Origin of the sequence: Coleofasciculus sp. H7-2 (assembly GCF_042747725.1) — a bacterium.
GTDB lineage: Bacteria > Cyanobacteriota > Cyanobacteriia > Cyanobacteriales > FACHB-T130 > FACHB-T130.
On sequence record NZ_JBHZGO010000105.1, the window covers coordinates 1 to 230686 of the forward strand.

The 230686-nt window shown below is 46.6% G+C and carries 189 protein-coding genes and 7 pseudogenes (1 of these 196 cut by a window edge); 80 read left to right on the forward strand and 116 right to left on the reverse strand.

The annotated features are described in order from the left end of the window. Positions 1 to 114 precede the first annotated feature (114 nt). The 4 genes from ACFW2W_RS22080 to ACFW2W_RS22095 all read right to left on the reverse strand — a co-directional run bounded on the left by ACFW2W_RS22080 (position 115) and on the right by ACFW2W_RS22095 (position 3920). Positions 115 to 1935 (reverse strand): BTAD domain-containing putative transcriptional regulator, encoded by a 1821-nt coding sequence (locus ACFW2W_RS22080; protein ID WP_378183335.1) that lies wholly within the window; start codon positions 1933 to 1935, stop codon positions 115 to 117. Continuing rightward, on the reverse strand, positions 1859 to 2227 hold the full coding sequence (locus ACFW2W_RS22085; RefSeq protein WP_378183338.1) for a hypothetical protein: 369 nt from the start codon (positions 2225 to 2227) through the stop codon (positions 1859 to 1861). Before ACFW2W_RS22085 ends, ACFW2W_RS22080 begins: the two co-directional genes overlap by 77 nt. A gap of 495 nt (positions 2228 to 2722) precedes the next feature. After that, the gene (locus tag ACFW2W_RS22090; protein ID WP_378183341.1) at positions 2723 to 3565 is read right to left on the reverse strand and encodes a 2-isopropylmalate synthase; all 843 of its coding nucleotides are present in this window, start codon (positions 3563 to 3565) and stop codon (positions 2723 to 2725) included. 34 nt (positions 3566 to 3599) lie between these two features. Next, positions 3600 to 3920, reverse strand: a complete 321-nt coding sequence (locus ACFW2W_RS22095; protein ID WP_378183344.1) for a hypothetical protein — start codon at positions 3918 to 3920, stop codon at positions 3600 to 3602. Between the two features lie 150 nt (positions 3921 to 4070). Between ACFW2W_RS22095 and ACFW2W_RS22100 the strand changes: the two genes are divergently transcribed. Both ACFW2W_RS22100 and ACFW2W_RS22105 read left to right on the forward strand, forming a co-directional pair. Continuing rightward, entirely contained in the window at positions 4071 to 5660 is a 1590-nt protein-coding gene (locus ACFW2W_RS22100; protein ID WP_378183347.1) for a BamA/TamA family outer membrane protein, read from the forward strand. Positions 5661 to 5674: 14 nt separating this feature from the next. Next, complete coding sequence (locus ACFW2W_RS22105; protein WP_378183350.1) at positions 5675 to 5848, forward strand: hypothetical protein; 174 nt, start codon at positions 5675 to 5677, stop codon at positions 5846 to 5848. Between the two features lie 79 nt (positions 5849 to 5927). Here the strand turns inward: ACFW2W_RS22105 and ACFW2W_RS22110 are convergent, their stop codons facing one another. The 3 genes from ACFW2W_RS22110 to psaA all read right to left on the reverse strand — a co-directional run bounded on the left by ACFW2W_RS22110 (position 5928) and on the right by psaA (position 11446). Continuing rightward, positions 5928 to 6692: a class I SAM-dependent methyltransferase gene (locus tag ACFW2W_RS22110; protein ID WP_378183353.1), complete on the reverse strand. Its 765-nt coding sequence runs from the start codon at positions 6690 to 6692 to the stop codon at positions 5928 to 5930. Positions 6693 to 6892: 200 nt separating this feature from the next. Continuing rightward, entirely contained in the window at positions 6893 to 9106 is a 2214-nt protein-coding gene (gene psaB, locus ACFW2W_RS22115; protein WP_378183356.1) for a photosystem I core protein PsaB, read from the reverse strand. A gap of 81 nt (positions 9107 to 9187) precedes the next feature. Then, positions 9188 to 11446, reverse strand: coding sequence for a photosystem I core protein PsaA (psaA, locus tag ACFW2W_RS22120; RefSeq protein ID WP_378183359.1), 2259 nt, complete (start codon positions 11444 to 11446; stop codon positions 9188 to 9190). 469 nt (positions 11447 to 11915) lie between these two features. On the opposite strand from psaA, the gene ACFW2W_RS22125 reads away from it, so the two are divergent. Together ACFW2W_RS22125 and ACFW2W_RS22130 are read left to right on the forward strand one after the other, a co-directional pair. Further along, complete coding sequence (locus ACFW2W_RS22125; protein ID WP_378184017.1) at positions 11916 to 13700, forward strand: hypothetical protein; 1785 nt, start codon at positions 11916 to 11918, stop codon at positions 13698 to 13700. 136 nt (positions 13701 to 13836) lie between these two features. Then, on the forward strand, positions 13837 to 15360 hold the full coding sequence (locus tag ACFW2W_RS22130) for a thioredoxin-like domain-containing protein (protein WP_378184019.1): 1524 nt from the start codon (positions 13837 to 13839) through the stop codon (positions 15358 to 15360). A 165-nt stretch (positions 15361 to 15525) separates the two neighbouring features. Here ACFW2W_RS22130 and ACFW2W_RS22135 read toward each other — a convergent pair whose 3' ends face one another. Continuing rightward, on the reverse strand, positions 15526 to 16308 hold the full coding sequence (locus tag ACFW2W_RS22135) for a circadian clock KaiB family protein (protein ID WP_378183362.1): 783 nt from the start codon (positions 16306 to 16308) through the stop codon (positions 15526 to 15528). Positions 16309 to 16338: 30 nt separating this feature from the next. Next, on the reverse strand, positions 16339 to 17712 hold the full coding sequence (locus ACFW2W_RS22140; protein WP_378183365.1) for a type IV pilus twitching motility protein PilT: 1374 nt from the start codon (positions 17710 to 17712) through the stop codon (positions 16339 to 16341). 683 nt (positions 17713 to 18395) lie between these two features. On the opposite strand from ACFW2W_RS22140, the gene ACFW2W_RS22145 reads away from it, so the two are divergent. Then, a complete protein-coding gene (locus tag ACFW2W_RS22145; protein ID WP_199292176.1) occupies positions 18396 to 18722 on the forward strand; it encodes a hypothetical protein in 327 nt (108 codons plus the stop codon). 20 nt (positions 18723 to 18742) lie between these two features. Here ACFW2W_RS22145 and ACFW2W_RS22150 read toward each other — a convergent pair whose 3' ends face one another. Next, positions 18743 to 18940, reverse strand: a complete 198-nt coding sequence (locus ACFW2W_RS22150; protein ID WP_378183368.1) for a hypothetical protein — start codon at positions 18938 to 18940, stop codon at positions 18743 to 18745. Between ACFW2W_RS22150 and wecB the strand changes: the two genes are divergently transcribed. After that, positions 18931 to 20049 carry a non-hydrolyzing UDP-N-acetylglucosamine 2-epimerase gene (wecB, locus tag ACFW2W_RS22155; protein WP_378183371.1) on the forward strand — a complete coding sequence of 373 codons (1119 nt, stop codon included), beginning with the start codon at positions 18931 to 18933 and terminating at the stop codon, positions 20047 to 20049. The genes ACFW2W_RS22150 and wecB overlap by 10 nt on opposite strands. A 14-nt stretch (positions 20050 to 20063) precedes the next feature. Here the strand turns inward: wecB and ACFW2W_RS22160 are convergent, their stop codons facing one another. From ACFW2W_RS22160 to ilvN, 3 genes are all read right to left on the reverse strand, one after another. After that, entirely contained in the window at positions 20064 to 21212 is a 1149-nt protein-coding gene (locus tag ACFW2W_RS22160) for an ABC transporter ATP-binding protein (protein ID WP_378183374.1), read from the reverse strand. A gap of 151 nt (positions 21213 to 21363) precedes the next feature. After that, a complete protein-coding gene (locus ACFW2W_RS22165) occupies positions 21364 to 26490 on the reverse strand; it encodes a hypothetical protein (protein ID WP_378183377.1) in 5127 nt (1708 codons plus the stop codon). 767 nt (positions 26491 to 27257) lie between these two features. Continuing rightward, entirely contained in the window at positions 27258 to 27776 is a 519-nt protein-coding gene (ilvN, locus tag ACFW2W_RS22170) for an acetolactate synthase small subunit (RefSeq protein ID WP_378184022.1), read from the reverse strand. Positions 27777 to 28104: 328 nt separating this feature from the next. Here ilvN and ACFW2W_RS22175 point away from each other — a divergent pair, with 328 nt between their 5' ends. Continuing rightward, positions 28105 to 28473, forward strand: a complete 369-nt coding sequence (locus ACFW2W_RS22175; protein WP_378183380.1) for a BON domain-containing protein — start codon at positions 28105 to 28107, stop codon at positions 28471 to 28473. 62 nt (positions 28474 to 28535) lie between these two features. Here the strand turns inward: ACFW2W_RS22175 and ACFW2W_RS22180 are convergent, their stop codons facing one another. Then, entirely contained in the window at positions 28536 to 29486 is a 951-nt protein-coding gene (locus ACFW2W_RS22180) for an alpha/beta fold hydrolase (protein WP_378183383.1), read from the reverse strand. A 454-nt stretch (positions 29487 to 29940) separates the two neighbouring features. Between ACFW2W_RS22180 and infC the strand changes: the two genes are divergently transcribed. From infC to ACFW2W_RS22210, 6 genes and pseudogenes are all read left to right on the forward strand, one after another. After that, on the forward strand, positions 29941 to 30474 hold the full coding sequence (gene infC / locus ACFW2W_RS22185) for a translation initiation factor IF-3 (protein WP_378183386.1): 534 nt from the start codon (positions 29941 to 29943) through the stop codon (positions 30472 to 30474). 133 nt (positions 30475 to 30607) lie between these two features. Continuing rightward, a complete protein-coding gene (locus tag ACFW2W_RS22190) occupies positions 30608 to 33580 on the forward strand; it encodes a HEAT repeat domain-containing protein (protein WP_378183390.1) in 2973 nt (990 codons plus the stop codon). Between the two features lie 134 nt (positions 33581 to 33714). Continuing rightward, positions 33715 to 34194 carry a Crp/Fnr family transcriptional regulator gene (locus ACFW2W_RS22195; protein ID WP_378183393.1) on the forward strand — a complete coding sequence of 160 codons (480 nt, stop codon included), beginning with the start codon at positions 33715 to 33717 and terminating at the stop codon, positions 34192 to 34194. Positions 34195 to 34547: 353 nt separating this feature from the next. Then, positions 34548 to 35737 (forward strand): annotated as a pseudogene (locus ACFW2W_RS22200) (RNA-guided endonuclease InsQ/TnpB family protein). A gap of 31 nt (positions 35738 to 35768) precedes the next feature. Then, positions 35769 to 36149: an element excision factor XisH family protein gene (locus ACFW2W_RS22205; protein ID WP_378183396.1), complete on the forward strand. Its 381-nt coding sequence runs from the start codon at positions 35769 to 35771 to the stop codon at positions 36147 to 36149. 26 nt (positions 36150 to 36175) lie between these two features. Next, positions 36176 to 36472: a XisI protein gene (locus ACFW2W_RS22210; protein ID WP_378184024.1), complete on the forward strand. Its 297-nt coding sequence runs from the start codon at positions 36176 to 36178 to the stop codon at positions 36470 to 36472. Here ACFW2W_RS22210 and ACFW2W_RS22215 read toward each other — a convergent pair. The 10 genes from ACFW2W_RS22215 to fbp form a co-directional block, all read right to left on the reverse strand. Beyond that, positions 36450 to 36584: a hypothetical protein gene (locus ACFW2W_RS22215; protein ID WP_378183399.1), complete on the reverse strand. Its 135-nt coding sequence runs from the start codon at positions 36582 to 36584 to the stop codon at positions 36450 to 36452. The two genes, ACFW2W_RS22210 and ACFW2W_RS22215, sit on opposite strands and share 23 nt — an antisense overlap. Next, positions 36584 to 36943, reverse strand: coding sequence for a type II toxin-antitoxin system PemK/MazF family toxin (locus tag ACFW2W_RS22220; RefSeq protein ID WP_378183403.1), 360 nt, complete (start codon positions 36941 to 36943; stop codon positions 36584 to 36586). Before ACFW2W_RS22220 ends, ACFW2W_RS22215 begins: the two co-directional genes overlap by 1 nt. Next, complete coding sequence (locus ACFW2W_RS22225) at positions 36924 to 37109, reverse strand: hypothetical protein (protein WP_378183406.1); 186 nt, start codon at positions 37107 to 37109, stop codon at positions 36924 to 36926. The genes ACFW2W_RS22220 and ACFW2W_RS22225 overlap by 20 nt, the downstream gene beginning before the upstream one ends. Further along, on the reverse strand, positions 37097 to 37291 hold the full coding sequence (locus ACFW2W_RS22230; RefSeq protein WP_378183409.1) for a hypothetical protein: 195 nt from the start codon (positions 37289 to 37291) through the stop codon (positions 37097 to 37099). Before ACFW2W_RS22230 ends, ACFW2W_RS22225 begins: the two co-directional genes overlap by 13 nt. Positions 37292 to 37311: 20 nt before the next feature. Beyond that, complete coding sequence (locus ACFW2W_RS22235) at positions 37312 to 38721, reverse strand: dynamin family protein (protein WP_378183412.1); 1410 nt, start codon at positions 38719 to 38721, stop codon at positions 37312 to 37314. A gap of 155 nt (positions 38722 to 38876) precedes the next feature. Next, positions 38877 to 40322 (reverse strand): cobyrinate a,c-diamide synthase, encoded by a 1446-nt coding sequence (locus tag ACFW2W_RS22240; protein ID WP_378184026.1) that lies wholly within the window; start codon positions 40320 to 40322, stop codon positions 38877 to 38879. Positions 40323 to 40385: 63 nt separating this feature from the next. Next, complete coding sequence (opcA, locus tag ACFW2W_RS22245) at positions 40386 to 41762, reverse strand: glucose-6-phosphate dehydrogenase assembly protein OpcA (protein WP_378183415.1); 1377 nt, start codon at positions 41760 to 41762, stop codon at positions 40386 to 40388. Between the two features lie 88 nt (positions 41763 to 41850). Further along, positions 41851 to 43380 carry a glucose-6-phosphate dehydrogenase gene (gene zwf, locus ACFW2W_RS22250; protein WP_378183418.1) on the reverse strand — a complete coding sequence of 510 codons (1530 nt, stop codon included), beginning with the start codon at positions 43378 to 43380 and terminating at the stop codon, positions 41851 to 41853. A 138-nt stretch (positions 43381 to 43518) separates the two neighbouring features. Continuing rightward, positions 43519 to 44664 carry a transaldolase gene (tal, locus tag ACFW2W_RS22255; protein WP_378184028.1) on the reverse strand — a complete coding sequence of 382 codons (1146 nt, stop codon included), beginning with the start codon at positions 44662 to 44664 and terminating at the stop codon, positions 43519 to 43521. 110 nt (positions 44665 to 44774) lie between these two features. Next, positions 44775 to 45854, reverse strand: a complete 1080-nt coding sequence (gene fbp / locus ACFW2W_RS22260; protein ID WP_378183421.1) for a class 1 fructose-bisphosphatase — start codon at positions 45852 to 45854, stop codon at positions 44775 to 44777. Between the two features lie 237 nt (positions 45855 to 46091). On the opposite strand from fbp, the gene ACFW2W_RS22265 reads away from it, so the two are divergent. Further along, positions 46092 to 47174, forward strand: coding sequence for an ATP-dependent 6-phosphofructokinase (locus tag ACFW2W_RS22265; protein ID WP_378183424.1), 1083 nt, complete (start codon positions 46092 to 46094; stop codon positions 47172 to 47174). A gap of 182 nt (positions 47175 to 47356) precedes the next feature. On the opposite strand, the gene ACFW2W_RS22270 is transcribed toward ACFW2W_RS22265, so the two are convergent. The 4 genes and pseudogenes from ACFW2W_RS22270 to ACFW2W_RS22285 all read right to left on the reverse strand — a co-directional run bounded on the left by ACFW2W_RS22270 (position 47357) and on the right by ACFW2W_RS22285 (position 51573). After that, positions 47357 to 47635 (reverse strand): RNA recognition motif domain-containing protein, encoded by a 279-nt coding sequence (locus ACFW2W_RS22270; protein WP_378183427.1) that lies wholly within the window; start codon positions 47633 to 47635, stop codon positions 47357 to 47359. 403 nt (positions 47636 to 48038) lie between these two features. Further along, positions 48039 to 48260, reverse strand: a complete 222-nt coding sequence (locus ACFW2W_RS22275; protein WP_378183430.1) for a hypothetical protein — start codon at positions 48258 to 48260, stop codon at positions 48039 to 48041. A 120-nt stretch (positions 48261 to 48380) separates the two neighbouring features. Beyond that, positions 48381 to 50926: pseudogene (gene nrdJ, locus ACFW2W_RS22280) on the reverse strand (ribonucleoside-triphosphate reductase, adenosylcobalamin-dependent). A 470-nt stretch (positions 50927 to 51396) separates the two neighbouring features. Further along, positions 51397 to 51573, reverse strand: coding sequence for a cellulose binding domain-containing protein (locus ACFW2W_RS22285; RefSeq protein WP_378183433.1), 177 nt, complete (start codon positions 51571 to 51573; stop codon positions 51397 to 51399). 152 nt (positions 51574 to 51725) lie between these two features. On the opposite strand from ACFW2W_RS22285, the gene ACFW2W_RS22290 reads away from it, so the two are divergent. Then, on the forward strand, positions 51726 to 52307 hold the full coding sequence (locus ACFW2W_RS22290; RefSeq protein ID WP_378183436.1) for an Npun_F5749 family FMN-dependent PPOX-type flavoprotein: 582 nt from the start codon (positions 51726 to 51728) through the stop codon (positions 52305 to 52307). A gap of 62 nt (positions 52308 to 52369) precedes the next feature. Here the strand turns inward: ACFW2W_RS22290 and cysE are convergent, their stop codons facing one another. From cysE to ACFW2W_RS22325, 7 genes are all read right to left on the reverse strand, one after another. Next, positions 52370 to 53134, reverse strand: a complete 765-nt coding sequence (gene cysE / locus ACFW2W_RS22295; protein WP_378183439.1) for a serine O-acetyltransferase — start codon at positions 53132 to 53134, stop codon at positions 52370 to 52372. Between the two features lie 349 nt (positions 53135 to 53483). Continuing rightward, on the reverse strand, positions 53484 to 53945 hold the full coding sequence (locus ACFW2W_RS22300; protein WP_378183442.1) for a hypothetical protein: 462 nt from the start codon (positions 53943 to 53945) through the stop codon (positions 53484 to 53486). Between the two features lie 813 nt (positions 53946 to 54758). Then, a complete protein-coding gene (locus ACFW2W_RS22305) occupies positions 54759 to 55484 on the reverse strand; it encodes an alternative oxidase (RefSeq protein WP_378183445.1) in 726 nt (241 codons plus the stop codon). 30 nt (positions 55485 to 55514) lie between these two features. Next, complete coding sequence (locus ACFW2W_RS22310) at positions 55515 to 55694, reverse strand: hypothetical protein (protein WP_378183448.1); 180 nt, start codon at positions 55692 to 55694, stop codon at positions 55515 to 55517. Positions 55695 to 55737: 43 nt separating this feature from the next. Continuing rightward, positions 55738 to 58764 carry an exonuclease subunit SbcC gene (gene sbcC, locus ACFW2W_RS22315; protein ID WP_378183451.1) on the reverse strand — a complete coding sequence of 1009 codons (3027 nt, stop codon included), beginning with the start codon at positions 58762 to 58764 and terminating at the stop codon, positions 55738 to 55740. A gap of 5 nt (positions 58765 to 58769) precedes the next feature. After that, positions 58770 to 59141: a hypothetical protein gene (locus tag ACFW2W_RS22320; RefSeq protein ID WP_378183455.1), complete on the reverse strand. Its 372-nt coding sequence runs from the start codon at positions 59139 to 59141 to the stop codon at positions 58770 to 58772. A 219-nt stretch (positions 59142 to 59360) separates the two neighbouring features. Continuing rightward, positions 59361 to 59564 (reverse strand): hypothetical protein, encoded by a 204-nt coding sequence (locus ACFW2W_RS22325; protein WP_378183458.1) that lies wholly within the window; start codon positions 59562 to 59564, stop codon positions 59361 to 59363. Between the two features lie 152 nt (positions 59565 to 59716). On the opposite strand from ACFW2W_RS22325, the gene ACFW2W_RS22330 reads away from it, so the two are divergent. The 5 genes from ACFW2W_RS22330 (at position 59717) to ACFW2W_RS22350 (ending at position 64644) form a co-directional block, all read left to right on the forward strand. After that, positions 59717 to 62038 (forward strand): NACHT domain-containing protein, encoded by a 2322-nt coding sequence (locus tag ACFW2W_RS22330; protein ID WP_378183461.1) that lies wholly within the window; start codon positions 59717 to 59719, stop codon positions 62036 to 62038. 52 nt (positions 62039 to 62090) lie between these two features. Then, a complete protein-coding gene (locus tag ACFW2W_RS22335) occupies positions 62091 to 62399 on the forward strand; it encodes a type II toxin-antitoxin system HicB family antitoxin (RefSeq protein WP_378183463.1) in 309 nt (102 codons plus the stop codon). Beyond that, entirely contained in the window at positions 62396 to 62818 is a 423-nt protein-coding gene (locus ACFW2W_RS22340) for a type II toxin-antitoxin system VapC family toxin (RefSeq protein ID WP_378183466.1), read from the forward strand. The genes ACFW2W_RS22335 and ACFW2W_RS22340 overlap by 4 nt, the downstream gene beginning before the upstream one ends. Before the next feature lie 248 nt (positions 62819 to 63066). Continuing rightward, positions 63067 to 63738 (forward strand): hypothetical protein, encoded by a 672-nt coding sequence (locus ACFW2W_RS22345; RefSeq protein WP_378183469.1) that lies wholly within the window; start codon positions 63067 to 63069, stop codon positions 63736 to 63738. Between the two features lie 246 nt (positions 63739 to 63984). Continuing rightward, the gene (locus ACFW2W_RS22350; protein ID WP_378183472.1) at positions 63985 to 64644 is read left to right on the forward strand and encodes a hypothetical protein; all 660 of its coding nucleotides are present in this window, start codon (positions 63985 to 63987) and stop codon (positions 64642 to 64644) included. A 145-nt stretch (positions 64645 to 64789) separates the two neighbouring features. Here ACFW2W_RS22350 and psb35 read toward each other — a convergent pair whose 3' ends face one another. Next, complete coding sequence (gene psb35, locus ACFW2W_RS22355; protein WP_378183475.1) at positions 64790 to 65005, reverse strand: photosystem II assembly protein Psb35; 216 nt, start codon at positions 65003 to 65005, stop codon at positions 64790 to 64792. 129 nt (positions 65006 to 65134) lie between these two features. Further along, on the reverse strand, positions 65135 to 67756 hold the full coding sequence (locus ACFW2W_RS22360) for a transglycosylase domain-containing protein (protein ID WP_378183478.1): 2622 nt from the start codon (positions 67754 to 67756) through the stop codon (positions 65135 to 65137). A 620-nt stretch (positions 67757 to 68376) separates the two neighbouring features. Here ACFW2W_RS22360 and ACFW2W_RS22365 point away from each other — a divergent pair. The 7 genes from ACFW2W_RS22365 to ACFW2W_RS22395 all read left to right on the forward strand — a co-directional run bounded on the left by ACFW2W_RS22365 (position 68377) and on the right by ACFW2W_RS22395 (position 72925). Beyond that, positions 68377 to 68631, forward strand: a complete 255-nt coding sequence (locus ACFW2W_RS22365; RefSeq protein WP_378183481.1) for a SemiSWEET transporter — start codon at positions 68377 to 68379, stop codon at positions 68629 to 68631. Between the two features lie 27 nt (positions 68632 to 68658). After that, entirely contained in the window at positions 68659 to 70293 is a 1635-nt protein-coding gene (locus ACFW2W_RS22370) for a B12-binding domain-containing radical SAM protein (protein WP_378183484.1), read from the forward strand. 140 nt (positions 70294 to 70433) lie between these two features. Then, positions 70434 to 70901 (forward strand): hypothetical protein, encoded by a 468-nt coding sequence (locus ACFW2W_RS22375; RefSeq protein ID WP_378183487.1) that lies wholly within the window; start codon positions 70434 to 70436, stop codon positions 70899 to 70901. Positions 70902 to 70997: 96 nt separating this feature from the next. Beyond that, positions 70998 to 71465, forward strand: coding sequence for a hypothetical protein (locus ACFW2W_RS22380; protein WP_378183489.1), 468 nt, complete (start codon positions 70998 to 71000; stop codon positions 71463 to 71465). A gap of 23 nt (positions 71466 to 71488) precedes the next feature. Further along, positions 71489 to 71677: a CPXCG motif-containing cysteine-rich protein gene (locus ACFW2W_RS22385; protein ID WP_378183492.1), complete on the forward strand. Its 189-nt coding sequence runs from the start codon at positions 71489 to 71491 to the stop codon at positions 71675 to 71677. Between the two features lie 163 nt (positions 71678 to 71840). Next, the gene (locus ACFW2W_RS22390; protein ID WP_378183495.1) at positions 71841 to 72278 is read left to right on the forward strand and encodes a hypothetical protein; all 438 of its coding nucleotides are present in this window, start codon (positions 71841 to 71843) and stop codon (positions 72276 to 72278) included. A gap of 215 nt (positions 72279 to 72493) precedes the next feature. After that, positions 72494 to 72925 (forward strand): carboxypeptidase-like regulatory domain-containing protein, encoded by a 432-nt coding sequence (locus ACFW2W_RS22395; protein ID WP_378183498.1) that lies wholly within the window; start codon positions 72494 to 72496, stop codon positions 72923 to 72925. A 196-nt stretch (positions 72926 to 73121) separates the two neighbouring features. On the opposite strand, the gene ACFW2W_RS22400 is transcribed toward ACFW2W_RS22395, so the two are convergent. From ACFW2W_RS22400 to ACFW2W_RS22420, 5 genes and pseudogenes are all read right to left on the reverse strand, one after another. After that, on the reverse strand, positions 73122 to 73784 hold the full coding sequence (locus ACFW2W_RS22400) for a GIY-YIG nuclease family protein (RefSeq protein ID WP_378183501.1): 663 nt from the start codon (positions 73782 to 73784) through the stop codon (positions 73122 to 73124). A gap of 198 nt (positions 73785 to 73982) precedes the next feature. After that, positions 73983 to 74348, reverse strand: a complete 366-nt coding sequence (locus ACFW2W_RS22405) for a DUF1823 family protein (protein WP_378183503.1) — start codon at positions 74346 to 74348, stop codon at positions 73983 to 73985. 215 nt (positions 74349 to 74563) lie between these two features. Beyond that, a complete protein-coding gene (locus tag ACFW2W_RS22410; protein WP_378183506.1) occupies positions 74564 to 76135 on the reverse strand; it encodes an ATP-binding protein in 1572 nt (523 codons plus the stop codon). A 429-nt stretch (positions 76136 to 76564) separates the two neighbouring features. Beyond that, positions 76565 to 77059, reverse strand: a pseudogene (locus ACFW2W_RS22415) (sensor histidine kinase); the annotation flags it as partial. A 283-nt stretch (positions 77060 to 77342) separates the two neighbouring features. Further along, positions 77343 to 79130 carry a DUF3352 domain-containing protein gene (locus ACFW2W_RS22420; RefSeq protein WP_378183509.1) on the reverse strand — a complete coding sequence of 596 codons (1788 nt, stop codon included), beginning with the start codon at positions 79128 to 79130 and terminating at the stop codon, positions 77343 to 77345. Between the two features lie 130 nt (positions 79131 to 79260). Here ACFW2W_RS22420 and ACFW2W_RS22425 point away from each other — a divergent pair, with 130 nt between their 5' ends. The 5 genes from ACFW2W_RS22425 (at position 79261) to bioF (ending at position 84002) form a co-directional block, all read left to right on the forward strand. After that, positions 79261 to 79620 carry a rhodanese-like domain-containing protein gene (locus ACFW2W_RS22425; protein WP_378183512.1) on the forward strand — a complete coding sequence of 120 codons (360 nt, stop codon included), beginning with the start codon at positions 79261 to 79263 and terminating at the stop codon, positions 79618 to 79620. A 495-nt stretch (positions 79621 to 80115) separates the two neighbouring features. Next, a complete protein-coding gene (gene hrcA / locus ACFW2W_RS22430; protein ID WP_378183515.1) occupies positions 80116 to 81228 on the forward strand; it encodes a heat-inducible transcriptional repressor HrcA in 1113 nt (370 codons plus the stop codon). Positions 81229 to 81329: 101 nt separating this feature from the next. Further along, a complete protein-coding gene (locus tag ACFW2W_RS22435) occupies positions 81330 to 82016 on the forward strand; it encodes a DUF2834 domain-containing protein (RefSeq protein WP_378183517.1) in 687 nt (228 codons plus the stop codon). A 14-nt stretch (positions 82017 to 82030) separates the two neighbouring features. Further along, positions 82031 to 82708 carry a hypothetical protein gene (locus tag ACFW2W_RS22440; RefSeq protein WP_378183520.1) on the forward strand — a complete coding sequence of 226 codons (678 nt, stop codon included), beginning with the start codon at positions 82031 to 82033 and terminating at the stop codon, positions 82706 to 82708. Between the two features lie 127 nt (positions 82709 to 82835). Next, on the forward strand, positions 82836 to 84002 hold the full coding sequence (bioF, locus tag ACFW2W_RS22445) for an 8-amino-7-oxononanoate synthase (protein ID WP_378184030.1): 1167 nt from the start codon (positions 82836 to 82838) through the stop codon (positions 84000 to 84002). A gap of 422 nt (positions 84003 to 84424) precedes the next feature. Here the strand turns inward: bioF and ACFW2W_RS22450 are convergent, their stop codons facing one another. Next, positions 84425 to 85843 (reverse strand): general stress protein, encoded by a 1419-nt coding sequence (locus tag ACFW2W_RS22450; protein WP_378183523.1) that lies wholly within the window; start codon positions 85841 to 85843, stop codon positions 84425 to 84427. Between the two features lie 595 nt (positions 85844 to 86438). Here ACFW2W_RS22450 and ACFW2W_RS22455 point away from each other — a divergent pair. Next, a complete protein-coding gene (locus ACFW2W_RS22455; protein ID WP_378183526.1) occupies positions 86439 to 88025 on the forward strand; it encodes a sensor histidine kinase in 1587 nt (528 codons plus the stop codon). Positions 88026 to 88052: 27 nt separating this feature from the next. Here ACFW2W_RS22455 and ACFW2W_RS22460 read toward each other — a convergent pair whose 3' ends face one another. After that, positions 88053 to 88250: a hypothetical protein gene (locus ACFW2W_RS22460; protein ID WP_378183529.1), complete on the reverse strand. Its 198-nt coding sequence runs from the start codon at positions 88248 to 88250 to the stop codon at positions 88053 to 88055. 244 nt (positions 88251 to 88494) lie between these two features. Between ACFW2W_RS22460 and ACFW2W_RS22465 the strand changes: the two genes are divergently transcribed. Continuing rightward, on the forward strand, positions 88495 to 89136 hold the full coding sequence (locus tag ACFW2W_RS22465; RefSeq protein WP_378183532.1) for a Uma2 family endonuclease: 642 nt from the start codon (positions 88495 to 88497) through the stop codon (positions 89134 to 89136). Between the two features lie 192 nt (positions 89137 to 89328). On the opposite strand, the gene ACFW2W_RS22470 is transcribed toward ACFW2W_RS22465, so the two are convergent. The 16 genes from ACFW2W_RS22470 to ACFW2W_RS22545 all read right to left on the reverse strand — a co-directional run bounded on the left by ACFW2W_RS22470 (position 89329) and on the right by ACFW2W_RS22545 (position 109944). Beyond that, entirely contained in the window at positions 89329 to 91641 is a 2313-nt protein-coding gene (locus ACFW2W_RS22470; RefSeq protein WP_378183535.1) for a CBS domain-containing protein, read from the reverse strand. Positions 91642 to 92076: 435 nt separating this feature from the next. Next, positions 92077 to 92553, reverse strand: a complete 477-nt coding sequence (locus ACFW2W_RS22475; protein WP_378183538.1) for a hypothetical protein — start codon at positions 92551 to 92553, stop codon at positions 92077 to 92079. A gap of 192 nt (positions 92554 to 92745) precedes the next feature. Next, positions 92746 to 93903 carry a DNA replication/repair protein RecF gene (gene recF / locus ACFW2W_RS22480; protein WP_378183541.1) on the reverse strand — a complete coding sequence of 386 codons (1158 nt, stop codon included), beginning with the start codon at positions 93901 to 93903 and terminating at the stop codon, positions 92746 to 92748. A 106-nt stretch (positions 93904 to 94009) separates the two neighbouring features. Then, positions 94010 to 96853 (reverse strand): cation-translocating P-type ATPase, encoded by a 2844-nt coding sequence (locus tag ACFW2W_RS22485; protein ID WP_378183545.1) that lies wholly within the window; start codon positions 96851 to 96853, stop codon positions 94010 to 94012. A 65-nt stretch (positions 96854 to 96918) separates the two neighbouring features. After that, positions 96919 to 97809 (reverse strand): lipid kinase, encoded by an 891-nt coding sequence (locus ACFW2W_RS22490; RefSeq protein ID WP_378183548.1) that lies wholly within the window; start codon positions 97807 to 97809, stop codon positions 96919 to 96921. 165 nt (positions 97810 to 97974) lie between these two features. After that, complete coding sequence (locus ACFW2W_RS22495) at positions 97975 to 99069, reverse strand: glycosyltransferase family 4 protein (RefSeq protein WP_378183552.1); 1095 nt, start codon at positions 99067 to 99069, stop codon at positions 97975 to 97977. After that, complete coding sequence (locus ACFW2W_RS22500; RefSeq protein ID WP_378183555.1) at positions 99066 to 100232, reverse strand: glycosyltransferase family 4 protein; 1167 nt, start codon at positions 100230 to 100232, stop codon at positions 99066 to 99068. The genes ACFW2W_RS22495 and ACFW2W_RS22500 overlap by 4 nt, the downstream gene beginning before the upstream one ends. 37 nt (positions 100233 to 100269) lie before the next feature. Further along, complete coding sequence (rffA, locus tag ACFW2W_RS22505) at positions 100270 to 101403, reverse strand: dTDP-4-amino-4,6-dideoxygalactose transaminase (RefSeq protein ID WP_378184032.1); 1134 nt, start codon at positions 101401 to 101403, stop codon at positions 100270 to 100272. A 46-nt stretch (positions 101404 to 101449) separates the two neighbouring features. Beyond that, positions 101450 to 102643 carry a hypothetical protein gene (locus tag ACFW2W_RS22510; protein WP_378183558.1) on the reverse strand — a complete coding sequence of 398 codons (1194 nt, stop codon included), beginning with the start codon at positions 102641 to 102643 and terminating at the stop codon, positions 101450 to 101452. 6 nt (positions 102644 to 102649) lie between these two features. Continuing rightward, the gene (locus tag ACFW2W_RS22515; RefSeq protein ID WP_378183561.1) at positions 102650 to 103516 is read right to left on the reverse strand and encodes a class I SAM-dependent methyltransferase; all 867 of its coding nucleotides are present in this window, start codon (positions 103514 to 103516) and stop codon (positions 102650 to 102652) included. A gap of 20 nt (positions 103517 to 103536) precedes the next feature. Continuing rightward, positions 103537 to 104217 carry a GNAT family N-acetyltransferase gene (locus ACFW2W_RS22520; RefSeq protein WP_378183564.1) on the reverse strand — a complete coding sequence of 227 codons (681 nt, stop codon included), beginning with the start codon at positions 104215 to 104217 and terminating at the stop codon, positions 103537 to 103539. After that, positions 104204 to 105190: a glycosyltransferase family 2 protein gene (locus ACFW2W_RS22525; protein ID WP_378183567.1), complete on the reverse strand. Its 987-nt coding sequence runs from the start codon at positions 105188 to 105190 to the stop codon at positions 104204 to 104206. The genes ACFW2W_RS22520 and ACFW2W_RS22525 overlap by 14 nt, the downstream gene beginning before the upstream one ends. Positions 105191 to 105206: 16 nt before the next feature. After that, a complete protein-coding gene (locus tag ACFW2W_RS22530; RefSeq protein WP_378184034.1) occupies positions 105207 to 105941 on the reverse strand; it encodes a sugar phosphate nucleotidyltransferase in 735 nt (244 codons plus the stop codon). A 118-nt stretch (positions 105942 to 106059) separates the two neighbouring features. Next, positions 106060 to 107724 carry a hypothetical protein gene (locus ACFW2W_RS22535; RefSeq protein ID WP_378183570.1) on the reverse strand — a complete coding sequence of 555 codons (1665 nt, stop codon included), beginning with the start codon at positions 107722 to 107724 and terminating at the stop codon, positions 106060 to 106062. Between the two features lie 98 nt (positions 107725 to 107822). Continuing rightward, positions 107823 to 108707, reverse strand: coding sequence for a glycosyltransferase family 2 protein (locus ACFW2W_RS22540; RefSeq protein ID WP_378183573.1), 885 nt, complete (start codon positions 108705 to 108707; stop codon positions 107823 to 107825). Further along, positions 108685 to 109944, reverse strand: coding sequence for a glycosyltransferase family 2 protein (locus tag ACFW2W_RS22545; RefSeq protein ID WP_378183576.1), 1260 nt, complete (start codon positions 109942 to 109944; stop codon positions 108685 to 108687). Before ACFW2W_RS22545 ends, ACFW2W_RS22540 begins: the two co-directional genes overlap by 23 nt. A gap of 237 nt (positions 109945 to 110181) precedes the next feature. Here ACFW2W_RS22545 and ACFW2W_RS22550 point away from each other — a divergent pair, with 237 nt between their 5' ends. Next, positions 110182 to 110958: a class I SAM-dependent methyltransferase gene (locus ACFW2W_RS22550; protein ID WP_378183580.1), complete on the forward strand. Its 777-nt coding sequence runs from the start codon at positions 110182 to 110184 to the stop codon at positions 110956 to 110958. Positions 110959 to 111087: 129 nt separating this feature from the next. On the opposite strand, the gene ACFW2W_RS22555 is transcribed toward ACFW2W_RS22550, so the two are convergent. The 4 genes from ACFW2W_RS22555 to ACFW2W_RS22570 form a co-directional block, all read right to left on the reverse strand. After that, positions 111088 to 112326, reverse strand: coding sequence for a glycosyltransferase family 4 protein (locus ACFW2W_RS22555; RefSeq protein WP_378183583.1), 1239 nt, complete (start codon positions 112324 to 112326; stop codon positions 111088 to 111090). Positions 112327 to 112389: 63 nt separating this feature from the next. Beyond that, on the reverse strand, positions 112390 to 113736 hold the full coding sequence (locus ACFW2W_RS22560) for a hypothetical protein (protein WP_378183586.1): 1347 nt from the start codon (positions 113734 to 113736) through the stop codon (positions 112390 to 112392). Positions 113737 to 113789: 53 nt separating this feature from the next. Continuing rightward, positions 113790 to 115163 (reverse strand): ABC transporter ATP-binding protein, encoded by a 1374-nt coding sequence (locus ACFW2W_RS22565; protein ID WP_378183589.1) that lies wholly within the window; start codon positions 115161 to 115163, stop codon positions 113790 to 113792. Positions 115164 to 115208: 45 nt separating this feature from the next. Next, complete coding sequence (locus ACFW2W_RS22570; RefSeq protein WP_378183592.1) at positions 115209 to 116054, reverse strand: ABC transporter permease; 846 nt, start codon at positions 116052 to 116054, stop codon at positions 115209 to 115211. A gap of 434 nt (positions 116055 to 116488) precedes the next feature. Here ACFW2W_RS22570 and ACFW2W_RS22575 point away from each other — a divergent pair, with 434 nt between their 5' ends. The 3 genes from ACFW2W_RS22575 (at position 116489) to chlG (ending at position 118870) form a co-directional block, all read left to right on the forward strand. After that, on the forward strand, positions 116489 to 116683 hold the full coding sequence (locus ACFW2W_RS22575; RefSeq protein ID WP_190410406.1) for a DUF2862 domain-containing protein: 195 nt from the start codon (positions 116489 to 116491) through the stop codon (positions 116681 to 116683). A 6-nt stretch (positions 116684 to 116689) separates the two neighbouring features. Next, positions 116690 to 117787 carry an ArsA family ATPase gene (locus ACFW2W_RS22580; RefSeq protein WP_378183595.1) on the forward strand — a complete coding sequence of 366 codons (1098 nt, stop codon included), beginning with the start codon at positions 116690 to 116692 and terminating at the stop codon, positions 117785 to 117787. A gap of 90 nt (positions 117788 to 117877) precedes the next feature. Next, complete coding sequence (chlG, locus tag ACFW2W_RS22585) at positions 117878 to 118870, forward strand: chlorophyll synthase ChlG (protein WP_378183598.1); 993 nt, start codon at positions 117878 to 117880, stop codon at positions 118868 to 118870. A gap of 203 nt (positions 118871 to 119073) precedes the next feature. On the opposite strand, the gene ACFW2W_RS22590 is transcribed toward chlG, so the two are convergent. The 11 genes from ACFW2W_RS22590 to ACFW2W_RS22640 form a co-directional block, all read right to left on the reverse strand. Then, positions 119074 to 119616: a transposase gene (locus tag ACFW2W_RS22590; RefSeq protein WP_378183601.1), complete on the reverse strand. Its 543-nt coding sequence runs from the start codon at positions 119614 to 119616 to the stop codon at positions 119074 to 119076. 503 nt (positions 119617 to 120119) lie between these two features. After that, the gene (locus tag ACFW2W_RS22595) at positions 120120 to 121049 is read right to left on the reverse strand and encodes a Uma2 family endonuclease (protein ID WP_378183604.1); all 930 of its coding nucleotides are present in this window, start codon (positions 121047 to 121049) and stop codon (positions 120120 to 120122) included. Between the two features lie 19 nt (positions 121050 to 121068). Then, a complete protein-coding gene (gene hpsP / locus ACFW2W_RS22600) occupies positions 121069 to 122244 on the reverse strand; it encodes a hormogonium polysaccharide biosynthesis glycosyltransferase HpsP (protein ID WP_378183607.1) in 1176 nt (391 codons plus the stop codon). A gap of 36 nt (positions 122245 to 122280) precedes the next feature. Further along, complete coding sequence (hpsO, locus tag ACFW2W_RS22605; RefSeq protein ID WP_378183610.1) at positions 122281 to 123456, reverse strand: hormogonium polysaccharide biosynthesis glycosyltransferase HpsO; 1176 nt, start codon at positions 123454 to 123456, stop codon at positions 122281 to 122283. A 111-nt stretch (positions 123457 to 123567) separates the two neighbouring features. Next, positions 123568 to 124539 (reverse strand): hormogonium polysaccharide biosynthesis glycosyltransferase HpsN, encoded by a 972-nt coding sequence (hpsN, locus tag ACFW2W_RS22610; RefSeq protein WP_378183613.1) that lies wholly within the window; start codon positions 124537 to 124539, stop codon positions 123568 to 123570. A gap of 49 nt (positions 124540 to 124588) precedes the next feature. Next, positions 124589 to 126268 carry a hormogonium polysaccharide biosynthesis protein HpsL gene (hpsL, locus tag ACFW2W_RS22615; protein ID WP_378183617.1) on the reverse strand — a complete coding sequence of 560 codons (1680 nt, stop codon included), beginning with the start codon at positions 126266 to 126268 and terminating at the stop codon, positions 124589 to 124591. A gap of 100 nt (positions 126269 to 126368) precedes the next feature. After that, positions 126369 to 127832 (reverse strand): phosphoglucosamine mutase, encoded by a 1464-nt coding sequence (gene glmM / locus ACFW2W_RS22620; protein WP_378183621.1) that lies wholly within the window; start codon positions 127830 to 127832, stop codon positions 126369 to 126371. Positions 127833 to 127905: 73 nt separating this feature from the next. Then, a complete protein-coding gene (locus ACFW2W_RS22625) occupies positions 127906 to 129879 on the reverse strand; it encodes an ATP-binding protein (RefSeq protein ID WP_378183624.1) in 1974 nt (657 codons plus the stop codon). A 152-nt stretch (positions 129880 to 130031) separates the two neighbouring features. Further along, the gene (locus tag ACFW2W_RS22630; protein ID WP_378183627.1) at positions 130032 to 130331 is read right to left on the reverse strand and encodes a hypothetical protein; all 300 of its coding nucleotides are present in this window, start codon (positions 130329 to 130331) and stop codon (positions 130032 to 130034) included. Between the two features lie 98 nt (positions 130332 to 130429). Beyond that, on the reverse strand, positions 130430 to 131029 hold the full coding sequence (locus ACFW2W_RS22635) for a DUF3177 family protein (RefSeq protein WP_378183630.1): 600 nt from the start codon (positions 131027 to 131029) through the stop codon (positions 130430 to 130432). Positions 131030 to 131459: 430 nt separating this feature from the next. Further along, on the reverse strand, positions 131460 to 131681 hold the full coding sequence (locus ACFW2W_RS22640; RefSeq protein WP_378183633.1) for a Calvin cycle protein CP12: 222 nt from the start codon (positions 131679 to 131681) through the stop codon (positions 131460 to 131462). Between the two features lie 411 nt (positions 131682 to 132092). Between ACFW2W_RS22640 and ACFW2W_RS22645 the strand changes: the two genes are divergently transcribed. Beyond that, complete coding sequence (locus tag ACFW2W_RS22645; protein WP_378183636.1) at positions 132093 to 133343, forward strand: FIST N-terminal domain-containing protein; 1251 nt, start codon at positions 132093 to 132095, stop codon at positions 133341 to 133343. Positions 133344 to 133525: 182 nt separating this feature from the next. On the opposite strand, the gene ACFW2W_RS22650 is transcribed toward ACFW2W_RS22645, so the two are convergent. The 4 genes from ACFW2W_RS22650 to ACFW2W_RS22665 all read right to left on the reverse strand — a co-directional run bounded on the left by ACFW2W_RS22650 (position 133526) and on the right by ACFW2W_RS22665 (position 137094). Then, positions 133526 to 134320 (reverse strand): acyltransferase, encoded by a 795-nt coding sequence (locus ACFW2W_RS22650; RefSeq protein ID WP_378183639.1) that lies wholly within the window; start codon positions 134318 to 134320, stop codon positions 133526 to 133528. A 122-nt stretch (positions 134321 to 134442) separates the two neighbouring features. Beyond that, positions 134443 to 135201, reverse strand: a complete 759-nt coding sequence (locus ACFW2W_RS22655; protein ID WP_378183642.1) for an acyltransferase — start codon at positions 135199 to 135201, stop codon at positions 134443 to 134445. 521 nt (positions 135202 to 135722) lie between these two features. Continuing rightward, positions 135723 to 135851 (reverse strand): hypothetical protein, encoded by a 129-nt coding sequence (locus tag ACFW2W_RS22660; RefSeq protein WP_378183644.1) that lies wholly within the window; start codon positions 135849 to 135851, stop codon positions 135723 to 135725. Positions 135852 to 135993: 142 nt separating this feature from the next. Further along, the gene (locus tag ACFW2W_RS22665) at positions 135994 to 137094 is read right to left on the reverse strand and encodes a metallophosphoesterase family protein (RefSeq protein WP_378183647.1); all 1101 of its coding nucleotides are present in this window, start codon (positions 137092 to 137094) and stop codon (positions 135994 to 135996) included. 462 nt (positions 137095 to 137556) lie between these two features. Between ACFW2W_RS22665 and trmB the strand changes: the two genes are divergently transcribed. Next, a complete protein-coding gene (gene trmB, locus ACFW2W_RS22670; RefSeq protein WP_378183650.1) occupies positions 137557 to 138192 on the forward strand; it encodes a tRNA (guanosine(46)-N7)-methyltransferase TrmB in 636 nt (211 codons plus the stop codon). An 89-nt stretch (positions 138193 to 138281) separates the two neighbouring features. Here the strand turns inward: trmB and ACFW2W_RS22675 are convergent, their stop codons facing one another. Further along, positions 138282 to 139898 (reverse strand): dolichyl-phosphate-mannose--protein mannosyltransferase, encoded by a 1617-nt coding sequence (locus ACFW2W_RS22675; RefSeq protein WP_378183653.1) that lies wholly within the window; start codon positions 139896 to 139898, stop codon positions 138282 to 138284. Between the two features lie 105 nt (positions 139899 to 140003). Here ACFW2W_RS22675 and ACFW2W_RS22680 point away from each other — a divergent pair. Next, a pseudogene (locus ACFW2W_RS22680) lies at positions 140004 to 140953 on the forward strand (solute carrier family 23 protein). Between the two features lie 334 nt (positions 140954 to 141287). Then, entirely contained in the window at positions 141288 to 145793 is a 4506-nt protein-coding gene (locus tag ACFW2W_RS22685) for an ATP-binding protein (protein ID WP_378183656.1), read from the forward strand. On the opposite strand, the gene ACFW2W_RS22690 is transcribed toward ACFW2W_RS22685, so the two are convergent. After that, positions 145790 to 146859 (reverse strand): ISKra4 family transposase gene (locus ACFW2W_RS22690; protein ID WP_378183658.1). Its coding sequence is split into 2 segments (ribosomal slippage): positions 145790 to 146703 and positions 146703 to 146859, totalling 1071 coding nucleotides; the frame shifts between segments, so codons are not numbered across the junction. The genes ACFW2W_RS22685 and ACFW2W_RS22690 overlap by 4 nt on opposite strands. A 24-nt stretch (positions 146860 to 146883) precedes the next feature. Here ACFW2W_RS22690 and ACFW2W_RS22695 point away from each other — a divergent pair. From ACFW2W_RS22695 to ACFW2W_RS22710, 4 genes are all read left to right on the forward strand, one after another. After that, positions 146884 to 147030 (forward strand): hypothetical protein, encoded by a 147-nt coding sequence (locus ACFW2W_RS22695; RefSeq protein ID WP_378183661.1) that lies wholly within the window; start codon positions 146884 to 146886, stop codon positions 147028 to 147030. A gap of 504 nt (positions 147031 to 147534) precedes the next feature. Next, positions 147535 to 149121, forward strand: coding sequence for a glycosyltransferase family 39 protein (locus ACFW2W_RS22700; protein ID WP_378183664.1), 1587 nt, complete (start codon positions 147535 to 147537; stop codon positions 149119 to 149121). A 388-nt stretch (positions 149122 to 149509) separates the two neighbouring features. Continuing rightward, a complete protein-coding gene (locus tag ACFW2W_RS22705; RefSeq protein ID WP_378184037.1) occupies positions 149510 to 150565 on the forward strand; it encodes a DNA cytosine methyltransferase in 1056 nt (351 codons plus the stop codon). Continuing rightward, positions 150562 to 151419, forward strand: a complete 858-nt coding sequence (locus ACFW2W_RS22710) for an NgoMIV family type II restriction endonuclease (protein WP_378183667.1) — start codon at positions 150562 to 150564, stop codon at positions 151417 to 151419. The genes ACFW2W_RS22705 and ACFW2W_RS22710 overlap by 4 nt, the downstream gene beginning before the upstream one ends. 568 nt (positions 151420 to 151987) lie before the next feature. On the opposite strand, the gene rppA is transcribed toward ACFW2W_RS22710, so the two are convergent. Continuing rightward, positions 151988 to 152695: a two-component system response regulator RppA gene (gene rppA / locus ACFW2W_RS22715; protein ID WP_378183670.1), complete on the reverse strand. Its 708-nt coding sequence runs from the start codon at positions 152693 to 152695 to the stop codon at positions 151988 to 151990. 86 nt (positions 152696 to 152781) lie between these two features. On the opposite strand from rppA, the gene hisG reads away from it, so the two are divergent. The 3 genes from hisG to ACFW2W_RS22730 are packed head-to-tail and all read left to right on the forward strand — an operon-like array spanning position 152782 to position 155585. Then, the gene (hisG, locus tag ACFW2W_RS22720) at positions 152782 to 153426 is read left to right on the forward strand and encodes an ATP phosphoribosyltransferase (RefSeq protein WP_378183673.1); all 645 of its coding nucleotides are present in this window, start codon (positions 152782 to 152784) and stop codon (positions 153424 to 153426) included. 14 nt (positions 153427 to 153440) lie between these two features. Next, positions 153441 to 153674 (forward strand): hypothetical protein, encoded by a 234-nt coding sequence (locus ACFW2W_RS22725; RefSeq protein WP_378183676.1) that lies wholly within the window; start codon positions 153441 to 153443, stop codon positions 153672 to 153674. A 30-nt stretch (positions 153675 to 153704) separates the two neighbouring features. Continuing rightward, entirely contained in the window at positions 153705 to 155585 is a 1881-nt protein-coding gene (locus tag ACFW2W_RS22730) for an ABC transporter ATP-binding protein (protein WP_378183679.1), read from the forward strand. A gap of 160 nt (positions 155586 to 155745) precedes the next feature. Here ACFW2W_RS22730 and ACFW2W_RS22735 read toward each other — a convergent pair whose 3' ends face one another. Continuing rightward, complete coding sequence (locus ACFW2W_RS22735; RefSeq protein ID WP_378183682.1) at positions 155746 to 158142, reverse strand: PhoX family protein; 2397 nt, start codon at positions 158140 to 158142, stop codon at positions 155746 to 155748. Between the two features lie 560 nt (positions 158143 to 158702). Between ACFW2W_RS22735 and ACFW2W_RS22740 the strand changes: the two genes are divergently transcribed. Then, positions 158703 to 159533, forward strand: coding sequence for a hypothetical protein (locus ACFW2W_RS22740; RefSeq protein ID WP_378183685.1), 831 nt, complete (start codon positions 158703 to 158705; stop codon positions 159531 to 159533). A 60-nt stretch (positions 159534 to 159593) separates the two neighbouring features. On the opposite strand, the gene ACFW2W_RS22745 is transcribed toward ACFW2W_RS22740, so the two are convergent. From ACFW2W_RS22745 to ACFW2W_RS22755, 3 genes and pseudogenes are all read right to left on the reverse strand, one after another. Next, positions 159594 to 160067 (reverse strand): hypothetical protein, encoded by a 474-nt coding sequence (locus tag ACFW2W_RS22745; RefSeq protein ID WP_378183689.1) that lies wholly within the window; start codon positions 160065 to 160067, stop codon positions 159594 to 159596. Between the two features lie 212 nt (positions 160068 to 160279). Beyond that, a pseudogene (locus ACFW2W_RS22750) lies at positions 160280 to 160525 on the reverse strand (sensor histidine kinase); the annotation flags it as partial. Continuing rightward, positions 160485 to 161789, reverse strand: coding sequence for a PAS domain S-box protein (locus ACFW2W_RS22755; RefSeq protein WP_378183691.1), 1305 nt, complete (start codon positions 161787 to 161789; stop codon positions 160485 to 160487). The gene ACFW2W_RS22755 and the pseudogene ACFW2W_RS22750, both read right to left, overlap by 41 nt. 106 nt (positions 161790 to 161895) lie before the next feature. On the opposite strand from ACFW2W_RS22755, the gene ACFW2W_RS22760 reads away from it, so the two are divergent. The 8 genes from ACFW2W_RS22760 (at position 161896) to ACFW2W_RS22795 (ending at position 168229) form a co-directional block, all read left to right on the forward strand. After that, positions 161896 to 162093 carry a hypothetical protein gene (locus ACFW2W_RS22760; protein ID WP_378183694.1) on the forward strand — a complete coding sequence of 66 codons (198 nt, stop codon included), beginning with the start codon at positions 161896 to 161898 and terminating at the stop codon, positions 162091 to 162093. Between the two features lie 591 nt (positions 162094 to 162684). Then, positions 162685 to 163785, forward strand: a complete 1101-nt coding sequence (trpD, locus tag ACFW2W_RS22765) for an anthranilate phosphoribosyltransferase (RefSeq protein ID WP_378183697.1) — start codon at positions 162685 to 162687, stop codon at positions 163783 to 163785. A gap of 22 nt (positions 163786 to 163807) precedes the next feature. Then, positions 163808 to 163939 carry a hypothetical protein gene (locus ACFW2W_RS22770; RefSeq protein ID WP_378183700.1) on the forward strand — a complete coding sequence of 44 codons (132 nt, stop codon included), beginning with the start codon at positions 163808 to 163810 and terminating at the stop codon, positions 163937 to 163939. A 46-nt stretch (positions 163940 to 163985) separates the two neighbouring features. Beyond that, positions 163986 to 165137 (forward strand): glutamine-hydrolyzing carbamoyl-phosphate synthase small subunit, encoded by a 1152-nt coding sequence (gene carA, locus ACFW2W_RS22775; protein ID WP_378183703.1) that lies wholly within the window; start codon positions 163986 to 163988, stop codon positions 165135 to 165137. A 206-nt stretch (positions 165138 to 165343) separates the two neighbouring features. Further along, positions 165344 to 165712, forward strand: a complete 369-nt coding sequence (locus tag ACFW2W_RS22780; protein WP_378184039.1) for an STAS domain-containing protein — start codon at positions 165344 to 165346, stop codon at positions 165710 to 165712. A 348-nt stretch (positions 165713 to 166060) separates the two neighbouring features. Beyond that, on the forward strand, positions 166061 to 166483 hold the full coding sequence (locus ACFW2W_RS22785) for a Mini-ribonuclease 3 (protein ID WP_378184041.1): 423 nt from the start codon (positions 166061 to 166063) through the stop codon (positions 166481 to 166483). A gap of 376 nt (positions 166484 to 166859) precedes the next feature. Further along, complete coding sequence (gene rlmB, locus ACFW2W_RS22790; RefSeq protein ID WP_378184043.1) at positions 166860 to 167879, forward strand: 23S rRNA (guanosine(2251)-2'-O)-methyltransferase RlmB; 1020 nt, start codon at positions 166860 to 166862, stop codon at positions 167877 to 167879. 62 nt (positions 167880 to 167941) lie between these two features. Beyond that, positions 167942 to 168229: a DUF1816 domain-containing protein gene (locus ACFW2W_RS22795; RefSeq protein WP_378183706.1), complete on the forward strand. Its 288-nt coding sequence runs from the start codon at positions 167942 to 167944 to the stop codon at positions 168227 to 168229. Here ACFW2W_RS22795 and ACFW2W_RS22800 read toward each other — a convergent pair. From ACFW2W_RS22800 to ACFW2W_RS22820, 5 genes are all read right to left on the reverse strand, one after another. Further along, on the reverse strand, positions 168226 to 168393 hold the full coding sequence (locus tag ACFW2W_RS22800) for a hypothetical protein (protein WP_378183709.1): 168 nt from the start codon (positions 168391 to 168393) through the stop codon (positions 168226 to 168228). The genes ACFW2W_RS22795 and ACFW2W_RS22800 overlap by 4 nt on opposite strands. Positions 168394 to 168446: 53 nt before the next feature. Continuing rightward, positions 168447 to 169298 carry an alpha/beta fold hydrolase gene (locus ACFW2W_RS22805; protein ID WP_378183712.1) on the reverse strand — a complete coding sequence of 284 codons (852 nt, stop codon included), beginning with the start codon at positions 169296 to 169298 and terminating at the stop codon, positions 168447 to 168449. 5 nt (positions 169299 to 169303) lie between these two features. Continuing rightward, positions 169304 to 170023 (reverse strand): CAP domain-containing protein, encoded by a 720-nt coding sequence (locus tag ACFW2W_RS22810; protein ID WP_378183715.1) that lies wholly within the window; start codon positions 170021 to 170023, stop codon positions 169304 to 169306. A 188-nt stretch (positions 170024 to 170211) separates the two neighbouring features. Continuing rightward, positions 170212 to 171096, reverse strand: coding sequence for a transposase (locus tag ACFW2W_RS22815; protein ID WP_378183718.1), 885 nt, complete (start codon positions 171094 to 171096; stop codon positions 170212 to 170214). A gap of 27 nt (positions 171097 to 171123) precedes the next feature. Continuing rightward, the gene (locus tag ACFW2W_RS22820) at positions 171124 to 171912 is read right to left on the reverse strand and encodes a DsbA family protein (RefSeq protein WP_378183721.1); all 789 of its coding nucleotides are present in this window, start codon (positions 171910 to 171912) and stop codon (positions 171124 to 171126) included. A 236-nt stretch (positions 171913 to 172148) separates the two neighbouring features. Here ACFW2W_RS22820 and gatA point away from each other — a divergent pair, with 236 nt between their 5' ends. Both gatA and ACFW2W_RS22830 read left to right on the forward strand, forming a co-directional pair. Further along, positions 172149 to 173606, forward strand: a complete 1458-nt coding sequence (gene gatA / locus ACFW2W_RS22825) for an Asp-tRNA(Asn)/Glu-tRNA(Gln) amidotransferase subunit GatA (protein ID WP_378183724.1) — start codon at positions 172149 to 172151, stop codon at positions 173604 to 173606. A gap of 79 nt (positions 173607 to 173685) precedes the next feature. Further along, a complete protein-coding gene (locus tag ACFW2W_RS22830) occupies positions 173686 to 177231 on the forward strand; it encodes a DNA polymerase III subunit alpha (RefSeq protein ID WP_378183727.1) in 3546 nt (1181 codons plus the stop codon). A gap of 47 nt (positions 177232 to 177278) precedes the next feature. On the opposite strand, the gene ACFW2W_RS22835 is transcribed toward ACFW2W_RS22830, so the two are convergent. The 4 genes from ACFW2W_RS22835 to ACFW2W_RS22850 all read right to left on the reverse strand — a co-directional run bounded on the left by ACFW2W_RS22835 (position 177279) and on the right by ACFW2W_RS22850 (position 179892). After that, a complete protein-coding gene (locus ACFW2W_RS22835; RefSeq protein ID WP_378183730.1) occupies positions 177279 to 178475 on the reverse strand; it encodes a protein kinase in 1197 nt (398 codons plus the stop codon). Between the two features lie 146 nt (positions 178476 to 178621). Next, positions 178622 to 178924 (reverse strand): TMEM165/GDT1 family protein, encoded by a 303-nt coding sequence (locus tag ACFW2W_RS22840; protein ID WP_378183733.1) that lies wholly within the window; start codon positions 178922 to 178924, stop codon positions 178622 to 178624. A gap of 79 nt (positions 178925 to 179003) precedes the next feature. Further along, positions 179004 to 179330 carry a TMEM165/GDT1 family protein gene (locus ACFW2W_RS22845; RefSeq protein ID WP_378184045.1) on the reverse strand — a complete coding sequence of 109 codons (327 nt, stop codon included), beginning with the start codon at positions 179328 to 179330 and terminating at the stop codon, positions 179004 to 179006. A 211-nt stretch (positions 179331 to 179541) separates the two neighbouring features. Then, positions 179542 to 179892: a YkgJ family cysteine cluster protein gene (locus ACFW2W_RS22850; RefSeq protein ID WP_378183736.1), complete on the reverse strand. Its 351-nt coding sequence runs from the start codon at positions 179890 to 179892 to the stop codon at positions 179542 to 179544. Positions 179893 to 180136: 244 nt separating this feature from the next. Between ACFW2W_RS22850 and psb30 the strand changes: the two genes are divergently transcribed. Beyond that, positions 180137 to 180277 carry a photosystem II reaction center protein Ycf12/Psb30 gene (gene psb30 / locus ACFW2W_RS22855; RefSeq protein WP_378183739.1) on the forward strand — a complete coding sequence of 47 codons (141 nt, stop codon included), beginning with the start codon at positions 180137 to 180139 and terminating at the stop codon, positions 180275 to 180277. Between the two features lie 156 nt (positions 180278 to 180433). On the opposite strand, the gene recJ is transcribed toward psb30, so the two are convergent. The 9 genes from recJ to cysH all read right to left on the reverse strand — a co-directional run bounded on the left by recJ (position 180434) and on the right by cysH (position 190229). Further along, a complete protein-coding gene (gene recJ, locus ACFW2W_RS22860; RefSeq protein WP_378183742.1) occupies positions 180434 to 182587 on the reverse strand; it encodes a single-stranded-DNA-specific exonuclease RecJ in 2154 nt (717 codons plus the stop codon). A gap of 230 nt (positions 182588 to 182817) precedes the next feature. Beyond that, positions 182818 to 183231: a type II toxin-antitoxin system VapC family toxin gene (locus ACFW2W_RS22865; protein WP_378183745.1), complete on the reverse strand. Its 414-nt coding sequence runs from the start codon at positions 183229 to 183231 to the stop codon at positions 182818 to 182820. Then, entirely contained in the window at positions 183228 to 183488 is a 261-nt protein-coding gene (locus tag ACFW2W_RS22870; RefSeq protein WP_378183748.1) for a DUF2281 domain-containing protein, read from the reverse strand. The genes ACFW2W_RS22865 and ACFW2W_RS22870 overlap by 4 nt, the downstream gene beginning before the upstream one ends. A gap of 140 nt (positions 183489 to 183628) precedes the next feature. Next, entirely contained in the window at positions 183629 to 183955 is a 327-nt protein-coding gene (locus tag ACFW2W_RS22875) for a hypothetical protein (protein WP_378183751.1), read from the reverse strand. 47 nt (positions 183956 to 184002) lie between these two features. After that, positions 184003 to 184866 carry a hypothetical protein gene (locus ACFW2W_RS22880; RefSeq protein WP_378183754.1) on the reverse strand — a complete coding sequence of 288 codons (864 nt, stop codon included), beginning with the start codon at positions 184864 to 184866 and terminating at the stop codon, positions 184003 to 184005. 443 nt (positions 184867 to 185309) lie between these two features. Next, positions 185310 to 185783: a hypothetical protein gene (locus ACFW2W_RS22885; RefSeq protein ID WP_378183757.1), complete on the reverse strand. Its 474-nt coding sequence runs from the start codon at positions 185781 to 185783 to the stop codon at positions 185310 to 185312. Positions 185784 to 186106: 323 nt separating this feature from the next. After that, complete coding sequence (locus ACFW2W_RS22890; RefSeq protein ID WP_378183760.1) at positions 186107 to 187942, reverse strand: APC family permease; 1836 nt, start codon at positions 187940 to 187942, stop codon at positions 186107 to 186109. Positions 187943 to 188054: 112 nt separating this feature from the next. Next, positions 188055 to 189407, reverse strand: a complete 1353-nt coding sequence (sbcD, locus tag ACFW2W_RS22895) for an exonuclease subunit SbcD (RefSeq protein WP_378184047.1) — start codon at positions 189405 to 189407, stop codon at positions 188055 to 188057. 90 nt (positions 189408 to 189497) lie between these two features. Then, entirely contained in the window at positions 189498 to 190229 is a 732-nt protein-coding gene (gene cysH / locus ACFW2W_RS22900; protein ID WP_378183764.1) for a phosphoadenosine phosphosulfate reductase, read from the reverse strand. A 372-nt stretch (positions 190230 to 190601) separates the two neighbouring features. On the opposite strand from cysH, the gene ACFW2W_RS22905 reads away from it, so the two are divergent. From ACFW2W_RS22905 to ACFW2W_RS22915, 3 genes are all read left to right on the forward strand, one after another. Further along, the gene (locus tag ACFW2W_RS22905; protein ID WP_378183767.1) at positions 190602 to 190886 is read left to right on the forward strand and encodes a glutaredoxin family protein; all 285 of its coding nucleotides are present in this window, start codon (positions 190602 to 190604) and stop codon (positions 190884 to 190886) included. 103 nt (positions 190887 to 190989) lie between these two features. Then, positions 190990 to 192504, forward strand: a complete 1515-nt coding sequence (locus tag ACFW2W_RS22910; RefSeq protein ID WP_378183770.1) for a UDP-N-acetylmuramoyl-L-alanyl-D-glutamate--2,6-diaminopimelate ligase — start codon at positions 190990 to 190992, stop codon at positions 192502 to 192504. Positions 192505 to 192917: 413 nt separating this feature from the next. Continuing rightward, entirely contained in the window at positions 192918 to 194573 is a 1656-nt protein-coding gene (locus ACFW2W_RS22915) for a DICT sensory domain-containing protein (RefSeq protein ID WP_378183773.1), read from the forward strand. Positions 194574 to 194762: 189 nt separating this feature from the next. Here ACFW2W_RS22915 and ACFW2W_RS22920 read toward each other — a convergent pair. Further along, a pseudogene (locus tag ACFW2W_RS22920) lies at positions 194763 to 194954 on the reverse strand (hypothetical protein); the annotation flags it as partial. Positions 194955 to 195088: 134 nt separating this feature from the next. Here ACFW2W_RS22920 and ACFW2W_RS22925 point away from each other — a divergent pair. Both ACFW2W_RS22925 and ACFW2W_RS22930 read left to right on the forward strand, forming a co-directional pair. Beyond that, the gene (locus ACFW2W_RS22925; RefSeq protein WP_378183776.1) at positions 195089 to 195328 is read left to right on the forward strand and encodes a hypothetical protein; all 240 of its coding nucleotides are present in this window, start codon (positions 195089 to 195091) and stop codon (positions 195326 to 195328) included. An 842-nt stretch (positions 195329 to 196170) separates the two neighbouring features. Then, positions 196171 to 197364, forward strand: coding sequence for an HhoA/HhoB/HtrA family serine endopeptidase (locus ACFW2W_RS22930; RefSeq protein WP_378183779.1), 1194 nt, complete (start codon positions 196171 to 196173; stop codon positions 197362 to 197364). Positions 197365 to 197586: 222 nt separating this feature from the next. Here ACFW2W_RS22930 and dnaK read toward each other — a convergent pair whose 3' ends face one another. Then, positions 197587 to 199509 (reverse strand): molecular chaperone DnaK, encoded by a 1923-nt coding sequence (dnaK, locus tag ACFW2W_RS22935; protein ID WP_378183782.1) that lies wholly within the window; start codon positions 199507 to 199509, stop codon positions 197587 to 197589. 644 nt (positions 199510 to 200153) lie between these two features. On the opposite strand from dnaK, the gene dusB reads away from it, so the two are divergent. From dusB to ACFW2W_RS22965, 6 genes are all read left to right on the forward strand, one after another. After that, positions 200154 to 201212: a tRNA dihydrouridine synthase DusB gene (gene dusB, locus ACFW2W_RS22940; protein ID WP_378183785.1), complete on the forward strand. Its 1059-nt coding sequence runs from the start codon at positions 200154 to 200156 to the stop codon at positions 201210 to 201212. Between the two features lie 117 nt (positions 201213 to 201329). Beyond that, a complete protein-coding gene (locus ACFW2W_RS22945) occupies positions 201330 to 203090 on the forward strand; it encodes a protein kinase (RefSeq protein WP_378183788.1) in 1761 nt (586 codons plus the stop codon). A 93-nt stretch (positions 203091 to 203183) separates the two neighbouring features. Further along, on the forward strand, positions 203184 to 204071 hold the full coding sequence (locus tag ACFW2W_RS22950; protein WP_378183791.1) for a protein kinase: 888 nt from the start codon (positions 203184 to 203186) through the stop codon (positions 204069 to 204071). 212 nt (positions 204072 to 204283) lie between these two features. Then, a complete protein-coding gene (locus tag ACFW2W_RS22955; RefSeq protein WP_378183793.1) occupies positions 204284 to 205261 on the forward strand; it encodes a hypothetical protein in 978 nt (325 codons plus the stop codon). 35 nt (positions 205262 to 205296) lie between these two features. Further along, positions 205297 to 205524: a type II toxin-antitoxin system HicA family toxin gene (locus ACFW2W_RS22960; RefSeq protein ID WP_378183796.1), complete on the forward strand. Its 228-nt coding sequence runs from the start codon at positions 205297 to 205299 to the stop codon at positions 205522 to 205524. Continuing rightward, positions 205521 to 205745: a type II toxin-antitoxin system HicB family antitoxin gene (locus ACFW2W_RS22965; RefSeq protein WP_378183799.1), complete on the forward strand. Its 225-nt coding sequence runs from the start codon at positions 205521 to 205523 to the stop codon at positions 205743 to 205745. The genes ACFW2W_RS22960 and ACFW2W_RS22965 overlap by 4 nt, the downstream gene beginning before the upstream one ends. A gap of 10 nt (positions 205746 to 205755) precedes the next feature. Here ACFW2W_RS22965 and ACFW2W_RS22970 read toward each other — a convergent pair whose 3' ends face one another. The 3 genes from ACFW2W_RS22970 to ACFW2W_RS22980 all read right to left on the reverse strand — a co-directional run bounded on the left by ACFW2W_RS22970 (position 205756) and on the right by ACFW2W_RS22980 (position 209356). Continuing rightward, on the reverse strand, positions 205756 to 206679 hold the full coding sequence (locus tag ACFW2W_RS22970) for a DMT family transporter (RefSeq protein ID WP_378183806.1): 924 nt from the start codon (positions 206677 to 206679) through the stop codon (positions 205756 to 205758). Positions 206680 to 206769: 90 nt separating this feature from the next. Beyond that, a complete protein-coding gene (gene ligA / locus ACFW2W_RS22975) occupies positions 206770 to 208818 on the reverse strand; it encodes an NAD-dependent DNA ligase LigA (protein WP_378183811.1) in 2049 nt (682 codons plus the stop codon). Between the two features lie 373 nt (positions 208819 to 209191). Then, a complete protein-coding gene (locus ACFW2W_RS22980) occupies positions 209192 to 209356 on the reverse strand; it encodes a hypothetical protein (protein WP_378183814.1) in 165 nt (54 codons plus the stop codon). Between the two features lie 137 nt (positions 209357 to 209493). On the opposite strand from ACFW2W_RS22980, the gene ACFW2W_RS22985 reads away from it, so the two are divergent. Further along, complete coding sequence (locus ACFW2W_RS22985) at positions 209494 to 210729, forward strand: glycerophosphodiester phosphodiesterase (protein ID WP_378183817.1); 1236 nt, start codon at positions 209494 to 209496, stop codon at positions 210727 to 210729. A gap of 385 nt (positions 210730 to 211114) precedes the next feature. Next, positions 211115 to 214075 (forward strand): tetratricopeptide repeat protein, encoded by a 2961-nt coding sequence (locus tag ACFW2W_RS22990; protein ID WP_378183820.1) that lies wholly within the window; start codon positions 211115 to 211117, stop codon positions 214073 to 214075. Between the two features lie 163 nt (positions 214076 to 214238). On the opposite strand, the gene ACFW2W_RS22995 is transcribed toward ACFW2W_RS22990, so the two are convergent. From ACFW2W_RS22995 to ACFW2W_RS23005, 3 genes are read right to left on the reverse strand one after another with little or no spacing between them, the layout of a single operon-like run. Beyond that, a complete protein-coding gene (locus ACFW2W_RS22995) occupies positions 214239 to 215162 on the reverse strand; it encodes a methyltransferase domain-containing protein (protein WP_378183823.1) in 924 nt (307 codons plus the stop codon). Next, positions 215159 to 215311 (reverse strand): hypothetical protein, encoded by a 153-nt coding sequence (locus ACFW2W_RS23000; RefSeq protein ID WP_378183826.1) that lies wholly within the window; start codon positions 215309 to 215311, stop codon positions 215159 to 215161. Before ACFW2W_RS23000 ends, ACFW2W_RS22995 begins: the two co-directional genes overlap by 4 nt. Before the next feature lie 51 nt (positions 215312 to 215362). Further along, positions 215363 to 217030 (reverse strand): DUF3352 domain-containing protein, encoded by a 1668-nt coding sequence (locus ACFW2W_RS23005; RefSeq protein ID WP_378183829.1) that lies wholly within the window; start codon positions 217028 to 217030, stop codon positions 215363 to 215365. A 561-nt stretch (positions 217031 to 217591) separates the two neighbouring features. Here ACFW2W_RS23005 and ACFW2W_RS23010 point away from each other — a divergent pair. Beyond that, positions 217592 to 220255, forward strand: a complete 2664-nt coding sequence (locus ACFW2W_RS23010; protein WP_378183831.1) for a M1 family aminopeptidase — start codon at positions 217592 to 217594, stop codon at positions 220253 to 220255. Between the two features lie 114 nt (positions 220256 to 220369). Here ACFW2W_RS23010 and ACFW2W_RS23015 read toward each other — a convergent pair whose 3' ends face one another. After that, positions 220370 to 221647 (reverse strand): Na/Pi cotransporter family protein, encoded by a 1278-nt coding sequence (locus tag ACFW2W_RS23015; RefSeq protein WP_378183834.1) that lies wholly within the window; start codon positions 221645 to 221647, stop codon positions 220370 to 220372. Positions 221648 to 222308: 661 nt separating this feature from the next. Between ACFW2W_RS23015 and ACFW2W_RS23020 the strand changes: the two genes are divergently transcribed. Both ACFW2W_RS23020 and ACFW2W_RS23025 read left to right on the forward strand, forming a co-directional pair. Next, positions 222309 to 224021, forward strand: a complete 1713-nt coding sequence (locus ACFW2W_RS23020) for an ABC1 kinase family protein (RefSeq protein ID WP_378183837.1) — start codon at positions 222309 to 222311, stop codon at positions 224019 to 224021. A gap of 414 nt (positions 224022 to 224435) precedes the next feature. Further along, positions 224436 to 224807: a hypothetical protein gene (locus tag ACFW2W_RS23025; RefSeq protein WP_190688212.1), complete on the forward strand. Its 372-nt coding sequence runs from the start codon at positions 224436 to 224438 to the stop codon at positions 224805 to 224807. 96 nt (positions 224808 to 224903) lie between these two features. Here ACFW2W_RS23025 and ACFW2W_RS23030 read toward each other — a convergent pair whose 3' ends face one another. The 3 genes from ACFW2W_RS23030 to remA form a co-directional block, all read right to left on the reverse strand. Then, complete coding sequence (locus tag ACFW2W_RS23030) at positions 224904 to 225599, reverse strand: hypothetical protein (RefSeq protein WP_378183841.1); 696 nt, start codon at positions 225597 to 225599, stop codon at positions 224904 to 224906. Positions 225600 to 225844: 245 nt separating this feature from the next. Beyond that, a complete protein-coding gene (gene gmk / locus ACFW2W_RS23035; protein WP_378184049.1) occupies positions 225845 to 226408 on the reverse strand; it encodes a guanylate kinase in 564 nt (187 codons plus the stop codon). A 31-nt stretch (positions 226409 to 226439) separates the two neighbouring features. Beyond that, on the reverse strand, positions 226440 to 226706 hold the full coding sequence (remA, locus tag ACFW2W_RS23040; RefSeq protein WP_190413898.1) for an extracellular matrix/biofilm regulator RemA: 267 nt from the start codon (positions 226704 to 226706) through the stop codon (positions 226440 to 226442). 733 nt (positions 226707 to 227439) lie between these two features. Here remA and ACFW2W_RS23045 point away from each other — a divergent pair. From ACFW2W_RS23045 to ACFW2W_RS23055, 3 genes and pseudogenes are all read left to right on the forward strand, one after another. Then, on the forward strand, positions 227440 to 228252 hold the full coding sequence (locus tag ACFW2W_RS23045) for a PEP-CTERM sorting domain-containing protein (protein WP_378183845.1): 813 nt from the start codon (positions 227440 to 227442) through the stop codon (positions 228250 to 228252). A gap of 138 nt (positions 228253 to 228390) precedes the next feature. After that, the gene (locus ACFW2W_RS23050) at positions 228391 to 230196 is read left to right on the forward strand and encodes an NFACT family protein (RefSeq protein ID WP_378183847.1); all 1806 of its coding nucleotides are present in this window, start codon (positions 228391 to 228393) and stop codon (positions 230194 to 230196) included. Positions 230197 to 230475: 279 nt separating this feature from the next. Beyond that, positions 230476 to 230686 (forward strand): annotated as a pseudogene (locus ACFW2W_RS23055) (IS5 family transposase) (it continues 608 nt past the right edge of the window).

The following is a 230686-nucleotide window of genomic DNA, read 5'->3' on the forward strand; positions in this document are numbered from 1 at the left end:
TGTCAGCTTTTAGAACAGCTATATCCTATCGGTTTGTCCGTTGGCTTCAGGAGAATACTGACGTATTTGCCTTACACCTAGCCCATTTAGGGCTTGTTTGGGCTTGAACAAAGTTCAAGTCCCGTTACCACCTGCATATCCGGGTTGTCGCGACAATTCATTTCGCAGTTTTGAAAGCAGTTGAGTCAGCTGCCGCTCAACGTTGTACTGCCCATACAGTCGGGTGATTAAAGTGTTTAAAACGGGTTTAACAATTTGTTGAATCTGGATTTCTCTGATGTAATCTTTGCCCTGAGGCTTGAGCAATGCGTGGCTGTGCAGGATGGAAATAATGGGTGTCCGGTTTTCTGCTAACAATTCCCCATTTCCGACTTCCAACTGTTGAATTTCTTCACAGACTTGTGCAATCAATCGCTCAGTGATGTACTCCATCACCACAGGTTGCTGAGTATAACTGCCCGACTGCTTTTCGATCAGCGATCGCCAACTCAGCGACCCCAACGCTTCCAGTAGGTCTGCACGAGCAACGGTGGGAACGATATCATCTGCCAATTCCGAGAAGGTTGTCCATTCCCGATTAATGGCAAGCCAAAACAAGATTGTTTTTTCTAGGGGAGAGCAACGCTGACACTGCTGATCTAGCAGTCTGTGAATCCCATTAAAAATCGTGGTATTTTGAGCGAGAAAATCTTGAATCTTGCCATCAAAAACATCTTGAATTGAAGTGGCAACAATCTTCAATGCCAAAGGATTACAGCCGTAGAACTGACACAAATGCTGTTGCTGTGCCTCAGAACCAATCAATCCTTTTGCTTGAATTAATGCTTGAGCTGCCTCTGGTGAGCCGCTCAGTTGCAAGGTTCGCACAGGTAGTGAATTACCATCAACTACGCCTTCTAATATGCCCACCTCAGCAGGTTTCTCCCGACTGGTCAGCACCAGGCAGCTTTGATGGGCTGTTTCTGCGATCGCACGCAGCAGTTCCCCGTAGCCTTCATAGCCAGCACAATACTGCCCCGGACAATTCACCTGAAAAAGGGTTTCTGCATTGTCTAGAATTATCAGGCAACGAGAATTCCGCAGCCAATATATCAGTCGTTCAATTCCACCTTCCGTCTCCTGCCGATCCGATAGAAAAGAGATCGAATCGTGCAAAAGAGTTTCTAGCGTAGGAGCATTCCGTAGCGATCGCCAAATTACAAAGTCAAACTCTCCCTGGATTTCCGGCGCTAGTTTGGCGGACAAGGCAGTTTTCCCAATTCCCCCCATGCCTAATAAGACAACTAGCCGACAGCGATACTGTAAAATCCACTGCTTGAGCGTGTTTAGCTCTTCTGTCCGTCCGTAAAACAAGCTAACATCGATGATTTCACCCCAGTCGCAACGAGGTGCGGGGGAGTTTTGAGTGGGTGTATTTAATTCAGAATTTACATCCAGTAACTTAGAATTATTTTGCCGACTTCTTATCCCTTCAGAATCTTCATTGAGCAGGCGATCGTAGAGGTCGCGGGTAATCGAGCTGGGATCGATTCCTAACTCTTCCCGTAAAAGAGTCATGCAGCGGTGGTAGATTCGCAAAGCACTAGCGCGATCGCCATTGAGCGCGTGCAGCTGCATCAAGTCACCATAGGTTGCTTCGTTGAGCGAGTCAACTTCTAACAACTGCTGGGCATAGCGCATCGCCGCACGGATATCTCGCTGCTCCTTTAACAGGCGAACCAACCATTTCAAGACCTGGATAAAAATTTGTCGCAGTCGTTCCTGTTCCGGAAAAATCCATTCGTCGTAACAGTTGGGCAGCAAATCCCCCTGATAGAGGGCTACCGCCTGCTCTAACAAGGTTCGGACGGTTTTCCGGTCAGCCGCTCGTTCTGCCTCCTCCGAAGCGTGCAACCACCCGCTCAAACTGTGCAACATCCAACGTAAAAGGTGCATCTGAGCGCCACTGTAGCGTTTTTGGATCAACTTCAATGAATCGATCCGCGTCAGGCAAAACCCGCCGTAAGTGGTGCAGTTCCCTTCTCAGGTTCGTTCGAGCTTGCTCGTCTGTTGAGTCAGCCCAAAAGAGGGAAGCCAGCCGCTGACGAGGCTGAGGCGTGCCGCTGTGCAGCACCAGATATGCCAGCAACGATTGCGATCGCTCCGCGCTCACGTCTGTCAGCGGCTTTTCGCCATAAGTCAGGCGAAAGCCACCCAGCAATATGACCTGTAAAGTAGACAGCATCATATTTTTACTCTGCCCGTACATGGTAGCCAGTCTATAACTTTTAGCCGTTTACCGATAGCCGCTGGCGAACCGACAGGTCGGCGCAACGCGCGATCGCGGTTAATACTTATCAACTTATAACTGCTATTCGTAAGTATTATAAGAAATAAATTATTAAATTCTAATAACAAGCCGTTTGGCTCAGTGTGGTGTTAGACTCCAACTTTTCTGGAACGGAAGTCGGATCGTGGATTTATTAACCTCCGATTTCTTGCGTAGGGGCATCGCACAGAAAAAGCCCCTACAGAACGTGAATGAGTGTAAGTTGTTTAATCCATGTTCCTATAGCAATCCTATTGGGAGCATCTTGTTTTTGCAAATATACACCCACAGGCTAGAAGCCTGGGGCTAGAAGAACGAAGCCTGCCTTCACCGGCTAATATAAAGCCTGCTCTCGTCAGGCTTTGTTTGTTTAGCCGCGAATGCGAGTCGTCGGACATTTTTACTTTATTTCATTTATTTATTACCAATTCCAGTAATTTCAGTAACTAACTCTGAGGCTCTATATAATAAAGATTTTTCAACATCAACGCTATAGTTTGGATGATTGATAATTGCATTCACGACTTCTCCCAAATCAGCATTACCTTTCCTCGCTCCCAGTCCATTAATCGAGCATTCAATTTGCCTGACACCCCAACTGAGAGCTGCGATTGAATTCTCCACCGCTAATCCCAAATCATCATGACAGTGGACAGAAATCGTAGCGCGATCGATATTCGACACCCGATTAAAGAGCATATTAAGCAACCCTGAAAATTCTATTGGCGACGATAAACCAAGACTGTCAGGGATACTGATTGTTCTTGCACCGCTTTTGATGGCTGTTTCAATTGCTTTGCAAAGAAAATCTGGCTGGCTTCGAGGAGCATCAAAGGCACTCCACTCCACATCTGCACAGTAGTTTCTAGCAAGTCCAATACAATCGTGTATCGTTTCTAGGATTTGTTCTTCAGCCCACTTTGATTGATGCTTCAAATTAACCAACGTGTAGATGTGAATTCTGCCTCGTACCGCTGGTTTAATTGCTAAAGCAACGTCCATCACTTCATCCGGTTTAGAATTTGCCAATCCGCAAATAGTTAACTGTTTGATTTGCTTGGAGATCGTGAAAATTTCATCAAAATCTTTCTTAATAGCCCCTGGATATCCCACTTCAATTACATCAACCCGCATCTCCTCTAGAAGCTTTGCAAGACGGACTTTTTGATGAATATCCATTTTGACACCGGGCGCAAGTTCTCCATCTCGCATTGTGGTGTCGAAGATGACGATTTTTGGTAAAGATGGTTGTGCCATAGCAGGTTTCTTCTATACATTTTTAGGTAAGCAGTTAGTAATTTTGAACAATCATTTGCTGCCAATCACTTTTCAAGATGCCGTATTGTTCGATGTCTTCAAATGTTTCCCACTTCCGTAAATGTTGACGGCGATATCCCTCATGCAGCATCCCAATTTTTTGCATGACTCGTCCCGAACCTGGATTGTAAAGTCCCGTACCTGCACCTAAATCGAGAACGTTCAGGGATGCTGTGCGGTCGAATGGGATCGCCTGAATGGCTGTTTGGTAAAAGTCATCAAAACATGGAATCAGGGTACCCCGGAGCTTGTCGTACTCAGTTGCTGCTGTGTTAAATGCCTGTTGAAGACTCATATCCTTGACGTTTACTTGATTGTTCCTGATACCATTTCACTTGATGTCTGCAACGGATTCGTCTGTTGCGCCCCTCAAAAGCCAGTCATCGATCGGGATACAAGCCAATGAGCAGGCGCAAAATGGTAGCCAGCCGATTAAGCTAATTTTATGGGTGTTAAAACATTTGCAATTTTGATTGTGGCAACGCTGGGAATCTGGGAAACAAGAGGAGCGATCGCATCCTCCCAACCCCCTGCCCAGACGATTTCGGGCGATATGGCGGCATCGGCACCCATTGATGCCGCGACTCTACCCGTAACGCAGGTGACGCCAGGATTGGCTCAGAGAGCCTATCCAATTCCTGTTGTTGAATATGATGCCAAATACGGTGATTATCTGCCACCGACGATACCGCCAGCGTCCAGTCCGGAGGGCGTCCAGACTGCTGAGGTTGCCTCCAAAATTGTCAAAGATGTGCAGATCCGCTTTGTCAATCGCAAAGGTGAGTCAGTCGATGACCAAAATCGACCGATACCCAGTCGCACCCAAAGAGATTTTATTATTGGTGAACTGAAACTCAAGCCTGGTGAGGTATTTCGTGAGGATTTGCTTCAGGAAGACTTGCAGCGATTGCGGCGATTAGAGTCTTTTGATGATGTCAATGTTTCTGTGCAGGAAGCCACCGACGGGGTTAACATCATCTACGACATCAAGGAGAGTCGCTTCCCTTCTATTACATTAGGGGGTGGCAATAGCGGCGATATCGGGCTTTACGGTTCGGTAAGCTATCGAGACGCCAATATCAATGGTGTCAACGATCGCTTAGCTGCCAAACTTCAAGTGAGCGGCAAGGATGTCCAATTTAATACCCAGTTTACCAGCCCTTATCGTGCTGGCGAACCAGACCGCTTGGGGTATAGCGTTAGAGCGTTTCGCAGTCGGGATTATTCCCGCACCTTCACCGACGAAGTCGAGTTGCCCAACGGGGACAGTACGCGGGAGGGACGATTTGGCGGTGGTGTGGCGGTGTTGCGGTCTTTTAATGATTGGGATGGATCGTTGGGTTTGAACTACACCCGAATTAGTACCCGCGATGCTGATTTCAATATTGCACGGGTGGATGAATTGGGGAATCCGCTATCTGTCAGCAAAACTGGCATTGATGATTTGGTGACGGTGTCGTTAGGCGTGGCGAGAGATCGGCGCGATCGCCGTTCCAATCCGACTCAGGGTTCGCTGCTAACCCTGACCACGGAACAGTCGATTCCGATTGGATTGGGCAGTATTTTGAGTAACCGAGTGCGAGCAAATTACATCCAATATGTCCCAGTCGGCTGGATAGGCAAGGGTAGGGACACCAAAAATCCAGAAATGTTGGCAATAAATTTGCAAGCTGGTACGATACTTGGCGAATTTCCTCCGACTGAGGCGTTTAATCTTGGCGGATTCAATTCTGTGCGCGGCTATGGATCTGGTAAAGTCGCTAGCGGTCGCAGTTATGCTTTGGCTTCCATAGAATATCGCTTCCCGATTTTGCAGTGGCTGGGAGGGGTTGTCTTTGCTGACTACGGCTCAGATTTGGGGTCTGGTAATACGGTGCTTGGACAACCGGGTTTGCTGCGCGGTAAACCGGGGACTGGTTTTGGTTACGGGTTAGGATTGCGGGTCAAGTCCCCGTTTGGTTTAATTCGCGGCGATTTAGGCATTAGCGACCAGGGAGAAGTCCGATTTGAACTAACCACGGGTCAGCGCTTTTGATGGAAAGGGGATGTTTGGGCGATAGCGAAGCGCTTCAAAAAGTCAGTTCGCTCTGGGTTGGTTATAGCACCGTCAGAAACTATGCTCTCTCTTCAGGAATGGCAATGGTTGACTTCACTGCGATTCACAAGCTAGTTCGCACGTTCGATATTTTGATTGAGGACTTGGTTGAGATTTTGGAGGAGTAAGCGATCGCTTTTTTAGATGAAAAGACGAAGAGGCGATCGCTTTGTACACTTCTACCAAACGCTATTATCATAATTTAGATTATTTTGCAAAGGGTTTCCTAGCTACAAACAAGTAGTTTTGACAGATCAGAGAGAAGGGATATGCCAAAATGTCATCTAGGAAATCCCAAATCCATGCCAGCAGTTGAGAATTCCTGACTGCTTTTGGAAATATGCCCCACATATTTCTGGGTAGAAAACCATAACGCTGGACTTCTAGAACCTCAAATCCACTTTCTTGGCAAAGAGTTTTGATTGACTGGCGAGTATAACGATATTGATGATGGTATTTGTTAGGCAAGCGGGAAGCGATCGCTTCAATCAAACTAAACTTATTGGGAAAATGGTAACAAATAAAAAAGCCACCAGGTTGGAGCAAGCGGAATATTTCCCTTAAGCTGGTAATTTCATTTCCTCCAGTCTCTCTGACATGTTCTAAAACCCCTACAGAGACGATTGCATTGAATTTATTATCTGAATAGGAAATGACTGTTGGCTCTTCAGCACTCCCTTTCCTAAATTCATAAGTTGAGCTGTTTAGAGTTTTACGAAGGCAAAAGTCCTCAAAGGCAAATCCAGAGGTTTTATAGCCAGCCTTTACCAGGAAATAAGAAAAATGACCGTTTCCGCACCCCCAATCTAATACTTCACTTCCTTTGATAACATATTTTAAAAAAATTTTATATAGCTGAAGATATTGATTAGCGCTGATTAAGCTTCTAAATTGCCATAAACTGCAATTCCTATTTTGCTCTTGAATTTTTATTAATTGATGGGTGATACTATTGATGTTTAAATTACTCACACTTGCTACAGTTTTATTAAAAATTTTAGATAAAATATTTTACGATTTCCAAGAAAACTAAGCGTTAAACCAACGCCAGCTCATAAGCTACATTTAACAGCAGTATTTCATTTAGAATTTTAGATAGTTTTCTAAAAAAATCCCCTACCCGAAGGCAGGGGATTTTCTTTTAATTACCTACAATGCTAGTTTCAGCCAGATTAACCGAATTTACCAGCAGTGGAAGCAATCAGGAAGGCGGCGTAGGTCAAGACATAGCCAACTGTGAAGTGAGCTAGACCAACCAAGCGACCTTGGACGATGGACATAGCAACCGGCTTGTCCTTCCAGCGAACTAAGTTCGCCAGCGGAGTGCGCTCGTGTGCCCAGACAAGGGTTTCGATCAACTCTTGCCAGTAACCACGCCAGCTGATGAGGAACATGAAGCCAGTGGCCCAAACTAGGTGTCCGAACAGGAACATCCAGTCCCAAACCGCCAGGTTATTCATGCCGTAGGGGTTATACCCGTTGATCAACTGAGCGGAGTACAGCCAGAGGTAGTCGCGCAGCCAGCCCATGAGGTAAGTAGAAGACTCATTGAACTGTGCCACGTTGCCTTGCCAAATCCCCAGATGCTTCCAGTGCCAGTAGAAGGTTACCCAACCAATGGTGTTCAGCATCCAGAACGCGGCGAGGTAGAAGGAATCCCACGCGGAGATGTCGCAGGTACCGCCACGACCGGGACCGTCGCAAGGGAAGGCGTAGCCGAAGTCCTTTTTATCGGGCATCAGCTTGGAGCCACGAGCATCCAACGCACCCTTGACCAAAACCAGGGTGGTGGTGTGGATGGCGAGGGCGAATGCGTGGTGAACCAAGAAATCGCCAGGGCCAATTGTCAAAAACAGAGAGTTGGTGCCGTTGTTGATGGCATCGAGCCAGCCAGGTAGCCAAGCAGCACCAGCGGTGGAAGCCACACTGTCAGGGTTAGACAGTAGAGTGTCCAAGCCGTACAGCACCTTACCGTGAGAAGCCTGAATGAACTGGGCAAATACCGGCTCAATCAGAATTTGCTTTTCGGGAGTCCCGAAGGCAACCACAACATCATTGTGGACGTACAGACCCAGGGTGTGGAAGCCCAGGAATAGGGAGACCCAGCTCAGGTGCGAGATGATCGCTTCTTTGTGCTGGAGTACCCGATCGAGGACGTTACCTCTGTTCTGTTCTGGGTCGTAGTCCCGCACCCAGAAGATTCCTGCGTGGGCGAACGCTCCCAGCATCAGGAAACCAGCAATGTACTGGTGGTGTGTGTAGAGCGATGCTTGAGTTGTGAAGTCCTTCCCGATGAAAGCATAGGGAGGCATCGCATACATATGCTGCGCTACCAGGGAAGTAGCAGTTCCCAGAGCTGCCAGGTGTATAGACAACTGGAAGTGCAGAGAGTTGTTATAGGTGTCGTACAACCCTTGGTGAGGCAGGTTGAATTGACCTTCAGTCTTGGTGCCAAAGAAGTTTTTGGCGTTCAGCATATCTCTGATGCTGTGACCAATGCCGAAGTTAGTCCGGTACATGTGACCGGCGATGATGAAGATGACTGCGATCGCCAAGTGGTGATGAGCCATATCCGTCAGCCACAGCGATTGTGTCTGGGGATGGAAGCCACCCAAGAACGTTAGAATCGCTGTTCCGGCACCTTGAGCGGTACCGAACACATGACCAGGAGCCTCTGGGTTCTCAGCGTAGACACCCCAGTTGCCGGTGAAGAACGGCCCCAAGCCTGCTGGGTGAGGCAGCGTTGTCAGGAAGTTATCCCAACCTACGTGCTGACCGCGAGATTCGGGGATAGCAACGTGAATCAGGTGACCTGTCCAAGCCAAAGAGCTAACGCCAAACAGACCTGCCAGATGGTGGTTCAGCCGAGGCTCGGCACTCTTGAACCAAGACAGGCTGGGACTGAACTTGGGCTGTAGGTGCAGCCAGCCTGCAAACAAGAAGATTGCAGACAGCACGATCAGGAACACTGCACCTTGGTACAGGTCATTATTCGACCGCATACCGATGGTGTACCACCAGTGGTAGACACCTGAGTAGGCAATATTCACTGGAAAGGTCGCACCACCTTGGGTAAAGGCATCTACTGCCGGTTGACCAAAGTGGGGGTCCCAAATCGCGTGAGCGATGGGACGCACATTCAACGGATCTTTAATCCACTGTTCAAAATTACCTTGCCAGGCGACGTGGAACAGGAGGCTAGAGGCCCACAGGAAGATAATTGCCACATGACCGAAGTGAGTAGCGAAAATCTTTTGATAAAGATTTTCTTCCGTCATGCCATCATGGCTTTCAAAGTCGTGAGCCGTTGCAATCCCGTACCAGATCCGACGTGTAGTCGGGTCCTGAGCGAGGTCTTGGCTAAATTTGGGAAATTTTGTCGCCATAGTCTCCTCAATTATCAGTGCTGAGTGCTGAGGACCCAGAGCATCTTACTCCTTACTCAGCACTCGTTACTCAGGCTTAAATCATCCTATTGAAAGGATTCGCGCCTCGAAGAACGCCCAGATCGTGACGATCGCTCCCAGGAGGAAGTGAGCCACCCCAACGGCCCGACCCTGAATGATGCTCAGAGCGCGAGGCTGAATAGAAGGGGCAACCTTCAACTTATTGTGAGCCCAAACAATCGACTCAATCAACTCCTGCCAGTAGCCACGACCGCTGAATAGGAACATCAGGCTGAAGGCCCACACAAAGTGAGCGCCCAGGAACAGCAGACCGTAGGCTGAGAGGGCTGTACCGTAAGACTGAATCACTTGAGCAGCTTGTGCCCATTGAAAATCACGCAACCAGCCATTGATGGTGATGGCACTCATCGCAAAGTTGCCTGCGGTGATATGGTCCACCGTGCCATCAGTATTGACTGTGCCCCACACATCGGATTGCATTTTCCAGCTGAAGTGGTAAACCGCGATCGCAATAGTGTTGAACATCCAGAACAGACCCAAGAACACATGGTCCCAACCAGAAACTTGGCAGGTACCGCCACGACCGGGGCCGTCACAAGGGAAGCGGAAGCCCAGATTCATCTTGTCTGGAATCAGACGAGAGCTACGGGCAAACAAGAAGCCTTTCAGCAGAATCAGAACGGTGACGTGAATTTGGAAAGCGTGAATATGGTGGATCATGAAGTCCGCCGTACCCAGCGCGATTGGCATCATCGCCACTTTGCCGCCTACAGCAACGATACCGCCACCGAAGGCATAGCTTACTGGTTCTAGCGCGTTAGGTGCTGTGCCACCAGGAGCCAGAGTGTGCAGGTTTTGCACCCACTGAGCAAACACCGGCTGCAACTGAATCGCCGTATCCGAGAACATATCTTGGGGGCGACCCAAAGCACTCATCGTGTCGTTGTGGATGTACAAGCCAAAGCTGTGGAAGCCCAGGAAGATACAAACCCAGTTGAGGTGGGAAATAATTGCATCCCGGTGACGAATCACCCGATCCAGCACGTTGTTCTGGTTCACCACCGGATCGTAATCCCGCACCATGAAGATGGTAGCGTGAGCCGCTCCGCCAACGATACAGAATGCCCCAATCCACATGTGGTGGGTGAATATGGACAACTGAGTCGCGTAGTCAGTGGCAAGGTACGGATACGGAGGCATCGCGTACATATGGTGAGCCACGATGATGGTCACAGAACCCAGCATGGCAAGGTTGGTTCCCAACTGCGCGTGCCAGGATGTGGTCATGTTTTCATAGAGACCCTTATGACCGTCACCCGTGAAGGGACCTTTGTGGTTCTCTAGAATTTCCTTAATGCTGTGACCAATCCCCCAGTTCGTCCGATACATATGACCGGCGATCAGGAAGAGTACTGCCAAGGCTAGGTGATGGTGTGCCGTATCTGACAGCCACAATCCGCCCGTCTGGGGATTTAAACCGCCTTTGAACGTCAGGAAGTCAGCATACTGGCCCCAATTCAAAGTCCAGAATGGCGTCAACCCTTGGTTAAAGCTGGGATACAGTTGGGCCATCAAGTCACGGTTCAAGATGAACTCGTGAGGCAGCGGAATATCTTTGATGGCGACTCCCGCATCCAGCAGCTTGTTGGTGGGCAGTGCCACATGAATTTGGTGAGCGGCCCAAGACAAGCACCCCAGACCCAGCAACCCAGCTAGGTGGTGGTTTAGCATCGACTCCACATTCTGGAACCATTCCAGTTTGGGAGCCCGCTTGTGATAGTGGAACCAGCCAGCAAACAGCATCAGAGCTGCTGCTACCAAGCCACCGATGGCAGTGCAGTACAGCTGGAATGTGTTTGTGAAGCCAGCTGCCCGCCAAACCTGGAACAAGCCGGAGGTGATTTGAATCCCGTGGAAGCCACCGCCCACATCGGCATTCAAAATATCTTGACCGACGATAGGCCAAACGACTTGAGCGCTAGGCTTGACGCCTAAAGGATTAGCTAGCCAAGCTTCGTAGTTTGAAAACTTAGCGCCATGAAAATACATACCGCTTAGCCAGATGAAGACCACGGCTAAGTGACCAAAGTGCGCGGCAAAAATTTTCCGAGATACGTCTTCTAAGTCACTGGTATGACTATCGAAATCATGCGAGAGGGCGTGAAGGTTCCAAATCCACGAGGTGGTTTTTGGACCTCTAGCAAGGGTGCGGTCAAAATGACCCGGCTGCGACCACTTCTCAAATGAAGTGGGCACTGGATCGTTATCGACGACAACCCTTACTTTTTTCTCCTCTCGCTCCGGAGGACTGATTGTCATGAGGACTCTCCTCTCTCTAGACAAGGAACGAGTTCTGTCCCATTGAAAATTGATTTTAATGGGTAGGAAAGCTGGCTCTTGAAGAACTACTTTCCCCAATTTATGGAATACCCGTTTTAAAGGGTTCGCTGAGAGGGAAGGGTTGCAAAACCACACCCTCTATCTTTGTAGATAATAGGACTAGGTTTACTGGGTATTTCGAGCCACTTAACAATAATTCAAATTTGGTCAAGTATTGATGCAACTTAGCTTGCACCCCCATATTTGGTGTTAAAAAGTCAAGAGGGATTAAATTTAGTTAATAAAACGCAACTATTAGCTCATTTAAAACCCGTGTCTTCTGGGTTGTCAGAGCCTGAAATTCATGGCATTTCGAGCGGGGTAGTTGATGCTTTTGGGCTATAGTTCCCTATGGACAGGTCTTGATCTTTAATGTTGGTCGCGGAAGGAGTAGGAGTGCGTGTTGGGCATGAATCGCCGGTGGAACCCTGTGAGAACGCTAGTTTCGTTGCTGATGGCAACTGTTTTGGTGGGGAGTTTAGTCGGTTGTGGCGATCGCGCCCTGACGACGCCATCAGGTACCTCCAAACCCTCATCTTCCCTAGGTGGGCAAATCTCAGAGGTATCTCCCCCTGAGGTCATTCAACAGCTGCGCCCAGCTTTGGAGAGTTATCAGCCTCAAGTCGCCATCCTCAGTCCCCAAACTGATGAAGTTCTTCAAGCCACAACAGTGGCAGTGCGACTCCAAGTTCGGGATCTGCCAATCTTCAAAGACCCCCAACTCGGTCTTGGTCCGCATTTACACGTCATCCTCGACAACCAGCCTTACAAAGCCATTTATGACTTAGAACAGCCCCTAGTCTTTGAAGATTTAGCTCCCGGAACTCATACCCTGCGAGTCTTTGCCTCCCGTCCCTGGCATGAGAGCTTCAAAAACGAAGGCGCTTACGCCCAAACAACCTTTCACCTTTTCACCAAAACAACGGACAACAACCCCGATCCAGGGCAGCCCCTGTTGACCTATAGCCGCCCCACGGGCAGCTATGGAGCCGAGCCAATCATGCTTGACTTCTACCTGACTAACGCCCCCCTGCACTTGGTCGCCCAGTCCAATCCCGACGACGAAATTGCCGATTGGCGAGTTCGCGTCACCGTAAACGGTCAAAGCTTTGTCATGGACAGGTGGCAACCCCTTTATCTCAAAGGCTTTAACTCAGGGAAGAACTGGGTACAACTGGAATTTCTAGATGAACAGGGAAATCCAGTCACAAACGTCTTCAACAACACTGTGCGGCTGATTACCTACGAACCGAAAGGCAAAGATACCCTTGCCAAACTGGTACGAGGGGAACTCTCAGCGATCGCTGCTGGCCCGATTGTAAACCCCAACTACAGTGGGAAGACGCCAGTGCCGACTGCAACCCCTGAGCCATCTGTCACGCCGACACCCGAACCGTTAGAGCCTCCTGTCGTTGAAGAAACACCAGCACCGCAGCTGGGTAAAGAAGAACCGACGCCCTCTGAAGTTGAGCCAGCAAAGCCATCTGAGGCACCCCCAGCGGCAAAGCAGTTAGAAAAACCCCAAGGCGGATTCTTCAATCGTTTCCGGCGTCCAGAGACTCCTGTTAGCCCACCGCCTGCACTGCCAGTGCCTGAGGCAGTTGAGGAGCCTTCTCCCTTACCCACACCCCCAGAAAACATTCCTAAACCAGGGACTTTACCAGAGATAACACCAAGTCCAGAAGCAAGTCCAGAAGTAGAAACGGCTCCATCTACACCCCCAGCGCCTCCAGCGGCAAAACAGTTAGAAAAACCCAAAGGCGGATTCTTCAATCGCTTCCGGCGTCCAGATGCAGGTGTTGCTACTCCTACGCCCAATTTACCGCCCACCTTACCGGAGATAGTCCCATCTCCAACGCCAGAAGAGCCGCAGTCAGCACCTTCTCAACCAGAGAGTTCACTACAACCACTGCCTTCGCCTCAGCCGACAGCTTCTGTAAAGCAGAAGACTGAACAGACAACCCAATCGGCTCAATCATCCCCAACCTCCGCTCAAGCAAAACCAAAAGTCGATTTCAATGACCTATTGATTCCTAAACCTGCTGCGGCTCCACCGCTGCGGATTATCCAAGCTCCATCTGAGCCAGATATCCCTAGCAGTTTCTTCCAAAAATCAAAACCAGCAGCACCCGAGCCAGAAGCTCCAGCCGAGGAAAATACAGAGGATGAGCTAGGGGAAGCCGCTACGCCTTAACGCTCTCAGGACTTACGCAACATCACTACATCTGAGGGCAACCACAGGGGGATTGAACCCGAAAAAACGCTATATGTATAAGCTTTGCGTAAGTCCTGGCTCTGTTCCCATCGTGGTCAGTGAAAAAGGAGACATCATGACGCCCCGTGTTAGAGCGCCAGAATTTCCTCAGAACCAAACCTGGTTGAATACAGATCGTCCCCTTTCCCTAAGGGAATTAAAAGGGCGAGTGGTAATTCTTGACTTTTGGACGTATTGCTGTATCAACTGCCTGCACGTCTTGCCAAAGTTGAAGTACCTGGAGCAGAAATACAAAAACAGCCTCACCGTGATTGGCGTCCACTCCGCCAAATTTGACAACGAAAAAGACGTGGAAAACATCCGTCAGGCAGTTTTGCGCTACGACATTGAGCATCCAGTCGTCGTTGATAGCAATTTTGCGATTTGGAGCCAGTATGCCGTCCGTGCATGGCCCACCTTGATGATGATTGACCCAGAAGGTTACGTCATCGGCTATGTATCTGGCGAAGGAAATCGGGATGTCGTAGACGAGCTGATTTTGCAGCTGATTCAACAACACAAAGAGCGAGGAACGATTAATTTTCAAGAACTCAGCCTTACTTTAGAAAAACAGCGGCAACCACTGGCAACGCCGCTGGCTTTTCCCGGTAAAGTGTTAGCGGATGCAACAAGCGATCGCCTCTTCATCGCCGACTCCGGACATCACCGGATTATTGTCACTACCCTTGCCGGTAAAGTGCTACAGATCATTGGTACTGGCAAACAAGGCTTAACCGATGGTTTCTTCACAAACGCTCAGTTTTTTGCACCCCAAGGCATGACACTCGACGCAGAAAATGAAATTCTTTACGTTGCCGATACCGAAAATCATGCCCTGCGACAGATTGACCTAAAGAGTCAAAAGGTAGAAACAATTGCCGGTACTGGCGAACAAAGCGATCGCATTCGTCCCTACAGAGGTACAGCACGAGAAACTCCGCTCAATTCCCCTTGGGATTTAGAAAAAGTAGGAAATCGCCTGTTTATCGCGATGGCGGGACCCCACCAAATCTGGGAAATGCAGATGGAAACTGGCATCGTTGGCACCTACGCAGGGATTGGTGCAGAATCATGCGTCGATGGAAATCTTGACGAATCTGCTTTTTCCCAACCCAGCGGCATTACCACCGACGGACAAGAGTTATACGTTGCTGACAGCGAAATTAGCTCAATTCGTGGCGTCGGACTGGGTGAAAAGGCTCAGGTGCGGACGGTATGCGGCAGTGGTGAGCTATTTGGGTTTGGAGATATTGATGGTGAAGGCTTTGAGGTGCGACTCCAGCATTGTTTAGGCGTTGAATACGCCCAAAATTACCTCTGGGTTGCTGATAGCTACAACCACAAAATTAAGCGAGTTGACCCTAAGACTGGCATTTGTCAGACGGTTTTGGGGGATGGGACAGCAGGAAACCAAGATGGTCAAGGCACCAGCACCCGATTTTTTGAGCCATCAGGACTGAGTGCGATTGGTTCTCATTTGTACATTGCCGATACCAATAACCACGCTATCCGTCGTGTCGATGTCGCCACGCTGGAAGTAACAACCTTGAAGTTTGCGGGGTTGTGTGCGCCAGACGTATGTATTCCTACCGCTGATTAAAATAAGCGGCAAGAAACTGGGTGCATCTTATTTAGATTTTGGATTTCTGATTTTGGATTGTAGAAGACTTGCGGCTCGCGCGTCTTGTCAGTAGCCACTTCCAGCAATTTATTTATGGCGACCTTACAGGTGAAATAGTATTACACGACACTAGCGTGCCTCTACTCAGTAATCTACAGCCCCAAGTACCTGTAAGACTCTCTCAATATTATCCAAATCCCCCACAATTCGTCGGACAGGTTCGGGCCAAACTCTAACAAGGGTGGGTGTAGCAGAGATATGATTTGACTCCGCCTGCTCTGGATGTTTGAAGATGTCAATCACTTTCAAAGTGTAAGGATGACCGAGAGACTGCTCTAACAACTGATGCAAGCTTTGGAGAGTGTGTTCCGTGGCTCTATTATGACCGGAAACGAACAGGCGTAGGACGTACCCAGGAGTTGCAACTGGGCGGAATGAAGGCTGGAAACCCGTGCGTTCCAAGCGCACAATTAAATCGTGATTTTCCCAAAGTTGGGAAAATTGGTGACGATAAGTTTCTAATACAATGGGATCGCCTAATTCTGGGGGCCAAGGAGCAACTTGCCAGTTTTGCAAGTTGGGATTCTGGAAAATCCTATTCAGCAATGCCTGATGCCGTCGCACCGGCAGATAAACCTCAGCCGCAATCCGTAACTGCTGGGTGTAAGGATCGAGCCACCGATCGATCGTAGCGGTATACGCTGGCACTAAAAAATGGGGAGGTTCTGGTAATCCCAGCATTTCTTGAAGTCCAGCACACAGATGTAGGTGCCAGTGGCTCTGCTTATTGGGGTCAATGCAATAAATTAAGTCTCCCCCTGGCGTAAACAGGGCAATACCTTTAAAGAGCTGGGGGATGGAGAGAGGATCTTGAGTCAAGAAAAAGCGCCAAAATAATAAAAATGAAAGAAGAAACCCTTCTTCCATTTTTAATTTTTAATTTTACATTTTTAATTGTTACACCCGACCTCGGAGAAACTGAGCCATCTCGTTCGGAGTGGGTGACATTTCCAGAGCAGTCTCTTCGGTGATTCGACCCTCATGGTAGAGTTCGAGGAGGGCTTTGTTCATCGTCATCATGCCGTCAAAACTGGAGCCTAGCATGATTCCCGTAATGTCTTCGTACTTACCCTCCTTGATGTAGTCCTTGATTGCTTCCGTATTGATCAGGATGTCGTGGAAAGCCGCACGCTTGCCATCGGTAGTTTTGCACAATCCTTGGGAAATGATTGCGACCAGAGATTCAGCGATCGCTATTTTCATCGAATGCTGCTCCTCTGCTGAGTAGAGGTTGAGAATCCGCTCAATCGTTTTCACAGCGCTATTGGTGTGCAGCGTCCCCATCACCAAGTGACCCGTTTGAGCCGCTTTGAGCGCAGTGTTGACAGTTTCTTTATCCCGCATTTCCCCGACCAGAATCAAATCGGGATCTTCCCGCAACGCGGCTTTTAGGGCGTTGTCAAACTTCAAAGTGTTCAACCCCACTTCTCGGTGCTTAATCAGCGACTTGCGACTGGTATGAACAAACTCAATCGGGTCTTCAATCGTGATGATGTGCTTCGCCATCTCCTTATTGATGTAGTCAATCATGGCAGCCATCGTGGTAGATTTACCCGACCCCGTGGGACCTGTGACCAAAACTAATCCCTTATGGTAATGGGAAATATCCTTGAACACCTCTGGCAACCGCAGCTGCTCCAAAGTCAGGATATTGTTCGGGATCAATCGCATCACCATTGATGGGCCGCGCATCGAACCAAACACATTGATCCGGGCGCGGGAGAATTCATACTGCGTAACGCCGTCAAAGTCTAAGCGCTCTTCAAATTCCCGAATCTGGGCGTCAGTCATCACCTCTCGCAACCAGCTCATGAATGTCGCTTCATCCGTCTGCGGATAATCGGTCATCTCCATGTCGCCCCGTTTGCGGTAGCGCGGAATTTCACCGACACCCGCATGAATGTCGGAAATTCCGTTTTCATGGGCTTTTACGACGATTTCCTTTAACGTGGGCTGTCCGGGACTAGGGCCTGCTCCCCTTGCAGGCGTCCGAGCCACCACAGTTGTTGCCGTTGCTGAGGTTGCCGAGGCAGCTGCGGCAGGGGATCGAACTCCTGTCCCAGCTGCTGGGGGAGCCGCTTTCGGTGGAGGAGGCAAAGCTGCCCCTGCATGGGGGGGAGGTGGCGCAGTCATCTGCATCGTTTGCATGGGCTGCTGCTGAGTAGAAAAGGTGGCAGCATCCCTACCAGGAGGTCGCATTCCTGGCGGGGGTGGGGGGGGAACGCGGGGTGGAGGCGGTGGTGACATGGGCGGACGCTGCGGTTCTGTCATCTTTCAACTACCACTGATGGGAAATTTGTAGGAATCGTTACCAAAAAAGCTAAGGATAGCTCGCGAATACGTTCTTCTAAGGCACGAAGCGATTCGGTGGAACACTCCACAGCTTTTTTTTGGGGAGCGTTAAAAACTCCTATTGCTAGTTTTCCCAAAACTTTTGGTTCGCTAACATTCAGCGCCAAAAATTCTCTGACCGGCTCAAAACAGCAGCATCGGCAACTCAGCAGTCTGTTCGCGGTTTACCTGTTAAAGCTAGATGAGCTGAATTATGAGAACACCTGTTAAAAGTTATAAGATATGTTAAGCATACTGAGATCGACTTTGGTTGTTTCCCTCTGCCACTGGTTGGGCGGCAAAATTGCTCTATCGGTGGAAAAGACTGAAACCCAAAACCTCTTCAAATTTCTATCTTTTGGATGATGGTCGTTTTCTAGGGCAGTCTACTATAGAACATCAGGAAAAATTTCGCATCCATAAATGTTCGGGATTGACTGTAAATTTTGATTAAGAACGGCTCATCTAAAGAAAAGGATTAACTATACTGATTTTCACTTAGTCGATGCCTAGGGATCGATTAAAAGTCATTTTCTGCATATAAATTTGTTGTTTGACTATCTGGAGAAAGGATCGTGCAATTAAGTCAAAATCAAGGTTTGGCAAAGGTTTATTCATTGTCTATGGTCAAGAGCTTTTTGATCTGGACTTTTACTCTAGGGGTTTGCTTGCTGGTGGTGGGTTTCCCCTTAGTTGTTTTGATGGTTACGGTAGGAGCTTTGTTAGCGATCGCTTTACAATCTGTGCTGCCAGTTAGCGCAGTTTTGTTGGTCGCCGGAGCCTTAATTGGCGGGAATATTTTGGCAGTTGTCGCCGGTGCGGCATTGCTAACCCTGAAGGGTGTTAATCCCCAAGAAGTCCGTTGGTTGCACTGGCTGCATGGTGAAGCCAATCCTTTACATACCTCTGTCTATGCAGCTTGCCCATTAACCTGCGATCTAGATTCTTGAATAACCTGTGAACGCTTTTATTAAGTTAGTTTCTTGTCTGCAAGAGTTCTGCGACCCGGCACCTGCCGGGTCTTTTCGTAGGAAAATGGCAAGCGTAGGATGGGAATGGAAGCGCTTGCCCGACAGGTCGGCGCAACGCGCGATCGCGCCGTGCCTCTAGCATGGCGATCGCCAGCCACCCGATTATTCCCAATTAAGCTAAATTTCCATGCCGCCATCTCCTATCAAAGTTTGCATCACACTGGGAACCCGTCCGGAAGCCATTAAGTTAGCACCCGTTATCCAAGAGTTTCAGCGATCGCTGACTTTTCAAACTCACGTAATTTTGACGGGTCAGCATCGAGAGATGGTCGAGCAAGTCATGCAGCTATTTGGGCTGAATGCCGACCAAGATTTAGAAATTATGCAACATCAACAAACTCTGACAGATATTACTTGTCGGAGTTTGCGAGGACTGGAAACTGTATTTGAGCAGTTACAGCCTCATTTGGTGTTAGTTCAAGGAGATACAACCACAGCCTTTGCAGCAGCTTTGGCAGCGTTTTATCAAAAAATTCCTGTCGGTCATGTGGAAGCGGGATTACGCACCGACGAGCTTTTTAATCCTTACCCGGAAGAAGCCAATCGGCGATTAATTTCTCAGCTGACTCAGCTGCATTTTGCCCCCACAACCCTAGCGGTAGAAAATCTGCAACGTTCTGGAGTCACTGGCGAAGTTCACCACACTGGCAATACAGTCATTGATGCTTTACTAACCGTGGCGAAAAGTCAGCCGGATTGTCCGATTCCCGGTTTGGACTGGAGTGGATATCGCACGCTGCTGGCAACAGTCCACCGACGCGAGAACTGGGGAGAACCCCTGCGGGGAATTGCTGAGGGATTTCTGCAAATATTAGATAAATTTCCGGATACAGCCTTACTGTTGCCGCTACATCGCAATCCCACCGTGCGAGAACCGCTACAAGAACTTCTCGGTAATCATCCCAGAATTTTCTTAACAGAACCTTTAGATTATGCCGAACTGGTGGGGGCGATTCAACGCTGTTATTTGCTGTTGACCGATTCCGGAGGATTGCAGGAGGAAGCACCGAGTTTGGGGAAGCCGGTACTGGTGTTGCGCGAAACCACCGAACGACCAGAGGCGGTAGCAGCGGGAACTGCAAAATTGGTGGGAACTGACCCCAATCAAATTGTTGCCGCCGCAACAGAACTGCTAAGCGATCGCAGTGCTTATCAAGCGATGGCAACGGCAATTAATCCATTTGGCGATGGTCGCTCCGCCCAACGAATATTGCAAGTTGTTGAGAAATATTTCCAAAGCTGTTAACAATTCCCTAATTCTTAAGGAAACAGAGCATCGCCCGTGGTGGGATCAAAGACAAATAACTGGTTGAGGTCGAGTTGTACAGAGATGCGATCGCCCGAATGACCCCGCCAATCTGAAGCTGCCTGGATATTTAGCGGTACCTCAGATGCCGGTAAATTAGCCCGAATCAGCGTCTCCCGTCCCAGCGGTTCTACAACCTTCACCTCAACCATCAGAAGTGAGTGCTGTAGGGGCGGGGTTTCCCCATTCATGCTCAGTGCTTCTTTTTCCTCTTGATTCTTAATTTTTAATTTTTCATTTTTAATTGTTATATGTTCTGGGCGAATCCCTAACTCCACGCCTTGCCCCTGGCTAAGTTGCAACTTGTCCTGAAGCGCTGGGGGACAAGATAAAGACTGACCCGCCACCTGAAAAACTTCACCCGTATAAGTCGCGTGCAGAATATTCATCGGTGGATTGCCTAAGAATGTAGCAACCATCAAATTTGCTGGTCGCGCATAAATTGTTTGCGGGTCGCCAATTTGTTGAATCTGACCGCGATTTAGTACCACAATTCGATCCGCTAGCGTCATCGCCTCTACTTGATCGTGGGTGACGTAGATGGTGGTAATTCCCACTTGTTGGTGCAATTGCTTGAGTTCTGCCCTGGTATCGTCTCGTAGCTGGGCATCCAGGTTAGAGAGGGGTTCATCTAATAAGAATACTTGGGGTTGACGAGCGATCGCTCTCCCCAATGCCACCCGTTGCTGCTGTCCCCCCGATAGTTGCCTGGGTTTGCGGTCGAGGAGATGGGCGATATTGAGCGATCGCGCCACCGTCTCCACTCGTTCCTGCATCGTTTTCGCGTCAACCCCGCGCATCCGCAGACCAAAAGCCAAATTTTTAGCAACCGTCATGTGCGGGTAGAGGGCATAGTTTTGGAACACCATCGCCACATCTCTTGCCCTAGCGGGAATCCCATTCATCAGGGCATCCCCAATGTAAAGATTGCCGCTACTTTGCGTGTCCAAACCTGCAATTGTCCGCAAAATCGTGGATTTGCCACAACCGGAAGGTCCCACCATCACCCAGAACTGCCCATCAGGCACCTCAAAGGAAATATCCTCAATAGCAGTGGCACTATTAAATTTTCGGGTAATTCCTTCTAAGCGAACATTTGCCATTGTTGTTAGAGATGAGTCGATTAGTCATTAGTTTATAGTTCAAAGTCCTTAGTTACTACTGCCCACGTCCTATAGCAATCCTGATTAATTTATAAACTTCTCTCTTTTTTCTTCCTTTGCGTCTTCGCGGTTCATCTAAAATCACCAAAGACTAATAATTATCACAAAGTTGGCGATCGCTTTCTCGGACTTTGGGATTATTTTCTAGATAGTCCTGCACCCAACTACAACTGCGTGCCAGGAGATTATCTAGATCCAGATTCCACAACATCACGGTTTTGTCCTTACTGGCAGAAGCAAGAATCTTCCCGTCCGGACTAAAACTGACACTGGTAACGCGATCGCTATGACCTTGGAGCGTTTTAATTAACGTGTCATCCAGTCGCCACAATTGCACCGTGTTTTCCCAGGTCGTCGTCGCTAGAATTTGACCATCTGGGCTAAAACTAACGTGAGCAACGCTATCCGTATGCCCTTTCAAAGTTCGATATAAAGAACCATCGCGCCGCCAAAGTTTTACCGTGTTATCATAACTCGCTGATGCAATTAGCTGACTATCCGGGCTAAAGGCAACATCCAGAACCCAACTACTATGTCCCGGTAGAGTTTGCAGGTATTTTCCCTGACTCGTCCAGAGTTTGACCGTATGATCGTCGCTGGCAGTCGCTAGTAATTTGCCATCGGGACTAAAAGCCACTGCATTGACGCGATCGCGGTGCCCGGTTAAAGTTTTAATCAAATTGCCCGAAGTATCCCAGAGTTTCACCGTCTTATCGCGAGAAGCAGAAGCAATCATCTTGGCATCGGGACTAAACGCCACATCCAAAACCCAATCGCTATGCTTATTCGCCTCATTCAGAGGGTTGAGAAGCGTACCCGATCGATTCCAAAGTTTCAGCCTCTTGTCACGAGAAGCAGAAGCAATCAACTGAGAATTTGGGCTAAAACTCACACTATTTACCCGATCTTTATGCCCATTCAACGTAGCGATCAAAGAACCGCTTGTGTCCCACAGCTTCACTGTCTTATCCTGACTGGCAGAGACAATCATCTGACCATCGGGGCTGAAACTCACATCATAGATATCATCCGTATGTCCCTTTAAAACAGTGCGCGACATATCATTAAGTCGCCATAATTTGACGGTTTTATCGTAACTGCTAGAAGCAATCGTCTGACCATCGGGGCTAAAACTGACACTTGTCACCCCATCGCTATGTCCCCGAAAGATTTTCAGCAGCTTCCCGTTACGCTGCCAGAGTCTCACTGTATTGTCATTACTGGCAGAGGCAATCATCTGGCTATTGGGACTAAAACTGACTCCAAACACCCAGTCACTGTGTCCCTGAAGAACCCGGATCGTTTGCCCAGTGCGGTAGTTCCAAAGCCTCACTGTTTTGTCATCGCTTGCCGACGCTAACAACTGCCCATCTGGACTGAAATCGAGGTTGGTTACTTTGCCAGTGTGTCCCTTGAGAATTTTTAAGGGTTGCTTAAGCGTCATGGAAGCCATGTCCCAGATTGTCACTGTTTTGTCGTCACTCGCCAATGCCAAAAATCGACCATCCAGGCTAAAGTTGGCGCTGGTGACTTTCCCGTTGTGTTTCAACGTTTTCAGCAACTTGCCGGTGCGATAGTTCCAAAGCTTTACTGTTTTGTCATCGCTTGCCGAAGCTAATATTTGACCGTCTGGACTAAAGCTGACCTGATTAACCAAACTACTGTGTGCTTTGTCAAAGGTTCTCAGTAAAGTACCGTCTGTTTGCCAAAGTTTTATTGTCTTGTCAGAACCAGTCGAAGCTAAGAGGCGACCGTTGGGGCTAAAACTGACACTGGTGACGCTGTCACGATGACCCAGAGAACCTGACAGGGTTTTCAGGATCTTGCCGTCGCGCCGCCAAAGTTTTACCGTCTTATCGACGCTTGCAGAGGCAATTGTCTGACCGTCGGGGCTAAAACTCACGCTCCAAACGACATCACGATGTCCTTCCAGGCGATTGCGCTCTTGTACCCCGTAGATTGCCTGCTGCATCGCCGTGACGACGCGCATTTGGGTATCAGGTTCTACCCCAACTGAACTTTTGAGGCTTTTACCTGCCCTCAAGGCTTCGATTAAGGCATCAAATTCTTTGTAGGAGACAAAGAGAGTTTCGGAAGAAGCGCTCAGGGCGGTGAGTTGAGCATTTGTTTGCGCGATCGCTGCTAGTTTTCTTTGAGCTTCGGCTCGCAGCGCAAATCCCCCGGCAGAAACTGCCAGGATCGTCATCATAATGCCGACGCCAATCGTTTGCAATTGTTGTTTCCGAGCCTGATGCAGCTTTTGCTCACTTTGTGCTAGTTGGGCTTTCAAGTTCAGATCGGATTTTTGACGAATCCGCTCGACCAGATAATCATGAACCAATTGGTAACGGGCTTCTGAGCCTTCCCAAATCACAAAAACTAAACCAGATCCTACAAGAATTTCTAAAATTAAGTCTAGTAGGGGCAATTCCTCTCCCACTAATCTTTCCGCCTCAAGCTGCAATACGGTTGCCAACTCTTGCTTCGTCTTCAGGGGTCGCGTCCCTTTCTCGTTAGTCAATAAGAATAAAACATTCCAAGCCACAGCTTCGTTTTGGGTACCACAATCAGCAATGACTTTTTTCAGAAATCGCTCAACCAGTTCGGCTTTTGGATTAGAACCCAGTTGCTGATACTGTTGCATCGTGGTGATTTTGTCTTCTTCTTCCTGCAATTGGGCACCCACTAATTGCAGCTCAATGGGGCGCACCTCTCCCAGTTCTTCAGCCAAATCTTCCACCAACCGATTAATTAGCTGCGGCTCTAAATAAAAAAATGGAGAGCGTTCGGTTAAGCTTTTGACAATCTGCCGCGCATCTGACTTAGAAAAATTCCCCAAGTAGTAGCGAATCTCTTGGTTTAAAATGTCGTTGTTGATGACATCTAAATACTGGAGTCGTTCGCACTCTAGTAAATAATGCAGATAGTCTTCTCGCAGAGACAAAATAACTTTTACAAAAGGAATGTTGAGGCAGTCGCGCAAAAATTCATAAAACTGCCGCCGCATCGCTGGGTGAGTACAGACGAAAAAAAACTCTTCAAACTGGTCAAAAATGAGAACAGTTAACAGATTGCGATCGCTATTGTGTCGCAACTGTTCCAAAAGGTTGGCGGTGAGTAATGTCGGCGCTACCTCCGGCTCATGCGTTTCCTCGGCGCGATCGCTTTCTTCTAAGATTTCCTGTAAAGATAACGTTTCCCCACCCGTTCTTACTTCACTGCTATCTTCTGACTCCTGTACAGACCCGATGGTGGCGGGAAGATGTTGGGCGTCTCCCTCCTCCCCTAAAGTAACTTCCGACTCCTGGTTTCTGACTCGGAGTGCCTTCGCCAATTGTCTCGCCAGCGTCCCCATCCAATCTTTATAAACCTCTACCACGACGGGCAAAACATCGCGTGCGCCGATGCTCTTGAGCTGTAATGCCGGAACTAAGCCAGCGGTGATAATTGAGCTTTTACCAACCCCTGAAGGGCCGTGAATCACAATTAATTTGTAGTCATTGCGACCGATCCGTTCAATTAGGCGCGTGACATCCTGCTGCCGACCAGAAGCGGCAATTTCCTGGGGAATCGACCCTCCCAGCCGCGTGTCGCCTCCAGATGCGGCACCTGGGTTCAGAGCCTGCCGGTAAGGCTGTAGGCGTCCGGCACCCGTAAAAGAACGGAACCCGTATTGATGCTCTAGGGAACGCTGCTCTTGCTTCAGTTGAAAGGCTTGTAGATACTCACCCTGCTGAAAGTAGAGCGATCGCAGTGCCTTGAGAATCCGAAGACATAAATGTGGATCGTACTGATGGTTACACTTGTCGAGCGCCTGTTCCAAGTTGTGAATCGCGGCGGCAGCTTGCCGCTGTCCCAAATGTTGCTGAGACTGTGCCAGCAGCAACAAATATAAGCTTTCATACTGAGATTGAGGGATTGAGACAGAAGTTGTCTGGAACGTTTCTTGCGCCAGCGTAGAAAGTGCCAGATTCGCTTGCTGATACGCTTCTATCCAGTCCAACTGGATAAGCGCCACTTCCGCCAAAAAGCCAAAATCTTGGGCCTGCTGGAGGGTTGCATCATAAGTTTGATGCAGTATCAAAGCTTTTTCTGCCAACTCCTGCAAATCTGCCCACGCTTCTAAACGCCGCAGCACTTCACAAAGGAATGAAATAAACTTAGCAACCAGTTCTGGACGTTGAGCTTCCTCAAAAACCTCAATGCAGTGCTGAAAATAGCTTCTCGCTTGCTTCCAGTGCTGGCGGCTCATTTCTGGTCGCAAGTTAGCCAAACGGGTATAGCATTGCCCCAAGTGAAACAGCAGCAAACCCACTTTCAGGACTGAGTGCTGAGGACTGACGACACAGAGGGAAAAATCAGAAACCCTGACTCTTGCCTCTTGGCTCTCCTTTGTGATGTTTTCCTCAGTCCTTACTTCCTGCCGTGCTAACAGTTCTGAGTCTTCAGTCCTGAAATAAGCCAGACTTCGTTGATAATGGGCGATGCTTGACTGGATTTGATCGGTGGCGTAGTCATTACGTCCCCGCACAAATTCCAGACTTGCCTGTAGTTGAGGCTCCAATTGTTGCCCGCGACGGCGCAAATCTGTTAAAGCCGACTCTAGTTCCAAGCGATGCTGGGAACCAACAGCCAAATCGAGGCTGGAATGATGCCACAACTCAAAATTGCTAGAATCTAGCTCTTTGGCAAACAGGGAGTCCGCCTTCTGCCGCAATAATTCGATTAACTCCTCCCCTGACATCACAAACCGGATTGAAGAAGCTGCCCAGCTTTTGAAATCTGGCGCAAACCGGATCAGCTTTTGCAGCACCGCATCGGAGATCCACAAGACGAGGGGGAAAGGAAACTGAGCGCGAAACTCATCGCGCACTTGGTTGGTCGAGGTCAGCAGCTGATCTAGAGCGACCACTGACTCCAGCCCTAAGATCATCGCGGCGGATAATATTTCTGTTTGTCGGGACGAATTCCCTTGTTCTAGCGCTTCTAAAATGGGGTTGTAAAGCGTCTTGACCGAATCTGCTAATACCACCTCGCGCAGCGAAAATGGATTTTTTTTTCGTACCTGCTGCACCATCCGCTGTTGCAACAAGGCATAGTTGCAGCGCACCAGAATTAGCGAGAATTGCCCCTGAGAAAGGGCGATCGCTCTCAAGAGAGTCTTTAATGAGCGTTGATTGTATGCAGCTGCCTCTTCTGGTCGGCTCAGATCGGTCATTGCTTTTACGTTTGTGCGCGTTCGATGGAGATTATTCCTCTGCCAATGCGTTAGCAGTAGCGGTATTTTAAAAACGAATAGGCACAAATACTACTTTTAATCGGCTGAACCGGCTTTGGAGCTGCTTAGGTTTTGCAATTAACTAATAATCCGCCAGCATTATCGTCGTTATATGTGAGTTTTGTAATTACCAGAAATCGTTGATTAAAAGGAGTCTCTCCATTTATTCCTGCCAAAATGTCCCTTCTACAGGCGACTTAAGTCAAGAGTCTGGCAAATAATCCAGATTGGGGAACCATCTAGAACTGCATACCCAGCAGGAATTTTCGGCATTGCTCCCAGTATTGGCGTCAAAGCATGGTTTGCGCCGGTTGGTTCGCAAGTTTCCCCTCTAGGAGAGGTTCTTGACGTGATTCGGCAGCGCACCTCTTATTATGTCTTTACCAGAGAATAAACGATTTTTCTGATAAAGAAAATAGTATCTGTACTTAGTGAGGACTAGACTCTAACCGCTCCCGATCCAATCCAGTTTCTCTAATCCGGGGTAGGCATCCGCTCATCCGGAAACTTTAGCTGATGTTTAGGGCAAAGTTGCACTCATTGGGATTCCTTGCCCAAAAAATCTCCGAGACTGACGAGAGCAGACTGGAGACTTGGAGAAAATAAGAGCGAATAACAGATGCGAGAAAGCGCGATCGCCTATACACAAAAATTGATGCTTCACCCCACTTCCCGCACCAACAAACTGAAAAACTCCCTTGGCTCGATTAAAGTTTAGCTTCCAGAGACTTGAGAAACTCTGTATTAACACCCGACTCGCGGGTAAGGGCGATTTTGCCGGTGCGAGCAATTTCACGCAAACCAAATTTATTCAGCACTTGGACAATCGCCACCAATTTGCCTGGATCTCCCACCACTTCTAAAGTAAGCGCATCCTCAGCGATGTCTACTACCCTAGCGCGGAAAACCTGAGCCAGTTCAATCACTTCTGAGCGATTGGAACTGGTAGCATTCACCTTCAGCAGCATCAGCTCTCGTTCTACACACGGAGTATCCGTTATATCCTGAACTTTTAGTACATTCACCAGCTTGTAGAGCTGCTTGGTGAGTTGCTCGATCACCCGGTCATCTCCCGGCACGACCATCGTAATCCGGGAGATTCCGAACTGCTCAGCTGGGCCAACAGCAAGGCTTTCAATATTAAATCCCCGACGGGCAAACAAACCGGCAATCCGGGTCAGGACTCCAGCTTCATCTTCAACCAAAACTGAAAGGGTGTGTTTCATTTTATACAAAGCAAGCAGAGGCGCGATGTTGCGAATGCAACACGCTCGATATTTTGCTTCCCTACGAGAAGCGGCGTTGGGTTGTAAACAGTACGTTAGCAAAGACATACTGCCTACACGCTATGCGAAGGCAATGCTGACAGAAATTACGTCAACATAACTCTATCTTAATGTTACTGTATAGCACCCCCTGACTACAAAAAACGGCTATCTCTGTAGAAGCGAGATTTAGCGCCCGGAGAACCTTAAATCTTTTCCTTGATAGATGTCTTGATTTGGCAATTTCATAATAATGGTATAGTTCAGCTTAATTGGAGCAAAAATACCTATGGGTTGGTTAAAAAGACTTTTTGGCATGGAAAAGCCGCAAAATGCCCAAACAAATGCGGTACCAGCACCGACAGCTCAAGCTCCTGCCTCAACCGGCACCGAAAGTAGCAGCGAGACGATTCCCCCAGAGCGAGTGGGATTAACTGGGGAATATGACCAAAGCGGACTTGCCAAGCGGGTGGCTCTAGCTTTCGATGAAGATCCGAATTTGGATGATATTAATACGCTCTATGTCGCCCAAACCAGCGGCACAGTTGTGCTAAAAGGACAAGTTCCCAGTCAGGAAATTCTCAATCAAATGGTCTCGGTGGCTCGGAGTGTGGAGGGTGCCACGGGTGTCGAAAGCGATCAAGTCACCATTGGCTAGAAGCTAGACGCAAGCAGAGAAAATCGATAGGGTGGGCAGTACCCACCCTACTTGACTAAAAGCTAATCACTCACTGCTAACTGTTTTTGGGGTGTAGCAGAGCTATCTGCCTTGTCTTGAGGCATCGTGTCGAGCCAGTTGAGGATAATCTGGTTGACTTGATCGGGACATTCGTCATGGGGACAGTGACCGGCATCCAGCTCTACTAACTGAAGCTTAGGGTTGAGATCGCTGAACCGAGCCAGTATGCTCAAAGGAATCATTTTATCTTGCCGCCCCCAAATCAGCAGCATGGGGGTGTTCAAGGTTGGCAGTAAGGTTTTGACACTGGGGCTAAAGTTAGCACTGGTCATGGCTTTGAGGATGGCACAGAATGCTGCTGCCGAACCGCGATCTTGAGCAGGACCTACCAGAATATCTACCAGTTCGTCGGTGACAGCATTTGGGTTAGCGTAAGCGATCGCTGCCCACTTGCGGACGAAGGACGGACGCCTGACTAGATAAAAAACGTTCTGGAGAATCACGGGGGAAGCCACAACACCTTTAACCGCTGTCACAACGGGTTGCAGCCATGTAGGAATCGCCTCCTGCTCCACGGATGGATCGGGTAAACTCATCATCACAAAGCCCTTCACCATCTCTGGATGCGCTGCCGCCACCGCCAGACACACCAGCGATCCAATCGAATTTCCGACTAACACCACTGGCTGCTGAATGAAAGTGCGCCAAAAATCGTAAACTTGCTCTACCCAAAGATCGATTTTGTACTCTACCTGCGCCTTCCGGGATGCCCCAAATCCCAGCATATCCAGCGCATAAACCGTGTGAAACTGACCGAATACGGCTAGATTGTGTCGCCAGTGTCCAATGGAAGTTCCAAATCCATGCAGCAGCATCAAGGGAGTCGTCATTTGTGTCGGTTGAGACGCCCGGATGTATGTATAGCGAGTCTGCCAACCCCGCCAAACCCAGTCTCGTTGACTGCCAATTCGATGCTGCCAATGCTGGGTCACGATCGCTTTTGCCTCAAATTTAATAAGTTTTACAAACTTTGTCTTTGTCTGTTAACTTCCATTTTAGTGGTTTGCCGCTAGAGATTGTCTCATCGGTTTTTCTGGGAAGTTAAGTTAATAAACCTAGACAAAACCCGTACTGTATGGCTATAGCACAGAAAAAGTCTTTACCTACTGACACCAGACTGGCACTGCCTGAGTGAATTGCCAATACGCAGTCGGTTGAGGGAGAGATGCCAGCGATCACTTTTTGGAAGTTACATGAACAACTATAGACAGAAACTCTCCCATACTCAGTAGAATGGCAAGTACAAGTTTGAAAAACTTGGTTTCGTTGGGAGTGAAATTGAGAACGCCAGGGAGCAGCCTGTAGTCCTAGTGCGATCGCTCAACCATTCAGTAACCCACTGCTATCAAATTAACCTTATCAACTAACCGAGCAAACATAACCCTAATGCCTGTGATTGAGAAAAGACGCACTCGCGATCTACCCCAAATCAACGAACGTATTCGCTTTCCCCAAATTCGCGTCATCGACACCGATGGCACGCAGCTGGGAATTATGACGCCAAGCGAGGCTATCCGTATCGCCGAAGAAAAAGAGCTGGATCTTGTCCTGCTCAGCGATAAAGCAGAACCGCCCGTTTGCCGGATTATGAACTACGGCAAGTATAAATTTGAACAGGAGAAAAAAGCGCGGGAAGCCCGGAAAAATCAGCATACCGCTGATGTCAAGGAAGTGAAGATGCGCTACAAGATTGAAGAGCATGACTATCAAGTGCGTGTCAATCAAGCCGAGCGCTTTCTGAAGTCGGGAGATAAGGTCAAAGCCACAATTACGTTCCGAGGCCGAGAAATTCAACACAGCGATTTAGCCGAGGAATTACTCAAGCGGATGGCGACGGATTTACAGGAAGTGGCGGAAGTGCAGCAAGCTCCCAAAAAAGAAGGTCGCAACATGATGATGCTGCTGTCTCCGAAAAAATAGCTCAGTCGTCGGCGGTCAGTAGTCAGGTAGTCAGTGGTCAGTGGTGTGGGGAGGACCAGGCGTCGCCCGAACAGTGGTCAGTGGCAAAAAAGAAACAACTGACCACTGACTACTGACAACGGACAAAATACCAATGAAACTGAACAATCGCGCTTGGTCTTGGTCCGATTGGGGACGGGCATTACTCCAGTGGGTCAATCTTCGTCCAGAAGAAGGAGAGCGAACACTATTCATGTTCGCTTTCTACACCACAACTTCCATAGGCATCATCTGGGCAGAAGCCAGCACTGTCGCCCTCTTCCTGAAAGAGTATGGCGCAGAGCAATTGCCCCTGTTCTATATCCTCTCTGCGGGTATTGGTTCGAGTCTGGGCTTTGTCTACTCTTGGATGCAAAAGATTTTGCCTTTGCGCTGGGTAGTTGTCCTAGTTGCCTGCCTTGCAGTCGTGCCCCTCGTACTATTTCGCCTGGGATTAAACATTGTCTATCTAGCTGGCGTCACGGTCTTTCTGATGAGGCTGTGGGTGGAAGCGATTAACGTCCTCAATGACCTCAACACTTCCATCACTGCCAATCAACTGTTCAATATCCGGGAAATTAAACGCACCTACCCCCTCATTAGTAGTGGCATCCTCGTCGCAGATGTGATCAGCGGCTTTTCCCTCCCTCTGATCCTCGCCACCGTCGGACTTTATAACGTTTCCCTAGTTGCTGTCGTGATGATGGGGCTGGGAGCTTGTAGCCTTTTTTATCTCACCCAACAGTATAAGCAAGCCTTCCCGGATTCTCCCCTCAGAGCCAGCTTGAATCAAGAAACCGACTTCACATCCAGGCGTCTGAGAGGCCCCTTACAGCGCTACGTCATCCCCTTATTTGGCTTCTTCATCGTCGGGCAGATTCTGTTCTTGTTAATCGATTTTCAGTATCTCAGTCAATTAGAACTGAACTTTGATAGCAAGGAAATTGCCAGCTTCCTCGGTTTGTTTAGCGGCATTGTGGGTTTATGCGAACTGGCAACCCAGTGGTTTATCTCCAGTCGAGCCATCGAAAGGCTGGGGGTATTTGTTGCCGCTATGTTGTTGCCTGCGGCAATTATTATCCTTAGCTTGGTCTCTCTCACCGGGATTACAGGCTTTTTTCTGGGTCTGATCTTCCTCAAATTTATCGACGAACTGCTGCGCTATACCCTCATGGCTGCCCTTGGGCCGGTTCTATTCCAACCGCTCCCTGATAATATTCGCAGCTCAATCCTGGCTCAGGTGCGAGGCATTGCCGAATCCCTCTCTACAGGATTTACTGGAGCGGGGATTTTAGGCATCATCAGCCTGTTAGCCTTTGCCTTTAACACCCTGTCGGAGAACTCGCTGCGATATCTCCAGAGTTGGGTGTTTGTCGCCGTTATTATTATTTTTGCCCTCCTCTGGCTGTTAATCGTTTTCCAGCTCCGGTCAAGCTATGTCGGCTTACTGGTTCAGAGCGCCCAAGGAGAACGGCTAAGCGTCTCTGATGTCGATCTGCGAGTCCTCAAGCGTGCTGTCGTCGAAACCTTAGAAAAACCAGGTACCGAAGCAGATAAACGCTCTTGCATCGAACTCCTGTGCCAAATCGACCTGGAGGATGTGGGCGAAATCCTCGCGCCGCTGCTGACTCACCTCGCTCCAGCCTTGCAGCGCCAGAGCCTAGAAGCAATGCTGCTGACGCCGAATCCCACTTATTTAGACCAAGTTCAGGCGCTGATTGCCCAAAAACCCAACCCAGAAGTTCTTGCCGTCGCTCTGCGCTATGTCTGGCTAACTCAGGAAACCCCCGATATTAGCCAGTTACAGCCCTACCTCCGCCCCAACGTAGACCCGGTGGTGCGCGGAACCGCCGCCGCCCTAATCTTGCGCCGGGGCACCCCGACGGAGAAAGCCGAAGCCACCAATACCTTGCGCCGGATGCTGACTCATCAACGGGAACGGGAACGAGTCATGGGTTGTCGAGCGCTGGGAGAGGCAGATTATTTGCAGGCACTGCGACTTTATATTCCTACTTTGTTGCAAGATGAGTCTTTGCGCGTGCGCTGCGCCTTGCTGGAGGTGATTTCCTCAACCCGCTTACACGAATACTATCCGGCTCTGGTGCGAGGGCTTTACTATAAGTCCACCCGCGAAGCCGCCCTAGGTGCGATTGTGCGTTTAGGAGATGAAGCGATTCCGATGCTGGTCGAGTTGGCACAAGATATCCACAAGCCAGACTTGGTAAGGCTACAGGCTTGGAGCGCTATGGGTCAAATTGGCACGTCCGAAACCCTCAATCAGTTGGTGGCTCATCTAAAAACCGGCTGGGGGACTACGCGACGCAACATCCTGCGGATTCTGCTCAAAATGCCCCACGAAACCGGAATTGACGGGGTTCTCGACCGATTAGGTCGCAGTGGCGTTGAAATGTTAATCGAGCAGGAAATGCTGTTTGTCGGACAGTTGTATGCTGCCTTAGTAGATTTGTCAGCGGATGAGCCAATTGAGTCCTCGTTTGCCTCAACACTAGAGGCGAAGCAATCAGCACTCTCATTGCTACGACGGGCACTTCTGGAAGAGCAGTCGGATGTGATCGAGCGGTGTTTTTTGCTGATGAAGTTTCTTTATCCGGCTAGCTCGATTCAAGCGGCAGCGTTTAATTTGCAATCTGATTCGCCGTCGAATATCGCGCTGGGTTTGGAAATTTTGGATAATACTCTGGATATTGCCAAGAAGCGATCGCTAGTGGGAATTCTCGACCGGCGATCGGAGGAAGAAAAACTGCAAAACTTGGCGGAGATGTTTCCCTATAAACCGATGATTCAGAGCGATCGCCTGCGTCGGTTGCTTGATTTACGTCATTTCCTGTCAGACTGGCCTTTAGCTTGTTGTTTTCATGCAGCACGTCAGGCGAAATGGAGTCTGACACCGGAACAGACGCTGGTGTGTCTGCGCCATCCCACTGGCTTTGTGCGGGAAGCGGTTCTGGCTTATTTGAGAGCCGCTGCACCTCGCGCTTTGCAGGAAATGTTGCCCGTCCTGAAAAATGACCGCGATCGCCTTGTAGCCGCCCAAGTTCAGCAGATGATGGCAGAACTGGGACAATAGAAGGGCTACGGACTCTGGACTCTGGACGATTACCGTATGGACGATGGGCTGCTCTAAAGTCTAAAGTCTAAAGTCTAAGGTCTAAAGTCTAAAGTCTAAAAGTCTAAAGTCCAAAGTCTAGAGTCTAGATTCCGATGTTAACCAGTGTTGAGCGCCTATTATTTGTCAGGGGCGTCCCGATTTTTCAGGAACTGCGGGATGATTTTCTGGTGCGGCTGGCTTCTGTGATGGATGAGTTATCCTTTCCAGCGCATCATACGATTTTTACCGAAGGACAAGAGGGGCGATCGCTCTACATTGTCGTTTCCGGCAGGGTACGGGTTCATTTTGGCGGTCGGGATTTGGCGCACCTGGAACAGGGAGCCACTTTTGGAGAAATGTCGTTGTTTGATGCTGAGCCGCGTTCGGCTTCGATTACGACTTTGGAACCCTGCGAGTGTCTGATGCTGACGCAGTTGCAACTGTATGATGCGATTGATGAGACGCCAGGAATTGCGGTGAACATCATTCGTCTGCTGTCCCGTCGTATCCGCGAACTGAACAACAAGATCAACGTTTATAAGGTGGAAAATCAGGAAGCAGATTTAAGCAAGGCGGGGAATTTGGGGGGATAAACCGCGAAGAAAGAAGAACAACGAAGCAAGAGAGAAAAGCGATGCGATCGCGTTGCGCTGACTTGTCAGTTCGCACATTTACCAAGCGTCTCTAATCAACAGCGATCGCCTTTCTACCGCCCTATAGGTAGCATGGAAGCCAGAAATATTAGTATTGATACGTATGTCTGCTAAAGATGTCTTTCATGAAGTTGTCAAGAGAGCTTTACCAAGAAACTGGGTTTAAAGCCCCGCCCTTATAGGTGTTCCCTGAGCCTGCCGAAGGGCGGCTTTTCTTTGACCGAGATTAGTGGAAATAGAATTTTTCTTGATTTTATAGCTATCTAAAGCTATAAACATGATACAATTCCTCCATGATTGTACTTGAGTTCAAGTTGAAAGGAAAGCCACAGCAGTATCGGATCGTCGATGAAATGATCCGGACCGCGCAGTTTGTCCGCAATAAAGCACTCAGGTACTGGATGGATAATCGTAGCGTTCAACTACCCGATCTCTACAAACAATGCGCTGTAATGGCTAAAGAGTTTAAGTGGGCGGGTAAGCTTAACTCAATGGCGCGTCAAGCTTCGGCTGAACGCGCCCTAATGGCGATCCAGCGTTTCTTAATTGCAAGGCTAAAAAGCCGGGAAAGAAAGGGTATCCACAGTTCAAGAAATTCACTCGTTCTGTGGAGTACAAAACTTCAGGATGGAAACTTTCTCCTGATAAGAAATGTCTCGCTTTCACTGACGGTTTTGCGGCTGGCACATTCAAGTTAATCGGCTCTCGTGACTTGCACTTTTACGCGCCGGAAGAAATCAAACGGGTGCGGGTCATCGCCAGAGCCGATGGTTACTACGCCCAGTTCTGCATCAATGTAGAACGAGTAGAGGAAGTAATTCCTACGGGTAAGGCGATTGGTTTAGATGTAGGACTAAACCATTTCTACACCGACAGCACTGGAGCAACTGTACCCAATCCTCGCCATCTCCGCAAAAGTGAGAAAGCGCTGAAACGGGCACAGCGGCGAGTCTCTAAGAAGAAAAAAGGTTCATCTAATCGCTTCGTAGCGATTAATCGGTTAGGGAGAAAACACCTCAAGGTCAGTAGGCAGCGTAAAGACTTCGCCATTAAGACGGCGTTGTGCGTAGTGAAATCTAACGATTTTGTAGCCTACGAGAATCTTCAGGTGAAGAACATGGTTAAGAATCATAAGCTCGGTCTATCAATTAGTGACGCAGCTTGGTCGCAGTTTGCCGGGTGGTTGCAGTATCTAGGGAAGGTGTATGGAAAGACAGTAGTCGCTGTTGCCCCTCACTACACTTCTCAGGATTGTTCTACTTGTGGTGCTACGGTCAAAAAATCACTCTCAACTAGGACACATATTTGTAGTTGTGGAACTGTTCTAGACCGCGACCATAATGCAGCGCTGAACATTTTAGCGAAAGGCTTGAGGCAAGCTGGGATTGAGATAAATACGGCGGGGCACGCCGGAATTAACGCTTGGGGACAGACCGACCTCTACTCCTTGGTGGTGACATTAAAGAGCAAGCCGACTGGTTGAGCCAAGAATCCCCGTCGATTTATCGCGGGGAGTGTCAAAGAAGGACGGTTGGCAGATTATTCACGATCCGCTCTCGATTGGTGTGGGTGGTGTAAATATGTCTATTGATTTGGCAGCAGAAAAGCTGATTGCGGCAGAACGGGAAGGTGAGAAAATTGCAGTTGAGGTTAAAAGCTTTCTGGAGAGGTCATCTGCAGTCTCAGAATTCCATACTGCATTAGGGCAATTCATCAATTACAGAGGCGCACTGAGGCGGCGAGAGCCAGAACGTGCTTTATATTTAGCAGTGCCTCTGACGACTGACAAAACATTTTTTCAACTTGATTTTCCGAAAGCGATGGTGGAGGAAAATCAGGTCAAAATGATTATTTACGATGCAGAGCGTGAGGTGATTGTTGAATGGAGAAACTAGCACGGTATCGGTAGCTTGTGCAACAAATGCTTTTGGCGTTTGGCAAGCGGAAGCCAGCTTACGGGGATATTGAAGTTGAGACGATTTTTGATATCGAGCGCGATCATTACCAAATTGTATATGTGGGGTGGGATCGGCAGGATTGGGTGCATAGTTGTGTCATCCACATTGACATCAAAGGTGGAAAGATTTGGCTTCAGTGGAATGGTACAGAGGATGATATTGCGGCGGATTTAGTTGCAGCGGGGGTTTCAAAGGAGGATATTGTGCTGGGATTTCAATCGCCGTTTATGCGACAGTTTACAGAATATGCAGCGGGTTAGGGTATTTTCGGAAGCGATCGCTATTACTGTCTCTAAATAGTAGCGATCGCGTTTTAGGTTGGTGGTTGTGGTAGAGGCGATAGCGAAGCGCAGAAAAAGTCAGTTCGCTCATTATCCAAGCGTCTCTGATGAGCCATTTTGTGGAGCATCAGGCTCCAAATCCAAAGCGAAAAGAATAGCTTGTTTGATTTGAAGCATTACTTCATCTGGCAGTTTACCCAGTTTTCGCTCAAGTCTCAGTCTTGGGATAGAAGCCAAACCTTGCACATTTGCTATGGATTCCCGCTCAAGGAAGTGGAGCTTGGGCAGTACAACTTCGTATAAACTTTCCCTATTCTGAGTTGTCAGTGGCACATAAATCACCAAAGCCCGTGGCGGATTCGGATCGTAGCGAGATAAAATCACAACGGGTCGCGTCTTCGCCGCCAATCCCAGATCGGCAAGCCAAACTTCACCGGGTTTCCGGTTCATCTAGTAAATCCAATACCTCTTGCTCAACAGCTCGCGATCGCAGAATATCCAGAACATCCCGATCTGCCATTTCAATGATTTCTGCTACACATTGCCGTACTTGTTCAGCAACATCAGGTTTCCACTGGCGCAATTTTGCGTCTAGTTCCTCTATCAGGGCATCCATAGATACCTCCATTGTCGGTTGTGGAGTGTCTCAAATTCAATACTAGAATATCTTTCCAAGAGCGATCGCGCGTTGCGCCGACCTGTCGGTTCGCGTTTTGGTGGTTGTAGTAGATGCGATCGCGCGTTGCGCCGACCTGTCGGTTCGCGCAGTAAAAGAGGGAATAACGCGATCGCATCCATTAGTCAAATTCTCTGGCAGCCTACCTAATTGTCTGTACTGGCTTCCAACTATCCAACGATTTCCGAATTGAGGTCAATTCATTCATATATTCATTCAGTTGGGCTTTCCGTTCCTTCAAAATTGCCACAATTCGATCGGGATCTGCTTCCTGCTTCTGGGGTTCGTTTGCCAAATGGTCAAGCTGATTCTCTAATGTTACAATTGCCTCATTAATTGGCGGTTCTAAACTTTGGGAATCTCCCTTTTTTTGAATACTTTCAGTTTTTATTTCCCAGTTCATGAGGCTGGTATTCAGAGAATCTTCAATTACTTTAGCAGCTTTATTGAGTTCTGCCAAAACTCCATTCAGAAGGTTCCAACCTGAATTTTGAATAATTCTTTGAAGCACTATTTCTTGAATAACCGGAATTCCGCTATCTTTTAGAACTTTAGGCGCAATTTCTATAGGTTGGGGAACTCTAAATTCACCTTCCTCGGTTTCTTCAATATAGTTCCCTAAAAATACTTGTACAAACTCTTTTGTATGACTGCTAGTTGCTGTGCTGCTTTGAATCAGTTTTGCTAAAAGTCCTTTTTTAGAACTTGCCGAATAGATAATTGGATTGGAAAAACCTAAGCCAAATAACTTTTGTTTCCAAATTTCTATGACCTCAGGAACGTCTGCATCTGTGTCCGGTTTCGGCTCAATTTCATTAATAACAAAGAAAACTTTACTTTGATTTACTGCTAAAATTTTGCGGTAATTGTCTATTATTTTCTTTAAAAAACCGGAGATAGACTCATTTTGAAAATCGCTATCGTTTAAAATAAACAAAATCACATCACTAATTTTTAAAGCTTCCAAAATAATCTGTTTCTGGTCTGTTGTCGGGGTAGATTCCCGCTCATTTTGAACAGGCAGATCGGTCAGGGTGAAGCCAGCTAGAGATGAAAGCGTGCTAATTGCTTCAATCGGATGTTCTATTTTAAAGCGGATAGTATTGTCAGGATTATGATGATTCCGAATATAGTGGGTACGCTCTTGGAATTTTTGTTGAATTTCGACCGCATCACCAGAGGCGATCGCAACAGGTTGCCGATTTCCTTCTCGATACTCCAGAAATCTAGGCACTTGTCCAGAGTCAATATGTCGAATATCTGTACGGCAGACAGTACTCGCTTCGGCTTCACTTGGTAAAATATCTGCCCCCATTAAGGCATTGAGAAAGGTGTTTTTGTCTGCATTCTGGGGAGCAATAACCGCCACTTGATACTTCTGCTCTTTTAAGGCGTATAGCGCTTTAGTAATGTCATTTTCAATGCGTTGTAACGCCTTGGTATCGTCTCCCTCGCCTTCGCGTGTCGCTCGAATCTCTTGAAGGGACTGTAAGAGTAGCCTGCCTGTGATATAGATGCTGTCGTGTGCTGCTTGGAACTGTTCAGAAGACATAGCGATCGTCCGCCGAAAGGGGCTAGCGTAAGTTAGCTAAAGCTTACATCAGCTGAACGCAGAAGAAGCAAGCAAAAGTGACAGTTGCGATCGCAGGCTACTACACGCTCAAGCATTGCAGACAAAAGTAGCGAGCATCCGCCCACCAATCGGTTTTACATCGTGCTTGACTCCTTACCAGCTTGGGCAAAATGAAGACAATGCTTTAAGAATCGAGCGGGAATCTCCGGACATCCGCCAAAATGAAGATGGACGTAGGAAGCATGAACGTGATGCACCGCCCATCCCTCGCTAGTAATCGGGCTGTGGGGATCGTACCCCCGAATTTGAAATAGAGGCGCTTCCGGTTCCTCAGTTAAGTGGGAACGGTGAAACTCATGCCCCCAAACGGTTGCCCCAGTAGGCAGGAGGGGACTTTCTTGCAGCGCGATCGCTTGCCGATACCCCAAACTCAGGCGCGAATTCATCGCGGCTGTGGTGGGCAAAACTCCTACCATTGGGTAAGAATTTCCCTCAAAATCTACAATCTGTTCCGACAAATACATTAAACCGCCACACTCGGCATAAGTGGGCATTCCCGCCAGGATTGCCTTCCGCACTGCATCACGAGTCGCGGTATTTTCAGCCAAGTTTTGGGCAAAAACTTCAGGGAAACCACCCCCAAAATACAATCCTTGGATGTCTTCTGGTAAGCTTTTGTCCGTCAGCGGACTCCAAAACACCAATTCTGCTCCCAAAAATGCGAGTACATCTAGATTGTCCTGGTAATAGAAGCTGAAACCGCGATCGCGTGCAACAGCAATTCTTAAAGGATCGAGGATGTACCCCGACGGTTGGGATGAAGTATCAATCAATTCTACCTGTTGCCTTTGTTCTACCTTGAGAAGCGGCAAGAGGTGTTCCCACTCAAAGCAACTGTCTCCCAAATCGGCAAGCCGATCGATTAAAGCGTCCATCTGAGAAAGCTCTGCGGTGGGCACCAAGCCCAGATGTCGGTCGGGAATGCTGATATTATCCTGTCGCCGCAGAATACCTAGAACGGGCAACTGCAAGGGTTCCAGAGCGTCTTTGAGAAGTTGCAGGTGGCGATCGCTTCCCACCCGATTTAGCACCACTCCAGCCATCTTGATTCTAGAGTCAAAGGAACGATAGCCATGAGCGATCGCTGCCACCGAACCAGATAACCGGCTGCAATCTAACACCAACAGCACGGGTAAATCCAAAAGTCGCGCAATATGAGCCGTACTCCCAAAATCAGTGCTGAGTGCAGAATCTTCCGCTTCTTGGTTAATGTTTAATTTTTCATTTTTAATTCTCTTGACTCCATCAAATAGCCCCATTACCCCTTCCACTACGGCATAGTCGCTCCCGCAACGATGACGTAAAAAACACTGCTGCACGTAAGTTTCAGAGGTCAGCACCGGGTCTAAATTTCGACAGGCACGACCAGTCACGTACCTGTGAAACATGGGATCGATATAATCTGGGCCAACTTTAAAAGATTGAACCTTGTAACCCTGACGACATAAAGACGACAGCAGGGCGAGCGTAACTGTTGTCTTGCCCACCCCGCTGCGTTCTCCTGCGATCGCTAAAGCCATATTTGGTAATTGCTTGTTGTTCATTGTTCATTTATGTTGCTATGAACGATGAACAATTAGCGATTAGCCATTAGCGATCGCTAATTTCAGAATTGCCGTGGTGATCGCCATACTTTCTACGTAAAGCATATCCCGACTCCAGCGCCGCAACTGCTGACTTAACAAGAACTCAGCCTTTTGGTCAGACATCGGCGCTACCTGCTGAATCCGGCAAGCTTGGGCACCACCACCTGCCTCCATCCGCATACAACCCGTGGTTTCGGAACACAAAACCGTACAACAGTCTGCATCCAGGTTCGTCGAACTCAGACGCAGCGCAATCAAGTCACCCGGTATATCGCCCCAGTCAGCAGTGGGAATCCCCGCCAACTCCGCTTCTATCGTCCGCTGATCGGGAGCAACAAATTGAATACGCTTGATATCATAATCACCGCCTTCTTGTGTATAAGAAACGGGGTGCCACTGCAACCGACTTCCCAGCCAACCGATAAACATCAGTGCTTGGTCGGGATTGCCCTTTTCATAATTAATCGTCACCTTATCCACTTCCTTGAGAGCCTCGCGGCGCTCTGGTGGATCGAAAGCCTCGGCGGTTAACTCTTGCCACGGAGCCAGCCGACGCCAATTCAGGTCAGCAACCGGAACGCCTTGTTCCAGAACGGTTTGTACCCGCAGTAAATCGTCCTCTGGTTCGTTGAAAACACAGGAATCAACGATGACAGAATTGCAGACTGCTGCCAGCCGCTTAAACAGACCATCATTGGGATCGGGCGTTCCCTTCCACCAGAGGAACTTAGGCAGACCGCCGATTAGCAGCCCAGTCACAATCCCACCGATGCGTTCCAGCGCTTCCGCAGTGCCTTGCAGAGTAATGTATTCGCAGCAGATGAGCGTATTTTGACTTTGCTTTTGGATGGGGCAATAGGCTGAGACTTGGGCAGTCACGCCTTCATCTTGCCCGGAGACGGGACACAAGGCAATGATGCGGCAGGGATTAGCGGCAGCGATCGCATCCGCAATTCTAAAGCTATCTGAGGAAGACTGCTGACCGTTACTGGCATCTGCCTCGGTTGTATTCCCAGCGGAGCGTTTCTTAGCTTGCTCTACTCGCAGTCGGTCGAGGATTCCGGCATCCGTCTTGCCCGTTACCGGCAGTCCATAAGCTTTCTGAGCCGCCTTGAGAGCCGCCACCGTCAACGGTCCATCAATTCCATCGATCGGGCCTTTGTAAAATTTTAAGGCTGCCAACAGCTGCTGAGTTTCCTCCGGTTCGTAAACCACAAAAGTAAACGTGGTTGCCCGTGTAGCCAAAGGAGACTCGCCATTGCCATTGTCGCTATTGTAGCTTTGCCAAATTTGATGCAGTTCCGCCTCAATTTCTGTCATTGAAACATCTTTGGGCGGCTGTATTGAAACAATCGGAAGAGATTGTGTGGTCATATTCGTTGCTAATTGCTAATTGTTCATTGTTCATTGTTCATTGTTCATTGTTCATTGCTATTAACCATGAACGATGAACCATGAACTATTAGAGCCTGCGCCAGCGGCGTCCATCTTGATTAATCAGCAGTTCTGCCTCCTCTGGCTCCCAAGTTCCCGCTTCATACTGGGGAATTGAGGTCGGGTCAGTCATCGCTTCCCAAGCGTTTAATGCCGGTGTCACAACACGCCACGCTTCTTCCACTTCATCAGCTCTGGTGAACAAAGTTTGGTCGCCTAGCATACAGTCGATTAACAGCCGGTCATAAGCATCGGACGTTGCCATCCCAAACGAGGAACCATAGCTAAAGTCCATATCTACCGACCGCGTCCGCAGTTCTGTTCCCGGCATTTTGGCTTCAAACCGTAGAGAAATCCCTTCATTCGGCTGAATCCGCATCGTCAGCACATTCGGGCTAGCTTGTTGGGCGGCAGATTGAAAGATTAAGAAAGGAACTTCGCGGAAGTGGATGGAAATCTCACTGACCTTTTTGGGTAGCCGCTTGCCAGTTCGCATATAGAAAGGAACTCCTTGCCAGCGCCAGTTATCAATTAGCAGCTTCATGGCGACATAAGTTGGCGTCGTGGAGTTGGGATCGACCCCCGGTTCTTCTCGATACCCAGGCACCGGCTTACCCTTCATCCACCCAGCAGAGTATTGACCCCTGACCGCTGATAACTCCAGGTTATGCACGTCTGCCAAGTGAGTTGCTTGCAGAACCTTCATTTTTTCTGTGCGGATACTATCGGCATCCAGGGAATTGGGCGGTTCCATTGCTGTGAGGCAGAAAGTCTGCATCAGGTGGTTCTGCATCATATCCCGCAAGGCTCCGGAGCTTTCGTAGTATCCGGCACGGTCTTCGACGCCTACGGTTTCTGCCACCATAATTTGAACGTGATCGACAAACTGCCGGTTCCAAATCGGCTCAAAAATTGCGTTAGCGAAACGAAAAACTAGGAGATTCTGAACCGTTTCTTTACCCAGATAGTGGTCGATGCGGTAAACCTGTTTTTCTTGGCAAACCTGCTGCACTACGCGGTTCAGAGCTTGGGCGGAGTTGAGATCCCGTCCAAAGGGTTTTTCAATCACCAAACGGGTTTTAAGTGCGTCATCAAGCATTCCCGCCGTACCCAGTTGGCGAAGGGCTTCTGTGAAGAATTTGGGAGAAACGGAGAGGTAAAATACGCGGTTTCCTCGCGTTCCGCGCTGACCATCCAATTCTGCTAAGAAGGCTTTCAGTTTCTGATAGCTTTCTGGCTTGTCAATATCACCAGGGCAGTAATACAGACCTTGGGCGAAGTCTTGCCAGAGTTCTTCTGAGCCAATACCATCGCTAAATTCTTCGATCCCCTGGCGCATCTGCTCCCGGAAGTAGTCGTGGCTCCAGTCCCGACGCGCCACGCCGACAATGGTCATTTCTGCTGGCAGGCGTCGTTGCAGCTTCATCTGATAGAGAGCTGGCACGAGCTTCCGTTGCGTCAAGTCTCCGGATGCCCCGAAGATTACCAAAATCTGCGGCTCTGGTATCCGTTCCTGCCGCAACCCAACACGTAAAGGATTTTCTAGCAGTGTGACCATAGAAGGATAGTTTTGAATTTTGAATTTTGAGTTTTGAATTTTGAGTTTTGAGTTTTAAATTCATAGATGAATTGATAGTTTTGAATTATCAGGCTATTTTCTTAACTCAAAACTCAGCACTCAAAACTCAAAACTTGCTTACACAGGTTGCAGATGTTTGATTTTCTCTTCCAAGGATGCTGTTAGAGATTCAAAGGGCTTCACAAATTTCTCAATTCCTTCGACTAGCAATTCGTCCATCACTTCGTCTAGATTGATGTCGATGTCGGGGTCTTTGAGACTTTCGATCAGATGATAAGCTTCTTCCACCCCAGTTTCAATGCGAGAGGCAACGTCGCAGTGGTCGGCGCAGGCTTCAATGGTATTTGGTGGCAAGGTGTTTACTGTTTCTGGGCCAACCAGCTCATCAACATACATTACATCGCTGTAGCTGGGGTCTTTGGTGCTGGTGCTTGCCCACAACAACCGCTGGACATTCGCACCTTTTTGTGCTAGAGCTTTCCAGCGATCGCTCCCAACGATCTCTTTGTACTTCTGGTAGGCAATTTTGGCGTTAGCGATCGCTATTTTGCCCTTAATTGCTAAAAGTTCTGCCTTTTTCTCGATTCGATCGACGCCTGCTTTCAGCTTGGCATCAATGCGACCATCAATATTAATATCGATGCGGCTGAGGAAGAAACTCGCCACCGAGGAGATTTTGCTGATGTCTTTGCCTGCCGCTGCCCGCTTTTCTAAGCCGCGAATGTAAGCCCAAGCAGTCTCAATATAGCTCTCCACAGAGAATAGCAGCGTCACGTTGACGTTGATCCCGTCTGAGATGACTTGCTCGACGGCTGGCAAGCCTGCTGAGGTGCCGGGAATCTTGATCATGACGTTATCTTTACCGATTTCTTGGTAATAACGTCGGGCTTCCTCAATTGTGGCTTGGGTGTCGTGGGCGATGGTTGGCGGTACTTCAATGCTGACGTACCCATCCAGACCTTCAGAAGAGTCATAGACAGGGCGGAGGATATCGCAGGCATTGCGGATATCCTCAAACACCAGCGATTCGTAAATTTTGTAAACTGGCAATCCAGCTTTGATCCCGGCTTCAATATCGGCGTCGTAGATGGCATTTCCGGCGATCGCTTTTTCAAAGATAGCTGGATTAGAGGTGATCCCGCAGATCCCCTGATTCTCAACCATATCTTTGAGTTCGCCGCTTTGAATCAAATCGCGGGTCAAGTTATCCATCCAGATACTCTGACCGTATTCTTTGATCTCTAATAGATGATTGTTTGGCATATCTGTCATTTTTTGGCTCCTAACAATTGTCTTTGTAACGCCAGATCGATAATGTTCCCGTTGAGCAGCTGGGAAAGCCAATTCGGGAATTTTTTCGAGACCGCAAAACCTTATTGAGGCACGCGCGAACGAGCGATCGCGTTTTTATCCTCATCCCATGCCCGTTTCTGAATGAAAGATTCTACCAAGGTGACATCTTCTTTGCTACCGATAAGCAACGGCGATCGCGCATGAATGGCATTTGGCACTACGTCCAAAATATCCTCAGTGCCCGTACTAGCTCGACCCCCGGCTTGCTCTATTAAAAAGGCTAAGGGAGCCGATTCATACAGCAACCGCAATTTTCCTTCGGGTTTTTTCACAGTACCGGGGTAAAGAAAAACACCTCCTTGGAAGAGAATCCGGTGAATATCTCCCACCAATGCCCCGCCGTATCGAGCCGTATAGCCTTCCTGACGATGAACATAGCGGATATAGTCTCGCAAGGGTTCTTCCCACTGCCAGAAATTGCCCTCATTGACGCTGTAAATAGGGCCGTGGTTGGGAATTTGAATGTTTTCACTCGAAAGGATAAACTCACCTAAGCTGGGATCGAGGGTGAAAGCGTGAACCCCAGTGCCAATCGAATAAACCAGCATCGTGCTAGGGCCGTATAGCACATAACCTGCCGCGATTTGTTTGCGCCCATTTTGCAATAAATCGCCGCCTGTTTGATTTTCATCCGTTCCTTCTTGTTGGCGAATTGCGAAGATGGAACCCACGTTGATATTGATATCTACATTCGAGGAGCCATCAATCGGGTCATAAAGCAGGGTATAGCGCCCGATGGGGCAATTTTCGGGAATATAGTAAGGCTTCTCCATTTCCTCGGATGCCAAACGGCAGACTAAACCGCTTTGCTTAAACACCGAGATAAATACGTCATTAGCATAGACATCCATCTTTTTGACGGATTCTCCCTGCACGTTCACATCACCCGTAAATCCTAGGACGCCTTCGAGTAATCCCGCCCTGCTAAGTCGTCGCGCAATCAACTTTGCCGCCAGGGCAATGCGATTCATAATCGCGCTCAAATCCTGTGCGTCTGCCGAAAAGCTGTGGAGTTGCTGCAAGACGTGACGAGATAGCGTCGTGCAGTCACGATCCAGGGCTTGTTCCTGAACGACGAAAGGCTGTTCCACGTTGGACATAGTTTTCGTCCTCCTTTCAATAAATGCTTTGTTAACAGGGCAGCTCTGATTGAGACTACTGCCCCAACATATCAAGACCCGGTCGCCCTACCTTCTATCTTAGGGAGCCATTTCTCAGGATGGTGTTTAACTTTATATCAACTAAAGAAATAAAATCTTGCTTACCCGCTTTATTGTCTAAAAGACAACGCTTAAAGTGAGATCGGATAATTATCGGTCGCAATACAAAAAAACAAGATGGGAGAATACAAACGGATTGGAATCCTGACCAGTGGGGGTGACTGTGCTGGGCTAAATGCCGTGATTCGGGCAGTTGTCCGCTGTGCAACTGGTAGCTATGGCTGGGAAGTGCTGGGGATTTGCCGCTCTACTCTGGGCTTAATGAGCAGTCCGCCAGAAGCAATCAAGCTGGAGTTTGATAAGGTTGACCACTTGCTGACGATGGGCGGTACAGTGCTGGGGACGACGAATAAAGGAAATCCCTTTGCGTTTCCAATGCCGGATGGAAGTTTGCGCGATCGCTCAGAAGACATTATTGCGGGCTACCATCAACTAGGCTTGTCAGCCTTAATTGGGGTTGGCGGGGACGGCAGTTTAGCGATTCTCCGAAAACTAGCTCAACAAGGCGGGATCAACTTAGTCGGAATTCCCAAAACAATTGATAACGATGTCGGTAGCACTGAGCGTTCTATCGGATTTGATACCGCTGTCAATATTGCCACCGAAGCTCTCGACCGATTACACTTTACTGCGGCTAGCCACAATCGAGTCATGATCCTGGAAGTCATGGGGCGCGACGCCGGTCATATTGCCCTGAATGCGGGAATTGCCGGTGGAGCCAATGTCATCTTGATCCCGGAAATTCCTTACAAAATTGAGAATGTCTGTCGCCAAATTCGAGATCGTCAGGCGATGGGAAAGAATTTCTCGCTCGTGATTGTCTCAGAAGCAGTTTGCACGGCTGAAGGCAATCCGGTTAAGAGTGTAGATCGATTCGGGGAATGTCGATTAGGAGGAATCGGGCAGTACCTGGCGGAGGAAATTTCGATGGCGAGTGGTGCAGAAACCCGTGTGACTGTTTTAGGTCACGTTCAGCGAGGAGGACTGCCTTCGCCCTTGGATCGGTTACTGGCAACTGCCTTTGGGGTGGCGGCAGTCGATCTGATCGCTGAGGGAAAGTACGACCACGTTGTCACCTGGCAAAACCGCGAAATTGTCAGCGTGCCGATTGCTGAAGCGATTGGACAATACAGAGCCGTCGATACCGAGGATACTCTGGTCAAAACTGCCAGAGGTTTGGGGATTTGCCTGGGAGACTAAAAGACTAAAGTGCTGCAAGCTGGTGTAGAAACATCTAACAGAGGAGTTTGCGATCGCTTGCTTCGTATGCTTCGCTCTGACAGCGAAGATTGACTGTGACGATGCGTAGTGAAAGCTAGCACGGTTGTCCTTTTTTATGCGTGTTTTTCACGCCAACCGTGCTGATTTCGCCCTATCTCTCCTTAAAATCGGCTTCGCCTCGCGCCGCCGCGATCGTCCTCCTTGGGTCGTGCTTTATTAACTCTAAGCTGACGGCCCATCCATTCAGCCCCATCTAATTGTGTGATGGCTGCGTCTTCTTGGGCATCATCTGTCATTTCAACAAAGGCAAATCCGCGCATACGTCCCGTTTCGCGGTCTGTCGGCAAGACAACTCGCTTCACCGCGCCGTACTCTGCAAAGACTGCTGTCAAATCTTCTTCGGTCGCTTGGTAAGACAGGTTTCCAACGTAAATGGTCATGTGGATCGCTAAAGCTGAACGAGGAACTAAAGTTCAGAACCCTTAGATGGCTAGATGTGACCCATGATGCCAGGTCAAGACTTATTTACCAATGGTGAATTTTCACTCTTCCCCGCCCACAAATGTGGCTGCACGAGTCCCAAATCCGACCATTAATAGGACTGAACTTTGAGGTTTCGTCCTATCATAGCCTACTAATTTCATTGTGGGAGGTCATCTAGCGTACACACTGATGGGTTTTCTAATTATTAAAATTCCTTGACTTTTAACTGTGGCTCGGATGGCATTGCCCAAGAGGGAATTTTAAAGATTAAAGAGGCTAAATTTCACCGGAAAATGGCTTGCCTGCTGCCAGCTTTCCAGCCGTCTTTATCTTTAGCCTCATTCAGCTTTCGGTGCCAAGTTAGTCAATAGAAATTGACTGGGGGCCATTGCGTCTGCCGTTTCCACTGCTGTTGGAAGAAGCCGTAGGGGAGGGAGGAACACCTGCCTCCCCGTCGAGCCAGCTTTTCACGGGATCATCATTAAGGTTGATGCGGAGTAAGCCAGAAACCAATCCACCTAAGAAAGCGCCTGGGTGCTGGGTGAATTCTTTAAAGAGCGGTGTTAGTTCATCGAGAAACATGGAAAGTCTCCTGCTGAGGCGATAGTAACTGATGTCTATGCGTTGATCGTAGCGCGTCTGATTGCGGATATTGGCATGGGAAGAAGCGATCGCTTCTTCCCAAATACAACGGTTATGCCTCTATCCAGACTTTTGCTCGGAGAATAAGCACTTATCCGAGTCGCACCCAGCGGGACCTGCTTCCATTAAATCGCCTGAATCGTAGCGACTTAAAGCAGCATGAAAATTTTCTGTCTGGCGTCGCCTTTCGACTGCCTGTACTATCTGCTCATACTGCTCTTTGGTGATTGGCTCAAACGGCAAGCGCGGGAATGTCTGATGATCGTCGAAGCGAGCCAGAAGTGCGGCTGAGATGTAACCTTGATCGTCTCTAATCGCTTCGTAAATCCGAGTACCTAAAGCTTCGATCTCGTTCTCGCGCAACTCGATGGTAGCTGAGGTATTGTGACGCACAAAGAATTTTTGGACTTGCATATAAAAATCCATTTGCGCGATCGCGTTAAACTTGCCGATATCGATTTGATCGGCTCCAGGCAAATCAGCCCAAGCTACGGCGACGGGGATTTCTACCAGCCATTCCGAGCATCTGGGATCGAAGGGATCGTTCAAAAGATTGCCGTTTTCATCTTTATCAGACTGAGACGGAATCACGTTGTACCCGTAGTCAATACAGGCGAGGGCTACGGGGTCATTCTTTCTGAAAGTGATTCGACGCAGAAAACGTTGAGCTTTTGGGGGATGCCAGCCCGGTGAAGCACCAGTGAGCAAGGATTTTGTACCGGAAGGCTGAACGGTGGTGCAGCGATTGGGGCGTTTGATGCCGTGGCGATCGCAATATTCCCACACCACCCGATGCACAGTTTCTCTCCAGCGAGTCAGATATTCCTGCTCTTGCTTCTTATAGTTTAGTCCTGCCTCTGTTTCAGGTCGTCCTTCCGTCCACCACTTAAGCCAATCCACACCAAAGGCATTCACAAAGAAATCAAATAATCCCGTGAAAGAGACTCCCACAATCGGATCGAGTTCGCGTGACTTCCGATAGCGTTCTTCGACAAATTGGTGATTTAGCAGTGAGGCTACTGATAATGCTCCCGCCGTGAAAGCTTCCTCTTGTTCTTTGTAGTTGTATGGGTCAATTTGATTGAGATGAACCTCCGAAAGGTTGCAGTGGAAGTTAGAGCCGATGATTTCCTGCGCTTGTTATCCACTATTTCTAGTGGTCTCGGACTATATCTTCACCTGGTCTAGGTGGAGGGCGCTATCTGACCATTATTGGTTTCCCGCAGGTCTAGTCTCTGAACCTTCTCCAGCTCTGGGGCTTGGCTGCCTTACATCTGGAGCTTGGCTGCTGATTACCCTGTACATTTTTTGTGTTTAGGCTTCCAGCAATTCACCCTCTGACTATCTAACCTGTCCCCAGGTTAGGCGGCAAAATCTAGGCTACCGCAAGGATTCAAACCAACACGAGCTAATCGATGCTCTACCTCATTAGGAGGTAGGTCGGGGTAGTGTTCTCGCAACCATTGTTCAGCCTTCCCTTGACTATAAGCTTGCAGAAAATCATCTTTTAGCTCAGGGGTTTCCAATAAATCGCAGTTGGCTCTCGCTAATGCTTCTCCTGCCCATTGAATTGCGCCTTCACCGGAATAATGCTGTTGACGAACTGCTGCAAGGCATTCTTCTAGAGTTGGTTTGTGGTGAAAAACTCTAGTGTGATTTGCCATACGAAGCGCATCCCGTTCTGGATCGATGCGCCAGTTGCCGTTTTCATCCTGCTGCCAAAGATTACCTTTGGCGTTGGCAAATTTTTCATCATCGCTAGAACCTTGCCTCATTCCAGCTGAACGCCTGACGTTTCCAGCAACCACTACAACGGCGGCTTCATCTATTAATAAACAGCACTCAACCGAATTCAGTTGCCTTCCTAGAGCTTTATTTAAAATTGACGCGCAACGTTCATAAAGACCTGACAACTTCACAGGATTGGCGACGCCGCCAAAGCCTTTGAGGGGTTCTCCCGCTGCTCGGACATCGCACAGATCGAGAGATACCTGTACTTCTGTTGTGAAGCGCTGATCGCTGGATAATTCCAGCAAGGTTTGATAAGACTTAACCCAGCCTTGGCGACTGTCTCCCACGTAAATTGTGACTTTTTCGCCCTCTACTTTAACTTCTGTCAGTTCGCGGCGCTGCAAGGCAGGAGTAGAGCCAATCTCACCTTGTACTGTCACAACAAGGCGATTGCGAATTCGCGGCAGTTGATTAATGTATTTTGGTTCGAGAACGGCTCCAGTGCCACACCCCATCATTGCCAGATCCATCATCAGACCAAAAGCACGCCAGTCTACTACATTGGTACTGGTGCAGTTGTAAGCTCCTGAAAAGTTTTCTGGTCTTTCAATCCACTCGCTGCCACCCACCCACAGCCAACGTCCAGAGGCAAGAGCTTTCATCTGGCGCTGCATACGATCGATCGTGTCCGCTTCTTCAGGGGTGAGCTTGCCAAGCTTCGTCAACGCTCTAATCGTGCGATCGCACACTTCATCCCAAGTCTCGCGCCCGGACTGGGTGCGACGGCTGTACGTCCTAAAGAATACAGGATTTGCAGCCGGTGCCGTCTCAGGAAACCGGCTCGTCTGGATTACTCGCTCAAGCTCTCGAACCATAGGTCAAGTCTGATTGGTTTTGGGAAAAATTCACAGATCACTTACTATACGCGATCGCAGATATGGGGTCAAAGCTTGAAAAATATAGGTAATTGCGCTATCTGTATGGCTTTCTAGATTAAATTAGCAAAGTAAAACATCCCATTAAGCTGCTCAATTAGTCAAAGTTGTAACAGTTAAAAGATCGTCGGAAAGCAAAAATTAAGGGCGATTGTCAGCCGCCCTTTCCCGTCGTTTGAGATTACTATCTCGGTTCCAATTACCTTTTTGAGAGGCGGTGCAAAAGTCCAACAGCAAACTTATTTCAAGATCGCAGCAGGCAAAATATTCCCAGTGGCAAACACGCCCTCTTCCAGCCATTTCGCCGATCAATTTTACAAACTTGAGGCTGAAACTTGCTTAGGCCGATCATCAGATCCCAGATGATTGGCACAAAAACCTAAATCAATCGTTCGATTTGGCTAAATCGTTCATCCCCAGTCTGGCGGAGTCACGACATACTGCGACCCTTGAGGGACAAAAGTGCCATTCCAAGTATTATTAATGGCAGCTTGATTCATCTGAAACCTTAGCCGCCAGTTTTTAATACTTGTATTGCCTTGGTTAGTCACCCACCTATTGATACAGAAGCCAGTTTTGTTACCCAATCCGGGCAGCGAGTCGTAAAACTACCAGATGGCGAGCGAGTTAAGTTTTCCAGAGCCGTTAAAGGAGCGCCAGGACACAATTAAACAACTGAAGACACTAGACTAATATTTTGGGGAATGGGGAAAAAGGTAATGGGGATAAATTCTTGACGATGATGCTTGCTCCCTGGCGATCGCTTCTTGCCCGTGCCCTACATCGTAACCGTAGCGAACCCCATTCTCGCTACTTACAGCTAGCCACCGTCCAGGCTGACGGGCGTCCTGCTAACCGCACGGTCGTATTTCGGGGATTTTTAGACGATACCAACCAGTTAAAATTTGTCACCGATTCTCGCAGCCAGAAAGCTGACCAAATCGAGCATCAGCCTTGGGCAGAAGCTTGCTGGTACTTTACCACCACCCGCGAACAATTTCGCCTCGCTGGGACGCTGACTCTGGTAGGAGCCAATCATCCCGACTCAGCACTCCAGCAAGCGCGTCAGGCGTCGTGGCAAGACCTTTCTGACGCCGCTCGCCTGCAATTTACTTGGCCCCATCCAGGAGAAAGTAGAGCCGATGTCAGCACTTTTTCTTTGCCGTCACCCGATCCAGAAAAGCCGCTAGAGAGTTTTTGTCTCCTACTGCTAGAACCCGTACAGGTCGATCATTTGGAGTTGCGAGGCGATCCCCAAAACCGATGGCTCTACCGCCTCGACAGTTCTCAAGCTTGGTCTACTCAAGCCGTAAATCCCTAACAATTAAAAATGCAAAATTAAAAATTGAGAAATTTAATTTTTAATTTTTAATTTTTAATTGTTTAAATCCCAGAACCATCTAAGAATTGCCGGATTAATCCATCTTGGACGCGACAGCTGGGAGCAGCGGCGACTGGGATATCCGATACATGATAGTTTGCTGCTACTAAAGGAACAGGCATTGAGACATGAGCCGGTTGTTGTAACTCTTGTACCTGTTGTTCCAGTGCTTCCAGACGGTCAACCAAAGCCCGAATTACCGCAGCTTCAGAATCAGGAAGGCTTCCATGTTCCAGCGGATTCACTCGGACGCCGGAACGATAGATAATCCGACCAGGGACGCCTACTACCGTACAATCCGAAGGAACATCGCGCAACACGACAGAGCCAGCACCGATGCGGACGTTATTGCCGATTTGAATATTGCCGAGAACTTTGGCACCGGCACCCACCACGACATTTTCCCCCAAGGTAGGGTGACGCTTGCCGCTTTCCTTGCCAGTACCGCCGAGAGTAACGCCCTGGTAGATCAGAGCATAATCTCCCACAATTGCGGTTTCGCCAATCACTACACCCATGCCGTGGTCAATAAAAACACCCCGTCCAATTACGGCACCAGGGTGGATTTCGATGCCGGTAAAAAAGCGAGCCAAGTGGGAAATCAACCGGGGGATGAAGGGGATTCCCAGTAGTTGTAGCCAGTGTGCAAGGCGATGGAATAGCAGCGCTTGCAAACCGGGGTAGCAAAATAAAACCTCCAGCCAGTTACGGGCTGCTGGATCGCGCTCGAAGATGATGCGAAAGTCAGCTAGAAGCGTAGATAGCACGAGTGGGTACCCATTTTGGCACTACAGACCATTCATATCATATCGTTCCTAGTGTGTTTCTAAGGTGGGGGAACCGAACCTGAGTTTTGAATTTTGGATGGCGGTGCGAGAACGATTGGAGATCGCAAGGCATCTAATTATCTAAAAAATCGGCTCTTCCGTAGTTGGTATGCTAAATTTATAGTCAAGAAGCGCCACAAGCTATACTAGCCATGAATTTAAGCCAATTTAGCGTTTATTAAATAGAAAATACAGTCCAAAATCGTTATACCTTGCTAGGTAAGCCTTTCAAGTTTTGGAATCAACTTTTTAGCATACCAAGTAATGAAGAGCCAAAAAATCTAGGGTTCTAGTCTTGTTGTACTGAAAGAGTATAATCCCATCTTTGTCGCTCTTTAATGGAACCGACCCAGACACTATAGTTGCCTGATTTCCAGTTTGAGTCTGTGATACTCGCATCTTTGTTGGAACCCGTGTCATCGCCACAGCGAATTTTACCATCAGGTCCCTTGATGACTAGAGTGCTGTCCTTGCCTCCAGTATCTACTTTTACCGTTAGCTTGGGGAAGCCTTTCTTCAATACCATAATATGGTCGGGAGTTTCGTCACCCCCATAACCAATACAGGGGTTGTTTTGGCGATCGCGATTAGCGATCGCTGACAAGGAAAAGGCTCCGCTAGTATAACCAGTCACAACCGCCTTGCCACTTCCATCAACAATCAAACGGTCAAAATTTGCTTCTTTTGCTAAAACGGTTGTAGTGCTGAAGGTGGTAAGTAAAGCTAGAATTCCAAAACGCCTGAATTGCATGGCAAGTACCTCTTCTCAACTACGGTATTTATTTTCTCTCCGTAGATGAGTACGGAATATAGATAAGCCTACTTATAGTTTTAATCAAGACTCTTCTCTCTGATGGCAGTATAGGTGACAGCTGTGTGTCTGCCACATTCATAACCAAATTTTTTTGTCGCGCTAGTTTGTAGGAGGTTGTGTGCCCCTCGTTATCTTGATGATGCTGCTGTTTATCACCAGCTGGTTCTTTTCAGAGGTTTTGGTTTTATTTCCTTTGAGCATTTTGAATTTAGTATCAATACCCCACTGGTTGGTGATGGCAGGTATCTTGATCTTTTTTGTCTGGTGTTTTGGGGAATAATGCTCAATTGTGTGAGTGTCGGCTCAAAAAATAGGGAGCATCTTCAGACTTTTAAACAAACTAATCGGCTCGGATGCCTACCCCAGCCCTATCTGTTCGCAAGGAGAAATTTTATACCATTTCACTTTTGAGAGATTACACATCAAATCCCCCTAGCGCGACGATCAATTGAGGGCAATAGACAGCTAAAATGTGGCGATAAAAAAGTTAATTTGTATTATGTCAGGACTTACGCAACTTGCGCGACATAGTAAGGGCAACCACAGGGGGATTGCCCCTACAAAGCAACTTGCGCGACATAGTAAGGGCAACCACAGGGGGATTGCCCCTACAAAGCAACATCACTACAGCTGAGGGCAACCACAGGGGGATTGCCCCTACAAAGCAACTTGCGCGACATAGTAAGGGCAACCACAGGGAGATTGAACCCGAAAAAACGCTATATGTATAAGCTTTGCGTAAGTCCTGCATTACTTAAACATGGGATCGGCTAACTCGCGCTCAACCTCAGCTTCTGTCACCAGGGGCAGTATAACCTTCTGTTCCGAATAAGGTAGAGAGTGGGGACTCTTAAAGGTTTTCTGAGCATCGGGTTTTTGACACGCCATCATGGTTTTGACGTGTTCGCCTTCGTCATCCCGGATGTTGACGAAAACGTCATAGAGGTTGTCAACCGCAGGGCGGCGAGATTCTGGGACTACGCCGGTTTGAAATTCATCAAATAGGTAGAGATCGCCGTCTCGGTAGTAGTTGATCGCGACTTGGGGTGCTGGTTTAGCTTTCAGTTCGGCTTCATGTTCGCGCAAGAAGGTGTCGTAGGTATGATGGGCGTGTTCTTCCACCATTTCCATGAAGTTGTAGGCGGTGCGGGGCGAAACGATGTAAAGTGCTACAACTACCCAGTAGTAGAAGAGGGCTGTGGTTTGGGCAAGGAAGCGATCGCTCCAATGTTTGTTTCCCCCCAACGATTCCATAATCAGCAGGTGGTGCATTTCATTCCAAGATTCGGCGAAGTGAACCTTGAGCCAGTCAGCTTTTCGCCACCAACCGAGGGTTTCGTAAAGGTGTAAAACTGATAGGAAGGAAAAGTAGGGGACGCGAGCCACTGTTTCTAGCACGTAGAAGCGCTGATAAGGGCGATCGCGATAAAGCGTGTCGATAACGAACACAAGCACGCCAACGAGAAATCGAATCATTCAAACCTCCCTTAGGAGTGAGAAAAGTGGCTAGGAAATCAGCCTGGAGGAAGATGCTGTTGGGTTTTTCTGTCCTCCTACTTCGATCGTAGCGATCCCCGTAGCGATGGGTATCGCCTGAGTGGGTGAACTAGGGTGAGAAGTCCGAACATTAAGGTTCGGGTTGCCTTGACCTAACAAGAACAGCCGCTTCCCTACGTAGCTTCCCACCGCTCCCTTGGAAGCAAGCTACGTAGGGAAGGGGGTGAGGTTCCTACAGCACCAAGCTCAACTGAGAACCGTTGGGGGTTTTATACACTTCAATTCGAGTTTGGAAGGCTTCTTTGAATTGCGGCATATGAGTGACGGTGAGGATGCAGGCGAAGTCAGCAGAGATCGCATTAATCGCAGCAATCAAGCGATCGCATCCTTCCGCATCTTGGGTGCCAAATCCCTCATCGATAATCAGCATTTGCAATGCCGTTCCCGCACGCTGCGCCAACAATTTCGCTAAAGCTAGACGAATTGCAAAGTTAATCCGAAACGCTTCCCCTCCAGAATAGGTTTCATAAGGACGGGTGCCGCGAGCATCGGCAATTAAAATATCTAAAGTGTCAATCATTTTGCTGGCTTTTTTTGAGGAACGTCCACTCCGTCCTGCTTTCTGGGTAACAAACTGTACGTGCAACTGGTTTCCACTGAGCCGAGACAGGAGAGTATTCGTTTCTGCTTCCAATTGAGGCAGAATATTCTCAATCATCAGCGTCTGGATGCCATTTTTACCAAAAGCTTGCCCTAATTCCTGGTAGACGCGATATTGCTGTCGTACCTTTGAGTGCTGAATGGTGAGTGCGTCATGCTGAGTTTGGAGAGTTTCTAGATAATGTTGTTGTTGTTGCAAGCTTCCTAACTGGCGTTGCTTCTCGTCGAGTTGCAGACGCCGCTGCTGTATCTGCTGCTCAAGGGTTGTAATTTCGGCTTTTGTATCGGGTGTTTGTTGCAACTGTTGAAGGATGGTGTCTACCTGAGTCGCCATCTGTTGCAAATCTTGCGATCGCATTTGCAACGCCTGAGCCAAATCTTGCGATCGCTTTAATAAGGAAGGATATTGCTGCTGCGCTGAAGCGAGTTCCTGATAACGGACTTGCCACGACTGAGACTTGCGTAAAGCGTTTCTGAGGGCATCGTGCTGCGATCGCTCGTAACCAATTTCCGCCATTTCTCGATCGAGTGCTTCAATCTGCCGCGATAATTCGGAATTTACTTGCAGTTGCTGCATTTGCGATTGCAGATTCGCAATTTTCGCCACCAATTCTGGCATCTGAGCGTCTATTTGAGCTTGACGCCGTTGCGCTTGTTTAACTTCTGCTTGCTTAATTTCTGCCCAGCGCCAGCGCTCTACGTCGCCTCTGGCTAGGGCATGGTTTTGCTCATTGTAGTTGAGTTGTTGCAACTGTTGCTCAAGGTGGCGCAGTTCTTCTTGTCGATCGGGTGCGTAGTTGCCAGAGGAAAGCGATCGCTCAATTTGTTGCTTTTCCACCTCAATTTGTTGCAGGCGCGTCTGGATTTCAGCCATAGCAGAACTTTCCGCTGCCAACTGTCCCCGTTGTTCGCGCAAGGAATCGTAGTTTGCCAATGCTTGGGCAATTTCGGCAATTTCCTTGTGCAACCCCTGTAGCTGGTACTCACAAACCGCGAGTAGCCCCTCTACATCCCAGAATTGATCTTGAATTCCCTGTTGCTGGTTGTGAGTTTTTTGCACCACTAGCTGCCAGTGGTGTTCATCGAGAGGGCGATCGCATAAAGGACAACTGGCATTTGGCGTCTGGATCAGTTGCAGCTTTTGGTCTATTTCTGCCAGTTTAGTTTCGCATTCTTTTTGAGCCGCCTGGAGGCGATCGCGCGAACTTCGCTGTTGCAGTTCTTTCTCCTGCACCCGTTCCTGATAGACGCGCTTTTTGTCAAGTTGCTGAATTTGAGTTTGAACTTGTTGTAATTGCTGTTGCAATTGAGGTAAGCGTTTTTGCCTGTCTTGCAACTGGGCGGCGGATTTGCGAAGTTCTTCTAATCTGGCAGATAATCGTGCTTGAGAGCGATCGAGTTCCATCTGCACCTGTCCGCGACGTTGCACCAGGGGCGCGACTTGTAACTGCAACCGATCGAGATAACTGACATAACCCCGCGCCTCTTGGAGTTGTTTTAATCCTGCTTCTACTTCTTCGGTGCGGCTGAGGATTTGCTGAATATCTGCCCTAGATTGCCGCACCACTTCTAGTTGTCCTTGAGCTTGTCGGAGTTGCCCTTTAAGTTCGTTAATTTGCTGCTCAAGTTGTCGTTGGAGTTGTTGCCGTTGCTGTTGGGCATCTTGGTAAGCTTGTGACTTAGCGGTGAGCGTTTCTTCCTGGGCTTGCAAATTTTGGTAGTGAGCATATCCAGCCGTAATTTGTTCTTTTTGATTCAGTAAAGCTTCTAATTGTTGCTGTTGCAGCTGAGTTGTGGCAATTTCTTGCCGATAGCGATCGCAATCTTGTGTGAGATTTTGATATTGCTGCCGAACAAAGCTCAGTTGTTGTTCCCAAGTTTGCCGCTGATGCCGGATTGTTAGCAAATTTTGGACTTTTTCATTGTCAACAGCTTGGGCTTGCTGTAATTCTGTCAGTTGAGTTTCCAGAATTGCTTGTTGTTGAGCGATCGCATCTTTTTGTTGCAGTTGTTGCTTTATCGACTGCAAATTCTGCTCCAATTGCTCCGCTTGTCCTTTTAATTGGCGGGATAAATCCTTCGCCTGTTCTGCCAATTCTTCATATTGAGACAGTTTCAGCAAATCGGCGAGAATTTCTTTTCGTTCGCTGGGGCGCTTGAGCATAAACTCATCCGCCCGTCCTTGACGCAGATAAGCCGAATTCACGAAAGTATCGTAATCCAGCTTCAGGTGATGAACGATCGCCTCTTGCGTCGCCCGGATTCCGCGCCCGGTTAAAGAGCGAAAATCGCCGGATGATTGGACTTGAAATTCCAGCGATCCACCTTGTCCCCGGATGCGAGTGCGAATAATGCGATAGGTTTGGCGATCGCATTGGAAGGTGAAATCAACCCGAACTTCTTTAGCACCGGCGTGGATGACATCATCTTCTGTTGCAGCGCGGCTTTCACCCCAAATCGTCCAGGTGATCGCTTCCAACAGAGAAGATTTACCCGCACCATTAGAACCGCAAATACACGCAGTATGTAGACCGCTAAACTCTAAGGTAGCCTCGCGGTAGCTGAGGAAATTTTTGAGAACCAGTTGCAGTGGGATCATTCAGGCTATAGCGCCATACCTTTTATCAGAAGTAGCAGTACATCTGCACTATTGTTTAGTTTAGCGGTTGAAAAATCAGGTTTCTGGCGATTAAGACCTAATTTGATGTAAAAATTTCTGCTGAATGGGGATGCGGCTATAAAATGAAACCCATCTGGTTGATGCGAACATCCTTGGCGAATGGAATTCGCGGCTATACAAACGAAACCAGCGCAGGCGGGTTTTAGAAATACTGCTAACCACTGCTTTATCTCGGCTTTGCGCCTAGCCTTCTCTTCTCGTTCTTCTCGTATCATCCGCGAAGCAGCTTCGATGATTTCTAAGCGTTCTTCGGTTGTCATTTGCTTGAGTGCTGCCAAGATTTCTGCTTTTGTCATCAGTTTCCTTGGTATGTAGGGAATGCGATCGCATTTCCCTTAGTAATCTTGCCAACTGAAATCTGGTATTAAACCGATCAACCGCCAGCCAGGGGTTTAAACCCCTGGCTAATAGCTGAAGTCCTCTTCTAGAGGACTATTTAAAAGTTTTAGTCCATTTTAATGGAATGCAACTTGTTAGCCCGGAACTTGAGTTCCGGGCGGTTTGGCGGTTTTCTTCTATTCGCCCTCCCCATCAGGTGGCTCCTGAAATGAGGTTTTTTGCAGTAGCCAATCCAGATACAACACCAAAATCTGGAGTTTAAAAGCAGTGGTGAGATGCTTGAAGTTGCGATCGCTTAATATCTTCTCTAATAACTTATCCAGGGCTTTTTCCACGAATTTTTCGGCTACCCACAGTAGAAGCATCAGAACGATGTTCATAAAAGAACCTTGAATCACTACTCTTCCAAGATGGCTGTAATCCTGTCTAGGCAAGGAACGCCCTATGTCTGACTTCGCGTACAAGTTGTATGAGTTGGAAGACAGACACGCAATCGAGGCGAGTAAAATAGGCAAAAGTTTGTATTTTACTTATGACAGCGCGATCGCTCCAGGCGTCTCCAAAAGGTATCCAGTTGGCAAAACAAGCTCTAATCGCCAACAGATGGAAACAGACTGATTTAATCGGTGTCGTTTGTATCAGTCGTCAACCGATCTCAAAATTCTTTACAGGTAAAGCAGTTAAAAGCGAGATATTTGTTGGTCTTTGTGAAAAGTTACGTTTGGATTGGCAGGAGATTGCGGATTTACCTAAAGACGCTGTACCTGTTCCATCTGACCAGAATCAGAAAAACAGCATTGATATTGATGCCCTAGTGCAAGAGGTACGCGAAAAGATAAAACCCATCATTCAAGAACGCTGCGGGACAATGCGCGTACTGGATATGACTCAGCCGATTGGGTTGAATGATATTTACACCAACGTCAACATTCTGGAGAAAATCACTGGACGGCGGCGTAAAGATATCCCTGAATTACTGCAAGAGTGCAACTCTGAGAATATTGAGCGCTTCGGACTCAGCAAAATCACTGAAGAACGAGTGCCCGGACTGGAGGCAGTCGAGAAATATACCAAGCTGATGATCTTGGGGAAGCCTGGGGCTGGCAAAACCACGTTTTTGAAGTATTTAGCGATTCAGTGCAATCAGCGTGAGTTTCAGGCTGATCGCGTGCCGATTTTTGTCACCCTCAAAGAGTTTGCTGAAGCCACTAATAAACCAGGCTTATTAGAATACATCACTCAGCAATTCGCGGGTTGCGGGGTTGTAGAGACAAGGGTTATCGCGTCTCTACAAAATGTAATTAAACACAGCAGGACATTGATATTACTCGATGGGCTGGATGAAGTTAGAGAGGAAGACAATAAGCGCGTCTTAAGGGAGATTCGTGATTTCTCTGACCAATATCGTGACAATCACTTTGTCATGACCTGTCGAATTGCAGCGCGGGAATATACCTTTGAGAAATTTACAGAGGTAGAAGTTGCTGATTTTGATGCTGAACAAATTACTACCTTTGCAAACAACTGGTTTAAGAATAAAGCTGTAAAACCAGAAACTTTTATTAAACGCCTCGAAGACAATAACCGAATCAAACAACTAGCCGCCAGTCCGCTACTGCTGACGCTGCTATGTTTGGCATTTGAAGAGTCAGGAGATTTTCCGGCGAATCGTTCCGAACTATACAAAGAAGGGCTGGATGCGCTGTTGAAAAAATGGGATGCCAAGCGCGGGATTCAGCGCGACCAAGTTTACAAAAAGCTATCAATCCAGCGTAAGGAAGATTTACTCAGTAAAATCGCCCTGACTACGTTTAAACAGGGGGACTATTTCTTCAAGCAAAAAACAGCCGAGCAATACATCACAGATTACATCCGTAATTTACCTGATGCCAATGCTGACCCGGAAGCATTGCAACTAGACAGTGAGGTAGTTTTGCTGTCAATTGAATATCAACACGGGCTATTAGTCGAACGGGCGAAAGCAATTTACTCTTTTTCCCATCTAACATTTCACGAGTATTTCACTGCTAGAGAAGTTGTTTTTGGAATCCAGCCATTAGAGGAGAGGTTGCAAAATTTAGTCAGCCACATCACCGAAAAACGCTGGCGAGAAGTTTTCTTTCTAGGGGTTGGGATGTCGCCAAATGCAGATCGTTTACTACAGTTAATGAAACATCAAGTTGATGAAATTTTAGCTGCTGACGAGAAGTTACAGCAGTTCCTAATGTGGGTAAACGAGAAATCTTTTTCCGTCGAGGTTCCCTACAAGCTAAGTGGTGTTCGAGCTTTTTATTTTGCTTTTGCTCTTGACCGTAAGATTTACGAAATGCTCCTCGATACTAGGCTTTCTCATTGCTTAAGCCGCGACTTAACTAACGACTTTGGAGATGTTCTTAACAGTAATAGTGATCGCGATCGTGCCAGTGTCCTTGCCCTCGACCAATCCCTTCTCTTTGAGCTTAGATTGGCTCGTAACCACGCTCTCGGTGGTAGTGGTGCCAGCAAATATGCTCTTGAGCCTGAACTCAAGCGTGCCCTCAAACAACTTCAAGAAACCTTAAAAGACCAACAACCTAACTTGATTAAAGATACAAAAGGATATAAAAGTTGGTGGAAAAATGAAGGTCAGGCTTGGACAGAGCAATTAAAAGACTTAATGATTAAGTATCGCAATATTGGTCATGATTGGCAGTTTAATGAACAGCGGAAGGAAATCCTAGATCAGTATTACGATGCTAATTTGTTGCTAGTGGAGTGTTTGAATAGCGATTGTTATATCAGCCGTGAGGTACGGCAGGAAATAAAAGATACTTTATTGTTACCTATAACAGAAATTGAGAAACGAAAGGTATAATTATTCTATGGTCAATCAAATATTTAATTATGTTAAGTAAGGAGAAATTATAATGACATACAAAGTTAACATTTTCATAGAAAAGAATGAATCAGGATATTCTGCATCTTCTCCTGAAATAGCTGGATATCAAGTTCAGGGTGATTCTCTTGACATGGTGTTTGATAATCTTAAAGAGGCTGTCAAGCAAGACTTAGAAAAAATAACTGTCAAAACAAACGATAAGGTTGATCAACCAATCTGGGAAGTGGCTGAAGATATTATTCAAGATATGACAGAAGAGGAAATTAACCAACTGCCCATAAATGGTGCTGAACAGCATGACCATTACATCTACAGAACGCCCAAAATAGAAAGATGAAAATGGTCTTTGCTGACACTTTCTACTGGATATCCTTAATTAATCCTAGAGATGGGTGGCATAAGCAAGTTCTAGAAGTTACTAAATCGCTCACTCGGACTCCTATAGTTACTACAGATCAAGTGCTAGTCGAGGTTCTAGCTTTCTACTCAAAATCCGGTACTCGAATGCGTCAGCGGATAGTTCAGCTAGTTAGAAACATTATGAATAATTCAAATGTTCAGATAGTTGAACAGACCCATGAATCTTTTCTATCTGGTTTAGATTTATATGAAAGTCGCATCGATAAGGGATACAGCCTGACTGATGGCATTTCTATGATTACTATGCGGGAATTAGGAATCGCTGAAGTGCTGACGCATGATAAACACTTCACTCAAGAAGGCTTTACGATATTGTTTAGAAACCTGGACGATTGAATCGGGTTTAGCGCGATCGCATTCTTTCTCCACTTCACTCCAAAGCGCGATCGCATTTTTGGCAATTCTTCCCGAACAGCGCGATCGCACGTTGAAGATAGATTGTTTTACCTGTTGCAGAAATTGATACGGCTAATTAAGGTTTAGTATTTCGCAAAAAAAAGTTCTAGTTTGCAGAAACTTTTTAAGCCCACGAACTTCTAAGAAGGTATCAGTGAAAATACACAGAGTTCGTGGGTTCCCTATTTATGACTTCCTTAAACAACTTAAAGTCTGGCGTTTTGGTATTGATGGCTCTGGGCACATTTGCCGGTTCTGCTGTCGCTGTACCCATCAATGTTCCCGTCCCTACAACCACTCGTGCTAGCAACCCATCTCAGACCAGAACTGTAATAGCTTCTGGAGCTTCCATTCCCGTTAGATATGACGGAACGGCTGAAAAAATCCTGCTATCTCGAACCGAAAAAGTGCCTTTAATTTTAACAGTTTCATCAACTGTTAAAAGCAGTTATGGTACAACTTTGATTCCGGCGGGGACAAAGATTATGGGTCAATTGCAACCCGCTGGTCAAGGCTCTCAATTTGTGGCGACACAAATTGTTCTCCCCTTTGATGGTACTAGGACAATCAATGCTAGTTCTGCAATTGTGACGAGAACTGAACAAATCAAAAAAGGTTCTAGAACCAACACAATCTTGAAAGGTGCCGCCTTGGGTGGAGCCGCTGCATCCGCGATCGCCGCACTGACTGGCGACAAAGCGATCGCTACTGAAGAAGTCTTGGGTGGCTCAGGCTTGGGCGCTTTAGCTGGGCTATTTTGGGGACGCAAATCTGTTGATGTCATCTCCGTTAATCCCAGCCTTGATTTGAGGACTGTCACCCTGCGTTCTGAGCTGCCAGTCACAGTCGCCCTACGCTAAACAACGAACAGGTAATACCAATTTCCTTTGGTGATGCTACACGAGCCGTCTGTTACAGACATACTGTGAAATGGTATAAGAACGATCCGGCTCCCTCCCCGAATCGGGGAGGGTTGGGGAGAGGTTCTTTCCGCAGCGCTCTCCATTTTTCCTTTGCCATGCACTAAATCAGTTCAATTGTCAAGAAACAAATTCAGCAGCGAAGCGTCTTGACCCTTATCCGTATAATTGCTGAGAGTGTTCCCTATGTCTCGCTTCAATCGCTGGAAATCAGGAACCGCTGCACTCATGGCATTGACAATTACCGCCGGTGCAGCTGCTCCCTTCGTCGCGTCTGCGCCTGCTGCTGCCCAATATTACGAATTTCCGCCTCCACCCGTTTCCCAAGTCAGCATTCCCTCAGGCACAACCCTCCCCTTGCGCTATAACAAGGCGAATAAAATCATTGTGTCTCCCAAGGAAACGATGCCCTTAACGCTGACGGTGGCAACAAACGTCAGAAATACTCGCGGAACTATCTTAATTCCGGCAGGAACTCAGGTGATTGGTCAACTGCAACCCGCGACTAGAGGCGGTTCCCAGTTTGTTGCCAGAGAATTAGTTTTCAACAACGGGAAACGGCAGTATATCAATGCCTCTTCCAGAGTGATTACTCGCACCGAACAAGTTAGTCGCGGAACTAATACCAGTTCTATTTTGAAGGGTGCAGCCGTTGGTGGAGCCGCCGCAGCTGCAATTGGCGCTTTGACTGGAGACAGAGCGATCGCGACTGAAGAAATTTTGGGGGGTGCTGGTTTGGGTGCCTTAGGCGGACTGCTGTTGGGCAAAAAAAGAGTTGATGTTGTCGTCGTTAACCCCAACACCGATTTAAATGTCACACTGCGCTCGGCTCTGGCGCTGCGCTAGCCTTTATTCGAGCCAATGCGGTTTTTAGCTCGTTGTCTCAAAGAAGATGCTGTAGGGCGGGGTATACCCCTGCCCTACGGTAAAGACGTTGCACGCAATGTCTCTACAATCTTTATGGGTTTTCTAAAAATTTTCCAAAATAGACTTAGGAACTAGGCTTGCCTACACCGGGGTTTGCCTCTTTCTTGACTTCAGGCACAACATCCGGGCGCTCCTTATCTTCCCAACCCACAGGGCGTTTAGAGTTGTACCACGCAACGGAACCGATGGTTACAGCGGCAACAAAACCTACCACGTACACAGCAGCCGCAGAGACTGGAAAATGAGGCGTATTAGTAGCAACTTCCATCAATAAATGCATTCTTTGGAAACTCCTTATCGATTTTTGGTTATCCTACCAAAACTCAGGGGATCGTCTATCACCCCTGAGTTTGATCCCCATTGTTTTAGCGATCGCGCCTGAGAGTTAGAAAGTTGATTCTGACCGTGCCTAATTTTCCTTCCGCGCGGCTGGGGGAGCAGGAGGCGGGGCGGCACTTTCCGTTGTTCTCCTAGGTGCCCGTGGAGCGGGTGGCGCAGGAGTGTAGGTTCGTCTTCTCCTTGGCTGTGCACTGCTAGAAGTAGAATCTGATGATGCCCTTCTGCGAGAACGACGCCGAACGGGTGCCGACTCCTGAGAGCTTGTGCTTGCTTGGCGACGAGAACGGCGGTAGCTACGGCTGCTGTTGCTCGGAGTCTCTTGGCTTTGAGAATTTGTATTTGCTTGGCGACGAGAACGACGGTAGCGAGGTCTAGATTCTTCTTGAGACTGGACTTCTTGGCGGCGACGGCGTCTGCGAGTAGGTTCGCCCTGACTGGAGCTTTGGACGCTGCTAGTACGGTAGCGTCTACGCCGGGGAGTTTCTTCACTGGAGCTGCCATCGCTATCTCTAGTCCGACGAGACCTGCTACGCCGGGGGGTGTCATCGTCGTCGCTGTTTTTGGAGATGATGCTTCCAGAGAAGATGCTTTTAGGCTTGATGGGCTTGATCGTGAGCTGGGGTTTACGTCCTTCTAGATCGGTGGGTCGCTCTGGGAACTTCTCGACCGGGATATCTTTTACCACTTTCACCATGAATTTATTCCAGGTGTAGGCGGCTGTACTACTAGCGCCCCAAGTCGGTTTGTTGTCATCGTTGCCCAGCCAGACACCCGCAACCATTTGGGGGATGTAGCCAATAAACCACAGGTCGCGTGCCTCGTCCGAGGTGCCCGTCTTCCCAGCAACGGGTCGATCGTCTAGCGCGGCGGCGCGACCCGTCCCCTCATTGACGACGCCCCGCAGCAACCAGGTCATAATTGCAGAGGTATCTTCTTGTAGGACACGGTCGGGCTTAAACTTCGCTTCGTAGATAACGTTCCCACGCCGGTCGAGAACGCGACGAATGCCGTAAGTTTTTGTATGCATCCCTTGGGTCGCAAAGGTACCATAAGCACTGGTGAGTTCCAGCAGGTTAACTTCAGAGGCACCTAAGGCAGTGGAATAGGTCGGCTTCAGTTCTGATTCGATGCCCATTTTGTGGGCAACATCGATCACCGTATCCCATCCCACATCGACCAACACTTTGACAGCAACGACATTGATTGAGCTAATCAGAGCATCTCGCATGGAGATCCAGCCCAGGTGGTCTTCGCTGTAGTTTTTGGGGGTATAGCCGTCTACTTTGTACGGAGCGTCCAGGTAGCCGCGATAGGGAGTGAAACCGGCAGCCATTGCCGTAGTGTATACAAACGCTTTAAATGTCGAACCGGGCTGGCGCTGTGCCTGAGTAACGCGATTAAACTGTTGCTTGTAAAAATCTTTTCCCCCGACCATTGCCCGGATCTCGCCGGTACGCGGATCGATTGCTACGAGGGCGGCTTGCTCGAAGTTTTGACCCCGACCGCTCTCTTCAACGGTTTCGATGACGGCTTTTTGGGCAGCTTCCTGCCACTCTGGCTTCAGGGTAGTTTCCACCGTCAATCCCCCAGCCTTAATCGCTTCTGGCGAGACGTGCTTGGGCAGTTCTTGTTGGATGTATTCGGTGAAGTAGGGGGCGAATCTTTCGAGTCGCTTAGGAAGACTGGGTTTTGTCACCAGGGAGGCAGCGATCGCTTTCTCGGCTTCGGTTGCGGTAATGAACCCCGCCTCCTGCATCTGTTGTAATACCAGATTGCGGCGCTCTTTAATCGCTTGTGGATTCTTAATTGGCGAGTATTGATTGGGTGCTGGTGGGATGGCGGCAAGTGTCGCCATTTCCGACAGGGTTAGTTCATACACTGGCTTAGAAAAGTAAACCCAAGCTGCATCTGCCACTCCATAAGCACCTTCTCCCAAATAAACCAAATTTAAGTAGCGTTCTAAAATTTGATCTTTGGTGTTTTCCTGCTCGATTTTTTGAGCTGTCCGAACTTCCTTAAGTTTGCGCCAAACGCTACGTTCCTGATCGAGAAAGACCATCCTCGCCAGCTGTTGGGTGATGGTGCTACCGCCTTCTACGACATCTCTTGCCACCAGGTTAGAAAAGGCTGCCCTTAAAACGCCCTGGTAATCGACTCCCTGGTGTTTGTAAAAGCGTCTGTCTTCTATCGCTATGAAGGCTTGAATCAGCTGCTGGGGAATTTTGTCAATTTTTAGGGTTTCGCGAGTAGCGGGGCCGATTTGTTGAAGTATCTTGTTGTTTGAAGCTTTGATCGTCAAAGTCTCTGGTCGCATCAAGGTTAAGGCATCGCTGGTATCGGGTAAGCTACTCTCCAGCGACCACCCAGCGAACGAAAGCGCGATCGCTCCTCCTCCTACACCCAAGGCAAGCCAAAATCGACGCTGATGATAAAGCGGGTTCTCGCCGGTGAATGGCTTCTTAACAATTTCAGGAAGCTCCTGAGTGGAGAAGCGCTTCAGCCGCAAGAGATTTCGCTTCAATTGCCGACGATGTCTTGATGCGTCTCTCTCTCCTTTGTCTTGTTCCTTGTCATCAATCGGAGTATCGACTGGTTCTTCTTTGTTACCTACAGGAGTATCGACTGGTTCATTTGACACCCCCGCATTGAACTTGCCTGATAAATCCTTCAGTCTTGAGATGAACTTGGTCACGTCAACTCCTCAATCACCAAAAACTTCTGGCGCAAAATTCCCTGCTTATTGTTGCCTATTTTATGGCTTGAATCCGGGATCTGTGCCTAGACAATTGTGAACTTATTCGCTTTTTGTCAAGTTATTGTTTTTTATTCCATCAGAAAATACAGCTCAAGTCACCCAGCACCAAGCTTTGCTATAGACATTGTTTGTTTATAGCTGGAGCAACCTCAAACAATGGGGCAAATCTCTGGGCATTTTCTAGCAAACTCCTGATTATCACCTTCTTTCTTCCTGGCTGAGCCTATTTGAGCAGCAGACGTGGTATTTGAGAAAATCTAGCTTTCTGGGAACTCATCTGGAAAATGGCAACTCCGGTTTGTAAATAAAAATACCTTCCCTAAGACAGATGTACTCGCTGGGGTTAGTATAAGCGATCGCTATTTCCGCTCAAAGCGCGATCGCACTTATTTTTAGAGAAGATATGTTTTGAACGAACCGCCAAGGACGCGAAGGGCGCGAAGAAAGAGAAAGAAGAGGAAGAAGAGAAGCTTACGAATTACTTAGGATTGTTATAATTTCATTTGCTATAGTTTAATCTTATCTCTAAATATTTTTGCAAATAAATTGACAGCAGCATGGATTTTGTGACAATTTTGGGATTTTTGGCGGCAACGTTGACCACTGTTGCCTTTTTGCCTCAACTCTTTAAAGTATGGCAATCAAAATCAGCTAAAGATGTTTCTCTGGAAATGCTAATTATTTTCTGTACGGGTGTCTTCTTGTGGTTGGTGTACGGCTTTTACATTCAATCTTTTCCGGTTATTGCTGCCAACTTGTTGACCTTGATTTTTAATCTGATAATTTTATCGCTTAAAATTAAATATGAATAAGATAATCTTTTAAGGTTTTACTTGCCTGTGATGTCTGGAGTTTTTGCCGCAGAACGTCTTTTATTTACACCCGCGATGCCCGACACCGACGCCATCCGGACTATATTTGCCTTCCCGAATGAGTATAGCGTTGGCATCACTAGCCTGGGCTATCAGGTGGTGTGGGCGTCTTTGGCAATGCGCTCCGATCTTGAAGTCAGCCGCCTATTTACAGATACTCACGAGCCGCTGCTGCGATCGCCTGAATTAGTCGGATTTTCCCTTTCTTGGGAATTGGATTATGTCAATATCCTCAATTTGTTGGAATTGCTGGAGATTCCTAATCGAGCATCTGCGCGTGATGACAATCATCCCCTCGTATTTGGGGGAGGACCAGTATTAACCGCCAATCCAGAACCTTTTGCTGCCTTTTTTGATGTCATTTTGCTGGGAGATGGCGAAAATCTGCTCAGCAATTTTATTGATGCGTATAAAGAAGTTAGAACCGCTACACGACAAACTCAACTGAGGCGTTTGGCGCAAGTGCCTGGAATTTATATTCCTAGTTTGTATCAAGTTGAATATCACGCGCCCGATGGCTTGATCCAGTCAATTTTGCCCGTAGATGCGGAGATTCCCGCCGTAATTGAAAAGCAGACATATCGGGGAAATACGCTTTCCGCTTCAACTGTGGTGACACAGAAGGCGGCGTGGGAAAATATTTATATGGTGGAAGTGGTACGCAGTTGCCCGGAAATGTGCCGCTTCTGTTTGGCGAGTTATCTAACGTTGCCGTTTCGGACAGCGAGTTTGGAAAGTTCGCTAATTCCAGCCATCGATCGGGGATTGACGGTGACGAATCGACTGGGATTATTGGGGGCGTCTGTTACGCAACACCCAGAATTTGAAACCCTGCTAAATTATTTGAGTCAGCCAAAGTACGACGATGTACGCCTAAGTATTGCTTCGGTGCGGACGAATACGGTGACGGTACAGCTAGCTGAGACTTTAGCAAAACGAGACACGCGATCGCTCACTATTGCCGTAGAAAGTGGTTCGGAACGGTTGCGGCAAATTATCAATAAAAAGCTGACTAATGAGGAAATCATCCAAGCTGCAATCAATGCCAAAGTGGGTGGATTAAGCAACCTCAAACTCTATGGAATGGTGGGAGTTCCGGGGGAGGAACCAGAAGATTTAGAAGAAACTGTGGCGATGATGCGATCGCTAAAAAAAGCCGCGCCTGGGTTACGCTTGACATTCGGATGCAGCACTTTTGTCCCCAAGGCTCATACGCCGTTTCAGTGGTTTGGAGTCAATCGGGACGCTGAAAAGCGGCTGAAAAGCTTAGAGAAGCAATTGCGACGCGAAGGCATTGATTTTCGACCGGAAAGCTATAACTGGTCAGCGATCCAAGCTTTAATATCAAGAGGCGATCGCCGACTTTCCCATCTTTTAGAACTGACGCGACACTACGGCGACTCTCTAGGCAGCTACCGCCGTGCCTTTAAAGAACTGCGAGGACAACTGCCGGATCTAGATTACTATATCCACGCCAGTTGGTCGTTAGAGCAAGTTTTGCCTTGGAGCCACTTGCAAGGGCCATTACCAGCCGCAACCCTACAGAAGCATCTAGCCGCCGCTACGGCTCATTTTCGGGAAGCTTCACCCTGTTTAACCTAGCCTACGGGGTGATTACGACCGTAAGGACACGGATAAGCCGATTCTGCCATTTTATGAAAACCGCGATCGCACAGATGTAGTTGTTAGAAACTCCAGTGAGACTCTAAGAAGAGTTTTATTCTCCCAAGGTAGGCTAACAGATGGCATTCGTAAAACCTGAATTTAATCGTAAATTTGCTTCAAAACTGGCTCTAGTGGGTGCAGGGGCGCTTTTGTGCTTGATTCCCTCCGTAGAAGCGATCGCCAAAACCGTTGCTTCCACAAGTGCTGCGGCAGTTGAACCAACCGTTCTGGCGGCTCAACCCCAAGGTCACACCCAGCGGGTTCGATTTGCCAAAGGGAAAAGCTCAGCAGTTGTAGAATACTCAGTAGTGCGAGGGACTAGAGATATTTATCTGCTGGGTGCCAAGGCACGCCAGAAAATGACGATCAGCATTACCTCCCTTGAAGACAACGCTGTTTTTGATATCGTAGCTCCCAATGGGCGGATTATTGAGCAAGAGGCAACTAGCTGGAGCGGCACATTGCCTAGAACCGGGGACTATAAGATCGTTGTTGGCGGGACTAGAGGGAACGCCAGTTACAGAATGCAAGTGGGGATTAAATAATCGTTCAATTTGTCAGAATTTCTCCCCGCCGGACGCTGTACTGGCGGGGGAATTTTTTTGATAAATTGAATGGATTAACCAACAAATGACAAGCAGATGTTAAAACTAGCTTTGGCGGGTGTAGGAGCATTTTTATTTCTGACCTCTTCGGTGTACGCTGGAGAACGGAGTGCCGAAAGCGATCGCTTTGAGTTTTTCCTGCAAAAAGCAGAAATTATCCATGTTCAACACTTAGAAAAAGTAGTTTTATCAACTTCCAACTCTATCGAACTCGCTCAACTTCTGAACACCCGCTGCCCACCGAATACATCTTTATACCGTGCTGCTGAAACCAGAAACTATTTCGCCCAAATCTGCGCGGCTAAAGGGGGTACTTTCGTCTATATTGGGGGTGCCAAAAATGGAGCGGAAAACACAGTTAATGCGAGGATTCCCAGTAACAGTGGCGAACAGTTTGTTGCTGTTCAAGGCAATACCCGTCACATCCTTACCCAAAACCAGCTACGCATTCTTCAAGATAATAAAATCATCGTTAACGAAAGAGTGTTGCGATGGACTCAATAGCGATGATTATAGGAATAAATTAGATGCAAACGACATCCGAGTATTTTTGTGCCTATTGCGGCGAACCAAATGTTACGTTTGTTGACATAAGTGCCGGGGGTCAGCAGTCTTATATTGAAGATTGCCAAGTCTGCTGTCGCCCGAATATTCTCTACATTCGGCTTGATGAAGAAACCCTTGACATTGAAATCGATAGCGAATACGAAGGCTAAAGATAAAGTTTTATTACTTCCTACCTAGCTTACTCGCAAAAGATTTTCTGGGATTTCTGGAAATGCCTTTCGCCCTTCTGAAGATGAAACTATCGACAAACAGATAGTTCCTCAAAAAACAACCGTAATCTTACGGTTTTTATCTTCCAAGGAAGGTCAAATTATGGCATTCATGAAACCTGAATTCAATCGCAAACAGGCTTTGAAATTAGCTTTAGCGGGCGCGGGAGCATTATTATTCTTAGCACCAGCGGTACAAGCAGCAGAACTCACAAAAGGTGCTTCCGGTGCAAGCGATCGCCCAATCCAACTAGCTGCTTCTAACGATTGCATCAACGACATCGCAGAAGGTTTCTCTGTCGAAACAACCAATCATTATGTAGGAATTTGTTACACCCGCAAAGGCACCTTCTACGTGGGTCGTGCTAAGAATGGCAGAGGTAGCATTCTTCTCCCTGTTTCTTCTCAAAAGAAAAATGTCTATGTCGCCAAAAACGGTCGGTACACTTACACTCTGAATTTGAATACAAATCAGTTAATTATTACCTTACCTAATGGCAGACGCTCTATCGAAAGAGTCGTGAGAGTATTCGATTCCTAATTCTTCTCAAGCAGCTCAGAATTGTTAAGTTTTTAATTCTTCGCTCTCTTCTCACACCCAGATGCCCTCATCTGGGTGTTTCTTTATGCTTAAAAAAGCTGGGAATAAAATGCTAATAAGCGTTACTAAATTGGTAACGAATAAGAATTTTTAGCCAAAAAAGTGGCACGGTAGGAACTAAATTGCTTGCAACTTTCTTGAGGTACACCAGTTTTATGAAACTTGTTCATATCCTACCCGCAACGCTGATGATGGTGGGAACGCTGGCGATCGCTGCCCCGCCACTCATGCCATGCGGTGCCCCAAACACGCGCCCAGTCTCGGTGACATCAGGCGGGACGAGGACAAGCAGCGGCATTGAAGGGCAGGTATTGATTGGCCCTGTATGCCCTGTCCAACGGATAGGCGATGATTGTGCAGATCGTCCCTTTCAAGCAAGCATTACGGTTCTGAATCAGCGGGGTCAAATTGTGACTCGCATCAAAACTGACGGACAAGGGAAATTTCAGATAAAACTTAAGCCAGGAAAATATACGATTCGCCCAGAATCTCCTGGCGTTCTTCCACGCGCAGCAGAACAAACTATTACGGTGACAGGCAGAAAGTTCGCGCCGATTCAAATTACTTACGACAGCGGCATCCGGTAACTCAGAATTATCCAGTGAATGTGTTTAAAGATTTTTAAAGTTTTCCTAGAAGCGATCGCTTCTTTGGAGCTAGTGTGCAATACGGTTCAGTGAAGCTTTTTATGCAGCACTGAAGATCCCTCCTAGCCCCTCTTAACAAGAAATTAGCCCTAGGGGGTTGAAAGGATCTCCAAGGATGACGCTTCCTCACCCTGAGTTACGAATGAGTTTCCCGTGTCTGTCCGTCGATAACAGCACTCCAGTCATCATTATTCACCGCCGCTTCCAGCTTTTGCTGCCGCTTGGCATCACTTTCCTCTGCATCTGCCAAATCCTTGGTGAGCGTCGTATCAGCCATCGCTTTGCGGAGTTTGAGCTTTTTCTCCTCATAGGCGTTGCGCTCTTCCAGCGACATCGCTGCTTTTGCAACTTCGCCCACAGTGCTAGCCCACATCCCGCTGACATCAGCGTTACCAGGCGGAACGCTGCCGAGTTCTGAAATCCACGCCTCTCGCAAATTTTCCATGTCCGTGCGCTTCGGGAACTTGAACGCCTGCACCCGCACGAAAGCGCAAGTTTCTCTGCCATTTTGAGCGACATGACCGTTCAGGGAAAGCAGCACATTCCGCGAGTAGCCGATGTATTGCGTCTGGCGTTGGGTATTTAACACGGCGTACACCCCAGCAATTTTCGCATTCTGGACGCGATCGCACCAGTCCTGAAGCGGCAGCACTTCAGTTCCATCGTTTTCCACCTCGGCAGGAATAGCTATCTCAGGGGCAGCGTGTTCGTCGTCTGAGCTATACAAAAAGTCGTGCAGCCCCCGGTGCCCTTCGGGTACATTTTGGTGTTCAACGGGCACATTCTGGTTTGTCTCCACCTGAATTAGTCTCCATTCAATGAATTTGCCGCCGGGAGTCGGTCAATCCTGGGATTTATCCACTACCCATAACTTGTTTATAGTTTAGGGCGTGGGCAGTGGTGATTTCAGTCCCGCTTAGTATGACTAAGTATTAATACAGAAATCTATTAACGAACCGCCAAGATGCCAAGGACGCGAAGTAAGAGAAGAATTAGTTCACCGAGTGGTTTGCATATAGCTCAACAGCCAATTCGCCGCTGTCGCCCGACGAGTCTGTCTGGGGCCAAATTCACCCAATTTGTAGCCTTTAAAGCCGAGTTGTTCTTTTAGTAGTTGCTTGTTCTCTGGCGGAATCGAGCGGGTCAGCTTTACCGTTGGTGGACGGTTTGCAATAAAATCAGGCGGCTGCGGATATTCATCTTGCCATTCTGGGAGAAGTTCGCTGGCGTCCCATTGATTCGCGGCTGTGTCGTAGCGATAACCCAAGCATTGCCACAGCAGTTGGTTGACTGTGGCATCATCAATTTCATCGTTTAGGATAGCCCAAATCGTTTCGGTATTCAGCGGCGGTAAGTTAGACATGAGAATAAACAATTGACAACAAAAACTGTATCAATAAAATTCAGCTTCAGGACTTACGCAACATCACCACATCTGAGGGCAACCACAGGGGGATTGAACCCGAAAAAACGCTATATGTATAAGCTTTGCGTAAGTCCTGAGCTTTTTTCCCTTAGCAAATATCTCTGGAGAATTCTATTCGCCCTTTTTACAAAAATGGTACGCTCTCAGTGCTTTTAACTTGCCAAAAGTTGATTCCTTATGTTAGCAGTTGCTTCCTCCTGGGTGTGCCAAACTGGAATCTCAATACAAAATTCCGTTCCTTGTTCGGGTACCGATACGCAATTAAGCGAACCCTTATGCTTCTCCACCACAATCTGATAGCTGATGGATAACCCTAGTCCAGTGCCTTTACCGACAGGCTTGGTAGTAAAAAATGGTTCAAATAATCGGGCTTTAACATCTTCATTCATGCCCTGTCCGTTATCACCAATCCGCACAACAATCGTATTGGAAGGGGTAAGTTCTGTGCGAATCGAAATTTTACTGGGTTTGTTGAGTAATTCATCCGAACTGCGAACCCCTGAAAAGGAGCATCCATTTGGGGCTTCGCTACTGTAACGCTCTAGCTCATCAATCGCATTGCCGAGCAGATTCATAAATACCTGGCTCATTTGCCCTGGGTAACATTCCACCAAAGGTAAATCAGCATACTCTTTAATCACTTCAATCTCTGCATGGTTGCCATGTGCTTTCAGCCGGTTTTGCAAAATTAGCAAGGTGTTATCAATCCCTTCATGAATGTTCACCTGCTGCATAACCTGTTCATCATTGCGAGAAAAATTCCGCAACGATAGCACAATCTGATGAATGCGCTTTGCCCCTATTTCCATTGAAGACATCACTTTAGGCAGGTCTTCTCTGAGAAAATCTATATCGATTTCGGCGATTTTTTCTTGCATCAGGCAGCTAGGATTGGGGCACTCTTGCTCGTAAAGCGTCACTAAATCGAGCAAATTCTGCACATAGTCAATTGCATAATTCAGGTTCCCGTAGATAAAGCTGACGGGGTTGTTGATTTCATGAGCCACACCTGCTACTAAACATCCCAGATTGGACATTTTTTCTTTTTCAACGAGTTGGGATTGGACTTGTTGCAGGTCGTGCAAAGCTTGCTCTAAATGCTTTGCTTGAGCGTTCGCTTGGGCAGTGGTGGCACAACTTTGCTCGTAGAGTTCCGCTTGATGAACGTCAATGGCTAGTTGTTCAACATCACTTTCTTTTTGATACTGGCTCACCACTGCATCTAGAGCTTCAAGCAGGTTGGTGGAAGACTCTGTGAGAATGTAGTGCAGATGCGGATTGTCTGATGTCAGTTCTTCAGGGGTTGCTTGGGCGATCGCTCTCGCTTGCGCGATATATTGGCGTATGTGCCGATCTAAATTTAGAGGTGGCTCAAAGTACATTGACCGAACAACTGGTGATGGTTGACCCGGTAGTTTCATCTCCGGATTGCCCTCGATCAAACCACTGTGCGACCTTTCCATCAAATCCAGGTCAGCTTGCAAAGTAGAGCGCAATTTCTCCTGTTCGGCAATATCTTTTGTACAGACCAGTCTTAAGCCGAACAGTGCCGTGCGTTGGGATAACATCCGCTGACGACCACTGACATTGACCACCGCCGCGTTAATTTCCCGCACTGTGTTAATTTCGTTTAAATGTAAATAATTAGTCAAGACAAGTACCGGCAATACTTCAAAGAACCATAAAGATTGCGGAATTATACCATTAGCCGTTTTTTTTGTCATGGTACTTGTTAGAGCTTTTTTGAAGTGAGAAGCAAAAAAACCGCGAATTTAGTGTATAGTCACGTAAATCTATGACTAAGTTCCAGTTTACTTGTAATTAAAGATGCAGCTTTGACTTCCTCCGAATTGTGGCTTGGCTAGTACTGAAAAACTATGAACGAAAGCGGTGCCAAATTTAGTGCATTTTTATACGGATTAAAAAAATTAATGTTACCTAAAGGCGGCAGCTTCTGTGAATTAGTCGGACTGATTAAATATTTTGCACTCAGCAGGCAAGGCATCGCCAAGTAGCTGTCGGAAGCTGGCATAATATATGCCTACAGAAGTCTGGTAAACGGGGGATGCTTCGCCTCGTAGCTTTTCCTCGGTATTAGAGGAAGTCGGGAGGGTTTTTTCTCTCATCCACTCTTGTTCCTCAGTTTTCGTTCCTGCTTCTAGAGCATCAATCGCATTGCTGAGAATGTTCATAAATACCTGGTTTAGCTGGTCTGGGTAGCATTCTAACAGTGGCAAATTGTCGAATTCTTTAAAAACTTGAATGGGGCAATTCTGGCATTTTGTCGTTTTCAAGCGATGCTGCAAAATTAAAAGCGTGTTGTCAATGCCTTCGTGAATATCAACCAACTTCATCTCAGCTTCATCTAACCGCGAGAAGTTTCGCAAACCCAGGACAATTTGCCAAATTCTGTCTGCTCCCAAATGCATGGAATTGAGAAGATTGGGTAAGTCATCAATCAGAAATTATAGCTCAATCGCTTCAGCTTTTTCCTGAACGGTTATTGGGTTGGCGTGAACCAGGTTATCGCCGATGAAATTCACCAGGTTGTTAATTTCGTGGGCGATACCGGCAACTAGATAGCCGAGGCTGGAAATTTTTTCGGTTTGAATCAGTTGGGTTTGGGTTTGTTGTAACTGTTTTACTGACTACAAACAATTGCCCCGATATAACTCAAGGAAATTCCCCCTTTTTTCTAGCTCGGCGGCGCTCCCTTCGCGATCGCTAGGGGGGATCAAAACGCGACTGGCAGTTCAAGAAGACTTGTGTGTACACGGTAGCCCGAAAAGCAGGGAACCCCAAGAAAGCCATCTCTTGGGGTTCCGGGAAATTATGGGAATCAAGCGGACATGATATGACTCACCAGCGGGGGAGGCGGGAAGTTTTTAGTGATTACCTACCCATTCCCTTTCCCCAACTCCGATTTGTGAATCATTCCTCAGCCTTGGCACCTAGGCGGAGGAAGACTTTACTGCGGCGAACCCCGTCATCGCTGCCGTAGCTGCTAAAGGCAAGCGAATTTAGCTCGTTAAATAATGGTTTCGCCACCAGTTCCACCACTTTGACAATGGGCAGCTGACGCTCTAAGAACGCCTGACTAGATGCCCAGTCTAGATACAAATAGCCGTTATTCGGCTGGGGTAAAGAGGCGATGTTTGCCTGGAAGCGATCGCTCTTGACGAGAGAATTATTAGGAGCCTTAATCGCTTGATTCATTGCCTCGATCGAAGTGGTGAAAATCTCGTATTTGCCGATACTGGCGTGAACTCCTTTCACCTGTGCCTCTAGCCTGACTGGATCTTGGTCTTCACCCTGATTCTTATCGGCGGTGGTTGTTAATTTTGTCCAGGCAGAAATGGGTTGATTCTCCAGGGTAAATGAGCTAACGCTCAACCCTTGTTGTTTGGCAATGGCGTCTAGACGATCGATTGACTCTTCTGCTTTTGTCGTTGCTCTCTCGGCTACAAAAATCCAATCTGAATCTTTGCGGTCGGGACGAGGTAGCATTCCCAAAGCGTACTCGCCTTGCACCCAACTAAAGATATCTTGCCTCAGATCGATGCCCCAACGAGCTTGGAGATTCGCTATGGGTTGATTGATGAGTTGGGCAAAGCTATCATTGCTATCTAATCTAGAAGTGAGTTGAGTCCATTGCTCCAAGTTGCTACCAGAAGCCGCGATCGCTATTTTCTCTGGCAGATACTGCAACGCTCCGACTGGTTGAGATAGGGTGGGAGTTGTCGGGGGGATTTCCTGTCCGGTAGCCGCCAACAAAGCGGTTTCTGCCAGCAATCCTTGAGTTTTGGGAGAGAGGGCGATCGCTAAACTCTCATACGTCTGGCTAATTTCCATCTGTGAATTATTCCCCAGCAACTTCGCCAGCGCGGGCAGATTCACATAAGTGAGACCAATTTTCGGCTGAGAGATGCTTTCTATTGCCCGCTGATAAGAAGTTGAATCGCTGAGGCTGAGATTGGGCGCTTGCACATTATTAATGGCTTCTCTCAGCACTCTAGGATGATTGGCAAACAACACAAAGCGATCGCCGACAACTGCGCTAGCAATTGTATTTTGAGTAGAGGCGCGATTTATTATCGCGTCTTTTTGCAAAGATGCCGATTTATCGCGGTTGTAGAAGCCTTTATTTCCCGCGTCTTGAGTTTTGACTCCTGAATCCTGATTCCTATAAATCAGCTTGACACCTTTATAGGTTTCAAAGACTAAATCTGTCTCGACATTTGCTTGCTTCTGCCAGAATAAATCCACAAACTCGCGGCTGCGTTGCGGGTTTTTGGTGGTGACAGCCAGTAGCAGCCCGCGCTGCTCTCCATTGTCACGGGTACGATCGATATCTAAGCTGGTGAGAGCCAGCGTGATTTCATCCCCCAGCCAGGGTTGGATATCTCGGCGATAGTCCAGATCGGTGTTAGCGAGTAAGCTTTGTTTAAATTGGTTGAGTTCTGCACGCGATCGCTTGCGGTTCGCGGGACGCGCTACAGCCTGGCGCAACCCTTCCAACCGATCTGGATTCACAAGCAATGACACCATTACGGGTGCCTGTTTCGGCACAAATATGGTGGCAGTTGGGTTCGTCACCTGCCCGCCCCCTATAAGGGCGAGGGGACTGTTTGCCCTCAACCAGTAAAAGCCACCGGCACCAATTAACAGCAGCACTAAAACGCCAGCTGCCAGAACGTAGAAAAACGAGCGTCGCTTCATGGTGAAATGTAGACCTTGGGTGAGCGCGATTCAGCTAAGAACACTAATCCCGATGCCAGAACCTATTATTTCAGCTCATCGGACTGCCAACTATTAAAATCTTAGTTAATCTCAAGCGTTGCACAACCTCATGTCTGCTCAATCTTTTAGCCAAGATATTCCCCAGATTAGTGTAGAAGAACTTGCCAGCCGTCTTGCCGATTCCCCTCAGAGTCTGCAATTGGTGGATGTGCGAGAACCACGGGAAGTAGCGATCGCCAGCATCAAGGGTTTTGAAAACCTCCCCCTGTCGGAATTTGCCGACTGGGCTGACCAAATCCACACCCAGTTCGATCCGCACGCCGAGACGCTGGTCATCTGCCATCATGGCATCCGTTCGGCTCAGATGTGCCAGTGGCTAAAAATGCAAGGCTTCACCAATGTCAAAAATGTTGCCGGTGGCATTGATGCTTACTCAATCCAAGTCGATCCAACGATTTCCCAATACTAATCGGCTTCCCCGCACAAAACTATATGGAAAAGCATAGCCTGCAAGGAGAGGGCAGAAATTCTCCCCCTTCCTTACCAGGGAAGAAGGCTGGGGGTTAGGTTTTTTAACTAAATTACGTATCACGATATTGTTTGAATTTTTACTAGCCAAATAAGTATTTAGATGTTTTTTGCTGACAAATTTAGATACAGTCGAGTAGACTACAGACAATCCTGATAGAGACTGTGGAATCTAGAGTTTCGATAGCGATAATGTCTTAATTCTGTAATCACTCGTCATGGTATGTCTAAGGTTGAAGTTCGGCGGCTGTTATGCTTCTACTAGCTGGGTGTGGCGAACCGGCAGGTAGAAGGCAGCATCTGCTATTCTGTTTTAACCTATATTTAAACGGTTGCTTGCTTAACAAGAGCGCCGGACTTACTGATGAACTCATCATCAGAAGTCCAGGAATTTCCAATTGTTTTTAAAATCCTATCCAATTTGGCTTTCGTTTAAATGGCTAGGCAAGTAAGTCTGACTGACCGTCAACAACGTATTCTTAGGGCAACTGTCCGTCACTATATTGCGACGGCTGAGCCAGTCGGCTCGAAAGCTTTGGTAGACGAGTATAATCTCAGCGTCAGCCCAGCGACGATTCGCAATACAATGGGCGTCTTAGAGAAAGCGGGGTTGCTCTATCAACCCCATACCTCTGCTGGGCGGGTTCCCTCGGACTCTGGCTATCGAATTTATGTCGATCAATTAATTAAGCCTTCTGAAGCCCTGGGGCGTCAGGTAGAGCAGTTATTCACAAACCGTTTGAGCTTAGAACATCAGAGCTTCGAGACAGTGTTGCGGGGTGCAGCGCAAATTCTGGCAACGCTCAGCGGTTATATTACCCTGATCACGATGCCGCAGACTCGGACTAATCGTTTGCGGCATTTGCAACTGGTGCAGCTCGATCCGGGAAGGGTGATGCTGATTGTGGTGACGGATTCTTATGAGACGACTAGCGTGTTGATGGAGTTACCGCTCTCAGGATCGGAGGATGACCAACCGGATGCAGAAATTGTAGAGCGGGAGTTGCAGATTTTATCGAATTTTTTGAATAGTCAGTTGCGGGGGCGATCGCTCAGTGAATTGGTAACTTTAGACTGGAGCGAACTAGACCGAGAATTTCAACGATATGTCGATTCTTTGCGAAATCTGCTCTCCGACTTGATCCGTCGCACTTCTCAACCTGCTACAACTCCAATTATGGTTCGCGGCGTCGCTGAAGTATTGCGTCAGCCAGAATTTTCCGAGTTACAGCAAGTTCAGACACTTATACACCTATTGGAAGAGGAACAAGACCAGCTGTGGCCTTTAATCTTTGAATGGCCTAGACCAGATGTCACGGCTATCTCAGATGGCACTTCTGGTTCGCGGGTGACGGTGCGGATTGGTGCGGAAAATCCTTTAGAACCGATGCGTATTTGTACGTTGATTTGTGCAACTTACCAGCAGGGTTCAGTACCCGTGGGAAGTGTGGGGGTTTTGGGACCAACACGGATGGTGTACGAAAATGCGATCGCACTCGTTGAAGCCGCCGCCGATTATCTCTCTGATGCTCTTACGCAACCCGCTTAATTTAGAAAATGGCTAATGGCTAATAGTTAATGGGTAGCCTTTCACCATGAACATTGCTAATTGCAATTAGCTCTACTTTTGGCTTTTCATTCTTCATTGATATGGTTAGAAAAATTGGCTTTTGGTTGGTTTGGGCGGCATTTGTTAGCTATGCCTTCCTGTTAGCGCCTCCTCAACAACCAGGCACGTTTGAACTGATAAAAAATCTCTCCACAGGTCAGTGGACAGACATTAACCCCCTAGTGATAGCTCTATTTAATCTCCTGGGCATCGTACCGATGATTTACGCCTGCCTGATGTTCATTGACGGCAAACAGCAAAAGGTAACAGCTTGGCCTTTTGCGGCGGTATCTTTTGGAGTAGGAGCGTTTGCTTTGTTGCCTTATTTAGCGCTGCGAGAACCCAACCAGGAATTTCACGGACAAAAGGATTTGTTTTTGAAAATACTCGATTCCCGGTGGCTGGGTTTTTTGCTGACATTTGGCGCTGGGAGTTTGGTAGTTTATGGCTTGTTGGGCGGTAATTGGACAGATTATATTCAGCAGTTCCAGACAAATCGCTTCGTTCATGTCATGAGCCTAGATTTCTGCCTGCTGTGGCTAATATTTCCCGCACTTCTGGGAGATGATATGGCGCGTCGGGGAATCAACAATTCTGCACTTTTTTGGATAGTGGTGCTAATTCCTTTGTTTGGTCCTTTGGCTTATCTTTGCCTGCGTCCTCCTTTGCCGGAAACCAGTGCCAAAGTATTCCCCACCGAACGCCAACCAGCACAATCTAAAAATTAAAATTTGACAGAAACATGAGTAGAAAAACAGCACTTTGGTTATTATGGGCTGGATTTATTGCCTATGTTTTGCTGCTGGCACCTCCAATTACGCCAGACACGCTGAGGCTAATTAAAAATATATTGACGGGTCAGTGGACAGAGGTTAACCCAATTATCCTTTGCATATTCTCCCTGGTTGGCATCTGGATACTAATCTACAGCTGTCTTTTGTTCATTGATGGCAGGATGCAAAGAATTCGTTTCTGGCCTTTTGCTTTGGGTTCAGCGGGAACGGGAGTGATTAGCCTGATACCTTATTTAGCTTTAAGGGAACCGAATCAAGAATTTTCCGGACAAAAGGATGCCTTGCTGAAAGTTTTTGATTCTCGCTGGACGGGTATTATCCTCAATTTCAGCACGCTTTTCTTGCTAGCTTTTGGCTGGCTGGCGGGTGATTGGGGAGAGTTTATTCAGCAGTTCCAAAGCGATCGCTTTGTCAATGGCATGAGTTTGGCTTTTTGCCTGTTCTGCCTGTTGTTTCCGACCGTTCTCGGCGATGATATGGCGCGTCGAGGTTTCAATATTCCCCAAGTTTTTTGGGCAGTGGCGCTAGTGCCTTTATTGGGGCCACTTGCCTATCTATGTATTCGTCCACCTTTGCCAGAATCAAGTGCTGACGTAAGCTGTCAAGCATCTAATTTGACAGCTTAGCTTTGCTAGTTGTGGCAGGAGAAAATATAGAGACGCGCTGTACCTTGTCTGGGCGGTGGGAAGCACAATTGCCACTTTTGCCGTATTTTCTTTTATAGGCAAGTTAAAGGTGCGATCGCTCAAAAGAATGCCAACGAATCCTTACGCTTGGGTAGAGCAATCCCTCGCCACCATTCACCGCGCAGATTGGTATCGATCGGTGCAAGCGATCGCTAGTCGTCCTGGTGCTACGGTGCTGCTGGAGGGGCGTGAAGTCATCAATTTTGCCAGTAATGATTATTTGGGACTCGCAGGGGATGAACGCCTCATTCAAGCCGCAGTAGCAGCTACTCAGGAATTTGGCACGGGTAGCACGGGTTCTCGATTATTGAGCGGACATCGGGAACTGCATCGGGAATTGGAAGTTGCGATCGCATCTCTCAAACAAACTGAAGATGCCTTAGTTTTTAGTTCTGGATATCTGGCAAACTTAGGAGCGATCGCTGCTTTAGTCGGAAAACGCGATTTGATTGTGTCCGATGAGTACAATCACTCCAGTCTGAAAAATGGGGCGATTCTCAGCGGTGCAACCGTTATTGAATACTCTCACTGTAATCTTGAGGAGTTAAAAACCCAGCTGAATTTACACCGGCAAAAATATCGTCGATGCCTGATTCTCACTGATAGCGTCTTCAGTATGGATGGCGACTTGTGCCCTTTACCGGGACTGTTGAATCTGGCTGAGGAATTTAGCTGTATGCTGCTCGTGGATGAAGCTCATGCCACTGGGGTACTAGGAGCAACGGGTGCTGGCTGTGTAGAACATTTTCGCTGTAGCGATGTCCCGTTGATTCAAATCGGCACCCTCAGCAAAGCTTTAGGCAGTTTGGGCGGATATGTCGCAGGCGATTCTGCTTTGATTGACTTTTTGCGGAATCGGGCACCCAGTTGGATTTATACTACGGCTCTTTCACCCGCTGATACCGCTGCGGCATTGCAAGCAGTTCGCATCATCCAAAAAGAACCGGAACGCCGCGCCAGTCTGTGGCGTAATGTCAATTTTCTCAAACAGCTGATTGCCCAGCAATTACCAAACTTACAATTACTGCCTTCTGAATCGCCTATTCTCTGCTTTCCCTTGGAAAGTGCTTTATCAGCGCTAAAAATGGGGCATCAACTGAAAACATCTGGCATTTTTGCCCCAGCAATTCGTCCTCCCACCGTACCTACCAGTCGAATTCGGATCTCAGTCATGGCAACTCATCAAGCAGCTCAACTTCAACGATTAGTGGAGGCGTTAATGGGTAATTGCTAATTTGTGCTACAGCAATTCGTAAAATTTTCTTTCTTCGTGCTTTGCAGCGTCTTAGCGGTTCCTTAAAAAAACAATACGGTTCATTTAGAGCTAAAAATCTGCGTAGTAGCGCATCCAGCCTAAATTACTGGCTTGTGTATTGATGAAAGCAATAGCAACCAACATTTTAGAGTAGACACGCTAGTAGGTTGGGTTGAGGAACGAAACCCAACAAATGCTTATGCGTGTTGGGTTTCGTTGCCTCAACCCAACCTACAACTCATGAAGCAGCTCAACTTCAACGATTAGTGGAGGCGTTAATGGGTAATATTCAGTCTGGTTGATTCCCCGTAATCCAAGAACCCTCCCCGCCATCGCCTCCGGCTCCGGCTCCCCTCCCTGCTTGCGGGGAGGGGTTGGGGGTGGGGTTCCAAGTGCCAAAACTACTGCCGATTGTCAACGATCGTGACGCGATCGCTTACCTGAGTCACGTTATCCTGAGGCTCAATCTCATTCACAGCAGTCAGATTCTCCTGAGGTTCAACGATGCTGTTAGTGGAATCGGTTCTCGAAGTTGTAGAATTTGGCACATCGTAGATAGCCCATTCTTGAATACCGCGATTGCTCAGAACTGATTCGGCACGATCGATATCGTCTTCGGTGCCATCTACCATAACCAGATAATCACCGCGAGCCACAAGATTGTTATAAACTTGCGCTCGATCTTCTGGAATTCCTAAACCAAGCAATGCGCCAATCAAGCCACCTGCGGCTGCACCGATTCCACCACCAGCAAGGGTCGTTGCGATCGCCGTCGCGGTAGCGCCAGCCAACAGAATCGGGCCAACTCCGGGAATTGCCAATACACCCAAACCGAGTAATAAGCCAGTCAGACCGCCTAAAGCGCCCCCGGCTAAAGCACCCGTGGTTGCGCTTTCATCAACGTTATTGTCCTCAACGCGATCGCTCATTTCAACGCCAGCGATTTGATCCTGCGGGTCTGCATCTCTGGCGACGACAGAAACTTTACTCATCGGAAAGCCAGAATTACTTAGCTCGTGAAGCGCATCTTCAGTATCCCGACGGCTGATAAAGGCACCAACGGCACGCTTGTGTCGGCTGATATCCCGGTCATTGACATCTTCCGTGGGGACATAGGTGACGGGAGAGGTGGCACCCAGCGGATTCAGTCCCAATGAAGAGGAATAACCCGTCGCTAGGGGATCGAGTCCCAACGGGGAAGGATAAGTGCTGCTTACCGGATCGAAGGTGGTTGAGGAAGAAGTGCCATAATTCTCAGGAACCGCCGCAACCCCGCTCACATCATAGACACCCCAATGCTGAATACCTTGTCGGTTCAAAATCAATTCAGCCCGATTAATTTCGTCTTGCGTACCCTCGACGATTACCAAATAATCTCCTTGGGAGACTCGGTGGTTGTAAACTTTGGCTTGTTCTTCAGGAATTCCCAAACCCATAAGTGCGCCGACAATGCCACCCGTAGCAGCGCCAACCGCACCCCCGATTAAAGCATCCCCCAGCACAGAAGCGATCGCGCCTCCTGCTACAACCGGACCAACTCCCGGAATTGCTAACGCACTCAAGGCTCCCAGGATGCCAATCAAACCGCCGACTGCACCGCCTGCTAAGGCACCCGTTGCGGCAGCTTCACCGGCTTCATTACCGCCTCTGTAAGGGTTGACTTCAACACCAGCTACCTCATCTTGCCGAGTGGTATCCCGTGCCACGACAGAAACCGTGTTCATGGCAAAACCAGAATCCCTAAGCTCGTTGAGCGCATATTCCGCCTGTTCAGGTGTAGAAAATACGCCGACAGCTCGCTTGTTTTGGTCGAGGGTCATTTTTTTCCTCCTCGAAGTATTCAATAACTTCTGTTAGCACAAATACAGGATCGATTTTTTATTTATGCACTTTGTTGATTTTTCTCTTTTTTTCTACACTTTTCATCAGCCTAGAGATGTAAGATTTTTCTCTATCAACAGATGGGTAAAAGATATTCTTCTGTCATGAGCCGATGCATTTTTCGCATAGGATTTTTTGCTGAAAAACTCTATTCTGTTTTTGCTCATCTTCTTGTGTCCCTCTCTTAAGCGTCCCTTAGCATGAATGGAAAGACACTTATACTTTGCCTTATACAGTAAACCTAACCCCCGAAACGGCTTCTGTTTCAGGGAACGGGAAAGAACTTATCTCTTACAAAAAGAGGAGTTGCAAAGAAATTAACCGAAATTTATGAGGGAGAACCGGCTCCTAGAGCATGAATGGGGAGATCCTGCCGCGATGAGCCTGAGAACTTTTTTTAAACAGAGCGCGGGAATTGCCACTCATTCGTTCGGTTATACCACCCCCGATAGAGGACAAGTATCGGTACGCTCATTATTAGAAGTAGTTTAAAGACGCACCGCCAATCGATTGCCGTTAAAGGGGTGGATCTTTGTGCAAAGAAAGTGGTTACTGCCAACCATCAGTGAAGTATTAGCCCAGAGCGAACAGACTGGGGCAAATCGTGTTGTGCCTCCTGTAGAGCAGACAGCAGAAAAAGCGAATGGATTGCGCCCTGCGAGTCGGACGGCACGAGAGTACGCCCGTGCCTCGCGGGAGTGGTGTGGAGCGATCGCTGCCTTGGAACATTTGCTGCTGCAAGTTCTAGAACCTGCCACTGATTCGCCACAAACCTTGGGCTTAGTTTTAGCGGGTCCTGTGCCGGTTCTGTGCCACCCAGCGATAATGGCTCGCATACATACCGGAATTTTTACAGCAGAGCGATTTAATCCTCTGGCATTAATGCCATTTCTGCTGCCTCCAGCCACAACTCAGCAAAAGGAAAACGAACCTCAATCTACTTCCAACTTTCCGTTAATCCCTGCCGATCCCTTAACAACAGAACAGTTTTGTGTGGTTTTCACGCCACAGTTTAGTTTAGTGATGGTCGTGGGAGAAGATATCGCAGGTGCCCCAGCTTTCCAATATTCTTTTGATCCGGAAGTGGTAGAGCAAGCGTGGCAAAGTTTGCGATCGCGCTTGTTGCTGACCAGCCTTCATCAAGTGAGTCAGTTAGAAACTTTAGTCGAACGCTTTGCACCCCAAGCGCCCGATTATCGAACGGTTACGCAGTTTAGCCGCTTACTGTTGAAACATTTGCCGGAAGAAGTCAGAGGTGAGCATCGTAAAGACGCCGATTTATCCCGTCTTGGCTGTGGGCAAGAGGCAAAAGGTAAAGAGCCAGAAGATAATTCTGAATTCTCAATTTTAAATCCGGAATTAATTGAAAATTCAAGATTGAAAATTCAAAATTCCAATGATGTGGAATTACTTCAAGCTTTTGCCCACGAAGTCCGGACGCCGCTAAGTACCATTCGCACCTTAACGCGACTGCTGCTAAAACGCCGCAACGAATTGGCACCAGACATCATCAAGCGCCTAGAAATTATTGACCACGAGTGTACCGAACAAATCGACCGCATGGAGTTGTTTTTCCGGGCGGTGGAATTAGAAACAGAACCCATCAAGCGATCGCCCGTTCACCTCACGGCGATGTCTGTAGCGCAGGTTTTTCAAAACAGCATTCCTCGCTGGCAAAAACAAGCTAATCGTCGCAACTTAACCCTAGAGGTGGTGTTACCGCAAAAGCTACCCGCCGTTGTCAGTAATCCCGCCATGCTAGATCAGGTACTGAGCGGGTTGATTGAAAATTTCACCCGCAGCATCCCCGCAGGCGGTCATATTCAGGTAGAGGTGACACCCGCTGGAGACCAGCTAAAGTTGCAACTCCAGTCTCAAGCCCAACCTGACGAAAGCGGCAACTCGACCGCAGCAGACAACCCACCAACGCGCAAGTCAATTGGTCAGCTATTGATGTTCCAGCCAGAAACCGGATGTCTAAGCCTAAATCTTAACGTCACTAAAAATCTCTTCCAAGCTTTAGGAGGAAAACTGATTGTGCGCCAGCGACCCCAGCAAGGTGAGGTCATGACTATTTTCCTACCTTTAGATGTCGATGGTTCCAGCATTTGGAATACTTAATGGGTAATAGGTAGTAGGATTTTTCTATCACTTACTACGACTGAGGACTGAGGACTGAGGACTGAGGACTGAGGACTGAGGACTGAGGACTGAGGACTGAGGACTGAGGACTGAGGACTGAGGACTGAGGACTGAGGACTGAGGACTGTAGGCGCTTTGCCTTCCCGAAGGGTGGACTGAGGACTGAGGACTGAGGGGTAATAGGTAGTAAGATTTTTCTATCACTTACTACCTAATCAAATTCGGCAGCACATTTCTCTGAAGAAATTTACTTTTATTCATGAAATTTGGTGCTGGTAAAATTAGGATATCTACCAGCATTCGTTTAGCCGTATTCCTTTTTGTCAACTAGCCCCATTGGTTAATAACGAGCTGGCGGCAATGTCAATTATCTTTTATTTGGTTGAACAATAAGCATCTAACTAAGCAAAGATCAGTTATATAAATTAAGCTTAAAAGCAGCGAAAAGGTGCAAATAAACCTGAACCAATTGATTGTTCCACCAGGCGAGAGAGTCATTCTGAAAGATGTCACCTGGCAAATGTTGGAAACCATTTTAGACGAGTTAGGAGAAACCCGTGCTGCTCGACTGTCATATAGCAGAGGTACGCTAGAGATAATAACGCCTCTACTAGAACATGAGTTTGATAAAGGACTTGTTGGAGATATAGTGAAAGCATTACTCGAAGAACTAAATATTGAGTTTTTGCCTGCTGGTTCGACTACTTTAAAAAATGAAAATATGGCTCAGGGGGTAGAACCTGATGAATGTTTCTATATCCAAAACGAAGCAGCTATTAGAGGAAAGAAGCGGATAGACCTCAGTGTAGATCCGCCTCCAGATTTAGCGATTGAAATTGATATCACGTCTCGCACTCAATTTAATAATTACGAAGCTTTAGGGGTTCCCGAACTGTGGCGATACAATGGGCAAAGGTTGCAAATCAACGTGCTGCAAGAGGGAAAATATGTTGAAGCGAATCATAGTCCGAATTTTCCTGGAATGCCGTTAATTGAGCTGATTCCTCAGTATGTTGAGCAAAGTAAAGTTATCGGCAGAAATGCGACGATGAGAGCTTTCCGAACTTGGGTGAGAGAGCAAATCCAGTGAGTTTTCTGGGAGTGGCGATCGCTTCTGTTGACGGATCGCATCTCTCTAGAAGCTAATTCCGAAAAGGCGATCGCTACCCGGTACCGATGCAAATCCTACACCTAGCATCCGATATTTAGCAAGCCACCAAAATAGCGATCGCCCAACAATAGAAATTCTTTAATTTTGCATTTTTAGTTCCTTCCCAGTCGGCTAAGCTCCGTGTAGCTGTTGCTCTTCACTTCGCTCAATAGTAGGCTTCAGGCGGCGGGATGTATACACATCGGTATGAGTTGTCTGTCGAATTGGAATTTGAATCACAAACTCAGATCCCTCACCGGGTGCGGAAACACACTTAAGCTGACCGCCGTGTTTTTCCACAATCTGATAGCAAATTGACAATCCTAAGCCGGTACCTTTGCCCACGGGTTTCGTTGTGAAGAAAGGGTCAAACATTTGACGCCGTACTGCTTCCGTCATCCCAATTCCGTTGTCTGCAATCCGGATTGCTACCTGATTTTTGCCTACTAATTCGGTGCGAATCCAAATTGTAGGAGGTTGGTAATTGGTACTTTCTTCCCCATGAGCCATTACCCATGCTTCCTTAGCGATTACCTCTTCGAGGGCATCAATGGCATTACTGAGGATATTCATAAATACCTGGTTGATCTGCCCTCCCAAACACTCCACAGGAGGTAGATTGCCATATTCTTTGATAACTTTAATTCCAGAGCGGGACGCTTTGGCTTCTAGTTGATTTTGTAATATCAGAAGGGTGCTATTTATCCCCTCGTGGATATTCACAAATTTCTGTTGCGCTTCATCCAATCGGGAAAAGTTTCGCAGGGACAGTACCAAATCCCGGATACGGTTGGCTCCCAGCTTCATTGAGCCTAAAAGTTTCGGGAGGTCTGTCTTCAAAAAATCCAGGTCAATTGCCTCGATTTCTGTTTGAATTTCGGGTACTGGCTGAGGATGATGCTTGATATAAAGTTGCAGCAGATTCAGCAAATCTTGGACATATTGACCGGCATAGCTAAGATTGCCATAAATAAAATTAATCGGATTGTTGATTTCGTGAGCAATACCGGCAACCAGCTGCCCCAAACTCGACATTTTTTCGGTTTGAATCAGCTGGGCTTGGGTTTTTTGCAGTTGGTGTAAAGTTTGTTCCAGATGCTCGGCTTGTTTTTGTAGAGATGCAATTAATCGCGTCTTTTGCGCCTCTGATTTCCGCAACGCCACCTCTACTGCGACACGCTCAATAATGTCCTTTTTTAGAAGCGTATTCGCTTGCGCCAACTCGGCAGTTTGTTCCTCTACTTGTCTTTTTAAGTCATCGTGCGCTTGTCGCAATGCCTTTTCAGCTCGTTTGCGCTCGGCAATTTCACAACGCAATTGCTCGTTGCTGTTTTCTAATGCTTTGGTGCGCTCTTCTACCGCCTGCTGCAATACCTCAATGACATTGTACATATCCGCTGGATTCAGCACTTGTAGCAGGCTGGTTTGGGAGACAATGCCGAGTAATTCACCCTGATTGCTAGCAACCACCAGACGCCGCACGCGCCGCCGCTGCATTTCTTGATGGGCAACCCATAGGGAATCTGAGGGTTGCAGACAAAATAAGGGTGTACTCATTACGTCTTTTGCCTGCAATTTCGCCAAGTCCAATTCCATCGCCTGAAACTGCACCACATCTCTCTCAGTGACAATGCCTACCGGAATTGGGAATTGGGAATTAAGCGTCTTTAGTTCCTTATTCTCAATCTGGTTTTCCCTCTGTTCTGTGATGACGACACAGCTGACTAGCTGACTCGCCATGATTTGGGCTAAATCGAGGACAGAAGCAGTTACAGGTGCATGAACGACTTGGGATGTCATAACATCAGCGACGTATCGCAATCGCGTTAGAAGATTAACGGGTTGCAGCGCTTTGCGAATACTATCGTGCGTAACAATTCCTACCACCCTTGCCTTATCGTCAATGATTGGCAGATGGCGAATTCGGTGCTGACGAAATAGGGAAAGGGCAGTGAAAACATCGTGAGCTTCCGATTGTCTGAGGGTAATGGCTGGTTGCGTTACGACATCGACAATTTTGACGTTGATTAGGGAAGCTCTGGCGGCAGTCAGTCTAACGATATCGCGCTCTGTAAAGACTCCAACTAGCTGCGCTCCTTCCATTACCAAAACACAATGACCGGCGGCATCAGCGGTGTCAAAATCGGTCTCCTCTTGTGACAACCAACAGGATGCAGGGTGCGGCAATGCGGCATTCATTCCCTCGCCAGCCCTCCGGCTTCCGTCTTCTGAAGCTGCACTGGTGTCTGTTTGTGTCCATCTAGACAGCTCACAACTACTCCGTAACTGGCTCATTAGCGCCAGAACATCAAGGAGGGGTGTGTCAGGCGCTACAGTCAGAGGCTGACGGTCAATGGCAGGGTCTAGAGATAGGCAAGGTAGCGGCAGGGCGTTGGGCTGCATGGTGAACCCATCCAGTAATATCCACAGGAGTACTGCTGGCAATTGTAAGCTGCGATACAGTCAACCTTGTGCTTATTCTTAGTTTTGTGCAATAAATCATTACTTTATCGCAATAAATATTTATGTATTCTTGAAGAAAAATAAATCGCCAGATAGATGGCTAATTCATAAATTGTCTCTACAACATCAGTACAGTAACCTAAGAGAAAACATCTCCCCTGCCAGAAGGGAGTCCAATTGCTCTTAACTCTTCAGACCTGAGGGATTGAGAGTGTTATTATATTATAGAAGAAGAATAATAAAAAGGCTCCAGCAAAGATTCAAAATCGGGATACCGAGCAAAAACGGGCACATTAAACCCAAATTCGCACTGGTATATTGCAACTGAAAATAATTTACAAATAAGCTTAATTATTAGGTTAAAGGCTAATTGCTAATTTGGCAAAAACTTGTCTTTAATTAGCGATTAGCCATTCGTTATTCAGCCTTAAACAACGCCAGTATTTTGTCAACAATCGCATCACCGGCGCGGGTTTGCAGAATGGAATATGCTAATTCAATGAAAGCAGAATCAGGGCGATTGTCTGTTTTAATCAGTTTGCTAGCGGGATAAAAAGTAATGTCGTTGACACTTCCTTCATTCGTTTTTCCTGTTTGCCAGCCTGCTTGATTCCACGACAGCGATTTCCCACGTAAAGTCAACTGAAACCACTCGATATCATCTTCTCGCAGGTCAATAAACAGATCGAAATAAGGTTCTCCACCCTGATACCATACTCTTTTGACACCATTTCCCTTGGTCAATAACTTCTGCTCGATCCGTCGCAACGAAGCCCCCAGCCCTGCAATCTCATCTCGATCCATAGCCATATCCATTTTTCGCATAGCAGCAAGGTTAATTACGTCACAATCAATCTGGGCGTAGGTTGACAGTTCGTTAGATAAGTAAGGCACGGATTCTCTGTTTAATAGAACATATTGGTGGATACGAGACTTCTGAGCGTGACTCCGGATTGAGATCAGGCTAGAGGCGGCGCAGTGGTCAGCGGGAAAAAGAAACAACCGACTTGTAGGCGCAGGTTTATCCATTTAGTTGGCTAGTTACAAATATTTTGGTTCAACCCGCCCTTACATAACTAACAAACTTCATCGTTTTATCTGTCCTGCCTGAACGGAGAGAATTTGAGAAGAATTCAACCACTGGGCATCGAAGGAACCTAAGTGAGTGGTGGTAATCAGGGTCTGAAAGCGGTCTTGAATGGCATCTAGCAGTTGATTTTGGCGGTTTGGGTCTAACTCGGCTAGAACATCATCAAGCAGCAACAGCGGCGGTTCTCCAACGACTTCTTCAATGAGCTTTAGCTCTGCCAGTTTGAGTGCCAAGACTAGGGTTCGCTGCTGACCTTGGGAGCCATAAATCCTTGCCGGTGTTTGGTTGATGGTAAACTCAACTTCGTCCCGGTGGGGACCGACGAGCGTTGTGCCTTGGTGGTGTTCGGCGACCCGACGCTGTTGGATTTTCTCTAAAAATGCTTGCTGCACCGCTTCGGGGTCGTCCTTCTCTAGAGTGACATTGGGGGCATATTTCAATTCCAGCACTTCGGTACCGCTAATGCTAGCGTGCCAAGCCTGAGCGAGAGGAGCCAGCCGCTTCAGGACTCTGGCTCGACGACGGGTGACGCGAGAACCCGCGATCGCTAATTGGGTATCCCACAACGCCAATTCCGACTCCCGATTCAAGTCGCCAGACTCGGTGGAAATTTCCTCTTGCCTGTTGGCAGAAGGTTGAGCTTTTCTCGCTTCTTGTCTTAATAGGGCGTTGCGCTGTCGTAATACTTGGTTATATTGCTGCAAAATGTGGGCGTAGACGGGTTCCAACTGGGTGAGGATGGAATCTAGCCAGTTGCGACGTTGTTCGGGGGCACCTCGCACCAGATCCAAGTCTAGACTGGAGAATTCTACAGCGTTGAGGACGCCGAGAAAATCCATCTGGCGTCGCAAAGCTTCTTGGTTGATGGCTGCGGTGCGACGCCCTTGAGTGCGGAGGGTTAAAGCCAGATCCACTAAGCCGTTAGCGCGTTCCAGGGTTGCTGTAATTTTACCGTCCGCCGAGCCTTCGCGGATCAGGTCGCGATCGCGCACGGCTCGATGACTTTTGAGGGTTGATAGTAACTCGACTGCTTCCAAAAGATTGGATTTCCCTTGGGCATTATTCCCCACCAAAATTGTCTTAGGAGCCTCGAAATCAACCCCGCAATCCAAGTAGTTGCGAAACTGGCGGAGGTGGAGGGTTTTGAGATACATAGCTAATTGGTCATTGGTGATGGAATGGGTAATGGTTGATTGGTGATTATTTTCAGCCTAGATTCTTCCGATAACCAGTCCCTAATTACCCATTACCCATTACCGATTACCGTCTGCCTTTGTAAAAACGGATAAACAGTTTTTCCATCTCAACCCAAACAAACATTAAGGAACTGAAGGCGATGCAAATACCGAGTTCTGTGAGGCTTAGATAGTGAGTTCCAAAGAAAGAGCGCAGGGGGGGAACGTAGATGAGCATGAGCTGCAACGCCGTGGTAACAACCACCGCTCCCCACAAATACAGGTTGGTGAAGGGATTTAACTCGATCGTCAACCGGGTGTTGGAGCGAACTGCCAAAGCGTGTCCCATTTGAGCGATACACAAGGTGGTAAATACCATCGTTTTCCAGGCATCTTTATTGCCCTGATAGCCTGGTGCATGAGTATAGTTGTAAGCCCATGCCATCAAAGCAATACTGATAATGGCAAAGATAATCCCAATCCGAACCATGTAAGAACCCAGCCCTTGGGCAAAAATACTCTCGCGGGGATTCATGGGAGGACGGAGCATCACGTCTGGTTCTGCGGGTTCTACGGCAAGGGCGAGAGCAGGTAAACCATCAGTAACGAGGTTCATCCAGAGAATCTGTAATGGCGAGAGAGGAACGCCCCCCAAGCCTAAAAGGGGTGCGGCGGCAATAGTCAGCACTTCCCCGATGTTGCTGCCCAGAATGTATTTGATAAAGCGGCGAATATTACTGTAAACTGTCCGCCCTTCTTCGGTGGCGGCGACGATGGTGGCGAAGTTGTCATCCAGTAGCACCATATCGCTGGCTTCTTTACTGACATCGGTGCCGGTAATGCCCATTGCGATGCCGATATCGGCTTGTTTGAGGGCTGGGGCATCGTTGACGCCGTCGCCGGTCATGGCGACGAATCTGCCACGACGCTGGAGGGCTTGCACGATGCGGAGTTTGTGTTCGGGGGCAACGCGGGCGTAGATACTGACTTCGTCAACCAGTTGTTCTAGTTCCTCTGGGCTAAGCTTTTGCAGTTGTTGACCTGTGAGGACGCGATCGCCAACTTTGGCAATTCCCAAATCTTGGGCGATCGCTTGCGCTGTTAGCTGGTGATCGCCAGTAATCATCATGGCTCGAATTCCAGCGGCTTTGCATTTGGCTACTGCATCCCGCACTTCCGGGCGCGGAGCATCATGCATTCCCACTAAACCCAGCCAAACCAATTCTTGCTCGTTGGTTTCCTCCGATCCTTCGGGAGGGACGGCGTTTAAAGGCTTGTAAGCAAATCCCAGCACCCGCAAGCCCTTACTTGCCATCTGGTTATTTTGCTCCAGAATTTGAGTTCGTTGCTCATCGCGCAGAACCTCGCTCTTGTCGCTTATCTGAATTTGCGTACAACGCTCCAAAATTAACTCTGGAGAACCCTTCGTAAACATCAGGTAGCTGCTAGAAAAAGGCGTGTTCTCAATCCAACCTCCCGCCTCGCAGATGGCGCTCATCCGCTTGCGTTCGGAGGAAAAAGGAAACTCGGCAACGCGCGTCATTTGGCGGCTTAGCGGTTCCTTATCAATCCCTCCCTTCCCGGCAAGGACAATTAATGCCCCCTCTGTAGGATCGCCTAAAATCGTCCACTCGTTCTTGTCGTGCTGCAACATCGCGTCGTTACAAAGCACGCAGCCAAGCATTAGGGTTTGCAGATCCCGATACTGTTCTGCTGTTACCTGCCGCTCGTCTAGATAAAATTCTCCGGTGGGAATGTAACCTTCGCCGGTAACGCGGAACGTGTGGCTTGCCGTGTCTACCCGTTGCACCACCATTTTATTTTGGGTGAGGGTGCCGGTTTTATCCGAGCAGATAGTTGTGACGGAACCGAGGGTTTCTACAGCTGGGAGTTTGCGAATCAGTGCGTGGCGGCGTACCATCCGCTGGGTTCCCAGCGCCAACGTCACCGTGATCACTGCTGGCAAGCCTTCTGGCACTACCGCTACTGCCATTGAGAGAGAAACTTCCACCAGTTCTTGCAGGACGCCCCAATCCCAACGTCCTAGGCTGAAGCGGCTTTGGAGCAATCCACCCACTACAACCACAGCCACTAACATCAAAGAACCCGTTACCAGGACGTTGCCCAGCTGAGACATCCGCTGTTGCAGTGGAGTCGGTTCGCTTTCGACGGATTGCAGCATATCGGCAATTTTGCCGAGTTCCGTCTTCATGCCGGTGCCAGTAACGACGACTTTGCCGCGTCCTTGGACGACTTCAGTGCCTTGAAAGACTAAGTTAACGCGATCGCCCAACGCAGTTTCTTCACTCAGATGCACCGTTGCCTGCTTATTCGATGGCTGGGCTTCGCCGGTTAGTGCCGATTCCCGCACTTGCAGATTTGACTCTTCAATCAGACGCCCGTCGGCGGAAATCTGCACCCCTGCTTCTAGGAGCATAATGTCTCCTGGCACGAGATCCTTGCCGTCCACCTCTAGCTGTCTGTCATCGCGGATCACTCGCACTTTCGGAGAGGAAAGCTTTTTGAGGGCGGCAAGTGCTTTTTCGGCGCGGCTTTCCTGGAGGTAGCCCAAGACACCGTTAAGGATAACAATCAACAAAATCGCAATTGTATCCTTGAAGGGAATTTCACCAGGGGCTAATTTTCCGGCTCGTAAATCTACCAGGTCTAGAATCCCGGAAATCAGCGCTACTGCAATCAGCATCAACAACATGATGTTCTTGAACTGATCGAGCAAGATTTCCCAGGTACTTCGACCCGCAGTTTCTTGCAGTTCGTTGGGGCCGTATTGCTGCAACCGCTGTTTGACTTCCTGGGTCGTCAGACCTGCTTCTGCGTCGCTTGCTAGCTGCTCCAGTGTCTTCTCAACTGCTAGAGTATGCCATACACTTGCCAGATCGGGTTTTGAATTTGAAGGAGATGGGGTCACGGGAAATGCTTTAACACCTACTAGCACTTAATCATAGGACTTAAACCCGGTGACTGGGAGGTATTTTAAGGAGTGCTGTAAGATGATTGTGGAACCAAAACCGATATAGCTTTAGGAATCAGGCGAAATTTGGCAGGCGTGTAAGTTGTGATTTCACCATCAGTATTAATCGGGCGAGGTTTCAGTGTCACCACCTCAATTTCCTGTCCTTGAAGACTCCGCACCTCAGACCATTCTGCTTGTTTTCCTTTTAGCATGGCAGGTAGCAAGCGGATCAGCTGCCACCCGTGTTGAATTTCTAAGCTGTACAGATCCAACCGCTGGTCGTCAATGGCAGCATCTTCAGCGATGGTCATGCCACCGCCGTAATATCGCCCGTTTCCTACCGCTATTTGCACGGTTCTCACCTGGATAGATTCGCCATTGAGACGAATTTCTGCAAAAAAAGGTCGCGATCGCCCAATCACCTGGATGGCGGTGACTCCGTAAGCGAGGACTCCCCAACGTTGCTTAATTTCTTTGGTTAGCTGCTGGGTAATTTGCACGCTCAATCCGAGACTGGCAACATTGAAAAAGTGCTTTCCATTGACCCAGCCTAAGTCAATTCGCAGTTCTTTCCCTGTGGCGATTACCTCGCAAGCTTCGGGGAGGGATTGAGGAATCGAAAGGGTTCGCGCTAGGTCGTTGGCTGTTCCTAAGGGCAGGATGCCTAGAGGGAGTTGCGTGTCAATCAGACCCTCGGCGGCGGCATTTAGGGTGCCATCTCCGCCACCGATGATGACGAGATCGACGCGATCGCGGTGGCGACGGATTATTTCTGGTAGATGCTGGGGCTTTTGTGTAGACTCTTCTTGCAGGTCAAAGCCTAGATCCTGCAATTTGGCAATTGCCTCTGATAGACCCTCTTTTCCTCGGCGGGCGTGGCGATTTAGCAGCAACAATGCTCGCCGGTTCATGCTGAGCCTCTTCACATTGATTGTTAATTATATTGACAAACCTTTGATAAAAAGAAATCTACCTGTGGAGGCAAGAGGAATTGAAGCTGGAAGGAGAATCTTGATCCGACCGCCAATCCTAACTTGACAATTTGCCACCTGTAACTTTTATAATTTTCGCTGTGTTCACAGATATCGCTGAAGGACTTGGGCAGTAGCTTGTCCAGTTTTTGTCCAGCTAAATTGACTAGCTCTAGCGAGACTAGCTTGACGAAGACGCGATCGCAATCCTGAATCCGTCACTACTGCTTGCATGGCTTCGGCAATTTCCCCCACATTGTAGGGATTGACCAAAATAGCGACGTCACCAGCGACTTCTGGCAGCGAGGAGAGGTTGGAGGTAATCACGGGAGTGCCACACGCCATTGCTTCTAAAACGGGCAGTCCAAAGCCCTCCCAGAGGCTAGGGAAGACGAGAGCGATCGCTTGATTGATCAGCGTCGGCAATTCCTCGTAAGGAACGTAATCTAAAAATTTTACCTGGTTGGTTATACCAAGCTGTTCCACCTGCGCCATCAAGACAGGTGTATAACGCTTATCCTCAGACCCAGCTATCCATAATTCATAGTCACGACAACTAGATAAAGTAGCAAAAGCGTCAATTAATCGAGCAATATTTTTGTAGGGATCGTGGCGACCGATGTAGAGGAAATAATTGCGCGTAGGAATATCTAGAAAGCGAAAATGTTTGGCGTCATAAGCCAAAAGAATTGGCGTAATTTTTTCTGCTGGAATGCCGAAGAAGTCAATAATATCCTGAGCGGTAGCGCTAGAGTTACAAATAATCTGCTCAGCTTGCGCTAAAACTTGGGGAATGTAGTAGCGGAAGTAGGGTGTTAGGGGAGAAAAGCGTTTGGGAAACCGCAACGGGATGAGATCGTGAACCATTACCACCGATCGACAGCCAGCATACAACGGCGCTTCAGGAACTGGGGAAAATATTAAACTAGATTTTAAGCTTTTATAAATTTGTGGTAGTTTCCACTGCGTCCACAGCAGACGGCGAAAATGCCCTTTTGACCCTTGTGCAGGGGTTAGATTGGGCGGAACTGGATAGCAGCGATAGTTGGGAAAAGTTTGGGCTGTCAGTAAGGTTGGATCGAGAGGCTGTAGATGCGGAAAAAGATTTATGGCATAGGTGCTGATGCCAGTAGGTTGGGAAAAAATGAAAGATAGATTGATGAGCAAGTGATTGAATAGGGAATTTTCTAAATTGCTCATGTCAACAATGACTTATATGCCTTAAGCGTTTCCTGTGCCGTTCTTTCCCAAGAAAATAGTTTAGCTCTTTCTTTACCCTTCTGAATTAATTCACTACGAAGCTGAGAATCACCAATTACTTTCAAAATTGCATCTGCCAAGCTAGTCGGATCGTCAGGATCAATGAAAAGGGCTGCATCTCCTGCCACCTCTGGCAGTGAGGAAGTATTAGATGTGATAACAGGTGCGCCTAGCGTCATTGCTTCCAATACAGGCAGACCAAACCCTTCATAGTAGGAAGGATATACAAAAGCGTCAGCCTTGGAGTAAAACACAGCAACCAGATCATCTGATAAATAGTCAAGGTGATGAATTTGGCTTTTCCAAGGTGAGTCTTCAATGGCAGAAAATATTTTTTTGTAATGCCATCCCTTTTGACCAATTAAAACCAATTGATGCTCTATTTTGTATTTTTGCTTCAATAAATTAAATGCAGTAATCAAATTATTAATGTTTTTTCTTGGCTCAAGTGTACTTACAAATAGCAAGTATGGTTTTGAGAAATCATATCCAATAGATGCCTCTATTTGATGCGCTAGTTCTTCAGATAAATATCCGGAATGGTAGCGACTAGCCAGCGGAGTCACATAAATCCGTTGAGGATCTACACCCAAATACTCAACGATATCTTTTTTAGAGCTTTCTGAAATTGTCAGCACTAAATCTGTCCATTGCAAGCATTTTTTTACTCGTTTATTGTATGTTTTGACAACAGAGTTAGTATAATCTGGAAATTTAATAAAGGTTAAATCATAAATATTCATAATTTTTAGAGTATTTCTACAGGGATAAACACAATAATTTGTACCTTGTAATATATCTGGTTCATCCAGGTAATTTTCAAAGTATTTAGATACCATCCAATTCGAGGGTATAGACAATACAATATCTGAAATCCTGACTGGTATAGGGACTATATGAAACTGAGAATCTATATTCAGAGATTTAGGAGGACATATATTTCTGCGTAGCCAATTTTTTAAGCCAGGTTGGTAAGCAATACTCAACTGAAAGTTTTCTTTAACCTGTAATGGATGGAGGGAGCGAATTAAGTTACTGACATAAAGACCGACCCCGCTAGCATTTGGCTGTATGGGTGTTGCATCAATTGTGATTTTTAGCATTCAGGTTAAATTATATAGATTCTTTCATAAATGCTTACTAAAATTTAGTTGTAAACCATTCATAAACTATATCGGTAACGGGTTCTTGCTCCAAATTTATCCACATGGGTAAACGAACCAGCCGTTCACTTGCGGTATCTGTTACCTTCAAGTTTCCATGAGCTTTTCCATATTTTTTACCTGCTGGGGATGAGTGCAAGGGAATATAATGAAATACTGCTCCAATTTTTTTATGTTTGAGATATTCCAGCAGTTCTGTTCTATGTTCTCCATTCTGGAGTAACAGGTAATACAAATGTCCATTTTGTTGGCAATTCTTAGGTATTATGGGGCGTCTGAGGATGCCTTCTTCCTCTAAGTTTAAAAACCTTTTGTGGTAGTTTTCCCAGATTCTTAATCGATTCTGGGTAATATCTTCTGCTGATTCTAGTTGAGCCAACAGGAATGCAGCAACAAGTTCACTAGGTAAGTATGAAGAACCAATATCCACCCATGTATATTTGTCTATCTGCCCTCTAAAAAACTTGCTGCGGTTTGTACCTTTTTCACGGATAATCTCAGCCCGTTCAATTAATTTAGAATCATTAATTAATAAAGCTCCCCCTTCGCCAGAAATTAAATTTTTAGTTTCGTGAAAGCTTAGAGCAGCCAGATGTCCAATACTACCCAGAGGTCGCTCCTTGTATTTAGACATTATCCCTTGAGCAGCATCTTCAATTACTAGAAGATTGTATTTGTCTGCCAGTGCCATAATGACATCCATCTCGCAACCCACACCTGCATAATGAACTGGAACAATGGCTTTAGTATTGGGTGTAATAGCAGCTTCTATCTGAGACTCATCAATATTGAGAGTATCTAGGCGAATGTCTACGAAAACTGGCACAGCACCACGCAATACAAAAGCATTAGCAGTGGATACAAATGTGTAAGATGGCATAATTACTTCATCCCCTGGCTGGATGTCTGCAAGAATTGCTGCCATCTCTAATGCTGCCGTACAAGAATGAGTTAACAATGCTTTGTAACAGCCAATTTCTGACTCTAACCAAGCATGGCATTTTTTAGTAAATTCACCGTCTCCAGAAAGATGCTGGTTCTTAATGGCTTGAGCTATGTACTCAAGTTCGCGACCCGTAGCAAAAGGAACATTAAAAGGAACTTTATTAATATTCACGGCTTTTATAAAATCGCTGACTAAATTTACTACTTAAAATTTAATAACCCCCTGTTTGCGTTACATACATTAAATATACTAACCCATTAATAGAATGAAATCCAAAAATTAATAAACAAAGAAAAAACTTGGTTCTTAATTTATGGAGAATACTGGCAAAGTAAAAATCATCTAAATTTTGTTGTTTAAATAAAAATGAAATTGAATAAACAAAAAGTATAAATAAAGTAATCTGTCCCCCCCACAAAAAGTTACCAGCATACATCCTACTTGATTCTCCTAAAAAGTAAATATAAAAAATGGAGACTAAGAATATTAACCAAGCTAAGTTAAGGCTAAACTCATTTTTAGCTTTTTCCCAAAATAAAATATAAACAGATAATGGGAAAAGAATCGACATTATAAAATCATATAAAAGACTGGTAGAGTAAAAACTCATCACCGTAAAAGGGGCGAAAATAATACTACTTCTTCCTCCTTTTATAAAAGTTGGATCGTTGAGGTATGTCAAGCTGAACTGCCATCCAAGAACTATGAGTGCTGGAAAACACAAACTCCAAATTATTGACATCCAATTTATAAGCTTATTCATGTATAATTTATATATTATTACAAAGAATACGGCTGGTATCAGACAAATAATATAATTTGGCTTTGTTATTAAGGACAGTATTGTAAGAAAAAACAAACTTAAATTTAATTTCTTAGAATAGTATGTTGGGTGCTTAAAAATTTTAGTTATTGTATTCAAAATCAATAGGCATATCGGTTTAGCAAGCAGAGTCGTGGCACTATGATACATAGTTATACCTATATACCCAAGATAAAGCCTAGGGTATGTAAATAAACTAATAGGTGTAATAATCATCAAAGCCAAAGTTATCGGTATTGAGTAAAATTCCTTTTTATAAAAATGAGAAAAAGGAATCGTTTGGCGAATATTATATTCAGTAATTATGGCTAAAATCCAACAAGCACATATAGGAATAACATAGTATCCGGCAATATTAAAACTAATGAAAGGAGCAAGTTTATGTATGGTAATAACGAGTAATTGATATAAAAAATGGGGAGTCCCAATAAATTTTCCTTGTGCCATTTTTTGAGCTAATTCAATATGGAAAGTATAAGTTTCTGTTGGATCAGCTGGGTAGAGGCGAGAAAGAGGTAAGCCCCAGAGTACAGTAACTCCGATAAGTAGAATGATTGTTGTAATTAAGTTGCTTTTTTTCACTTTTTTTCACTTCTTGGCAATTAACAGTAGAGAGCCGCCAAATGGAAATGACAAACCTAGACGGATTGCTGCACGTTCAAAATCAAGCACTTTTCCTAAAATAGAATTGGCTAAACCGCTTATTCTCAGTTCGGCCAAAGGATCGTAGTCTGGCTTAGGTCGTTGCTGCTGCGATCGCGAGAGAAACATGAGGGGTAGGAGGAGTGAGACAAAAGATGTCATTCTCACAATTTTAAACCCAGCCCGTTGTACTTTTGTTTTTAAATCTTGAGCGCGATATCGGCGTACATGGTGAGCATAATCGTCGGCTTGGCTCCATAGCCAAGGATGCTGTGGAACTGTTAGGATAATTCCCCCTTCTGCTTTTGTTGCTCTATACATTTCAGCTAGAACTCTCCGATCTTCTTTAATATGTTCCAGCACGTCAAAAGCACCGATAATATCAAATTCGCGCTCGAAGGGAATTTTACAAGCATCCATCTGGAATAACTCAGCTTTAGAAAGCCGCTGGGCGGCCAAAGCTAAGCCTGTGCTGAATATTTCACTTCCATACAAGGTTAGCCTAGGGAATGCTTCCTCAATACCAGATAAAACAAAACCAGTTCCACAACCAATTTCTAAAAGGGTTTGAGCTTGGGGAAAGTAGCACTGTAGTGCCCAAAGGAGCAAGCGGTTGCGGGAACAAAACCAAAAATTCTTGGCTTCTAGAGTGGCTAACTGGGAAAAAAAACTAGGCTCGTAATTATCATTTATTTTGGCAAATTCAGGTGCAAATGATAGATAGCCCTCAATTCGTTTAGGTTTACAAGAACATGAAGGACATGCCCAGTTCAAGCTATCAAATCGCGTGCTACACTTGCTACAAATTTTCATTTTAATTTAGTAAATTAGTATTATTTCACTAAGATATGGTAAACATCGACTGTATTCCTAAACTTAAATCCCAGTGAAGAGTAGAGATTAAGAACTGAAATATTAGAAGCTGAAATTGAGCTTGTCAGTTCCTGATATCCGTGGCTAAATAGTTCTTGACAAGCAACGCTCCAAAAGTACTTAGCCATTCCTCTGCCCCTATATTCTTCACTTAACGCATGAAGGACGATTTTATTTTTAACACATCCCCAAAATCCAGCTATCCGACCATCGGACATCAGTCCAAAAACATTTTGAGAGTTACAAAGTTCTTTAAGCCATAAATCATATCTAAGATCGGCTTGATTCCGATCTAAATTAAAATCTTTATGAAATCGACCATGAGTAAAAGCTCCATGAGAGATTTTAGTTAAATCGTCTATAGAGACTAACTTAGAAATTTGAATTCCTGGTTTTACATATTCCACAAAGCTATTGGGGTTGCAGTAGGGTTCAATTAAGGTATCACAGTAATAAAAACCATACTCATGTAAAACTTTTTTAGAGGAAAGTGGATCGATTTTTACAGTGTAATGTCCGGGTTGGATCGCCTTAAAAACCGACTTAAATACTTCTTCTGATTTATAAACAATTTCAAAGGTATCGAAGCCAAATACTCTGCTATCCCAAGGAGTCTGCAAAATATACTCAGAAATGTCCATTATTTACACCTTGTGTTTGCTTTGGCTCAGCTAGGCTTTTTAAAGTTGAAGGGGTAAATGTAGAATTTCTGATTAGATATAAAGGTCTTTTCTTAGCTTCATCAAAACTTTTCCCTAAGTAGATGCCAATAATGCCAAGATTAGAAATAATAATTCCGCCTAGGAAATACAAAGAAACAATAAGGCTACTCCAACCCGTAACAACTGAACCATAAATTGCTGCATTTATAAAAATATAAGCTCCATATAAAAAAGCAAAAACCGATATCATAAAGCCCAACCTAATAGATAACCGGAGTGGTTTATCAGAATAAGCAATTGTAGTTTCAGATGCTAATTTCCAAAGCTTGCGAAACGTGTATGTACTTTTCCCAGTTAGGCGAGAATCATGCGTTACATCAATGCTGGCAGTCGGGAAACCCATCCAGTCTACCAAACCACCAAAGAATCTCAGTTGTTCGCGCATAAGACGAAAACTTTCTAAAACTTTCCGCGAAATCATGCGGAAGTTACCAACTTGAGCATCATATTTGATATCTGCAAGGTAGCTGAATATTTTATAAAATAGCCTCGAAGTCAGGCGCTTCAGAATTGGATCTTTTCGCTTACCTCTTCGAGCAAGCACTACATCATAACCTTCTTGTGCTTTGGCGTAAAATCGGGGGATTTCTTCAGGACGATCCTGCAAATCACAGTCCATCACCACCACCCAGTCACCATCACAATGATCTAAACCAGCTGTAATTCCGTAATGTTGTCCAAAATTGCGACTGAACTGAATTCCCTTAACTCGCCGATCCTGATGGGCTAACTCCAGAATGATCTCCCAGGAGCGATCGCCCCCACAGTCCTCTACCAAAATTATCTCAAAATCTTCTGAAATTGTTTCTAAAGAATCTTTTAGACGTTTATAGAGTTCATGCAAACACTTCTCAGCTTTATAAACAGGAATAACCACAGATATGTGAGGCATAATTTTTGACCTAATCTCAGATGTCGTGCAAAATTTTATTATCATTTAACAACATGAGATTGTTGGCTTCATTGAATGAATTGAAAGTTCCTGCATCCATCCAGCGTCCATTCACAAAACTAAACTGCAACTGACCCTGTTTTAAATAAAGTTCGTTAATAGCAGTAATTTCCAGTTCTCCTCGCTCGGACGGCTGAACCTTACGTATCAAATTAAACACTTGGCTATCGTACATATAACAACCGACAACAGCATAGTTGGTCTTGGGTTCTGTAGGTTTTTCCTCAATCTTAATAATTTGCTTTTCATCAAGAGCTGCGATCGCAAATCGTTCTGGATCTCCCACTTCCTTGAGGAGAACTCTAGCTCCCTCAGGTTGTTCCGCAAAAGCTTCAACGTGCTGACGGATAGAATACTCGAAAATATTATCACCTAATAGCACAACTATTTTTTTTCCTTGTGCAAATTGCTCCCCAAGGGATAAAGCGTCAGCAATGCCTGCTGCTTCTTCTTGCACTCGGTATGTAAATTCACAGGCAAATCGTTTTCCCGATCCTAAAGAATTCACAACATCCCCCATATGGTTGGTGGAAGTCACTATCAAAATATCTGTGATACCTGAACTTGCTAGTTGTTTAACTGAATGCCAGATCATGGGTTCTTTCCCAACTGGCAACAAGTGCTTATTAGTGACTTCCGTCAAGGGGGCAAGACGTGTTCCTTTACCACCAGCAAGAATGATTCCTTTCACGCTAATCTCTGTAGTTTTTGAATAAGAAACTAATTCAAGCATTGAGGATTTTCTGTTATAAGCGGAGATAAAACTGAAACTGACGAAGTTTTGCTTTTGTTAAGGTTGCACCTGAAAACTACCTTGTAAGATTGCGATAACCCGCTAGAGTACCATAATGCGAACTTTCCAGGACAAAAATTTGTTTCCAGTTCGGATCGTTACGTATGTGGTCTGCTATATATTTAGCCACTAAACGGCTTTTTCGACTAGGAATCGCTTGCCACTGAGTATTTTTATTTTTATCCGCCTGCCTTGGGTCATCAAACACTACAGCAATGTCAGCCCTTTTAGTAGTATCAGCGTAAACACGCTCGCTTAGTTTGTTTTCAGGCAGGTTAGGATAGAAGCCCAACCAGTATGATTCATGAACCGTGAAAAGGTCATTAGCTGGTGAGGGTAACTTACCGTAGCGGTAGAACGTTTCCATAGTTGGTATATAGATATATTCATCAAAGTAAGTACACCAAACTACTAAGTTGCCCTGTTTGGACAATTCTTGAGCTAGAGCCACGTCCAGCGCTTTTAGATCCCGATGCTCAGGAGAAGGATGGGTTGCTAGCTGGTAGTTATCTAAAGCTGCACGTCCTCCCACCAAAAGCGCTATGGCAATTAATATAACTGAAAGTTGTGACAGGACTCGACCGCTCGCTCCCTGCTGGCTTATTGCCACAGGTGAGACAGCTGCAAAGAAGAGCAGGGGTAATGCATACATTGTTGACTGCCCTCCCTCACCTACACGCAGTACAACTACCAAGAACAAAATAACCGCACTGGCACACCAAACTGAAATTACTAAGCTTTTCCAGTTCTGGGTAATATCTTTGCGAAACCACACTAGGTTAATTCCACAAATTGTAAACAGCATCAAAGCTCCAGGAAGCCCAAACAGGTAGTCTACTAAAAAGTGGATTACAAAATTAGCTGATGAGAGCAAGTCCTGATTTAATGCATAGCCATAGACCGTGTAATACTCTATGTTGCTGTTAAAATGGGCAATCAAGAAGTACCCAGCTAATAGGGCAGCCGTGACACAGATAACACCAAGTGGCAACAAGATTGTCTTCACTAGGTCGCCCTCTCGCCGCCATCGTTGGATAAGGTAGACAGCCAAGACAGGTACACAGATGAAAACGACGTAGGCGGCTGCTATGTAGCGGCTGAGAGTAGCAAAGGAGCCTAGAGTTGCAAACGCTACCAGCCATTTCAAACTCTGCGCGCCGGACGAATTTAACAGGCACAAAACTGCCCCTCCAACCAGGAAAGCAGCTGGCAGGTCTAACCAGTAAGCACCTAAGCCAAGTCTCGGATGAAACATCACCGGAGTAGCACAGAACAAAAACATACAGGCGATCGCGTAGGGAGTGCAACCAGTTCGACGGTGAACTGTCCAACCAAGCAGCCCTAAAAAAATGAAGAGCATTGGCAGGGCAGTAGCCACATGACCTACATTACTAGCTAGCAAATCAGGAGCAAAAAGGATCAGCGGCACTGTCCGTAACGGATGTCTCCCGTTGCCCAGCCATTCTTGTATAGCTAACGCAAGACGCCCCTCATTTGCTACGCGGACGTGCAGACGAGCATTCTGTAGAGAGTAGGAGATAGGGTCGTAGAAGTAAGAATAGTTTTCAAAGTAAGCATGCTCAATCCTGATAGTGAGAAACCCCATGACGCTGGTTAGGAAAAAAGCGCACAAAAAGATTACAAAGACTGGAGTCTTTAGCCAATTTCTTATCCTGCTCATTTGATTAGCTCCTTACTAGGATTATTGCTTGTTTAGTTCTCCTAAGACTCTATAGGGTTGCATCTATCTAGATAAAACCTAGAGTTATTTACTTCCTTTTACCGAAACATCCACTCATCCAGTGCCAGGTTGTCGAGGATTTGAATTTGATGTTCGATTACCATCCACCAAAAACGCTTGTAAGATGCAAACGCTTCTGGATGAATCTTTGGGTTAACCTTAAAAAAATGTTCATTATTATAATTAAGCATTTCTGTTTCTTCAATATATTTACCTAAGTACATTTTGTGCAGTTTACCTATTTCAGGTAATCCGTGTGAATGCCAGCGATCACCAGTTTTCTGAGCAGAATAATATCTAAAAAGACCAAAAACATCTTCTACAGACAAGAATTTAGCACCAAACTTCAGAAATCGCAACAACAGCTCATAATCCATTGCGAAGTCAAATTCTTCATTGATATATGCGCCTGCTTTCTCAAATATTCTTCTTGTCCAAAAAGTGCATTCTTGAGGAATATAATCACTCAAATAAAAATCACGCTCAGAAAATGGTCTATAAGGGTGAAAGCTTAAGAACTTACCAAACTCATCAATAACATTTCTTTGACCATAAATCACATCAAATTCTTTATATTCATTCAAATATTCCACAGCTTTAGAAACAACATTTTTAGCCGCATAACAATCATCAGAATTAAGATAGGCAAGTATCTCCCCAGCACATAATCTAAATCCTTTATTCAGAGCATCAGTCTGACCTTTGTCAGCTTCAATAATTATCCTATTTATACGGTGTTCGTACTTGCGAATGATGTCCGGGGTTTCATCGGTAGACAAACCGTCAACTATAATATATTCCAAGTTTGGATAATCTTGGCATAAAACACTCAGAACAGTCTTCTCTATGAACTTACCCTGATTGTATGAGGGAGTAACAATACTAACTTTAGGATATGAATTATTCTTGATTATCTCGCTCAATTTTTAGACCTTCTATACTCTGATGGATTTTGTTTAATTCGTCGGTAATCTCATCGTTTAATTTTTCACGACTCCATTCATGCTTAGTTTCAGCAATTAGCTTATACATATTTATCATTTGATCTGCTACTTGTTGAGACAGCTTAACTTGTAACTCCAAATAAACCTGATTGATACGATGTAATTCTTGAGTTAAGTTTTGGTTTTTTTGAGTTTGGCTGATGCGCTCAATTTCAATTCTCTGTTCGATTTCTTGAAGTATCTCGTTCTTAAGACGATTGTAAAGAGGACTCGTCAAAAACTTATAAATAGATTTGATAGTACCTTTAGTCACCTTCACTGTTCTATTCCCACCCAATACAGGATTAGCCCCAACCCACCAACTAACAAGCGTCACTAATGCACGGGGTGGAATCCGCGTTTTCCAGTGCCAAAATGCCCATAGGGTAGTAAAAACTAATTCTTTGACAAATTGCTTATTTTGAACAGGATCGGTTCTATCCAATCCTTTGGTTTCTTCAATTTTGGCATGTGCATATCCAAAAATCCAATTAGTCGGAACAAAGCCAAACTCCCGACGGATCATATCGTTAATTTCTGTACAAACTGCGAGCCTTTGACCAAGAGTTTTGTTAGTTTTATAGAGCCGTGATCCAGCTAATTTTGTTTGCAAATAATAAAAGTCTACCTGCTTACCATAACGCAGCCACAGTTCGTAATCCATGCAGTAATTTAAGGAAGCATCCAAATTCCCATACTTTTCTACTAAACTACGTCGAAAGAATACCGCTGGCTGACAAAGGTAACAAGTCTCAAGCAAACGTTCATAATTCCAAGGTTCAGTGGGATAAGAATTTATTATCTCGTCTTTTTCATCAATATGGTCAGCATCGCCATATATAATCTGAACGGTGGGATTAGCTTCAAATATTATTTTGACTGCCTCGAAAGCTCCAGGGTAGTAGACATCATCAGAATTAATCCAGGCAATAATATCACCTGTTGTCATAGCGATCGCTTTGTTCACTGCATCAGCCTGACCCTTATCTGGTTCTGATACCCAACGAATTTTGTCATCATAGAATTTTAAGATTTCTATTGTCTCATCCTTGCTACCTCCATCACAGATAACGTATTCTATATCTGTGATTCCTTGCGCCAAAACACTCTGGATGGTACGCTCAATGAACCGACCTTGACAAAATGAGGGGGTAACAACGCTGAATCGTAAACTCACAGGCTACTTCCTGATACAAAACTAAAGACTAGGACTGAGGGAAATGAAATTTTCATTTTTCGTTGTGCGTGAAGCGCATTAGAGTCTGTGTTATATTTGTTATGCTTGAACACGCAATTACATTAGTTAGAGATTATTGAGCCAAAAGCCAAAATGAAGCAAATATTTTAGAGAACAGCACTTTCTAATTATCAGCGTATAGGTTAGCATATAAAATCTATTGAGTGTGGTAGTAATATGTCTTTTCAGTCCGAAAATCTATTTGCACAACCCAGAAAAAATCTCAACCGAGATGATTGTTTTTTTTATCACGTTTGTGACATTCCAGATGTCGGTACAGTCGGTGGTCATTGGGATTTAAGGGACACGATAGAAGATTACCTTGGTCATTTTGATTTTTCTGGTCAGTCAGTCTTAGACATTGGCACAGCCAGCGGCTATTTAACATTTGAGATGGAGAAGCGGGGAGCTTCTGTTGTATCTTTCGATGTACTGGATGAAACGGTAACTGAAATTGTACCATTTTGGAACGATCCCCTTAAATCCGAAGCAATATTGGCTGCACAACATAAAGGCTTCGAGCGATTAAAAAACTCCTACTGGTACTGCCACGAGCATTTTGCTTCAAAAGCCAAGGCATACTATGGCAATATATATCACCTTCCAGAGAGCTTAGGAAAATTTGATGCGATTATGATTGGGATGTGCCTTCCTCATATTCGCGATCAACTCGGAGCGCTGGAATCAATAACTAAGCTTGCTAAAAAAACCGTGATAATAACACAGCAGACTTTGAATGACGAAAGACCTATTATGCAGATGATAGCGCAAGATAATAGCGAAAACATGGAAAACTTGCGATTTGCTTGGTGGTTAATGTCAGATGGGTGCATAAAAAACTTTATGGGAATTCTTGGTTTTAAACTCAAAAAAATGTATAAAGCCAAACATAAATGTGTAGCCTATAACCCAGAACGGTATGAGGAATGTACCAGTTTCATTTTTCAGAAATAAATTGATTGTTTAAAGCTGATTTATAAAGTAAATTTTAAAGGCGTAGGGTGGCTTAAAATTGCGTAGCGCCCATCGTCATATAGGGCATTTTCTTAAGTTAATCTTTACTTTATAAATCAATCTCAGGCTTCAAGTTACATTCTTGGAAACCACAGTAGCGAAGATGTCAAGATACTGACGTGCCATTTTATCGCAATCAAAGAACTTCAAGCGCTGATATCCTTTGGATACCAATTCATTCACTAACTCTGTATCAGTGGTAATTTTTGCTAAACACTGTGCTATTTCTTCGGGTTTCTCTGGGTCAAAGTAGAGGACGGCATCACCGCAAACCTCTGGTAAACTACCTGCGGTACTGGAAAGCACTGGCTTGCCGAATCCCATTGCTTCCAAAACGGGAATCCCAAAACCTTCGTAAAGAGAGGGGAAAACCAAGTATTTACAGCCACGCCAGACAGCTTCCAAAGCTTCTTCATTCAAATAGCCAAGAAAATGTACGCGATCGCTAAGGTTCATCTTGGCAACAATCTCACGTAGTTCCTTTTCTTCCCGTTCAAGCGCTCCAGTAAAAACCAAATCTAAATGCTGACCTGGAAATTGTTGCTGATACATCTGGTAGGCTTTTAAGAGCCTACGATGATTTTTATGAGGCCAGTAGTTAGCTGGATAAAAAGCGTAATTACAATTTTTTAGACCCAGTTCCTGCAAATGCTGCTTTCCGGTTTCTTCACGCAACCCAGACCAGCGGTCATAAATAGATATATGCACAACATCTAGTTTTTCGGCTGACACATTCAGCTTTTGAATGAATGATTGGCGACTAAATTCAGATATACAGACAATCTTTTCTGCTACTTTCAAGAGATTGCTGAAAAACTGGTCGCGACGTTCCCTCTCCTCCTTCGTAAAGAATTCTGGATAATCTAGGTGTTGTAGATCATAAACAATTGCAACTGTAGGAACACCATTTTCTGCAAAGTTTGGTGCAGAAAACGGGCAAAATAGCAAATCTATTTTTTGACTTTTTAGAAGTGTTTTTGCGGAAAAAATATTTCCCCACTTTTTTTGAATTTTTTTGACAACTTTAGCCCCAAATCTAGTAAACTTATTTGAGAATACTTGTTCTTCTGTATTAATTGCCTTTCCTAACTGTTTAAGTAGTATACATTTAGTATTTTTATTTTCATATTTAGTTAGCTCCTCATGATTCCAAGGTGCTGTAAGTAGAAAGAACTTATAGTTGGGAGCCAAGGTTTGTAGTCGTTTGAATAAGGTTAACACTAAAACTTTAGAACCTCCATTTTCACCGTTAGAGAGGATAGGAGTCATATCTACAGCAATCCGCAAAACTGACTTGATTTTGCTCATATTTAAGCCCCTAGGTTAGTCACTAGAAGAAATTAATCTAGATGAAATTGTGTTTGCTCCAGCTCAGGCGTCTGTTGGCAACCCAATTACCTTCTTTAGTCGAACTACTATTGTCCGAAGTTTCCATAAATTCCTGTCCTCCATTGCTTGGATGATAGTCTGCGACTGGGTCAGTTCCGTCTGAGTCTGCTGGAGTTGAGACTGTGATAGCACTAATTCCGTCTGAGTCTGCTGGAGTTGAGATTGAGATTGCGCTAATTCCGTTTGAATCTGCTGGAGTTGAGACTGCGATAGCGCCAGTTCCACCTGAGCCTGCTGCAATTGTTCAGACAATTGTTCAATTGCTGTTAAACGGGCGGCGCGGTCAGCTTCGCTTTGCTGCAATTGTTCAGACAATTGTTCGATTAGCGTTAAACGGGCGGCACGGTCGGCGTCGCTTTGTTGCAGATGAGACTGCGATCGCTCTAACTCAGCTTGAGTCTGCTGGAGCCGAGACTGGATTCGCTCCAATTCTACCTGAGTCTGATGTCTTAGATCGTTAGCTTTTGTAAGCGCTTGGTCGCGAACCTCAACTATTCTCCAAAAAGCATCGACTTGTTTTTCAATTTCCATATTTTCATAGCCCAACAACCTATCTGCTTGCTGACAATTTTCATCTAGAGTCGCGGCAATGTAGGACTCAGCTCCTTGGTTACTTTCCATTACAGTTATTTTGCCTATTTGACCGCCTCTAGATGGTTTAGGTAAAGTATTATCTCCCGTACAATAAGTAAATTTACTAAATTCAGTTACAAAAGTATCACTATAGTTGACACCAAGAACATCACACATTCGTTTCAACTCTTTTTCTGGCTCCAGGCAAAAACTTTCATAGTGAAATAATGGATATGTTGAAACTTTCTGCACATAAGCCAGGTAACAATTTCCAAATTCTTTGATTGATAAATTTCGTAAATGTTTGAAAGTGCGTGTCAAGGATTCATAAACATCAGCAGACCGACGTGCTAACATTACAGGATAGATATTAAATCCATATTGCTCTAGATATAGTTCTTGCTCCAGAAGCATACTCGGCGCATAAATATCATCACTTGCTCTATCTAAAAAGTTTATAGTTGTCCAATCACGGATGATTAAGTGGCTGCCCTGCTGTCGCGCCGCCTCTGCTAGTAAGCGGATTTTATCTGCGTATGTTTTCTTGCTGAAATCAGAAAAATTACCAGACGAAACTAATTTAAACCAGTCACGTGCTTGAACTTCAATCGGAACAAGTGAAGCATGAGGATTCACTTCTGAAAGAATAATGTTACCAGATATACATCCTAAGCAGCGATTGATTAATGTGCCACCAGACCGTGCAAAACTGTAAATGACGGGGATTTTTATTTGCCTTAATTTTTTTTCCCGCATGAAATTGAGAATAAATAATGGATTTAAACAAACAATTATTTTAGGTAATTTTTTTATTCTTCCATAACACAATTAAATGATAAAATTTGTGATTCCACACAAAAATCTACATAACCCGATCTTGATGTATCTGATTCTTCTGGCTGCACTCTAAACATTGCTGCATCAACTAGACGATGAATAAAGACTTCGGAGTGATTTAACCTACCCAAAATTCCGGCATTTAAAAAATATACTCCTGGTTGCAGAGAACAGTAAAATCTAAACTTTACTTGGAGTTCTTTGCCTTGATCTATGTATTCTATTGGATTATCTATTGAGTGAGATGCTGCTCCTCCTAATTCAAATCCTTCAATCGTTTTAATTACCATTCCAAACCTAACTCCATGTATTTTTTTTAAAAATTTTACTGAGTAAGTATAAATGTATTCTTTTCTTCTTTTTATAACATTTACTCGCCTACCTTCTATAGTAGTAACATAAGGTTTTTCAATGAGCGCTCCACAAGATACATATGATAAGGTGCTTTTTGGAATAAAGTTCGGATCGTAGGTTTCATGAAAATCATCGACAGCTTTAGTTTGACTTGAATTTAGATATTCTAATTCTTCTTGGCTAGCTTCTAATACAATGTCATTTTTTATAAAATGCCTCCCATTCCGAATTTTCTCTCGAATTTTTTCTGCTTCATCTACAGGCGCATATATCAATTTTTGATAGTTAGAAATTACTTTCTTAGGTGTGGATACTAGTAGATTCTCTCCTTTGTCTATTAAAACTGCTGAGCTACATAAGCCTATAACTGAAGGTGCTGAGTGTGAAACAAAAAGGATTGTTACACCTCTTTCCTGAAGAGCTTGAATACGTCCAAAACACTTTCGCTGAAAAGCTTCATCACCAACTGCTAAAGCCTCATCTACAATGAAAATGTCAGGTTCGACGCTAATAGCAACTGCAAATGCTAGCCTCACAAACATTCCACTGGAATAAGTCTTAACGGGTTGCTCCATAAAATCACTAATATCAGCAAACCCAGCAATTTCATCAAATTTTGCTTCTATATCTTTTCGCTCTAAACCTAGTAGCCGTCCGTTAAAAAATACATTTTGTCTTCCTGTAAATTCAGGGTTAAATCCGCTGCCAAGTTCTAATAAAGCTGAAATCCGTCCATTGACCCTTATCTCTCCCGTAGTCGGTGTTATCGTTTTGACAATAATCTGCAACAACGTACTCTTTCCAGAACCATTGCGCCCCACAATCCCTAGAGCTTGCCCCTTTGGTACTTCCAAGTTAATATCACGCAGTGCCCAAAATTCATCTGCCCTGCTCTTTCCCGGCAACAACAACTCCTTCAGGCGGTCTACAGGTCGCGCATAGCGCTTAAAGCACTTAGAAACATTCTTCAGCGAAATTGCAATCTCACTCATTACGCCACTGCTTCAAACACCACAACTTGCAGACTCAATCACAACCTAGAGTACATCAGCAAACGCCGGACGTAATCTTTTATATAGCGATAACCCTGCAAAAAACACTACCAGAGAAACCATCGCTACAACACTCCACTCTCCCCAGTGTTTTATTTCTCCCACTAGCACCAAATCTCTATAAACCTCTGCGATCGCTGTCATTGGATTCAACCAAAATACCCATCCCCGCCATTTCTCCGGAATAGCTGACGCTGGATAGATAATCGGTGTTACGTAGAACCAGAGATTCAAAATTACTCCCAGCGTCTGAGGAATATCTCGCAAAAACACCGTCAGTCCTGCCACCAAATAACCCAAGCCAGCAGTTAACAACAACTGCGGTAGCCAAATTAGAGGCAACAGTGCCAACGTCGTGTGTAAAGTTCCAGACGACACCGCCACCAACACAATCAACGCCATCAGACCAAGCGAACTTTCAATAAATGCTGATAATATCGGCACCAGCGGTAACAACGCCAGCGGAAACACTACCTTCTTCACCAAGTTTGGCTGTCCCACCACCGAACTCGCTGCTTGGGTAAGCCCACTGGTAAATGCAATCCAGGGAAGCAACCCCGCAAATAGCCATAAACCATAGGTAATATTGTTCGCTGGCAAACCCTTTAAAGTCAGCTTTACCTGCAAGACAATTGAGAAAACATAGGTGTAAATCAGCAACTGCGACAGCTGATTAACTAAAGGCCAAAAATTGCCTAACACCGAACCCTTATATCGCGCTTCCAAATCCCGCCGCACTAGGGTTCTCAACAAATCCAGCTTTGCCCACCACAGGTCATTAACCGGAAGCCAACGCCTCACCCTGCCAGCCTTGCGAACAACTGCTTTCATTGACTTCAACAAATCCCGCTACACTCCCACAACCAAAGCACGAAGCCACTTTTTCCTATGAAGCTGAGTCAAACATTAGAGTTCCCATTGTCGCTTTTTGGCATTTGTTTGCTTTTGTAACAAGTCTAGTCTATTAAGTTAAAGATGATATAGGAAATCTGCCGCAATGCAAGCAGAAGTTTTACGAGTGATTTATGGCAAGAGTAAAGCGTAGCAGTTTAAGGTCATTTTAGTGCTATGGCGACAAAGTATCAGGGCAACGAGTAAGGGTGTAAATACGTTCTGTGGGTATTGACGAGAGGACATCTGAACCAAAAGAAAGCGATGTCCTAAGAGGACGACCTTCGGTTCGCCACCACTCGATCAAACCAATCTCTGAGGTTTTGCCCTAAACTGTGGAATGATTCGGAATGGTTCATTGCATCGGAGCAGTAATGGAGATCGGTCAGAAAGTAAAAGTATACCGCCTCAGAGACAGGGTTTCTCCCGCTGTTGTTAATAAACTGGGGAAAGTCGGCACCATCAAAGGCTACAAAATGACGGATGGTAGTGGCGTTGGGGTCGTCGTGCAATTTGACGACAACTCGACCACTTGGTTTTTTGAAGATGAACTGAAACCCGCACAATAAGAACAGATGGCCCTGATTTTAACGTTTTTGGGCAAAGGCGGCACGGGTCGCACCACAGTCGCGATCGCCGCCGCCAAACAACTGGCAAACAAGGGAGCGCGAGTGCTACTTGCCGGACAAGATCCCGGCCCCACTCTCGGATTGCTCCTGGGGGCGTCCCCTAGCCCCGATCCCCAGGAAATGGCTCAAAATTTACAGGTAGTACAGTTCCAGTCTGCCGTGCTACTCGAACGCAGCTGGGAAGATATCAAAAAACTAGAGGCGCAGTATCTGCGGACGCCTCTGCTCAAAAATGTCTACGGTCAGGAATTGGGCGTATTGCCGGGGATGGACAGCGCCCTGGCTCTCAACGCCATCCGCGAGTACGAAGCCAGTGGCAAGTACGACGTAATAATCTACGACGGCAGCGGCGACCAAACCACCCTGCGGATGCTGGGGATGCCAGAGATACTCAGCTGGTATATTCGCCGGTTCCGAAAAGTGGTAGAAGATTCCGACCTGTGGAGAACAGTTTCGCCTTTCATTCAACCCATCAGCAGCGCTGTTCTCAATGTGTCATGGACTGGGGATAACTTTGCCCAACAGCCCACGAATGAGGTGAACAATCTGCTGGAGCGAGGGAGAGCCGCAGTCGCTGACCCCAACCGCGTTGCCGCCTATTTGGTGACGACGGGTGCGCCAACGGCTGTTGCTACTGCCCAGTATTTTTGGGGCAGTGCCCAACAAGTCGGGCTGACCGTGGGAGGCGTCTTGCTCAACCAAGAGTCGGTCACAGAAGCCATTTCGGCAAACTTTACCCCTCTTGCCGTCAGTTCCCTTCCCAGTTGCCCACCGGCTGACTGGCAACCGCTAATAGACGCCCTCCCGGATTTGCGTCAAGTAGCGGGGCTGCCCAAACCTATCGAGATTGACATTCCAGGTCGTCAGGTACGTCTATTCTTGCCCGGTTTTGATAAAAAGCAGGTAAAACTCACCCAATACGGCCCTGAAGTTACCATCGAAGCGGGAGATCAGCGGCGCAATATCTCGTTACCCCCCCAGTTGAGCGGTCAACCCGTCAAAGGCGCTAAATTTCAAAATAGTTACTTGGCGATTTCGTTCTAATTGGTCATTGAGAATTGGTAATGGGTAATGGGTACTTGATAATGACCATTACCCGTTGACCATTACCCGTTACCTATTACCCATTAGCAAATGACAACCGACAAACAACAAACAACCGATAACAAACCATCTGAGCGCAGTGCGAAAACTCGGCAACTTCTGGGCATGAAAGGTGCCGCTCCTGGCGAGACTTCTATCTGGAAAATTCGCTTGCAGTTGATGAAGCCGATTACCTGGATTCCCTTGATTTGGGGCGTTGTCTGCGGTGCGGCTTCTTCGGGTGAATACACTTGGACGCTGGAAAATGTTCTGAAAGCTGCTACTTGTATGCTGCTGTCGGGACCTATTTTAGTTGGGTATACCCAAACTTTAAATGATTTTTACGATCGCGATATCGACGCGATTAACGAACCGTACCGTCCGATTCCTTCCGGTGCCATTTCTGTTCCCCAAGTGGTGACGCAAATTTTGGTACTGTTATTTGCAGGGTTAGGACTTTCCTACGTTTTAGATAGATGGGCGGGGCATGATTTTCCTACCATCACCTGCATTGCCTTGGGCGGTACTTTTCTGGCTTATATTTACTCTGCGCCACCGCTGAAGCTGAAGAAAAATGGCTGGCTGGGCAATTACGCACTGGGTGCCAGTTACATTGCTCTGCCTTGGTGGACGGGTCACGCGCTGTTTGGGGAGCTAAACGCTACGATTATGCTTCTGACGCTGTTCTACAGTTTGGCGGGGTTGGGAATTGCGGTGGTGAATGACTTCAAGAGTGTTGAAGGCGATCGCCAACTCGGTCTACAATCGCTCCCGGTGATGTTTGGTGTTGGCACGGCTGCCTGGATATGCGTGCTGATGATCGATATCTTTCAAGCTGGAATTGCCGCTTATTTAATTAGCATCCACCAAAACCTTTATGCGGCAATCTTGATATTACTCATCATCCCCCAAATCACTTTTCAGGATATGTATTTTCTCCGCGATCCCCTGAAAAATGATGTGAAATATCAGGCAAGCGCTCAACCTTTTCTAGTTCTAGGAATGCTTGTTGCTGGTTTGGCATTAGGTCATGCCGTTTATTAGTAGGTTATTAGTAGGTTGGGTTGAGTCACGAAACCCAACTTATTAATTAACAAACATTTGTTGGGTTCCACTACAATTATTCTTCACAGTAGGTTGGGTTGAGTCACGAAACCCAACTTATTGATTAACAAACATTTGTTGGGTTTCGCTTCGCTCTACCCAACCTACAATTATTATGAATTGATATTAAAACAAACCCCGGCTTACTCATGCCCTATACTTACATCAAATAATATTTCTTCCCCAGAACCCCAAGATACATCATATATTCCGGCATTAACATAACGGTGAAAGCTAGAATATTCCCAGTCTTTGGGTGCTTTCACTAATCCATGTTTGACTGGATTGTAGTGAATATAGTCAATGTGTTTAGCAAAATCTTCTTCGTCTCGAATTTGATGTTCCCAAAAGCGGCGTTGCCAGATTGATTGCTCTTTTTTACTTTGTCTGGATAGAGAAACTTTTTGATGATACTGTGGTTCGCAGTTGCGGCTAAAATAACTTTTGATTAAACGCCATCGCGTAGAGAAATCGCTATCTCCATCCGGCAAAGTCCAAATACAGTGTAGATGGTCGGGTAAAATAACGCAGGCATCAATTTTAAAAGGATGCGTTTTGATAATCTCTCTAAAAGCATTTCTTAATATGGAGATATTTGAAGGAATACATAAAAATTTTCTTCTATTGTGAGTTACTAATGTAAAAAAGTAGGTGCCGCCTTCTATTTTGGCTCTACGATATTGCATAGCGTTAAGAGGATGGGGTGTTGGGTTTCGTTGCCTCAACCCAACCTACACGATCTGAGTATGAACTAGCGCGTCTTGGTTTTGGTGAACAAGACTCTCAAGTCATCCTCAACAACATTGTTATCTTAAGTTGAATTGTTTTTAGTTGAGGCTGAGGTGTTGGGTTTCGTGACTGTTTATTAGTAGGTTGGGTTGAGTCACGAAACCCAACTTATTGATTAAAAAACATTTGTTTGGTTCCGCTACAATTATTCTTCACAGTAGGTTGGGTTGAACGCACTTGAAGCCCAACAAATACAGCAGTTCCCGCTATTGTGAGGTACGTTCTTAGTCGTGAAAGGTTACAGGAGGTAGCGGGGAGGGGATAAACTGTACTTCATAACAGCAGGAAGCGCTGTATATAGTGTTATGTTGGGTTTCGTACCTCAACCCAACCTACTTTTACGTGTAAGAATTTGTTGGTAAGCTTTGATAGTTGCTCTAGCGATCGCTTGAAACTGGATTCAATTCTCAGATAAACGGTTGACAAATTCCTCCCAGGAATTAACCGTCAGCGCTACCTCCACCAAATCTTCAAGTTGATTTAGGTCAAGTTCTTGCAAGTCTTGCTCTACATCCGGTGGAACCAACCCGAAACGAGTCGTCAGCAGACGCAATAGCTGCCGCAATGCACCTTGTTGTAAACCTTGCTGTTGAGCGGTTTCTAGTTGTTGTTGCGCTGCATCAGCCCTAGCTTGCGCCGCCTGGGCATTAGCTTGCGCCGCATCAGCCCTAGCTTGCGCCGCCTCCTCTGGTAGGGGGACAAGATTGCCTTCCCGATTGTAAAAGCGTAACCATACAGCCGGAACTCGTTCTATCGTCCCCTCCCAAGTTCCCAGCCACAAGCCTAAGCGCTGACACCACAGCCACCCTTGCTCATTTGGTGTCAGGGGCTGATACTGTTGATTAGCATCCAAATGCCATCCCTGTAAAGAATTGGCATCGAATGGGTCGAACACAAAGTAATCTGGCGTGCGGAAAATCTGCTCGTAAATATCCTTCTTTACACTTGTGTCAACCTGTGCTGTGGAAGGTGACATCAGTTCCACAATTACATCAGGATAGCGACCATTTTCCTCCCACACGACCCAACCTTGACGATCGATGCGACCATCCACATTCAACACCACAAAGAAATCAGGTCCCCGAAAGTCCCGATTTCGTGCTTGAGTGCTGCTGTAGTAAATAAACATATTCCCAGCAGCAAAGTAATCATCACAGTCAGCCAATGCAAGTAACATTGACCGAATCAGGACATTCATACCAATACGGTGACGATTACTTTCCAAAGGTTCACCATCATCGAAAATTAAATCAGTAGGTGGCATGGGAGGTTCCCAGTCCACAACTGTTGTATTTTGGGGCATTTCCAAGCTTGTCTCGCCAGAGATCATCCCAACCCCCTACTTGTTTTTACTTATTTATAATAATTTTCTCGTAAGCTTTGATAGTTGCTTGAGCGATCGCTTTCCAACTGTAATTTTTTAAAGCGTACTCTTGGGCATTGATTCCCCGTCGCTGTCGTTCCGAAGCATCAGCCAGCGAATCGCGCAATTGTTCAGTTAAACTATCCACATCACAGGCGCAAACCCAGCCAGCTTCCGCCTGTTGAATTTCCTCCCAGATATAAACTTGGTCAGAAATTACCACCGGGGTGCCGTTACACATCGCCTCTGCTACAGCAATCCCAAAGTTTTCGTAGTAAGAAGGGAGGACAAATAAATCGGCATCTTGTAGCAAAGCAGTTTTCGACTCACCAGTCACAAATCCGGTTATAGTAGTGCGATCGCCTAAACGTGACGCTTGCAATTGTTCTCGAATTTTGTTCTCATAAGCTGGATCTTGCGGATTTCCACCCGCCAGCACAAAGTGAAAATTAGCACCCTCTTCTAAAAGTTTTTCCAGTGCTGGGATCAGTAAATTTAGCCCCTTTTTCGGGTCAATTCGAGACATAAACAGCAGCAAAAGCCGATCCTCCGAAATGCCAAAATGCCTTCTAGCTTGCCCTTTGGGAAGCATCATTGGCTGCTTTACACCCAAAGGAATCACCACATCCGGTGTTGAAGTTCCAAAACGTTCGGAAATCTTAGCTTCTTGAAGGCTCGTGAAGTGAATTCCTGCCGCACCTGCTAAATTGGGACGTTCCAGCAGTGCCGCATAAATCTGCTTGATTCTCTTCTTCTTGCGTAAATCGGCAGGGTCAAGCGTCCCCAAAGGACGCATTAAATAGGGTAAATGCTTATATCTGGCTACAGTCGCCGCCGCAGTGCTTACAGGCGAAAATAAAGCATGGATATGAGCTAAGTCAAATTCAGCCGCGTGTGCAGCCAGCCAACGCAACAAATCCAGGGAAAACTTATAGCGCCGAAACGGGGAACAGGGGAAATAACGCACCTGGTAGCCATTTTGTTCCACCGGACGGTCGAGAGGCACATCTAAAGGCGGCTGACCGACATCTCCGTTGCTATTTGTAGTCAGTACCGTCACCTCCACACCCTCTGCCGCCAGTGCCTCTGATAGCCCCAGAACCATCTGACTAGGGCCACCATAAACTAAAGAAATCGAAGGGACAATTTGTAAAATTTTCATCTTGTTTGTCAGGTATCAGTTGTCAGTTGCTAAGGACTACTGACTCTTGACTAACTGTTTATAAAAATCTAATTGCTGCTTGGCTAATGCAGTATTGGTATATTGCGCGATCGCTCGTTCATAACCCAGCTTACCCAACTTCTGGGCTAAATCTGGTTGTTCCATCAATTGCCCCAGGCAATTTTGCAAAGCTGCTACATCCTTCTCTGGAAAGATTAACCCAGCGTCTCCAATTACGTGCGGAATTTCCCCGGAATCAGAACCAATTACAGGAACTTGGCAAGCCATCGCTTCAATCAGCACATGACCAAACTGTTCCTTCCAACCAGCGGCAGTCAAAGTTTTAAACTTATCAGTCGTTTCCGAAGGTAACACCAGAGTATTCATCAGGTTGATATAGCAGGGAACTGCGTCATGGGGAACGCTTTCCACCAAAATCAATCTATCTTTAATTCCCGCCTCAGCAGCCCGTTCCAGTAGTACCGACTGCAATGGGCCGCGACCGAGTAAAAGCAATTTCCAGGGGCGTGACTGCAAGCCTGTCAACGCTTGCAACAGCGTCAGCAGCCCTTTTTCCTCCACAAACCGCCCCACAAACCCGACCACAAATTCATCCGGTTGAATCCCCAGTTTTGCTGCCAATTCTGGCTGTGGTGTTGGTGAGAACAGTCTTTCATCTACACCCAACTGCGGCATCACCTTGCTAGGGCCGTGGTAGCCGTGCTGCTGTAATATATCCACACCATCTTGATTTCCGGCAATCAGTCCGTGAGTGTGTCGTAGGTTATAAGCTTCTAGTATAGAAACAGGAAATTTTAGTTCGTAGGGCAAGTTCCACCAGGTAAAAAACACATTTTTCGCCTTAAGCCCCAACAGTCGATTGAGCGTAATCAGCTGAGCATAACCTAAAGCTTTTGAACCCTGTTCCACTTGAATAATCTGGGGTCGAAACTGGCGCAACAATGAAATCAGATCAGCCCCAAAGGTGAGCATTCCCTGGTTGTTCTGGCTGAAATTAGAAACTGGCACGATTTGAAAAGAGCCTTCTTGACGCAGCTGAGTTTCAATCGTCTTATTCTGGACACCCCCAGGCTGCCACCGGCGCGGCACGACTACAGTTACTTCAATTCCGGATTCCAGTTGAGCTAACGCCCTTAGTTTCTCGCAGTTGAGGTCAACGATATAAGTGTGACTGGCAACCAAAATCCTCATCGCGCAACTCCTAGTAGCGAAAATATTTTTTTAACGCTCTCGTAGCGCTAAGGTAAGCGCAAAGGTTCGCAGAGAAAATTTTTCTTTGCGTTTACTTTGCGTTCTTTGCGTTTAAATTCCATCTTGACGAGTGTAAATTTGACCGTCTTCCCAACTTGATTGGATAACTGTGCCAAGTGCGTTGAAAAAGCCTAAAGTGTAGGAAGCAAAGCGAGTCAAAACTTTTAAGGGGGAGCCGCTTTTGTTGCATGGAGGATGCCCCAGTACGTGACAGTCAAATAGCTTGGCAAAGAATCGCAGACATTGAGTTGGGGTGAGGTTTTTGAAGCCCAATAGGAAGTGGTTGTGATAGAAGGTGAGTTGGTATTTGAGCGATCGCGTACTAATATCGTGACAGCCGCCAGTTTCTTCTCCCAGGTGAACTAAATCGGCATCGGGGTCATACCAAATTTGATACCCAGTCTGTCGTAACCTCAGACAAAAGTCCGATTCCTCCCGTACTGCACTGCCCCGAAACCGCTCATCAAACCCCAGTCCGTGCTTGGTAAATATTTCTCGCCGGAAAGACATATTGCAGCCTCTGGCAGTGAGAACGCGCTGCGGCTTTACGGTATGCACTAAGTCAATGTGGTACCAGGCAATTCCAGGGTCCATTGCTTCTTTTGGCAAATCCTCAATCGTCAACTTATTGCCGGAATCTTCCAATTTCATCCGGTCAAATACTCGCCCCGCCACCGCACCCACTTCCGGGCGATCTAAATAATTGCGGGCATGAGCCTCTAAATATCCAGGCTTTAGCTGGACATCATCATCGAGAAACAACACAATTTCCCCAACTGCCCGCCGTACCGCATAATTTCGGGCACCCGGTAAACTTGCCCAATCTACGCGAAACCAGCGAATTTTACCGCTGTTTGCCAATTGTTCAAGATACGCTTGAGTTTCTGGCTGGTGCGTGGCGGTTTGATCGACCACCAGCACTTCAAAGGCTGGGTAGTCTTGCTGCAAGACATCTTTGAGCGTGTCTCGCAAAGGTTCTTCACGTCCGTAAGTGGGGATAATTACCGAAATCAAAGGCTTCACGGTTTATTGCTCCGAAATGCAATTGAGTGCTGAGCGATCGCTGCCTTAATTATGTGGCAGGTACCGGGCTTGTTTTGCCGACAGTACGCCTTCCTGATGATTTGCGGCGTCCTTTCTTTTTAGTTTGAGCCTCATTTTCTTCCTCTGCTAATCGCTTCTCCTGTTCCTGCTCGTCTATTACTGGCAATCTAAAAATAACACCGGCAAAAAACCAGTAATAAATTGCCACATCTGTATCCAGTGGGTACCAGTAAGTGTTGTAACTCAGGACTAAAACTAAAACCCAAAAACTGGCACCAAAACTGCGTAAACTCTTATCTTTTACCGAGCGGTAAATCTTGAAAGTAATCGCTGTCAAGCAAGTCACAAAAACTAAGAACGCCAGCGTGCCTAACGGGCCAATTTCGTATAGAACCTTGGGATAGTAAGTTTCAACCAGCGCTGCATCACCAAAAATTCGGGTGGAATTGGTAGCAGTTCCCAAACCGCGTCCCAAAAATCCCCGCTGTTTCTTGACCGCCCAATTAAATTGATCAACGATAAATGCTTGGGGGGGTGAAGCATTCCAGCGGCTGACAAAACTATCGACCCGTTCCTGAATTAAAGCTGGATTGGCGGCAGCGGCGATTCCTATCACCAGACCTAGCCCGACTCCAACGGGGATAAACCGTTTGAGGTTCGCCACTTGACCTGTAAGCACGAGCAGCAGCACGAAGACGACAGGAACCAGCGACAGGGCAATTCTTTGACCGGAGATCACCGCATTAGCAAAGACGAGTGCCATACCTACCAAACCGCCAATCCGCCAGAAAAACGAGGGGTCGCAAAAGGCAGTTGCAAAGGTAAAAAAGGCGTTGGCAATCAGGAACCATGCCCAGTGCCAGGGGGATACAAACGTACCTGGTAAGCGAATCATCCCGACTTCTGGACTGTAAACCAAAGCGCCACCGACAAAACACTTGGCATCCAGGGTTGCCTTAAACAAAGCATCAGCGACCAGTCCTCTGGTTCCAGCACACCTACCGCTGGTCAGCATCCAGTACTGAATAAAGCCAAGGATACAGCAGATGATGGCGAGAACCAGATGCATTCGCGTCAGGAAGAGCAATTCCTTTTTTGTCCGAATCAGGTAGTAGGCACAAAAAGCCAAGGGAATGTACCCCAGAAAAACTTTGAGACCCAAAATCCCCTGCAAAAATGGTTGTCCCGACCTACCTCCCGAAAATTGTAGGAAGCCGTTAACAAACAGTAGCGTAAGCCCAGAAAAGACCAACAGAATGTACAAGCTCGGCTTGATATCTTTGGAAATTAGGATGGGCAGCTTTTTCCGTTGGCAGTCCTTTACCAGGGCAATCACTGCGGGAATATAGATTCCATCTTTAGCCAGCTGGAACACCACATTTCCGCCGCCAATCCAGTAGGTGACGGTGCCATTAATCGGTAGGTAGAGAAGGAACGCCCATAGCGCTGTGCGGGGATATTTGTAGGAAAACCCCAGAGCCGGAATTGCTAAAGAGGCGAAGGCTGCTTTTGGTCCAGCGGCGAGAAACAGGAAGATAGCAAGGACGGCGGCAATCCCCACGCTGGCAAAGGCAAATTGAGTGAATTCTTTTCGCGCCTGCTGCGCCTGGCGCTTTTGGGCTAACTGCTCCTTAAGACTTAGGGTTGGCGTCTCAGGCTGCTGTTTTGAATTTTTGGACTTTTTGGATTTTAGCTTTGATTTCGGCATGGGGGAGCTTGAGCAGCCAGTACCCATCGATTTTGGCACACCTGATTTGAGATGCGTGGATTGGCGATCGCATCCACCCATCTCAAATCTCAAATCAAAATCACGCCAGATGTTGCTCGACTGCGAGAACCAGCTGTTCTGTCCAGTAATTTGTTAGGTGGGCACTGGCGGCTTCCACCATAACTCGGATGACGGGTTCGGTGCCAGAGGCGCGAACTAAAATTCTTCCCTGGTCTCCCATTGCCGCTTCTGCTTGAGCGATCGCATTTGTCACGGCATCGCACTCTTGCCAGCGCCGTCTCTTTTCCCGGTCTTCCACCCGCACATTCCGCAGCAGCTGTGGATAAGTCTGAAAGCTTCCATCGATCAGTTCGGCGAGGGATTGCCCGGTGGTATGCACAAGCGCCGCTATATGTAAAGCGGTCAGCAAGCCATCTCCGGTGAGACTGTAATGGTGGCAGAGAATATGTCCCGATTGCTCGCCGCCCAGCTTTCCTCCAGTCCGCAGCATTTCCGCCTGTACGTATTGATCGCCGACGGCTGTCCGCACGAAAGAACCGCCTAGCTGTTTCCAGGCGCGTTCAAAGCCCAAATTCGCCATAACTGTCGCCACGATCAAATCCCCAGGCAACTGCCCCGCTTGCCGCAGGGTGTTGCCCCAAAAATAGAGGATATAGTCACCGTCAACGACGCGACCTTGGGCATCGACTGCCATCACTCGGTCGGCATCTCCATCAAAAGCAAAACCTAAATCTGCACCGTGCTGTTTGACGGCTGACTGGAGAGAACCGAGGTGAGTGGAACCGCAATTGACATTGATGCGAGATCCATCGGGACTAGAGTGCAAGCAGATTACTTCTGCCCCCATCTCTTGAAATACCGCTGGTGCTAGATGAACCGCCGCGCCCCAAGCGAGATCCAGCACGACTCGCAAGCCTTGTAGCCCGATCCCTGGTGCTAGCGATCGCTTAAGCAAGTCCACATAATTTGCCACTAACTCCGGTCGATGATAATGCTGTCCCCAGCTACCATCCAACGTGGCGAAATTCGCCCTTCCTCTTAAAGCCGCTTCAATCTCCTGCTGCAATGCGGGGGGAAGCTTCGTACCATCCGAGCCAAAAAACTTGATTCCGTTATCTTCTGGCGGATTGTGGCTGGCAGAGATCATCACCCCGCCCACGGCTTGGGAGGCGCTGGTGAGATGAGCCACGCAGGGAGTCGGGCATAGCCCTAGATTCCACACTTCCAGACCCGCTGACGTTAAACCAGCGGCAAGCGCCATTGCCAACATATCGCTGGAGTTTCTGGAATCCTGCCCTAAAATCACCGGCCCTGAGGTGGTTGCCGATGCCCGCAGCACTTGACCTGCCCAAAAACCCACTTGCAAGGCTAGGGAGGCACTCAGCAATTCTCCAGCTTTTCCGCGAATGCCATCGGTGCCAAACAGAGGAGTCGTTGGCAAAGAGAGGAAACTAGAAGCAGGATTAATACCGCTCCGGATGCCTGGTTGCTCTGCCTCAGTCGCAGGACTAAACAGCTGAGGACGGCTTGGGGATGAAACCATATTTATTCAAACACTCCACACACAACACACTTACAGTGGAGGATAGCACCTTCCGGAATAACCCAAACCTCTCTTAGGGTCTGCCGTTGGCTTGCTCTAGGTCGAGGCGGCTACTGAGTGCGATCGCGCTCGGATGTTTGCTCGGCAAGACCAGTGCAAACTCGGTTCCCCTTCCCATCTGCGAATTGACCTCGATTTTGCCTTGATGCTTTTCCATAATTTGGGCGCAAATTGCCAGTCCTAGCCCGGTGCCTTTTCCCGCAGGCTTAGTAGTGAAAAAAGGGTCGAACAGTTTGTTTTGAATATCCGGAGGAATACCGGGGCCGTTATCCCCAATCCGCACCCTTACAGACCCGGTATTTTCTGTCTCTATTTCCGTCTGAATCAAAATCTGCGGACTGGGTTGCTGGTTTTGATCTAGCAAGGCGTCAATCGCATTGCTCAAGATATTCATAAATACCTGGTTGAGTTGCGCTGGATAACACTCAACTAAAGGCAAATCTCCATATTGTTTGATAACTTCAATTCCGCGTTTAAGTCGATGGTTGAGAATCAATAAAGTGCTGTCAATTCCTTCATGAATATCAACAGGTTTCATTTCCGCTTCGTCTAGGCGAGAGAAATTCCGCAAAGACAGCACGATTTGACGGATGCGGTCAGTTCCCATCTTCATTGAAGATAGTATTTTCGGCAAATCATTAGCGACAAATTCCAGGTCAAATGCTTTAATTTGAGCTTGGATTTCCGGGGCGCTGTTGGGATAATGTTGCTGGTAAAGATCGATAAGATTAAATAAATCCTGTGTATACTCGCTGACGTGACTCAGGTTGCCGTAGATAAAGTTAACTGGATTATTAATTTCATGAGCCACTCCTGCTACCATTTGACCCAAACTAGACATTTTTTCCGTTTGAATCAAACGAGCTTGAGTTTGCTGGAGATCGTGCAAAGTATGGCTGAGTTCGGCAGCTTGAGACACTAACTCAGCATTCAGTTCTTGCAAATGAGCGCGAGCTGCTTCTAGCTGCTCATTTTTGCCCTCAAGTTCTTCAGTCCGTTCTGCTACCCGTCTTTCCAAAGTCTGGCGAGCTAACTCCAATTCTTGAGTATAGTTTGCAACTCGTTGAATGAGGTTGTTGAAGGAAATCGCTAATACTCCAACTTCATCTTGAGTGAGGACAGGAGCTTGCAGGTCAAAATTAGCTTCCTCAGTAGCTTGAGTCGCTACTTTAGTAACCGCTTCAATAGGATAAGCGATCGCGCGACTGGTATAAATGGCGATAACGGTAGCGATCGCGCTCGACAGTAGTATGGCAGCGATCATCACCTGGGTTCCTAGATTTTCTGCCTCTTCTAGACTCTCATACGCTTCTTCTTCTGCCTTGCGAACCGTTTGAATTAAAATTTCTACGTCTTCTGAAAAGTTGTCAAACTCGGTAGCCACTTTGTTATTCGTAAAAGCGATCAGTACCTGTTGTGCGGCTGAAACCTCCTGTGGTTTTAAATTAGACCCGTTAATTCTTTTAATCAGAGCTTCTACTTGCTGAAAATAGCTTTCTACCTGATTCTGGTTATTTTGAAGAAATTGCTTCAAATCCTGGCGATTAGTGCTATCTGCTAAAGCTCTGATTTCAGATAGCCGATTCTCAACCTCCGCTTTATGCTTAACAAAGTGAGCATAGTGTTTCCTAAATACCTCTGGTTGCGATATTAAAGAAATAAATTGTTGCTGGTGATTTCGTGCCTCTAGTACGTTAAACCTCAATTCATTGAAAAGAAGTGTTTCGTCGTGTGCCCTCTCTAGCTTCTCCTTAGCTTGGGCTTCATAGTAATAATCTCCTACTGTACGTCCTATGGTGGTTCCTACAATCGCCACAGCAAGAGTTAGGGCATATCCAAAGCCAATTTTCTTGCGGATACTGACACGATGGAGCCGTCGGTTTACCCAGTTGGAGGAAAGTTCTGGGGGACTGAATTGGCTTTGTGACTCAGACTTAGCAGCGATGACCCGATCGTGTGGGGTAAAGCCAGGATCTGGAGATGGCATGGTCGAAATTTTAGTGGGATACTCAATAATAGTTTCCCTAGAAATCCTTAATCTAACAATATACAAATATTAGATTTTGTCTGCTCTAAGCCGCTAATGTTTATTTCTTGCCCACTTCCTTAGCTTTCGCAAAGCTCAACTAACTGGTTGACCTAAACTCCCACCTCTAACAACAAGGGTTGGATTGTTTCCCAAGTCAATCCTTGTTCTATATAATCGGGAGCTTCCGGATTGTAAGGGGAAAGTACTCTATCAATAGAGATAATCGTTGCCCCGTCTGGCAGCACCGGCACATCCGGATCGAACGCTGTTGGGCGCATCAAAGAACTAGAATATCCTTTAAAAATGGCAATTTTGTCTTCTTCACCGGCAATTTCAACCGTGACAATCAGGACTTCATGAGGGCGCTTGGCGGTGTATTGCTCTAGACGCTGCCCAACAGCATTACTCATATCGTGTAGAGTCTAAGGTGTTAGAGAGAAACAATTAAAAAGGCAAAATTAAAAATTAAAAATTGAAGGCTTTTTTAATTTTTAATTTTTAATTATTTTTACTGTTCCATAGCCGAGCGTCCCTCTTTGCCCAGCCGGATCAGGACAAAATAACTCAAGTAAAGTACGTAAATCACTAATCCCACCATCGCTAAAAAGCCTAAAAATTGGGGTGTATAACTGGGATGAAAATACTGTTTGTACATTCTAGGTGCTTCTAACCAAACGTTACAAAATGGTTTCTGAATCGCTCCTGGGGAAAATGCACAAGACAGGAAAGGAAGGAAAGCTAAAGCGCCCAATGTTAGATAAACACTGACAGCCCAACGCCACGCTGTTAGCGCTAGCTTGAGAGGACGCAGCGATTGATCGTCAATTTCATCGTTGATATCCACCCAAAACCAGAGGGATATGGGAATCAACAGGCGGGCAAAGAAAGAAGACACATAGGAAATAGGCCATCCAGCAATCATCAGGTAAATTGTAATCGCCAGCAGACTAGAAACCCGCCAGTAGATGATTAACAAGCGCACCATTGCATCGGCTTTCTGGATAAAAGCCCAGATCAGCAGAATCAGCGGAATGATAACAGTAAATAGTAGCGCTAGTCGGTAGTCCATCCAAACTAACGGTCGAAACCAGAGGTTGTCATTGTCCATTGGCTGTGTATGGCAGAAAGGGGAATTTTTACCCACTCATTTTAACTGTCTAGGTGCGACTGCTACTCAACTAATCTCGTTGCTCTAATTGTCTGCAACAGTTCCCTACACGCGAGGGGAGGGGTTTTCAAGGGAAGGTTTTTTCTCTGTTTTCCCCTTATTTTTACTTTCCCGATCAAAAACTGCTTCTTTTTCACTTGTGGGGGAAGGGGAGCTTTGATTCGTTTCCCGATTGCTTTTGGGTTACGCGAGAAGCAGCTTCAGAGCGATCGCCACAAATATTGGTATAGATAGCTACACAAAGCGAAAAAACAAGCAACTCGAACGACTTCAATCAGGTTCTTGTTGCTTGTAAGTGCCGGAAATTTATCCGGTGAATTTGTGCGGCGAACTCCAGCTCCGACTGGTGGCATTTAGCACCGAGTTAAGTTTATTCTTCGTAGACCCGGCACTCATCTGCCCCTGGATTAGCGTCACAATACCGCTCCAGAGAATTCTTCGGCTTGGTTTCCCGCTGATGGGATGCTTCTGCTTGCAATTCTTCAACGGCATCCCAGGCAGCAGCACACTCACCGGAGCCTGCGCCCTTGATATCGCAGACAGACCGGGCTTGGTCGCGCTCTTGTTCAATTTGGTCTTGGATGTTGCTCATAATTCTCGTCCCCGTTTCTTGTTTTAATTCAGGAAACCTGGTGAATTTCGACCGTTATCGGCAATCTCAAATCAGGTGTTCTGCTTGCTGACTCTAAGTTTCAGTCATTCTTTGTTTGTCATATCAGCAACAGACAGCACCTGAACAGGATCGATCTTTATCTTTTAAGATTTGGTCGTTTCTGACTCACCGAGGTGCCAGTATACACTTAACCGGCTAATCTATGGTTATCTTCACCATATTAACTAATGTTAAGGTGCTACTGCCACTCGCCAACTCCTCCCCTAGTGTTGAAGTGATGGGACTCTACAACCTGTGCCTTGCGAGTGTTAGGGTAATAATAATGCTTTGATACCCTGCCAATCGACCCAAGAGCATTGGCTTACAAAAGCGCATTTTTGTGTAATCCCTATGGCTAACCAGATCAAGTGGACGAACGCCTTATCAACCCGTCCGTCTTTGGAAGCGGCAGTCGCGGAAGTGGTTGAACGCACGACTCTGGCGTTGCAGGCACCGGCTGATTTGGGGCTGGTGTTCATCTCGTCTGCCTATGCGAGTGAATATTCGCGGCTGATGCCATTGTTGCAGGAACGACTTAATATCAAAGCGCTGATTGGCTGTGGTGGCGGCGGCATCATTGGCATGAATTCGCAAGACGAAGTGCAAGAAGTCGAACGAGAACCAGCATTAAGCCTCAGCTTAGTTCATCTGCCTGGAGTCAATGTTCGCGCTTTTGAGATTTCTAGCGATGCTCTGCCCGACCTGGATAGCTCACCGGATAATTGGGTAGACCTGATTGGCGTATCACCCGCTGATGAACCCCAGTTCATCTTGTTAGCCGATCCTTTCTCTTCCAAGATTAATGACTTACTTCAAGGACTGGATTTTGCTTATCCAGGGTCGGTGAAAGTGGGGGGACTGGCTAGCGCTGGCAGTTTGGGCAGCAACACGGGTTTGTTTTGTAACTACCAGCTCTACCGTGAAGGAACGGTTGGCGTCGCTTTAAGTGGCAATATTGTACTGGAAACAATTGTGGCACAGGGCTGTCGCCCGATTGGGAAGCCTTATAGGATCGCGAAAGGAGAACGGAATATTCTTCTGGAACTGACTCCCCAAGAGGATAGTGCCGATGTGAATGACTGTGGCGGGAAATCTGGGACGCCTCTGGAAGTCTTACAGGATTTAATCGAGAATTTGAGCGAGGCAGACCGACAGTTGGCACAGCATTCGCTGTTTGTGGGCTTGGTGCGGGATGAATTTAAGTTAAACCTGGAGCCGGGAGATTTTCTGATCCGCAACTTACTAGGGGTAGATCCCAGAGTGGGGGCGATCGCAATTGGCGATCGCGTCCGCCCCGGTCAGCGCATGCAATTCCACCTCCGAGACGCCCGCACCTCCGCAGAAGACCTGGAACTCCTCCTCCAGCGTTATCAAAAACAGGCACCCAACGATTCTCCATCTGCCGGTGCCTTGATGTTCTCCTGTTTGGGGCGAGGAGAAGGGCTTTATGGGCAGCCCAACTTTGACTCCGAGCTATTCCGTCGCTATCTAAAAGACATCCCACTGGCTGGCTTCTTCTGTAATGGTGAAATCGGCCCCGTGGCAGGCAGCACTTTTCTACATGGCTACACCTCAGTCTTTGGTATCTGTCGCCAAGCTTAAAATGATGCATTTCAGATAATTGGGAATTGAGAAAAAGTTTGGAGTTTTGATCCTTGCTCAAGCGTATAGTTTTAAATTTTGAATTAAAGAATTTTATTCAACCTCAAAACTTAACACTCATCCCTCTTCTGACCGATTACCAGTTCCCCAATTATCTGCGATACCAATCAAACAAAATTGTCCTAGACTCTAGGGAAGTCTCTTGGTTGAAGAACTCCAACTTTTGCTGAATTATCAGCAATCCCATTTCGCCTCGAAATAACCTTCGCAGGCACACCCACTGCCACCGAGTAAGAGGGAATATCTTTGGTTACAACTGCGCCTGCACCGATGACACTGCCCTTACCAATCGTGACTCCATCTACTACTGTTACTTTACTACCCAACCAACAGTCATCTTCGATCGTAATTCCCTTGCAGTTGTAGCCTTGGCTGATCATTGGGCGTGTGGTATCTTCAAAGTTATGATTGCTAGCATAAATGCTGACATGGGATGCAATTAAACAGTCTTTACCAATTTTTATTTTCTGCCCAGATATACAAGTGTATGGGCCAACGTAAGTATTTTCTTCAAGCTCAATATAGCCGTCTTCTAAAACTTTGATATCTACGCCTCGATCGAGGCGTACTCGATTTCTTAGACAAATTGTACTGCTTTTTCCCCCAGCATATAGATAAACATTCTGTCCTAGATATACCTGATCTCCAATCCTAATCTGACTCTCCTGGTCATAACTTTGTAAGAGAGTACCGCGATAAATTTTGGTTTTATCCCCAATTTCAATACAACAAGCACGGATCAATTCTACACCCGGTTGAATCAAAACAGAGGTGCCTATTCGCCCTAAAATAGTGCCATACAGATGGTTTCGCAACACTAAACCTAGCGATAAGGGAACCCATCCAAGTAATGTAATTACTAAAGATTCTTTTCGGCGATTCCACTGTGAAGGATAAAGGTTATTTTCAAGGCTCATTACTATTTCCCTCCAAAGCTGACTTTTTTTTTACCTGATATCGAATTATTTTTAGCAGGAATAAACTTTTCGCGCGAAAGTAGTATGGCTGGCTCAATACAGTCTTCGACATGATTAGAGTTTTAGAAGTCTGTAACTTGAACATCCACCTGTTTTGCTGAAGGTTTGCTAATAGTATTTCGCTGAGAAATGACTCTAGCAGGCACACCCACGGCAACTGAGTAAGAGGGAATATCTTTGGTTACGACTGCGCCTGCGCCGATGATACTTCCCCGACCAATCTTGACTCCATCAAGCACTTTTACTCCAGTGCCTAGCCAACAGTCATCTTCGATGGTAATTCCTTTGCAAGTGACTCCTTGCTTCCATATATAAACTGTAGGATCTGCAAAGTTATGATTGTTGGCATAAATTCCTACGTGTGATGCGATTAAACAGAATTTGCCGATTTTGATATTACCGGGGCCACCTAAACAGGTATAGGGAGAAATATGTGTGCGTTCACCAATCTCAATATGACAGTTACCTCGTTCGGTAACATTAATATCAACACCGCGATCGAAGCAGACTAAATCTCCCAGAGAAATCTTACTGTTTTGACCGCAAGCGTTGAGGCGAACGTCTCGAAGAAGTTTGACATTGTTTCCGATTTCAATACAACTAGCACCGAGAAGTTCAACCCCAGTTTGAATGTATAGAGATTTGCCTACCCGACCCAAAATAGTGGGGTATAGTAGTCTCCGCAGCATCGTCCCCAGAGGTCGTCGAATCCCCCCGATTAAGGTCATCAATACAGATTCTTTTATCCGCGACCAACGTGAAGGTACTTGAGATTTTTGTACTGAGGATTGAGGTTTTTCAGCACTTATGTCGATACTCATGGCAAATGCACTCCAAAATCATCTTCTTAACTAAAACTCAGTACTTACGCAACATCACCACATCTGAGGGCAACCACAAGGGGATTGCCCCTACAAAACGCTATATGTATAAGCTTTGTGTAAGTCCTAAAACTAATACTTGATGATTTGTGGGAGTAACTATCTTTCGAGCAAAATCAGTGCGGCTTAACCAAATGAACGTTGTCTTTGATTTCAAGTCATTAACCTACGCTAGCGATTGAAGCCGAGATCCTAGAAAAAGCTGGAGTTCTACTAATCACAGTCATGCCAAAAGTGATGGTAATAGATACAACAGACTTTTGCTAGAATTAGTTTCTAATTTGTGCAAGTCAAAGGATCTTAAAAGCCTAAAGATTTGGCTTTAAAGATAGTTACTATGAGCAGGCAGAGTTTTCAGTTGCACCTGCATAAATTCTAGGAAAAGCAGGAAAATCGACTTAGTTATTTTCCAATGCGATCGCCCACTCGTTTGGCATCGCCTCTAAATCGCTGTGACTAAACTAGGGCGGGGTATCTCCAACTTCAGCCATCACGTTGAATTCCACCATCGGCGCAAACAACATGGCACTTCCGCGATGGCTATGACGACTTTCTTCTATCCAGTTTCGTTGGTCTACTGCTAAGGTCACGATGTAGAGCGTGGATTTAGAGACTTATATCTAGACTGAAAATAAGCTTAAGCAATGTTATGACACTTTAGCTGACACGCTACTGAAGGTAAAGATTGAACAGCATCTTACTAAGGGTAGATCAAAGAGCTGGTGAATTAGGTTATAGAGATAAAGTTGTGTAATTGTCGATGAGGGCGGGGGTGCCATCGGGAGCGATCGCGCCAAATGACTCGAAATAGCGCTTTGCGACTGGGGGGAAGTGGGAGAAATCAAATAAAGCATCCCCATTGGCAACATCTGCCCAGAAATAGCGCAAATTGGGAGCGAGTCCCTCTGCCTCTGCCATCGGAATATTTAAGGGTGGCTCAGTCAGCAACTTGAGCATGAAAGGAAGAGAGCGATCGCCCATCCAATCTCGTGAGAACTGTGGCAGCGTCGGGAAATGGGGGACAGATTCCACCCGATGCGACTCAATCTGCAAGGATTTTCTGCCTTGGTTATCGGTGCGGAAGTTCAAGATGCGGTAGGGATGAGGATAGCTAACTAGAGAACCTGTGGTGATGTCATAAACACCGCGATCGCTAGCAATATCCTGAATATGCAAATGCCCTGTAAAAATTAGATTTACCCCCGCCTCCCGGAGCATTTGCAACAGCACTGGCGCATTCTCCAACATATACCGACGCCCTAGCTGGTGGCTAGATTGTCCGGGTAGATGCTCGACGACGTTGTGATGCACCATCACCATCACCAACTCGTCATCAACCTCTTTGAGCCGTTCTTGCAGCCATACCAACTGAGCATCATCCAAACGTCCTACCTGTTTCCCGCGATCGCTAAAATTATTGGAATTCAGCCCAATTAAACGCACTCCGGGTAAAATTTGACTCGTGTAATACAGACGCTCTGGATTCTCGTAGCCAAACTGTTGGTAATAGTGGGGAAACTCTTGGAGTCCAATAGTGCTATCAGTGGGTAGTAAACTGGGTACATCATGATTCCCCGGCACCACGTAGGCTGGGAAAGGTAGCTTCAAGAGGCGTTTTTGCAGCCAAGCATGATTTTCTGGTTCCCCATCCTGCGTTAAGTCTCCCGGTATCAACAGAAAATCTAAGTTGAGTTGTTCCAGATGTCTCAGTACAATCTCCAATGCTGGGATACTGACTTCTACCATGTGAAAACGGCTGGGATGATCCGTAATCGTGTTAGGAAGTGCGATGTGTAAGTCGCTGATGATAGCAAAACGAAAATTGAGACTCATAGCGCCAACGCGAAAGTGGATGCGGGAATGTAATAATAGCGATCCCCGTCGATCATAACCTTTGCTACATTCTCTTACGCAGGCGAATCAGTCAGGGAATCGCCAAGTTCGCATCAAAACCTAACCCCCCAACCCCCTTCCCTGCTTTACCGTGTACACATATCTTTCATTAAGTAGCAAAACGTGATTGATCCCCCTAAATCCCCCTTAAAAAGAGGGACTTTGGCTTGATTGCCCCCCTTTTTAAGGGGGGTTGGGGGGATCAAAACGGGATTGGCAAGTTCAAAAAGACTTGTGCGTACACGGTAGCTTCCCTGGTAGGGAAGGGGGTGAAATTCGCTCCGGAGGCTAAAATCTTCCTGTTCCTGCTTAAGAGTAGGAGAGGGTTAGGGAGAGGTAAAAACTTTGTGTTGAATGATATTTACCTACTGAATCGCTAACATCCAAAAAAGGAGTTTCATTTTGTCACCCGTCCGAGTTCGCCAACACGTTAATCCACTTTCCTCCAAGTATCAAACGCCGGTAAATCCTCCCGACTGGCAGAAAATTTATGCCGATCCGACAAAGCCGCTGCATTTAGATATTGGTTGCGCTAAGGGGCGGTTTTTGTTGAAGATGGCGACTGTAGAACCCAATTGGAATTATCTAGGTTTAGAAATTCGAGAAACGTTGGTAGAGGAAGCCAATGAATGGAAACGGCAGGCGCAATTAGAAAATCTTCACTACTTATTTTGTAATGCCAATAACTCATTAAATCCTATTTTGAGTTCCTTGCCAGTTGGTGGCTTGCAGCGCGTCACAATTCAATTTCCCGATCCGTGGTTTAAAAATCGACACGCCAAACGCCGAGTGGTGCAGCCAGAAATGCTAGAAGTTCTGGCAAAGTACCTGGTTAGTAGAGGAGTGGTTTTTGTTCAGTCAGATGTTGAGGTGATCGCAGTGGAAATGCGCGATCGCTTCTCCTCTTCCCCAGCCTTCCAAAGGCAGGGAGGTGACGCCTGGTTAGACACTAATCCCCTGCCAGTGCCAACCGAACGCGAAATCACTACCCTTTCTCGCGGGGAACCCGTTTATCGCGCTTTATTTATCAGAAGTTGAATTTTGAGGGTTGAGTATTTTAATGGTGAGATTAATGATGTGAAAACTAGGGAATTTTCAAAACTCATCCCTCAACCCTCAAAACTTTCCTAAACCCAATTGGGCACCCACTGGCGCAACCAAGACGGCAAATACCGAACATTGAAGCGCGGTATCAAGATTTGATAATCCCTTAGAGATAAGGGCAAACCTAAATAGATTGGCATCCAGAACACAAAAGCTGCCAAGATCGTAAAAATTACCGTCAGGGCGATCGCTCTTAACTGACGCGCCGGACTTTGCAGCCAGCCATCGACAATCCAGGCAAGTGCCAACCCCGCAAACACAGACGCCCCCATGTAATGGTACAAAAACGTGCAGCGAGTCACCCGCACCCAAGGCAGCACATTCGCTAGCCAATTCAGAACCAAGTACAAAGCAATCCAAGTTGAGGCGCTTGGGGTAAATTTCCACCCTTTCCCAGTCAAGAAGTGTTGAGCTAGCAAAAACAGCAGCAGTAAAATTGCCACCGTTGAAAGCCACCACAGAACTGGGTTCCCCATCGCGTGAACATCGTAAATCACGTTACCTATCCCTTTCGGCAAAGGCGGGAATTCGGGTACCGTCGCACTCGTATTTTGAGCCGTTTGGTAAAAGTACGCCACCGGGCGCAGCATCAACAGCCAGGTGTACCATCGGGAGCAGTAAGGATGAATTTTAGGGCCATCACCTACCCGTTGGTGATATGCCAGAATTTGCCTTTGCACCTCCCAAAATCCAAATTCTGGGTTGAGTTGAATGTGAGGAATCCAAATAACGGCGTAAAACAGGAATGGGATGATTGCTAAATTTACTAAAACGTGCAGTAAATTCAGCTGTGTCAGGTTTTGCAACGGTGTCAGAGTGAGGAGTGAGGAGTTAGGACTGAGGGCTGAGGAGTTAGGAGTGAGGACTGAGGGCTGAGGGCTGAGGACTGAGGAGTCAGGAGTTAGGAGTGAGGAGTCAGGAAAAAATCTCCTCTGCTCCTCTGCTCCTTTGCTTCCTTTGCTTCCTTTGCCGATTGCCTGTTGCACCCATTGCATCGCCCAGGCAAAACCCCACATAAAGTATGCCCCTAACAGAAACCACAAGCCATTCCACTTGATAGCCACTGACGCCCCGAAAAAAATACCGGCTAGCGCTAGCCAAAACCAGCGCCGCATGGCTTGATTAGCGAGTCCTAATAGGAAAAACCACTGCCCCAGCAGTCCAAAAATCACTAGATAAACGTTATTCAGGGCATAGCGCGACTCTACCAGGAATAAACCATCGGCGGCGGCAAAGATAGCAGCGATTAACGCATAGCTGCGCCGATAAGTTAGTTGATAGGCTATTCCCCCCAGCACTAAGGGAATAAATGAGCCAGTCAGCGCATTTAGCCAACGGTAACTCCAAGGGGAATGCAGAGAACCCGTCAGCCCGTTCATCGTATCTTTCCCAAACGGCAAGCGATCGCCTATCCATATCCCCACGGCGATGATGTACTTACTCAAAGGGGGATGCCCATCAAAAAAGGGAGTCCGGGTTAAATAGTTGTTGGCAAACTTCGCATAGTAAACTTCGTCAAACACCAAAGCATTAAATCGTTCCAGCCCCCAAAAGCGCAGGGCAAGCGAAACCAAGAATACGCCAGCCATCCCAATCCAGAACCACCGTTGGCTGATAGAACGTTTGTTAAACAAGAACATAGAAATCCGCTCAAACGCTTCAAGGCATTTCCAAACTGTGTAGCATCATCCCAAAAATTTCTCAATAAAACTTTACTCTGAGTAGAGTGCGTGTCAGACAAAAAAATGAACGAGGATGAGTTGAGCAACGAAGTCGTTGCGAGTCGCGGATCTTCTCCCCCGCCAAAGGGGTGGCAAGGTGCGATAGCGAAGCGCAGAAAAAGTCAGTTCGCCCGATTTTTTAAATTTGAGGAATTCCAAACCAACTTTCGCACCGAAGTGTTGGCAGGCGTGACCACGTTTATGACAATGGCATATATTCTGGCAGTCAATCCGGGGATTTTGTCAAATGCCATTTTTCTGGAACAACCGCAGGATTTATTTGGGGAGTTGGCGATCGCAACGGCGATTTCCAGTGGTCCGGAGATTTGCTCGGTCAAGCTTTCCAGGGGTTGAGTCAGATTAACCAAACCAACATCTGGAATTTAATCACCGTCACCTTTGTCTTTCTGTTCATCGCTCTCTTCGACACCATCGGCACCCTCGCCGGTGTCGGCACCCAGGCAGGCTAAATTGATGAAAATGGGGAACTGCGCCGCGCTAGTGAAGCGCTGATGGCAGACGCCGTGGGAACCACCGTGGGGGCAATTCTGGGAACTTCCACCGTCACTACCTACATTGAGTCAGCCGCTGGTGTCTCGGAAGGGGGACGCACCGGGTTTACTGCCGTTGTCGTCGCCGCCTTATTTACTTTGTCGATATTTTTTATCCCTTTGTTGGCAGCAATTCCCGCCTTTGCTACAGCACCCGCACTGCTAGTTGTTGGCGTCTTGATGGCGGGAAATGTTCGTCTAATTCGTTGGGACGATCCCGCCGAATCAATTCCCTCATTTTTGACCATTCTCCTGATGCCTTTGACCTACTCAATTGCCGAAGGTTTGTCAATTGGTTTTATTACTTATCCACTGATAAAAACGTTTCAAGGTAAAGCACATGAAATCAGTTTATCCGTGTGGATTTTGGCTGGAGTATTTGTGCTGAGATTTGTATTTATGGCTGTAAACCCTGCTATGTAAAAGTAAGGAGTCAGAAACTAGAAGGAACTCCATTTCTAAATCTCTTCGCAAAAAAATGCTTTTTTGAACCACAAAGGCACTAAGACACCAAGATCAAGAACTTCGTGTTTCCTTAGTGCCTTTGTGCCTTTGTGGTTAATCTTATCCAAGCGCTTGCGTCATCAAGCCGGGTGCTGGGAAATGCTAACTTGTATGTCTGAATATTGAGCTTTATTTAGGCTTAGAGAATTTGTTGGGATGTCTGGGAACTATAAATCAAGCGGCGAATTATCCTTACTTTTAGGGATTCCCCTAAATTCATGCCCAGTTGACGCTACCCATCGTTCTTACAAAAATGATTCTTACCCTTCCCGGTTACGAACTTGTTGAAGCCCTACATGAAGGCATCAATACTGTTATTTATCGTGCTTCCAGGCAGTTGGATGAAACTTCAGCGATCGTTAAAGCGCTCAAAGCCGAGTATCCCACCCTGGAAGAGCTAACCCGATTAAAACATGAATATAAAATCTTAGAAACGCTAGTAAATATAGAAGGAATTGTCAAGCCCATAGCGCTAGAAAATTATCATAACGGTCTAGCACTTATCTTGTCAGATTTTGGGGCAATCTCTCTAAAAAATTATATTAGCGATCGCTCTTTAGAATTAAGCGAATTTCTAAACATAGCCATTCAGCTAGCATCCACGCTTGCTCAACTGCATTCCTACCAAATTATTCATAAAGATATCAAACCTCACAATATCCTCATTAACCCAGAGACAAGGCAAGTTAAAATCATCGATTTCAGCATTGCATCGCGCCTAGAAAGAGAAAATCAAACGCTTGGCAACCCCACCTTACTGGAAGGCACCCTCGCCTATATGTCACCGGAACAAACCGGGAGAATGAATCGGTCGCTTGACTACCGTACCGACTTCTATTCTCTAGGCGTCACCTTTTATGAAATGCTCACAGGTGAATTGCCTTTTAATGCTACCGAACCGCTGGAATTGGTACACAGCCATATCGCTAAAATGCCACTGCCACCTCATCAACTAGATTCGGAAATTCCAGAAGCAATTTCCAATATTGTAATGAAATTATTAGCTAAAAATGCTGAAGACCGCTATCAAAGTGCAGATGGTTTAAAGTTTGACTTAGAAATATGTCTGATGAAGCTACAGACTACCGGAACGATTTCTGACTTTATTCCCGGCAGTGCTGACAAAGCAGGTCAATTATTAATACCTCAAAAAATTTATGGTCGTGAGGTGGAAGTTGCTACCCTGCTAACTACTTTTGAGCGCGTCTCTGATGGGACGGGAGAAATGATGCTTATTTCCGGTTATTCCGGAATTGGTAAAACTGTTTTAGTCAATGAAGTTCACAAACCCATTGTCCGGCAACGGGGATATTTTATTGCGGGTAAATTCGATCAGTTTAAGCGAAATATTCCTTATGCTTCCCTGATTCAAGCATTCCAATCCTTAACTCTGCAACTGCTGACCGAAGGCGAAGCAGAAATTCAAATTTGGAAAGAGAAACTCTTAGCTGCTTTAGGCGTTAACGGGCAAGTCATCACAGACGTGATTCCCGAAGTCGAACTGATTCTCGGCAAACAGCCGCCCGTTCCGGAACTTGGGGCAACTGAATCGCAAAACCGTTTCAGTCGGTTATTTAAACAATTTATTGGTGTATTTACAACTAAAGAACATCCGTTAGTTGTCTTTCTGGATGACTTGCAGTGGGCAGATTCGGCATCGCTGAAATTGATCGAACTGCTGATGACCGATAGCAAATATCTATTGCTGATTGGGGCGTATCGAGATAACGAAGTTTTTCCCACGCATCCGACAATTCAAACGGTTGACAAGATTCGACAAACGGGTGCGACGGTGAATGATATTTTACTTGAACCTTTACAACTGGTTAATGTCGAAGAATTTATCGCCGATACTTTAAATGAATCTGTTCAGTCAAAACCGCTAGCGGAGTTACTTTTCAACAAAACTCAGGGAAATCCGTTTTTCTTAACTCAACTGCTCAAAACACTTTACCAGGAAGATTTGCTGGGTTATGACTTACACTCAGGTGAGTGGCAGTGGAATATTGAGCAAATTCAGGCGATTGGCATCACCGATTATAATGTTGTCGAGTTGATTGCCAGAAATATTCGCAAACTGCCGGATGAGACGCAGAAAGTATTAAAACTAGCTGCTTGTATTGGCAACACTTTTAATTTAGAAGTCTTGAGCGTTGTCAATGAAGAATCCGCCTTAGTTACTGCCGTACAGTTGTGGTCTGCACTTCAGGCAGGTTTGATTTTACCCCTAAGTAATGAATATAAAATTCCCCTAGCATTTACTCAGGAGGAATCGGGAGGGATTAGTTTAACGGATGTCAAGGTTGACTACAAGTTTTTACATGACCGCGTCCAGCAAGCAGCTTATTCTCTAATTCCTGATGAGGAGAAGAAAGCAACGCACCTAAAAATTGGTCAATTACTGCTGCAAAATACAACGCCTGAAGAACGAAAAGAAAATATCTTCGCTCTAGTCAACCAACTCAATTATGGGACTGATTTACTTACAACTGAAAAAGAAAAATATGAACTAGCTGAACTTAATCTTATTGCCGGTCAGAGAGCCAAGGCAGCAACAGCGCACGATTCCGCAGTCAAATATTTGCAAGTGGGTTTATGTCTTCTGGGGGTAGATAGCTGGGATCGCTATGAACTGACATTACCACTGCATGAGGAAGCAGCAGAGGCAGCATTTCTGAGTGGTGATTTTGACGCAATGCAGAGATTCGTTGAGGTAGTGCAAAACCGCGCTAAAACGCTACTGGACAAAGTGAAAGTTTATGAAGTCCAGATTCAAGCTTATGCCTCTCAAAACAAGCCGCTAGAAGCAGTTAATACGGCGCTAGAAGTCTTAAAGCTATTGGGAATGGGATTTCCCCAAAAAGTGAGTTCCTCAGATATTGGGCGAGCATTAGAGGAAACTGCTTCAATTTGCAGTGGTAAGGAACCCTCGGACTTAATCAACTTACCTCCAATGACAGACCCTGATAAACTAGCAGCTTTGAGGCTTCTGTCACGCATATTTGCTTGTGCCTACATTACTGCACCGGAATTGTTACCCTTACTGATTTGTAAACAGGTCAATTTATCTGTCCAATATGGAAACGCTTCTGTGTCTACTTTAGCTTACTCTAACTATGGTTTAGTTCTGTGTGGGGTAGTAGATATCGAGCGGGGATATCAATTTGGTCAGTTAGCTTTGAATCTTGTTTCAAAATTGCATGCTAAAGAATTTGAAGCTAAAGCACTCTTTGCGGTCAATACTTTTGTCCGGCATTGGCAAGAACACCTGAAGAATACCTTAGAATCTTTGCGTTTAACTTACTCTAGCGGTTTGGAAACCGGAGATTTAGAATATGCAGGCTATGGTCTGGAGGTGTACTGCTATCACTCCTATTATGTTGGTAAGCAACTCGTTCAACTGGAGCGAGAAATGGCAACCTTCACAGATTCCCTTAGAAAAATTAAAAATGAAACAGCACTCAATTATCTCAAAATTATTTGGCAAGTTGTCTTAAATATGACAGGGATAAATGATAATCCCTATCTATTGCAGGGTGACGCTTATAACGAGGAGGAAATGCTACCGATTCACCTGCGAACTAATGACCAAGTAGCACTTCAACGTATACATTTGCACAAAATTATATTGGGTTATTGGTTTGAAAATTATTTACAATCGCTGGAAAATATTACCCATTTAGAAAATTATTTTAGCGCACTTAAAGGGCAGATAGTTGTTGCTATCTTCTATTTCTACGATTCTCTGGTGCAGTTGGCAGTGTACGCCGATAATTCACAGTCAGAGCAACAGGACATTCTCGATCGCGTCCAAGCTAATCAAGAAAAGATGCAGAAATGGGCGCATCATGCCCCAATGAATCATCTGCACAAATTCTATTTAGTAGAGGCAGAAAGGTATCGTGTTTTAGGGGAAAAAATAGAGGCAATCGAGATGTACGACAAGGCGATCGCTCTTGCCAAAGAAAACGAGTATATCAACGAAGAAGCCCTAGCTCACGAACTCGCTGCTAAATTTTATCTGTCATGGGGTAAAGAAACCATTGCCAAAACCTACATGACGAATGCTTACTATGCTTATATCCATTGGGGCGCTTTAGCTAAAGTCAAGCATTTAGAAGAAAAATACCCACAATTAATTACGCGATCGCCTGTTGTTACCGAAACCCCTTTCGACCATACGATGACAATTGCCTGTTTGACCACTACAGGCGGTCAAACAGGGTTGCTAGACTTGGCAACTGTAATGAAAGCCTCTGTTGCCATTTCTGGCGAAATTGTTCTGTCTGACTTGCTTGACAAATTAATGAAAATATTGATAGAAAACGCTGGCGCTGAAACTGGTGCGCTTATCCTATCAAAAGAAGGTCAATTTGTCATAGAAGCGGTGGCGACTAAAGATGAAGTCCGAGTGCTGCAATTACCAGTATCAACTTCTAGGCAATTGCCTGTCTCGGTACTTAATTACGTCACTAGAACTCAGAAAGATGTCATTTTAAATGATGCTAGTCGAGAGGAAATATTTAACACCGATCCCTACATTACTCAACACCAACCAAAATCTCTTTTGTGTACGCCCATTATCTACCAAGGGAAATTAATTGCTCTGGTTTATCTGGAAAACAATTTAACTGCTGGCGCTTTTACACTGAAGCGGGTGGAAATATTGCGACTGTTATCGGGACAGGCTGCGATCGCGCTGGAAAATGCCCGACTCTATAACAAATTAGAAAACGGGAGCATCCCACTTTTTATTTAGCGAGCAAAGATTAATCCATTAAGATAAGCGCAGCGGTGAGCAAGGACTTGATGAACATTCTCAATGTTCCATTGTGCCCCAGAAATTTTAGTTCGACGGTCAATCTGTTTAACAGTAGATTCAATCGCACCAGAACCAATGGAGCAAATTTGCTCTGCTTGATAATACTGATAATTAATTATACGGTGTCGATGTTTCTCAAGATAAGCACAGAAATTTTCACCTTGCTTAAGCTTGCAGTCAGCAAAGCAGGCGATCGCATCATCAACTTTTCCTTTCCAGAGAAACTCCTTGGCAGTGTGTATTCTCTGCATTGAACCACCAACCTTATAGAGATTTTCCATTAAATGAAACCAATCAAGTATTTCACGGCGCTCTTGAGAGGGCATAAACTCGCGGATAATGTTCCAAATGCCATCATGTCCGTCTCCAATACATGTGAGAATAGAAGCCAAGGGTTGGTTGTTGACCCAATCAATTACAAGATTATTTTCTTGAAATGAAGCTGCCATAGCTTGTAAGTTGTGTAAGCGGACTGCTTTGTAACCTTTCCAGTCACATGGTTTACCGATAGGTGTGCGGATACGGATATTTCCTCCATCAACACTCAATTCCTCAACCGTTGATTGTGCTTCTGGGAATTCAAAATTTTGACGATGTACCAGTCGCTGTTGCACACTTTTGGGGACTTCTATCCCCGTGGCATATTTTACATCTTCTGCTGCACGTTGGTATGATACCGAAGCGCTCGCTCTTAAACAACATGCTTCTAAATATGGGCTTAACTGACTATGGGGTTTAAGTTCCAGGTTTTGTGCTTGAGAACTCGTAATTGGCAGTTTCCCGATGATACTTTTTACAACTCGAAAGTGTCCTGTGTTTTCTCCTGTGACATTTTCGATAAAAAAACCCCTACTTCTGGCATGAAATGTTGCTGCATTTGACTGCGTACTACTTCTTCGATCTTCCCTAAGCTTGTTAGTTCGTTGATGGGGGCGTTTTTGTAGAGGATTTTAGCGATCGCACGAGTATGTTCGATTAAAAGTTGGCTTTCTTCTTTAGTCATTGCGGTTCCCATCAAAACGATCGCATGGATTACACCTCTACCATCTCACTTTTAATTTTTATTTATCGGAAGAATAAAAACTGGGATGCTCCCAGTGTCATCTACTACTCAGATTTGATATCAATTAATCTCACCAAAGCGATCGCTTGTCTCATCCTTGATGGAAATTAGCTGGCGTTGATGGCGAAATGGGAATGACGTAAGAGCGATCGCGCAACGCGCAATATATTCGCTAACCCTAACGCCTTTCTGTAGACGCGAAGCGGCGCATCCGTTGCTCTAGGGTCGGTCTATCCGTAAAACTACCAGCATCTTCAGTTAAACACTATCAAACTTCCACTTTTTCAGAGCTAAACCGTAATATTACTGTGATTAAATCAAAGATAAATTTGATTACATACAACTAAATCACTTACCTGTCTGTAGTTTAGATATCACTTCACAAAATCTTTGTTATTTGCCAGGAAAAGATGGATCTTCTGTAAAGATTCAGTAAAGATTCTCTTTAGAGTCAGTATTCTTCCTTAGGGATTGCTTAGGATATAGCGAAAGCACTATTAGAAAGCTAGGTACTTTTATTTAATTCTCTGACTTTTATCTACAAAACGAGAAAGAAACCAATTTACACAAGTTACGTGTTTTTACGGAAAGCTTGAATTTTATTTACACAATTAGATGGTTCGTGATTCTGAAAAGCGTGCAGAGGCTAATCAAAAGAATATACGATTTTTAGTTATTATCGTACTAATTTTAGGGATATTTTTTCGATTTGCAAATTTAGATCGGAAAGTCTACCAACACGATGAAGCTTTTACCTCAATGCGAATTTCTGGCTATTCCAAACCAGAAGTACAACAGCAACTTTTCGATGGTCGTGTAATCAGTGTCGAAGACTTGCAAAAGTATCAGCGCCCCAATTCAGAAAAAGACTTAATCGATACCATACAGGTGCTGGCGCAATACCCAGAACATCCGCCGCTATATTACGTGATAGCGCGATTTTGGGTGCAGTGCTTTGGCAGTTCGGTGGCAGTGACAAGAAGTTTGGGTGCCCTAATTAGTTTGCTAGCATTCCCTTGCATTTATTGGCTGTGCCGAGAATTATTTGAGTCGTCGCTGACGGGATGGATAGCGATCGCTATCATCGCTATTTCACCCTTACACGTACTGTACGCCCAGGAAGCGCGGCAGTATAGTTTGTGGACGGTGACAGTCTTGCTATCGAGTGCAGCGTTGCTGCGAGCTATCCGGGTTAAAACTAAGCTAAGTTGGGTGATTTATGCAGTTACTGCGGCGTTGGGACTCTATTCAAACTTGTTTTTTGGGCTGACTTTAATTGGTCATGGGATTTATGTCATTTTAACTAGAATACGTCGAGAAAATAAAGCTTTTATTGCTTATTTGCTTGCAGCAATAGCGGCTAGTTTAACCTTTGTACCCTGGGTTTTGGTTGTTTTCAGTAGCGATCGCATCATTGATAGAGTAGCATCAGCTCCAAAACCACCCAATTTATTTACTTTAGTTAAATGGTGGACTCGTAATCTTAGCAATATTTTCTTAGATATAGATCCTAGTGGTAACTGGTTCGATCCGATTGGTTATGATGACCCTTTTTCCATTCCTCTAACTTTAATCTTGGTTGGTTACTCAATCTATTTTCTCTATCGCCATACCCCTGTGAAAGTTTGGTTATTTATTTTGACTTTTACTGGGATGGCGGTTATCCCCCTAATGCTACGAGATTTAATGACTGGGGGATTTCTATCCACAGCAACACGATATCTAATCCCATCCTATTTAGGAATTCAGATAGCTGTTGCTTACCTCCTGGCTAGTAAAATTACTTGGAGTTTTAATTCCATCCGGCAACAGAAACTGTGGCAGTTTGTGATGGTTGCTCTGCTTTCGTGCGGAGTCTTATCCTGTGCAATCAGTTCGCCAGCAGAGGTATGGTGGAACAAATTTATGGACACTTATAATCCTCAAGTGGCTCGCATCGTTAACCAAGCTTCTCATCCGCTTGTGATTAGCGATACTAAAATTCCCGGAAGTGTATTATCCCTTAGCCATCTGCTCAGTCCGAAAGTGCAGCTACAGTTGGTGAACAAACCAAAAACATTTCTAGCTGCTGATGGTTTCAGTGAGGTATTTTTATTCGATTCATCAGATACTTTGCGAGAACAACTTGAGAGAAAACAGGGTTATAAGTTTGATATAGCTTTTAAAGGCTACAAATTTGAACTCTGGGAAGCAAAAAACTAGCTAGCGGCTATCAAGCCTAATTGCAGAATTAAATAAATGGAATGGCGATCGCTTTTGCCATAGATGCTGTAAATCGGTAGCATCTCACCTGCTGTCTTCATTTTTCGGCGTAGCATGACAAGGAAAAGACGCGATAGCGAAGCGCCGACCTGTCGGTTCGCGCTGCTTAATTTTTAGCAACATTGAAACTAATCGCCGTTTTGAAGCGTATCAGACAGAAGTACAAGCGATCGCGCAATTGGGAATTAGCTTCCATGACTGGTTGAAATTAGCTCCCTCTATAGAATCTAAACCCGATGGCGCAGAATTGATGTACATCATTCCATCCCAGCCCCTAGTACTGTAACTCTATCGTTTACAATACTTTCTGTTGCACAAAATAGTAGCCATGAAATATCGCCTGATTGACCTGTTCTCAGGAGCAGGCGGGATGACACTTGGATTCACAGATAAAAGATTTGGAGGCGGATTTGAAAGTATCCTTGCGGTAGACAACGATAAGGCTGCGATAGCAACTTACAATGCCAATTTTGGCACAAATGTGATGTTAGCACGTGTAGAAGACTGGCTAGATAAACACCCTAAGATTCCGGTAGCCGATGTTGTTATTGGGGGTCTTCCCTGTCAAGGCTTCAGCCTGCTGAACAAAAAGCGTCTGGGAGACTATCGCCGTGCCCTTTGGGAGCCATACATGGATGTCGTAGAATCTTCTGTGGCATCTGTATTTATTCTAGAAAATGTACCAGAATTTTTGCGTTCCATAGAGTTTACTTATATCAATAATCGGGCAAAAAAAATTGGGTTTAAAGTATTTTCTGGAATCTTAAATGCTGCAAATTATGGCGTACCACAAACGCGAAAACGTGCCTTCATTATTGGTTGTCATAACAAATGCATTCCAGCTCCACATTTTCCCCCAGCACCTACCCACCCTAATAATTGGCTAACGGTGCGTAACGCTATCAGCGATTTACCTGATCCAGAAGGAACACAAATTCGCCAAATTCCTCCACCTCTTGATTTGCACTTTGGGCGAAGTCCAACCCCAATAAGTTTGCAACGTTATAAAGCGGTTCCACCAGGAGGCAATCGTTTTGACCTTCAAAAAAATGCACCTGAATTAACTCCTGCTTGCTGGATTAAGAAAACTTCTGGAGGGACAGATTTATTTGGTCGCTTATGGTGGGATAGACCCTCAGTAACAATTCGCACTGAATTTTTTAAGCCTGAAAAAGGTCGCTATCTCCATCCAGAAAAGCATCGGCCAATTACACATAGGGAAGCTGCAAGATTGATGGGGTTTCCAGATGATTTTCGTTTTTTTGGTAGCAAGGTAGAAATTGCAAGGCAGATTGGTAATGCTGTGCCGCCACCGCTAGCAGGAGCGATCGCTAAGATGATTTGGAAAATGTTAGATGCCTCTTTGAAAGGTAGCGCAGCATGAGTGCTTATTTCTCTCAATCAAGAAAAAAGTTTCACGCAGATGTGCTGGTCGGGCTAATACGTTTTAATAGTCAGGGTGTACCAAACTTTGCAGACACTTCCAGTAAAGCAAGCTCAAATATTGCTAAACGTATTGTTGGAAAAATGGAGGGAGAGGTTAGTATTGGTCGTGTAGCAGGGCAAACTTCTGGAAAATTATTTGAGGATTTAGTTCTAGAATTTATCCAGAATTGTTTCGGAAGACTGGGTAATCTTCGACCTGGAACATGGGGGATTAAAAAAATAAGCAGTCGAGATAGATTGTCTATAGCCCAATTTGAACAATATGCCCATCTCGTTGTACTTGATGAGGCAGCCAGGTCTAACCCAGCGCTTGCCGCAGCTTTAGGCAGTGACTATACCATCACGCCTGATATTTTGATGTTTCGCGTTCCAGAACCGGATGACCGAATTAATGAAATATCCGACCTTGTGGATGACGAATCAGTTACTTACGCCATTCTAAGACAAAAGAATAGTGGAGCTTCGATTCTACACGCTAGCATATCTTGTAAATGGACAATCCGCAGCGACAGAAGTCAAAACTGTCGTACAGAAGCTCTTAATCTAATCAGAAACAGAAAAGGTAAATTACCTCATATTATTGTAGTAACTGCTGAACCTTTGCCAAGTCGAATTGCCTCTATTGCACTTGGTACAGGAGACATAGATTGCGTTTACCATTTGGCCCTTTATGAGCTGATAGCTGCTGTTAGGGAAGCGGATTTAGAGGATGCTGGTGAAATGTTGCGGATTATGGTTGAGGGAAAGCGGTTGAGAGACATCAGCGATTTGCCTCTGGATCTTGCTACTTGAATTATTTTCAATAGTTGAGCAATCATTAAAAATAGCTCAAGGATTGCTCTAATATCTGAAATGGGGCAAAATAATAAACTGAAAACTAGACGAATTTGCCAATTTCAATAAAGTTAATCATTCAATCGTTTTTAAATTTAAAGGTAAAAAAAGATAATCCGTGGTTATTGCGCGTAATTAATAATAAGATAAATGTTAAGACAGCACCAGCAAAGATAGCCCATAAAACATATCGATTTTTTCGATTCAGCCAACTAAAGAAGAATACTAAGATGAGAAAGAGAATAGTAGTAACAATTCTTTGTAAGTTTCTTAAATCCCAAGCTATCAAGGGATCTTCCAAATCTCCAAACATCATTAAAATGGCTCCTTGTAATTTAGGCTTATTCTAATCTATATAAATAGACAGCTCAACAGCCAAACCAATATTTTTGTGTAGACGATACCAGGCGATCGCTACTGTTAGGGAAGCGGATGTAGAGAATCCGGGTGGAAGGCTGCGGATGAGGGTTGAGAGACATCAGCGGTTTGCCTTTTGGATATCGCCACTGAAAGTTAGAAAGCCGCGTCAGCCACCATCTCCGAGGCGATAGCCTTTACCGTAGACAGTATGAATCAAAGCTGTCTCTCCAGCCGCTTCAATTTTGCGGCGCAAAAGCCGAATCAAAGCGGCTAAAACGTTACTGCTGGGTTGTTCTTCTGGGTTCCACAAATGTTGATGAATTTGGGCGTGAGTTAGCAACTGCCCAGCGTGACGCATAAAATATTCCAGCAGCTGAGTTTCTTTTTCTGATAACTCAATGGTGCGTCCGTGACGATAGGCTAGCTGGTTTTCACAATCTAGTTCTAAATCTCCAATCTGAAGTAGGTGAGGACGGTTGTGCGCCCCTACAGTCACCCTGATAGGCGCATCGGTCGCGGAACGACGCAGCAAGGCGCGGACTCGTGCGAGTAACTCTCGCAGTTCAAACGGCTTCACCAGATAGTCATCCGCACCGGCGTCCAAACCCAGCACGCGGTCGTCTATGGTATCTTTGGCAGTGAGAAAAAGGACGGGTGTAGCATCTTTGCGCGATCGCATCTGCTGACAAATCTCCAACCCGGCAATCTCCGGCAGCATCCAATCGAGAATCAGCAAGTCATAGCCTCCTTGCAGCGCCATCTGGCTGCCAGACGCCCCATCGTAAGCCAAATCAACGCTGTAGCCTTCACGACTTAGCACGCGACTCAGCGGTTCAGTCAGCTCAACTTCATCATCCACCAAGAGAATTCGCATCACAAAAGTTATGAATTATGAGGTATGAGTTATGAGTTACCTTTTGATATTCAAAACTCAACACTCAACACTCAGAACTCTATTCTATGCTTACCGTTGCATTGCCCAAAGGCGCACTCTTATCTGATAGCATTCGGCTGCTGCAAAGTGTCGGACTCGACTTTAGTGCCTTCAAAGATTCTGCCAACCGCCAACTCCAAATACAAGACCCCACCGGCACCGCCAAAGCGCTACTGGTAAGGGCGCAAGATGTCCCAGTTTATGTGGAATATGGGCAAGCGCATTTAGGGATTGTCGGTTACGATGTTCTACGGGAGAAAAACCCCCAGGTTGCTCATCTAGCTGACCTCCGGTTTGGTCTTTGTCGGCTGTCAGTGGCGGTACGGTCTTCTAGCCTTTATCGGTCAGTCTTGCAACTGCCGCCCCACGGTCGAGTCGCGTCTAAGTTTGTTCATTGTGCCCACGAATACTTTGAAAGCTTAGATTTACCCGTAGAAATTGTGCCTTTGTATGGTTCCGTAGAACTAGGGCCGATTACCGGGATGTCGGAGGCGATTGTAGATTTAGTTTCCACGGGTCGCACCCTGCGCGAAAATGGCTTGATCGAGATTGATACACTATTTGAAAGTACGGCGCGGTTAATTGCCCACCCTCGGAGTTACCGCCTCAATACGGGTGATATCCATCAATGGGTTGAAGACCTTAGAAGTGCTGTTTTAATCAATTGCTAGCGCAAGGCGATCAAATGGACGAAACAATCAGGATTTGCTCGGTTGATAAAAATGCTTGGAGTTCAATTGTGCAAGGTTTTGACCCGAATATTCTCCAAAACGTGCTAGAAGTCTATGGCGCTGATGGAGAGAAAGTAGGAACTCTGTGCGAATCGGTAGATGGCAAATCCTACATCAACGGGCAACCTGAAACGGCTTACCTATCTCTACAGGCAGCTGCTACAGCACTGGTGAAAGGGGAACAATGAAGAAAGTAGAAAGAAGATAGCTTTGGCAGCATGACTCAATCCCCGCTTCTGACGGAAACTTATGGAAAAGAGCGATCGCGCGTTCGTGAAAGCGACTGGCGACTCTTCCTGCGCCTAGTCCCCTACGCCCGGAAAAGTGGTCGCCTGCTGATAATTTCCATCCTGTTGTTAGTGCCGCTGTCAGTCGCAGGGGCAATTCAACCGATCATCGTGGGGCAAGCAATTTCGCTGATTCGTGGGGAAGCAGTTTGGTCTTTTCTTCAAGGTAAAGGCTTGTTGGAAGGAATTAATCTTCTGGCCGTTTTACTGCTGGTAACGATGATCGTTCGCATGGTGTTCACCGCCGCCCAAGGTTACACGGTGCAGAAGGTGGGACAGCAAATTACCGCCGAGATTCGCACTGACTTATTTCATCACGTCACTTCCTTGGCGGTGCGATTTTTTGATCGCACCCCCGTGGGACGATTGATTACCCGCCTCACCAGCGATGTAGAAGCCCTGGGGGATGTCTTTTCCACAGGTGCCATTGGCATTGTCAGCGATCTAGTGTCGATTTTAGCGATCGCCATCACCATGTTTTTGCTGCAATGGCAGCTGGCATTGATGCTAACACTGATGTTGGTGCCGGTGACGGGTTTGATTATTTACTTCGAACAGCAGTACCGCAAAGCCAATTACAACGCTAGAGAAGAACTCTCTGCACTCAACTCAACGCTGCAAGAAAACATCGTTGGAGTGAACGTCGTGCAGCTATTCCGGCGAGAGAAATTCAACTCAGAACTGTTTCGGGTAACGAATCAGCGGTATATCGAAGAAGTAGATAAAACTATCTTTCACGACTCAGCCGTATCAGCCACATTAGAGTGGATTGCACTGGTAGCGATCGCGGGCGTACTCTGGTTAGGCGGACAAATGATCATGGGCAAAGCCCTCAGTTTTGGCACCCTCTCTGCCTTTATCTTGTATGCCCAGCGTCTATTCGATCCCTTGCGACAATTTGCTGAAAAATTTACCTCCCTGCAAGCTGGTTTCACCGCCGTCGAACGCATCACCGATATTCTCAGCGAACCGATTGAAATCCGCGATCCTGAAGGTACACAAAAGCAGCTTGTAGAGACGCAATTTATCCCGTCTGGATCAGAGGAACCGAGGAGAATTTCCCATTCCCCATTCCCAACCGCCAAAGGTGAAATTCGCTTTGAAAATGTCTCCTTTGCCTATAAAAATGATGAATACGTCCTCAAAGACCTGAACTTCACCATCCATCCCGGCGAAAAAGTCGCTCTCGTTGGTCCCACGGGTGCTGGTAAAAGTTCGATTATTCGCTTGCTGTGTCGCCTTTACGAAACCACTGAAGGTCGCATTTTCCTTGATGGTGTCAACGTCCGAGACTTACCCCAAAAAGAACTGCGGGAACACATGGGCGTCATCCTCCAAGATGGCTTTCTGTTTGCCGGTGACGTGAAGAGCAACATTACTCTAGGAGATACTTACTCCTTTGAAGAAATTCGACAAGCCGCCGAAAAAACTAATGTTGCCAGTTTTATCGAACAACTGCCTCAAAGCTACGATACCCAACTTAGAGAACGAGGCACCAATATCTCTAGCGGGCAAAAGCAACTCTTAGCATTTGCCCGTGCCGCTATCCGCAATCCCCGTATTTTAGTGCTAGATGAAGCAACAGCCAGTCTAGACGTAGGTACAGAAGCTTTAATTCAAGATGCCCTCGACAAATTGCTGGAGGGACGCACCGCCATTATTATCGCTCACCGTCTCTCAACCATCCGCAATGTAGACCGGATTTTGGTGCTGAAGCGAGGGCAACTGGTAGAGTCGGGCAGCCACGATGAATTGTTGCGCCAAGGCGGATTGTACGCCAGTTTATATCAGTTGCAAATGTTAGGCGCTTAAGAAGGTAAAAGTAAAAAGGCAAAAGAAAGATTCTTGTCTCTTTCTTTTGCCTTTTTACTTAATTAGGACTTACGCAACTTGCGCGACATCTGAGGGCAACCACAGGGGGATTGAACCGACAAGAACGCTATATGTATAAGCTTTGCGTAAGTCCTGTTAATTAAACAAACGTGCCATTTGACTGCTTGCGTTGAATGCCAATCACCGAAGGACGCGGTGGTCCTTGAGGATTGCCCTCAATATTGCTAGGCCAATTACTACCACGAGGAACCGTGCGTTGTTGGTTAAATAGAGTGCCATTCAAGTCCAGCATCTCAATCGTTCGACTTAGGGTTTGCTGAGGAGTAAACGGGCAATCTTCACCAGGGTGCTGCACCGCCAGGATCAGCGTATCCCCGATAAAAGTCGGCCCCGTCATCTCGCAACGCGGCGGGCCATAGGCAAAGGGTACGATTTCCCCGGCATCCGGGCCAGTGGTGGGAATGAAAAAGAGCCAGTTATTTCCAAAAACCCCAATCAGGTTAGAAGTTTGAACATTGAGATTAGAATCATCCACACTAGGGGAGTTAGCACCCACTACCCTGTGGTCTATCAGTAATGGAGTTGCGGCAGCACCAACATCAAAACCATTGTGAGCGCTCGTAGACATATCCGTGACGCCCCAAATATTTCCTTTGGGATCAAATGCCAAGTTATCCACATTGGCAAAACCAGAACCCGGTTCTGCTCCTGCTTCCCCACCTTTAGCAAATCGCTGCCAGCGGAAAGTTGTACCCGTGCCATCCGAGCTGTTTTCCATAATTTTGAACAGTTCGCCCGAAGGCTGTCCGGCGGTGACGGCAGGGCTGTACTTAGAAATCACAAAGATTCGAGAGTCGGGGTAGCCATCGCTTCCCGCCGCACCATCCGTGTAGGCAATAAATACTTCCTTAGTGCGAGGATGAACTTCGATATCTTCGGGACGTGCGGTGGGAGTGGCTCCCATTAAGTTGGCAGCTAAGAAGGCATCCACGAGGACAGCCCCTTGGCTGGTGTAAAAATTGGACAGCTTTTTACCTTTGTAATCAGGTAGAAGCGTGGCTTCATTAGTTGTATCTACATTTAAGGCACCACCATCTGTGGTTTGGCTAGCAATCCCGTTCCGTTTGGGTAGTTTAATCAAACCATTCCGGCTCGCTTTGCCTAGTGCGGCAATTTCTTTAGAGCCAAGAACGGAGGGCGGAATCGGATTGGTAGCAGCATTCAAATCCAGGGGAATCCACGTTCCTGTCCCGTCAGGATTGTAACGGGCGACATACAGCGTCCCATCCTCAAATAAAGCGCTGTTGCTCTTGCTATTGGGGGCAGAAACTGTGCCTTTGCTGATAAATTTCCAGGTGTGTCCCCCACGTCGGTCATCACCCATGTAGGCAACTAATTTTTTCCCAGCTTCCGCCCGCATGGCGATGTTTTCATGACGGTAACGACCCAAGGCGGTGTGTTTGCGAGGGCGGAAATTCGGGTTACTCGGATCAATTTCCACCATCCAGCCGTATTTTTCGCCGACCAAGCCAAATTTTTCCCCAGTGGTACCGGGGGTGTAGCTAGTCTGAGTGCCGTCAGGCTTCACAAATTCTGTGACTCCCACAAAAAAGGCTGTGCTTGCCTGAAAGTTTTCTTCCGCTGAGAGGATGGTTCCCCAGGGAGTGGTGCCGCCAGAGCAGTTGTAGCCAGTGCCAATGATTTTATTACCCAGCCCATCTACACTGAGAGGAAATACTTGAGTGGCAGCGAGTCCCGTACCCAGCAGGTAGTTTTGATCGCCTTTCTGGTAGCTCTTGGAACCCCAAGAGGTAATGGTTTTATACTGATCGGAACGCTCGCTGTTAATCCCTAAACCGGAAAGACCATGAATGCGTCGATTGTTGGGATCTTTAACAATCGAATAGCGTCCGGCGCGATTTTGGCGTGACATCCGCAGGACAGAGCCACCCATGTTGTACATGATTTCGCCCAACAGGAGAAGACTGGTTTTGTCAGCCGGTAAACTCTGCCCGACGACCAAGGGATAAGATTCAGGCAATCCTGCTAAATCCGCTGGGACTTCAGGGAGTGCAAAAGCAAACGGGTAGGAGACATACTCGTGATTTACCCAAAGGTAGCCATCGTTGGGGTTTCTGCCATCCAGGGGAACGAAGCCGGTGTAGTCGCAGTTGTAGCCAAAGTATTCTTCTTGGTTGGGGAAGACGCGATCGCCCCAACGTACAATCACATAACGTTCGTATTCTGGGGGTACCACTACATCATCAATGATGTTGTAGGTGCCTAACCGAGTATCAGTAGCAGCATTTAGTACGCTTCCTTGATTATTAATTGCTGTAGCGTAAAAACTTTTTTGCTCTTGGTAAATCGGTAAAGGATGTGGCAAACGCACTGGGGTAAATTTCAGCGATGGAACCGCTTGGGCAACGCTAGGATTGCTGCCAAAACGCTGTCTCCCCAAAGTAGGAGCTAGTACAGCAGTACCGGCACTCGCCCCAAAAAAAATTAGTAGCTGCCTGCGACTGAACTTAGACATTAAATTCCCTCTCTTTTTGGGATCGCAATAATCAAAAATCTTGAGTCATTATTTGGCAGGAATTTAGTCGAGCTAAGCTCTATAACTTAAACAGTCAGCCAAAAATGCTGCGAACTTCAGCGAAGCCACAGCATTCATGTCAACTGCTAGTCAACGCAGCATTACCTCAAGCCATCGGCATAAGTAGATATACCTCTAGCATCATGCCTGCTTTTTGTTCTCTCTACTCGAATGGGCGGCTCCCCCATGCTCGACTTACACCGCCAAATCTGGGTGTTTCTACGCACCCTATGAATACTACTGACGTAGAATTAAGCTTCTTTAATCTCTGGGTTAATACAAGATTAATAAAATATAAATTTATCAAGAAGTTGTAAATAAGAATAAGCTTGTTAAGCCGAATTTTAGCAGGTCTTATACCCCTATTAATGTTTGCTTAACCAAAAATGCTTTTAATAGAAGTATCCGTGAAAATACTTAAGGTTAACCCAAGCCTGCTCTTAAAAATCAGCAGAACTTGAAAAAGACCTTTTTGACGGAAAAAATTAGGAGTCATTTCAATGATAAAAACGATTGGTTTTGCGGCACTTGCCATCGGTGTAAGTGTATCTTTTCCAGCTACAGCGAAAGCTGCTATCCTGAATGGAGGATTTGAAGAAGGGTTTCAGAACTGGAAAACAGTAGGCGATTATCGAATAGAAACTTCAGCTTTTGGAATTAAGCCATCCCAAGGAAAAAACCAGGCTTTTCTCTCAACTGCATACCAAGAAATTCTTGGTTTTGACAATAATTCTAATCCGATAATCGGCGGGAATGCCGCTCCCGTCACTTTCATTTCTGGCTTTGCTGAAGAAGAAAGTTTAGAAGGATTCTTAGGTTTCTCAACTTTCTTTGGCGATCAATCTTTATATGACATTGCTACCGCAGAGCCGATTGAGGGATCTGCCATCAAGCAGACTTTTAAAGCCAGTGCTGGGCAAAAGTTATCTTTTTCTTGGAACTTCCTCACTAATGAGGCTGTTGAGCAAGCTGCGGTTGATGACTTTACCTATCCTGAATTTAATGACTTTGCTTTCGTAAGCCTTCAGTCAGAATCTAGCACCCAATTCTTCAATTTAGCGGATACAATTTCAAAATTTACTGACTCTTCGAGTGTCTTTAGTAAAGAAACGGGATTCAAAACTTTTTCATACATCATTCCAACTTCAGGAGAATATACTTTAGGGATTGGGGTTGTGGATGTTGGGGATGGAACACGTATTTCAGCCTTATTGGTTGATGAGGCGGCAGTTGTTCCTGAAACTACGCCTACATTGGGTATACTTCTTTTTGGAGTGGCAACAGTAGCAGGGTTAAAGGGTAGAAAGAAAAACCCAAATTTGTTGTCTTAAAAAGATAATTTTAGTGTTTTTTCTACCTAGAGGCGCGAATAATTGCGCCTCTACTTGTATTTAATCATCCCGAAAACCAGGATCGTCTTCGCGTCTGATGGTGGATGTAGGAGTAATCGGAGGTAGGAAGGAATCAGATGAATTATAAAAGCCTAGCAGCAATCCAGAATTATCAAAATATCGAATCCAACGATCAATTTTGGGTTCTGTCTGCCAATCAGAACGATAAACTTTTGAAAATAGAAGTGGGGCTACTTGTCCTTTGATGTCACCGAAAATTCTGATATAAATTTGCGTGATATCCGGGTTTTTGGCAAATCCCTCATCAACAGAATTGCTAGCAATAGATTCTGCTTGCTCAAGCACGTCTTCAAAACTTTGATTGGTATTAGGGCTAAAAATCAGATCGATTTGTTGAAGTTCAGGTTGTTGAGTTTCAAACTGCTGAATTTGAGAGAAAACAGGTGGAGCGATCGCGCTCAATCCTGTCAAAATTAAAAATGTAGCTGAAACGATCCCGCGATGGATACCCATTGCTGTTACTCGTTAAATTTTTATGGCTTTATTTCTTCTACTGAAAGTACCTTGCAACACAGCTTATATCCGTGATAACATTTCAGCATTAACAGACTAACACTCGTAGAATTAATCAGCCACTAAGTTAGGGTTAACTCTAAGTAAAGACGAAAAACAAAACGCAGCGGTTAGGTGTCGTGCATTTAAATGAAAATCTTATCAAATGAAGCCTAACGGTGCTGTTGAATGGGAATTGCGATCGCAAACTCTGTACCTTGCCCTGGTTCAGACACGCAGTGCAATTGACCCCCGTGTTTTTCCACAACAATTTGATAGCTGATCGACAAACCTAACCCCGTGCCTTTGCCCACGGGTTTGGTCGTAAAAAAGGGATTAAATAACTGTTTTTTCATAGCTTCCGTCATCCCTAGACCGTTATCTGCAAAGCTGATAACTACACGATCGGAGTTGACAACAGGTGATATCCGTAATCATCGCAAAGGAGCCAGCATAATTCCCCGCTGAGTCGAAGATGGGAGAGGTAGAAACAATTGCCCATCGAAACGAGCCATCTTTGCAACATAACTTGAAATCAATCTTGTCTTTAATACCTTGGTGATGAAGCTTGACTTGGCGGGCAGCGATCGCTTTCCCTTCATCATCCATGAAATCAAATAGCGGTCTACCCTGCATCTCCTCAATGCTGTAGCCAAGCATTTCTGTCATTGTGCGATTGACAAAAACCGTCTTGCTTTGGGCGTCGATCACCCAAATTCCTTCTAAGGCAGTCTCAATAAAGTGACGATAACGCTCTTCGGATTCTCGTAGCGCCTCCTCAGCGGCTTTGCGCTCGGTAATATCCCGCGAGATGCCAATCAGACCAATCACGTTACCACAAGGTTCGCGCAAAACGCTTTTGGTGGAAAGATAAGTCTTGGTGATGCCCATGATGGTAACAACTTCCTCAACCACCTCAGCTTTTCCCGATGCCATAATGCGGCATTCAGTCTCTGTGAGTTGACAGGCAAGTTCAGGTGACAACAACTCGGTATTATTCTTGCCGATAATTTCCTCCACCGGCTTACTCAGAATGGTGCCAAGACCTGAATTAGGCATCACCACCCGGTATTGTAGATCCTTGACAAAGATGGCATCGGGGGTTCCTTCAATGACTTCCTGCAAGAGGCTATAGCTCTGCTGGAGTGCCGCCTCAGTGCGCTGGCGCTCTAGCATCTCTTCCTGCAATTGCTCGTTGGCTTTCCTAAGTTCAGCCGTCCGCTCTTCCACCCTGATTTCTAGCTCAGCCTTTGCCTTTTTCAGCGCTTGCTCTGCCTGGTGACGCTCGGTAATATCAATCCCCGTACCGATGATGTACTTGACCCCACCAGAGGAGCCGAGCAGCGCCGTATTCGACCAAGCAATCAAACGGCGATCGCCATCTCGCGTTAACCAGTAGTTGTCATACTGGTTTGGGAACTGACCAGCTTGAAGATTTTTAAAGACAGCTTTGACAGGTTTCACTTCTTCTGGCAGCAAAAACAAATCCCAGAACGGTCTGCCTTTGACTTCATCCGCCGCGTAAGCAGTGGTTTGCTGGCAGGCTTGATTGAAAAGGACGATTCGCCCCTGGGTGTCGAGAACCACCACCAAAGTTGCTGCTGTATCCAGAACAGCGGCGACGAAGTTGCGCTCATCCGGCAACACTTCCTCGGTATTAAAGGTTCCACGACTTTTTGACATATTTTTTTAGATAGTTATTCCAATTTTTTGATTCTACATTATGGTGCTATTGGTTCAGATTATTTAGCTACAAAAAGTTGGACTGGTTAGCGTGTTGGAGGTGGCGGTGGATAAAGTTAACAGGATTATTAAATTCATGGGGAATACTAGCAACCATCTGAGCGACGCTGAACATTTTTTAGGCTTGAATCAGTTGAGCTTGAGTTTCTTGGAGTTCTGGCAAAGTTTGTTCCAGTTGCCAGGTTTTGTCTTGGTCAAGACGGGCAGAATTACTGGCTTCGGCGTAGAGTTCCGCGCTTGTTAATCGCGATCGCTATCTGATGTGGCAATGGCGCAAAGCAGTGCCACATCAGCGTCTGTCCAAACCAATTTTGTGCCGGATACTTAAGCGAAAGATTAGCTGTTTTAGCTAATTTTTTGGAGGTTTCTTGGAGTTATTTTCTGGAACAGATACAGCGGTAAAATTTATTTTATCTTCAGAAACTTTTGGCTCGGAAGACTGCATCAACAAAAAGCCTCCGTAATTATCCTTAATTTAATCAGTATGAAAATACTCAAGTTTTTACTTAAAAACTTACTTTTATTTTCAAAAATGCAACCAAGATATATAAAATTTTGATAAAGTCAAAGAAGAATGTATATCTAAACACAGTAAGAATTAACAAATAGGATGAGACTGACAATGGCGATCGCTAATATTTAAGATAATCAAACTAAGAGCGTCAAATTGGGATCGGCAAAATTGCTGAATCTTAATACTTATCCAAAAACCCATCGTGCGAACTAAGTAAGATTACGACAGAAAATTGTGCAGGACGTTGCTAGAGAGCTTGGCGATCCGATAAGCTTTTGCAAAATGCCTCTGAACTGAGTGCGCCGCACACGAAACCTGTCAATGACTAATACTCCTTCACTGACGAGCCAAGATGCTGCTGAGACGAGAGCGATCGCTTCTGCCGACTCATCCATCTGGCCTAACTTGCTGCAACAGCTACTCGATCGGCAATCCCTGCCTCACGATCAAGCCGCCTGTCTGATGCAGGCATGGTTAAACGAGGAAATTCCACCCGCGCTATCGGGGGCGATTTTAGCCGCCCTGCAAGCAAAGGGCGTTTCGGCAGACGAACTTGCTGGGATGGCTCAGGTGTTACAGTCTCAATCCTCCCCACTCAGCCTACAATCGCCAATCCTCAGTCCGGTCATTGACACTTGTGGAACTGGGGGAGATGGGGCATCAACCTTTAATATCTCTACAGCCGTTGCCTTTGTTGCCGCTGCGGCTGGCGTCTCAGTCGCCAAACATGGCAATCGTTCGGCTTCGAGCAAAGTTGGCTCGGCGGATGTCTTGGAAACGCTGGGAGTCAACCTGAACGCCAGCAGTGAGAAAGCACAAGCAGCACTTGAGGAAATCGGGATTACCTTTCTATTTGCACCCGGTTGGCACCCAGCGCTCAAAGCTGTGGCACCGCTGCGGCGAACCTTGAAAGTGCGGACAGTATTTAATTTACTAGGCCCCTTGGTGAATCCGTTACGCCCCACAGGGCAGATCATTGGCGTGTGCGATCCCAACTTGGTAGTGACGATTGCCCATGCTTTAGGGCAGTTAGGAACTCAGCAGGCAATTGTCCTGCACGGACGCGAGAAACTGGATGAAGCGGGGTTAGCAGACGCGACAGATTTAGCAGTGCTGTCCGGTGGTGAGGTACAACTGGCAACGCTGCATCCCCAAGAATTAGGCTTGACACCGGCACCCACGGCGTCAATTCGGGGTGGAGATGTCGAGGAAAATGCCGAAATTTTGCGCGATGTCCTTCAAGGAAAAGGAACATCCGCGCAGCAGGATGTAGTGGCCTTGAATGCGGCGTTGGCACTCCAAGTTGGCAGCGCTATCGCAATGGGTAGTCATGCAGAGGGCATTGCGATGGCTAGAGAAATCTTAGGTAGCGGTACTGCCTGGTCGAAGTTGGAGCAGTTAGTTGAGTTTCTGAAAAATTAGCGAATGGCTAATCTGATTATGAATGGGCAAATTGACGAGTGCTGGTAGCATCCTGGGCGATGTCTATCGTCCTCCATTCAATCGGATTTGCCAAATGCGATCGCATTCTCACACAGCACCCACTTATCTCTTATCCCAACCGCCTGTGAGATGATAACTTACCAACTAAGAACTAATTTCTAAAAACTAACCACTACCTTATGTCTATTTCTTCTGCTCAACCAGCTTTGCTCGTCCTTGCCGATGGCACGTCGTACAAAGGCTGGTCTTTTGGTGCCCCTGGAACAGCCATCGGTGAAGTGGTCTTTAACACGGGTATCACCGGCTACCAGGAAGTCTTGACAGATCCCAGTTACTGCGGTCAGATTGTCACCTTCACCTATCCAGAATTAGGCAACACTGGCGTCAATCTAGATGATGAAGAATCGAATGGCCCCCAAGTGCGGGGCGCGATCGCTCGTAACATTTCCTCCCGTCCCAGCAATTGGCGTTCCAGCCAGTCTTTGCCCGATTATCTCAAGCAACACCACATTCCAGGCATTTACGGCATCGATACCCGTGCCCTTACCCGGAAGATTCGCTCCGCTGGTGCCATGAATGGGGCGATTTCCACCGAAATTCTTGACACCGCTGAATTGCTGAAGAAAGTGCAAGCAGCTCCCAGTATGGCAGGGTTGAATCTAGTTCGGGAAGTTACGACTGCCAACGTCTATGAGTGGTCTGACCCCACAGAGTCGAGTTGGGAATTCAGCCCTGGAATCCCCTCAGACAGGGAGGAAGCCCTCACGGTTGTCGCCATTGATTTTGGCATCAAACGGAACATCCTGCGGCGTCTGGCGAGTTACGGTTGCCGCGTGGTCGTGGTTCCCGCCAATACATCCCCTGAAGAAATTCTCAAGCACAACCCGGATGGAATTTTTCTTTCCAATGGTCCCGGCGATCCCGCTGCTGTTACCGAAGGCATCGAAACCACAAGGGCACTGCTAGAAAGCCAGAAACCGATGTTTGGGATCTGCATGGGGCACCAGATTCTCGGTCTTTCGCTGGGGGCTGACACCTTCAAGCTCAAATTTGGTCATCGGGGCTTAAATCAACCCGCCGGTTTTGAGAACCAGCGAGTGGAGATTACCAGCCAAAACCACGGGTTTGCCATTGATGCAGATTCTTTAAATCCAGAAGTGGAAATTACCCACCTGAACCTGAACGACCGCACTGTGGCTGGGTTGCGTCACAAATCCCTACCCTTCTTTTCCGTACAGTATCACCCAGAAGCCAGCCCTGGCCCTCATGATGCCGACTATCTGTTTGAGCAATTTGTTGAGCAGATGCGATCGCACAAGCGTATTCTTTGACTGACGATCGCATTGCCAGTCAAGCGAGTATTCCTCTCCCTCGCCCGCAAGGAGGAGGCACGGGGGATGAGGTTTGTCCCATGTGACGTGGATAGTCTTATATCCTTGACTAAGGACTAAGGACTAATCACAACAGATGGGTATATCCAGCGCATTGTGTTTTATAATAAAGCCTCGACTAAGGACAATCCAGCTAGGAGGGTGTTATTCCTGAGCCACTAACCCTAACTGTCAGCTTAAGAGGCACTCGCGAAGTTAGGGACAATTATCAGCTATTCCGCCTCACAGGCTTATTGGATGCTTTTTCCGAACCCACGTTTCGGAAAGTTATCAGCAAGTGTATTGAGGAAGGTCCCAGTAACGTTGTTCTGGATCTTTCCAAAATTGATTTTGTCGATAGCTCTGGCTTGGGCGCTCTAGTGCAGCTGGTGAAGAAGGCTCAAAGCCTTGAGGGTAGTTTGCAAATTGTTACAAATGCGCGGGTGACTCAAACTGTGAAGCTGGTTCGCTTAGAACAGTTTCTGTCATTGCAGCCTTCGGTCGAAGCGGCATTGGAGAAGGTCAAGCCAGCTTAACCTAACAGAGACGCGATCGCTCTCGCGGCGCGGATGCGCTCTTCGTATGCCGCCATGATTCGCTGTTCGCGCTTGAGGGGTGGGGGCAACAGAACCCGCCCCAATCATTTTCAAGAGTCCTGAACAGGGAATGATAGGGAAACAAAGAGCAGCGGGGCCCAGGCGTAGGAGACAAAGGGAACAGGTAATTACCAATTACCCCTTACCTACTACCCATTCCCCATCACCTGAGTTTCAGGCGAAAGCATTAAGATTAACTAGAGGGCGAGGTAGGGCATAGATGTGAGTTCACAGGAGGAAGAGTGTTCAGATTGGCTGAATACTAACCCCGTACTGGGTGAAACCAAAATATCGTTGAACTCGACCTGGGCGATCGCAAATCGCAGCACGCAAATTCAGCGGCTTTCCCCGGCGTCTTTAGCTTATCTAGGAGATGCCGTGTATGAACTTTATATCCGTAGTTTTTATCTACTGCCACCCAAGCGATCCCACGCTTATCATGACATGGTAGTGGCGCAGGTGAGAGCCGAAAGTCAGGCAAAAGCATTGCGATCGCTCGAACCCCACCTCACCAGCACAGAATTAGAAATCTTGCGGCGCGGACGCAACGCTGCGACAGGTCGCCCCAAGCGCCTCGATCCCGAAATTTATCAACAAGCTACCAGCTTAGAGACGTTGATGGGCTATCTTTACCTAACCGATCCCCAGCGATTGAACCAGCTGCTGAGCTACTTAGAGCTAAATCCACTTCCACAAGTTAAAGATTCTTAACAATATGGCCGATCAACATCGCCGACCCCATCCTCCGGGCAGAGCCAGCACCAGTCGAGGAAAGCCCATTCGAGCCAAGCGTGCCTTCCCAAAGCGTCTTGGGGAAAATCGGCTCGTGAAGCGAATTGTAGAGCAACGGACGCCCCCCGCGCGTTCCATCTCCGATGACAAGGACGCCGCTAGGGATACGCGCCCTCTCGGTAAGCATGAGCAAGTCAAGCCGATTATTCAGCGCCGAGAGCGTCAGCAAATCCGTCCCGCCTCCCGCCACAAAGACACTGACTCGATTGACACGCGCCGAGAGCGTCAGCAAATTCGTCCCGCCTCCCGCCACAAAGACACTGACTCGATTGACACGCGCCGAGAGCGTCAGCAAATCCGTCCCGCCTCCCGCCACAAAGACACTGACTCGATTGACACGCGCCGAGAGCGTCAGCAAATCCGTCCCGCCTCCCGCCACAAAGACACTGACTCGATTGGCACGCGCCCGACAGACAACTTCAAGCCAAAGAAGTCGATTCCCGACCGGCGCGAACGGGAGATCCCCAGAGGTCGTCCCCAGGCAGAGGATCGAGCGGAGGCTACCGCACCCGAAGAGGAAAGCGATCTGATTTATGGACGGCATCCTGTCCTCACCGCTTTGGAGAAACATCGCCATCTGAATCGGGTTTGGATACTGCCAAATTTGCGTTACGATTCCCGCTTTCACTCCCTACTGCTGAAAGCCAAGGAACGGGGAACGGTAATCGATGAAGTCAGCCCGCGCCGCCTGGATCAAATCACTCACGGGGTCAATCATCAAGGAGTGGTCGCTCAAGTCGCACCCTACGCTTACACTGAGCTAAGCGACTTAATCGTTCAGGCGAAATCTGTCTCAGAGCAGCCGGTGCTGGTGGTAGCGGATGGCATTACCGATCCCCACAATCTGGGGGCGATTATTCGCACAGCAGAAGCCTTGGGTGCCCAAGGATTGGTGATCCCTCAACGACGGGCAGTGGGAATCACATCCGCCGTGATGAAAGTGGCAGTAGGAGCTTTAGAAAGTTTTGCCGTTGCCAGAGTGGTTAACCTCAGCCGTGCCTTGGAAGAATTGAAAGCGGCTGGCTTTTGGATTTACGGCACCGCCGCAGGCGATGGTCAAATGTTACACACAACTCAATTTACAGGGCCAGTAGTATTAGTGATTGGTTCTGAAGGTGAAGGATTGAATCTCCTGACACAAAAGTGTTGTGACTTCCTAATTTCGATTCCGCTAGAGGGAAACACACCGAGCCTGAATGCCTCAGTCGCCGGGGGAATGGCTCTTTATGAAATTTATCGTCAGCGCTGGTCGAATCGACTCTACTTGAATAATCTCTCAAAAGAGACTTTAAAAAAGAAAGATGACAGAGTATAACAAAATGTAAAGAACATACCTTTTAGAAGACTGCTTTGTATCCCCTAAGATAGGCCAAGAACATGAAGGAATTTTTGATTAACATTCTCCACTTCTTTGGACGGGCTTGGTGGGTTGAGATTGTCACAGACAACCCCCGTTGTACTTACTACTTTGGCCCTTTCATCAGCGCCCAGGAAGCTGATAAAACCAAAGCTGGTTACATCGAAGACCTGGAAGAAGAAGGAGCTAAAGGCATTAAAGCTATGGTAAAGCGCTGTAAGCCAGAGAAGCTAACGATTTACGATGAGTCGGGGGAGCGTTTTGACCGCCAGAGAACAGCCACGTTTTTTAGCGGTCAGCCTTCTTAGGTTTTGAGCCATTTAGCGGGTAAGATCAAATCCCTTTGAATCCCGATCGTTTGGTACCTCATCCCCAACCTCTCTGGGTTAACCAGAGGGGTGGGGTCGGCGGGGATAGATGCTTCTGGAATGCTGAGAATTAATAGGATAGGATACCAAATTTGAACTTGCACTCCCTCTGGTCCGGGCTAAATAGCTTCGGTCAAGAGTGAGGTGACGATGGTATCTAAACTCCATCTGGCGTTACAACTTGTGGATGGCTATCGAGCCAGGAGTCAATGTCCCGCAGTACCAGTTCGGGAATTTCCCAGGGAAATAAATGAGCGGTATTTGGATAGCAGTGCCATTGGCAATCCTTGAGGTGATGAGCCGTTTCTAAACTCGACTCAGGAGTGATGTGGCGATCGCTTGCTCCTGCCAACATCAAACTCGGACATGGGATCTGCTGGAGGTCTGCCAATCGGTTGTAACCAGCTCCTAGAGCAGTGTTAAGTGCCCGTGTTGCCGCCGCTGAGGTTTGCAGGTAAGCTGACATCGCCTCCAAGGCAAGGTAGCGGTAAGCGCCGGGGGTGTGTTGCCCAATCAAGTAGCGATAGAGCGATCGCTTCCCAAATGTCTCAATATTCCACTCCCAGCCAGGCTGTATGCGGTTCACAATCGAAGCCAGCCCCGTGTAAAAATTATCCTGCCAACTGATTGGCGGATGATTCCCACGAGGGCGTGCTGCTGTAGCAATCAAAATCAAACCCGTGACTCGCTCTGGTAGCCTCAGCGCCAACTCCATCGCCAAAATCCCCCCTAGCGACCAACCCAATACCAGGCAACGCTCAATCTGGAAGCGGTCTAGAAGAGCCTCCAAATCGGTCAAATGGTCTTCCATACTAAAATTGCCATTGATGCGACTGTTGCCGTATCCACGGAGGTCAGGGGCAAAAGTTTGGAATTTTTGGGATAAGTGGTTAGTGAAGACAGACATACTGCTGCCTAAACCCGGATGACCGTGTAGACAGAGAATGGGAAATCCTTTTCCCTGGAGGCGAACGCTGAGGTGATGAGATGAGGAGGACGAGTGATGCATGAAGCCTATTTTTTCTCTTTATATCCTCCAGCATAGGTAATCACGCACATCGATTTATATTGTGCATGAGACCCAAAAGCCACTCCGGCGACTCGGAAAGCGGGGTTAAAAATGTTTTTTCTGTGACCGCGATTCGGAACCCCATCATCAATGATTAACTGCATTACGATAGATTGAACAGTGTCAGCGCCATAACTGATATTTTCGGCGGCGGTGGTTTGCCAGGAACCGTAGCGATTGATGCGAGAAAACGGATCGCTGCGATCGCTCCCATTGTGACCTATCTTACCTTTTGGTCCCTGGTCTTTCACATGATCCCTAGCCCCCAGCGACATCCCTTTAGATACACTTAAGGGTGGCAAAGGACGAGTGGATTTCAGGAAGCGAATCGCTTCATCGACGGCTTTCACGCCTTCCTGAGTCTGTAAAAAAACGTTCCCAGACATTCTCACTTGCTTACCTTGGAAGCGTTTTTTCCAATTCTCCAGCACGGCGGCATAGGCGGCGGGATTTTTCCGCGCCTGATTCATTTCAGCAATCACTCCTTGTTCCAGAGGTGAGAGAGTATTTGCCTGCGCCAACAAGGTAGATCCTTCTTGAGAAAAACCAACCGGGACACTATTACCGCTAACATTTGCCAGAGACTGCCGCGCTTGAACGCTCAAAGGAAAGAACGTAGCGAGTAGGACGATGGGGGCAAATGCCCAAAATTGAATTCGACGCATAAGTTACCTTAAGACTCGCTATCGCGAGTTGATAAACTTTCCATATCAGATAAATAGACAGCACCCGACGAGAAAGTTTCCCCATTTTTGACCAACAAGGGATCGCCTAGAATTTCCAGCGTTTGCGCTAACTGAATTTCATTGTGAATCGCGCCACAGCCGATGTCATCGGTGCGATCGCGTACTATTTAACCTTGAAGCAGCGTGAGGGCTAGGTTTTCTGGATCGTCTATCCAGCGGAGTGGATTTTCAATGATGTACTGCTGGATTTGACGAAGCGATCGCTCATTCCGAATAATGTGTTCATAGTAATTGCGCTGCCATAACTTGCCTGTAAATGGCGGCCAAGCCTGCTGGCGGACACCGATTGTATATTGGTGGGTTGTAATAGATTTGAATGCACGCACAATATCCGCCAATGTAGGGGCGGGCCTTGTACCTGCCCCTTCTCCGGTTATGGCATTAGTAGGGGCGGGCCTTGTGCCTGCCCCTTCTCCGGTCATCGCAGGCATTCCGGTCATCGCAGGCATTCCGGTCATCGGACGCATTCCGGTCATCGCAGGCATTCCGGTCATCGCAGGCATTCCGGTCATCGCAGGCATTCCGGTCATCGCAGGCATTCCGGTCATCGCAGGCATTCCGGTCATCGCAGGCATTCCGGTCATCGGATGGGTAGCGACATTGGGATGGGCACCCACAAGGGGTGCCCCTACGGCATTGAAGACATTGGGATGGGCACCCACAAGGGGTGCCCCTACGGCATTGAAGGATTCGAGGGTTGTGTGGCTTGCGGCGGTAATCAGGATAATTCCGTGTATGTGGTTGGGCATGACCACGAAGGCATCCATAACAATTTGGGAAGGGCACCCCCGAAAACGCTGTGGCAATTGTTGCCAGATTGTTTGCAGCATTTGCCCACTCTCATTTAATATCATTTCGCCATTCACAATTTCACCCAATAAACACAGGCGGTGTTGCGTACAAATGGTGACAAAATACGCTCCTGCCTGGGAATAATCGTATTCCTTTAATCGAATAGACCGGCGGTGGTGAAGGTCGGGATTGTATTTCACTACAGATTGTTGGATTCTGAAGCCCAATTACTTCGCAGCAGTGAGTAGATTTTCCATATCTGACAGTTGGATAGGGCCAGAGAAAGTCTCAGTATCGATCAAGAAAAAGGGAGTGCCTGCAAGCCCTAAACTCTCAGCTAGCTTAATATCCTCTCCAATCGCAGCACTAGCGGTAACGCTTGCGCGATCGCGGTTAAATTGCTCTAAATCCAAATTGAGTGTTTGGGCAATCTCCACATACAACTCCTCGCCCAATTTTTCTTGCTTGGCAAATAAAGCGTCATGGTATTCCCAGAATTTGCCTTGCCGATCTGCCGCCCAAGCCGCTTTAGCCGCTGGCATGGCTTCCGGATGAATCGGAGTCAGGGGAAAATGCTTGTATGATAAGGTCACTTCATCCGGATGCTTGGCGATCAGCTGCTTTAGCGTGTCATGAGCTTGGGCACAATAAGGACATTGAAAGTCTGAAAATTCGATTAGCACAACCTTTGACGACTCTGTCCCCGTCGTCGGAGATTCACCAATTACTGCCTTGGGGTTGGTCTTGAACTCCTGCAAAAATGACTGCTGGGCTTGGTTTAGCTGCTGTTGTTGTTGCTGCTGATATGCCTGAACCGACTCCAGAATCACTTCTGGGTGCTGACGAATCACCTGTAAAATTTGCTCTTCCAATCGCGGACTAATTTGGCTAGCGGCTTGCGCTGGAAGTGTCCAACCGAAAAATGTTAGAGACAATAGCAATAGGGTTGCTAGTCTCAATACTTTCTGAGCGAGAAAGCGGATGGGAGCGATCGCCCAAAGTTGAACTCGACGCATAAATTACCTGGCTGATGTTGCTACACAATCCAGTATGCTCGACTTGCGGGATGGCTGAACAACGTCGGGGAAGTGATGTCTTCTATAGAACAACCTTTGGTTCGCCATTTCAGGGTTTGCCAAACTTCCCCGCTAAAATTTCACAATCCCAAAGGATTGCTGAATTAACCATCGCGTCTGACGCACGACCTATACTAAATATCTGGACTTTGAGTCACTAAAGGTAGAAGCAAAGCATGGCATCCATCCGCGAGTTGCACACACAACTCATTAGTAAAGAACGCTCCGCTGTAGAACTCACTCAAGAAGCTTTAGACCGCATTCAGGCACTAGAGCCGAAATTGCATAGTTTTTTGAGCGTAACAGCAGAGAGAGCATTAGAACAGGCTCATGCTGTGGATGCCAAAATCGCTGCTGGTGAAGAAATTGGGCTGCTGGCTGGCATTCCCATTGGCATCAAGGACAATCTGTGTACCCAGGGGATTCGCACCACTTGCGGTTCCAAGATTTTGGAAAATTTTGTCCCCTCCTACGAGTCAACCGTGACCCAAAAACTGGCAGATGCTGGTGCGGTGATGGTGGGCAAAACGAATATGGATGAGTTTGCGATGGGCAGTTCTACGGAAAGCTCTGCCTATCAAGTGACTGCCAACCCTTGGGATTTACAGCGGGTGCCTGGAGGGTCATCTGGCGGTTCGGCGGCGGCGGTGGCGGCAAGAGAGTGTGTAGTTGCCCTCGGTTCCGATACGGGGGGGTCTATCCGTCAGCCAGCTTCTTTCTGCGGCGTTGTGGGGTTAAAACCGACTTATGGGCTGGTTTCCCGTTTTGGTCTGGTGGCTTATGGGTCTTCTTTAGATCAAATTGGGCCATTTGCTCGGACAGTAGAAGATGCGGCAATTTTACTGGGAGCGATCGCGGGTTACGATCCCAAAGACTCCACCAGTCTCGACGTTAAAATCCCAAACTACGCCAAATCCTTGAGACCTGACCTTAGACCCAGAGGTCAGTTGAGAGTAGGTTTTATTAAAGAAACTTTTGGCGAAGGTGTAGACTCCTGCGTATGGCAGGCAGTCACAAAAGCGATTGAGCAGCTGCAAAACTTGGGAGCCGAAATTCAAGAAATTTCCTGTCCCCGCTTCCGCTACGGTTTGCCCACCTATTACATCATTGCTCCTTCCGAGGCATCCGCCAATCTCGCCCGTTACGACGGCGTGAAGTATGGCTTCCGGACGCCTGACGCGGATAATCTCTTGTCAATGTATACTCAGACTCGCTCCGCCGGTTTTGGTACCGAAGTCAAGCGGCGGATCATGTTAGGCACTTATGCTCTCTCGGCGGGATATTACGACGCCTATTATCTCAAAGCGCAAAAAGTCCGCACTTTGATTAAACAAGACTTCCAGCGGGCTTTTGAAAGAGTTGATATTTTAGTGTCTCCCACTGCTCCCACCACCGCATTTAAAGCCGGGGAAAAAACAGAAGATCCCTTGAGTATGTATTTAACTGACCTGATGACGATTCCTTTAAATCTCGCAGGTCTGCCTGGATTGAGTTTACCTTGTGGATTCGATGACCAGGGATTACCGATTGGCATCCAGATGATGAGTAATGTGTTGCGAGAAGATTTGCTGTTGCAAGTTGCTTATGCCTATGAGCAAGCAACCGACTGGCATCTACGCGCCCCAAAACTCTAGATAGGTAACGGGTAATCGGTCATGGTTTATTCGCATTACTGATTACCCATTTCCCATTCCTTATTAGCGATTACCAAATATGTCTTTTGTTGGTTTGCACGTTCACAGTGATTACAGTTTGCTGGATGGTGCCAGTCAGTTACCGGAACTGGTGGATCAAGCATTGAAATTGGGGATGCCAGCGATCGCTCTCACGGATCACGGCGTCATGTATGGCGCGATTGAGCTAATTAAAGTTTGTCGCGGCAAAACGATTAAGCCGATTATTGGCAATGAAATGTATGTCGTTAATGGTGATATTGAAGAACAAAAGCGCGGCAGAAAAAAATATCACCAAGTTGTTTTAGCTAAAAATACTAAAGGCTATAAAAACCTAGTCAAATTAACAACAATTTCCCATCTCAAAGGTTATCAGGGAAAAGGAATCTTTGCTCGTCCTTGTATCAACAAAGAATTATTAGCTGAATACCACGAAGGTTTAATTGTTACCAGTGCTTGTTTGGGCGGTGAAATTCCCCAAGCAATTCTTCAGCGCCGACCAGATGTTGCTCGTCGAACTGCCCAGTGGTATAAAGATGTTTTCGGTGAAGATTTTTATTTAGAAATTCAAGACCACGGTTCCCAAGAAGACCGCATTGTTAACGTTGAAATTGTAAAAATTGCGCGGGAACTAGACATTAAACTTGTTGCTACAAATGATTCCCATTTTATTTCCTGCAACGATGTTGAAGCTCACGACGCATTGTTATGTATTCAGACAGGAAAACTGATTTCTGAAGATAATCGGATGCGCTACAGCGGCACTGAATATCTTAAGTCCGCTGATGAAATGAAATACCTGTTTCGAGATCATCTACCGGAAGAGGTAATTGAGGAAGCGATCGCAAATACCCTAGAAGTTGCAGACAAAGTTCAACCTTACAACATCCTTGGTGAGCCTCGCCTTCCCGACTATCCCATCCCAGCCGACTACACCGCCGATACCTTTCTCGAAGATGTTACCTGGAAAGGGCTTTTAGCACGGTTTGGTTATCGTTCTCGTGCTGAAGTCGATCCCATCTACAAAGAGCGGCTGGAATATGAGTTGAAAATGATGCAACAGATGGGATTTTCAACTTACTTTTTAGTCGTTTGGGACTATATCAAATATGCCAGAGATAATCACATTCCAGTAGGACCTGGACGCGGTTCTGCGGCAGGTTCTCTAGTTGCTTATGCCTTGAAAATTACTAACATCGATCCAGTCCATCATGGGTTACTATTCGAGCGATTTTTGAATCCCGAACGGAAATCCATGCCGGATATTGATACGGATTTCTGCATTGAACAACGGGACAAAGTAATTGAATATGTCACCCAAAAGTATGGCGCGGATAGGGTAGCGCAAATTATTACCTTTAACCGCCTCACTTCTAAAGCTGTTTTGAAAGATGTCGCCAGAGTGCTGAATGTTCCTTATGGGGATGCAGACAAAATGGCAAAACTTATCCCAGTGGTGCGAGGTAAGCCAACAAAACTCAAGGTGATGATTTCTGATGATACCCCCGCACCAGAGTTTAAAGAAAAATACAATAATGACCCTATCGTTCGCCATTGGATTGATATGGCGATGCGAATTGAAGGAACTAACAAAACTTTTGGGGTACACGCCGCCGGAGTCGTGATTTCAGCAGAACCTTTAGATCAAATTGTGCCGCTGCAACGAAATAATGACGGCTCAGTAATTACCCAGTATTTTATGGAAGACTTAGAATCACTGGGATTATTGAAAATGGATTTTCTGGGTTTAAGAAACCTAACCATGATCCAGAAAAGCATCGATTTAATTAAGCAAAATAAAAATATTACTCTCGATCCCGATCAACTCCCCCTTGATGAAAGAAAAGCTCAGAAAATTTTAGCTAAAAGTGAAGTAAAAAAATTACCTCCAGATATTAAAAAGACTTACGAAGTATTAGAAAAAGGTGAATTAGAAGGCATCTTTCAATTAGAATCTTCCGGGATGCGTCAGATTGTGCGCGACCTAAAGCCTTCCAGCATCGAAGATATTTCCTCAATTCTCGCTCTCTATCGACCGGGGCCATTAGATGCAGGTCTGATTCCCCTGTTTATTAACCGCAAGCATGGTAGAGAAGAAATAAAATATGTCGATCCTTTATTAGAGCCAATTCTGCAAGAAACATATGCGGTTCTTGTTTATCAAGAACAAATCATGAAAATGGCTCAGGATTTAGCAGGATATTCTCTAGGTCAAGCCGACTTATTGAGAAGATCGATGGGCAAAAAAAAGGTTTCGGAAATGCAAAAGCATCGAGAAGCCTTTATTGATGGAGCTGCTAAAAATGGGGTAAAGGAAAAGATTGCTGAAGATTTATTCGAGCAGATGGTTAAATTTGCAGAATATTGCTTCAATAAATCCCATTCAACTGCTTATGCTTATGTAACTTATCAAACGGCATATTTAAAGGCAAATTATCCAGTTGAATACATGGCGGCGCTGCTGACTTCTAATAGTGGCGACCAGGATAAAGTGCAAAGATATATTACCACTTGTTTGAGTATGAATATTCAAGTGGAGCCGCCGGATGTTAATCGATCGGGGGTTGATTTTACACCGCTGCAAAACAGTATTTTGTTCGGACTGTCGGCAGTCCGAAATGTGGGAGAAGGAGCAATTCGGTGTCTTTTGGCAGCACGGGAAACCGGGGGAAATTTTAAGTCTTTGGCTGATTTGTGCGATCGCGTGGATCTTCGCACGGTTAACAGCCGCGCCTTAGAAGCTCTGATCAAATGCGGTGCTTTTGATACCCTCGAACCCAACCGACAGCAATTAAGCAAAGACCTTGAGCTAGTTCTAACTTGGGGGCAAAACCGCGCCAAAGACCGAGCCAGCGGTCAGGGAAATCTCTTTGACTTTGGAAGCAAGACAACAGAAAGTAGCTTTGAATCTGCTCCCAAGGCTTCAGCCGTCCCTGATTTTTCTCAACAGGAAAAGTTACATTTTGAGAAAGAACTGCTAGGCTTCTACGTCTCTGACCATCCCCTCAAATCCGTGCGGAAATCCGCTCAAATTCTCGCTCCGATTAATCTTAGCGAACTAGGCGATCAGCGGGAGGATACGACTCTTAGCGCCATTGTGATAGTCAGCGGGATCAAACCCGTAGTCACCAAAAAGGGCGATCGCATGGCAATCTTGCAAATAGAAGACTTGACGGGTCAATCTGAAGCCGTCGTCTTTCCGAAAACTTACGAACGCATTCACTTACATCTGGTCGTGGATAATCGCCTGATTATTTGGGGAAAAGTAGACAGGCGAGACGATCAAACTCAACTGATCGTTGAGGATACAGAACCCATTGAACAAGTGCGGATGGTGATTTTGGAACTGACACCTCATCAAGCGGGTGACATTGCGGAACAGCATCGCCTGATGACCAATCTCCAGGAACACTCAGGGGACAAAGACAAAGCAAAAGTCCCGGTGATTGCAACGGTGAAAGGAGGACAGCGGCACTTAACAGTTCGCCTCGGTCGTCAATTCTGGGTGCAAGACCACAGCACGGCTGTTGAGGCGCTCAATTCGGCTGGATTTCCGGCTCGCGTCCAGCCTCTGATTACTGTTTGAGATGTTTATCGATGGCGGTGCCTTCCAAGACAGCCATCCCCAAGGCGCTAGCTCTGAGGAGGCTTTTTGGGAGTTGGAGATCCCAGAAACTGACTTTTTAGCTCCTCCAATTCCAGATCGACTTGACTTTTAGATTTAGCAGGATTTGGAGATGGAGGTTGTGAGGAAGCCGATTTTTGATTTTCGTTTTTGGCGGTGCCACCACCCATTATTTCGGCTTTTAAAGCCTCTAATTCAACATCAATTTGGCTTTTGGATGGGGTAGCGGGCGTGTTGGTAACGGTTGGTGTCACCGGCGATGATTTTATTACAAGAGGCTTGGCAGGTGTCGTCGGTGTCTGAGAGATTACCGTCGCTACTTGAACTGACGGAGGATTCAGGTCTTTAAGGACTTCTTCTGCTGATTGATAGCGCCGACTGGGAGCAGTTTGCAGCATTTTGTCCAGAATTTTGCCAAGAGAATCGCTAACTTTAGATGTTAAATATTGCCGCCAAATCCAAGCGTCTTCGTTAATATCGTACAAGTCAAACGGAGAGCGCTGAGTTAATAGATGAATGCAGGTAACGCCTAAACTATAAATATCGCTAGCAAAAGAAGCTCTGCCTCTGGCTTGCTCTGGTGCCACATATTCAGGGCTACCAATGCTGGTTCCTGTCTGGTTGAGGGCGTTAGCGGTGGCAACTTTAGAAGCGCCGAAATCGACCAGAACGAGCTTGCGATCGCGACTTCTGCGAATAATATTTTCTGGCTTAATATCTCGATGAATCACTTGTTGGCTGTGAACAAATTGCAGCACTGACAATAAATCATTCAGCAACTGACAAATCTGAGATTCGCTAAAAGCACCCACCTGTGCCAATTCTTGGGCTAAGTTTTGTCCATCGATAAATTCTTGTACCAAATACTGGCGGTCATCTTGAGTAAAATATGCCAGTAATTCGGGAATCTGGGGATGTTTACCCAGTTCATCCAGCCGCATCGCTTCTTGGTTAAATAACTCAACTGCCTTTTTAACCGTGCTGGTGCCTTGGGCTTGCGGGTAAAACTGCTTGATTACGCAGCGCGGTTTAGAAGGTTTGTCTTCATCCACTGCCAAAAAAGTTCTCCCAAAACCGCCTTGCCCAATCGGTTTGATGGCACGGTAGCGGTCTTTGAGCAGCAACTTAGTGCCACAAGTCAGGCAAAATTTTGTATCAGAGGGATTTTGAGGGTTTGGGCAAGCTGGATTGAGGCAATAGCTCATAATGGGAAGCGCTGCAACTGACTAAATCTATGTTGACACTCCTAGAGCTAAAGCCCGATCTTTTTACGAGCTTTTTCCAGAAATTGACGCTTTTGGGCCTGGAAGTCTTCTTGCCAATCTAAAATCCCAAATCTAAAACCTGACATTTACGGCGTCTCTTCTGAATCTTCTGGCAAATCGGTATCAGGCCACAACAAGCGGACGGCAATCAAGGCAAACCCAATGGCTGCGATCGCTTTGAGTAACCGCGCGGGCAACAGCACCGCCACGCCTTCCCCGGCAATGACTCCCAGGAAGCTAGCCAGCAGCAGTGCGGCGATCGTTCCGAAAAACACAGCGCGGGGAGATTTAGAACTGCCACTGAGCGCGATCGCTGCCAATTGGCTCTTATCTCCAATCTCCGCCAAAAATACCGTGATGAAACTAATTCCTAAAAGATGCCAATCCATAGTTAAAGGTTAGAAAAGTTAAAAGTTGAAGGTTTTTAATCGCTGACAGGTTGAACTTTCAACTTGCCAACCTTGCACCTTAAAAATGCACGACATCCCACAGCAGCATCACCGAAACGAAGAGTAAACAAGCTCCCGCTGCCGTGTCCAGGGTTTTAGGAGACAGCCTAGTTGCCAGCCAGCGCCCCAATAATACACCCACCAAGCTTGTGGCGATCAGTGCCATTGCCGCACCCGTAAACACCAACCACGGCGACTGAGATTCTGCACTCATCAGCAGCGTTGCCACCTGAGTTTTATCTCCCATTTCTGCCAAAAAGATCGTCAAGAACGTGGAGCTAAAGACTGTCCAAGGCACCCGCTGGAAAATCTTCACTTTTGGCTTTTGAGATTGAGAATGACTAATCTTTGAAGAGGGTAAAGATGGCGCTGGTTCAACGTCAGGTACCTGGGCGCTAGGACGCTCTAAGGTAGGCAGGCTAGGAGGCAGTGCAGAAAGTTTCACTATTGAGTTAGGCTCAACGCTAGCTAATTTTCATATTCTTTTCATTTTCTCAGAAAATGTCGCAAATATCAACCTTTGGTTGCTTGCCGAGGATTTAAATTTTCAATCTGTGTCAAAAGCCAACTTCCTGGTTAAAGCGGATCATTTCTAAAGAGCGATCGCCATAAACTCCTTCAATCTGTTCGCGGCAACACTCAACCGCAAAATCGTTCAGTTCCTCTGGCTCAATGGCGTACAATTCCTCAAAAACATCTGCCTGCACCCGACAAAAGCGAGGACGATCTTGATAAATCTGACATTCTCGCGTATCACGATCGAAATTCACGCACCATCCCCCTTCACCTACCATGCTCAGATATAGCTGTAACTCCTCCGGAGCGAGATATTTATCTAAATCGGGGCGATCTGCTGGATCAAGATGACAGCAGGCTCCACATTGCTTAACACAGCGCCAAGTCGGCATTGTTCAAAACCATCTTTCAAAAAGTTCTCGTCTCTTCAGTTTAGACGCGATAAACCGCGCCTTGGAGCGAGGTTTTTCCTTGCCATCTGCAAGCAACGACTTCCTGAGGGTTTTTTGTCATTGTTTATACTTTTGTGAAGTTCTTTAAATAAAAGACGCGATCGCTGGATAAAATTAGATGGCAAAATTTGCCAATAAGCCATTCAAATCAACACGTTTAACTACTCTTAGACAGGCAGGACAAATGGAGATTTTCAGCGACTTGTTCAGCGGTTTAGGCGGCATCAACTGGGAAGTCATTGCTCAGCTAACCTTGGTGGCGCTAATTATGCTTGCTGGCCCAGCAGTCATCTTCGTGCTGGCATTTCGAGGCGGCGACCTCTAGAATCCCGGTATTTTGACACATTGAATTTTTAACGCAAAGTAACGCAAATGATAGCGCAGAGTAACGCAGAGGATGAGCAGATAGCTTTGCGTACCGAGAGCGAATCCCTTGGCGTTACTTTGCGTTAAAAAATCTTATCCCGCTTTCTCAGAAAAGTTAGGTATTTTTTCCCGGTATATCCAACGCTTGCATAGCCGCCTTAATCAATGGATAAAACGGAGGTTTCGTCACATCAACCTGTTTGGCGTCTTCCCGCGTGATTCCTAATAAACCACTTCTGTGTCCTTGCTGAATCGCCAGAACTTTGCCTTCGGGATTTCTAATTCTTAACTCTTTCAAAGACTCGGAAAGGCTACAGGTATAGCGACGCTGGTTGTAGTGAAATTCGGCTTTCAGACTTGGGGCGAAGGGCAATTGATGAAGTTCCCCTGTGGAACGTCGCAGACCGACTAACTCCAGTTGGATCGTAGTGTTGCCATTCCAGGTATTTTGTCGCAGTTTGTAGGCGATATCGACCCGCGACGGTAAAGGGTAATAATTGCCCCATCGCCAAGCGATCGCTTCGATTTTCCGAACCTGATTCCCGTTATCCCCTATATCTTGCAAGATTTTCAATTTGACGTGACCTTTTCCCACAATTTTTTGCTCAACCACGCGGACATTCGGGGTCCAGAAAACGGGATCGGCGTTTTCAATCCCGCAGGGGTGGAGGGCATCAATCTGTTGGTACAGATCGAGATTAATATCGTTGAGGTTAGCCTGAACGTCAATTTTGAGTAGCGGCTTTAGGTGCTGGGGTTCCAGGCACTGATGAGCAAAAAGGCTAAGACGCGATCGCAATGCTGGCAGATTTTCGGCTGGCATAGAAAATCCCCCCGCCGCCTTATGTCCGCCAAATTTCCCCAGCAAATCCTGACAAAACTGTAAAGCTTCAAATACGTGAAATTCCGGAATTCCCCGCGCCGAACCCCGGATGTGATGGTCATCTTCATAAGTTCCGATAAACACTGGCACGCCGTAGCGTTCCACCAAGCGCGAGGCAACAATTCCAATCACGCCATGATGCCATCCCGGTTGAACCAGCACCAATACCCGTTCTTGCTGGAAGTCAATAGACTTATCTGGAAATTGGGGTAAAACGTCACTGGCGGGATCTAAATTTTTATTCGGGGTTGCAATAATCTGGGTTTCTTCACACCAAGTAACGGCATCTCGTTCAATCTCTTCACAGAGTTGCTGTCGGTGTTGGTTAATTTGTTCGCACTGCATCGCCCGTTCTAGTGCGATTCCCATATCATCTGTTATCAGCAATTCAATCACTGTTTGCGGGTCGGCAATCCGCCCCACGGCGTTAATTCTTGGCCCCAAGCGAAACCCAATATCCTCTGGCTTTAAGGATTTTGAATTTGGGATTTTAGATTTGGGATTTTCTGGTTCGCCCTTCTCTGTGCCTTGTGGTACACCCGCTATCTGAATCAGCGCCTGAACTCCCGCCAGTTGAGAATTCGGTAATTGTTGCAAACCCCGCTTCACCCAGCGGCGGTTCACCCCTGTTAACGGTGCTAAATCGGCAATGGTTCCTAGGGTAAATAGTTCTAATAGCGGCTTCACCAATCCCTTAGTTTGCCCCATCTGTTGGGCGAGGGTGACAGCCAAGATATAAGCGACGCCGACGCCAGCCACCCCGCGATAAGGCGAGGATTCTCGAATTAGCTTGGGATTGAGAATGGCATCCGCTGGAGGCAGTTTTTCGGGAATATCGTGATGATCGGTGACAATGACTTTTACACCCAGCTGCTGCGCCCGATCGATCGGTTCAAAAGCAGAAATGCCGTTGTCTACCGTTAAAATCAGCCAAACGCCTTCCCGGTGAAATTCTTCGACAATTCGGCGATTAATTCCGTAGCCTTCACTCATACGGCTGGGAATGGCATAATCCACCTGTGCCCCTAACCACCGCAGTGCCCGGAGTAATAGCGCGGTGCTGGTCATGCCATCCGCATCATAGTCTCCGCAGATAGCAATTTTTTGGTGGGATGCGATCGCTTCTTTCAACAACTCCACACTGATTGCTAGGTCGGGAAATTCCTCCAACGGTGAGGGCAAAACCTGAGATTCTGGATCTAGGAATGCTTGCGCCTCCTCCGGCGTCTCAATGCCTCGGTTAATCAGTACCTGACTCAACAGCGGTGAAAGACCCGTCGTTTCAGCTAACTGTTGGGCTTCGTCTCGTACTGGGAATATCTGCCACCGATGATTGGGCAATCGGGGAGGACGAGGGGATGATTCTGAATGAGGACGATCTTGCACGGGCGTTGTATTTCCAGCAGTCTGGCTCAGCAGATCCTATCATTTCGCTCCGAGATCGAGATTGATATCTTGGCTCGGTCTAATCACGACAATAATAGGAATTTTCTGACAATAAGAAAATTATTCCCAGTACAGTCTTGTGCAAATTTGAATATGGATTGTCAGGATACTGGTAGGGGCAGACTATACACGATTTATTCTGCGATCGCTATGGCAGCGACGGCTACCAATCACTGAACTTGAATGATGTCGAAGGTACCCCGATCGCCAATGCGATAAAACAAGAAGTCAGAATCGAGGGTAAAAATTTGTCGATACCCCGTCTTCTCAGCCGTCAGAACCAGAGTTGCATCAGCCAGATCCATTGGTCGATCGCGATATTGTTCCATCAGCACAAACAAACGAGTATACTCATTCTCTTGAATTTCATAGATCGTCAGCAGTTTGTCCATAAGAAGCTGACCCAACTGTTTTTGCATCACCCAACCGCCACGATGAAGAGCAAGATACATGGCTTCTGTCAAGCATGACCAAGTTGTGACGAGAGGTTTTGCTAATCGCATAACTGCACCTCTGTAAGCATTATGCTGGGGCTGAGTGCGATCTACCAGACAAAGTAAGACTCCTGCATCGCAGAGAATCATAGAGTTAGACCCTGCTGTCGATACTTGTTGAGTAGGAAATGCTGATATTCGCTGGTTGGTTCTGCGGTCGTTACGTCTAGGCGATCGACAGCCTCAAACCATCTTGACCATACTTCGACAGTATCTTCATTAGGCTGACTGTTAGCAGTTTTAGCTTGATGCTTATGGATGACAAAATCGATGAAGTCACTCACTTCCTGTAAGAGTGGTTCGGAAAGTTGCTGCAATTTGGCGATCGCCGTGTCACGAATAGTCATGGGAATTGCCTCTTTCAGTCCTCTTCATTTTTAACAGAATGCTGACAATATCGTAGTTGGCTAACAATGAAAAGCGATAGGCAGCGATCGCCTTCCTCCTTACTCTGTACCACAATTGTTATGCCGCGTCGCAACGATGTCTACTCAGCTTCAAGCCAACCTCTTACTGCTTCTATACCTATTCCCAATGGTGCAAAGAAAACTTTCGCTGTTTCTAACCCTGCTGCCCTGAGAGCATTTTTTAATCTAATCTTAAAGGCTAGGTTTCGCTCAGTTTCCCTTTGAATTGCACCCTCTATATCTTTAGAATTGGACTGCTGTAATTGATTCAATAACTCCTGAATTTCAGCAGCAGCTTCTGCTGGGGATTCTGGCCTCGGATAAATAACAAAGTCACCCTCAACATTTCCAACAACACCTGTAACAGTTGCATGAAACTGCATTTTTACTTTTGGAGTATCTGACATAATCTTCTAGATTTTAATTCACTTATTGTTACGAAAAATATTAGGTATTAACGTTTTTGGGATGAAGGATTAGTGATAAAATCGCCTTGCACATTACCTACAACTGCACCTACTGAGCTTTCAAAAACATTACTAACATTGATATTCTGAACGAAAGCATCCAAAATTTCTACAGGTAAGCCTTCGTCCTTAAAGATATCACGCACAGCTATAACTCCAACACTAAGCGTACTTTTGAGAAACATCATTACATCGTCAATATTAAAGGAACCTAGATTAAGTGAACCTTGAAATACTTGACGAAAAGCTACAGAAAGTGGAGTCTTGGGATTTTGAATAGCCCTTTTGATTACTTCCCACCAACACCCAACAAAAAAAATACCAAAGGCTAGCCACCAGCCACTCATATCGGGTGTCCTACTGTAACTAACACCATAGCTACTCACAAAAGACCTAGAAATTGCTGTAGCCAGCAGAAGTAATATCAATCCTGCAAGACAGATGAAAAGTCTCCATAATACGGCTGACCATTTGATTCGCCCAAGCACATACGCGTCAATCCCTACGTACAAATGATCGCCATAGCCATGAAATCGCATAAATATTGTTGCGTGTGTATTACGAGGGGTTTCACGAGTAACAACAATATAAATACGTTCATCATTCATCTCTACATACTTAATTAGAAGTGCTTTTGAATCTCCTAAACTACCAGTGTTAATTTTTTCAAAAACTTGCTTATAAAGCCTCTGACAAATCACTTCTGCCTTGCTTCGTTCAACTGGGTAGACTTGGTAAAGACTGAATCGCGGCAGTTCCGTGCCAGCACCATCGGTTGGATCTGTTAGTTGAAATAATTTGTCTGTGCCAATCTGAACAACTTTAGAAACATTTAAACTGTACTGACTCATAAGCTTTCACCCAATCCTGCTTATTGTTCAACTTCATAGAGGCTTATGGATAACTCCTCAGTTTTCTGCTTCTACCCCAAATATTTAGCAATTGGCTACAAAATTTAGCATTGCTTAAAAAGAGATGTAAATACACTCAACCAGCAACCTTTGAGTCAGATGAACCGCCTTAAGAGGCGCAAACCCTCCTTGCGACCAAAGCAAACTCATCTATCCCATCAAAGCACCGACACCTAACGTCGTCAATAGAATACTCACCGCAAACACCAAAAAAGGCGAATATGTCGCCACTTTTGTCAATTAGGTCTAACGAACCAAAGAATTCACAGCCTCGCGATTTGTTCCTCTTGCTTCACAACCGCCACCCGGAAAGCAAGTCGCCAGCGTCTTATTACTCCGCGCCAAAGAGCGATCGCACGCTAACTCAAAATCCTCTATCGCTTCTAATAAACAGCAACCCGACCGTCATCTCTTAGATAAATTGAGCGATCGCCTGGAGGACGCCCACCAGGACGTACTTCTATCCGTAAAGTTCTGGCATTCGGTTTAGCCAGTCTCACTCCCAGCGGCAAACCCGTCGCATCCCACAGCAAAAGTGATAGATTCGGATCTGTACTCCCTCCCCTAGTGAAAGACACTACTTGTCCGGGATTGAGGGGAATCGGATCGGTACCCACTACCTTCTGCATCTGAACCAAACTTGATGTCAGGTTTACCACCTCATAGGTGATGCGTTGTCCCGGTATGAACTGTAGCGGGGCTGGGGGACACTTTTGGGCACAAGTTCCAGCCAAAGCTGGTTGGAGGCGTCCAGCGGCACCAAAGGTAAAGGCAGCTGCTACTAAAACTGCTGGTAAAAATTTAGACATTAAAGACTGCGTTGTGACTTGCTGAGAAGTCTGTTTCTCGAAGCTCATTTACTCAAATTTTGTAATCTATTTATCTAATTTTAAACTTTCTTAGACTATTTTGCTTTTTCCTGATACGCTCAAACCTGCTTTTTTGTTTATCTAGTACACTTTAAAAAATCCATACTTAGTATAAGAATTACTTTTTCTAAGTATTAATACAGAAATCTATTAACGAACCGCCAAGACGCCAAGGACGCGAAGTAAGAGAAGAAGAGGAGCAGCTAATTTTACAGCTCCTCAACAACCGTATGGTATTAAAATGAGGTAATTTCTTCCCAAATTTCATTGGAAAAACCTATTGTACCCAGTTTATTTTTGAGGCTTTGAAATTACAAGAAATACCGAACGGTGGTAACAACACGACTCTTTTTAGCTCGTAAGGAAGCTTTTAAGAAAAAGGTTGTTTGATTGTGTAAAATACTTTCCCACCAATTTCGCGTCACAAAAGCAGGAATGATAATTGTCGATAAAACATTAGGATGTCTATCTTCAAAATCAGTAACAAAATCTACAATTGGAGACACCACTGAGCGATAAGGTGAGTCCAAAATTATCAAAGGAATATCAGCTCCTAGTTGTTGCCATCGCTGTTGCAGTTTTTCTCGATCTGTGGAACCAATATCAACATGAATCGCCACAATCTCATCTGCAATACTACGTGCATAATCGATCGCCTCTAGCGTTCCTCGATTTAGTTGCCCGACTACAACCACTGCTGGATGAGTACCCTCTTGCGTTCTGAGTCTGGGAATATAACTCCGAGGCGCTATCCCCTGAATACTGAGCCGCTGTGCTACATACTCATAGTGGCGATGAATTGCTAAGAATATGCCCACTACTAAAGGAATGGCGACGACGACTAGCCAAGCGCCTCCTTTGAATTTTGTGGATACGATTACTCCTAAAACTACCAGAGTAGCGATCGCTCCCAAACCATTCATCGCGGCACTTGCTTGCCAACCAGATGTCCGTTCCTGATACCAGCGGCGTACCATCCCTGCTTGGGACAGCGTAAATGAAGTGAACACACCCACCGCATACAGGGGAATCACTGCGTTAACTTGCCCTCGGAAGATAACGATCAAAATAGCTGCACAGACGCTCAAGAAAATAATGCCGTTGGAATACACTAAGCGATCGCCTAAAATGGATAATTGCCTCGGCAAATACCCATCACGAGCCAAAAAATAACAAAGCCTGGGAAAATCGGCAAAACTGGTATTTGCTGCTAACAGCAAGATTAACAGCGTGGCAACTTGGAGCAAATAATAAATTGGGCCATTGCCTAGAATCTGGCGACCTAACAGAGAAACTACGGTTTGTCCCTCTTCTGGAGCAATATGATAAGCGTGAGCTAAGTAAGTAATTCCTAAAAACATAAATCCCAGAATCACGCCCATGTAGAGCAATGTGAGTCGGGCATTTTTCCACTCAGGGGGCTTAAAAGCTAACACACCATCTGAGATCGCTTCCACCCCTGTCAGTGCCGTACAACCGGCAGAAAAAGCCCTCAAAATGAAAAATAAATTAATTGATTCTTTAGCTTCGATTAGAGTATCGTTCTGAGAAATTTGTCCAGTCGCTTGTTGATATAAACCAAGACCAATCAATAGAAAAATAGTCACAACAAACGTATACGTAGGAATCATAAACAGCCGACCTGATTCCCGGACTCCTCTCAGATTCGCCAGCGTCAACAAGAAAACAAACACCAAGCAAAGCTCTACCGTGTACCTTTGCAGTCCTGGAACGGCTGAGGTGAGGGCGGCTGTCCCCGCAGACACACTCACTGTCACGGTCAGGATATAGTCAATCATCAGCGAACCGCCTGCCACCAGTCCCGGATACAGACCCAGGTTTTCTCGCGCCACAATGTAGGAGCCACCGCCGTTAGGATAAGCCCGGATAGTTTGGCGATAGGAAAGGATGACCACTGCTAGCAGCGCGATGATTGCTACAGCAATGGGAAGAGACCAAGTCAGGGCAGCAGTGCCTGCGGCTATCAGAACTAGCAGAATCTCCTCGGTGGCGTAGGCAACGGATGAGAGGGCATCCGAGGAGAGAACCGCCAAGGCTTCGGCGTTGCTCAATCGTTCTTCAGCATGAGCGCTGGTTGGCAACGATTCACCGACTAATACTCGTTTTAACCCTGAATAGAACGACATAGAAAGTCTATTTGTGCTTGTTTTTCCTGCCGCTCAGTTGGGCGATCGCACACCCCAACTACTAAGCAATATTGGAATTTTTGCAGATTTAGCACCAATTCAGACAAAACTTTTAAAGTAAACGCAGTTGGGAATCTGTAGTTGCCACAGGCTGCTGACTGGGTTGATTCGTCCCTGCCTCTGATTCTTCCTCCATGTCAGCGACGTTGAACCACGCCTTTTCCTCATGTGCCAGTAACTTCTGGGCTTCTTCCAGCATCTGGGCGGCAATGTCCTTAAGGTCTTCTCGATTGGCTAAGTAAGTTTTCAGCGCTTCCATTGGGTCGATGCTGGCACTAGAACCGAGTTCTGGCAGGCGAGGACGGGCAAGCTGACTAACTAATTCCGCCTGAATCGTGTAAGTGTGGGCGTCACTTAAGCTGGCGTGCAGGGCGGTATTATCAATCAAATCTATCTGCTCGGAACGCAGTTTGTAGATTAGCCGCACTACAGCATCTTTGATATCTTTTTTGCCTATGGCTTTGATTAAGGCGGCTGGCGGGTCAGCTGCCTCAGAGATATCCACTTCGATAGTCCGGAAGGGGCGCACGGGGAGGGGACAAAATTCCCACTGGGCGTTGCCTCGTTCCAGCTGAATCATCACATAGCCTTTGTCTTCTTTTTCTTCGCTGAAATCGACTCGCTCAATGCTGCCTGGGTAGATAACTGGGGGCTGGTTCGACTTGTTGAGGTTCTGATGTCGGTGGACGTGCCCCAGCGCTACGTAGTCAAAGCAAGGTCGCGTCAGCATCGAGATGGGAATTGTGAAGCCTTTGCCGACTGCCAGGAAGCGTTCTGCGCCTAAGCTAGCTCTGTCTGCCATTAGGTGAGCTAAAAGAACTGTTGGCACTTCTGGGTCTAGACGCCGGATTTCTCCTTCCAGGCGAGGTTCCAGACGCTTAATTAATAACTCGTTGACTTGGGCAAGAGACAAATCTTCGGTGTCCGGGCGCGTCAGCAGGGCGGAACGGGTGAGCCAAGGCAGGGTAATGATTTGGACGGGGCCGCTGCGGGTTTCGATGCGGTGGGTGACGATGCGATCGCCTACAATAAACCCCGGCACTCCTAATGTCCGATAAATACATAAACTTGCGCCTCCCTGCCCCTGAGAATGTTGGTCGTGATTCCCCACCAGCAACACCGTCGGAATCTGGGCATCGACTAAGCGGCGAAACTGACTGGCAAACGCTTCCTGTACATACGGCGGCGGCGTCGCATCGGGAAAAGCATCTCCACCGAACAAGACTAAATCGACGGGTTCGCCCTTCTCTGTGTCTGGGCTTTGCCCAATCGCTCGGTCAATACACTTCGATAAAGTATTGACAAAATCCTCCAGCCGTGTATTTGCACCCGTTTCCGGATTAACCCGTCCGTGGGAGAAGCCACTCCCCATGTGGATATCGGATAGGTGGAGGATTTTAATCATTTTGCTAATTGCTAATTGGTGATGGATCATTGGTAATTGGTAATTTTTCTGGCGATTACCGATTACCAATTACCCCTTCCCTTAGCCATTCTAAATGTGAATACCACATTCAGTTTTGCCCATGCCGCGCCAGCGACCGGCGCGTTCGTCTTCACCCTCGGCAACGGGTGTTGTAATTGGTTCGTCGCCGATGCTGGCATATCCCTGGTCGTGCAGCGGATTGTAAATCATGCCATGCTCAGCCACATAAGCCCAGCTGTCCTGGCGCGTCCAGTTGGCGAGAGGATTGACTTTGAGCCGTTGCTGTGCATCTAGTTCCAAGACTGGCATATCAGCACGAGTCACCGCTTGGTCGCGGCGGCGTCCGGTAATCCAGGCGACGGTATTGAGTTCTGCCAGACCTCGTTGCAACGGTTCAATTTTGGTCAGGTGATGGAATTGGGTGATGTCCTTATCCCACAGCGCTTCGCCGTATTTAGCCGCAAAAGCTTCGCGGGAGTGAACATCGGGAATTTTGTAAGTTTGGAGATTTAAATTGTAAATTGCCTGCGCTTTAGCAACTAACTCCAGGGTTTGGGGAAAGTGATACAGCGTGTCCAGAAACAAGACTGGCACTGGCGTTGCTGGTTTGAGATCGCGGTAGAAAATATCCGTAATTACCAAATCATCCACATTAAAGGCGCTGGTTTGCACCAGTCCAGTGGGGATATTTGTAACACACCAAGCCAGGATCTCTCTGGGATGAGCTTTGTCAAATTTTTGGTTAAGCTCATCCAGATTAAACGAGGAGATGCTAACGGGAGCTGTGGTGCTATCGCTCATGGTACGTTTCTAGTGGATTTCTGAATTCTTTATTACAAATCAATTTTACCTCTTATAAGCACCTAACCCGACCGGAGAACAGGGCTATATAGCAATCTTATTTTAGTTGTGAGATGCCAGCTCTTGAGATTCCCGACTTCGTAAGAGTTGCCCTAGTATCTCGCCTTCACGAATCATTCATGACTGCTATAGACGAACATCGGTAGCCAGTCACAGAATGATTCTGCTGCTTTTTTCTGGGATGGGTGTCAGCTTTGAAGAAAAGATGAGAAAAATTCGATTCCCACTTCTAATTGTTGAACCGGCAATTGATTTCTGCCAAACTGCACTAGGAGCTATCATCGCCCTATCAAAGCTTTTTGGAGAGATTGAGTGCGGTTAATTCTGTACAGCAAGCCGGGTTGCCACTTGTGCGAGGGGTTACAAGAAAAACTCGAACAAGTTTCAAACCCCCCCATTGAACTGGAAATCCGGGATATTACTACCCGCGAGGATTGGTTCCAAGCCTATCAATATGAAATTCCAGTCCTGTTTAGGGTTCGATATCAGCGTACAGATCGAGTAGAAGAACCGCTGCCCCGTCCTTCTCCCCGCGCTACGGTGCAGCAGTTGGAGCAAATGTTACAGAAATATTTGCTAGTAAAGGATAAAGAATAAGCGCGAGTAGTCATGAGTCTAAAGTTTGCGTGCTAACGATATCAATATCAATGACTCATGACTTATGACCAATGACGGATGACGATTGTGAGGAGTTACCGAGATGAAATTGCGAGAGTTATTAGCAACCATTCCCCATGTTGAGCAACCCTCTAGTCAGACTGCCCTAGAATTGGAAGTTAAGGGATTAACCACAAATTCTCATGCTTGTCAACCGGGAGATTTGTTTATCGGGATGCCCGGAACGCGAGTGGATGGAGGGGAGTTTTGGGAAGGAGCGATCGCATCAGGTGCAGTCGCCGCCCTGATTTCTTCCCAAGCTGTCCAAAAACATCCTCCCAAAGGGGAAGATGCCTGCGTAATCCCAGTCGCAGACATGACTCAAGCTTGCGCCCAAGTTGCGGCTGCCTTTTATGGCTACCCAGCACAACAGCTAAAACTGATTGGCGTCACCGGCACGAATGGCAAAACGACAACAACCCATTTAATCGAATTTTTCCTGACTCAGAGCCAGTTACCAGCGGCTTTATTTGGGACGCTGTATGCCCGTTGGGCTGGCTTTAAACAAACCGCTGCCCACACGACGCCTTTTGCCGTCGAACTGCAAAAACAACTGGCAGAGGCGATCGCAGCAGGATCTCAGATGGGTGTGATGGAAGTGAGTTCTCACGCTTTGGCGCAAGGTCGGATTTTGGGTTGTCCGTTCTCTGTTGCTGTGTTTACCAATCTCACCCAGGATCATCTAGACTTCCACCACGACATGGAAGATTATTTCCAGGCAAAGGCTTTGCTGTTTAGCCCTGAGTATCTTAAAGGGCGTGCAGTGATTAATTCAGACGACTCCTACGGACAGAGATTGATCGAGCGGTTAAATCCAGATCAAGTGTGGTGCTACAGCGTCAACGATACAACCGCCGATTTGTGGATGAGCGACCTGAGTTATGAGCCAACGGGAGTCAGCGGGGTGATGCATACACCCAAAGGTGACGTGGCTTTCCGTTCGCCCCTGGTAGGGCAGTACAATCTGGAAAATTTACTTGCCGCTGTGGGAGCAGTGTTGCATCTGGGAGTAGATTTGGAGTTAATTGCGGCGGCGCTGCCCCAATTTTCGGGAGTGCCGGGACGGATGGAGCGAGTGCAAATTAGTCCCCAGCAAGAGATTAGCGTCATTGTCGATTATGCTCACACGCCGGATAGTTTGGAGAATTTGCTGAAAGCGGCGCGTCCGTTTATTCCCGGCAAGATGATCTGCGTCTTTGGTTGTGGAGGCGATCGCGATCGCACCAAACGCCCGAAAATGGGTCAAATTGCCGCGCACTTAGCAGACAAAGCAGTTGTCACCTCCGACAACCCGCGCACGGAAGATCCCGAACGGATTTTGCAAGATATCATCGCCGGGATACCAATGACGACTCAGCCAGTGGTGATTAGCGATCGCGCTACTGCCATTCACACCGCTATTTTAGAAGCCCAGCCGGGTGATGGCGTCCTCATCGCTGGAAAAGGTCATGAAGACTACCAAATCTTAGGAACGGAAAAAATCCACTTTGACGATCGAGAACAAGCACGCGATGCCTTATTAAAGCGGATGTCCTCTTCAAGCAATTGTAGATTTTAGACTTTAGATTGGAGCGGTTAACTTGTAACTAGGCGGATAGGCGCAATTCAATCTAACTTGTTGTCTCTTGAAATGGAGATTGATGGCTGGGAAACGATTCAAGAGACACTAGCTAGATGGGTAGAAATCAAGTTGAAAATATCTCTTGTTTCTCTCAATCTGTGCTTCGCATCACTGCGCTAACAGCACTTGCAAAGGAGTTTCCAGTCAAGAGTCTTCAAAACCAGCCAAGTTGATTTTCACCCATCTGTTTAGAAATCAGTGCATTTCAGGACTTACGTAACATCACCACATCTGAGGGCAACCACAGAGGGATTGCCCCTACAAAACGCTATATGTATAAGCTTTGCGTAAGTCCTGATTTAACAAGTCACCCTTTCATCCAAAAGCAACATCTAAAATCTTAAAATCTTATGGATGCATCCCTTTACCAACTGGCTCTGCGTGTAGAACCAGCGCCTCAGCCGCTTGCAGTCAGTGCAACCACTCTCAAGTCCTTGTTATGGGCGCTGATGGACGTACTAATTGACCAACAACTGCCAGCTAAACTCTGGGTAAAGCTGCCGCCTGGTGAAGGCTGGCAGGCGCAGATAAAACAATATCAGGAGCGGGGGCGGGCTGGGCATACGATTTATGTCTGTAATGGCAAAGAGGGACGGGAGCCGGAGAAAATAGAAGCAGGGGAAAGTGAGAGCGGGGAAGAGTTAGAAAATTCCCCTCATCCGCCCACCGGATCGCCAAAGCTCTCCACTTCGCAGATTATTCCAGTTCAGCTGAAGCCGGAAAGCGCAATTTCCAGGGAATATTTTTTGTTAGTGCTATCCGAACGTTTTTGCGGCTTAATTTTGGCTCATCGACCCCGCAGCGCCAAGCCAGTCGCCCAGGCAACTTCAAAGGATTTGGATCAAATCAAAAATTTAGACTCAACTCAAGAGTTCCTCCATTCTCAGTATGGGCATAGTAGTGCCATGCCCCTAGGGAACCGTTCTGGGGCGCGAGCGGGCGTTAGCGACAGCGTTTTGGCTTCGCAAAAGCGAATGCCTACAGCAGGCACGGAGGAAAAGAGAGGACGACCGCTGCTAACGGTTTGCGCTTTCGACAAGCCAGTGATTCAGGAGGTTTTGCAGGGAATCCGACCCGCGATCGCTCTCAGCGAAGAGACTATCCTCACCAACTGGGACAAGCTATTTACCTTACCCCAATCACCCGATTTGGTACAGAATCGGGCGATCGCATCGATCCTGACCCAGTTACTGGTAAAACAAGTCCAGCAGCAAGAGGAAATCGGGCGGGGTGCTGCCGCCAATCAGGCATCAACAACAGAAATCGCTGAACTCCAGCGGCAAAATCAAGCTTTGCTGGATGAAGTGCGCTTTAAGGATGAACTGCTAAGCAATGCGCTTTTAGAACTGCGGACGCCCCTGACCAATATGAAAACAGCGCTGACGCTGCTAGAGTCGGCACATCTCAAACCCACGCAGCGTCATCGCTACCTGCATTTGCTGCATACACAGTGCGATCGCCAAGTTTCTTTGATTAGCGGTTTAATGGAGCTAGTACAGCTAGATCGTGCAACTACACCAACGACTTTGCATCCGGTGCAGTTAGCAGACATCGTGCCTGGAGTTGTCAGCACCTATCAAGCGATCGCTCAAGAAAAAGGCATCCAACTAGGCTACACGGTCAGTCCTAACCTTCCCACCGTCTCCTGCTTAGAGGCATGGCTGCGACAAATTATCATCAATCTGCTACACAACAGCATTAAATTCACTCCCACTGGCGGTCAGGTGGTGGTACGCACCAAACAACAAGGCGAATACGTGCAGTTGGAATTCCGCGATACTGGCATCGGCATTGCCCCTAACGAACTGCCCAAGATTTTTGACCGTTTTTATCGGGGACGCCTTGCACCAGGCGAAGAAGTTTTCGGTGCCGGATTAGGTTTAACCATTGTGCAGCAACTCCTCCTGCGTTGCGCTGGCTCTATTTCTGTCACCAGTAAACTTGGTCAGGGTTCTACTTTCAAAGTGTTGTTTCCCGTTCACCATTCGACATCTGTTCAGTCCTGAGTTGGGTATCTCTGAATACAATTTCACTTGATGTCTGCAATAAATCCATCTATAGCGGAATGGCACTCAAATAAGCCAAAATTCCGTAGGCTGGGTTGAGGAACGAAACCCAGCAACCCCTATAGGAAGTTGGGTTTCACTATCGTTCAACCCAACCTACAGCTTAACGGGGCTTGAACTTTGTTCAAGTCCCGCTAAGCGATCGCTACTATTTTGATAAGCGTTAATTCCCACCAGCAGCGCCAGTTTGCGGGGTGTGCTTTGAGCAAGGACTTTGCCATAGCGAACGCCCTTTCCCATTACATCCATCTGACTTAAACCCAAAGTTGCCAGCGTCGAACCGGCAAATTGCAAAAACTGACGGCGCTTGATGTGAGACATAATCAATGTTTCCTCAAGTCGTGCAGGATGAAAGGCTGAGATAGGTGAAACCCTTCGTTCCACGAGCTGTGTTGACGACGGCACAGATTAGTGACATGGTTAACTGTGTTCATTTATATAGGAAGTAGTTAACGATGCGCTGCGCTATTTTAAGTCGTGCTGGTCAAGTTTTGGCAAACGGAAATTTTGTCATTCAAAAAGATGAAAATGGTGAACTGAGATTGGATTTCCGCACAGATGGGGGAAAAATCCTCCAAGGAGGAATCATTGAGCCGGATGGCGACTTGACCTCAGCCAGTAAAGTTCTCTATCGCCAGTTCTTTGAAGCTTGGGGAGTCAGCGAGATCGCACTGACCGCTATGCCTAAGTTCTAGCATTAACTTTGGGTGAATACTTATTTTATCTGTCAGGTTGTTAATGACTAATAAGTAATCGGTGGAAGGATGACAACCAATTATCCATTACCAACAAATCATCAAGGAAGTAATTAACTAGATTTGATGTAACTTATCTATCCTTGTCGTTAATAAGGATTTTGCAATTAGCTGGAAGTAAATTCCTGTCAATTGATTGTCAAGCCCTCAATGTCAAGCCCTCAGTTGAATATTGCCTTATTCAGCTTCGTCAATCAAATGCCAACGCTTCTTGTAGAGATGCAATTCATCGCGTCTCTACACGTTGTCCTTGCTGACGGGTTAAATCTAACACTTGAATCGAGGGAGCCTTGAGAATAGGATGTTTTTCAATCAGGACTTACGCAAAGCTTATACATATAGCGTTTTTGTCGGTTCAATCCCTCTGTGGTTGCACCAGATGTGGTGATATTGCGTAAGTCCTGAGTAGATATGCGGCAGTGTTTACACCGTCTTAGCCCAGCGAATCGAGCGTGTCCAGTGTTGGCTCTATCCTGCGGTAGTGGCTGGGAGCATCCCGTTTTTACAAATATACGTCCACAGGCTAGAAGAACGAAGCCTGACGAGAGCAGGCTAATATAAAGCCGTTGCGTTGGTAGGCTTTGTTTGTTTAGCCGCGAATGCGAGTCGTCGGACATTTTTACGCTAGCGATCGCGTATGCGCTCTTAGGCGCTGTTTGTTCCTCTTGGGCACCCTAATATCTTGAAACCCAGTTAAAGCTCCACCAAATGCTGCTCATCCACAACGTTTTTTGATTAGAGTGGAATGATTACCTGTATTGCTGTCCTTCAGCCCAAAGACCATGAGTTTACTTGTCAAACAGCTGACCACTTATCTAGCTTTGCTGGCTATCGGCGGTGGTGCAGGAATATATGCCAGTCGCTATCTCGCAGCAGACAATACCAGTCTCGATGGCAGAAGTCCATCAGCGATTCCAGCAGCGCTACAGCAAATCTCCCCACCCCAGAATCGCGCTCCCCAAGAGAACCTAAATTTCATTGCCGAAGCCGCCGAAAAAGTTGGCCCTGCCGTAGTGCGAATTGATGCGTCTCGTACCGTATCGCAGGACATTCCAGACACTTTCAGAAGCCCGTTTTTCCGACGATTTTTTGGGAATGAAATGCCGGTTCCGGAAGAACGGGTGGAACGGGGTACCGGCTCTGGCTTCATTCTCAGTGCCGATGGTCGCCTGATGACGAATGCCCATGTTGTGGCGGGGTCAGATAAGGTCAAGGTGACGCTCAAAGATGGTCGAACGATGGAGGGTCGAGTCGTGGGAGCCGATCCGGTTACGGATGTGGCAGTTGTCAAAATTGATGCGACAAAGTTGCCGACGGTACGCTTGGGAGACTCGAATAACTTGATACCGGGACAGTGGGCGATCGCTATTGGCAATCCTCTCGGTCTAGATAACACGGTGACGGTGGGTATCGTCAGCGCTACGGGTCGCTCCAGTTCGCAAGTGGGTGTCCCAGATAAGCGAGTTAGATTCATCCAAACCGATGCCGCTATCAACCCCGGTAACTCCGGTGGTCCCTTGTTAAATGCTAGGGGTGAAGTCATTGGAATTAATACAGCCATTCGAGCCAATGCTCAGGGACTCGGTTTTGCCATCCCGATTGAAACCGCCGAACGAGTCGCCAATCAGCTATTTAGCAAAGGTCGCGTCGAGCATCCCTACATGGGAATTCAAATGGTAACGCTCACGCCAGAACTAAAAGAAGACATTAACAAAGACAATGAGGCAGGCTTCAAAGTCACGCAGGACAAAGGCGTTGTCATCGTTCGAGTGGTCAAAAACTCACCCGCAGAACGCGCTGGCTTGCGTGCAGGAGATGTTATCCAAAAAGTTGGCGGTCAAGCGGTCGCTAGTGCCGATCAAGTACAAGAACGGGTAGAAGCGAGTACCGTCGGCTCTAGATTAGAAGTAGAAGTCAACCGTAGCGGTCAGACTGAAACTGTCCAAGTGCAACCCGGTGCCTTCCCCGTGGAGTAGCCAAATAATTTCTGTTTTAAACGCTCTCGGTACGCACATTAGGAGTAGGCTGGGTTGAAGAATGAAACCCAGCATTTTAGCTTGACGCGCTACTACGGAGCGGGGAATTTTGGAGCAGGAAGACAGTAACGCTCGGTACCTTTACGTTAAAAAAAGGGCTGATGAGCGCCCAAAAGCACTTCATCAACCCTTATTTGCAATTAGCGATTAGCAATTAGCTAATTACTTGGTTTCCGTTTCGGTAAAATCAGCATCAATCACATCATCCCCAGTCCCAGTGGACTGACTGGAACCACCACCAGGGGTGCCGGTGCCATCGCCAGGAGCTGCACCTGCGCCTGCTTGTTGATAGATGTTAGTGCCGATGGTGTAGAGAGCCTGCTGTAGCTCTGTGGTGAGCGTCTTGATGCGATCGTCGTCTTCTTTAGCGATCGCATCGCGCAGGTCTTTGACCAATCCATCTACCTTGGTCTTGTCAGCAGCGGGAACCTTGTCGCCCAAGTCAACCATTTGCTTCTCAGCTTGGTAAACGAGGGAATCAGCTTGGTTCTTGCGGTCAATCTTCTCACGACGCTCCCGGTCAGTCGCCGCATTTTGTTCGGCTTCCTTGACCATCCGCTCCACTTCGTTTTGTGGCAGGGTGGAAGCACCCGTGATGCTGATCGATTGCTCTTTGCCAGTACCGCGATCCTTAGCAGTGACGTTCAGGATACCGTTAGCATCAATATCAAAGGTAACTTCAACTTGTGGCATTCCACGAGGAGCTAGAGGAATACCATCGAGACGGAAGATACCCAACTCTTTGTTGTTAGCCGCCATCTCCCGTTCGCCTTGCAAAATCTTGATTTCCACGTTGGTCTGATTATCTACAGCAGTAGAGAAGACCTCAGACTTCTTGGTGGGAATCGTGGTGTTGCGGGGGATAATCTTGGTCATTACGCCGCCGAGGGTTTCTACACCCAAAGATAGGGGGGTAACGTCAAGCAGCAAGATGTTGGTTACTTCACCCGATAGCACGCCAGCTTGAATTGCCGCACCTACGGCTACCACTTCATCTGGGTTAACGCTTTGGTTGGGATCTTTGCCCAGAATCCGCTTCACCAATTCTTGCACTGCGGGAATCCGGGTGGAACCACCAACCAACACAACTTCATTGATGGCAGCTTTATCTAACTTGGCATCCCGCAGAGCGTTCTGTACGGGAACGCCGCAGCGATCGATCAAGTCGGAGCAGAGTTCTTCAAACTGAGCGCGAGTCAGCGTCATATCCAGGTGCTTGGGGCCATCCTGGGTGGCGGTGATGAAGGGCAGGTTGATTTCTGCTTGGGTGACGCTCGAAAGTTCAATTTTGGCTTTTTCAGCGGCTTCGGTGAGGCGCTGGAGGGCTTGACGGTCTTTGCGGAGGTCAATGCCTTCGGCTTTTCTGAATTCTTCGGCTAAGTAGTCAACGATTTTCTTGTCGAAGTCGTCACCACCTAGGTGAGTGTCACCAGAGGTCGCTAACACTTCAAACACGCCCTCGCCTACTTCTAGGATGGACACGTCAAAGGTACCGCCACCCAGGTCAAATACCAGAATGGTTTCGTTGCTCTTCTTACTATCAAAACCGTAAGCCAAAGAAGCAGCGGTTGGCTCGTTGATAATCCGCATTACTTCAATCCCGGCAATCTTACCAGCATCTTTGGTGGCTTGGCGCTGGGAGTCGTTGAAGTAGGCGGGAACGGTGATTACAGCTTGGGTAACGGTTTCTCCAAGGTACTTGCTGGCATCATCCACTAGCTTGCGAAGCACTTGGGCAGAAATTTCTTCTGGAGCAAACTGCTTGCTCTGGGCGGGGCAGTCTAGCTTAACATTGCCGTTGCTGTCGCGCAGCACTTTGTAAGAAACTTCGGTGGCTTCGTGGGTGATTTCTTCAAACTTACGTCCGATAAAGCGCTTTACCGAATAGAAGGTGTTTTCAGGGTTCATCACCGATTGACGCTTGGCGATTTGACCCACTAAGCGATCGCCATTTTTGGCAAATGCCACGACAGAGGGGGTTGTCCGAAAACCTTCTGCGTTAGCGATGACAGTGGGTTTACCACCTTCCATAACGGCGACGCAGGAGTTTGTCGTACCTAAGTCAATTCCAACTACTTTTGCCATAGGGGTATTTCGGCTTCCTAGTAACTACAAAAACTTTTGAGGGCGGATACGGAACTACCAATTGAACCAACCGGGTTAAATCAGCAGCTCTTTCCAGATTTAATAACCATTGGTGCGTACCGATCTATATAGTGTGCGGGATTAGCCACTCTCGTGTTGTGGGGTTTTCCGAACCTGAGGAAGGTCGGTTAACCTTCAAGAGGCATCCCCTTTGGCTCATCCACTTAACATCTGCTGATTGCTTTCACTGTGTCTACTGTAAGGAAATCCCAGGCTTTAGGTATGGGGGCAAGCCGTAATTAAATAGGTGTATTTGCCGTCTAGAGGAGTTCAAGGCGATCGCTATTGGCTCTTTGGACTCTCTATCAACACCGTCTGAATCATTGATCATCCTGTTGGTTCGTTCTCAAACTTTGTAATCTATGTATTACAAAGAATGGGTTTTCAGATCCATCGTCCGGAATTAATCAAAAAGAAGCGTTGTGCTACTTATGCGTCGTGCTTCGGGATGCCTATTTGGTTTAGCGCTTGGTGCTGTAACTGAGTTTTGCAATATTGACGAGATTCTGCGCCGCATTCCATCCCCATTGTTCAACAGCGATCGCTCGTAAAATGGAAAAGCCCGGTTGACCGCGATATCACCTATGGTTACTCTTTCTCCTACCCTGCAATCCCGACTCTCGACACCACTGAAAATTGGCTCTTTTGAAGTCAAAAGCCGGGTTTTACAATCGCCCCTTTCTGGCGTTACCGATATGGTGTTTCGTCGCTTGGTGCGTCGCTATGCGCCCGACTCAATGATGTACACCGAGATGGTGAACGCGACGGGACTACATTACGTCAAGGAACTCCCCAAGATTATGGAGGTAGATCCGAACGAAACACCGATTAGCATTCAGTTGTTTGACTGTCGCCCAGATTTCTTGGCCCAAGCGGCTGTAATGGCGGTGAAAGAGGGCGCTGATACGGTTGATATCAACATGGGTTGCCCCGTCAACAAAATTACTAAAAACGGCGGCGGTTCTTCGTTGTTACGGCAACCAGAAGTCGCTGAGGCAATTGTTCGGGCGGTCGTGAAGGCGGTAAATGTGCCGGTGACGGTGAAAACGCGCATCGGTTGGACAGATAAGGAAATTAATATTCTGGACTTTGCCAAGCGCATGGAAGATGCGGGGGCGCAAATGATTACAGTACATGGTCGCACCCGTTCCCAAGGTTACACTGGCCCTGCCAAGTGGGAGTGGATTGGTAAAGTCAAGGAAATTCTGTCGATTCCAGTGATTGCCAATGGCGATATGTTCTCCGTGGAGGCGGCGGTGAAGTGTTTGGAACAAACCGGCGCGGATGGGGTGATGTGTTCGCGGGGAACTTTGGGTTATCCCTTTTTGGTGGGAGAAATTGATTATTTCCTGAAAACTGGGCAAGAAAAGACGCCACCAACGCCGATACAACGGCTGGAATGTGCAAAAGAACATTTGCAAGCTTTGTGGGAATATAAAGGCGATCGCGGCATTCGGCAGGCCCGGAAACACATGACTTGGTATGCCAAGAGTTTTGCCGGTGCTGCGGAGTTGCGCGGACATTTAGCAACGATCGAAAACCTTGAGCAGGGGTTGGAGACGATCGATCGGGCGATTGAACGACTGGCTAATTCTACTTGGCATGAGGTTGAAGATGAGGAGTTAGCGTTGGTGGAGGTTTAACCACAAAGACGCAATACCGTAAGCGTTGCCCTCTCTTCTTTATAGGGCGCGAAGGAAAAAAAGGGAAAAAGAGCGATCGCCTAGAATAGACGCCATCTACCTGCATTGTTTGCTGTCATGAGCAACTCCTCATACGCTTCAAGTCCCCGTCCCCGCTATCAGACCATTCAAGAACTTGGGCGCAATCGCGCCGGGGGTCGCATCACTTATCTGGCAAAGGATAACGTCACCGAGCAGTCAGTTATCCTGAAGCGATTTCTATTTGCCCAAGTTGGGTCTGAATGGTCGGGTTTTAAAGCTTATGAGCGCGAGATTCAAGTGTTACGAGGACTCGATCATCCTGGAATTCCCCGTTATCTCGATTCCTTTGAAACCCAAGCTGGTTTCTGCATGGTACAAGAGTATAAAGATGCCCTGCCTTTATCCTCTCCGCGCAGTTTTGACCCGGATGACATCCAGAAAATTGCTGCTTCTGTCCTAGAAATTCTTGTTTATTTACAAAATCGCCTTCCATCTGTAACTCACCGGGATATTAAACCTGAAAATATCCTCGTGGACGAGCAACTGAATGTTTATCTGGTGGATTTTGGCTTAGCTCGAATTGGCGGTGGGGAAATGGCAATGAGCAGCGTCGCCGCCGGGACATTTGGGTTCATGGCACCCGAACAGATATACAACCGCCAGTTAAGCGAAGCGACAGATTTATATGGTTTAGGCGCAACACTTATTTGCTTGCTAACTGGGACAAAATCAACGGCAATTGACACCTTATTTGATGAAGATGGTCGGCTTAATTTCAAGCCGCTGCTTCCCAAGCTGAGTCTGCGCTTTGTTGACTGGCTCTCAAAAATGGTCGAACCCAAAGCAAAAGATCGTTTTCCCAATGCTACTGCTGCTTTGGAAGCTCTCAAGCCGATTTATGTCAACCGCTTACCGGAAGTTAAATTTAGCCAACTTGCTTTGGAATTTAAAACAACACAACTAGGCGAAAAATTAACTCAAATCGTTAGTGTTAATAACTCCGTGCCAGACACCTTGCTAGAAGGGACTTGGGAAGTAGCAACTCATGCAAGCGATCCGCGCTATTCCAATTCTCATGCTTGGATTTCTTTTCAACCATCTGTATTTAAGAGTAATCATGCTGATTGCCAAATCACCGTGAATACTAATAAGTTGATGGCAGATAAAACCTACAGCCGTCAGATTTTATTACGCACCAATTCTTCACCCGAAACTTACCCTCTAACGATTACAGTCCGCACAGCTCTACTTGAAACCCCAAAACCGCCTTATATTTCAATGGTTTTGCTATTAGGAATTGCTCTGGCAATGACTGGGTTTTGGACAGGTGCGATCGCTTGGATGGTAGCAGTTCTATTTAGGTTTGCCTCTTGGACATCTGTAGCGGTTTTTGAAGCTGGAGTAGTAGCGGTGTTTGCGGCTTGGTTTCTCGCCGGAACTCTACTTGCTGCGGTTGGCATCAGAACTATACTAGGCATCAAGATTGCCGCTTGGTTGACAACTGTGACAATGTTAGTTGTTTTGTTGTCATCTGGGTTCTTAGCGGCGGCTATCACTTCCTTAGGAACCTTGGCAGGTCTAGTGATTGGATTTGTCAATGGAGCCGTGATTAAAAATTATAAAGAAAGAGGATTCCGTGAAAAAATTGCCGTTGCCAGCTCACTTTTGATAACAGGTTTAGGCATGAGCTTAGGCACGGGATTCAGCGTCGGATTTCTCAATTTCTTTCTAATTTTATCCCTACTGGGAACCAGTTTTTCCTTAGCTGCCATGATGTTTTATCCACATCAGCAGCGAGAAAAACTGATCGCTGAGTATCGCCATGCAGCACAAACTAGGCGTCTGATTAAGCCATAGCCTGGGTAATGCAATAAAGAAGCAATCGCACTTCTAGACGATTGTATAGCGTTCGCCTAGAATGGATCGCCATCTACCTACATCCTTGCCGCCATGAGCAACTTTATAAGCTATTGCTTGAATCTCGATCCCTCTAATTGCCAAAGACCTGAAAATCCTTATGGAACCAGGTACTGCCAAAGCTGCGAGTCAAAGTTGCTGCTGAAAGACCGTTACTGTGCTACCAAGCTACTTGGTCAGGGAGCATTTGGTAGAACATTTCTAGCAATGGATGAACATAATAAAGCTAGATGCGTAATCAAGCAACTTTTGACGCAGCATCAAGGGAACCAGAAAGTTAAGGAGCTATTTGAGCGAGAAGCACAGCAACTGGCTAAACTAGGCGATCATCCGCAAATTCCCTATCAGTTTGACTACATTGAGCAAGGTCTTGAAAAACTTAATCAGCCAGCTAATGTATCAAGTGAGAAATATCTCTATATAGTACAGGAATTTATTGAAGGGCAGGACTTGAAGGATGAGCTGGCACAACAGGGAGCTTTTAATGAAAGACAAATTCGGGAATTTTTGAAGGATATGCTACCAGTCCTCAAGTTTATCCATGATAAAAATGTTATTCACCGAGACATCAAACCGCCCAATATCATGCGTCGAAAGAGCGACGGCAAAGTGGTACTGATAGACTTTGGAGGTGTTAAGGAGTTCACCCAGACTAATGTAGGTAAAACAGGTACAAGACTGTATACACCAGGCTACGCATCAAATGAGCAAATGAGAGGTAAAGTTTATCCGGCAAGCGATCTCTACAGCTTGGGGGCAACCTGTATTCATTTACTGATGGGAATTGCCCCTAATGACATTTATGATGCGCTAGAAGATCGGTTACTGTGGCGAGAGTCACTTGAGCAAAGACGCATAACCATCAGCCCTCACCTAGAGCAAGTCTTATACAAACTCCTTAAAAACTTGGCTCTTCCGTAGTTGGTATGCTAATTTTATAGTCAAGAAGCGCCACAAGCTATACTAGCCATGAATTTAAGCCAATTTAGCGTTTATTAAATAGAAAATACAGTCCAAAATCGTTATACCTTGCTAGGTAAGCCTTTCAAGTTTTGGAATCAACTTTTTAGCATACCAAGTAATGAAGAGCCAAAAACTTAGCGCGTGAGCGATATCAATCAGCCGATGAGGTATTGAGAGAATTCTTACCAGAAGCCCAATTAAGCCAAGCCAACTTAGAATTCACAGCGACAAGCCTAAACCAAAGACTGATTCAAAATATTACGGTTAGTAACTTGATTCCTGAAACGTTATTAGAGGGCAAATGGGAAGTAGCACCGCATCCTAATGACCCCGCTCATACCCCAGATTCTCATGCTTGGATTTCATTGGAACCAGCAAAATTTGCAAGTAATTCAACTAAATGCAGCATCACAGTGGATACGAGTAAATTGAGAAGCGATGAGTATGGTGAACGCACGATTTTATTGCATACCAATTCATCACCTAATCCTCACTCTTTAACTCTTAAAGTTCAAACTGCCTCCCTACAAATTGAAAATAAAAAACTACCTTATATTTCCCTAGCTCTGTTATGTGGGTTTTCTTTTGGTTCGACCTGGCTAATTTTTAAAGGCTGGGACTTAGTTTCAGTAGGTTTAGCGGCGGCAAGTACAGGTAAAGCCGGGGCTGGGTCTCCTGAGTTATGGGCCGCATTTGGAGCTGGTCTTTTCTTTGGCCCTTATATTCTAGGTTTGGAGCTATTATTATTGGTTCTTATACTTCTAGCTTCGGGTATTATGAACTATAGTATAGATTATATTATGGCTATTGTTGGATATTTTTTATCAACTTTGGCTGGAGCATCGATCACTTGGGGTCGTAAATATTGGATTAGTTTCTTTGAATCAGCAGGGGATATATTTAGCTCTATAGTTGAAAATTTTACCATAGAAGGATTCAGTACCGTCTTTACAGGTGTGATATTGTTACTAACAATAGGGTTAGGCATCAGTTCGGGAATGAGATTTATAGTTGGCTTTTTGGAGCCACCTATAATGCTTGCAATCGGGGGAACAGGTTTAACATTATCAACAATGATTCTTTATCCACCTCTAAATCGAGCCAGACTTAGTACTCCAATATCGAAGAAAAGAACAACACTTAATTAAGCCATAATTATTTAATTTAGGCGACTATCGCATTAATGCCCAAAAAGATTAGAGAGATAAAAAGTATGTTGCTAAAAGCAGGGTTTACCTACCGCCCTGGCAAAGGTAGTCATACTAAATGGTTTCATCCTCTGCTACTTGAGCCAATTGTTATATCAGGTAATGATGGGAATGATGCTAAAGCTTATCAGGAAAAGGATGTTAACAATGCACTTCAGCAACTAGAGGAAATTAGAAGAGAGCAAGAGGAAGAACAAGAATGAATAGTCACTACACCATAGTAATTCAGTGGTCAGATGAAGACCAGTGTTTTGTTGTCAGTCTACCTGAATGGGGAGATTTATGTCATACACATGGCGATACCTATGAAGAGGCATTCAAAAATGCTCAAGAGGTATTAGAACTTTTAATCGAATCATCTTTGGAAGAGGGAACGCCTCTTCCAAAACCTAATACTTTTGGGCAGTCGTTTCAGGTGGCATGAAATTAGAATTTCAACGAGCTTTTCCTAAGGCGATCGCTATCGAGCCAGATATTACCAAAATCGCCCCTACTACTCCTAAAACAGTGAGGTGTTCCGGTGCAATTAGGGTTGGGAGAAACATTGATACTGTTGACACAGATATTAAGGTGACAATGGGAGTTGTCGCTAATACTGCACTTACCCGCGATGCTTCCCAATGTTCCAAAGATTCGGCAAAAGCACCGTAAGCGATGATGGTATTCAAAGCACAGAAAAGCAGCATTCCTAAATGTAAAGGATTTAGCGTGAGGATGGGTTGAGGTGCGGCAAAAGGGCTAAACAAAATAGCACAGCCGCCATAAATTAGTAGCATGATATTTGAAGACGGTAATTTTTGCAAAAGCTGCTTTTGCGCTAAGGCATAAATAGCCCATGTTACTGCTGCAAAAAAGATTAATCCGCAGCCGATTAAATACTTACCTTGTGCTGTAATTAAATTGGTTAATTGTTCGTGAAAGAACAGTGCAAATCCTAGAGTGAGTACGCTTAAACCCGCCCATTGACGCAGGGTATAACGTTCTTTAAAAACAACCAATCCTCCTAAACCCATCAACACGGGAGCGAGTTGAATGAGAACTTGGGTATTAGCGGGTGAAGTTAGCTGTAAACCTTGCAGAAAAAGAATGTAATTAATCGCCAAAAATATAATAGCGATCGCTAACAATCCCAGCGGTGTTGAGCGCAATTTTTCCACAGGTGGTAGTTGCTGTCGTGCGGCTAAATAAACGGCTAGCAGTCCAAACGATACCAAAAAGCGAAACCAAGTAACGGTGTAAACATCGAGTACCTGTAGCGTCACCGTCAGGGCAATGGGCAGAATTCCCCACAAAAATACAGTCACAAGCGATAAGGCTAGCCCTAATCGCCATCTACCGGAACTAGAGTGAAGTGGCATTGGTATATTAGTAATGAAAAGGAAAAAGGAGCGATACGTTTGGTGCCGCACGCTCCTACAATCTTTCCTTGGTGTGTTTGCTGTTAACATCTAATCTTCGACCATTTCCAGCAGTTCGGCTTCACTCAGTTGGGTGATTCCCAAAGCTTCAGCCTTTTCTAACTTGGAACCGGCATCTTCCCCCACCAGTAAGTAGTCGGTTTTGGCGCTGACGGAACCCGTGACTTTACCACCGGCTTTTTCAATCAACGCTTTCGCCTCGTCGCGCTTCAGAGTAGGCAGCGTGCCAGTAATTACAAAGGTTTTGCCTTGTAGGGGCGAGGGAACTCCGCTTCTACTTTCTGCGGATGGGGTTTCTATCTCAGCGGTGAGTTGCAAACCCGCTGCCTTCAGTCTGTCAATTAACGCCTGATTCGCTGGTACTTGAAACCAGCCGTAAACAGCGTGGGCAATTTCTGGGCCAATGCCGTACACTGCTTCAATATTCGCTGCGGATGCCCCAGCTAGTTGCTCAATCGTGGTGAATTTTTGAGTTAAGGTTTGGGCATTGACACTACCGACGTGACGAATCCCCAAACCGTATAATACCCGCGACCAAGGCTGAGTTTTCGAGTGGGCGATCGCATCCACCAACTTTTGCGCTAATTTCTTGCCCATCCGTTCCAAAGACGCTAATCTATCAGTCGTTAAATCGTATAAATCTGCAACTGAATTCACCACCCCTTTATCCACCAACTGGTGCATCAGTTTTTCGCCCAAACCATTGATATCCATTGCATTGCGACTTGCCCAGTGAACCAGCGCCCCTTTGAGGATGGCGGGGCAAGAAGCATTCACGCAGCGCGTCACCGCCTCCAGAGCGGGCTTTACCACCGGCTGATTGCACACCGGGCAACAGGTGGGCATTTGGAAGGGTTGAGTCCCCTCTGGGCGGAGTTCTAGCAGTACGCGCACCACTTCGGGAATGATTTCCCCGGCTTTGCGGATAATCACCGTATCGCCAATGCGGATATCAAGCGATCGCACATAATCAATATTGTGCAATGTGGCTCTTTGTACGGTTGTCCCAGCTAATTGGACTGGCTGCAACTCTGCCAACGGCGTCAGCGCCCCCGTTCGCCCCACATTCACAGAAATATTTTCAACGCGGGTGGGTGCCTCTTCCGCCGCGTATTTCAGCGCCACTGCCCAGCGGGGAAACTTTTGCGTAAATCCTAGCTTTTCCTGAAGCGGAATTGAATTCAGCTTCACGACGACTCCATCGGTCATGTAGGCTAAATTCAACCGCCCCGTATTCCAATCGTCATAATAATCCCGAACCTCTTCTAAAGAGTGGCAAAGCTGGCGATTGGGATTAACCCTAAATCCCATCTGTTGCAGCAATTCCAACGATTCCCACTGAGTTCGGGCAACCTCAGCATCATCCTTACCAGGAATTTGCAACGTATAGGCGAAGAAATCCAGCCGCCGCTTTGCCACAATCCGAGAGTCTAATTGCCGCAAGGTTCCCGCCGCTGCATTGCGAGGATTGGCAAATAACTGATCGCCAGCTTGCTGCCGTTCCTGATTAATTTGCTTAAAAACATCTAAGCCTAAAAACGCCTCGCCGCGAACTTCTACGTGAGTGGGAGGGTTTTCTAAATTCAATCGTAACGGAATGGCGCGAATTGTCCGCACATTCTGAGTAATCTCTTCACCTGTGATGCCATCCCCCCGCGTTGTACCTCTCACCAAGATGCCATTTTCATACGTGAGAGCGATCGCAGAACCATCAATTTTTAACTCCGAGACATATTCAAAAGCATTGAGTTCGGGGACTTGTCGCCGCCAGCGTTCCTGCCATTTGGCAAATTCCTGAATATTAAAAGCATTTTCCAAACTGTAGAGAGGGATATTGTGCCGCACCGAAGAAAACTGAGTTGCCGGTTTCTCACCCACGCGCTGAGTGATGCTGTCCGCTGTCACCAGTTCTGGATACTGGGTTTCTAAGTCTTGCAGTTCCCGATACAGCCGGTCATAGATGGCATCCTCCATGATCGGAGCATCAAGGACATAGTAGGCATAACTGGCTTTGTGCAACAACTGTCGCAATTCCTGTACCCGCTGCTTGACTGCCTGTGTCACTTCCACGGCATCCATCCCTACTAAAAACTCTATCGTTTCCGCTTTTAGTCTAACTAACGGGGGGTTGCTTGCTCTTCCAGGCTCAACCAAAGCATTACCGACATTTTCAGCAACCTCCCCGGCGCTTCAGTCCGCCAGAGACTTAAGTTTTTGGCTCATAATCTAAATCTAAGCCGGTTTTAACCGAACTTAACGACTTAAGTGGAATGGCACTGAACTTTTGCCAAAATTCCGTAGGCTGGATACTGGGAACGAAACCCAGCAACCCCTATAGGGCGTTGGGTTGAACAATAGTGAAACCATTCCCTAGAGCAAAAGTTCAGTGTCATTCGACTAAAGTTGAGTATTTTTAGTCAGTTTTAACTGACTTAAGCTATTAGCCAGGGGTTTAAACCCCTGGCTGGCGGGAACTGGCGGGAACTGGCGGGAACTGGCGGGAACTGGCGGGAACTGGTGGGAGCTGGCGAGAACTGACGAGAACTGGTGGGAGCTGACGAGAACTGGCGGGAACTGGCGGGAACTGGCGGGAACGAGAAATAGATATTTTAATCAATCTTTAAGTGGTATTTATCCTTGGCTTTACCCAGCCTAATGCTCAAGCTTAATCTCGGCACCGTACATTTACTTAAGTAGATTTACTAATGAATTTCATATCAACCCAAGCTTGAGCCGATTGGTGAGGAAAGCAATATGTGGCGCGTTTTTAAGCTAGCTTTATTAACAACAGCAGCTTTGGCAGTTTTTCCAGTGGGTGAAGCAGCAGCAGCAACTTTGACGGGTGCCCCTCCAATTGTGATTGGACACCGGGGCGCTAGCGGCTACCGTCCAGAACATACGCTAGCATCCTATGAGTTAGCAATTGAGATGGGCGCTGATTATATTGAACCCGATCTGGTTTCCACAAAAGATGGCGTTCTAATTGCTCGCCATGAAAATGAAATTTCTGGAACCACAGACGTTGCAAATCGCCCAGAATTCGCTAACCGTAAGACAACCAAAACAATTGATGGAAAACCAGTAACAGGCTGGTTTACTGAAGATTTCACCTTAGCTGAAATCAAGACTCTCCGAGCAAAAGAGCGTATCCCTCAATTGCGCCCCGGATCTGCTAAATATGATGGCTTGTATGAAATTCCGACTTTGCAAGAAGTTATCGATTTAGCCAAGAAAAAAAGTGCCGAAAAAGGTCGCACGATTGGCATTTATCCGGAAACGAAGCATCCCACTTACTTTGATTCCATCGGATTATCGCTAGAAGAACCTTTGGTGAAAATCCTCAGCGATAACGGTTATACCGATGCGGATGATGCGGTTTTCATTCAATCCTTTGAAGTTGCAAACTTGAAATTTCTCAAAACACTAACGAATTTGCCGCTGGTTCAGTTGTTTGATGAAAGTACCGCTAAGCCGTATGATTTTGTTGTCAGTAGCGATTCTCGCACTTATGGCGACTTATTGACTTCTTCAGGATTGAATGCGATCGCTCAATATGCAAGCGGAATTGGCCCCTGGAAACGCCTGATTATTCCGGCTGAGACTGTCGATCAAAATGGCGATGGTCAACCTGACGATCTGAATGGAGATGGGGTAATTAGCGATGCTGACAAGCCATTGTTACAAACCACGTCCCTAATTAACGACGCCCATGCAGCGGGTTTGCTGGTTCATGCCTACACTTTCCGCAGTGAAGACTTCTTCCTAGCTCCAGACTACAACGGCAACCCAGAGCTGGAGTACGAACAATTCTTTAAATTAGGTATTGATGGCGTCTTTAGCGACTTTCCTGATACCGCCGTTGCGGTTCGCAACCGTATCGCTGGCGATCCCAGCAAAGATGTTCCCGAACCCACGTCCTTACTGGCGTTTGGTCTTCTCCCGCTAGCGGAAGTGTTGCGCCGTCGCCAAGATAAATTCAAAAAGGCTTGATTGAGTAGCCGTCCTACACTCGCGCTACTCAGATAACTTTCCTCTATTAGCTTTCCTCTGTAGATGCTGGGCTAAACATCGCCGAACGCATCTATCCGAACGCACCGATAAAGTCCGCTTCAGCGGGCTTTTTTTATGGCTATTGAGTAATTAAACGGTAAGCCCTAGTCACAAGTATCACTAGATACCTTTGAGTTTCACCAGCAGCATTTAGCGATCGCGCAATTACTCAAGACGCAAGCCATTATCGGACAAGTTACTGGATAATCTTAACGGGAGCGTGTACCGAGAGCGATCGCGCTTTCTTTCCACAGCGCCACTGGACACAGCCTATCAGTCTGGGCTAAGACAGTAAATTGCAGTCAATCAATACCGTCCTTCAGCCATGCGATCGCAACTCGGAATCTTCGCGCTTATCGCCTTCCTAGCTACTACTTCAGCGCCTTTCAACTTTAGTGCGCCATTTTCCACAACCCAGGTGTTGGCGCAAACTTCATCTCGCAAAGCAGAAGCTGAACGCCTTTTAGAGCAAGGCATTCAGCAGATTGATAACCGTCAATTTGAAACTGCTTTACAGTCATTGCAACAAGCATTGACGATTTATCGGGAACTCAAAGACCGTCAGGGAGAGGGAACCACTATAGCAAACCTGGCAAATGTTTACTATTGGCTGCAAGACTACACTAAATCGATTGATTTCCAACAGCAAAGTTTAGCGATCGCGCGAGATATTGCAGATCGTACCTTAGAAGCGAAGAATCTCAGACACTTGGGAAGTACGTACTCCGCGCTGGGACAATATCCCCAAGCAATCGAGTATCTGCAACAAAGTTTAGCTCTTGCACGGGAAATTAAAAATACTAAAAGTGAAGCGGCAGCTCTTGGTATGCTGGCTCTTGTCTACCAACAAATAGGAGACTATCACAAAGCGATTGATTCTTGGCAGCAAGCACTACCTATTTTTCAGCAACTCAAAGAACGTAGGGCTGAAGCAGTCGCTCTCACATCTATCGGAAGTTACTATCAGTTACTGGAAAACTACCCTGAAGCTCGGAAGTTCTTCCAACAAGGTTTAGTCGTTGCCCAAGAACTTAAAGATCGCCTTAACCAACAGATAATTCTTGCACTCCTTGGTCACGTTCATGAATCCCTCGCTGAATACTCCCAAGCCCTTGACAAATATCAACAAAGTTTAGTTCTTGCACGGGAAATGGGGCAATCGGAAATCGAAGTTGAAATTTTGAATAATTTAGGCGGCATTTATGTAAATCTATCAAAATATCAGGAAGCTATTGAATATTATCAGCAAAGCTTAACCATTGCCAAAAAGATTAATAACCGCAAATCAGAAGCGGGTATTCTGTCTAACTTAGGCACTGTATATAAAAATTTAAACGATACTCCCCAGGCAATTCGCTATTATCAGCAGAGCTTAGCAATTACCGATGAAGTCAATCATCAACAAAGTGCTTTAGAAGTTCGAGAAAAACGGAAATTATTTGCCCAAACAATCCTAAATTTGGGGAACATTTACCAAGAAAATGGCAATAGCGATAAAGCCAAAGAATATTATCAGCAGAGCTTGAAAATTGCCCAAGAAATCAACGATCGGAATTTACAAGCAGATATATTAAACTTTTGGGGAATTCTCTCCTATCAAAATTTGGGAGACTACCGACAAGCCAGTGAATACTATCAACAAAGCTTAGCCTTAGCCAAACAAAACAATAATAAGCGCGGGGAGGCAAAAGCGATAGGCAATTTGGGACTTGTTTATGATTCTATGGGCGATTATGATAAAGCGATTAATTACTTTCAGCAGGATCTAGCAATTTCTCGCGAAATTAAAAACAAACGAGGAGAAGCCATAGCTTTAAACAATTTAGGGCTGGCTTTTATGCGCTCTGGTAAGCTAACAGAAGCCGAAAAATATCTAAAAAATGGAATTGAAGTATTAGAATCTGTTCGAGCAGGATTAGGTGGAAATGATGTCAACAAAGTATCAATTTTTGAGGATCAAGCTAGCAGTTATCGAAATTTGCAACAAGTTCTGATTGCACAAAATAAAACAGATGCCGCATTGGAAATTGCTGAACGTGGGAGAGCAAGAGCCTTCGTTGAGTTATTAGCTTCGCGTCTATCTGAAAATTCATCTGTCCCAGCTACACTCACCTCACCCAATATCAACCAGATTAAACAAATTGCCAAACTTCAAAACTCAACTTTAGTTGAATATTCTATCGTCTACGAAGACTTAAATGCTGAAGGACAAAAAACACAAGCCCAAACATCGGAAATCTATATTTGGGTAGTTAAACCAACAGGTAAAGTTGCGTTTCGTAAAGTCAATCTTAAATTGTTGCGGCAGCAAAAAAAGAGTTCTCTAGAAGAGCTTGTTGTCAGCAGCCGCGAATCGATTGGTGTTAGAGGTCGTGGTTTAGCTGTAGAGGGTAGAGTTAATGGAAGTCAAGAAAAACAAGGCTTCAAGCAACTTCACGAACTGCTCATCCAACCCATTGCCGACCTGCTCCCAAAAGACCCAAATGCTCGGATTATCTTTATTCCACAAAGCGAACTGTTTCTAGTTCCTTTCCCAGCACTGCAAGATGCTTCTGGCAAATACTTAATCGAACAACATACTATCCTTACGGCACCTTCAATTCAGGTATTGGATTTAACTAATCAGCAACAACAGCTTCTAGGAACGCGAAGTTCTACATCTATACAAAACCAAGATGTGCTGATAGTTGGGAATCCCACCATGCCTAGCGTTCCTGCCAAAATTGGCGATCCGCCGACTCAGTTACCTAGCTTACCAGGTGCGGAACGAGAAGCTTTAGCGATCGCGCCTCTGTTTAACACCAAAGCTTTCACCGGCAGTCAGGCAACGAAAGCAGCGATCGTGCAACAAATGCCCAAAGCGCGAATCATTCATCTAGCGACTCATGGCTTGCTGGATGATATTCGAGGATTGGGAAGTGCGATAGCGTTGGCTCCATCTGGCAACGATAACGGCTTACTCACCGCTGAAGAAATTCTCGATCTGAAATTAAATGCCGAATTAGTTGTCCTGAGTGCTTGCGATACTGGCAGAGGCAGAATCACTGGCGATGGCGTGATCGGCTTATCTCGCAGTTTAATTTCAGCAGGTGTACCCAGCGTAATTGTGTCCCTCTGGCAAGTGCTAGACGCCCCTACAGCCTCATTGATGACAGAGTTTTATCAAAATCTTCAAAAAACACCCGATAAAGCCGCTGCCTTGCGAAGCGCGATGCTAACCACGATGAAGCAATATCCAGATCCCAAAGATTGGGGTGCATTCACTTTAATTGGGGAAGCAGAATAATTAAAAATTGAAGAATTTCTAGGCGTTGCACATTGGACGGATGATAATGTCGCGCAAAGACGCTAAGACGCTAAGTTTTTGTGTCTTTGGGCGAAACTTAAAAGAAAATCATCGCCTGATGGTGCAACACCAATTCCCATTCTTAATTTTTAATTTTGGATTTTCAATTCTGTTTCACTTTGGCAATTACCGTGCGGTGGCGAGGAGTATTGCGAGCGATCGCTGGCGCAGTGAAACCGGAATCCACTAGCGCTTGTTCAATATCCAACGCAAAATACTCATCTAAATAAGGCTCGGTACTCTTGAGCAATGTCAAAATGTAAGGCGGCATTTTGACATAAATCTCAGATTTGGGATTCATATCCATAATTGCCAAATAGCCACCGGGACGCAGTACACGCCGCGCTTCGCGGAAAATCTGCATGGTTGCTGACTGGGGCAACTCGTGGCACATCAAAAAGATAGAAACCAAATCAAATGAAGCATCTGGCAAACCTGTAGATTCAGCAGCAGCATGAACCCAGGGAATCGATTTTTGACGCTGTTGGGATTGGTACTGGGCAACTGCTAGAAAATAGGGTGACAGATCCAAGCCAGTGAGTTTTGCTTGGGGATAAGCATCTTGGAGGGCAAACGTACTCATCCCCACACTGCACCCCAAATCTAAAATATCTTGTGGTTGAGTAGCAATTTGGCTTTTGAGAATATCGAGATAACTCTGGCGCAGTCGGGCGTCTCCTTGCGCCCCCGCATCAGGCCAAATTCCTGCGTGAACGGCATGAGCAGCAACTTCTACTTCCCAAGCTGCTTCCCAGCTTAAGTTACCACTGTCGTAGGCATGGAACGCTCGCAGGTAGTATTCTGGGTAACTCAGTTGGAGGTTTTGTACTTGAGCCAGCTGAGTTTCCCAGTCGTATTGCGAAAGCGTCTGTACTTGCTTTCTCCAAGGCACTCCAATCTTCTCGGCGCGTTTGATCATCATTGAACGCGCTTGCTGCTTGGCTAGATTGGCTAACGGTTTGATAGCTAGCAATCCGTTGACTAAGCGTGAAGATAATCCGAGTTCAGTATTTACCGTGGCAGTCATAAGGTAATAAGTAATGGGTAATGGGTAATGGGTAATAGGTAATGGGTAATCATCAGTAACAAATGACCTTTTGACCAATTACCAATCCCCAAAAAGATGTCTCCAGTCGGATGGGCTTTCATCCCATCAATTGCTTGAAGGTTGGGCAATGCCCACCCTTCAAGAATATTACCAATTACCCATTACCCATCACCGACTTCCTATTTGCCTGTTTTGGGCTTGAGTGCAAGTAACACCTCAACTTGACCCGTCGATGAGTCTGGTTGAGTAACGGTCAAACCAATACCGTGCATGGAATTCAGAATAGCAGTGGTTTCAGGCGTGATGGAACTCTTTTGTGCTGGAGGTAGCTGGCGATTCACCAAAGACATAGTTTTGTCCATGTCGAGGTAAAAATAGCCTGCGTTTGGCTTCTGCAAAGACCCCGTGACCGTTTTAAAGGATGCGCTATTATCTAAAGGCTGGCTGGGCTTATTTGCCATGACATCAGCGATGGGGCCACCAATTGCTACAAACATCGTGTTTTGATCTATCCAACCATGCCCTAAGAAAGCGCCTTGTTGCGGGATTTGCCATTCGGTGACGGTTTTCCCCTGAATCTTTCTAGGCGCTACGGCGATCGAGTTTCCCTTAGCGATCGCATCCAGTTTGTTGAAGGTGGCTTCAGCAGTTTTGCGATCGCTGGTTTGAAATACCAAGGCTCCACCAAATCCAACTGGTGCTAAAATTCCCTGGGTCGATGGAATCGCCGCCAGAGCAAATTCCCCATCCATCCATCCGAAGATATCTTTATCCAGGTCAAGATTAACGAGTTTGAGTTGCTGTCTTGCCATGTCAAACCCCTGCTGAATTTGGGGATCGGCTTTGGATTGTTCGACAACCGCTGACCAAGTTTGGCTGATCCCATTTCCGGCGATCAAGGCAATTGTTTCGGTAGGAAATTCAGACACTATCTTACCGGGAGAAGGCTTGTACTGTATCTTCATCGCCGAGGGATCTACCTTAGCGATCGCCTTCATCCTCACACCGGCATTATCAATCCCAACACCCATCACCACCGACTGCACAGTCTTTAGCTGCTTCAGGGTTTCTGGGGGAAGCTGGGGCGTATTCGGATTGCTTGCCATTGCTTGCTGCACCATCCCTGCGTAATCGGGGATATAGAATTGAGCGATGGGATTTTGTACGTCTACACCCTTAGTCAGAATGCTGGCTGCACCTGCTTTGCTAGCAAATGAAGGCTGTCCTTTAAACGTGTCAATTGCCAGTTGCACAGCTTCTTTTTCATCTGACATCACTAAATGACTATCTAACAAAGCCGTGTAGGTTTTGCCACTTTTATCTGTGGTTTCCTCTATTTTGATGCCTTTGTAATCAATTTGTTTGGTTGCAGCTTTCTTAGCTTTCAGCTTGTTTGCAAAACTTAAGGCACTCACTTTGTCCTTGACGCCGACTACCATCAACATCCGGACTTCCGGTGACGATTTTGGTGTTGTCGCTTGTGCCGGTTTTACAGTTGGTGATGGCAGAACGGCAAACATCACGCTACCCAGCCAAGGCTTGACATCTTTTTCATAATTGATGTTGGATTCAGTCAACATCTCTTTGTTGAAATCCTTCAGCCCTTTATCAATCAATTTTTGGGCTTCCAGAGTCCCAAACTGTTGCAATTGCGCCCAGTTTTTCGGATCGGTGGAGACAAAACCCGCCATTAATGCTTCATCTGGCACCACTTTAGCACTCGCCAGAGGGCTGGTTGTATCGCTAAAAGAACCCTTCAAGTAAAGATAAGTACCTACGCCCCCCGCCACCACAACGGCAGTACCAACAATAATAGGAACTATACGATTTGGTCTTCTTTCAGACATTTAAATTTTTCCTCCGATTATTACTTCTTGTGATTTTTATTGACAAATCTACAAATGGCATTGCAAATTTTGCGGATTTAGTAGGAATCCCTGTAAGGAGAATTAGTAATTTTGCTTAGTCAAGATTCCTACTAAAAGGATTGTTATCGGAAGACTTCAACCTGATTTGGATAAACTCCGCAAAGCAGAATATGAAGTTTAAATAAAAAATCGCCCGCTGATAAACTCCGCAAAGTAAAAATGTCCGACGACTCGCATTCGCGGCTAAACATACAAAGCCTGCCTTCGTCAGGCTTCGTTCTTCTAGCCTGTGGGCGTATATTTGCTGGCATCGGGATGCTCCCGCACTTTTTTGAGAGCGCAAGTAGACACAACGCTAAGTTAAGCTTGAAAATCATCGCGCCTGAAGTGACAAAGCATCTGGAGGTTCGCTACAAATGGGATACCCCGTGCGTCGCCGTGCTTACAAGTACACTCAGACCGGAGGCGTTAACCTAAAGAGATAACCTCCTTAGCCCTTATTCTCGGCTATACTTCGGAGTCTTACAGGTCAATCTCACCATGAAGTTGCAGACTTATTTTGATTCAGAAAATAACGGTCACAAATCCTTTGAACTGCCCGGTGCCCGTCCCCACTACAACCCAGATCGACCCGGACAAGTCGAGCATATTTTCCTAGATTTAGCCCTGGATATTCCTAACCAAACCGTCGGAGGTAATTGTGCCATTACCTTATTGCCGGTGCGGAGTGGGATTGACCGTTTAACCTTAGATGCCGTCAACCTAAATATTCAGTCAGTGCAGGTTGATGAGACGCCGCAAAGCTTTGACTATGATGGCGAACAACTGCACATCCAGATGCAGACACCCACTCAGATGGGGAAGACGATCGAGATAGCGATCGCCTACTCGGTGGAAAAACCCCAGCGCGGTATCTACTTTATTTCCCCCAATAAACACTATCCCGACAAACCCGTTCAAGTTTGGACGCAGGGAGAAGATGAAGACTCCCGCTTCTGGTTCCCCTGCTTCGACTATCCCGGACAGTTAGCTACTTCAGAAATTCGGGTCAAAGTTCCCAAACTCTTGATCGCCATCTCCAACGGAGTGCTAATCAAAACAGAGGAAGATAGCCACTACAAAACTTATCACTGGTTACAAGAGCAAGTTCATCCCACCTACCTGATGACTCTCGCGGTGGGTGACTTTGCCGAAATTCAAGATGAGTGGAACGGCAAACCCGTCACCTACTATGTAGATAAGGGCAGAGAAGAAGACGCCCGCCGCAGTATGGGCAAAACGCCCGAAATGATTGAATTTTTCAGCGAAAAATTTGGTTATCCCTACCCCTATCCCAAATACGCCCAAGTTTGCGTCGATGACTTCATCTTTGGCGGCATGGAAAACACCTCCACCACGCTGCTAACCGACCGCTGCTTGCTGGATAAACGGGCGTCTCTAGATAACCGTACCACTGAAAGCTTAGTGGCTCACGAACTCGCCCACCAGTGGTTTGGAGATTTAGTCGTCATCAAGCACTGGTCTCATGCTTGGATTAAAGAAGGTATGGCTTCTTACTCAGAAGTGCTGTGGACACAACAAGAGTATGGTTCGCAAGATGCAGCCTATTACCTGCTCAATGAAGCTCGTAGCTACCTTGTAGAAGACAGCAGCCGTTACCGTCGCCCGATTGTTACTCACGTCTACCGCGAGGCGATTGAACTGTATGACCGCCACCTCTATGAAAAAGGTGCTTGTGTCTATCACATGATTCGGGCGGAGTTGGGAGACGAGCTATTTTTTAAAGCAATCCACACGTTTGTTCAGGATAACGCCCATAAAACAGTCGAAACCGTTGACCTGCTACGAGCAATTGAAAAAGCGACGGGTCGCAACCTACTATTTTTATTTGACCAGTACGTTTATCGCGGCGGTCATCCAGATTTCAAAGTTGCTTATTCCTGGGATACTGATAGCAAGTTGGCTAAAGTTACCGTTACTCAAACTCAAGCCACCAGCGACACTAACGGCAGCCGTAGCGATTTATTTGACCTAAAAATTCCCATCGCTTTTAGCTATGTCCCAGGAAATTCCTCTAACGAGGATCGTGTAGAGACGCGAGATTCCTCGCCTGAACAATCCTCCACCGTCAATTTCAAAACTTTCACGGTGAGAGTTCACGAACGGGAACAAAGCTTTTACTTCCCCCTCGCAGAAAAACCCCATTTTATTAGCTTTGACATCGGGAATAATTTCCTAAAAACGGTGTCCTTAGAGTACCCAGTTCAGGAACTCAAAGCCCAACTGCAATCCGATCCCGATCCCGTCTCCCGCATCTATGCGGCTGAGGCGTTGGCGAAAAAAGGCGGATTGGAGGTAGTAAAAGCGCTTTCTTTTGCTCTCAAGAACGATTCTTTCTGGGGTGTTCGGGCGGAAGTTGCCAAACAGTTGGCAGAAGTTAAACTCGATCAAGCGTTTGACGGTCTAGTTGCGGGTCTAAAAGATAAAGAAGCCTTAGTGCGTCGTGCAGTGGTGCAAGCACTGGGAACGATTAAAACCCACGACAGCTACAAAGCACTGAAACCATTGGTAGAAGACGGCGACGCCAGCTACTATGTGGAGTCAGCAGCTGTTAATGCGATTGGCGGAATTGGGGCGGCAAATCTGGACGAAAAGCCCAAAGAAGAGAAAGTGCTGAAGCTGCTGCAAATGGTACTCAAAGAAAAGGCTGGTTGGAACGAGGTTGTGAGAACTGGCGCGATCGCTGGTTTGTCTCAACTCAAAACTTCACCCCAAGCGCTGGATCTGATTCTGGAATACACCGCCCAAGGTGTCCCGCAAGCGTTACGTCTAGCAGCGATTCGCGCCTTGGGAAGCATTTCAGCGGGTCAGAATAATGTCAACCTGGAACGAATTCTCGAACAACTTGCAGAACTCTCTAAAGAGACATTTTTCTTAACCCAAGTATCAGTAGCGATCGCGCTGGGGCAAATGGAGACACCCAAAGCTATTGGGATTTTGCGAAGTCTTGCCGACCAAACCCCCGATGGGCGAGTCCGTCGTATCGCTGAGGAAGCAATTGGGCGGGTGCAAAAAAATGTTGGATCGGATCAAGCGATCAAGCAACTGCGAGACGAACTCGACCAGATCAAGAAGCAAAACCAGGAACTCAAAAGCCGCTTGGAAAACCTAGAAGCTAAGTCCAGCACCACAGAAGCTAGCTAACCAATAGCGATCGCATCACGCAGACTCCCCCAACCTCCTTCCCTAAAAGGAAAACTCAGCTTTCCTTTCCTTGCAGGAGAGGGGTTGGGGAGAGAACCAATCAGTATTACCTCTCTACACTTTAGTTTGTTCCTTTTGAGGCTCCGCTTCGAGTTGCCGATTCGATTTCTCGCCGGGAATTAGCATTTCCAATCCACGAGCAATTAACGGCAGAAACCCGATAACCAACACCACGCCCAGCACGTTGAATATCACCTGAGCATTGGCAATTTGGCGGGCAACATCAGCCCCCCCAGAAATCCACTGGGCGAGACCTGCTAATTGAGCCGCAAATAAGATCCCCACGGCGGCGGTTATCACATTGAAAACCAAATGAAAGACACCCGTCCGCAAAGCTTCGCGCGATCGCCCAATCGTCGCTACCAGCGTGTCAGCGCAGGTGCCAACTTCCGCCCCCAGCATCAAGGCAACGCCTGCGGGCAATGAGATCAAGCCAGAAGCTGCCAGCGTAATGATAATCGCTACTGTGGCGGAAGAGGATTGAATCAAGACGGTAAACAGCGCCCCAACTAAAGCACCCAGCAGCGGGTTTTCCCCTAAGGTTCTCATCCAATCAATAAAGGGTTGGTAGTCGCGGAACGGTTTCATCGCCTCGTCAATCGTGTCTAGACCGAAGAAGAGCAAGCCTACCCCCAACAGGATTAAACCGATGTTCTTCCAGCGGTCTGTTTTACCCAAAAAATGCAACAAGAAACCAAGGAACAGGGCGATAGGTGCATATTCGTTAATCTTAAAAGCGATCAGTTCAGCGCCGATGGTCGTCCCGATGTTGGAACCCAGAACGATGCCGAGAGACTGCACGAACGTCAGCAACCCAGCACTCACCATCGCGATCGTCATGATGATCGTGACCGACGACGAATCTAAGATGGTTGTCGCCACCGTGCCAGTTGCCACTGCGGCAAAGCGATTACTGGTGAACTTGTCGATGAGATTTTTTGCGCGATCGCCGGCGATCGCTTCGAGTCCCTCAGCTAGTCTGGTCACACCATACAAGAACAGCACCAGACCCGCTAGCACACCCATGACAATTTTGAAAATATCGATCTTTCCTTTTTTTTCTCCTTCAGACGAAGCACTCTCAGCCTTGTCTCTTTTTCCCTTTTCTTCGCCTTCCGAGGAAGCAGGATTCTGAGCTGTGTCACTCTTACCCGGTTGTGCCGCATCAGTCCCAGCAGGAGGCTGAGCGTTGACACTGACTTCTAAAACGGGTGTGTTAAATAAGTGGAAATTGTTTCCTGGTAGGGAAGGACTAATAATCAAAGCTGTCACTACAAGGCTCAAACCTAACAACTTGAGTATTTTTTTCTTTGAATTTTTTGAAAACGACATGAATGACCCCTCAAAATAACGCCAAGACAAGTTCTCAAACATCACCGCTACGGGCGGAGTAAACGCTCATGGCAAGGCAGAGCCATAGCACTCGTCATGCTGACCTAAACCAAATTGATACTAATAAAACTCGCTACCGGGCTGGCGCTGCGCTTTGGCTACCTTGCCAAAGCGTCTAGGCTCAAAACAGCATTGTCGCTCTGCTGGGCAGACACTAAAAATTTTCTATGTCTCTCCCCTACTGTGCTTACCTCCTCAGAGGGAGATTCACGGCTCATATACACTATTTATTCAAAATTTAAAATATACTTAAGATTAATTTAATTTCTTCCTTAAGAAGAATTACTAACTGCTTTTTTTGCTGGCAGGAGACTTTAGCGATTTTGTCATAGAACCTTGACAGAGAAAAAAATGGGGAGCGAGGGAACTTTTTTATCTCTTAGAGCAGATAGGCGATCCCCGCAAGTGTCTGTAGTTTTGTATACTATAGTTAATAAAACGTTAAAAAGCTGGTAAAAATCAATGAGTAAAGTTACGAAAGAATGCGGTCGAAATCCCTGGAAATTAGTGTTATTCGATTGATCAAGTTAAATAGTGGCTTGAATACTACTAGAAGCCGCTAATTGCGAATTAAATTAGGTTAAAAGAGGCAAGCACAAGCGTGAATCGGTACTCCCTCACTTTCCAGTCTCGGCGCTACGATCCCGAAGCGATCGCCCAGTACTTCCGCTATCGTCCCTGGCGAGTTCTCTGGCGAGCCATCAAAATTATCTGGTTATTTGTAGGGTTTGTTCTTGGCTTGAAGTGGGACGATTGGCTGAACCAGGAATGGAAGAATCGGGAGAAACGCGCCACCCAGCTGCGGGAAATTCTCACTCGCCTTGGTCCAACCTTTATTAAAGTCGGTCAAGCTCTCTCCACACGACCCGACTTAGTACGGAAAGACTTTTTAGAAGAACTCGTCAAATTACAAGACCAACTGCCGTCATTTGATAATGCGATCGCATTTAATATCATTGAAACCGAGCTAGAACGCTCAGTAGAAGAGATATATAGAGAAATATCCCCAGAACCAGTTGCCGCCGCCAGTCTGGGTCAAGTTTATCGAGCGCGTCTCCACACCGGCGAAGAAGTCGCCGTCAAAGTGCAACGCCCCAACTTGCTACCAACCATCACCCTCGACCTTTACTTAATGCGGTGGATGGCTGCTTGGCTGAGTCCTTGGCTTCCGCTGAATTTAGGGCATAACCTGACTCTGATCGTGGATGAATTCGGTTGCAAGTTATTTGAAGAAATTGACTACCTCAACGAAGGACGGAACGCCGAAAAATTTGCCACTAATTTCCGCGACGACCCCAGCGTTAAAGTCCCAGCCATCTACTGGCGCTACACCAACACCCGCGTTCTGACTTTAGAGTGGATTAACGGCTTCAAGCTGAACGATACCGAGCGCATTAAAGCAGCCGGTCTGGAAACCGATACATTGATCGAGATTGGTGTCACAGCCGGTCTACGGCAGCTATTGGAACACGGCTTTTTCCATGCTGACCCCCATCCGGGTAACTTGTTTGCCATGCCAGATGGTCGCATGGCTTACATAGACTTCGGCATGATGGATCAGATGGAGGAGAATACCAAAGAAACCCTCGTCAGTGCCGTAGTTCACCTGATTAACAAAGACTATATTGAGTTAGCCAAAGACTTTGTTAAACTGGGCTTTTTGACGCCAGAAACGGATATTGTTCCGATCATTCCGGCGCTAGAAAGCGTGCTGGGTGATGTCATCGGCGAAAGTGTACAGGACTTTAACTTTAAGACAATTACAGATAAGTTCTCGGAACTGATGTATGACTATCCGTTCCGAATTCCGGCAAAGTTTGCCTTAATTATTCGTTCCCTGGTGACACAAGAGGGATTGGCTCTGAGTCTGAATCCCGATTTTAAAATTGTCGAAGTTGCCTATCCCTACGTGGCGCGGCGTCTGCTGACTGGCGAATCCCCAGAAATGCGGCGGCGTTTGATTGAAGTCTTGTTCAAAGACGGCAAATTCCAATGGCAGCGGTTAGAGAACATGATTGCGATCGCTCGCTCAGATGATAACTTCGATCTGTTGCCCACAGCTCAACTGGGTTTACAGTTTCTCCTCTCTGAAGAAGGACAGTTTCTGCGACGCCAAGTCCTAATCGCCTTAACAGAAGATGACCGACTTCATACCGAAGAAGTGCGACGCCTATGGAATCTAGTTAAAGATGACCTGAAACCGTCACGGTTGTTTAATGTAGCGCTGGGAGCCTTGACGGAACTCTCCACTGAAGGAGTCGCAGCACTATTACCTTCTTTTGCCACACTTGCTGCCTTTCAGGAGAGAGAATAGAGTGTTGGGTCTTAGAGAATCGATAATGGGTAATTGGTAATTGGCGCTGCGTGCAACTTTCTGTAGTTCTCCCTCCAATTAATGGGGGGATTGGGGGATATGACAAAATTTCCTTGACATTTCGCTCCCCCTAACCCCTGATAAACAGGACTTACGCAAAGCTTATACATATAGCATTCTTGTCGGTTCAATCCCCCTGTGGTTGCCCCCAAATGTGGTGCTGTTGCGTAAGTCCTGATAGTGTTTTTTCGGGTTCAATCCCCCTGTGGTTGCCCCAGATGTCGCGCAAGTTGCGTAAGTCCTGATAAATTGGGGGCTAAGAAAAAGTTGCACATGGCGGTAATTGGTAAATCTTCCATTACCGATTACCCGTTACCCATTTACCTGTTACCCGTTATCCATTAGGAGTTTTTAGTGTACTATTTTCCAGATCCGCCGTATTTTTTACTCGTTTTCGGTTTGTTTGCTGGAATAACCTGTGGGCTTGCCTTTGAAGCCACCCTCAAACAGCAAGTGCGGGAATGGTCAAAGAACCGCTCTACCCGGACTTTGGCTCAGATGCAAGGGATACAATTACAGCTGCCATTCCTGGGAATTTGTGGCGGAATCTGTCTATTTCTAGTAGCTGGATTAGAGATTTTTGGCTTTCCCGGATGGCTGTCTTTTGGGACTTCGATGCCACTCACCCTATTTATTGGCTTGTTAGTTTGGTCGCAACTCAAAAGCCTTTTAGGTCAGCTAGAACGCGGTGGCTCCCGCGCACTTGATTTAGATGCTTGGGAATAAGCGATTAGCGATTCGCTTTGCTATTTAAAAGATGTAGGCTGAGCAGTTGCTCAGCCTACATCTTTTAGATTAGATAGCGATTATTCTGAAACGATATTAGTAGACATCCGCGAAGTCCCAACCATCAACATAGCCCAAAGGTCCCGGTGTCGCCCCAGGAACAACAACTTTATACCACTTGTTGCTCCATTGGTTTTGGTCTGGATGGAAGTCTAGAGCTGTGCCAGTTGGTAAAGTTTTAATAATGCGACCCGAACATGGCGATGACCGAATGTTTAACGGTCCTTTTGTAACGCGAACCTTTCCAGGGGCGAGAGGATTAATTATCATCCATCCTTGAGAGCGATTACTTTCACAAGCATTGGTAGAACTGAATCCGTAAGTCACGCGAATCCAAGTATAACCATTGCCTTGCTGAGTGCCTCCGCTAGGATCGTTGAGAACATCGGCTCCTGGTCTAGCGACGCGGAGGATACGGCAGCTGGTACTGGGACAAGAGCGAATGTTCACGGTACTCAGGACGTTATAAACCCGACCATCATCCGTCGCTGTGCCAGCTACACTTGCACCGAGAGCATTGGCAGTACCAACTCTGGCTTTTATCGCTTCGCGGGCTGTTTGAGCTTCAGTAACACCTCCCGCCTGTTCTGGTGCGACAGTTCTGGGAGCAAATTTGTTACCATCCTGAGAAGGTTCAGCTAAATTTTTGGGAACGGACAAACCTACTGCAAGGGCTAGTAGCGTAACAGTTGTTGCACATCCACCAATTACTTTAAGAGATCCGAGGCGCATAGCAGTTCTTTTTCCTTTCAATCAGTCTGTGAAGGTCTTTTTCCTTCCGCATGTTATTAAACACAGTGCTGCAAACTGATTTTTCGGACTTGCCCACAATCGAAAATTACATATCTATCTAAAGGTGGATTTAGAAGTTGAGCGGGAACTTTTTGATCCTTATTTTTATCTTTATTCCCACTTTCCGGCTCTAGAAAGCGAGAAGTGCAAAGCGATCGCCTTTGCTACTTAAAGCGGTAGAAAATTCAACAGCTTGCCGGTGTGAAGATAGCGGCTTCGATCCGATTCAGGGCTTTTTCCAGATCGTCGTTAATGATTTGAATGTCAAATTCACTCGCCGCAGCAATTTCTGCTTGGGCATGGTTAAGCCGTCGCGCGATCGCTACCTCTGAATCTTGCCCGCGACCTCGGATGCGATTTTCCAGTTCGCTGACGGAAGGCGGTAGGATAAAAATCTGTAGTGCGCTGGGGAAATTTTGTCTGATCTGCCGCGCCCCTTCTAGTTCAATTTCTAAAATGACCCACTGACCCTGCTGGATTTGCTCCTCCACTTGTCGTCGTAGGGTGCCGTAACAGTTACCAGCAAACTCAGCCCACTCCAGTAATTCACCTGCTTCCACCATTTGCTCAAACTGGTTGCGGCTGACAAAATAATAGTGTTTTCCCTCAATTTCGTCTGGACGGGGGGCGCGAGTCGTCGCGGATATAGAAAAATACAGTTCCGGATGACGCTTCAAGAGCGATCGCAGTAATGTACCTTTGCCCACGCCACTTGGCCCAGTCAAAACAATCAGTCTGCCAGTTTTCATGCTCGTGTCACCCGTGAAAATGCCTATTGCCTTAATTGTTACTGGCATTCACGTCTTTGCCAATCACAAAGCGATGGGCAACAGTTTCAGGCTGAATGGCGGAGAGAATGATGTGGCTCGAATCGGTAATAATCACCGCACGAGTGCGACGCCCATAGGTGGCATCAATCAACTGCCCTCTATCTCTGGCATCGGTGATAATCCGTTTAATGGGCGCAGATTCTGGACTGACAATGGCAACCACTCGGTTTGCAGACACGATGTTACCAAAACCGATATTGATTAACTGAATGTCCATAAAAAACTAGCGGCATAACCGCCTAAAAAGCTTATTTAAGTCTAGTTTCCATGTTATCTACAAAAATTTTGACTTACAAGCCTAAAATCCACAAAAACTCGCGTTTTTAAGGGATCGCTGCTTTTTTTTCCCTTTTACCCCTATTATCTATTCCGAAAGACAGAGGCAGGTTTTGCAACCACTTTGACCCGCAATCGCACAAATTCGGCTTAATTCATCCCTCTCGGCGCTGGTTGTGAACTAGATGCAAAATAGATACCAGCGTGGATGGAACAAGTTGAGCGACGCGATCGCTTATCTGATATCCGTGGAATCCCTCCTGGTTCAGGTGGTGGGGAGTATTTCTTTGTATCCATATAAAAATCAAATAGTACGAGAGGATGGATGGTTGCAATTATTTACGAGATTTTACATAGAGCGCTTATCCGTAGAATTACAATTAATCTGCTTTTCCTGCATTTTTTTAAATTAATCACCGTGTTTTTATTGAGACAAATTCTTTTTCCCTCTCCAATTCTCAAAAAAAGAATAGTTGCATCTAGCCTTTTTTCATAACTTCAAAATACGAATTCTAGCGATAAAGTTTCCGTAAAGTAGGCTACTTTTAGTAGCGATTATTGGCGTGAGTAATTTATGCTAAAAAAGTAGCGCCGACAAAAGCACGGCAAGCGGTGGAAGTAAAGAGTAATCCTGACATACCGTGCTTCACTTTACCAAAACTAAGGAATAAAAAATGGATACTCGTAAAACACTTATCGGATTATTCGTTGTAACTTTAGGGATATTATCGGCTCCCGCGAACGCAAAAGCGATTTCTTTAAGTTATTTAGAAACCGATCAAGCATTTAAAGATTTAAATGTAGATTTGTTGTTTGTTGCCGAGGGTCGGATTGGCAGTAGCAATAACAGCACTTACGAACTCGACCTTCACGATGATACTGGAAGCACTAATTTTGCAGTGCAGCAACAACAGGAATTGACAGGTTCAAATTACTGGCAAAGCGGAAGAGTGGATGCTTTCACTCTGGCTTACGACGCGCTTACAAAGATAGTTACCTACAAGGTCGGAAACCAAACTTTAGCCTACGATTACACATCGAAATTTACTCAAGGCGTCACAGATATCTTCGTCCGCACTAGAGCAAATAACACTAATAGCAGCATGACGGTCAAAGACTTATTGCTGAAGGATGTGTCGGGTACGAAGTCCATCGCCGAAACTTCTAGCGTTTCATGTACCCTGAGTCCTAATTGCACAACCTGGTCTAAGGATGCCAACGGCAATATTTTTGAGGATGTGAAGGGAGGAGTGCAATATCTTCGGATCGGCGACGTATCGGGTAGTTTCAGCCTTACAGGTAATTCAATTATGAGTTGGACGGGAAAAACCCCCACCCAATCCAATCTCGCCTACCAAATCAAAGTTGGGACGACCGATGACTGGAAAAACCAACAGAGCGTTCCAGAACCCAGTGCGACGCTAGGATTGACTTTGGGAGCGATCGCACTCGGCTTAAAAACTCGTCGCCGTCGCCAATCTGTCTAAACAGAAACGGGTCATACTCATCAACGCAGAAGGCTCCTTTAAAATAGCTTTGTGCGTTTTTTTGTCGGAAGTAGCCTGAAACTGAGAGGATAGAAACAGAGTGTTCCTCGAAATCTTTACAAAAAATACCGATCGCGCGTGCAACTCGTTGACTTTACTACCTTAACTGCCACTTGTTCTGAGCTGCGTGCTGAGTGGATACCGGCGCGGCTGGAACAAGTTTATCAGCGCGATCGCTTTACAATTGCTATAGCCCTGCGAACCCTGAAGCGGCGGAGTTGGCTCTCAGTTTCTTGGCATCCGCAAGCGGCGCGTGTTTGCATTGGAGATCCGCCCCCCCGCACGCCAGATACATTTACCTTCAGCGACCAGTTACGGCATCAGTTGGGGGGATTTGCTTTGGTGGCGATAGAAGCGAGTAGCGCTGACGCGAATACACCTTCAGCGATCGCACCTTGGGAACGAGTGATAGATTTACAATTTGCCAGACGCCCTGGAGATCCGGCTATCTGGCACTTGTACGTTGAAATTATGGGCAAATACAGCAACGTCATTCTTACAGGTGCAGACAACCTGATTGTCACCGCCGCCCATCAAGTCAACGCTCAACAATCTAGCGTCCGTCCCATCCTTACCGGACAGCCCTACGAAGCTCCACCCGCCCTCACTGCGACCATCCCGACTTTAAGCGAATCCCAAGAACGCTGGCAAGAACGGCTGAGTTTAATTCCCGCAGCACTGCGGCGTCAGATGCTGAAAAATTACCGGGGTTTGAGTCCAGCGCTGGTTGTCTCAATGGTACAAACCGCCAGTCTAGATCCAGAGCAATCCACCGATAGCCTCAAACAATCCGACTGGGACGCATTATTTCTCCGATGGCAAGAATGGCTGCAAGCAATTTGGCAAAGCCAATCCTCCCAGTCCTCTACTCCTCTTGCTAAGGGCGAGACAGGGGAGGTTTTTCATCCAGGCTGGACACACGAAGGATACAACGTCTTAGGCTGGGGCATCGTTAAGCCCGCTGAATCAATCCAAGAATTACTCAACCGCTACTACACCGATCGACTTAATCAACAGGAATTTAACCAGATTCATCATCAGTTGAGCCAAAAACTCAACAATATTCTGGAAAAATTACGACTGAAGGCGTCTACCTTTACGGAACGCTTGCAGCAATCCGACCAAGCAGACCAATATCGGCAACAGGCAGATTTGCTGATGGCTTACCTTCAGAACTGGGAACCAGGGATGAAGTCAATTGACCTCAATGATTTTGACACCGACAAACCCGTCACCATTCCCCTAGACCCTGAAAAAAATGCCGTCCAAAATGCCCAATCCCTCTACAAGCGAAATCAAAAGCTGAAACGCGCTCGCTCAGCCGTTGAACCGTTACTCAAAGAGGTGCAAGCGGAAATAGACTACTTGGAGCAAGTGGAAGCAACCCTAACTCAGATGGATTCTTACGACGACCCAGAAGATTTACAGACGCTATTAGAAATCCGCGATGAGCTGATACAGCAGCGGTATCTAGAAGATCCGGACAACCGCAGCCGTAGGGGCGAGGAGGGAAGTCACCCTTATCGTTACCAGACGCCCAGCGGCTTTGAGTTATTAATTGGGCGCAATAACCGCCAGAACGACCAGCTAACCTTTCGGATGGCTGGAGACTACGACCTCTGGTTTCACACCCAGGAGATTCCCGGAAGTCATGGGTTGCTGCGCGTCGCTCCGGGGTCTGTCCCTGAAGAAGCCGATTTGCAATTTGCCGCCGATTTAATTTCCTACTATAGCCGCGCCAGACAAAGCGATCGCGTCCCAGTTGTCTATACGGAACCCAAACACGTCTACAAACCCAAGGGTGCCAAACCGGGGCTTGCTATTTATAAGCAGGAGCGCATTATCTGGGGGCGTCCTCAAACAGCAATCAACTATCTAAAGTAAGAATTTTACAAAAAAATGTAAATATTTCTTACTAAAAATGTGTATTTTCTGTTACAGTAAATATTAAAGAAATCTTACGGCTGGCGGTTGGGAACGCGCAGCTTTGGATTTCCTCGGATTAACGACAACAAAAATAAAGATTTTGTTCAACCAGCTGTCGCATCAGCTGGTTTTTTTTAGTAGTCAATAGTCAATAGACCTCTTGCAAAAGTCCCAGAGGCGTGGGACAAGTAGGTTAGAGTTGGGTAGCATTGATGACCTACTTTACAAGTAAAGAGCCTGAGACCAGAAGACTTTAAACGCTTATGTGGTGTACGTCCAGAGACTTTTAACCAGATGCTAGAGATAGTGCGAGCGCTTTCATCAAACCAAACAAAAAACAGGACGACCAGGGAAACTTTGCTTAGAAGACCAATTGTTGATGACATTGGAATATTGGAGAGAATACCGCACCTACTTTCATATTGGCCAAACTTGGGGAGTAAATGAG

Excerpts from the sequence above, each read along its gene's own strand:
- ACFW2W_RS22080 (WP_378183335.1), bottom strand. The coding sequence starts at position 1,935 with ATGCACCTTTTACGTTGGATGTTGCACAGTTTGAGCGGGTGGTTGCAC.
- ACFW2W_RS22085 (WP_378183338.1), bottom strand. The coding sequence starts at position 2,227 with ATGATGCTGTCTACTTTACAGGTCATATTGCTGGGTGGCTTTCGCCTG.
- ACFW2W_RS22090 (WP_378183341.1), bottom strand. The coding sequence starts at position 3,565 with ATGGCACAACCATCTTTACCAAAAATCGTCATCTTCGACACCACAATG.
- ACFW2W_RS22095 (WP_378183344.1), bottom strand. The coding sequence starts at position 3,920 with ATGAGTCTTCAACAGGCATTTAACACAGCAGCAACTGAGTACGACAAG.
- ACFW2W_RS22100 (WP_378183347.1), top strand. The coding sequence starts at position 4,071 with ATGGGTGTTAAAACATTTGCAATTTTGATTGTGGCAACGCTGGGAATC.
- psaB (WP_378183356.1), bottom strand. The coding sequence starts at position 9,106 with ATGGCGACAAAATTTCCCAAATTTAGCCAAGACCTCGCTCAGGACCCG.
- psaA (WP_378183359.1), bottom strand. The coding sequence starts at position 11,446 with ATGACAATCAGTCCTCCGGAGCGAGAGGAGAAAAAAGTAAGGGTTGTC.
- ACFW2W_RS22125 (WP_378184017.1), top strand. The coding sequence starts at position 11,916 with ATGAATCGCCGGTGGAACCCTGTGAGAACGCTAGTTTCGTTGCTGATG.
- ACFW2W_RS22130 (WP_378184019.1), top strand. The coding sequence starts at position 13,837 with ATGACGCCCCGTGTTAGAGCGCCAGAATTTCCTCAGAACCAAACCTGG.
- ACFW2W_RS22135 (WP_378183362.1), bottom strand. The coding sequence starts at position 16,308 with ATGGAAGAAGGGTTTCTTCTTTCATTTTTATTATTTTGGCGCTTTTTC.
- ACFW2W_RS22140 (WP_378183365.1), bottom strand. The coding sequence starts at position 17,712 with ATGACAGAACCGCAGCGTCCGCCCATGTCACCACCGCCTCCACCCCGC.
- ACFW2W_RS22145 (WP_199292176.1), top strand. The coding sequence starts at position 18,396 with ATGGTCAAGAGCTTTTTGATCTGGACTTTTACTCTAGGGGTTTGCTTG.
- wecB (WP_378183371.1), top strand. The coding sequence starts at position 18,931 with ATGCCGCCATCTCCTATCAAAGTTTGCATCACACTGGGAACCCGTCCG.
- ACFW2W_RS22150 (WP_378183368.1), bottom strand. The coding sequence starts at position 18,940 with ATGGCGGCATGGAAATTTAGCTTAATTGGGAATAATCGGGTGGCTGGC.
- ACFW2W_RS22160 (WP_378183374.1), bottom strand. The coding sequence starts at position 21,212 with ATGGCAAATGTTCGCTTAGAAGGAATTACCCGAAAATTTAATAGTGCC.
- ACFW2W_RS22165 (WP_378183377.1), bottom strand. The coding sequence starts at position 26,490 with ATGACCGATCTGAGCCGACCAGAAGAGGCAGCTGCATACAATCAACGC.
- ilvN (WP_378184022.1), bottom strand. The coding sequence starts at position 27,776 with ATGAAACACACCCTTTCAGTTTTGGTTGAAGATGAAGCTGGAGTCCTG.
- ACFW2W_RS22175 (WP_378183380.1), top strand. The coding sequence starts at position 28,105 with ATGGGTTGGTTAAAAAGACTTTTTGGCATGGAAAAGCCGCAAAATGCC.
- infC (WP_378183386.1), top strand. The coding sequence starts at position 29,941 with ATGCCTGTGATTGAGAAAAGACGCACTCGCGATCTACCCCAAATCAAC.
- ACFW2W_RS22190 (WP_378183390.1), top strand. The coding sequence starts at position 30,608 with ATGAAACTGAACAATCGCGCTTGGTCTTGGTCCGATTGGGGACGGGCA.
- ACFW2W_RS22195 (WP_378183393.1), top strand. The coding sequence starts at position 33,715 with ATGTTAACCAGTGTTGAGCGCCTATTATTTGTCAGGGGCGTCCCGATT.
- ACFW2W_RS22210 (WP_378184024.1), top strand. The coding sequence starts at position 36,176 with ATGCTTTTGGCGTTTGGCAAGCGGAAGCCAGCTTACGGGGATATTGAA.
- ACFW2W_RS22215 (WP_378183399.1), bottom strand. The coding sequence starts at position 36,584 with ATGAGCGAACTGACTTTTTCTGCGCTTCGCTATCGCCTCTACCACAAC.
- ACFW2W_RS22220 (WP_378183403.1), bottom strand. The coding sequence starts at position 36,943 with ATGAACCGGAAACCCGGTGAAGTTTGGCTTGCCGATCTGGGATTGGCG.
- ACFW2W_RS22225 (WP_378183406.1), bottom strand. The coding sequence starts at position 37,109 with ATGGATGCCCTGATAGAGGAACTAGACGCAAAATTGCGCCAGTGGAAA.
- ACFW2W_RS22230 (WP_378183409.1), bottom strand. The coding sequence starts at position 37,291 with ATGGATGCGATCGCGTTATTCCCTCTTTTACTGCGCGAACCGACAGGT.
- ACFW2W_RS22235 (WP_378183412.1), bottom strand. The coding sequence starts at position 38,721 with ATGTCTTCTGAACAGTTCCAAGCAGCACACGACAGCATCTATATCACA.
- ACFW2W_RS22240 (WP_378184026.1), bottom strand. The coding sequence starts at position 40,322 with ATGGCTTTAGCGATCGCAGGAGAACGCAGCGGGGTGGGCAAGACAACA.
- opcA (WP_378183415.1), bottom strand. The coding sequence starts at position 41,762 with ATGACCACACAATCTCTTCCGATTGTTTCAATACAGCCGCCCAAAGAT.
- zwf (WP_378183418.1), bottom strand. The coding sequence starts at position 43,380 with ATGGTCACACTGCTAGAAAATCCTTTACGTGTTGGGTTGCGGCAGGAA.
- tal (WP_378184028.1), bottom strand. The coding sequence starts at position 44,664 with ATGCCAAACAATCATCTATTAGAGATCAAAGAATACGGTCAGAGTATC.
- fbp (WP_378183421.1), bottom strand. The coding sequence starts at position 45,854 with ATGTCCAACGTGGAACAGCCTTTCGTCGTTCAGGAACAAGCCCTGGAT.
- ACFW2W_RS22265 (WP_378183424.1), top strand. The coding sequence starts at position 46,092 with ATGGGAGAATACAAACGGATTGGAATCCTGACCAGTGGGGGTGACTGT.
- ACFW2W_RS22270 (WP_378183427.1), bottom strand. The coding sequence starts at position 47,635 with ATGACCATTTACGTTGGAAACCTGTCTTACCAAGCGACCGAAGAAGAT.
- ACFW2W_RS22275 (WP_378183430.1), bottom strand. The coding sequence starts at position 48,260 with ATGTTTCTCGATGAACTAACACCGCTCTTTAAAGAATTCACCCAGCAC.
- ACFW2W_RS22290 (WP_378183436.1), top strand. The coding sequence starts at position 51,726 with ATGATGCTTGCTCCCTGGCGATCGCTTCTTGCCCGTGCCCTACATCGT.
- ACFW2W_RS22300 (WP_378183442.1), bottom strand. The coding sequence starts at position 53,945 with ATGCAATTCAGGCGTTTTGGAATTCTAGCTTTACTTACCACCTTCAGC.
- ACFW2W_RS22305 (WP_378183445.1), bottom strand. The coding sequence starts at position 55,484 with ATGATTCGATTTCTCGTTGGCGTGCTTGTGTTCGTTATCGACACGCTT.
- sbcC (WP_378183451.1), bottom strand. The coding sequence starts at position 58,764 with ATGATCCCACTGCAACTGGTTCTCAAAAATTTCCTCAGCTACCGCGAG.
- ACFW2W_RS22320 (WP_378183455.1), bottom strand. The coding sequence starts at position 59,141 with ATGACAAAAGCAGAAATCTTGGCAGCACTCAAGCAAATGACAACCGAA.
- ACFW2W_RS22325 (WP_378183458.1), bottom strand. The coding sequence starts at position 59,564 with ATGAACATCGTTCTGATGCTTCTACTGTGGGTAGCCGAAAAATTCGTG.
- ACFW2W_RS22330 (WP_378183461.1), top strand. The coding sequence starts at position 59,717 with ATGACAGCGCGATCGCTCCAGGCGTCTCCAAAAGGTATCCAGTTGGCA.
- ACFW2W_RS22335 (WP_378183463.1), top strand. The coding sequence starts at position 62,091 with ATGACATACAAAGTTAACATTTTCATAGAAAAGAATGAATCAGGATAT.
- ACFW2W_RS22340 (WP_378183466.1), top strand. The coding sequence starts at position 62,396 with ATGAAAATGGTCTTTGCTGACACTTTCTACTGGATATCCTTAATTAAT.
- ACFW2W_RS22345 (WP_378183469.1), top strand. The coding sequence starts at position 63,067 with ATGACTTCCTTAAACAACTTAAAGTCTGGCGTTTTGGTATTGATGGCT.
- ACFW2W_RS22350 (WP_378183472.1), top strand. The coding sequence starts at position 63,985 with ATGTCTCGCTTCAATCGCTGGAAATCAGGAACCGCTGCACTCATGGCA.
- psb35 (WP_378183475.1), bottom strand. The coding sequence starts at position 65,005 with ATGCATTTATTGATGGAAGTTGCTACTAATACGCCTCATTTTCCAGTC.
- ACFW2W_RS22365 (WP_378183481.1), top strand. The coding sequence starts at position 68,377 with ATGGATTTTGTGACAATTTTGGGATTTTTGGCGGCAACGTTGACCACT.
- ACFW2W_RS22375 (WP_378183487.1), top strand. The coding sequence starts at position 70,434 with ATGGCATTCGTAAAACCTGAATTTAATCGTAAATTTGCTTCAAAACTG.
- ACFW2W_RS22380 (WP_378183489.1), top strand. The coding sequence starts at position 70,998 with ATGTTAAAACTAGCTTTGGCGGGTGTAGGAGCATTTTTATTTCTGACC.
- ACFW2W_RS22385 (WP_378183492.1), top strand. The coding sequence starts at position 71,489 with ATGCAAACGACATCCGAGTATTTTTGTGCCTATTGCGGCGAACCAAAT.
- ACFW2W_RS22390 (WP_378183495.1), top strand. The coding sequence starts at position 71,841 with ATGGCATTCATGAAACCTGAATTCAATCGCAAACAGGCTTTGAAATTA.
- ACFW2W_RS22395 (WP_378183498.1), top strand. The coding sequence starts at position 72,494 with ATGAAACTTGTTCATATCCTACCCGCAACGCTGATGATGGTGGGAACG.
- ACFW2W_RS22405 (WP_378183503.1), bottom strand. The coding sequence starts at position 74,348 with ATGTCTAACTTACCGCCGCTGAATACCGAAACGATTTGGGCTATCCTA.
- ACFW2W_RS22410 (WP_378183506.1), bottom strand. The coding sequence starts at position 76,135 with ATGACAAAAAAAACGGCTAATGGTATAATTCCGCAATCTTTATGGTTC.
- ACFW2W_RS22420 (WP_378183509.1), bottom strand. The coding sequence starts at position 79,130 with ATGAAGCGACGCTCGTTTTTCTACGTTCTGGCAGCTGGCGTTTTAGTG.
- ACFW2W_RS22425 (WP_378183512.1), top strand. The coding sequence starts at position 79,261 with ATGTCTGCTCAATCTTTTAGCCAAGATATTCCCCAGATTAGTGTAGAA.
- hrcA (WP_378183515.1), top strand. The coding sequence starts at position 80,116 with ATGGCTAGGCAAGTAAGTCTGACTGACCGTCAACAACGTATTCTTAGG.
- ACFW2W_RS22435 (WP_378183517.1), top strand. The coding sequence starts at position 81,330 with ATGGTTAGAAAAATTGGCTTTTGGTTGGTTTGGGCGGCATTTGTTAGC.
- ACFW2W_RS22440 (WP_378183520.1), top strand. The coding sequence starts at position 82,031 with ATGAGTAGAAAAACAGCACTTTGGTTATTATGGGCTGGATTTATTGCC.
- bioF (WP_378184030.1), top strand. The coding sequence starts at position 82,836 with ATGCCAACGAATCCTTACGCTTGGGTAGAGCAATCCCTCGCCACCATT.
- ACFW2W_RS22450 (WP_378183523.1), bottom strand. The coding sequence starts at position 85,843 with ATGACCCTCGACCAAAACAAGCGAGCTGTCGGCGTATTTTCTACACCT.
- recF (WP_378183541.1), bottom strand. The coding sequence starts at position 93,903 with ATGTATCTCAAAACCCTCCACCTCCGCCAGTTTCGCAACTACTTGGAT.
- ACFW2W_RS22490 (WP_378183548.1), bottom strand. The coding sequence starts at position 97,809 with ATGAACCGGCGAGCATTGTTGCTGCTAAATCGCCACGCCCGCCGAGGA.
- ACFW2W_RS22495 (WP_378183552.1), bottom strand. The coding sequence starts at position 99,069 with ATGAGCAATTTAGAAAATTCCCTATTCAATCACTTGCTCATCAATCTA.
- ACFW2W_RS22500 (WP_378183555.1), bottom strand. The coding sequence starts at position 100,232 with ATGCTAAAAATCACAATTGATGCAACACCCATACAGCCAAATGCTAGC.
- ACFW2W_RS22515 (WP_378183561.1), bottom strand. The coding sequence starts at position 103,516 with ATGAAAATTTGTAGCAAGTGTAGCACGCGATTTGATAGCTTGAACTGG.
- ACFW2W_RS22520 (WP_378183564.1), bottom strand. The coding sequence starts at position 104,217 with ATGGACATTTCTGAGTATATTTTGCAGACTCCTTGGGATAGCAGAGTA.
- ACFW2W_RS22525 (WP_378183567.1), bottom strand. The coding sequence starts at position 105,190 with ATGCCTCACATATCTGTGGTTATTCCTGTTTATAAAGCTGAGAAGTGT.
- ACFW2W_RS22535 (WP_378183570.1), bottom strand. The coding sequence starts at position 107,724 with ATGAGCAGGATAAGAAATTGGCTAAAGACTCCAGTCTTTGTAATCTTT.
- ACFW2W_RS22550 (WP_378183580.1), top strand. The coding sequence starts at position 110,182 with ATGTCTTTTCAGTCCGAAAATCTATTTGCACAACCCAGAAAAAATCTC.
- ACFW2W_RS22555 (WP_378183583.1), bottom strand. The coding sequence starts at position 112,326 with ATGAGCAAAATCAAGTCAGTTTTGCGGATTGCTGTAGATATGACTCCT.
- ACFW2W_RS22560 (WP_378183586.1), bottom strand. The coding sequence starts at position 113,736 with ATGCGGGAAAAAAAATTAAGGCAAATAAAAATCCCCGTCATTTACAGT.
- ACFW2W_RS22565 (WP_378183589.1), bottom strand. The coding sequence starts at position 115,163 with ATGAGTGAGATTGCAATTTCGCTGAAGAATGTTTCTAAGTGCTTTAAG.
- ACFW2W_RS22570 (WP_378183592.1), bottom strand. The coding sequence starts at position 116,054 with ATGAAAGCAGTTGTTCGCAAGGCTGGCAGGGTGAGGCGTTGGCTTCCG.
- ACFW2W_RS22575 (WP_190410406.1), top strand. The coding sequence starts at position 116,489 with ATGGAGATCGGTCAGAAAGTAAAAGTATACCGCCTCAGAGACAGGGTT.
- ACFW2W_RS22580 (WP_378183595.1), top strand. The coding sequence starts at position 116,690 with ATGGCCCTGATTTTAACGTTTTTGGGCAAAGGCGGCACGGGTCGCACC.
- chlG (WP_378183598.1), top strand. The coding sequence starts at position 117,878 with ATGACAACCGACAAACAACAAACAACCGATAACAAACCATCTGAGCGC.
- ACFW2W_RS22590 (WP_378183601.1), bottom strand. The coding sequence starts at position 119,616 with ATGCAATATCGTAGAGCCAAAATAGAAGGCGGCACCTACTTTTTTACA.
- ACFW2W_RS22595 (WP_378183604.1), bottom strand. The coding sequence starts at position 121,049 with ATGATCTCTGGCGAGACAAGCTTGGAAATGCCCCAAAATACAACAGTT.
- hpsP (WP_378183607.1), bottom strand. The coding sequence starts at position 122,244 with ATGAAAATTTTACAAATTGTCCCTTCGATTTCTTTAGTTTATGGTGGC.
- hpsO (WP_378183610.1), bottom strand. The coding sequence starts at position 123,456 with ATGAGGATTTTGGTTGCCAGTCACACTTATATCGTTGACCTCAACTGC.
- hpsL (WP_378183617.1), bottom strand. The coding sequence starts at position 126,268 with ATGCCGAAATCAAAGCTAAAATCCAAAAAGTCCAAAAATTCAAAACAG.
- glmM (WP_378183621.1), bottom strand. The coding sequence starts at position 127,832 with ATGGTTTCATCCCCAAGCCGTCCTCAGCTGTTTAGTCCTGCGACTGAG.
- ACFW2W_RS22625 (WP_378183624.1), bottom strand. The coding sequence starts at position 129,879 with ATGCCATCTCCAGATCCTGGCTTTACCCCACACGATCGGGTCATCGCT.
- ACFW2W_RS22630 (WP_378183627.1), bottom strand. The coding sequence starts at position 130,331 with ATGAGTAATGCTGTTGGGCAGCGTCTAGAGCAATACACCGCCAAGCGC.
- ACFW2W_RS22635 (WP_378183630.1), bottom strand. The coding sequence starts at position 131,029 with ATGGACAATGACAACCTCTGGTTTCGACCGTTAGTTTGGATGGACTAC.
- ACFW2W_RS22640 (WP_378183633.1), bottom strand. The coding sequence starts at position 131,681 with ATGAGCAACATCCAAGACCAAATTGAACAAGAGCGCGACCAAGCCCGG.
- ACFW2W_RS22645 (WP_378183636.1), top strand. The coding sequence starts at position 132,093 with ATGGCTAACCAGATCAAGTGGACGAACGCCTTATCAACCCGTCCGTCT.
- ACFW2W_RS22650 (WP_378183639.1), bottom strand. The coding sequence starts at position 134,320 with ATGAGCCTTGAAAATAACCTTTATCCTTCACAGTGGAATCGCCGAAAA.
- ACFW2W_RS22655 (WP_378183642.1), bottom strand. The coding sequence starts at position 135,201 with ATGAGTATCGACATAAGTGCTGAAAAACCTCAATCCTCAGTACAAAAA.
- ACFW2W_RS22665 (WP_378183647.1), bottom strand. The coding sequence starts at position 137,094 with ATGAGTCTCAATTTTCGTTTTGCTATCATCAGCGACTTACACATCGCA.
- ACFW2W_RS22675 (WP_378183653.1), bottom strand. The coding sequence starts at position 139,898 with ATGTTCTTGTTTAACAAACGTTCTATCAGCCAACGGTGGTTCTGGATT.
- ACFW2W_RS22685 (WP_378183656.1), top strand. The coding sequence starts at position 141,288 with ATGATTCTTACCCTTCCCGGTTACGAACTTGTTGAAGCCCTACATGAA.
- ACFW2W_RS22695 (WP_378183661.1), top strand. The coding sequence starts at position 146,884 with ATGGATTACACCTCTACCATCTCACTTTTAATTTTTATTTATCGGAAG.
- ACFW2W_RS22700 (WP_378183664.1), top strand. The coding sequence starts at position 147,535 with ATGGTTCGTGATTCTGAAAAGCGTGCAGAGGCTAATCAAAAGAATATA.
- ACFW2W_RS22705 (WP_378184037.1), top strand. The coding sequence starts at position 149,510 with ATGAAATATCGCCTGATTGACCTGTTCTCAGGAGCAGGCGGGATGACA.
- ACFW2W_RS22710 (WP_378183667.1), top strand. The coding sequence starts at position 150,562 with ATGAGTGCTTATTTCTCTCAATCAAGAAAAAAGTTTCACGCAGATGTG.
- rppA (WP_378183670.1), bottom strand. The coding sequence starts at position 152,695 with ATGCGAATTCTCTTGGTGGATGATGAAGTTGAGCTGACTGAACCGCTG.
- hisG (WP_378183673.1), top strand. The coding sequence starts at position 152,782 with ATGCTTACCGTTGCATTGCCCAAAGGCGCACTCTTATCTGATAGCATT.
- ACFW2W_RS22725 (WP_378183676.1), top strand. The coding sequence starts at position 153,441 with ATGGACGAAACAATCAGGATTTGCTCGGTTGATAAAAATGCTTGGAGT.
- ACFW2W_RS22730 (WP_378183679.1), top strand. The coding sequence starts at position 153,705 with ATGACTCAATCCCCGCTTCTGACGGAAACTTATGGAAAAGAGCGATCG.
- ACFW2W_RS22735 (WP_378183682.1), bottom strand. The coding sequence starts at position 158,142 with ATGTCTAAGTTCAGTCGCAGGCAGCTACTAATTTTTTTTGGGGCGAGT.
- ACFW2W_RS22740 (WP_378183685.1), top strand. The coding sequence starts at position 158,703 with ATGATAAAAACGATTGGTTTTGCGGCACTTGCCATCGGTGTAAGTGTA.
- ACFW2W_RS22745 (WP_378183689.1), bottom strand. The coding sequence starts at position 160,067 with ATGGGTATCCATCGCGGGATCGTTTCAGCTACATTTTTAATTTTGACA.
- ACFW2W_RS22755 (WP_378183691.1), bottom strand. The coding sequence starts at position 161,789 with ATGTCAAAAAGTCGTGGAACCTTTAATACCGAGGAAGTGTTGCCGGAT.
- trpD (WP_378183697.1), top strand. The coding sequence starts at position 162,685 with ATGACTAATACTCCTTCACTGACGAGCCAAGATGCTGCTGAGACGAGA.
- ACFW2W_RS22770 (WP_378183700.1), top strand. The coding sequence starts at position 163,808 with ATGGGCAAATTGACGAGTGCTGGTAGCATCCTGGGCGATGTCTATCGT.
- carA (WP_378183703.1), top strand. The coding sequence starts at position 163,986 with ATGTCTATTTCTTCTGCTCAACCAGCTTTGCTCGTCCTTGCCGATGGC.
- ACFW2W_RS22795 (WP_378183706.1), top strand. The coding sequence starts at position 167,942 with ATGAAGGAATTTTTGATTAACATTCTCCACTTCTTTGGACGGGCTTGG.
- ACFW2W_RS22805 (WP_378183712.1), bottom strand. The coding sequence starts at position 169,298 with ATGCATCACTCGTCCTCCTCATCTCATCACCTCAGCGTTCGCCTCCAG.
- ACFW2W_RS22810 (WP_378183715.1), bottom strand. The coding sequence starts at position 170,023 with ATGCGTCGAATTCAATTTTGGGCATTTGCCCCCATCGTCCTACTCGCT.
- ACFW2W_RS22820 (WP_378183721.1), bottom strand. The coding sequence starts at position 171,912 with ATGCGTCGAGTTCAACTTTGGGCGATCGCTCCCATCCGCTTTCTCGCT.
- gatA (WP_378183724.1), top strand. The coding sequence starts at position 172,149 with ATGGCATCCATCCGCGAGTTGCACACACAACTCATTAGTAAAGAACGC.
- ACFW2W_RS22830 (WP_378183727.1), top strand. The coding sequence starts at position 173,686 with ATGTCTTTTGTTGGTTTGCACGTTCACAGTGATTACAGTTTGCTGGAT.
- ACFW2W_RS22835 (WP_378183730.1), bottom strand. The coding sequence starts at position 178,475 with ATGAGCTATTGCCTCAATCCAGCTTGCCCAAACCCTCAAAATCCCTCT.
- ACFW2W_RS22840 (WP_378183733.1), bottom strand. The coding sequence starts at position 178,924 with ATGGATTGGCATCTTTTAGGAATTAGTTTCATCACGGTATTTTTGGCG.
- ACFW2W_RS22850 (WP_378183736.1), bottom strand. The coding sequence starts at position 179,892 with ATGCCGACTTGGCGCTGTGTTAAGCAATGTGGAGCCTGCTGTCATCTT.
- psb30 (WP_378183739.1), top strand. The coding sequence starts at position 180,137 with ATGGAGATTTTCAGCGACTTGTTCAGCGGTTTAGGCGGCATCAACTGG.
- ACFW2W_RS22865 (WP_378183745.1), bottom strand. The coding sequence starts at position 183,231 with ATGATTCTCTGCGATGCAGGAGTCTTACTTTGTCTGGTAGATCGCACT.
- ACFW2W_RS22870 (WP_378183748.1), bottom strand. The coding sequence starts at position 183,488 with ATGACTATTCGTGACACGGCGATCGCCAAATTGCAGCAACTTTCCGAA.
- ACFW2W_RS22875 (WP_378183751.1), bottom strand. The coding sequence starts at position 183,955 with ATGTCAGATACTCCAAAAGTAAAAATGCAGTTTCATGCAACTGTTACA.
- ACFW2W_RS22880 (WP_378183754.1), bottom strand. The coding sequence starts at position 184,866 with ATGAGTCAGTACAGTTTAAATGTTTCTAAAGTTGTTCAGATTGGCACA.
- ACFW2W_RS22885 (WP_378183757.1), bottom strand. The coding sequence starts at position 185,783 with ATGAGCTTCGAGAAACAGACTTCTCAGCAAGTCACAACGCAGTCTTTA.
- ACFW2W_RS22890 (WP_378183760.1), bottom strand. The coding sequence starts at position 187,942 with ATGTCGTTCTATTCAGGGTTAAAACGAGTATTAGTCGGTGAATCGTTG.
- sbcD (WP_378184047.1), bottom strand. The coding sequence starts at position 189,407 with ATGATTAAAATCCTCCACCTATCCGATATCCACATGGGGAGTGGCTTC.
- cysH (WP_378183764.1), bottom strand. The coding sequence starts at position 190,229 with ATGAGCGATAGCACCACAGCTCCCGTTAGCATCTCCTCGTTTAATCTG.
- ACFW2W_RS22910 (WP_378183770.1), top strand. The coding sequence starts at position 190,990 with ATGAAATTGCGAGAGTTATTAGCAACCATTCCCCATGTTGAGCAACCC.
- ACFW2W_RS22915 (WP_378183773.1), top strand. The coding sequence starts at position 192,918 with ATGGATGCATCCCTTTACCAACTGGCTCTGCGTGTAGAACCAGCGCCT.
- ACFW2W_RS22925 (WP_378183776.1), top strand. The coding sequence starts at position 195,089 with ATGCGCTGCGCTATTTTAAGTCGTGCTGGTCAAGTTTTGGCAAACGGA.
- ACFW2W_RS22930 (WP_378183779.1), top strand. The coding sequence starts at position 196,171 with ATGAGTTTACTTGTCAAACAGCTGACCACTTATCTAGCTTTGCTGGCT.
- dnaK (WP_378183782.1), bottom strand. The coding sequence starts at position 199,509 with ATGGCAAAAGTAGTTGGAATTGACTTAGGTACGACAAACTCCTGCGTC.
- dusB (WP_378183785.1), top strand. The coding sequence starts at position 200,154 with ATGGTTACTCTTTCTCCTACCCTGCAATCCCGACTCTCGACACCACTG.
- ACFW2W_RS22945 (WP_378183788.1), top strand. The coding sequence starts at position 201,330 with ATGAGCAACTCCTCATACGCTTCAAGTCCCCGTCCCCGCTATCAGACC.
- ACFW2W_RS22950 (WP_378183791.1), top strand. The coding sequence starts at position 203,184 with ATGAGCAACTTTATAAGCTATTGCTTGAATCTCGATCCCTCTAATTGC.
- ACFW2W_RS22960 (WP_378183796.1), top strand. The coding sequence starts at position 205,297 with ATGCCCAAAAAGATTAGAGAGATAAAAAGTATGTTGCTAAAAGCAGGG.
- ACFW2W_RS22965 (WP_378183799.1), top strand. The coding sequence starts at position 205,521 with ATGAATAGTCACTACACCATAGTAATTCAGTGGTCAGATGAAGACCAG.
- ACFW2W_RS22970 (WP_378183806.1), bottom strand. The coding sequence starts at position 206,679 with ATGCCACTTCACTCTAGTTCCGGTAGATGGCGATTAGGGCTAGCCTTA.
- ligA (WP_378183811.1), bottom strand. The coding sequence starts at position 208,818 with ATGGATGCCGTGGAAGTGACACAGGCAGTCAAGCAGCGGGTACAGGAA.
- ACFW2W_RS22985 (WP_378183817.1), top strand. The coding sequence starts at position 209,494 with ATGTGGCGCGTTTTTAAGCTAGCTTTATTAACAACAGCAGCTTTGGCA.
- ACFW2W_RS22990 (WP_378183820.1), top strand. The coding sequence starts at position 211,115 with ATGCGATCGCAACTCGGAATCTTCGCGCTTATCGCCTTCCTAGCTACT.
- ACFW2W_RS22995 (WP_378183823.1), bottom strand. The coding sequence starts at position 215,162 with ATGACTGCCACGGTAAATACTGAACTCGGATTATCTTCACGCTTAGTC.
- ACFW2W_RS23005 (WP_378183829.1), bottom strand. The coding sequence starts at position 217,030 with ATGTCTGAAAGAAGACCAAATCGTATAGTTCCTATTATTGTTGGTACT.
- ACFW2W_RS23010 (WP_378183831.1), top strand. The coding sequence starts at position 217,592 with ATGAAGTTGCAGACTTATTTTGATTCAGAAAATAACGGTCACAAATCC.
- ACFW2W_RS23015 (WP_378183834.1), bottom strand. The coding sequence starts at position 221,647 with ATGTCGTTTTCAAAAAATTCAAAGAAAAAAATACTCAAGTTGTTAGGT.
- ACFW2W_RS23030 (WP_378183841.1), bottom strand. The coding sequence starts at position 225,599 with ATGCGCCTCGGATCTCTTAAAGTAATTGGTGGATGTGCAACAACTGTT.
- gmk (WP_378184049.1), bottom strand. The coding sequence starts at position 226,408 with ATGAAAACTGGCAGACTGATTGTTTTGACTGGGCCAAGTGGCGTGGGC.
- remA (WP_190413898.1), bottom strand. The coding sequence starts at position 226,706 with ATGGACATTCAGTTAATCAATATCGGTTTTGGTAACATCGTGTCTGCA.
- ACFW2W_RS23045 (WP_378183845.1), top strand. The coding sequence starts at position 227,440 with ATGGATACTCGTAAAACACTTATCGGATTATTCGTTGTAACTTTAGGG.